We start from the raw sequence: 230,686 nt of genomic DNA, 5'->3' as shown, positions 1-230,686 counted from the left end.
ATGAGGCTTTTGTCGAAAATTTAACTCTGGCAGGGTTTAAAACCCTGCCAGAGTTTGAACATTATTTTTTCTTTTTAAACATTTCTAACATTCTATCAGTAACCGCAAAGCCACCGACTACATTGAGGGTGCCGAATACGACCGCTACAAAACCAAGTGCCAAAGCCAATATATTTTCGGCAGGAGTATTGAGCATTACAATTATTGCCCCAACAATCACGACTCCATGAATGGCATTTGCACCACTCATTAAAGGCGTGTGAAGTACAGCAGGTACTTTTCCGATAACCTCAACGCCTACAAAAACAGATAATATAATAATGTATATCATCTGAATATTTTCGCCAAGAAAAGTGAGTATTTGATTCATTATATTTTTGAAAGTTTATTTTGTGAGCGAAGGGTGAACAATACTTCCATTATGAACAATCAATGAGCCCTTCGTGATTTCTTCTTCCATTTCCCATTTGAAGCCATCTTTAGTGGCGAGGTGTAGCAAGAAAGTAGCAATATTTTTGGCGTAAAGTTCGCTGGCATTGAGTGGTAGTGTTGAAGGAATATTTGCCTCACCCACAATAGTTACACCGTGTTTTTCGACAGTTTTGGCAAATTCACTGCAAGCACAGTTTCCGCCTTGTTCCACCGCCATATCGACTATCACTGAGCCAAATTTCATGTTTTTTACTACTTCTTCTGGAATTAACATCGGAGCTTTTTTGCCAGGAATTAATGCAGTTGTAATCACCAAATCAGCTTCGCAGATATGTTTTGAGATAACTTCCTGTTGTCTTTTTAAGAAATCTTCTGAAACACCTTTTACATAGCCACCTTCGATTTTAATAGAATCATCGCCTTTTACTTCAATAAATTTTCCACCAAGAGATTCTACTTGCTCTTTTGTTTCGGGGCGAATATCGCTCACTTCAACTACCGCACCGAGACGTTTGGCGGTAGCAATTGCTTGCAATCCAGCCACACCCGCACCCATGATTACAACTTTGGCGGGTTTGATTGTGCCTGCGGCTGTCATGAGTAGAGGGAAGATTTTACCCAAATGATACGCACCAATGATGACCGATTTATAGCCAGCTAAGTTGGCTTGCGAACTCAACGCATCCATTTTTTGAGCTCGTGAAATACGAGGAATGGCATCGACCGAAAATGCCGAAATTCCTTGCTTGGCAGCGGCTTCAACCATTTCTGGATTGGTGGCAGCATACATGAAAGAAATGGCCACCGCTCCTTTTTTCATAGAAGCGATTTCGTCGGTGCTGAGAGGATTTACTTTCAAAACTACATCGGCAACAGCGAGCAATGCAGATTTATCGTTTTGAATAGATACTCCGACTGCTGTATAGGCTGTATCATCAAAGAAAGATGTTTTTCCTGCGTCGTGTTCGAGGTGGCATTCAAATCCTGCTTGGATTAATTGTTTGCAGACTTCTGGCGTGAGAGCTACTCGGCGTTCAAATGGTTTGGTTTCCCTAATTACGGCTAATTTCACAGTACAATCGTTCGGATTATGTTCGTGAAGCAATGTAAAAATTATTCAATTATATATCAAAATATTTATAAAATATTTTTGAAATTATTTCTTTTTTTACCGTTTAGTAAACTTTGACCATGAAAACAACCGATAATTTGTCAACCGAAAAACGTGTTTTTATATTTGTTACAGATCTGCTGTTTAAGTGTATCAAACTTTTCTACTTCTCTGATAAGTTGATACACCCATCGAAAAAAACATATCCTATTTATCTCCTATATTTATGAAAAAGTATTGCATTTTGAGCATTTTGTGCTTTAGTTTCTTTACTATTGTTGCACAAACATTGCCGAATCCGATAATGTTCTGCACGCAAGTTCCTCAACCTAATGGTTTTGGTGCTGCATTTGAAACCTTCGGAAATCATCAAGCAAGCACTTATGCCGCTCCACGTGGAGGTGATTTATATATTCGATATACCGATGGTTTGTTGAAAAATCTTACGCAAGCAGCTGGTTATGGACAAACAGGTATGCAAGGTGCAAATGCCATTGCGGTACGTGACCCTTCGGTGCATTGGAGTGGAACGAAGGCTGTTTTTAGCATGGCAATTGGCTCGGCTACGCAACGTTATCAAGTGCAAAATTATGTTTGGAAGATTTACGAAATCACGGGTTTAGGTAAGACCGATACGCCAGTAATTACGCTGGTGCCGAATCAGCCAGTTGGTTACAATAATATTCAGCCGATTTATGGCACAGACGACCGCATTATTTTTACTTCTGATATGCCTCGTGGTGGAGTTGCTCATTTGTATCCACAACATGATGAGTACGAGTCTTCACCGATAGTTTCGGGAATTTGGAAAACTGACCCCAAGGCTTGCTCGATAGCCAGTGGACTTGAAATGCTTACTCATTCACCGTCGGGAGACTTTACGCCAAGCATCGACCAAGCAGGAAGATTGATTTTTACAAGATGGGACCACCTCCAACGTGACCAACAAGCTGATGCTGATGTTTATAACATTCTGAATAATACTGGCAATTATCTGTATGGTACTTTCAATTATGCCGATGAAACTGCCAATGCCACAAAATCGGGTATTTTGCCTGATGCTGAGATTTTTCCAGAACCTCGAAATGGCCGAACCGACTTGTTTGCTTTACCCGAATGGGTAAATACGAATCCTCAGACTTTTAATATTTTCAATCCATGGATGATGAATGAAGATGGAACGGAAATGGAAATGCTCAACCACGTCGGAAGGCATGAAATGGGAAATTACATTTTGAATAATTTCACGAATGACAATAATCTTACAGATTTTTATACACCTATAAGTCCGACACCAATTCGGGCGATGTTTCATATTCAAGAATCGCCTGTTACGGCGGGACTATATTATGGCATCGAAGCACCCGAATTTGGTACGCATGGCTCAGGAATGGTTGTTACTGTCAATGCTCCGCCAGGAACACATCCCGAACAAATTACTTTTACATACAAAACTCATCCCGAAACACGCTCGACCGATGATACGCCAAGTGTAAATCATTCGGGTTTATATCGAAATCCGATGCCATTGTCTGATGGACAAGTTTTGGTGACTCATTCACATTCAACACAACAAGATGCAAATATTGGCACTTCGACTGCTCCACAAAGTAAGTATGATTTCAGAATCAGATTATTGGAGTCGGCAGGAAATGGCTATTTGAAAGGAAACACGGCCATTACGGGTGCAGGTATTACGAAAAATGTCTCGTGGTGGAGTCCTGATGAAATGTATAGTTATAATGGTGTACTTTGGGAATTGTATCCAGTTGAAGTAAAAGCTCGACTAATTCCGACGACCACAACCAATAATTTAGAAACAGTTGCACCGTCTGAACAAGCACTTTTTACGGCTGCTGGCGTAAATTTACATGATTTTAAGAAGTTTCTTCGCCGAAATAAATTATCAGTTTTGGCGATTAGAGACGTAACAAGCCGAGACGATGCCGACCAACAACAACCTTTTAATCTGAAAGTTTCGGGTTCGGCTCACCAAACAATCAACCCCAGCAAACCGACCAATATTTATGAAGTAAAACACGTACAATTTTTACAGAATGATTTGGTGCGTGGAATTGGAGGTATAAATACACCAAAAGCTGGTAGAAGAGGTATCGCAAAATTTTTACATGACCCAACTGCGATGCCGTATAATCCGCCAACGACTGGCTCGCAGGGAAGTGCCAACATTCACCCTGATGGCTCAGCGGCAATGATTGTTCCAGCCGAACGTGCCTTGACTTGGCAGTTGACCGATGCCAATAATAAAGGAATCGTGCGTGAACGTTTATGGCTAAGCACAAGGTCGGGCGAGGTGCGTACTTGTACTTCATGTCATGGCGAAAGTACGCTTAATCAAGCAGGAAATACCTCGCCAACAAATGCTCCTCAAGCATTGACAACCTTGTTAAATCACGTAAAAACGATTGATAGTGATAATGATGGCATAAAAGATATTTATGATGCTTTTCCAAATGACCCTACCAAGAATATTGCTGAAGCAGTAAACGAAAAATTTGTAGCAAATTTGGCAAATTGGATAAATCAAAACCTTGATAATGACGCAGTTACGTGGACAACCGAAAGCAATAATTGCCACTCAAATGCAGCCGTAATAAATAATCGTGCCGCAGATAATACTGGAAAAATTGATAGATTAAGGCGATTTGTTGACCTTTCAAATATGGATGCAGCACAACTTTCGTTCGATGTGGCGTATGCCCGATATGATGCTACAAAATTTGATAGGCTGAAAGTTTATGCCGTAAAATGTGATGGTACGCAACAATTAATTTATGATAAAGCGGGCAGCACTTTGGCAACCGCTCCTGACCAAACTACGCTTTTTACGCCCACAAATTGCAACCAATGGCGAAGCGAAACAATTAATCTTTCGGCTTATGCTGGAAAAACTATCGAATTGATTTTTGAAGATGTGGGCGGATGGGGAAATCGGCTATTTTTAGATAATATTCTGATTCAAGAATTGGGAACTCCATGCCCCAATACCCAGAGCTTTTCGGGAATTCTGACCGCAGGAAAATATGATGCAGCATCCACAATTATTACTCAAAATGGTATGCCAACCAGAGTTTTAGCAGGAACGAATGTAACTTTTAACGGTGGAAATTCCATTACGCTCCAAGCGGGCTTTGAGGCTCAAAGTGGTAGTATTTTTAGGGCGTATATTGGTGGTTGTGGGTATTGAAACGAATTGTGAATTTGTCAAAACGTAGAGACAGGGCATGCCCTGTCTCTACCATAATATTGATTTTACCCAATTATATAAAATTAAAAAGACTCAGGTTCATAATCAATCGGTAGGAATTCGCCCATTTTTTCGATTCCCCAACGGCCTTCAAACAAAACAGCTAAAGGATTGACCAAATGCCCTGTTGATTCAATCAAAGTTTTGGGTTCTAAAAGCGTCAGAATTGAAACTTGTGGAGCGTCTTTTTTTCCTAAATCGGCAAATTGTGGTTCTTCAAATTCTCGTTCATAAAATACATAGAGATAATTTTCAAAATTCAGTAGGGAAAGATTTTCTCTAACCTCAAAAACACAATTTTCGTCCAATGGCAGTTTGTGCAAATACTGGACATAAGGCGAGCGTTTAGGGTTTGGAACTTTATGCAACCAAATATTTTTACTCAAAATAATATCAGTCGAATCGACTTCTTTTTTTGCTTTTGCGGCGTGCTGAATAATATTACCCAGACTGTCTTTGATTTCGGGAAAAAGAGGTACTAAGAAAAAACGTTTTTCTTCTCGAATCATCGTATAAACTTTATAGCCAGCATTTGCCCAATCGTGGTTAATGGTTGATTTCAAGAAATGCTGAGGCGAACCGAAGTAAGCTTTTTCTCGATTTTCGTGCCATTTTTGCTGTTTTCTTTCGTTTTTGGTAGTCATTTCCTGAAAAAATGGGAAACCATAATAGGTTACGTAGCTTTGAGAGAAACTGTATTTAAACTCTTCTAAATCATATTTTATCGTATAACCCAATGCTTTGTTTTCTATCTCCAAAGGCTCATCGGCATTGATGGTCAATTCAGATTCATCATCGCTTAATGAAAACCAAAGTGCTTTCGGATTTTTCAAAACACAATCTTCCGAAAAAGCAGTTCTGCCTAAAAAATGCTCTTTGAAAAGTGGATAATACCTCTCAAAACCATTTCTTAGTCTTTTCACGGTTACACCTTGCAAAGCAATGGCATCGGGCGAAAGCATAATCAGTAAAGGTTTTCGGAGTGTATCGGCTTTTATTTTGATAGAAATGGTTTCGTAGCCAATAAAACTCACCACCAAATCAAGAACACCCGCAGGTACATTGGTTAGTTTAAATCGACCTTTATCGTCAGCTTGTTGGCCTTTGGTTGAGTTGCTAATAAATACATTGGCAAATGATAGCGGTTTTTTGTCTTCTCCACTAATCACTCGGCCTTCAATGTTTCTTTGACAAAAACTAAGTGTAGGGATACACACAAAAAGGCAATATAAAACGATACTTCGGAAACGCATTGAGCAATAAAATATAATAAGGATACAAATTAATCATTAATAAATGATATTTCTACAAGAACGAGATTAAAATTATGCAGAAGTTTTGATGCATTCTTTTTTGAAATGGCAAAAACTTTTCTCAATTTTGGACATTAACCAATCAATCATGGAAGAGCAAAAGAAAATAACAAAGCATTATAAAAACGATGACATTACGGTTGTTTGGCAGCCACATATCTGTATTCACTCTGCTATTTGTTTCAGAGGTTTATCAAATGTCTTTAATCCACAAAAACGCCCTTGGATAACCTTAGAAGGCGCTGAAAGTGAGGCTATTATGAAGCAAATTGATGATTGTCCATCAGGAGCATTGACATATATCAAACACGCAGAAGAACCACAGAATTTGGACGTAGAAACCATCGTTGAACCGCTTCAAAATGGGCCTTTGCTGGTTTATGGAAATATCTCAATCAAAGACGCCGAAGGAAATCTGACCAAAAAATACAAAACAACGGCACTTTGCCGTTGTGGAGCATCAAGTAATAAACCTTATTGCGATGGCTCGCACGTGAAGGTTGGATTTGAAGGATGAACTTTTTAAGTAACGGATTAAACAACAGTCATAGAAAAGAAAATTCAATTTCAGAAGCAACAAAAGCGTAGGAAATAAATTCCTACGCTTTTGTTGCTTCTGTGAACTATTTATGCTAAACTGTTCATGCTTCCTAATATGTCAATGTTTCGAGACGGAGGTATATATGTAATTAATTTGTAACTCATTCATAATTTTTATCTTATCGCCAGCGGTAAATCTATGAAGAAAGTTGTTCCTCGGTCGGTTTCAGTTTCAAACCAAATATTTCCACCTGCGTGCTCTACGCCCCTACGAGCCATTGCCAAGCCAAGTCCCGAACCTCCAACTTTGGTCGTAAAATTTGGAATAAATACTCGCTGACGAATATTTTCTGGAATACCCGAACCATTATCTTGAATTTCGATGATAGCAATATTATCATCTTCATTTCTATAAAGCCGAAGATTAATGATGGCACGCTTTTCTTTCGGAACAGACTGTATTCCATTGATAATCAGGTTCGTAATTACCCGACTCATAAATTGGCGGTCGCCCACCACCCATGCTTCTTTTTCTTTGATATAAGCATTGAGCGAAATTCTTTCATCTTCTGCATATAAATCAGCCGATTTCTGAATCAACGGCACGAGGTCGAAAACTTCATTCCGTGGCACAGGCATTTTGGCAAATTCAGAGAATGAATTGGCAATTTCGCTGATATTATCAATCTGCTCGGTAAGAGAGTTTAAGGCACGTGCAATACGTTCTTTTGTTTTCGGATTATCGACCACAATCGTTCGTTGTAATTGCTGAATTGAGAGCTTCATTGGTGTCAACGGATTCTTGATTTCGTGAGCCACTTGCTTGGCCATTTCTCGCCATGCGGTTTGCTTTTCACTCATCGACAACGCAACTTTACTTTCTTCGAGCTTTTTCAACATCTTATTGTATTCACGCATCAAAATACCAATTTCATCGTCCGAATTCCACTCCACTCGGTCGTTCAATTTATCCAAATTCGTTTTCTTCAACTTCTGAGCCACCATACGTAGCGGATTAGTCAGAATATTAGATGCGAAATACGATAAAATCAATAAAATCAAGAATAACCAAGCGAAAACGCTCAAAATCGAAGCCACAACATCGGTTACTTGACGGTCAAGTGTTGGTTTAGCATCAAAAAACGGAATCCCGATTACTCCAATTGGTTTGCTATCATGTCCTTTGATGCTCATATAAGCGGTTTTATAATTCAAACTTCCAAGCGATTCTGGCAATAAGGCCTCATTTTCCTTCTCTTCGATAATTCGACGGTAAGCCTCAGGATTAATAAAAGACGAGAGTAAACCGTATTCATAAACCAACGGCCGAGTTGTTAAATCTAATTTTCCGTTAAGTCCATAAAAGTTAATATCAAGTTTTGTATCACGTGCTAAATCATTGATTTCCTGCTCCAGAAAAGCCCTGCTCATACGTTTTTGAATAAAACTTTCGAGTTGGAGCTGAACCGTAGATGTAATATTTTTGGTATTATCAAGATAGCTTTTTTCTTGATTACTGATAAAAGTAGAGTCGATAACGCTCAAAGTAATAATAATAACCAACAACAACGGCAGCAAAAATGCCGCATTAATATAAAGCTGTATTTTAGTGGCAAAATTGACGTTAAGGTTCTTCAAACCGTAGCGAATCGCATACAAAACCATTACGATAATTATGAAAAGTACTGAAAGCAAAAACAAAAACGAAAAATTAGAAAATAGATTTCGCCATGCTTGGTATTTAGCAGAAATCACTATTTTGCGTCCGTTTTGACCAATTTTACCGACATGTTTGAAATCGTTTAGCTCAATTCCTTTTTCATAAAGTGTCGAATCTGATAAAATACTTGTCGGTAATTTTCTTATATAATTATAGCTTCCCGAACTGAATATCAAGTGATTAGCTTTATCGAAAATTGCGTAACTATAGTTTTTTGTATCAGGCGTTTGTGTAAATTTTTTATCGAGCAATAGTTCTGGATAAACACTTTGAGCAAATTCATCACGGAGTTTCAAATCAAGTACTACGTAACCCACTAAGCTTGAATTTTCTTGAATCGGAATAAAAGTCAGGTATTGTTTGATAAAATTATTGCCAACATCATTGATAAAAAATACTGATGGATTGGCGGTCTTATACGAAGCTTGCTTGAAGGTTTCTTCATAAAAAGAAAGGTTTTTTGAGCCTTCCGAAATATCAAGCGAGTTTCCGTCGCTGTCAAAAGCCAAAACTTCTGTATCATAACGGTCGAAATACAGATCCAAATGCTTACTCTTGACCAACTGTTGGGTTTGCTCACGGGCGAGCGTTTGGCGGGTAATCGCCTGCCGAATCGCAGTATCTTGTTCTATGGTTTGAATCACTCTTGTGAGTAATCCTTCGCCCAATAAATCGTTTTCAGCTAAATATTTTTGCCCAAAATTCTGCTTATCAAAATAATCTTTTTTCTGCTCTTCAGAACGAATCACATACATCGCAATCAAAGCAAAAACAAACGCCCCCGTAAAGAAATAAATCGTGGTTTTATACTTAAAACTATACAAAAAACGTGGGTATTTGTAGAGATAAACCAACAAAAAGTACACGCCAGTCAGCACATAAATCCATCTGAATTGGTCTAAAACCGTGATAACAACTAAACCAATTACCAAACCTAATAACCATTTAGCAATAGCATTTTTTGTGTTTTTATTTATTCGCAGAAACAAGCTACTGAGTAAGTGAATAACCAAAAAGAAAATCACCGATAAAAGCAAGTAGAACGATAAAGTGGCAATTTTTAGGGCAGAAAACGAAATACTAAGTGAAAGATCAAGACTAAACTGCGATTTTTCGTAAATATTACAAAGGTTTCGATAACAAATAAACGTGAATAAAATAGCAATCACAACTAATGTAATCGACAGGATATTTTGAACTACTTTCGGAGCTTTGAATAATTTATAATAAAGTGTTGAGCGATAAAAACTCTGCACCAAGTAAACTACCAATATAAAAATAACGATGGCATTGAGCAATACATCGCCCAACGATGGAGCTAACTCATTGACAGTAAGAAACTTAGGATTAAATAAACTCGACTCATAAAAAATAAACGGAATACTATTAGCGAGCATCACCAAACGCACAAAAAACAAATAGAACATCAATAAAATAAATGCTCGACCAAATTGGTGTTTTTGGCGTAATCGAGAAATCCAGATAATGATATAAACGCCAAAAAGCAAGATACTGATAGCCAACAAAAAAAGCGTATTGGTTGGAATATTTGGCGAATTGATTTTTTCGATTTGAGGCGGAACAACAGTAAACAAAAACTTATCATTTTCGTCGTTGATATTGTAAAGACTTTTGCTACTTGGCGTATTCGTAATTTCTTTGGGTTCGGTAATGAAAACCTCGTGGTTATAACCATTTCTGAGATAATCATTTTCATTTCTAAACTTTCGATAAAGATTTATCAACGAAAAAATCTCAACTTTCGCTCCTTTATAACTCAAGGCGATCGAATTGGTAATATACTTACCATTATCTGCACTTAATAAACTGGCTTGTTCTCCTTTATAAAGTTGCTGATAATCAGGCACATAACGATGGTCAGACCAATAAACTAATTGACCATTACGGAAAACGTAGTATGGATAAAGCGTAGGTGTTTCAAAGTTCAAAAAAGTATTTCCCGAGGATTTTTGGTATTGCGTAGCCACATTAACCAATTCATTTTTCGAGACCAATATTTTTGACTTTACTCTACTTCTAATCGAATATATATAATGTTGTTCGGAAGCCCCAGGTGCATCTTTCTCAAAAATGAAAAAGTTTAATGCCGCAACTCCAAACAAAACTACCGAAAGAATTAGAAAAATATGTTTTTTAAGAAACTCCAATGCTTTTTTCTGATAAGATATTACCATACCTATTCATCGAAAACCATGCCAAAGACCATTTATATTCAGCAATTAAAAGTCTTCAACTTTCAATCGGTAGCATTTGATTTTTAATCAGCCCCTTACAGACCGACTTTTATTTCGTTATGTCTTTCTCAATCGTAAAACCCATTCCCGATTCAGTTTCGGCGTAGTCAATCCTTACGCCTATCAAATACATCAAATGACGCTTATCTATCAGTACCTTAACGCCTTCCACTTCGTAAAGTTCATCGTTTTCGGCGGCTTTATCAAGCCCTAAAAGATACGTTGCCGAGCAAGCTCCGCCCTTCAAACCAACTCTCAATGCATAGCCTTCGGGAATTTGTGAAGAATTGAGACTTTTTAATATTTCTGTTCGTGCTATTTCTGAAAAAGTTACCATGCTGCAAATATAGACACGATTTAAGAGATTTTAAGATTACAAGATTATTTTGAAGCAAAGGCTTCTTTGAAAAATACCAAATAAACATTTTGAAGCCGCAATCACTTACCTTACTTTTGTAACGAATAACACAAATAATAATGCAATCTCTTGTAGAATTACTCAAAATATTAATTCCAGCCGCCGCTGTTTTATATGGAATGTTTCTCACGATTCAGACTTTCCTGCAAAAACAATTTGAGCAGAAAGAACTTGACACCAAGGCCAAAACGATCGAAATCACTATGCCCATTCGCCTACAAGCCTATGAACGTATGACACTTTTTTTGGAACGAATCACACCTGCTAACTTACTTATCAGACTTGGCAGCCCCGACATGCAAGCCATTGACTATCAGCGAGTTTTATTGCAAGAAATCCGTGAAGAGTTTAATCATAACCTTGCTCAACAGGTGTATATTTCGCACGAAACTTGGGAGAAAATCCGCACTGCCATGAATGATGTCGTGGCTTTGATAAATACGTCAGCATCTGAAATTTCGCCCGATTCAACTTCAATCAATCTTTCTAAAAAAATCTTTGAAAAAGTAATCAACGAAAATCAACAGCCAACCGCTGAAGCCTTAAAAATACTAAAAGAAGAAGCTCAAAAACTATTTTCATGATAGTTATTCGATATCACCCAACGTTTTATGAACCCGTTTTTTGCGGGTTTTCGATTGATAATTTTCAGATAAAACGCTGATATTACCATCAACTTCGAGCATGGCCAAGTTTACTTTTTCTATAGTGTCAACTCCGTGTTCTCGCACAGCGGCTTGTAATTCTTGTACTGTAAAACCTGCTTGTTCAACATTTTGCTTCTGAATTTTTCCTTCGTAAATTAGCATTATGGGTTCTCCTTCAATAAACTTTTCAATTGGTTTAAACTTAAAAATAAGTTTTTTCAGTACATAGTTTATCACAAAAAGCGTACTTGCCGCCACTATCCCGCCTAAAAGTGAAGTATTTGGCCCCACCATTGCATTCTGTACAGCATTGCTAATGAGCAAGATAAAAACCAAATCAACTACCGAAAGCTGCGAAAGTTCTTTCTTCCCAAATAGCTTAATTGCCACTACAATAAAAACATAAACCGCCCCTGCTCGCAGCATTAAGTCAAGATATTCCGTCATTCTATAAAATTGTTTCTTTGTTTCCCAAATATAAACTATCTTGGGCATAAATCAAGAAATACTCACAGACATACCTATTGGTCATTCGGGCTTTTTTGATTAATATTGGTAGTTATTTTACTGAAACGCAACCATTTAGCTAAAACCTACGTAGATACTTCATGGCGAACAATCTGCCAAACGAAAGCCCCGAAGAATTACTCCAAAAGAGTGTGAGAGGTGACCGCAAGAGTCAAGAAAAACTCTATCGGCAGTTCTATGGGTTTGCTATGGGCGTATGTATGCGTTATACGCAGAGCCGTGATGAAGCTCTGGAAATCGTCAATGATAGCTTTTTGAAGGTTTTTACAAAAGGCGACTTGTACGATTCAAAGTATCCGTTTAAGGCGTGGTTCAGACGAATTATTGTCAACACCGCTCTTGATTTTTATAGGAGTCAACAAAAACATTATTTCCACGAAAACATTGAAGAAGCATACGAAGTTTCTTCCAATGATAGCAGCCCCCTAAGCCAACTCAATCACGAAGAAATCATCATGCTTATCCAGCGACTTCCGTCTGGGTATAGAATGGTATTTAATCTTTTTGTGATTGACGGTTTTTCGCATGAGGAAATAAGTAATCAACTCGAAATTTCTGTTGGAACTTCAAAATCAAACCTTTCGAGGGCCAGAGAAGCTCTTAGAAAAATGATTTTGAAAGAAGAAAGTGCTTTACCAAGCTCTGACTTCAAAGAAAATTAACCACTTTTTTAAATGAATATAAACAAACATGAGATGTCAGACGACGAGTTAGACCGTCTTTTCAGCGAATCGGCCGAAAAGATGGAATTTGACTTTGACCCTGACTCATGGGCAAAAATGAGCCAAAAACTTGATGCAGCAGCACCGCCACCATCAAGTAGCCAAGGTATGACTCCTTGGCTCAAGCGAAGTTTATTGCTTTTGATTGGTTTGTTAGCTTTTGTTGGAGGATATTTTATATTGAAACCTTCAGCAAGCCAATCGAAAGAAGCGATGGTTGATTTAACCAAAAAGGCTGAAAGTGAGCAAACAAGAATTAATTCAAAAAAATATGTAGAAACATCTAAAGTAGGTACAGATAATATAAAAACCGAAGACAAAATAACAGAAGTAACCAAAAACAGCGAATCGAATAAAGTAAATATTACGACCAAAGAATCAGACGTTTCAAATGAAAAAAATGAAAACTCTGGAATAAAAAAGTCAACTGAAGCCAATAAATCTATTGAAAAAGAAAAAGTAGTACTTTCAAACAAAGCGATCGAAAAGTCTTTAAAATCAGGCAAAAGCAAAGATTTTTCAGGAAAAAACACTGAAATCTACCACAATAGCGAAGACCAAATATTAGTAAAAAAAGCAAATAAGCGTAGAATAAATGCTAACTTATCAGAATCATCAGTTGAAGTAAACTCGAATAATAGTTTAGTTGAGATAAAGGAGTTTTCAACAAGAAACACTTCTTCAAAGTCAAAGAAGAAAATTAATAATTCTCAGACTTTCATCAATGCTGACATTAATACTAATGTTACGAGTTTGGATAATTATCCTCAAATAAGCAATTCAATTGCAAGCAATGCAACCATTGAAGAAAATCGCTTAACGCTGAATAACCTTGGTTTACTTTCACCAAAAGGTTCATTCATCAAATTGAGCATTAATTTACCTGTTATTGCATTTGAAAACCCCAAAACAGAAACACCTGTTGTTCCGAAAAGTTCGCCTCAATCATTCAAAAAAGGCTTGTACTTCAGATTTGGTCTTTCGCCAGATATAAGTTTAATTACTACAGACGAACTCACCAAATTTGGTAGTAATTTGGCTTTTCTTTTAGAATATCGTTTCAATAGTCGCCTAAGCATTCAAGGTGGGGTGCTTCGCTCAATGAAGTATTATGATGCCTACCCAGAATCTTACGAATGGCCTTACAATTGGCCTTCTCCGCCAAAACTCATTGATATTAATGCCACATGCAAAATGCTTGATATTCCGCTAAATATCAGATACGACATTAGTCAGAAGAAATTCTCACGCATCTTTGTGAGTGCAGGAGTAACCAGCTACGTCATGCTCAACGAAAAATATGTTTACAACTACGAAAACCCAGCCGACCCAAAAATCAAATGGAAATCATGGGAAGGAAAAACTGGACCATATTATTTAGGCGTAGTAAATTTTTCGATGGGTTACGAATACCAGCTATTCCGTAAGTTGAGCGTGCAGGCCGAACCTTTCTTTAAATTGCCTATTGCACACGTAGGTTTCGGTCAAGTTAATCTTTCAACACTTGGGCTGTTAGTTTCGGCCAAATACCCAATTTCGATTCGCAAATAATTTTTGATTTTTCGGTATAATTTTTGCAATTTAGTATCAGAATAATAAACTTTTGAGCGAAAACGTTTTATCATAAAAATCACAGCAATGAAGAAGATATATCTTTTTATAGCATTAATCGGCTTATCAGGCAACATATTTGGTCAGCAAAAAACACCAGTCAAGAAAAAAGAAGTTGAGTGGCTCACGATTCAGGAAGCCTACGCTCGCACCCAAAAAGAGCCTCGCAAAACCATCATTGATGTTTATACGGCTTGGTGCGGTTGGTGTAAGGTAATGGATCGAGAAACTTACACAAACCCCGAAGTGATTGATTATTTGAACAAAAACTTCTACATGGTGAAACTCGATGCAGAATCGAAGCAAGACATCATCGTTGGTAATACAAAGTATGTTTTTGACGCCAACAGCGGAGCAAATCAAGCAGCTATTGCACTTTTACAAGGAAAAATGAGTTATCCAACAACTGTTTTTTTGGATGCTCAATATAACATGATACAGCCTTTACCTGGCTACTTAAATGCGAAGGCATTTCACGAAATCGTAACGTATCTGGGCGGAGATTATAATAAAAAAGAGCCTTTCGAGCAGTATAAAATCGGTACTTATAAAGAAGTATTCAAAAACGCACTTCCAAAACTTTGATTAGTTATCTACAAAAAAATTAGCCCAATTTTCTCAGCAAAAATTGGGCTTTTTTACTTTTCATGGCCTTTGTTATATGTTTGGATGTGGCAGCGGAAAATCGTTATTATTCTTAGTTTCACAGCTGAATTTTACATCAGCAAGAGTTATTTTAGGTTCATCAGAGACTTTGCAAAAGTTGGATTTAGCTGTATTTCATGGCTTAACAAAGCATATTGCAAATATAGAGCCTAACACTTTCCGATGATAGCGTAAAAATACGTGATTCGTTAGGGGTTTTTACGTATTCTTACTTTTTGAAACACCCAAAAAACTACTTAGAAGCACGATTTACCACAAAATCAGCTTCTTGAACCAAACCTTCAACTGACATCATTCCTTCAATTCGATGAATAACTTTCCCATCAGGAGCAATAAATAGATAGGTCGGATATGAATTTACTCGGTAGATAATACCAACATTTACACCTTCAAATGAATCGCCATCAACTTTATAATTCAGAAAAGTTTTATTGAATTTTTCGCCCACACGAGCATCACTGAATGTATTTTCATCCATCCACTTACATGGACCGCACCAAGTTGTATAAACATCCACAAATAAGATTTTTTTTTGGCTTTTTGCTTGTGCAAGCATCTGCTCCATTGTTTTGTCGGTATTTTTTATAAAACTTATCTGCTTTATACTTCCTCTACTACAAGCATACACCAATACAACGAGACACACGATGCTCATTGCTAAAACCATTTTTCTCATTAATAATACTATTTTTTGTATACTATCACTTACAAAATCCTTGCCTTTTTTATCAAAAACCTACTTTTTAGAAAAATTATGGAAGAAAACTGTCAAAACACTCAACTCCGCTTTATGTCTTTCAGTGTTTGTTGTAAATCTTTGATATCACCTCCTTCTTTTTTGGCGAGTTTAATGGCCTTTTTCTCGGCCTTGATGGCTTCTTTCTTTCTACCGAGTTTGCTCAATAAAATAGCATAAGTATCCAAATTTGCGGGCGATTCTACCAATTCAATCGCCCTTTCCGACCACTTCAAGGCTTCTTCTAAGTCTTTCTCATTTTTAATCATCTGCACATATCCCCAAGCATATTCATTAAGTTGAAAAGAAGTTGATTTTTGGGCATTATCGGTCAAATTATCCAAAATCATTTTGAACTGCGGTGTCGATTCGTCTAAATTTTTAGCTTTTGCACCCTCCTTAAAATTCATGATTTTTAGTTGAGTTTCGGCTACTAAATCTTCTGATGTTTTTGCCATCAATTTAGCAGTTTCTTTTGTAGCAATCTTCTTAAAATTATCACTATCACGGGTAATTTTGGCATATTCTAAACGAAATTGCTTTTCTTCGGCCTCAAAACCAGCCTCGCTATATGATGTTGCCTGTACGGCATCAATTAGTCTTTCGAGCAATGCTTTATCTCGGTTATCAATGGCTTTTTTAAATGTATTCCGTTTGGCTTTTGAAATCCCATTCAGTACGTATTTTTGCTGCGAGGCGGTCATATTCAAATATCTATCCAGAGCATCTCGCAAAATAATAAACGCCTTTGACTCAATCGTTCCGATGTTTTCGGAAATCAAGGCCAAAACTTTTTCGGTTTTATGCTGAGATACAGGAATCGCCTTTAAATATTCTTCTAATAAAGCTGCATTTTCGCCACCGTTTAAGCTTTTTCGCTTCATATATTCATACAAAAAATCAGCATCACGTTTCCCCGCCTTAAACTCTTTCTCCAATTCATCCGACGATTTGTAACCTTTTCCTGCCAAAATTGCTTTATCGGCTTCGACCAAAAATTTTTCAGCGGGCATTGCTCCCATTGCTCGATAGACGAGTTCACCGCCACCATTCACAAATAAGTAAGTCGGATAAGCCGCAATTGCATAAGTTTTGGCCAATTCGATCCCCTCGCCTTTTTCAGCATCAATCTTATAATTGATAAACGATTCATTAAATTTTTCACCAACATTATTTTCTGTAAAAACCTTGGTCGACATCATTTTACAAGGCCCGCACCAGGTTGTGTAGATATCAATAAAAATGAGTTTGTTTTGCTTTTTTGCTTCATTTAGAATCTCAGACCATGAGCCTTGAGTAAACTTAATACCCTTATCATCAGCTGCATACGATGAAAAAGATAGCATTATCAGGAAGTATAATATTTTATTCATCGCTTTATTTATCTATAAATTTTAGAAGTTTTTTTTTAAAATCTTTTAGGGTGGACTAATTAAATTTCAAGCAAAAATCATACGAATATCTACATTCCAAAAAACTTCTGCTATTTTTAGGAATATTTTCTTTTGAATTTTGTTTATTAACTGTGGAGCGAATTTTCAATTCGCTCGTAACATTGATTTTCTCGCAAAATAAAAAATCTGCTGAAAGATTTTTATATTACTTCATGATAACATCCATTATAGAAAATAAAAGTTCTCGTCAAAACCTTTGGAACGCCGCCAAAAACTTGGCTTTTCCAACGGCTATTTGGCGATTACCACGCCAGTCCGAAAAACATTTCTTGACTTCGTTTGAAGAAATTCCTCAACAATCGAAAATAGATTTTGAAGAACTCGGTGCGGGTTTTGCCTTTTCGCCATTTGTCAACCCTGATGGCGGAAAAACATTTTTCTTAAAAGCCGACCTTCATTATATTTTTAACGCTAACGAGTCAACTCAAAACGAAGATTTTAAAGAAGTTATTTCACCTTCAGCACTCAACCCTCACTTTATTGAATTGATGAATGGTGAAATACAAGCATTAAAATCCATTTCGGATAACAAAACCACAAACCAACACACAACCAAACAAGAATTTATTGATTTAGTTGAAAAAGGCATCGCCGAAATCGAAAACGGAATTTTCCAAAAAGTTGTGCTTTCTCGCACCAAGCAACTCGTTTTACCTCCCGATTTTGATGTAGTTGCTACATTCGATAAACTTTGCAAAGCATATCCATCGGCATTTATTTCGGCGGTTTCGTTGCCACATTTGGGGGTTGTTTGGATGGGAGCTTCGCCAGAAGTATTGGTTAGCCAAGATTCCGAAGGAATTTTCCGTACGATGGCATTGGCTGGTACACAATCAGCTTATGATTCAGATGGAAAGCTAATAAAACCTTCAGAGGCTTTGTGGCGACAAAAAGAAATTGAAGAACAGTCGTTTGTGACGAGATATATTATCAATTGTCTGAAGAAAATCAGAGTCAGAGAATTTGAAGAAGAAGGGCCAAAAACCGTAATCGCTGGTAATCTGATGCACCTCCGCACCGATATTATTATTGATACTGTAGCGATTAATTTTCCACAATTGGCAACAGTCATGCTTGATTTGCTGCATCCAACATCAGCGGTATGTGGAATGCCAAAAATTCCAGCAACTGAATTTATTTTGAGTAATGAAGGCTACGACCGTGATTTTTTCAGTGGGTTTCTTGGCCCAGTAAATATACAATCAAGTGAGGGACAGGTAGAATCACACATTTTTGTGAATCTACGAACAATGAAAATAGAAGGAAACGTTGCAACGCTCTATGCTGGTTGCGGAATTACGGCTGATTCAAATCCAGAAAAAGAATGGAACGAAACTGAAATGAAAACGCAAACGCTGGGAAAAGTTCTGAATTCTGAGTTCTGAATTCTGAGTGGTTGTTCAGCAAAAAATTTCGCAAAGAAAACCCAGAACTCAGAACTCTGCATTCATAACTATTTAATACGAAGTCAATCTAAAATATTTCGGATAACGAGTAAATCTCAGACCAATCGTAAAATCAAGACGGCTCAAGTCAATTGGTGTGGCTAAGTTTACAGCTTGACCATTTCCCACAAAATCCATAGCTCTTAATTTACCATAGCTATAGCCTGCTTCCAAACTCAAAATAATATCACGCCCTGTGATGTCGTTTCCGAGCAAGAAATCAATGCCAAGGGTTGCCGAAGCACCAAAGTCCATTCCTCTGAAAGTATAACTTGCCCCATCGTAAGAGCCTTTATCTTTATAGAAATACACTCCAGGCGAAAGCCCCAATACTACCATTGTTTTGAAATCAATATTTTTACGATAATAGAATACTGGCCCAACATATTTTATCGAACGCTTATTTTCAATGCTTCCAGTATCTAATTTATTCAAAATTTCATTTCTATAAGTAATATTATCAGCCTTATTGCTCGACTGAAAATTATTAAACATCAAACCAAAACCAACATTATCACCAGGAAAATAAGCAGCATCAAGCCCCCAAGTGAAGCCACGCAAAAGCTTTTCTTGATATAATGTATAAGCACTTGCATTTTCAGTAGGAATTTTGGCCAGCATATTACCAAAACCACCTTTTCCTCCTACTCGCCATTTTAGATAATTATTAAATTCATTATCCGCTTTCGGAGCAGCCATCGGAGCAACTGCTTTTTCCTCTTTTTTCGCTGCGGCATCTTCCTTTTTTGGCTTCGTTTCTTCTTTTTTAGGAGCTACTTTTTTGTCCTTTGTTGTAGCAACTTTAGGTTTTTCATCTTTTTGTGTGGTCTCAGTATTTTTTTCTACTTTCTCAGCATCTTTTTTAGATGAAGATTCTTTTGCCACTGTTTTTTCTTCTGTTTCGGCTGCTTTATTATTTTTATCGTTTTTCTTCGACTCACTCTTTGTTTTGGTTGGCTCACTTTTACGAGTATCGACACGCTGAGTAGTAGCAGCATTTTCTTCTCTTGCCCCGCCCAAACCATCGGGCAATTTATTTCCTTTAGTAGTTACGATGTCGCTCGGATAAAAATTATATTTAAAATCTGAGACTAAATTTTTAAAGATTTCATTTCTTAAAACTTTGCCAGTAGGCGAAAGATAGGCATATACGAATCGAGAAGGCGTTTCATCTAAAATTCGACAACGGATTTTCTCACCAGCTTGGGTTGTAATCTGGTCACGCTGCCCAAAAGTTTGAGAAATTGAAAATCCGAAAACTAAAAAAAGTACAATTATTACTTTGTTTAGTTTAGTGTTATAAATAGGCTTTTCGAGGCTAAATATGCCCTTTTCAAAATCAGTTTCTGCCACTGCTAAAGAATTGACAGCAAGAAGTTTATCACTTTTCAGACGAGAATTACGAGTAAAGTCAAACATTTTTTTCATGATTATAATTATTTCACTTGTGTAATATTGCAAAAATGATACCGAAAAAAACAATGCACGATTATGCCATATTAAATATCTGAATATCAGATATTTACAATTTTCAAATTGCACAAAAGTACTGGTACAGTTTTTGTCTAATATTTTGTGTAAAACGATGAAAACGAAATTTCATTTGGAATATTAACAAACCATTAACGATTTTTTTTATTTGAAACACTTGACACGAATCATTATTTTTGTCTATCTTTCGACACAAAACAAAAATTCTTCTACAATTTAAACACTGATATACAATATGGCATAAAGCTCTACGTTAACTAAATTGAAATACTGAAATGGGAAAAATCCAAGTTAACGACAGTGAGCTTGTTTCATTGTATATCCGTGGCAACGAAAAGGCTTTTGCTACGCTTGTTCAACGTTACAAATCAAAAGTATATACCACGATTTACCTTGTTGTAAAAGACCAATACGTGGCTGAAGATTTGCTTCAAGATACATTTATCAAAGCAGTTGAAGTTTTACGTGATGGCCGATACAATGAAGAAGGCAAATTCCTTCCGTGGGTACTCCGAATTGCTCATAATCTTGCGATAGACTATTTCCGTAGAGAGAAACGCTACCCGACCGTAGTGTTTGAAGACGGAAGTAATGTGTTTAACACCCTCGAATTTGCCGAAGATTCAATCGAATCAATGCAAATCAAGCGTGAATCTCACGAACACTTGCGTGATTTAATCAAACGATTACCCGACCAACAGCGTGAGGTATTGGTGATGCGTCATTACGATGACATGTCGTTCCAAGAAATTGCCGATGCAACTGGCGTGAGTATCAACACGGCGTTAGGGAGAATGCGTTATGCTCTCATCAATCTTAGAAAAATGATGGGAAAATCAGCGTATGCTTATGACACAAACCTTTACCAGCACGCAGAATGATGTAGTTCGTTATTTGTATAATGAAACATCAATCCAAGAAAATTCTTTAGTAGAAGAAGCACTTCTTTTTGATAAAGATTTGCTCGATTTCTACCTTGACTGTGCCGACTTAAAAACTGGCATGGACAAAATTCAACTCTCGCCATCAGATTCGGCGATTGAGAGAATCCTCAGCTATTCAAGAGACTACAAGCCTAAGATTTGATCTTGGGCTTTTTTATGCTTGAAAACCTCCTCCGTTTGTTTCATACCTAACGGTGTAAAAGTCGTTTTTTAAAATTATGCTATTCAGTCTTAAAACCCAAAGGGATTTTATTTGGCTTCTTATTGAATAAATAGGCATATTTGTGTTTTTATTTGAAAGTAAAAATACAATAAACACCTGACTATGAAGCCTTTACTTCTATAAAAGGCACGTTCAGAACTCAGAACTCAACACTCAGAACTCAAAAAATGTCTCTTTTAGAAAATTTATATCAGCGTTTTGAAGTAAAAATTGCTTCGTTTTTATCTGGACCAAAATGGAAATCGAAAATTGTGATAGTAGCCGTAGGCATTATGCTACTTTCATTTTTTAATAATTTTTCTCCGCTTCGCCATTTTGTTGATTTTTACACAGCCGTAGTAAAAGAAAAACGAGAGTATTTTCTCTATCAAACCATCAAAGACCGAGCTGCAAGCATCACTTATAATTGGACTTACCCAGAATTTACGGGAATGAACAACCGCACTTTCAGACTCACGATGCCCGCATTCGTAAAGGCACTGCACATACAGCACGTAAGTATCGTTTTATATGGCTTGCAGTTAATATTGGGAATTGTATTTCTTTATATGCTTATCAATTTTCTGGAGCGTTCGATAAGTGATAAATCAAGTATTTTCTATGCAGTTCTGGGCATTGCTTCTACTTATATAGGTGCTGCTTTTTTTATAGACAATGCTACTTATGGCGACTTTTTTTGCTATTTTGCTCTATTTTTGGCAATTTATTATCGGAACCCGCTATTGATATTCATATTTTTATCATTGGCTTTTTGGGGCGATGAACGTGCCGGCGTAGGCTCAGGAATGGTGTTTTTGTGGTGGTGGTTTGTGCCGCAATGGAAAGAAGACAAGCCATTCAAGATTCAAATAAACTTACAGATTTTGGCCGTTGTGGCAGCTTGGGTAGCTTACGGTGCAGTTCGTAAATTTTACTTAGTCGATAAACTCGGTATGCACGATACCACCAAACCTGGTGAATTTGCCGAAATGTTTGGCGGAAGTTGGCCAGTTTGGGGTTTCAAGTTTTTGTGGGTTTTTGAGGGTTGGTGGCTACTTATTTTATTAGCCTTTCTTTTCCTTTCAATAACCAAAGATTGGCTCAGACTTTTGGCGATTTTGGGAGCATTGTTGGCAATGTTAATAGGCTCACTCACCACTTTCGACTCTACTCGAAGTGGTTCTTATGGCTTAATTACTATATTTTTAACTTTAGTCCTCGCTCAAAAATACCTAACCGAAAAAGAATTAAAAGTTTTGCTTTTGGTCGTTGCCATCATTTGTTTCTTACACCCGATGGCAACTCGTACAAATGGTACAGGCTTTTTCTTGATGTAAAGACGATGTTTTTGTAACTTTGTGAAGGTTTAAAAGGAAAAACTTTTGATTCGAACAAATCAAAGATTCCAAATCCTATCTATCTCATAAATCTTACAAAATCCTGTCGAAAATAGATGTATAAACTCCTTTTGGTTGTTCCGTGCTATAACGAGCAAGAAATTCTTGAAAAAACGTATAGTACTTTGTCGATGTATTTTTCAGAATTGAAGGAGCGAAACGCCATCACGGCGGATAGTAAAATATGTTTTGTAAACGATGGCAGCCGTGACTCAACTTGGATAATCATTGATAGCATCTGCAAAAGAGATTCAACTATAATTGGCTTAAAACTCTCGCGTAATTTCGGGCATCAGGCTGCTTTGGTAGCTGGTTTATTACATCACAAAAACCAATTTGATTGCTACGTTTCGATTGATGCCGACCTACAAGACGACCTCCGTGCGATTGATGGAATGCTGGAAAAATACAAAGAAGGCTCAAAAATTGTTTACGGAGTACGCAATGACCGCAGCACTGATTCGTTCTTTAAGCGGTTTACAGCCGAAACATTCTACAAACTCATGCAACGCATGGGCGTACCGACGGTTTATAACCATGCAGACTTTAGATTGATTGATAATCAAGTACTTAACGAATTTTCAAACTTTGGCGAAACCAATCTTTTTATTCGTGGAATTATCCCAATGATAGGTTTTCAGAGCGATAAAGTTTATTACAAACGCCTCGAACGTGAAGCAGGTGAATCGAAATATCCACTTAGAAAAATGCTAATCTTTGCATGGAATGGCATTACTTCGTTTTCGACCGTTCCGATGAAACTGGTGCTTTGGTTCGGTATCTTCAATTTTGTATTTGCGATGGGAATCACGGTTTGGGTTTTGGTTTGTAAACTATTTGGTTTTACGGTGCAAGGCTGGACTTCAATTGTGTTGCCAATGACCTTTTTCAGTGGCTCAAATATGATTGCTATTGGTTTGATTGGCGAATACGTTGGAAAAATTTACGAAGAAGTAAAAGCACGCCCAAGATATATTATTGAAACGGTTTTGAATGAAGAGAAGGTTTAAAAATATAGTACTATCAAAAACAAATAAGGCATTATTTCAACTAAAACAATGCTTATTTTTTATTGTTTTAGCTTCTCAAACTTTCGCCCAAATCCCGACCGACACTTGGCGAATCCACGCTGACTATTTTAATGCAAGAGGTGTAGAGATTGTAGAAAAAAACAAAATCTATTGTTTCTCAAAAAATGGCTTTTTCTACTTCGATAAGGCTACTAATCAAAGCTTTACACTCTCAAAATTAAATAATTTAAGCGAAACAAACATCTCGCAAATCAGATATAGTCCTGACTTTAAAACCCTCCTCATTGCCTACGAAACTGGCAATTTAGACCTAATGAGTATCACTTCCGAGGGGCTGCCAGATAAGATTCAGAATATTGATTTTATCAAAGAAACAGATGCAATTCAAGATAGTAAAACCATTAATCAAATAGAATTCAGAGGTGATTTTGCTTATTTAGCAGCTGATTTTGGCTTGGTGGTTTTAGACGTGAAGAAAAACGAAATCAAAGAAACTTATCAGAATATTGGCAAAGAAGGCAGAAAAGTGGCAGTTAAACAAATAGTTTTTGCTCGTGATAGTATCTTTGCAAACACTTCAGGCGGAGTACTGGGGGCAAGTTTTTTACCCACTACGAATCTGCAATTTTTTGGCAACTGGAAACCAATAACTGCAAGTGCCGCTTCTCAACTTTTTCAAACCCAATCATTCCCAAAAGATAATCTCATCGTTTTTCCAAACGAACTCGAAACCGATGCAGATGGAAAATTTTGGATTGCTGATGGAGAAAATGGACTATTGAGCAACTATTCTGGAAGTTTTAAATCTTATAGCCCCAATGGCGTAAAAGGTGATATTTTTTCAGTTTTTTACCGAAATCAATCTATTTATGCTTTAGGTATTACAGGAAACGCATTTGTGGATAACTTGTGGAAAAACCTACTTATCAACCAAATACCCAATAATAGTACAGACATAATTGACCAATACGGTTATCGTTGGCAAATTTCGGGACAAACGCTAAGAGTTTCAGACCCAGCCACCAATCGAACTCGTTTTTATTTCGCAGGGAGAGGAGCAGGAGGTTTGCCCACTTCAAATGTCAATTCGATTGCCTTAGACCGAGATAATTTACTTTGGGTGGGTACAGATAATGGCGTAGCCGTAATAGTCACGACACGAGATATTTTTACAACTGCTTCAGAAGCCTACACACCATTTTTCCAAACTCGACGCTTGCTTTTGCAAGAGGTAATCAATAAAATTGTGATTGATGGCGGAAACCGAAAATGGATTGCTACGCAAAACGGTCTAAATCTTTTTTCAGCTTCTGCAGATGAGCAGATTTTGAACTTTACAGAAGAAAACAGTCCGCTTACTTCAAAAAATGTTATTGATTTAGCTATTGATTCTACTACGGGAGAAATTTTTGTTCTAACTCAAAATGGGCTTCTCTCCTACCGCACCGATTCATCCGAACCAAGTGAAGATTTCAGTTCAGTACGAATATTTCCAAATCCTGTTCGCCCTGATTTTCAAGGAGTTCTGACGATTTCGGGGCTTCGTGAAAACACTGCTATCAAAATAACTGATACCGCTGGAAGATTAATTTACGAAACAAAATCGAATGGCGGCACTGCCTCTTGGGATTTGCAAAATCACCGAACAGCTACCGCTATTTATATGGTTTTCTGTGTTGCCGAAGATGGCTCTGAAAGTTTTATTGGGAAAGTGGCGATCTTGAGGTAAGAAAGAAAGGCGAGCTTTTTAACCCGCCTTTCCAAATAATTATTTACTTACTAATTTTGTAGTAATATAAAAATTCTCATCTGCTTTCAGTTCTGATTTACCTTTTATGGTTTTCCAAGTAGTTGTTGGGTAAATAAACTCCTCTTTTCCAGCATCAACTGTCACTTTTACTGGCATATCAAAACCCTCTACACAATTATTCCAACGATAACTAATTTTATTTTTTTCTACCGAATATTCCAAAACTGGAATCTTGACATCACGCAAGTATTGGTCAAAAACTTTATTTAAATCTCGCCCTACGTTTTTCGATAAATAATCTTCGATTTGCTGAGTTGTAACAGTTTGGTGATAGAAAGTTTTATTCAACCCTCGCAAAATTTGTCGCCATTTGTCATCATTATTCAAAATCTGGCGAATCGTATGCAACATATTTCCTCCTTTCGGGTACATATCACCCGAGCCACTTTTATTTACATCATACGACCCAATAATCGGAATATCATTTCTGATGCCCTTACGAGTACCTATTACATATTCAGAGGCAGCTTTTTTACCAAAATAATATTCGGTATAAAGACTTTCCGAATAGTTCGTAAAACTTTCGTGAATCCACATATCGGCTACGTCTTTGTACGTAATATTATTGGCAAACCATTCATGTCCCGACTCGTGGATAATAATAAAATCCCATTTCAAACCCCAGCCTGTTCCAGATAAATCTCGGCCGAGATACCCATTTTTATAGCCATTTCCATAAGTTACTGAGCTTTGATGTTCCATTCCCAAATACGGAACTTCTACCAATTTATAACCATCTTCATAAAACGGATACGGCCCAAACCAGTGTTCAAAAGCCTTCATCATCATGCCTGCTTGCTTGAATTGCTCTTTAGCTTTTTCAAGATTTTCGGGCAAAACATAATAATCCATCGTCAGTTTTCCTTTTTCCCCCTCAAAAATTTCATCAAAATGCACATAATTGCCAATGTTTACATTTACACCATAATTATTGATAGGATTCTTCACAAACCAGTCGAAAGTTTTTGTTCCGTCAGCATTTTCTGTGGTTTTTCTCAAACGTCCATTTGAAATATCTGTTAAATTTTTCGGAACAGTGATACTTATTAACATACTATCACATTCGTCATACATGTGGTCTTTGCACGGCCACCACGCACTCGAACCCAAACCCTGACACGAAGTAGCCACAAAATCATTACCTGCTTTATCTTTCACCCACTGAAAGCCACCATCCCACGGTGGACGCTTCGCTACGATTGGTTTTCCCGAATAAGTTACTACAATTGATTCATTTTTACCTTTCACTTGGGCTTTTTTTAGTGAAATCATGTAGGCATTTGATCCGTCTTTTTTGAAAGAAAGTTCCTGTCCATCTTGCGTAACTTTTTCTATCTGTAAAGGCGGTTGAAGGTCAATTTGAATAGTTTGGTAGGGCTTCAAAACCTCATAAAATACAGTTGTGCTGCCCGCAATCGCTTTTTCGGGAGGACTTACTTTTACTCGAAGTTCGTAATATTTCAAATCCCACCATTCACGCTCGGGTGTGATTTTTCCACGAAGCGAATCTTCACGAGTAAAAGCCTTATTGTGCCCTTGCCCGCAAGCAGTAATAAATGGAAAGAGATAAACAAAAAAGAGAATAGGTTTTAGCAATTTCATATATGCAAATTTTGTTGGAAGTGAAACGTGGAATCATCCACTAAATTGGATGCAATATAATTAAAAAATGAATTTACATTTATTTTCAGCTTATTACACAAACAAAAAACCTGTAATCGCTTACAGGTTTGATAAATTAACTCATTTTTGAATATCGTAAAATTGCTTTCCGATGATGCAAAATATGGTAGTGCATAAAATAATAAAACTCTCTGATGGTAAGATTTTTGAGCACAGGATGTTTAATGCAATATTCATCCAGTTCTGTCTCCGACCAATCATTTAGAAAATCGGCCAGTGTTTGATGATGCTTCGCAAAACTACTAATTAGCAATTCTTTGGATGGATTTTCGGGCATTTTTGGTACAAATCCACCTCGTGCGGCTACGCCAGTAGCTAAAACAGCCAAATAATGCTCCACAACGCCATCATAAGAATAAGTCGGACGGTCAATTTTACCAAATTGCTGTTCGAGAAAAGCCTTCGGCAAACTCATACCTTGATTCAAACCTTTCACAGACTGCGTAAGGTGAAGTATATTTTCAGCAACCGACCATTTTTCACCAATTGGAACAAAAAACTGAATTTCTTCGATATTTTCAACATCAGAAACGATTATTTTATAGCATTCTTCCAATGCTTTTTTTAGTTCTTCTTTTGTCATTTCAGTAGAACAAGTTTCCAACTTGTTTTTATTGTGAATAAAAAATATTAAAAATTGCCGAACGATGTCGGAGCTTCGTTGCACAAGGACAATCATGAGGACACACAAAATGTGCGTCCTCTGACCAAATTACCTGTTAACGCACTATAAAACTTTTACTCGGCACAATTTCGGAAAATTGTGCTACTGCATATCTTCTAATTTATTTAAGATTTTGGTCCAAATCGTATCTCTAAATTGCCTTTTAAAAAAGCCAAAATGTTCAATTTTCTTCGCTCCTAATTCGGCAGGAATGAGTTTTTCAGAAATTAATGTTTTGGTAGTTTTGAAATGCTGGAGCAAAAGCGGCACATTTTTTTCATTAGCGATGGGGTCGTCAGTTGTCCAAAAATGAGCAATTGGAAAAGTAAGTTCGTGATAATGCCCCAAAGGAACAGTTTTTCCGAAAAAGCGTTCATCCCAAAAATAATTCGGCACACTACACCAGTCAGCCCAATCTTTTACTACTTTTCTGGGCAAATCTTCCATAATTCCGAAACGTTTTGCGGCTACATAACCAGTCAGCAACACACTAATTGGGCGAAAAATATGAAAGAAAAACAAAGTTTGCAGGCGATACCCCAAAGGCATATTTCGCCAGTAGCCCGAACCCGAACCAACCGCCACCACACCACTCAGTTTCTGATAATTGGGCATCAAGCCAAAATTCATTCCACCAACACTATGCCCAATCAAAAATTTGGGTAAATCAGGGTATTTTTTATCCAAGAACTCCAATACAGCTGGCATATCCTGCGTACCGTATTCAATATAATTATAGTTACAATCTTTCATCGAAGGAGGTGACGACTCACAAGTACCACGATAATCGAATGTACAAACGGCATAATTTTGTTCGACTAAAAACCTCGCAAAAGGAAAGTAAAACTCTTTTTTAGCTCCTGTCCCTATACATAACTGTACAGCAGCCTTAGGTTTCTGTGGTTCAAATAAAACCGCCGCCAGCTCAACCCCATCTTCACATTTTATTTTTAGTTTTTGCATTATTTTTATTATACCAAACGTTTGTTTTATTCTCAATTTAACTTCATCATTGTACGAGCAAAAGCATCGTAAAGAAACTGTCGGTCGGCGTATAGTTTTGAGAACATTACTGCTCCTTCAAACTCCATGATGGTTTGTTGGGCAAGTCGGAACGACTGTTCGGGGCTTTTTCGTGTTTCGTAAATTGCTTGTAAGGCTTTTGTCCAATCGTTCATGATGGCTCTTAAAACTGACTGAAATTCAGGTACAACACCTACCGTTTCGAGAGTTGTATTTCCTATTAAGCAACCCCCTTCTTTTTCTAAAAGTAGTTTCCCCATCTTCTTGAGAAGTTTTTCCATTCGTTCTTCGGGCGTAAGACTTGCATCTTCGGCAATCGGGAAAACCTTATTAGTCAAATAAGTATGAATCGAAACGAGTAAATCTTTCATTAACATTTCTTTACTCGGAAAATGATAATATAGACTCCCCTTGAGCAAACCACTGGCTTCGGCAAGGTCTTGCATCGAAGTATTGTGGTAGCCTTTCACCCGAAAAATATCAGATGATTTTAGTAATATTTCTTCTTTGGTTATTTTCTGAACTGGCATTTTTTTCGATTATCTACCGACAACAGTCTATAGAAAACTTTAATTCTGGGTCAAATATAAAAATGATTTCTTGTTTACCAAACGATTGGTAGAATAATTTTTGTTTGCTTCATATCCAAATTATTAACCTTTCATCCCATATTATTGGCGGTTCAGATAATCATGGGGCTTATATGAAACCTTATTGTTATCAAATCAGTTGTGTTTTCATTCAGTTTCCTCTAAACACTTACACTATTTTATGAATCGAATGTTCGGATTTGCCCTTATGGCAGTCTTTTTTTTCTTGATTGATTTATACGTTTGGCAGGCCATAAAAATTGTTATGCGTTCGACCACTCTTTCTACGCAACGTATTATTGGTTTTGGATTTTGGGGACTTACCGTATTCTCAATTCTTTCAATCATCGCTATCTTTACTTACATGCCTATGTCGGCACCTGTAAAAGCAAGTTTCAGAACTTTCTTGATGGCAGGGATTTTTATCCTTTATATTTCAAAAGTTTTCTCTGTTTTGGTCTTGATTATTGATGATTTGATTCGCTTTGGCAAATGGGTTGTTAGTTTCTTTCAAGGTGACTCTGCTTCGGTTCAAGTAGCAACCGATGCTCTTCAACCAGCAGTCGAAAAAATCAGTCGTTCTGAGTTTTTAGCAAAATCAGCTTTGGCAGTTGGTGGTTTGCACGCAGGCGGAATGGCCTGGGGAATTTTATCAGGAGCTCACGATTATCGAGTTAGAAATGTAACGCTTCGAATTAAGAATCTACCGAAACAATTTGATGGGATGAAAATTGCTCAACTTTCAGATATTCATTCGGGAAGCTTCTTCAACAAAACTGCCGTAAAAGGTGGCGTTGAGATGTTGATGAAAGAGAAGCCTGATATGTTTTTTTTTACAGGCGATTTAGTTAATAACATTGCTCCAGAAGTGAAAGATTACATTGATATTTTCTCGAAAATCAAAGCACCGCTTGGCACTTTCTCCACACTTGGCAACCACGATTACGGTGATTATACCCAATGGGAATCACCTGAAAAGAAAATTCAAAACCTAAAAGACTTAATGAACGCCCACAAAACAATGGGCTGGGATTTATTGATGGACGAACACCGTGCTGTAAAAGTTGATGGTGAAAGCATCGGAATCTTAGGAATTCAGAACTGGGGTGCTGGCAATTTTGCCAAATATGGAAATTTGGCAAAAGCCCAACAGAATGCCCACGACTTGCCTGTAAAACTACTGCTTTCGCATGACCCAAGCCACTGGAGAAATCAGGTTTTGGACAAACACAAAGATATTGATGTGGCTTTTGCGGGGCATACGCACGGTATGCAGTATGGGGTTGAACTGGGCAATTTCAAATGGTCGCCAGTACAACTACGCTACAAAGAATGGGCTGGGCTTTACGAAGAAAATGACCAAAAACTCTATGTAAATCGTGGCTTTGGTTATCTCGGCTATCCTGGTCGTTTAGGAATCTTACCCGAAATTGCCATTTTTGAATTGAAAGTAGGTTGATTTTGGATAAATTAGAAAAATATTTCAATCAACTGTCCCCGCTCAAATCTACCACGTGGGATAAAGTGAAGCCTCTTTTTACAAAAACACATTTGGAAAAAGGAGAACACTTCATTGAGCAGGGACAGTTAGCTACTAAAATCGGATTTCTGGAGTCGGGTATTATGAGGGCGTTTTATCGCAACGACGAAGGAACAGAATACAATAAGCATTTTTTTATCGAAAACTCTTTTGTTGGTGGTTATGCTTCTTTGATTACTGGTCAACCCAATGTTATTATTCAGCAAACTCTAAGTGACTGCCATTTGTGGGTAGCTGATTTTAATCAACTTTCTTCCCTATACGATACTTGTCCTGATTTAGAGCGAGTTGCTCGCCGTATTGCTGAACTTTATTTTGTTGATAAAGAAAACCGTGAAATCGAAATCATACTCTTAGGTGCCGATAAGCGTTATGAACTCTTTCAAAAACGTTTTCCACAACTTGAACAACTCATTGCCCAATATCATATCGCTTCTTATTTGGGTATTACTCCCACACAATTGAGCCGCATCCGAAAAAAATTGGCACAACGCTGATTTCTTTACCTATGTAAATGCTTCGTCACTTCTACTGCCCTAATTTTGCTCAAAAAACAGCAAAACACATGCAGTATTTACTCACCCTGCTCATATTTGGCGGCATTTTTCTCCATACAAAAGCACAGAATCTCAATAATTAAGATGGAAATTAAAAAGCCTTATACGATTCTGATCTTAATGAATGCTACGCCAAAATGGCTTTCGCACACACGAGAAGAAAGAATTACTTTCTTCGAGAAAAAGGTAATTCCAGTTTTTCAGAAAGTGAGCAAAAGCGTTAAAGTACAACTGTTTGATAGCGAGTACTTTCACGCCAAAGTTTCGGATTTCATGATTGTTACTACAACTTCATTAGACGATTATAAACTTTTGATTGAACTACTGCGAGACACCAAAATCTATGCTGAGCCTTACTTTGAGATAAAGGATATAATAGTGGGCCAAGAAAATGCTTTTGAAGACTTTAACGAATTGCTCAAAAAATAAAACCATGAAAAACAGCGGAAACACCATTTTGATAACGGGCGGTACGGCAGGCATCGGACTTGAACTCGTCAGGCAATTTTATCAGCTCAATAATCGACTCATCGTCACTTCAAGTAATGCCAAAAACTTAGAAAAGCTGAAAGTCAATTTCCCAAGTATTCTGACTATTGTCTGCAATTTAGCATCTGATACTGATGTAAAAGCACTTGTAAATGCATGTCTTAGTCAACATACCGATATTAATATATTGATAAATAATGCTGGCGTACAATATAATTATGATTGGAAAACGGAAATAGATGGCTTCCAGAAAATTGCCGATGAAATAGCCATCAACCTTACAAGCCCCATGCAACTTGCCTATGGTTTATTACCGATTTTACTTAATCAAAAAGATGCAGCTATCATTAATATCTCGTCGGGTTTGACCTATGCACCTAAAGCCTCAGCACCTATTTATTGTGCTACTAAAGCCGCTATTCATAACGGAACTAAGGCATTACGCTATCAACTCGCTACAACGGTAAAGGTTTTTGAAATTATTCCCCCGCTGGTATCAACCGCCATGACCGAAGGCCGAGGAAAAGGCAAAATTTCGCCGCAACAGTTGGTTGATGAATTTATGAGAAACTTCGAGCGAGATATTTTTGAAAGTAATATCGGAAAAACCAAACTTCTACGATTCATCCAACGAGTTTCGCCTGCACTGGCTGATAAAATAATGAAGGGTGGGTTATAGACATTAAACTTATATTCCAAGAAGTAGCTATTTATAAGATGGCTACTTTTTTTGTTTAAGCCTATAAAGTAGATGCTAATTTCTGCTTTTTTTATCACCATTTATCTGACATAATGTTTCAAGTAAGATTTCTTTTTTTATGATTTTTCTGAAAAAATGCTTATAAATTCCATAGAGTGCCATAAATTAATTTAATTAAACGCAATAATCTGATTATAAGCATTTTATAAAATATCTTCATTTATTTTTAAAAGAAAGTTTGGCAGTTTGTAAAAAAATATTTTTCTTTATTTATTAAAAAGTTATTCAGTTGGCACGAAAAATGTGGAGGGGGTTAGATAAGTCCCTAAAATGAATGGAAAAACTCTACTTACGCAATGCAAAAATTAAGCCTTAACCAGTCCCTACAACAGCGTCTGTCTCCTCAGCAGATTCAGTTTATCAAACTGTTACAAATTCCGTCTGCCGAGCTTGAACAGAGAATCGAAGAAGAGCTTGAAATCAATCCAGCTTTAGAGGAAGGCATGGACATGAATGAGCGTGTGAAAGATGAGTATGATGATGACTATGACAGTGATAGCAGCAGCGATCATGATGACTATGGAGAATACGGTGAGTATGAAACTTATGAGGGACTGGACGTAAAACAATACTTGAATCAAGACGACTATGCTGGGTATAAAATGCAAGGTGATGGCTGGGGCGATGATGATCGTGATGCCATGCCCGTGATTGCAACCAGTACATTGGCTGAGTCTTTGGTACAACAATTGGGTTTCTTACGTCTTGATATACGCCAAGAATCAATCGGCATGCAACTCATTGGGAGCATCGAAGAAGATGGCTACATTCGCCGTCCGCTTCGTTCAATTTGCAATGACTTAGCTTTTACGCAAAATATTTATACCAATGAAGAAGAGGTAATGAATCTTTTGAAGAAAGTGCAAACTTTTGAGCCTGCGGGAATCGGAGCGAGAGATTTGAGAGAATGCCTTTTACTGCAACTCGAACGCAAAGATCAAGACGATTTTGCGGTAGAAACTGCCGTAAAAATAATTGATGCGTACTTCGACGAATTTACAAAAAAACACTACGAAAAAATACAACGCCGATTAGATATTGATGATGAAACGCTGAAAAGTGCCATCAAAGTTATTACTCGTCTGAATCCAAAACCTGGGAGTATCGGCACAGGTGATAGTGCAGCAGCCTACCTAATGGCCGATTTTATTGTGACGAATAATAATGGTAAATTGGATGTTATTTTGAACTCTAAAAATGCTCCTGAGCTTCGAGTGAGCCGTTCATTTGCCGAAATGCTCGATACGTACGACAAAAGCGACAAAAATGGCTCAGCACAGCATAAAAGTATCAAAGAGACCGTAACATTTGTTAAGCAAAAGCTTGATGCTGCTAAATGGTTTATTGATGCTATCAAACAACGCCAACAAACATTGCTGAAAACCATGAAATCAATCGTTGAGTTTCAGCACGAATTCTTCCTCGATGGCGATGAATCTAAGCTAAAACCAATGATTTTGAAGGATATTGCCAACCGTATAGATATGGATATTTCTACGGTATCACGTGTGGCTAATAGTAAATCTGTACAAGCTGATTTTGGTATTTATCCGCTAAAATATTTCTTCTCAGAAGGTATCGCAACCGATTCGGGTGAAGATGCTTCAAGCCGTGAAGTAAAAAATATCTTGAAAGAACTCATAGAAAACGAGCCTAAAAACTCGCCACTTTCAGATGATAAACTCGAAAAACTACTCAACAAACGTGGCTATAATATTGCTCGCCGCACGGTTGCCAAATACCGTGAGCAGCTCAATATTCCTGTGGCACGTTTGCGGAAGCAATTGTAGATTTGGTATTTACATATATTTTAAGGTCGGCATGGCTTTGAGCCATGCCGACCTTTTTTTATACCGAAATAATTAATTATCAGTCAAACAGAAAAAGCCTTCTTGATTGCTCAAGAAGGCTTTTTAATTTCTTTAGTACGTTGTAAGTTATACTTTCAACGCAGCCTGTAATTCTTCCATAGGAACCATTTCTTCCTTGAAAGTGTAAGCACCTGTTTTTGGTGATTTTACAGCTTTGATTACTTTCGCAAAGTTTTTACCTGCGGTTTTATCACGGAGTGTTGCGACTACTTTCTTTGCCATTTTTTTTAGATTTTAGATATGAGACATGAGACATGAGAAAAATCTCATTTTCATTTCTTCAAGATTATTTAATTTCTTTGTGGAGCGTGTGAGTTTTCAAAAATGGATTGTATTTTTTCAACTCCAAACGTCCTGTTGTATTCTTACGGTTTTTTGTCGTTACGTAACGAGACATACCTGCTACACCGCTTGTTTTTTGTACAGTACATTCTAAAATTACTTGTACACGATTGCCTTTCTTAGCCATTGTTTTATCTATTTAATGTATTGACTTTTATTGATAAGCAATCAAATCAAGCCAAAAGTGGTATTTTTGAAATAAAAATCTTTTAAAAATGCAATTACTTTTGAGCTAATCGCTTGAGTGTCTTGCATTTGGGGTTGCAAAGATACGAAATTGTGTTTTGTTTTTCAAAAATCTTTCAAAAGTTTTTTGATTAATTATTAGATTTATCTTCATGAAGCACCAAACAAGCCGTTTCAGTAGTTTTGGGCGTTAGTTTAAATCCCAGTTTTTGGATACTTTCTTGCACTTTCGATACTTCTTTCGGAAAATCAGCCACCCAAATAATGCTTGTGTCGGCGGTTTCGCTCTCATTTACTACCGGCATATCGACCACTTTCGTATCCCAAAGTAGTTTTAGAAAGTCTTTCAGTGGCATATCCATGCCTACGTTGCTGGTTGTTATGGCCGTATCTTTATTGGTTGAGAGAGCATATACTTTGCGAGTACGATTTTCGTTTTTTGCTTTTAGCCCGAAAACATCTTCCAAATTTTTCATGCCTATTTCGCCCAAACGATGTTTCATTGCTTCTGGAACTTTGATGGTTAGACAGTACTGTTGTTTTTCTTCTAACAAATATTTTGTTTGCTCTGAAACCTCCAGACACGCCCTGTCATTTGGATTTGGACGAGTTGTTTGATAAAGCACTTGATACATCAACGGTACTGTGCAATTAATAAACTCATATTCAAAGTCTGATTTTTTGTTGATTTGAGACTGTATCCCTTCTTTTTGTGCCGAAACTGCTACTTTATAAAAACTTTTATCTTCTGCCTGCACAGTGGTCATTACCGTTGCATTTTCGGTTTTTGTAGCAAATTCGGCTTTTGTTTTTACGGCTAAAATTGCCCCACTTTTGGCTAAATAAATCACCTCTTCGGTTACTTCTTCGGGCGATGTGATGGCTTTGATATACCCTTGTGGGTCGATAATGATCGTGTGAGGCATCAGTTGATGATAAAACAACTGATTAATAAACTTGTTAGCATCAATCGCAATTGGCATTGAAGTTGGGCGTTTTTTTAGGAAATTTACTACTTTCCAACGTTCTTCATCGGTTACATTGATTACTTCTAATTCATTCGGAAATTTTTTGTGCAAAGTTGCAAGATGGTCCATTGCTGGGAAACATGGCCCACAGAATGTTGCCCAAAACTCCAAAATGACTACTTTTCCTCGGTAGTCTTTGATGTTTTTCTTGGCTGTTCCTTCTTTTGTGAGAATATTTATATCGAAATCAGGAACTAATGAGCCAATTTGAATTGATTCTGAAACCGCTCCTTCTTGTGCGTGAGTACTCACGACAAACGTACATACAATACTGACGATGCTTAAAATCTTTCTCATTATGTTTCGATACGATTAAAATCCATGCAAAATTAAGTCTTTACTCAGAGCTTTTACAAAAATAGTCGTTGGTTTGAGACTAAAATTACTGAAAATAGCTTATTTACGCTTAGATTTTGAGCAAGAATCTTGCCATCAAGTAAAAAATGTCTTCATTGAAAACAAACTCATGAATCAAGATATTTTTATGCACGCATACTATTTTTCAAGAAATTTGGATTAATTTCGCCATTATCTATCAACTAAAAAACCAAGATGAAAAATACACAAGTAAACCTTATTGCTCGTCCAGTGGGTACTCCAACTGCCGAATGTTGGGAAATTATCGAAACCGAAACTCCCGAATTGGCCGAAAACCAGATTCTTGTTCAGAACCAATATTTGTCAATCGACCCTGCGATGCGTGGCTGGATGAACGAAGGCAAATCATATATCAGACCAGTAAAAATTGGTGAAGTAATGCGTGCTTTGGGTGCGGGTGTTGTGGTGGAATCGAAACACGCTGATTTTCAAGCTGGAGATTATGTGACAGCTGGAACAGGCGTACAAGAATACGCAGTTTTGGACGGAAAAGAAGCCCTGAAAGTTGACCCAAATTTTGTTCCTTTACCAGCATATCTTGGGACTTTAGGAATGTCTGGACTTACAGCATATTTTGGTTTGCTTGATACTGGTCAACCAAAAGAAGGCGAAACTGTGGTGGTTTCGGGAGCAGCAGGTGCTGTTGGTAGTGTAGTTGGACAGATTGCTAAAATAAAAGGTTGCCGAGTTGTGGGAATTGCAGGTGGAGCCGATAAATGTAAGTATGTGGTTGAAGAACTGGGCTTTGATGCTTGTGTTGATTATAAAGTTGGAGATTTGCGAAAACAACTCAAAGAAGCGTGTCCAGCAGGCGTTGATGTTTATTTTGATAATGTCGGTGGAGAAATTTTGGATACTGTGCTGACGTTGATAAATCTTCGTGCAAGAATCGTGATTTGTGGAGCAATTTCGCAGTATAACGCTACCGAAAAACCTGTTGGCCCGAGTAATTATTTAGCTCTTTTGGTGAATCGTGCAAGAATGGAAGGAATTGTGGTATTCGATAATGCCGCCAATTATGGAAAAGCGGTAAAAGAAATGGCTGGTTGGATTGCTCAAGGAAAGCTTAACTCGAAGGTTTATGTGGCCGAAGGTGGTGTACGAGCTTTCCCCGAAACGTTGATGAAATTATTTAAAGGAGAAAATACGGGTAAGTTAGTTTTGAAAGTTTTTTAATAAGTCCACAGTGAGGCAGATTTTATGGCAAACGAACAAAATTTAGATATTGATGCCTTAATCGAACGCATCGCCTCGTACCAGTCACGAGGTGATGCTTTTTTTCCTGATGGAATTTTTCCTTCTTATCGGCATAACAAATATCTTTTCTATCGTCGTCCTGACACAAATATTTTTTATACGGCCACTATTGTTTTTATTCTGAACCAAGTAAAAGGTAAGGTTTCGGCAAAATCTCAGCAGATTATTGAACACATTACAGAAAAAGCAAATAAAAACTACCCTGATTTTCAGAATAAAGATGGGTTGAAAACCTATAATTTTTGGAAAACAAAACCTTCTAAACATTTTCCAAACGGCAGAATCTTCCAACATTTAGACCATTTCAGAATCCCTGATGATATTGATGATACAGCATTAGTTTACCTGACTTTACCATATCCAACAGAAGATGTTTTGTGGTTGAAGGAGAAAGTGAAGCTGCATTGTTCTCCTTTAGGAGTCAGGGGTGGTGGCATTTATTCCACATGGTTTGGAAAAAATATGCCTATTGAGCATGATGTGTGTGCGTTGTGCAATTTAATGTATTTGTTTGAAAAACATCAGTTACCACACAATGAATACGACGAAGCTGTTTTTGTTTTTTTGAGAGAAGTTATTTTGGATGAAAAATATATTACCAATGCTTTTAAAGTAGCACATAATTATGCTACAACTCTGCTGATTATTTATCATTATGCTCGACTTTTGGGTGATTTTAATATACCACAATTAGAAGTTTGTCGAGAAAATTTGATTAGTAAAATCAAACAACTACTTGATAATGAATCGAATACGATGTATCGAACGATTTTAGAAACGTCTTTACTGAAGTTGGATAAGAATAATGTTTTAAAAATTAGCACTCAGAATTCAGAACTCAGAACCGCACGACGGACCGTTCAAAACTCATTCACCTATTTCATTGCAGGACTTTTGAGTTCTTACAAAAATCCGATTTTGTATTTCTTTGCCCCCTTTAAAATTACGCAAATGGAATGGGAGTGTGAAGCTCATGAGTTGGCACTTATCGTGGAACGGCTATCCTGTTTACTTTGACTTTACATGCGAACAGGATACGACCGTCGCTACGGTTCGCCCCACATTGCTAAATTCTCATCGGAATACCTTTTTCTTTTAGGTAAGTTTTTAATTCTGGAATCCCTATTTCTTTAAAGTGAAAAATACTTGCGGCTAAACCTGCATCGGCCTTTCCTGCGGTGAAAACATCATAGAAATGTTCCACCAAACCAGCTCCACCCGAAGCAATGATTGGAATATTTGAATTGTCGGAGATTTCGGCAGTTAACTCTAAGGCAAAACCCGCTTTTGTACCATCCGTATCCATCGAAGTCAATAGGATTTCTCCTGCTCCACGGTCTTCTACTTCCTTTGCCCAAGCGATTGTTCTTAGTTCGGTTGGTTTTCTACCTCCGTGTGTGTGAACGATATGTTCGTAACCGTTGGCTTGCTCAATATATCGAGTATCAATAGCCACAACAATACATTGCGAACCAAACTCAAGAGCTAACTCATTGATTAATTGAGGATTACGCACAGCCGAAGAATTGATAGACACTTTATCAGCACCTGCGTTTAAAAGTTTAGAAACATCAGCAACCGACCCGATTCCCCCACCTACACAAAATGGAATATTGATGGTATGGGCAACTCTACGCACTAAATCAAGTAGCGTTTTACGTTCTTCGACGGTAGCTGTGATGTCGAGAAACACTAATTCATCTGCTCCTTGACGAGCATATTCGGCACCAAGTTCTACGGGGTCGCCCGCATCACGAAGATTTACGAAATTAGTACCTTTGACGGTACGGCCATCTTTTATATCTAAACAAGGTATGATTCTTTTTGTAAGCATAGTTTCAAAGGTTCGGAAACCGTATGATTATTTTTCGTTATAAATATTGGGTCGGGCAATTTGCATCATTATATCGGGGTTATCCAGTGGAGTAAAGCCGAATTGTGCATAAAGTCCGTGGGCATCACGAGTGGCAAGCATCCATCGGCGAAGTCCTTGTAAATCAGGTTGTTGTGTGATACATTCCATCAGCCATTTTGAAATACCTTTGCCTCTTTCGCTCTCTAAAACAAAAACATCGGCCAAGTAAGCAAAAGTAGCATAGTCAGAAATGATTCGGGCATAGCCTACTTGATTTTCTGATTTATAAATGCCAAAAGTTATTGAATGTTCGGCGGCACGTTTCACGATTTCCATCGGGATATTAGGCGACCAATAGCTCGTCGATAAAAATCCATGAATTACATCGAATTGTAATTTGGTTTTATCGGTGCTAATTGTGTATTCGTCTTTTTGGTATTCGTAAATCATAATTATGGAACGCTGATTTTTATGATTATGATGATTTTTTAAGATTTGGCTTGTGGTCATTTGAGAATACCTTTCTCTTAAATTGAGGCTCTTTCCCAAAATTTATCAAAAGTCCTACTTCAATATGAGTCGCTCTCAAATAATTGGTTAATTGAGCCTCATGTTCTGAACTCAATGCTTCAGCCGCTTTTAATTCAAGTATAATTTTATCTTCTACGATAATATCAGCGTAATAATAACCCACTTTTTCTGTTTCATAAAACACATCAATTGGATATTGTTGTGAACATTGTAAGCCTATTTTCTTAACTCTATTAAAAAAGCATTTTCATATACTTTTTCTAAGAAACCATACCCTAATACATTATAAACTTTATAAAAAGCCTTAATTGTTCGCCCAGTAAGTTCAGAATGTTTAAAGTTGATTTCAGAATCTTTCATCATAACTTATCATAAGAATCATAAAAATCTGCGTTCTATCTCTTTCAAAGTAACACGCCCTTCGTAAATGGCCTTACCGACGATTACGCCAAAGATATTGAGTTCAGCTAAATCTTCTAAATCTTGCATTGAACTCACGCCTCCGCTTGCAATTACCTGTAAATCAGGAAATTGTGCTTGTATTTTCTTGTATAAATCAACCGAAGGCCCTTGTAATAGTCCATCTTTGGCTACATCAGTGCTGATAGTATATTTTACGCCTTTGGCAATCCATTCTCCTATAAAATCATATACCCAAACGCCCGAATCTTCTTCCCAACCACTTACTGCAATTTTTTCGTTGCGTGCATCAGCACCTAAAATAATTGACTCTCCACCAAATCTTTTAAGCCAATCTTCAAATAATGCTGGATTTTTAATGGCAATACTTCCACCTGTGATTTGCTTTGCACCACAGTCAAAGGCCAAACGAATGTCGTCATCCGATTGCACACCTCCGCCAAAATCAATGTGAAGATTAGTTTTTGATGCAATGGTTTCGAGAACCTTAGCGTTGGTGATTTTTTTATTTTTCGCTCCATCTAAATCAACCAAATGCAAGCGTTTAATGCCCGCATCTTCAAACATCTTGGCTACTTCGAGTGGATTTTCGTTGTAAGTTTTTTTCTGAGAATAATCACCTTGTGTAAGCCTTACGCATTTACCGTCGATGATGTCAATGGCTGGAATGATTTGAAACATAATTCCTAACCCCTAAAGAGGGGATTTATTATTATTTAGTATAATATAAGTAGATATAAAACTGGTCGATTTGATAAATGACTATCATCAAATCTCCAAGAAATTCTTAAAAATCTGTTCGCCTACATCACCGCTGATTTCAGAGTGAAATTGTGCCGCAAAGAAATTGTCTCGCTGCAACATTGCTGAATATTCAAGAATATAATCCGTTTTGGCTACTGTATAATCGCAAAGCGGAGCATAATATCCGTGGTTATAATAGACATATTCGCTTTCACGCAAACCTTTCAAAAGCGGATTAACCTCTTTTTTTGTTCCCCCATCGGGGGTTAGGGGGCTAATATTATTCCAACCCGTTTGCGGAACTTTGAAGCCTTTTACTCTCGGAAACTTCAAGATTGGAATATCAAAAACTCCCAAACATTCGGTATTATTTTCTTCTGATGATTGGCAGAGAAGTTGCATTCCTACGCAAGTTCCCAAAAATGGCTGTTTAAGCGTTGGAATCACTTTATTGAGACCATTTTCTCTCAAGCTTTTCATGGCGGTTGAAGCTTCGCCTACACCTGGGAAAATAATTCGTTCGGCAGAGCGAATCACTTCGGCATTATCCGAAAGTTCATAGCTGGCACCAATACGCTCAAGAGCATACATGACCGACTGCACATTGCCTGCGTTATATTTTATGATTACGACTTTCAATTTTTAATTCTCAATGATAGGATGATAAAATGAGCGAATGATTAGAAATATATTCATTCAAGAATTTATTACAAATCTAAACTTATAGACAGACAATACATTATTTTTATTGAAAAAGTAATATTTTATCTTGCTTTGGTTTAATTATTGGGCAGTATTTTAAAATATTCTTTCATTCTATCATCCTATCATTGAGGCATTGGTTATCTTGCAGCGAAATTTCACCACCCCCAAAATGAATTGGCAGACTCTTTTTTCTAATAAACGACTCGGTGCCGAACACCGCAACGCCCACGAACATTTCCGCACTGACTATATGCGAGACTACGACCGATTGATTTTTTCGTCGCAGTTTCGTCGCTTACAAAACAAAACCCAAGTTTTTCCATTACCTGGGGCAGTTTTTGTGCATAATCGCTTGACTCACAGCTTGGAAGTTGCTTCGGTTGGACGCTCGCTCGGGAAAGCAATTGGAGAAAGAATTGTGGCAAAATATGAAAATGAACTGAATCAAGAGGCCATAGAGTTTTATAAATTTGAACTTTCAGCGGTGGTCATGACGGCCTGTATTGCTCACGATATTGGAAACCCCCCTTTCGGACATTCGGGCGAAGAGGCGATTCGTACCTATTTTAGAGAATTGGAGGGCGAAAAACTTCAATTTTTGACCGAAAACTTGACCGAAAACCAGTTCAATGATTTCAAATGGTTTGAGGGAAATGCCAATGCGTTTAGAATTCTGACAACGATTTTCAATCAAAGTAATCTGAATCTAACTTACGCCACTTTGGCTTCTATCATTAAATATCCTGCCGATTCGACGAGCGGATTTAAGAAGAAAAGTTTTATTTCGGCAAAGAAATCGGGCTTTTTTGATGCCGAAAGTGAGTTTTATCAACGCATTGCTACTGAGCTGAATATCAATGCTTTGAATGAGGAGAAAACAGTTTTTGCTCGCCATCCCTTTGTGTTTTTGGTAGAAGCAGCCGATGATATTTGTTATCGAATCATCGACCTCGAAGATGCTCACCGACTAAATATTATTTCGATTCAAGAAGCAAGAGATTTACTCGAACCTTTCTTCGAATCGCAAGAAGGGAAAAAAACTATCAAAGAAAAAGTGGATACGATTGAAGATGACAAGCAGAAACTTTCTTTTCTGCGAGCCATGCTCATCGGGAGATTGGTAGGAAAATGCACCGAAATTTTCTTTGAATACGAAGCACAGCTACTCGACGGCTCGCTCAATAAGCCTTTGATTGACCTTTTAGATGAAAAAACTACCTCTTTAATCAAAAAAATTGATGAGATTTCGATCAAAAAAATCTATAACGATAAGTCGGTGATTGAAATCGAAATTGCGGGTTATCATATTATTGGTGGATTGCTGAAAGAATTTGTTTCGGCAGTTTTGCAGCCTGACACGGCCAAATCAAGAAAATTATTGCAGTTGATTCCGAGTCAATATGGTATTACGAAAGGCGGAGATGTTTATCAGAATATCCTTGCGGTAGTTGATTTTATATCGGGCATGACCGATTTATTTGCCATTGACCTTTATCGAAAAATTACTGGGATTCAGATTCCGCAGTTGTAGAATAGTCCACGGTCTTCGGTCAACAGTCCACAGATTGTGGAATATGAGTTGTTTAACCACTTAATTATTAGATTTGAAAAATTAAGGAACTTCAAAACCGAAAAAAACTGTTGTTTTTACATCAAATAATAAAAATATCCGAATGAAGCAAACCAAAGACCCTTACGCAGCTCTCCGTTTTCCCGAATTTAGGTATTTTATCTCGGCTCAATTTCTATTTACGGTTGCAGTTTTGGTGCAAGAAGTTGTTATCAGTTTTTATTTGTACGAAATCACTCACGACCCGCTTTCTTTGGGTTTAATTGGACTTTTTGAAGCGATTCCATATATTTCTTTGGCACTTTTTGGTGGATATTTTGCCGACCGAGGCGATAAAAAGCTTATCATTCAGCTTTGTTATGGTGTAATTGTGCTATGTTCTTTCCTGTTACTTTGGGTTACTTATCCGTCGGCCAATCATTCGTTTGATGTTTCTCAAATCAAATTTGTTGTTTATCTAACTGTTTTTATATTGGGTATCGCCCGTGGGTTTTATGGCCCATCGTGGTCATCGCTCAAACCTTTTTTAGTTCCAGCCGAACACTATCCAAACTCTGCCTCGTGGAGTAGTCAATTTTGGCAATCGGGTATGATTTTGGGGCCAGCATCAGCTGGTTTTTTATATAGTTGGTTGGGCTTGACAAATACACTTATTTTGGTGATAGTTTTGTTTGCCATTGCTTTTGTTTTGGTAAGCCTGATTTCTAAAAAGCCTATTCAGCAGTCGGCTACTCACCAAAATGTATTTCAAAGCCTAAAAGAAGGAATCGACTTTGTGCGTAAAAACCGAATCTTATTTTATGCTATTTTACTTGATATGTTTTCGGTACTTTTTGGCGGAGTGATTGCCATTTTGCCAGTTTTTGCCAAAGATGTGTTGCACGTCGGGGCTGAGGGTTTAGGTATTTTGCGTGCCGCTCCAGGCGTTGGTGCGGTATTGACTATGCTCGGAACTGCCTATTTCCCACCGACTCGCCAAGCGTGGCGAAATATGCTCATTGGCGTGGCTGGCTTTGGTGTCGCAACTATTGTTTTTGCACTTTCTACTAATTTTTGGCTGTCGGCAGCAGCTTTATTTTTAACTGGGGCTTTCGATAGTATTAGCGTAATTGTACGTCAGACCATCCTGCAAGTACTTCCACCCGATGAAATGCGTGGGCGTGTGAGTGGCGTAAACGGTATTTTTGTGAGCTGCTCAAACGAACTCGGTGCTTTTGAATCGGGCGTAGCGGCAAAGCTTTTGGGAGCTGTACCTTCAGTGCTTTTTGGTGGTGTGATGACACTCGTTTTTGCAATTATCATTTTTCTACGCTCGGGCGACCTTTTTGATGTAAAATTGGAGAAAAAGTCATAGTTGAAAGTCCACGGTTGACTGTACGTAGTCAACGGATATTTAAAGATTTTTGGGCAATTATTGGCAGCTTAAAAACAAAATTTTACATTTGCTAAGACGAAACCTATTTAATATGATTCGACTTTTTGCTGTTGTAAATGACTTTTTTAAGAATAAACCCGTCAAAATTGCTTTGATGGTGTTTTTTGTTTTTTCAGAAACTATATCTTTTGCCCAAAATCGACCACGAACGGATATTAATTTGGATGAATTTATTCAGCGAGTTTTTCCTGTTCAGCAAGAAAACATCAACTACGAAGATCTTTACGAGTCGCTTTACCAACTTTACCAAAATCCACTCAATCTAAATACTGCCACTGCCGAAGATTTAGCTTCGCTCTATGTACTTTCACAGATTCAGATAAAAAGTATTCTTGACCATCGAGAACAAAACGGCGATTTTCTGAGCATTTACGAACTCCAAGCCGTACAGAATCTTGATTTGGAGACAATAAACAAGCTCTTACCTTTCGTTGACATAAAATATAAGTTTTCGGTCGGAGACTTAAAAAATCGGCTAACTAATGCTACTGACCATTATTTTGTGTTGAGGAATTCGCAAGTTTTAGAAAAATCAAGGGGTTTCGAAGAAGGAAAATATCTTGGTTCGCCGCAGCATCTTTACGCCCGCTATCGCCTAAGCCACCCGAAAGATTTTCAAGTAGGTTTTATTGTAGAAAAAGATGCTGGCGAAAAAAACTACCTTGATTTCTACACATTTCATTTTCAACTTCGCAATAAAGGCAAACTCAAAAACTTAGTTCTGGGCGATTATCAAGCACAATTTGGGCAAGGTCTAATCATGTCAGCTGGGTTTTCGTTGGGCAAAAGTAGCGAAGCCATTGCCACTACTCGCCGTAGTAATTTGGGCGTTCGCCCTTACGGTTCGTTGCTCGAAGGAGGCTATTTTAGAGGAGCAGCTGCCACTTATCAACTTGGCAAAATCGACTTAACAGGCTTTTATTCATACACAAAACGAGACGCCAGCATCAGCGATGATAGTGGTGAACGAGAAGATTACTTTAGCTCGGTTCTAACGGGAGGTTATCACCGAACCGAAACCGAATTGGCTCGAAAAAATCAATTAACTGAGCAAAATATTGGCGTAAATGCCACTTTTCCGTTCAGAAATGGGCAAATAGGAGCAACTTTACTCAACACACAATTTGATGCTACGCTACAACGGAACCCAGTTTTGTATAATAAATTTGAGTTTTCGGGGAAACAAAACTTGGTTATCGGTACAAACTTTACTTATACTTGGCAAAACTTCAATTTCTTTGGCGAAGCGGCTCGCTCAAGTAGTGGTGGCATCGGGGCGATTGGTGGTTTTGTTGCAGCCCTCAGCCGACAAGTTGAATGGGCAGTAAATATCAGAAATTTCGATAAAAACTTTCATAGTTTTTATGCCAACGGGCTGAGCGAAGGAAGCAGAAATATCAACGAACGAGGCATCTATTGGGGGCTGAAATATTCACCAAAAAAAGGTTTGACCTTCAGTGCTTTCTATGACCGTTTCCAGTTTCCGTGGCTCAGGTATTTGGTCGATGCTCCTTCTGGTGGTTTCGATTATTTGCTCCGAATGACTTATCAGCCAAATAAAAAAGCCTTGTTTTATGTGCAATATCACGAAGAACACAAAGGTAAAAACTTGCCCAATAATTCAACGGTGACCGATGTAGTTGTAAACGTGATGCGACAAAGTATTTTGGCAAATTTTGAGTATTCGGTTAATCGAGTTTTCAAGACTCAAACCCGTGTGCAGTTAAACACTTATCAATACGAAACTCGCTCACAATCAAAAGGTTATGCAATTATGCAAGACCTCGAAGGCTCAATCCGAAAATTACAACTCAAAGGCAGAATTGCTTATTATAATACCGACGATTATGATTCGAGAATCTATGTCTATGAAAACGACGTGCTTTATGCAGTTTCGTTACCAGCGTATTCGGGCAAGGGCATTCGGACGTATTTAGTAGCTCGGTATGGCCTCACTCGAAATCTTGATTTATGGGTGCGTTATGCACGTACTCAACTCAGCAATGTAAACACAATCGGAAGCGGCACAGATTTAATCAATGCTCCGCATCGTAGCGAAGTGAAAGCACAGATTAGGTATTCGTTTTAAAAATACAATTTAGAAAATTGTGTTACGACTGATGAAACTCTACTAAACCATTAATTGGGGTTCCTAATATTCTGCCGAGTTTAATACCTTGACTATCAGCTACTTTTATCAATAAATCTTTGTAGTAAAAAGCCACCGAACCCACAAAACTTACGTTGATTTCGTGACACATCGGGTATTTTAGAATGTATTTTTCAAAAAATTGTAGGAAGCAGTTTTCCACTAAATTGCTGCAAAAATCATCTTCGAGATTATCAAACAAAAACCTTGAAAAGGTAGCAAAATAACGATTTGGGAAAGGTTTATGATACGCATTTTCAAGAACCGTCAGCCTATCCATTGTTCCGTACTTTTCTTCAAACTTTGCTCTAATTTTGAGCGGCATTTCTTTGTGTAAATAACTCAACAATAGACTTTTACCCAAATGTCCACCACTACCTTCATCGCCCAGCCAAAAACCTAACGGTGGAATCTGAAATCCTGTTTTTTCACCATCAAAATAGATGGAATTTGAGCCAGTTCCCAAAATACATGCAATTCCTGTTGCTTTTCCGCACGCTGCTCGTGCCGCACCTACGACATCGCTTTGAGCTTCAATTTGCTGGCAAGTCGGGAAAACTTTCAAAATGGCTTCCTTAATTACGCCTGCTTTTTCTTCATTAGTTACACCCGTTCCGTAATAAAAAACTTGTGTTACTTCCTTCGTGCAGAGCGGCAAAAGATTGGCTTTTAGTTCGTTGGCAATCGAATCGGCATCTTGATAGTATGGATTAAACCCGACGGTCTGCATTTGTGCAATTACTTCATTTTGGTCTAAAATTCGCCAATCGGTTTTGGTTGAGCCGCTATCTGCTATCAGAATCATGGAGGAAATGTTTTTTGTTGTAAATATCAGAAATGTAGGACAGGTTTGCAACCTGTCGATAGCGTAAATAATGTAAAAACATATTCTACGTACTGACAAGTTAGAAACTTGTCCTACTTAAAAACATAACATTTTTAATTTTTTATTTCATTAATTCAATAAATTCTTGCGTTAAATGGATACTTCCCAACTTTAAACTTAAAAAATAGTTAAATTCGCAACATAGCAACATCACCACTTACAGAATCATGGCAGAAGCGACTGAAAAACCATTAAATTTTATTGAACAAATTATCGAAGATGACCTCGCAGCAGGCAAAAATGATGGTCGGGTTTTGACCCGTTTCCCTCCTGAGCCAAACGGCTACTTGCACATTGGTCATGCTAAATCTATCTGTTTGAATTTTGGAGTTGCCCAGAAATACGGTGGAAAAACAAACCTTCGATTTGATGATACAAACCCAGTAACCGAAGAAACCGAATACGTCGAGTCTATCAAGGCCGATGTAAAATGGCTTGGTTTCGATTGGGCTGAGGAACTATATGCGTCTGATTATTTCGACCAACTATACGAATTTGCCCTGAAACTTATCAAAAAAGGCTTGGCTTATGTCGATGATAGCACGTCGGAAGAAATGGCAGCCATGAAAGGTACACCAACCGTTGCGGGTATCAATAGCCCATATCGTGAACGAACAATCGAAGAAAACCTTGATTTGTTTGTGCGTATGAAAAATGGCGAGTTTGCCGAAGGAACGAGAGTTTTGAGAGCCAAAATCAATATGGCTTCTACGAACATGCTCATGCGTGACCCTATCATTTACCGCATAAAATTTGCCACGCACCACCGTACGGGCGATAAGTGGTGTATTTATCCGATGTATGATTTTGCCCATGGTCAATCTGATTCGATTGAGCAAATTACACACTCAATCTGTACGTTGGAGTTTGTTCCTCACCGTGAGCTTTACGATTGGTGTATCGAAAGTTTGGAGATTTTCCCTTCAAAACAATATGAATTTGCTCGTTTGAATCTTTCTTATGCCATTACGAGTAAGCGTAAATTATTACAACTCGTCAACGAAAACTTCGTAACAGGTTGGGACGATCCTCGGATGCCTACTATTTCAGGAATGCGTCGTCGTGGATATACGCCCGAAGCGATTCGTGAGTTCTGCGACCGTATCGGTATTGCCAAGCGTGATAATTTGATTGATGTAAGTTTATTAGAATTCTGTGTTCGTGAACACCTCAATAAAGTTGCCACTCGTGTAATGGCCGTGCTTGACCCAATCAAAGTGGTGATTACGAACTATCCAGAAGGACAAATTGAGGAATTAACTGCCGAAAATAACCCCGAAGACCACGAAAGTGGTTCGAGAATTATGCCGTTTAGCCGTGAAATTTTGATTGAAAAAGAAGATTTCATGGAAAACCCGACGAAAAAATACTTCCGTTTAGGGCCAGGCTTAATGGTTCGTTTGAAACACGCCTATATTATTAAGTGTGATGATATAGTGAAAGATGAAAACGGCGAAATCATTGAACTTCACTGCTCATACATCGAAAACTCACGAAGCGGAAACGATACTTCGGGTATTAATGTAAAAGGAACAATTCACTGGGTTTCGGAAGCACAAGCCGTTGATGCGGAAGTAAGACTTTACGACCGATTGTTTAAGGTAGAAGACCCAAGCCGTGAAGATGGCGATTTCAAAGAATACCTCAATCCAGAGTCATTACAAGTAATTACGGCAAAAGTTGAGCCTGCACTCAAAAATGCAACGCTCGATACACCATATCAATTCTTACGCAAAGGATATTTCTGCTTAGACCCAGATTCGACAGCCGACGCTTTGGTTTTCAACAAAACCGTTGGTTTGAAAGATACATGGGCCAAAGAAGCGGGCAAATAAAATAATAGATTAAACCATCTAAAACCTGCGAAGTCTAATACTCAAGGCTTTGCAGGTTTCTTAGTTTATAAAACATATTTTCAGCTACAATTATACAATTTCTCTAAAAAATACGTTATTAGTCACAACAAATAAAAATCCTTACGATGAAAAACACAGCAATAAAAATCTTCGCTTTTATATTCATTAGTCTTGGCACTTTTGCCCAAAAAGCTGATGAAATTTTCAGTAAACATATTGAAGCAACGGGTGGAAAAGCACTTTGGGATGGTATCTCGACTTATTCAATCAAGCAGGCATATCGTGGAAATTCAGCGGCTGATTATGATATTGAGCTAAAAGGTTCTTTCAGCGAAGCTGCTCTTTATAAAGCAAAAACTATCTTAAAGCGTACATTTATTTTCGGAATCAAAGGTCAAGAAGGTTGGAGAAAAGTGCCACTTGGTAGCTCTGACAAAGCAACGCAATATGAAACAAACACATTGAGTGATAAGGAGCAAGAAAATATGCGTAGAGAATTAAAGGAAAATATTTTGCCTTTTCTTGACTACCAAACCAAAGGCTATATTGCAACCGTAGTTGGTAGCGAAACCATTAATAACGTAAAAACAACTCATGTAGAATTGAGCGGTAAAGGCATCAAATATAATCTCTATTTTGATGAAACAACTGGGCTTTTAATGAGAAAAAAACTCACTTTAAGTACAGGTGAAGTAATTACCGAAGATTATACCAAATACGGAGATACTGCCTACGGTGTAAAATTCCCGACAGAATCGACGTATCTGAGCAGTATTGATAAAAGAAACTTGAAAGTAACAACTTCGGTTATTTTTAATGATAAAATTGCTCCAGAATACCTTATGAAGTAAAAAACATCAGAAAGAATTAGCCTCTCAGTTTTTTGAGGGGCTTTTTTTTGCTTAAATTGTATAGTGATTAAAATATTTTCAACCAACTTCCAACCATTTTAAAATAAACGGGGTCTTATTCACAGCAACCCTTAAAAACGATTAGGTTGGAGCATAACTTATACCCTTTTCATGTATAGCGAACAAGAATTAATACAGGCTTGTATTCGCCAAGAACGACCAGCCCAACGGCAACTTTACGAGCGTTTTGCCAGTAAGTTGTTCGCTACGGCTATGCGTTACATGAAACACCGAAGTGATGCCGAAGATGTTTTGCAAGATTCGTTTATCAAGATTTATCAGAAAATTGATAGTTTCCGATTTGATTGTCCGCTCGAAGCATGGCTCAGAAAAATTGTAGTCAATACCGCCTTGAAACAATTACAAAGTCAGCCAAATTACATGGAACACACTGATAGTCAGTTGATTTCTGACGAAGTAGAGCAAGATGAATTTACGCTTTCAGGTTTTGAGTTTGAGCAATTAATGGAAATAGTGCAGAGTTTGCCCGATGGTTGCCGAACGATTTTCAACTTATACGCCATTGAAGGTTATCAGCACAACGAAATTGCGAATATGCTGGGCGTTACCGAAGGAACATCAAAATCACAATATTCGAGGGCGAGAACACTGTTACAAGCAAAATTAAAAGCGATAGGTATTGCACCCAAAGCTATCAAATAAATATTAAGTAAAAGATACGAAACTGTTTTTTCGTAGAAACAAATGGACTCACAGAAGCCAAGTAATTTTGAAGAAGAATGGCAAAAAGCATTTAATGATGCTTCTTTTGCTCCTCCAAGCGATATGTGGGAGCGAATTGAGCAGGATTTAGAGCGAAAAAAACGTCGCCCATTCTTATTTTTCCTTCGACCGTCAGCCATGCTGGCTGGCGTAGCAGCAACCTTAGTTTTGGCTTTGGGAGGAATCTTATTTTTCAATCAACAAGATTCAAAAACGCCATTGGCAAGCGTTAGTGGAAATACGCCAAAGGTTCCATCAAAATCTCAAAACACCAATAATCAGTCAAATACCGCTGAAGCAAACATAGAAAATCTTGCTTCGTCATCAGCAAGTGTTACCGAGCCGAGCTTCCCAATTGAAAACTATAACGATAAGCAAACACTCGCTTTGGCCGAAAATGATATAAACAAACGTGTTACTAACTTTAAAAAATCTATCCAAAACAATCAGTTGATGTTAGCAGCTGTTAGTACTGTAAACACTAACGTTGGTGATATGGTTGTCAATATTGACAAAAACAATAGTCAAGCTTCAGACAAGACTATTATTCAAACAACTGATAATCAATCAGATAAAACTACTTTGTTAGCTCAAAATGAGCATCAAGGAATTGCAGATTGGGCTTTATTAAAACACCGTGATTTTCAGTATTTAGGAAGCCGTTATACTTTGAAACGAAATAAATTAGTATTTGAAAGCGAAGAGACAGAGGCTCCCGTTGTGGCTTCAAACGATTCTAAATTTTGGTTAGGTCTTCAATCTGGCGTTTCACCTTTTGACCCAAACATGAAACTCGGTGGCTTAAATACCGTTGCTTTAGCACAAGCCGATGCTTATGCAAATATGTCAAATACGCCTTCGGTTGGGGCTTCTCCTTCGGCTGGAGATAAACAAGGAAACGTAATGGTTTCTCAGCCACAAAATGCAATTAGGGCTGGAATTGGTATAAATACAGGCGTAGCGATGGGCTACAAGATCTCAAAAAAATGGAATTTTGAAAGCGGAATCAGATATTTGCGTGGAAACTCTACGCTGAATAGCAATACTTATGCTTTCCAACAAAATGGTTATGCAAATACTTTCTTGGCTGATTATCTATTACAAAATTCTTCCAATCAAGATATGCAGTTTGCTAATAAGCAAATCAATACGGTAGTGGCTGATGCTTCCCAATTTGGTAATCGCTATGAATACTTGATGATTCCGATGCAAGTTGGTTATGAAATTGGATTATCGAAAAAGGTTGCATTAAATATTTTAGCGGGTGTTTCGACGGATATTTTCTTAAAGAATACTATCATCAATGATAATAGTATTTTACAAGAGAAAAGTACTATCAATACATCGAGTAATATCTATAAACCACTGAATTTGAGCGGTTTAGGAGGCGTAAGAGCAAGCTATCTGATTAGCCGACATTGGCAACTAAACCTGGGAAGTTCTTACCAGCATTCATTGTTTTCGGGTATTAATAACTCAACAGCCTTACAAATGCGTCTGAAAATGTTTGGACTAAATTACGGTTTGAATTATCGTTTTTAATTAAGGATTTGATTATAGATTGTTGAGTTTTGATGTAATTTTGATAAACAATACCCATCTTCAATCAACAATCTCTAATTATCAATCGCTAATTCTTTAAATTTCTACAATTTATGTTCGCTCATGTAGCTTAAATACTTCACAATTTCGGTCGCTTCTTCAGGTTTTATACCCAAATTTGGCATTTTAACATCATTTCTGTAACTCGCGGGATTTTGAATAAAAGCCTTCAAATCATCGGTTTTCCAATATTCTGTTACGCTTTTCGGGTAATTAAGTTCTGGCCCCATTTTTCCGCCAATTTTATTGATGGCATGGCAAGTTTGGCAACGATTATTAAATATTTCATAACCTGCCAAAGCCGATTCTTCTTTGGGTTTGAGAGCAGCATCGTTTTCGTGAAGTGGAGCAAGGTGTATTTTCACTAAATTGTACGGCCATTTATAACTAATATCATCGCCCGAAACTCCTTCATAAACCACATAAAAAGGCTCCATTTTAGTTTCTTGACCATTTTTTTCGAGCATTTCCCATTCACGACCTTTCGGAGCATCGGCATCGCTTACTGCCAAATATGCTTTTGCCGAAAGCAATTTTTCTAAAGGCATTTCGGGCTTATAACCATCTTCGCATTCAAAAACTACTTTCAAATCAGCCGCATTCATTCTTTTCATTGAAGAATATTTTTCTAAAATATCTTTCAGAGGCAAAGCATTGAAACGCTTATTTTTATGATAAACTGGGTCAGGCTTAATCTTAACAATTTGAGTATTTTTTAGTAAACCTTTTTCTCTTAAATCTAATAAATCAATAGTTAGCGAGTCATTGACAGGCGTTTCTTCAATGGCCAGTTTTGCCACTTGCAACGAATCTTTTTTAGCGTTTTTTTGTGAACTATCGCACGAAACATACAAGGCTGATAATAAAGCAAATACAACAACTTTTTTCATAAATAAATATTTTTGAGGATATGGATTTGACTATAAAAGTAGCCAAATTCTTTGTTTAAATAATGAGTTTTTCTTCGGTTATCTAAAAAATACTATATTTATGCTCAATTAAACAAAATTTAACCTATGAAAAAAACAAATTTGTGGCAGCACATCTGCACACTGCTGCTATGTATGAGTGTATGCACACCAACGCTTGCACAATGGCACATCTCTGCCAAAAACTTCGACCCCAACAATTATTATGGCGTTACGGTGGCCAATGGTATGGTCGGAATTACGTCTTCACCTGACCCACTCAAAGTAAAAGAAATCGTTCTAAATGGTACATTCGACACTTATGGACGTGGGCGTGTTGCTAATATCATGAAGGTTTTTGAGTTTGCTAACATGGAGTTAATCATTGATAATCAAATGATTAACCGTAATAACATTAGCAATTTCGTACAAACGATTGATATGCAAAATGCCATTTTTACTACAACTTTCGACATGGGAAGTAAGGCTGCTGTCAAATCGAATGTGCTTGCACTTCGCCATTTACCACATTCGGCATTGATTGAAATGGAAATTACGGCGAAACAAGACATTGAATTTACGCCCATCAGTATCATGCAAACGCCCGATATGTTGCGTGATGTACAGAATTTCTTCCATACCATCGACCGACCGCACTCACTGATTCCTCTGATGACTTCGGTTGCAAAAACACCTACGGGAAAACACACAATTGCGGCATCAAACTCATTTTTGTTTGAAGAAGAACGAGGAAAAGAACCCCAATTGATTCACGAAGAATGGGACAACGGAATGCACCGAATGAAGTTTACGAAAAAACTAAAAGCAGGTGAAACCTACAAATTTTCGGTGGTTGGGTCGGTAATTTCGACTGCCTATGTAACCGACCCACACAATGAAGCTGAACGTCTGACAATCTTTGCAGCACTCGAAAAACGTGAGCGTTTACTCAAAAAACACAAAGAAGCATGGGCAAAACTTTGGGAGTCAGACATCATCATTGAAGGTGACGATGAAGCTCAACGTGCAGCACGTTTTTCATTGTATAACCTGTACTCGTTTTGCCGTGAAGGACAAGCTTATAGTCTCTCGCCAATGGGTTTATCGGGTTTAGGTTATAATGGTCACGTTTTTTGGGATACTGAAATTTGGATGTTCCCTCCGCTATTGGCAATGAAACCAGAATTAGCAAAATCATTACTCGAATATCGTTTTGAGCGTTTACAAGCTGCCAAATACAATGCGAAAGCACACGGTTATCAAGGAGCGATGTTTCCGTGGGAATCTGACGATTCAGGGCAGGAATCAACGCCTGTATGGGCTTTAACGGGGCCATTCCAGCACCATATTACAGGTGATGTGGGTTTTGCTTTTTGGAAGTATTATCAAGTAACGAAAGATAAAAATTGGCTGAAAGACCGTGCCTACCCAATGCTAAAAGAAGTTGCTGATTTTTGGGTAAGTCGTGTAGAAAAAGGCAACGATGGAAAGTACCACATTATCAATGTAGTTTGTGCTGACGAATGGGCTGAAAATGTGGATGATAATGCCTATACAAACGGTATGGCAAAAGAAGTTTTGGGCTACGCCAACCAAGCTGCTAAAGAACTTGGTCTTCCCGAAAACCCAAAATGGAAAGAAGTGCAAGACGGACTTGTAATTTTGAAGTTTCCTGATGGCACAACTCGTGAACACGCTTCTTATAACGGCGAGCCTATCAAGCAAGGCGATGTAAATTTACTTTCTTACCCAATGAAACAAATCACTGACCCAGCTACAATCAAGAAAGATTTAGATTTTTATTGGAAAGTTTTGGCCGATAACCTTCCAGGAAGAAAAGGACAAAGCCCCGCTATGGCACATGGTGTGTTTTCTATCTTAAATGCTCGTTTGGGAGATACCGAAACTGCCTACAAACAATATATGGATAGTTATAAACCTAATGAAGTTCCACCATTTGGAGTTCTGGCCGAAACCGCTGGCGGAACAAATCCTTATTTTTCGACAGGAGCAGGTGGATATTTACAAACGCTCATTAATGGTTGGGGTGGACTTGATTTTACCGATGCAGGAATCATCCAACTAAAAACAAAACTTCCACAACATTGGAAATCTTTGACTTTGAAAGGTGTTGGCGTTGAGAAAAAGGCTTTTACGGTGAAGTAAAATTATTGAGTAAGATTTATTTGAAAGCCTCAGTACATACACTGGGGCTTTTATTTTTACCAAAAACAACGATGGCAAGGCTTCGAGCCTTGCCATCGTTAATATTACATATCAACTTAATCATAAAAAAAGGAGAAATACCTTTCGACATTTCTCCTTTCTAAAAATCTATTTTCTAAGATTATCAGAAGAATTTAGCTCTGTTATCTTTGATGTTTGCGTTATCACGGATTGCTTGATTTGCCATATACGAAGCACCATATCCACCATTACGTTGTGTGATTTGGTTTTTGTATTGTGTATAATCAGCAATTTCAGGAGCTTTTGTAAGTTTAGTTGTCTCAACTACAAATACACCGTTTTCACCAACAAATGGCTTAGAACGTTTGCCTGTTTGTAAACCAAAGATTTTACCGATAGCAATTGGGTCAATTCCTGGAGATGTCAACATACCAGCCATCAAGTTGATGTCTGTTGCAGTTTCAACCAAAGCACCAGCACCGTATTTTTGAGCTACTTGCTCTAAAGCACCCGATGGAGTTCCAAGCTTTTTCAAGATTTGCTCTGCCTTTATTTCATTACGAACTTTAGCAGTAATCGCATCTTTGAAGTCCTCAGCTTTAGGGCTATCTTTTTCAGTTTTAGCCGTTACTGCCGCAATGATAAAGTTATCACCTACTTCAAATACACGGTCAGAAACTTCGCCTACGCTTGTATCATTATTAAATGCCCACAATACAACTTCACGTGCATTTTGGATAGTATTAAATGTTGAAGCCTCAGGAAAAACTTTATCTGCTTTCAAGATAACCAATTTACCATCTTTTTTAACTGCCGCTTCAAATGCTTCTTTAGAGCTGCTACTTGCACGCAATGTTTCAGCTTTTTGATAGATGGCATTTCTTGTGCTTTCGCTCGCTTGTAACTCACGGCTGAGAGTAGCGATTTTATATTTAGTATTCGACTTTCCTTCTGTTACTTTAATGATATGATAGCCGAAATCAGTTTCAACTACATTTGGTACTAAACCAGCACCACCCATTGCAAATACAGCAGTTTCAAATGGTTTTACCATTGTACCATTGTTTTTGAATGTACCTAAATCTCCACCTTGTTGAGCCGAACCATCTTGGCTGTTTGCACGAGCCAAAGTTGCGAAGTCAGCACCTTGTTTCAATTGGTTCAAGATGTCCTGTGCTTTTGTACGAGCAGCAGCTTTTACAGAATCTGGAGCAGTTTTATCAGCACGGATTAAGATATGACTTGCACGAGCCGTATAAAGTGAATCTACTGCAGTTCCTTCATATTTGTAAATTGAGTAAGTATTATCTTCTTTGAATGGTCCGATAACAGCACCTTGAATGGCAGTTGCGAGAGCTGCTTTCAATGTAGGAGTCAATTCATTTGCACTACGCTCGTAAGGCACACGGCTATCAGAATTTAGTTCAGCATACGATTTTGCATTTGGAGCAGCAGCTAAACCTTTAGCATAGTTTTTAATGTCTTCGTATAAAGCAGCACTATCTTCTTTAGTAGGCATTACTTGATACACAACATAATCAAATGAGCGGCTATCATATCCTTTAAACTCTTCTTTGTGTTTGCTCAAATAATCTGACAATTGGCTATCAGTTACTTTGATAGTAGTGTCGATGATACTTGTGAAAGGCACATATAAATAGCGAGCATCTGCTTTAGTAGCTGTTGCATCGTATTCTCTTTTAGCTTCGGCAGTTGTTACAAACGAAGACGAAGAAAGCAACGCATTGTATTTCTCCAGCAAACGTTGTTGAATTGCTTGTTCTTTGATTTGGTCCCAAGCGAGTTTTTGTTGAGCTGGCAATTGGTTTGCAGCAGCAGCATTGATAAACTCTATATGACGGTTACGGTCATATTGTCCAGTTTGTGGGTCAGTAAATTGTTGCTTAATGATTGGGCTAAGGTTTTTTGTCCCTTGAACCATTTCACGAAGCTCATCTGGCGTAACCTTCAAGCCGAGTTTCTCGAATTCAGCTTTGTAAGTAATGTCAAAAATCATTTGTTCCCAAACTTGGCTACGTAATTGCTGAATTTCTTGCTCTTGTAGAGCTCTTCCAGCTTGTTGCTCATAATTGGCACGAGCTACATCTAATTTTGCTTGAAATGCTTGGTAGTCAATACTGGTACCTGCAATTTCACCAATTTTATTATCATTACTACTAAACAAGCCACTTTTACCATTTCCTCCGAATAAATCTCCTCCGACAATGAATAAAATGAGTGCAATTGCGATAACTACGACTGCAACACCTGAACGTTCACGAATTTTGTTAATTAAAGCCATTTGTTTTTTTAATTTATTACTGGACTTTTAGGACTGTTTAAATGCCTGATTATTGTTTCTTTATTTTTTTCAAAAAAATTGAGGTGCAAAAATAAGCAGATTCATATAGATTATCAAGGAAATCCAATTGATATATTAGCTTATTTTAACAAGTTTTATGCCAAATATGGCTTTTTGCTTCTTAAGTTTGGGTCAGCCCTTCGGTGCAGGGCAAAAAAAAACCCACGTTTGAGGCATGGGCTTGATAAGATCATTACAGCTATCAGCTTATTCTCGACTCGTTACTGGTTTAGTTTCCTACTAAAAAATCATCAAAGAATTTCAAAAGTTTTTTCTGATAATCTTTAATCACCTTACCATCAGTTAATTCTATAAACTGACTGTCTTTCTTTGTTTTTTCTTGCACTCTGGTCGATGTATAAAACAAAGTTTTATTATCTTCATAAGGGTGTTGAACCATTTTGATGTCACAATCAACTCGTGTTTCTATGGTTTTCTTGAAAAGCCCTTTAGTTTTGCGGTCTTTGAATACTTTCGATACCAAGAACCCTTCATCAGTATTACGTTCGATTACTAAACCAATCCCCTCATCTAAAATTTTGCGGAGTACACGAACTCGAACTTGGTCATAAGGCATCGTATAAACCCTCACAACATTGGTATCTTTTACAATTCTGTTTCTATCTCTAAGTGCCTGTTTTTTGAATTCTCTGAAAAGCTCCATCGAATCAGCAAAGGCAGTTTTTAAAGAACTCAGCTCGGTATCAGTTTTTTGCTTGTATTCCGAATAAGTGCTTGAAACATTGGCTGTAGAATCTCTCGAAGCCTTCAACATTGACTTATAATAATTTACAATGCCTTCTTGAGAAAGAATTTGAGTACTTTGTCTCGCCAACAATTGGTTAAGGGCATTGATATCATTAGTAAGTTTACGATTTCTCTGAATAAGAGCATCAACACGATTTCCTCCTTTTATACTTTTTACACTCTTTGCACTTTTTTGAGCAATTACTTGTGATGAGAAAAAACAAATGCCAATTAGAAGCATTTTCTTGACAAAAGACTTAGCCGAAAAGTTTACATAAAACATTTTAAGTGGTTAATTAAGGGTTTTATAATTTACCTAATTTTTATCAATTAGGCTTCCTGCAAATTTGTGTTTGAATTACAATCTTACAAAATTAGATGATTCAGGGCAAATATTTATCTATTTTTGTGCGTTTTTTAAAAAAATAATTAACTATTTATGAAATTACGCTCTCTTTGCTTTGCTACCGTTGGATTATTTATCGGACTTTCTTTTTTATTATCTTGCCAAAACTCCGAAACTATCGACACCTCAAATATATCAGTAAAGGTTGATATTCAAAGGTTTGACGCAACAATGATGCAGCTAAAGACCAAAGAGCAAATCAAAAGTTTTCTATTAAAAAACACTAAATTTGTTAATCAGTTTTATCAGACTTCACCAGAAGATACTGCACTCATTAATCGACTATTTTTGATTCATAATAACCCAGATACGCAAGCTTTTTATGAAGACACGAAAAAATCCTTCGGAAACCTTGCTGATTTGAGCAAACAACTGGAAACGGCCTTCAAACATATTAAGTTCTATTATCCTGATTTCAAAGAACCTCAAATTATTACCACTTTTACAGCACTTGATTTAGAACTAATGGTTGCTGATGATATGATTGTGATACCTCTGGAAACTTTTTTGGGGCCGAAGGCAAGGTATCGTCCGCAATACCCATTTTATCTTTTACAAAGATTTGATAAGCCATATATCGTGCCGTCAATTCTAACAATCTTATCAAAAAAATACAATGCAATCGACCAAAACGACCGCTCACTGCTGGGAGATATGGTTTACTATGGGAAAAGCTATGAGTTTACTCGTGCAATGCTACCAGATGTGGCCGATTCACTCGTAATTGCGTATGCTGACTCAAATATGACTAAAACTTGGAATTCACAGGATTTAGTTTGGGGGTATTTTCTTGATAATAAACTACTTTATGAAACAAACGACCGAATTAAAGATAAATATCTTAGCGACCGCCCGAAGGTTCAGGAAATCGGAAACGACTGCCCTGGCAGAATTGCACAATGGCTTGGCTGGCGAATTGTGAGCCGTTACCGAACCGAAAACCCCTCAATTTCGTTAATTGATTTGATGAAAAACCCAAATGCCCGTGATATTTTCGAGAAATCGAAATATAAAGGACAATTGGAAGATTAAATTTAACGATTTCTTGCTCAGATTGAGTAATTTTAAAAATTGATGGGCAAATTTTAACGACCGTTGTAAGGTAAATAATCATGGCAAAAAGAAGTAGTAGTTTTGGTGCGGGTGTTTCGGAGGCAGATAAAAAAAAGGTAACAAAGGAAGGTTTCAAGAAAGCATTAAAGATTTTTAGATTTACATTGCCTTACAAAGGCACTTTTGCTATTGGTTTTATTTTCTTGGTTTTGTCGCAAATCACCTCTATGAGCGTGCCTTTGTTAATGGGACAAATGGTCGGAGCGATTGTTTCACCGAAAAATCCATCAGCGGCTCTTGAAGCATCAAAAATGATGGGCGGAAATACTGGTATCCAGAAATTTCAGCAAATTTTCAATTCGTCTAATTCCCTCACACTCAATGAAGTAACATTTCTTTTCGTAGCCTTGCTTATCATGCAAGCCTTATTTTCATTTCTACGAGTTTATACTTTTTCAAGAGTTTCGGAGCGTTCGATGCGTGATTTACGCCAAGAACTTTATACAAAAATCATTACTTTACCGATTTCGTTTTTTGAAAAAAGTCGAGTTGGCGAACTCATGAGTCGCATCACATCCGATGTTACTCAATTGCAAGATGTACTTTCTATCACGCTTGCCGAACTTTTCCGTCAAATTTTTACGCTCGTAGGTGGCGTAATCTTGATTTCAATGCTTTCTGGAAAACTGACGCTTTTCATGCTTTCTACATTTCCATTTTTGGTGGTAGCGGCCATTGTTTTTGGGCGTTTTATCAGAAAAAATTCTAAGAAAGTACAAGATGAATTGGCTCAAACAAATATCATCGTAGAAGAAACCCTACAATCGGTCAATGTGGTGAAGGCATTTACAAACGAACGCTTAGAAGTAAATCGGTACGGAACTTCTATCCAACGAGTGGTTGATTATGCACTCAAAGCGGCAACCTTCAGAGGTGGTTTTATTTCGTTTATTATATCTGTTTTGTTTGGCGGTGTTGTGGGCGTGGTTTGGTACGGTGGCAATTTAGTACTTTCGGGAGAATTGGCCTTTCAAGATTTATTCACTTTTATTCTTTATACGGGTTTTATTGGTGGCTCGGTTGGTGGTTTGGGTGATATGTATGCCCAAATTCAACGCACGGTTGGAGCATCAGAAAGAATTTTAGAGATTTTAGATGAAGAATCAGAAGTTGATGTTTCAAAAAATCCAGTGTTCAAAAAAGCCGATGGAAATATCGTATTCGATAAAGTAGGCTTTGCGTATCCTTCTCGTCCCGATGTGATGATTTTGAAAGAATTATCACTTTCAATCAAATCTGGCGAAAAAATAGCGATTGTAGGTCATAGCGGTGCTGGAAAATCAACAATTGTGCAACTTTTGATGAAACTTTACCCGCTCACAAAAGGCAAAATAACTGTCGATGGACAAAACATTGCTACGCAAGATGTAACCGAACTCCGCAGCAATATCGCAATTGTGCCACAAGAAGTCATGCTTTTTGGTGGAACAATCTACGAAAACATTGCCTACGGAAAACCAAACGCCACTCGCCAAGAAGTATTAGATGCTGCACAAAAAGCGAATGCTTATGAGTTTATTGAGTCTTTTCCTGATAAATTTGAGACGGTTGTTGGCGAGCGTGGTGTGAAACTTTCGGGCGGACAACGCCAGCGTGTAGCCATTGCCCGTGCGATTCTGAAAGACCCTTCGATTTTGATTCTTGATGAAGCCACAAGTGCCTTAGATTCTGAATCTGAAAAATTAGTGCAAGATGCTCTCGATAAGTTAATGAAAGACCGCACAACGATTATCATTGCTCACCGCTTGGCTACTATCAGAAATGTCGATACTATTTATGTCTTGAAAGATGGTGAAATTGCTGAGTCTGGTAATCACGAAGAATTGATATTAAGAGAAGAAGGAATTTACGCAAACTTGGTAAAATTACAGTTTGATAACGTAAATTTGCTGGTCGAATAACCGTTGACAGATATGAATCCTTCTAAAGATACACTCAAAGAATATGACCTACGCCATACGGGCTGTCGGGCAGATATACTACAGTCTTTCCAAAACAACAACCATGCACTTTCGCATGGCGATTTGGAAGCACTATTCGGGCAACGTTTCGACCGTGTAACAATCTACCGAACACTCAAAACTTTTGTCGAGAAAGGCATCGTTCATAAGGTTTTAGACGATGAAGGTGGCACAAAATATGCGATGTGCAAAGTATCAGAATGTAGCCACGAAAATCATCATCATGACCACGTACATTTTAAATGTTTGGTTTGTGGGAACACAACTTGTATTGAAAGTGTACATATTCCTGCCATTCATTTGCCAGAAGGCTACAAGCGTACCGAAGTAAATATGCTCGTACAAGGCACTTGCCCTGCTTGTGTTTAGTTACTGGTTATCGGTTATTAGTTACTGGTTAATGTCTTAATAGTCAATAACCCTTGTTTCCTAATTTCCCAGTAACCAATCTCCAATTCCCAAATGTCAGAAAGAACAAAAATATTTATCGCACTCGGAATCGTTTATGTTGTTTGGGGTTCTACTTACTTAGGTGTAAAAATCGCTCTTCATACCTTACCCCCAATGTTGATTTCCTGCACACGATTTTTAATTGGTGGCTCGCTTTTGTTTGCATTTACATTGCTCCGAGGACAAGGAATGCCAACCCTTCAAGAAACTCGAAATGCCGCATTTATTGGTGTACTTTTAAGTGGCGTTGGCAATTGTGCAGTAGCTTACGCACTCATGAAGATGCCTTCGGGTTTGGTAGCACTTTTGGTGGCAACATTACCCGCTTGGATGATTTTACTTGATTTTTTGTTTTTTAGCAACGAAAAACCTTCACTCATTGGAGCAATTGGATTGACTCTGGGTTTAGTCGGAATGGCTGTTTTACTCAATCCTTCTCAGCAAGTTAGTCAACAAGAAGTGCCTGTTTTAGCGGCCTTAATTGTTTTTCTTGGGTCAATAGCTTGGGCATTTGGATCGCTCAAATCTCCTTATTTGGTTTTACCCAATTCACTTCAATCAACGGCCATTCAGATGGTAATTGGTGGTTGTTTTTCGCTCACGATGAGTTTTGTTTTCGAGAAAAATCAACTCCAAGCCTTTCAAAATATGACAACCGAAACATATCTGGCGATGTTTTATCTCGTACTAATTGGCTCTTATGTGGGTTATACGGCCTATGTTTGGTTAATAAATCATGCTCCACCACAGCTTACGGCTACGTATGCATATGTAAACCCAGTAGTAGCAATTTTCTTAGGTTGGATCTTCTTGGACGAACGTCTTACTTCTCGCTCAATGCTGGCTTCAGCAATTATTTTGGCAGGCGTAGTAATGATGACTTTGGGTAGGACAAGAAAGCCAAAGGAGATTGACTTACAACAATAATTTTATTTCAAAACAGCCATTAACTTTTTGGCATATTCATTATTCGGATTTATCTGCAAAGCCTTCTGGCAATTTTGTACCGCCGCATCTTTTATGCTCATTTGTTGGTAGGTTTCGGCTAATCTATAAAATCCGTTGTCGCTTTTAGGATTTACTACAACAGCTTTTTTATAAAAACTGGCGGCTTTATCATAGTTTTTGGCATCAAAATACAAGCCTCCAAGATTAAAGTTTGCTTCGTAATGCTGAGGATTCAACCGAAGTACGTTTTCCAAGTCAACAATAGCCTCTTGCGAACGACCGAGTGCTGTCTTACAGTTGGCTCGTTTATAATAACTGGTTTCGAGATTGATATTTTGCTTGATACAACGATCGAAAACTATCAAAGCTTTGACATCTTCATTTTTATCATAAAATTCCAATGCCTTTTTCAATAGTTCTGCTGAAGGTATCTTATCAACATTTTGTTTAAAAGTGGCTAAATTATCGTTTTCACCCGCTGTTTCTTCCGAAAAAATCTCAAAACCATCGAATGTTTCTACGTTATTTGCTTTGGCCAGTTCATTTAAAGATTTACCTTTTTGAGTAGCTGATGCGGCATTATGGGCTTCTACTTTTTCTACTTCAAGCTGATATTTTCCTGCACTTTTTGAGGTGCGAACATACTTGTAGTTTTGTTTCAATAAAACAGTTTTCAACTGATTAAGGTCTTCCTCGTTTTGGTCGACAAAAAAATAATGGTAAGGAATTGGCTTTTGTGTATCAAAACCACTCGCAATTAATTGACTATAAAGGCTTTGTATCTGATTTGTGTGATTACATCTTTGAGCAAAACCCATAAAAGGAAGTATTGAAACAAAACAAAGTATGCGTAGTGAAATTTTCATCAGGAACTGATTATTGGTTAATTAAAAAACGTTTATTAAGGGATTAGAATTGTAAACTTAACAAAAAAGACGCCTTTTGAGCGTCGTTTTTTGTAGTTAATTTCCAGACAAATTTAAAGTATTTTTATAAATCCAATATCCTATCTCGGTATTCCAAAGGTTTTTGCCACCTCATCAAAGTTTGTGTAATCAATATTAGCTCGTGTCTTTACTCCACCTGGAATAATAACATAACGATACTGCAAACCAGTAGCTGGTCTTCCTTGAATATCTAATAACTCTGAAAATATGATATTTACTTTCCCTAAAGCAGCAGCTATATTGTAATTAGTCAAGCCAGAATTTGTTTCGAGCATCATCGGTAACAGATAAGCTGGGCCACTCGCAACCTGTCGGCTATATGCCAGTACGACACCTTTATCAATAATGTCTTGAGTAATTTTGGCTTCAATGATGCTATACAAATAGCTTTTTTCAGTAATTTTTTGCCAATCTACAAAGGCAGGTGTAAACCAATCAGAGTAGATAACATTAGCAGATCCCGTTCCAGAACTACCCGCTGGCCCTGCTGGACCTTGTGGGCCTGTTGCTCCAGTAGCTCCTGTATCGCCTTTTGGACCTTGCGGGCCTGTTGCTCCCGTCTCCCCTTGTGGCCCTGCTGGACCTTGTGGGCCTGTTGCCCCAGTAGCACCTGTTGCCCCAGTTGCACCCGTTGCCCCAGTTGCACCCGTTGCCCCAGTTGCACCCGTTGCTCCAGTATCACCTTTTGGGCCTTGCACACCTTGTGGCCCTTGGTCTCCTTTTGCACCCTGCGGACCTTCTGGCCCTTCACAACTGCATAATGCTAAGTAACTCATCAGCATTATGCTAAGGGTAATTTTTCTCTTGACTTCCATAATATGGGTTAGGCTGATTATTGGTTAGAAGAACAACCTTTTAATTGAAAATCTAACAAGATTTATGCCAAGTTTTGAAGTAAAAGGTTTTTAATGTTTAAAATACTGTTTATAAGCCTTTTAAACAAAAAACGCTTAATAACCAAATAATGGTTTATCAAGCGTTTGTACCTAAATATTATGGTATCAGATAGCTTTTGAAGATTGCGTATATCTAACTTCTAAGCCTCTGTCTAACTTATTTTTTACTACTTTAATACTTACCTTCCCATTAGGTTTTATTTCCCAAGTAGGCATTGGTGCTTCTGAAACTGGCTTTCCATATTGGGCAGTGAATTGTTTACTCAATTCATTCAATAAGCTATCATTAGAAGAATCTGTGTTCATGTAAACGTCTAATCCGATACCCGACACACGATTTTGTTTGTCTTTTTCGTAGATAATATCAACCGTTTCGAAATTATCAGTATCAAAAGAATAGCCAACGTGCGAATCTTCTTCTTCAAAAAGTTCTGCTTTCTCTTTCTTTTTAACGTCTGCAATAGCATCACCGAATTGGATGCCTCGGAGGAGACCTTCGCCTGTACCCATAATGGTACGTAATAACTTCTGAACGTTACTCGACGTAGCGGCCTTTGGAGAGGGAGGGTTTAAAACTTCCACTGTTTCTGTTTTTTGGGGGTTACTGCACGCAATTATCAACAAAGCTAAAATAAAATAATAAATTTTCATATTTTTTGAAAGAAATGCATTAGGTGAAAATACAAAATTTAGTGAGTGGTATTAAAATTCTCGTGAGAGATTAAAAAAGAGTCTTTTTTCACCTACTGCATTGATTGAATAATTTAATCGACCGACTACATTATACCAAGTCACTACATCAAGTCCAATTCCTCCTCCAACTAACCATTTATTTGCAAATTTAGTATTATTTATCTCGGGAAAATTATTTTTTACGTATCCGACATCAAAAAATGTATTAATGTAAGCTGCCACTGGCAATGTATTGAACTGTTTGATTTTCAAATATCGACTCAAATCAAAGATTTTATCAAACATCTGATATTTCAAGTTGGTTTTCAATAAACCATAACTTTGTCCGTCAATTACATAAAGTTCATAGCCTCTTACTAAATCATTTCTGTAACCCAAGCCTTGTGTCTGTAAAAAAGGTTGTTTTTCAGGAAAAGATACCTTACCTCTTATGCTATAGTTGGCATAAAAGTTTTGGTGAAGCAGAAAGTATTGGCTAATCGTTCCGCTCAAATTAAGTTGATTTATATCACTGCGAGCTGAAAGCCCATATTTAATGGCATCAAAACTAAGCCTATAACCTTTTAGAGCATACTGGCGATTATCTCGACGATCGTAGATAAATGAATAATTTATCAGGAAATATTTTTGCTGGGTACGACCATTCAGAAAATAATTGGGGTTTATCTGAGCAATGGTATCAGCAATTTGGGTCTGATTATAACTTATTTGTAAATATTGGTTTTGAAAGAAACCAGTTCGACGAGAAATGACCGAATAAAGATTTAGACGTTCACGTTGGCGGTCTTCGCTTTCGGCAAACTGAAATTTATCTTGCCAAGTGCGGTAAACCATCGTTTTATTAATGCCATAAAAAGCACCAACCGAAAAAGTCGTTTGTAAGGTTTTATCCAAATACGGTGTGCTGTAAGCAACCTCAAAGTTAGGAATAAACCCGATTTCAGCTCTGATTTTTAATTGGTCATTGTTGCCCGTGAGGTTCGAGTGTTTTCCGTAGATGCCATAAATTGTACGTTTCAAATCATGTCCACGTTCGTACCACCATTCATTAAAATTTCGGTCAGCCAAATAAAAAACGGGCAACGCTACAAAATAGAGTCGTTCTTTTACTTCAACAATCACATCAATTTGCTGATTATCAATTATTTCTGGGCTAACTTTTACTGTAACAAACAGATTTGTATTAAAAATTTTCTTGCGGTCGGCCTCTAAAATATCCGTTAATTTCTCTTTTTGCAGTGTATCTCCTGCTTTTACCGCCATATCTCTAAAAACAATTTTTTCTTTCGTGCGATTATTTCCCACGACTTTTACTTGACGCACAATTAAGGAATCATCAGCAAATGACTGATAATAAACAATTTGCAGTAAAAATAAACAAATAAAAAACAGGCGTTGAGTCATTAAAGGTTGGCTGTAAATAATGATGTTTTAGAGCAATATACGAGGTTTTGATAATGTTGGAAACACCAAATTTAAACTATTTTTCAAGAAAAACCGCAAAATATTGTGCCATCAAGATTGTAAAACTAACTTTAAGGAATATTTATGGAATCAACATATATAAACCACTAAGAATGGAAACACTATTCATAACCGACAAACTAAAAGACTTATTGCCTAAAATAAAGGCATTTGTAGAAGCCGAACTATATCCACTCGAAACTACCGAGAATCTTGCCCACAATTTCTCGTACGTCGAACCAATTTTACAAGAAAAAAGAGCTTTAGTAAAAAAAGCAGGTCTTTGGGGCTTGCATCTACCCGAAGAAGATGGTGGCCTTGGGCTGACTTTATGCGAGTTTGGGCAAATCAGCGAAGTTCTGGCGAGTTCGCCATTTGGGCATTTTGTATTCAATACGCAAGCTCCCGATATTGGCAATACAGAATTAATGCACAAATATGCACCAAAAAACCTTAAAGATAAATATTTAAAACCTTTGATGGATGGTGAAATCAGAAGTTGTTTTTCGATGACTGAACCCGAATTTGCTGGCTCAAACCCCACTCGAATGGGAACTACGGCCGTAAAAGATGGCGATGATTATGTTATCAACGGACATAAGTGGTTTACATCTTCGGCCGATGGTGCTGCTTTTGCAGTAGTAATGGCCGTAACAAACCCCGATGCTGCTCCGCACAAGCGTGCAAGTCAGATTTTAGTACCGCTCGATACTGAAGGTTTTAAGTTTATACGAAACATTCCAATCATGGGCCATGCGGGCGATAGTTGGGCGAGCCATGCCGAAGTAATTTATGAAAACGTAAGAGTGCCACAAGCCAATTTGATTGGTATGGAAGGTGCTGGTTTTTTATTAGCCCAAGAACGGCTCGGCCCAGGGCGTATTCACCATTGTATGCGTTTTATTGGCATTGCTGAGCGTAGTTTCGATTTGATGTGCCGATATGCTGCATCAAGAGAAATGGCTGAGGGCGTAATGCTTGGCGAGATGCAATTTATTCAAGGATTTATTGCCGAAAGTAGAGCCGAAATTGATGCAGCCCGCCTTTTGGTGCTTCGTACGGCAAAAAATATCGACGAACAAGGTGCAGCCACCGTGCGTGATGAAATTTCAATGATAAAATTCTTCACGGCAAACATGATGCTCCGTGTAATTGATAGAGCCATACAAACGCACGGTGCATTGGGTATGACGAGCGATATTTTACTTTCATACTGGTACGCCCATGAACGTGCGGCTCGAATCTACGATGGAGCCGATGAAGTACATAAAACGGCTTTGGCTCGTGGAATTTTAAAAGGTTACGGGCTTGATACACGTAAGAAGTAATTTTTTTACCTTAAAAAGAGGTTTGGTCGGTGGTTTCGACTACGCTCAACCACCGACCAAACCTCTTTTTCCTTACACCGTATCCAGCAAAATTCTGAAGGTTGTTCCTTTATCGACTTGGGTTTCTTTCACGAAAAGTTTGCCTTCGTGGTAATTTTCAATAATACGTTTTGCCAACGTGAGTCCTAAGCCCCAACCTCGTTTTTTTGTACTAAATCCTGGCCTGAAAACCTTCCGAAGATTCATTTTCGAGATTCCTTTTCCTGTATCTCTAATATCAATCGCAATCGTTTTCTTTGCTGTTGGCATAATCGTTACAAATAACTCCCCTCTTCCTTCCATCGCATCAACGGCATTTTTGCACAAGTTTTCTACCACCCATTCAAGCAAATGTTTATTTAAACTAACTTCCACATTATCAGATACTTGGCTATTGAAATGAACTTTTACTTTTGTCGAAATTCGTCTTTCTAAATAACTTAGTGTTTGCTGAATTAGTGGAGCAATCTGTTCCTCGCTCATCTGCGGCACCGAACCAATATTCGAGAAACGAGTCGTAATGGTTTCCAAACGCTTTACGTCTTTTTCCATTTCATCGCCAATACTTCCATCAAAATTTGGGTCGGAGCGAAGCACTTCCACCCATGCCATCAAAGCCGAAATCGGAGTGCCGAGCTGATGGGCTGTTTCTTTGGCCAAACCTACCCAAACTCTGTTTTGCTCAGCCTTACGAGAAGAACTGTAAGCGATAAACGCCAACGAGCCGAAAATCAGGAATGTACCTAATAAAATGTAAGGGAAATAATGAAGCTGTTTAGCCAAGATAGAATTACTGTAATAGAGTGACACCTTAGAATTGCCAATTTTATCCTCAATGGGTGGGTGTTCTTCTCGCATTTCCGCAATTTTACGATATAACAACTCTTCCATTTCTTTAGGTTTCCATTTGTGGGTAGAGTCGTCAAATTCCTTTATATTCACATTGCTAATTGGCACTCCATTTTCTACCAAAATTGCGGGAACAGTCTCATTCGCTTCAAGAACCTCCTGTACGAAAGTATAGTCACAATCTGTTTCTACACTTTTCTCGACAAAAAATTTTATGCTGGCAGCATACAAAAGCACATATTTCTTCTCCCGTTCCTCCACTTGTTGGGCCAGTTGATTGAAATAATATAAAACCCCAGCACCAATCATCAGCAAAACCGCAATTGCCACAAACCTCCAACCCGTGATTTGCTCATAAATATTTACAAAAACTTCTCTTTTTGCCATAAATTTTCAATTTGATTGAATAAAATACTCAACACTAAATCACAATTTGGTTAAACTATTTAGAACAATTCTAAATTAAACATACTTCACTTATTTCCGCTGACTTTGGCAAACTATTTAATGGATATTGTCGTAGATAATAATGAAAACAAAGAAACAAGCAAAAGTTTGTCAAATAACCCAAAACTTGTCATTTAACCCATTTTTTTCTGTCAATTAATTAAATACGATACTTTTGAGCCATCAATAGTCTAACGAAAAAGCAGGCTTCAAAATACATTTGAATTTTTGTATTTTTTTTAGTTAAACACGAATTAAGTACGAAACTAATTTAGAATTATTCTAAATTAAAAAAACTGATAGAAATCATATCCATCGTAAGGATTCTGACCGTAAATTTGCAAACTATTTTAGAAAAGATGCACGGATTATTTAAAGCAATAACGATTTCGCATAAAAAAGCCCCTTTACAACTAAGAGGCCAAATTGCACTTAACGAAGAAGAATCTAAAGCCTTGATGCTAAAGATGCGTGAAACGTTTGATGTGTCGGAAGTGCTTGTGCTTTCTACTTGTAATCGCACAGAGGTTTACTACGTTTCAGAAAATAATTTAGGCGAATCAATTATTCGCTTAATTGCCAGCCAAAAAGTACTTAATTCAAACGAAATTCTGCCATATTTTGAGATAATCGACGACCACAACGAAGCCGTAAGGTATTTGTTTGAAGTTTCGATGGGCTTACACTCGCAGGTAGTCGGAGATTTGCAGATTCCGAATCAAGTAAAACACGCTTACCAATGGGCGGCTGATGTACAAATGGCTGGACCGTTTTTACATCGTTTGCTCCACACTATTTTCTTTACCAATAAAAAAATCGTTCAAGAAACTTCGTTCCGTGATGGAGCTGCCTCAACTTCCTATGCAACCGTAGAAGTAATGGAAACTTTCTTGCCACTTTTGAGCAATCCGAAAGTTTTGGTTGTTGGTTTGGGCGAAATCGGTGAAGATGTGTGCCGCACGTTGGCCGATAAAGGGTATAAAAATATTACGATTACGAACCGTACATTAGAAAAAGCACAAAATCTTGCCAACGAATTAGGCTTTGAAGTAGCTGATTATCAATTTGTTAATCAAAATATCTTACAGGCTGACATTGTCATTTCTTCTGTACGTTGCGAGTCTCCGATTATTACGAAAGAAACACTTAAAGATAAAACGCTTGCCGTAAAATATTTGATTGACCTTTCTGTGCCAAACAGCATTGCGACTGATATTGAGGAGGTGACGGGCGTAGTTGCTTACGATTTAGATACAATCCAACGCCGTGCCAATGAAGCTCTTCAACGCCGCATGGAAGCGATTCCGCAAGTGTTGAGCATCATCAGCGATGCGATTGGTGAGTTTAATAATTGGTCGCAAGAAATGATTGTTTCGCCAACGATTCAGAAATTGAAGGGGGCTTTGGAACAAATCAGAAAAGAAGAAATGGCTCGTTTCGTGAAAGAACTTTCGGCCGAAGAAGCGGAAAAAATGGAGAAAATTACGGCCAGTATGATGCAAAAAATCATCAAATTGCCAGTGATTCAGCTAAAAGCTGCTTGTAAACGTGGCGAAGCCGAAACTCTGATTGATGTATTGAACGATTTATTCAATTTAGAAAAACAAACGGTGTAGTAAAACAATTTTCTAAATTGTTACAAGATATTAAAAGGCGTAATTTCTGTGGAAGTTACGCCTTTTTTGTGGACAAAATCTAAAAAGCAAAAAATTATCCCGTAGGAATTTTATATCGGTAGCCTATTCATAAACACCCAAAAACATCATGCCGTAGGCATGAAACATTATGTTGGTTGATGTTTCATACCTACGGCATGAGATATTGTTTGTTGTACGCTTTTCTATCGATATTTCATCTCTAACGAGATGGTTTAGTCTCCTAAAATCATTGCTTCTACTGTGCTTTTGGCTTCTATTTGGTAGCAAATATCACTTCTTCATTCATTTGTTTAATAGCATCTTGCTCTAAATAATATGCTTTACTTCTTAACTCATTAGCTTTTAACGCTAAATCATTTATTTCTTTTACTTTTTGCTCGTCTTTTAAAATTGGAATGGGAACTCTTGCCAAATGCTCTGGCTCAATTTCATCTACAACTGACCCGTAAATTAAACTTTGTAATACAGCTTTACCAAAATCAGAATTGAGCCAAATATATAGATAGCCAGCTTTTGTATTAGAAGTTGGAGTAACTCTCATAATATGGTCATTGGCAATCCACTCATTCCAATGTTTAGGTGCAATGTTTACTTTTCCAACAGTTCCACTTCTTGTTACCAAAATCATATTTTCTTTAAGTAAAAGTTGTGAAGCCATTCTGCTACCATGAATTAAATTTGAAAGATATTTTTTCCCTGATGGGTCTAATTCTTGGATTTGCTTTCCGCCAAAAAATACTCTTCCATATTCCTCTTCCACATATATTCTTTTAAAACGTAGTGGTAAAAAAATCTTACTTGTCAATTCTTCACTTCCTAAAGGTAAAATAGAAGCTCCACTATCTAATAAACAATCAATAATCTTATTTATTATTGGTACATGATATGAACCTTCAAAGCGGTCATTAAGTAAGTCTAAATTAACAACAAAAGCGTGAACAAACTTTCAGTGCTTGTATTCTGAGGCTCTACCAAAGCCTTGCACACAAAGCAAAGAAAGCGTTCACGCAGACCGCATGAACGCCTAACTTTAACTTCCCTGTGTGCAACAAAATTTGGTAGATTTCAGAATACAGGATTTTTAAGCTAAACGCAAAAATTTATATGTCGTTTTTTAGATTTTTTCTATAAAATAAATGTTGGTTTGAGTGCAAATATAGGTCAAAAATAAAATTATTGTTTAGTTTATTTGAAGCTTGAAGTTTCTAAACGTTAAAGTCTTCTCACAAGTTGTTAACAATCAACTCATTAACTTAAATCTTCCACTTTAGAAATCAATTTAATACCCTCATTTTGGCACGCTTCTCTAAAATCTGAATCGTAGGAGGCCAAAATTGCAATATTTTCAAGCTTGCAGGATGCTAAAATCATGGCATCGTTGGGTAATAAATTATAGTTTTTCATGTAATCAATACTTTTAAGCATGGCGGTTTTTGAAATAGTCAAATAACTAAAATTTGATAAAAACCTCACAGTATCGTACATTTCGAGGGTTTCTTGTATTTGTTCACTTTCGCAAACACTCATTGGAGATTTTCCCGCAATTATGCCCAAAAGTTTAATAAACAAATTCGCTAACAACTATATTGTTGATGTAAATTTCATGCGATAAATCTAAAAGTGCATCAAGCAATTCGGGACGGCGTTCATTCGCAAATTCAATCAAAACACTACTATCAATAAATATTTTCATTGCTCGTAAAATTCAGATTTTGAAGATTCATACCCCTTAAACCTTTTCAACGAGCCTCTAAATGCTTGAATATTTTTACGCCGTTCCTTACGCTCGGCTTCATTTACAATATCTTTATCAGCCACTATTTCTGTTCTTTCCTTAAACTTTACGTTTAGTCTTTCTGCCAAATCAATAAAGAGACGAATGTCTCTTTCATTATCTATTTCTAAAACAATTTGTGTCATAATTGCCGTTAATTTTATGAAGTAAATGTAGAAGATAAACAAACAAAAAGCAAGAGTCAAAAATGATTCAAAGTTTATTTCAAATTTCTACTAATCTTTCTCCCACTCTTTTTTCCTCCCCAATTTTTTTCTACATTTCGTAAAAATTCAACCTTTTATCAGCATGAACAACTCTCACGACAAAAAACAACAAAACTCACGCCGTAATTTCATTAAAAGTAGTGCTTTAGCATCCGCAGGCTTTATGATTGTGCCTCGCCATGTGTTGGGCAAGGGCTTCGTAGCACCGAGCGATAAACTCAATATTGCGGCCGTTGGCTGTGGCGGAAAAGCTGATTTTAATATACCGCAGGCCTACAACAATGGTTCTGATAATATCGTAGCTCTTTGCGATGTTGATGATAGACAATCGGCTAAGTTTAGAGCAAAATTTCCGAATGCTCCGTATTTTCGAGATTACCGAAAAATGCTAGAGTCGGAAGGTAAAAATATTGATGCCGTAATCGTGACTACACCCGACCACATGCACTACCCGATTGCGATGTCGGCGATTCAATTAAATAAGCACGTTTATGTAGAAAAACCGCTCACGCACGATATTTGGGAAGCTCGACAACTAACCGAAGCAACAGCCAAATATAAAGTTGTTACGCAAATGGGCAACCAAGGCAGTAGTAGTAAAGGCACAAGAATTACGGAAGCAATCATTAAAAATGGCACAATCGGTGAAGTACATTCGGTAGAGGTTTGGACAAACAGACCAGTTTGGCCGCAGGGTGTACAATCTCCTAAAGATAAAGGCGAAAAACAGCCAATTCCGAACGAAGTTGACTGGAATTTGTGGCTTGGCACTGCTCCAATGCGAGATTACCACGAAGCATACATGCCATTCCGTTGGCGTGGATATTGGGATTTCGGTACGGGAGCTTTGGGCGATATGGGTTGCCACTTCATGGATGTCCCTTTCCGTGCCTTGAATTTGGGCTATCCAACTTCGGTCGAGTGTTCGGTTGGACAAGTCTATGCCGATTTCTTCAAAGAAGCATTTTTCGATGATGTTTGTCCGCCATCGGCATCTATTCACCTCAAATTCCCTAATCCAACGAGTACAAACTTTAAAGAAATCAATCTTACTTGGAATGACGGCGGTATTCGCCCGAGACTTCCCGAAGGCTGCGACTACGATAAAATTTTTACGAGCATCGACGGTGGCGTGATGTTTATCGGAACGAAAGGCGTACTGGCTTGCGAGATTTTTGGCGATAATCCGAAGGTTTTCCTCAATGGCAAGTTTGAAAATATAAAACTACCCGACCCAATACGTCCTGTTGTAGAAGGTAATGTAAACGGCCACCAACAACAATGGGTGAAAGCCTGCAAATCGGGTTTTGGTACTTATACAAGTTCGTCGTTCGACCAATCTGGACCTTTGACCGAAACCGTTTTGATGGGAAATCTGGCAGTTCGTTCGTTTTTGATGAGAAATTCAAAAAATAAGTTTATCGGCAGAAAAAAACTCTTGTGGGATGGAAAAAATATGAAAATCACCAATTTTGATGAAGCTAATGCTTTCGTCAAACGAGAATATCGTGCGGGCGGTTGGATTTAACTTCATATAAACAACGTTGGCATGGCTTTGAGCCATGCCAACGTTAAAAAGTATTGTATTTCCTAATTTCTACAATCTCACTTTCACCGCCAACAAGAAATTTGTACCTGCTTGCGGATAATAGAAATTTTCGGTAGTTACTTGCTTATCATAAATATAACTATAAGTATAGCCATTTGATTCGTACAAGTGATTGAAAATATTATTAACTAACAAATTGAATGTCAACTCTTTAACAAATTTTGGTTTCACCGAATAACTCGCTCTAATATCATTCACAAAAAACGCCTCAAGGCTACGATTATCGTCCGATGTATTATCCATAAATTGTTTGCTCACATACTTTGTCATCCAAGCAAACTCAACGTTTTTGGCTGGATTATACGAAAGTTGTCCGCCCGCAATCAAATTTGGCGAAAACGAAATATCGGTTTTCGATAAGCTATTTATTTTATTTGCCTCTCCATCATAATTCACAATCGTTTCTGTGAAATTCTTTATTTTGTTTTGGCTAAAAGTGGTGTTAGCCGATAAAGCCCATTTAGACGCCAACTTCCAATTCGCCATTAATTCTAAACCAGCACGATAACTTTGTGGCACATTTACTCTGATTGCATTTCCAACATCATTCACTTGTCCAGTCAACACCAACTGATTTTTATAATTCATGTAATAGAAATTCGCATCAAAGCTTAATTTTTGTCCAGTCGTTCGATAACCGATTTCCAAATCACGTAATGTTTCAGCTAAAGGTGCTTGAGCATTATCCACAAAATCTTGGCGGCTCGGTTCTTTATTTCCAACTGCATATGACGCATAAACCGATGAAGTTTTACTCAATTGATAATTCACACCAAATTTTGGATTAAAAAACTGATAATCAGATTTTTGCGTAATATCCAGTCGGTCGTCATCTACGCCTTTTATGTCATAATTAACGGTGCGGTATTGCAAATCGGCAAAGAAGTTTAGGGCTTCTGACACCTGATAATAAGCTTTTGTGAAGATATTAAAATCAGTTTTTATCGAATTACTTTCGTACCAACGATAACGAATATTAGAGGTTGAAGCATTTTTGGCCCATATAATTTCGCCAAAATGGTCGCCATCATATTTATTCCAACCGCCACCAATATTCGCCGAAAACTTTTTATTAGAGTTATAATCAAGCGAGTAAGTTGCCCCATAAAAATCATTATCAAGCCATTTTCTACGCACTAAATCAGTTCGTTTGATGGTATCTCTGCCAATAATTACATTTGGTAAGCCGTAATTAGCAAATGATTGACGCTCACGGTATTGTTCATAGAAGCCCCTTCCTTTTGTGTAGAATAACGTTGGGTTAAACGTCCAATTTTGATTAAGTTTGAAGGAAGAAATCAACTGATAATTATCTTGCTGATAATCATCGACTTGGTTATCGTAGGTATATGGATTGTATGTACGATTAGTTTTCAGTAAACTTTCAGGAACACCTTCCCAAGACTGATACGTTTTTTCTTTTCCCGAAAAGGCATTGAATCTTACGAAATTATCTTTTCCATAATATCCAGCCGAAACATAAAACGATTTCAAATCAGAAGAAGCACGGTCGATATAGCCATCAGACGTAATTTTTGATAATCGAGCATCGACAACAAAGTGATTATTCAGCAAACCAGTACTCGCCAATATATTGGTTTTCAATGTATTGAATGAACCCACCGAAAAATTAGTTTCTCCGTACGCATCTTGTTCGTAGCCCAACGTATTGATATTAATACTTGCACCGAATGCCCCCGCACCGTTGGTCGAAGTTCCAACTCCACGCTGTACTTGAATACTCTGTGCAGAAGAAGCAAAATCGGGCATATTCACCCAAAAAGTACCTTGCGATTCGGAGTCGTTGTAGGGAATACCATTCAGCGTAACATTGATACGTGTTGGGTCAGTACCACGAATACGAATGCCTGTATAGCCCACGCCCGCACCTGCATCAGAAGTAACCACCACCGAAGGCAACTGATTAAGCAAAAACGGCATATCTTGGCCTAAATTTACTTTTTTGATGTCTTTTTGGTAAACATTCGTAAACGCCATACCAGTTTTCTGATTGGCACGAGTAGCACTTACGACTACTTCATTGAGCTGTCGAATCGATATAGAATCTTGAGCGTTGGCAGTAAATAATAGGCAAAAGGCAATAGGCAATAGGCAGTAGGTTTTTACAAAAACTGTAAACTGTAAACTGTGGACTAAAAGAAATGTTGCTAATTTTTTCATTGTTTTTGAAAGTTTTAACAACAGGAGAAAGGAGCAAAATCCTGTCGAAACTGCATGAGTCGCACGGAAATTCCGTCGGCTTGCCGTTTTGGTTTGACAAAATTTTAAATTGAATAAATTTAAGTACATTTTCGGAGGTCATGACTTTCCTAAAAGTACTTTCTTTCCCTGCGGCGGCATTATCCGTGTACAGGTTCAATGGGTATAATCTCAGCCCGTTATGTTAAGGCACCCCTTTTGAGATAAGTTCTGCAAAGTAAACGTTTTTTTTAGAAAACTTGTTTATATTAGTGTAGAAATTTATTACAAAAGAAAGCTCACTTACACACAATCATTTGATTACAAGATACTTACATTTCTATTAATTGTATTAAACAAAAAGCCCAAGCAAAATATATGAGCCAATTTATGGTAGAGTTTGAATTGCCAAACCCATTTCCAGAGAAATTAATTATAAAAATTCCCGCCCAAAGAATGATGGTAAATCAGCTTTTGGAAGATGGGAAAATTCAATCTTATGCACTCTCGATGGAGCGTGACCGCCTTTGGTGCGTAGTCAATGCCGATGATGAACTGGAAGTGATGAGAATCATCGGAGAATTTCCACTCATTGAATACATGCACCCAACTATCACCGAACTTATGTTTAATAATGCAGTAGTGATGAAAGTACCCGCTTTTTCGTTGAACTAAAGCCCCCGAGATAAAAAACTAATATTGTGAATACGTTTTTAAGAAATACGCTTTTTGTTATCGGATTAATTAGTCAGATTTTTTTGGGTTGCCGACAAACTCAAAAACAAGAAACATACAAAGCGGCTGAGCCAACAACGCAACAAACTGGGCAAAAAGAAAGCAAAAAAGACAAAAAATCTGACGAGAATACTTCTGATTATCAGCCGAATAAACAAGGTAAGATTCCGCAGAAAGTCTATGAAGTACTGAAATATATCAAAGAAAATGGCGAAGCTCCCGATGGCTATGTAGGCGGACGAAAATTTGGAAACTACGAAAAACAGCTTCCACAAAAAGATGAAAACGGACGCAGAATCAATTACCAAGAGTGGGATGTAAACCCCAAACAAAAAGGCCGAAATCGAGGAGCAGAAAGGCTCGTAACTGGCTCGAATGATAAGGCTTATTATACCAAAAATCACTATAAGACATTTATTGAAATTGAACCAAAATGATTGCAACTTTCTAATTTCTGAAAATTATTCACTCATTCGTTCATGCACTCATTCATTCATTAACTTTATGCCTAATTTCCTTATAACCAATAATTTAGAAACATTAAATGGCTATCATATCGCTCAGATTGATGGCCTAAAAGCACATACACTCAGAGGTTTTTACGAAGAAGTAGCCAAAGTTCTCAATTTCCCCGAATATTTTGGATTTAACCTCGACTCATTCGATGAAATGCTCAACGATTTATCGTGGTTGGAGCAGACAAAAGTTGCGATTTACATCACAAATTCAGATTCATTTGTAGAAAAAGAACGCAACCCCGATAAATTGCCGACGTTACTTGATTTACTCGATGCCACTTGCGAAGACTGGAAATGGATTGACGAAGACGATGAAATCATTAAAAAAGAATTGATCGTAGCTTTTTCGCCAAGCGAACGCATCACAAAACTACTTGATAGCCAAGAGATTAGTTATGTGGTAAAATAAAATATTATGCCGCTTTATTGACAGTATTAAGGTGAATTTGAAGCCCAACTTCTTGCTATAATTTCTTGCAATTCCTCAATACGTTGTTTCAAAAGTTCTTGATACTGTTCTATAATTAAATTGGGGCTTACCGCTTTTTGTTTAAATTTACCATATTTAAACCATAGTTACAACATTTAAGCAAAATATGCTCCAACCATACATACTACGTCAATGGCAACCGGGCGATGAAGAATCGCTCACAAAAAATGCTAATAACTATAATATTTGGCGAAATCTGAAAGATATTTTTCCGCATCCTTACACCATCGAAGAAGCACATGGCTGGGTAAGAATTGCTCAAAATTCGCCCGAAACCTTTGCGATTGTGGTTGATAATGAAGCCGGCGGCGGCATTGGCATTTTACTAAAAGATGATATTTACAGAAAAAACGCCGAAATCGGTTATTGGCTGGGTGAAGCTCATTGGGGAAAAGGCATTATCTCATCAGCCATCACCGAAATTGTTGAATATGCCTTCAAAAACTACGATATTCACCGAATTTACGCAGGCGTTTTTGAATATAACCTCGCCTCTATGCGAGTTTTAGAGAAAGCAGGTTTTCATAAAGAAGCCATTCTAAAACAATCGCTTTTCAAAGAAGGAAAATTTTATGATGAGCATATTTTTGTGAGATTTCGGGCATAAAAAAGCCCTCCCTATTCGGGAGGGTTGGGAGGGGCTTCTACAACCTAATCGGCACTTTTACTTCAGTATTGTCCCAACGCAAAATCATATCGGCACCACCTTCGGCTGCTGCAAAATCTACCTTAAATTGTTCGAGTGTTTCGGCAGCTTTCCCAACTGGAACATCAACTCTCAACACATCACGTTTTTCATCATAATTTGTTCCCCACTGTCCAGTTTCTCCATTTAAAATAATTGTCCATTTATCCGCATTCGGAATTGTCCAAAGTGTGTATTTTCCTGCTTTTAAGGTTTTATCGCCTACTTTAATGTCTTGTTTTACATCAAAAATCGTAGCTTCGTTTGCACCCGTACGCCAAACTTCACCGTAAGGCAATAATTTCCCAAAAATCTCACGTCCCTTTTTGTAAGGTCGGCAATAGTCAACTTGCACAGTTAGTCCATTTTGGTCGAACTTTGCGGTTTCGGCTGGACTTTTACTCTTTGTGAAAGTTTTTAAACCAAAGAAAGCAACCACCAAAACGGCAGCAATAATCAAAACAATTTTTACGATTTTGTTCATTTTTGAAAGGGGTTTAATTTCTCTAACGAAACAACGTATCGTATTAGAATAGTTCAAAGAAAACTCGACATAATACTGTCTTATTTTATAAACTAATACACTATTTCTTAGTCAATAGTGTATCAAAAGTCGATTTTAGGAGTTTTCTCAAAAAAAAATCAGATTATTCAATGATTTCCCCTCGAAAAGCGACAAATTTGCATTAAGCGAACAGTTTTTAATTTTCAAGTGTTTATATTATTGTGTTGACAAAGCCTTGTCAACTTTGAATTTGTTATAAGGATTTTACTGATGCTCGATATTATTCATTTACTACCCGACTCGATAGCCAATCAGATTGCAGCAGGAGAAGTTGTGCAGCGACCAGCGTCGGTGGTGAAAGAACTTTTGGAAAATTCGATTGATGCCCGTGCCAATAATATACAATTGATTGTAAAAGATGCAGGGCGAACGCTCATTCAGGTAATTGATGACGGCATGGGAATGTCTGCCACGGATGCTCGTATGAGTTTCGAGCGACACGCTACTTCAAAAATCCGCACGGCTGATGACCTTTTTTCGATTCTGACAATGGGTTTTCGTGGCGAAGCGTTGGCTTCCATTGCGGCAATTGCCCAAGTAGAATTACGTAGCCGTCGAATGATTGACGAAGTTGGCACAATGATTCGCATCGAAGGCTCTGAACTCAAAAGCCAAGAATCGGTTTCTTGCCCGAAAGGCACGAATTTTCAAGTAAAGAATTTATTTTTTAATGTTCCTGCTCGACGAAACTTCTTGAAGTCGAATCCAGTCGAGATGAAGCATATTCTTGACGAATTTCAACGAGTTTCGCTGGCTCACCCGGATATTAATTTTACTCTTTATCATAATGATGTAGAAGTTTATAACCTTCCTGCGGGAAAACTCAGCCGAAGAATTGTTGATATATTTGGAAAAGCTTACCGTGAACAATTGGCAAGCTGCGAAGAAGAAACCCCATTTGTTAATATTTCGGGCTACGTCGGAAAACCAGAATCAGCCAAAAAAGGGCGAGGAGAACAGTTTTTCTTTGTAAACAAGCGGTTTATCAAGCATAATTATCTGCACCATGCCGTGTTGAGTGCTTTTGAAGCAACTATTCCTGAAGGAAGCAGTCCTTTTTATGTGTTATTTATTGAAATCGACCCATCGCACGTTGATATCAATATTCATCCTACGAAAACTGAGATAAAATTCGACGATGAACGAGCTGTTTACGCCATTATTCGTTCGGCAGTCAGAAGAGCCATCGGAGTTTATAACCTTACACCAACAATTGATTTTGAGTCAGATATAAATTTCGGAAATCTTACCAATACTAATCGTTTTACCGATTCGCCAAATCCTATTAGTTCATCATTTTCGGGCTTATCTGATTTTGAAAATGCTCGACCTTCGTCGCAACAAGGATCGTATCAACCACAGAGAGATGATGTTTATCGAGAAAAGCGGGATCAACGTGATAATGCCTCTTCAAATACCGAAAACTGGCGAAAACTTTTTGATGGTTTAGAAGGTTTCAAGCCCAACAATCAAGCAAGTTTAGGGTTTGACCCTGAACCAATGACGATGGGCAGCAAAGCCAATGATATTTCGGACGAAAGCCGTAGAATTGCCGAAATCCAAGAAATTAGTGCAATTCAGATACAAAACCGTTTCATTGTAGCACAAGCCAAAAGTGGTATGATGCTCATTGACCAAAGAGCAGCTTATGAGCGAATTTTGTACGAAAAATATTACAACAATTTAAAGAATAAAAAATCGTTTACTCAACAACTCCTTTTTCCGAAAACCTTAGATTTACAGCCCGCCGATTATCAGTTGGTCATGGAAATTCAAGAGGAAATAAAAGCTTTGGGCTTTTCGTTTGAAGAATTTGGACAACATACCATTAAAATTAATGGTGTTCCGCCCGAAGTACAAGAAGAAAACGAAAAAGAGATTTTTGAAGGTTTAGTACAACAATACAAAACTAATCAGACTGATTTGCAGTTAGATAGATTAGAAAATGTAGCTCGTTCGTTCTCGAAGCGTTCGTCATCGAAATATATGGGTGAGCTCTCAAAAATTGAGATAAACTTGCTAATCCATCAGCTTTTCGAGACTGCTGTACCAAGCTATACACCTAATGGTGAACCAATTATGACTATTTTGTCGTTAGACCAATTAGCAGAATTACTGAATCGCAAACAGTAATTTTGAGTTTAACGAAAATGCTATTTTAACCTAAATTACGATATGTTTCAAGTTACACCCGTTGTTCGTAACTTATTGATAGCAAATGTTGCTGTTTATTTTGTACAGAGTTTTTTAAGAATAGATTTAGCCACAATTTTTGGTTATCATAGTTTCTCTCTGCATGAGATGGGACTTTTCAATCCTATTCAGATTTTTACATATATGTTTTTGCACTCAGGTACAGGACATATATTTAGCAATATGTTTGGTTTATTTATGTTTGGGCCAATGCTCGAAAGCTTCTTAGGCAGTAAGCGTTTTTTGATTTTGTATATTGTATCGGGCATTGGGGCCTGTTTACTTCATGGAGCAATCAATCTCTACGAAATTTCACAATTTGCTGTCGACTCTCCCGAATATACAATGATGATGAGTATTCCGATGGTAGGAGCTTCGGGAGCAATTTTTGGGATGTTGGGGGCATTTGCAAGATTATTTCCTAATACCGAAATGATAATTTTTCCACTTCCGATACCTGTAAAAGCAAAATATTTAGTATCTTTATATGCTCTTTTCGAGATTTTCTCGGGTGTATCTAACATCACACCAGGCGTTGCCCATTTTGCTCATATTGGTGGCTTGATTTTTGGTATATTATTGATTAATTATTGGAACAAAAAGAAAGATAGATTCTATTAACAGTGGCAAGTTTCATTGACGACATAAAGAGTCCATTTAAGAAAGGAAACACATTGGTGCAACTCATGCTCATCAATGCGGGCGTTTTTTTATCTCTAATCTTAATCGGATTTATCTTTTCCTTTTCCCCAAGTGGCGGAACAATCAATAAAATCATCACCGATAATTTTGAGTTGATTGCTCCAATTAAATCATTTATCCGCAAACCCTGGACACTCCTCACCTACTGCTTTACGCACTACGGTTTTTTCCATTTACTCTTCAATATGCTTTCGTTATTTTGGTTTGGAACTTTGGTACAAGAGTTTATCGGAAGCAGAAAGTTATTAAATATTTATCTCATTGGTGGTATCATCAGCGGTCTGATTTATATCGCTGTTTATAATTTGTTGGCTTTATCGCCTCAGTTAAATAATATTAGTCCAACTATTTTAGGTGCTTCGGCGGCGGTATATGCAGTGATGTTTGCGGCAGTTGCTCTACTCCCTGAGTATGAATTTTATTTATTTGGTATCATACTGATCAAAATCAAATACCTCGCTTGGGCTTTCTTGCTCATATCTTTTGTTGTGCCAAGTAGCGGAATCTCGCATTTGGGTGGAGCGATAGCGGGTTATTCATACATTTATTTATTACGCCGAGGAACTGATTTAGGTAGCCCCATAGAAACTATTAGTGATTGGCTAAACAACCTTTGGAAACCCAAACCACAGGTAAAAATTCCACAAAGAAAATACAGCGAGTCAACGGTTGCGAGTAAAAGCGGAAGCAGTGCAAAGCTCGACCCTAATTACTTCCCAGACCAAGATGAGGTTGATGCTATTTTGGACAAAATAGGCAAATCGGGCTACGAAAGCCTCACAAAAGAAGAAAAACAAAAACTCTACCGAGCAAGTCAAAAGAAAGATTAAAATTTCTAATTTTTCCGTACATTTGTAATCAAATTCATACTTCAATCTCTAAATATTTTCGATACTCGAGGAATAAATTCGTAGCTATACGTAAATTTTCCATCCGAAATCGAACAATTTTAACTGTGTTCAGTTTTAGAAATACAAACTACCTCTAATTGGTAAAAAGATATGCTCATAACGCCCGGTGAAATACTAAAAAACATCAACATTCCTGCAGATTTACGAAACGTTGACCGTACGAAACTTCCACAAGTTGCCGACGAACTCCGCCAATACATTATCGACATGGTTTCTGTCTATGGTGGACACTTTAGCTCAAGCCTTGGTGTCGTCGAACTTACTGTTGCTTTGCACTATGTTTTTAATACCCCCGACGACCAACTCGTTTGGGATGTAGGCCACCAAGCTTATGGACACAAAATCTTGACTGGAAGACGTGAAAACTTTCACACAAATCGTCTTTATGGCGGTCTATCTGGTTTTCCGAAGAGAAAAGAGAGTGAATACGATACTTTCGGAGTTGGGCATTCATCTACTTCAATTTCGGCGGCCGTCGGAATGGCAGTGGCATCAAACATCAATGGCGAACCGAAGCGTCAGCACATTGCAATTATCGGCGATGGTTCAATGACAGCAGGTATGGCGTTTGAAGGCATGAACCACGCAGGCTCATTGAAAGATGCTAATGTGTTGATTATCTTGAACGATAACTGCATGGCAATCGACCCAAATGTGGGAGCGTTGAAAGAGTATTTGACCGATATTACGACCTCAAAAACATACAATAACGTAAAAGACGATGTTTGGCAACTACTTGGTAAAATGAGTACATTTGGCACAAGTGCCAGAAAGATTGTTGCCAAAGTAGAAAATGCTATGAAAGGGGCTTTATTAAGCCAAAGTAACTTCTTTGAAGCATTAAATCTACGTTATTTCGGACCAATTGATGGCCACGACATCGACCATTTGGTAAGTGTTTTAGAAGACTTGAAAGATATTCCAGGGCCAAAAATTCTTCACTGCCTAACCGTAAAAGGAAAAGGCTATGCTCCTGCCGAAAAAGAACAAACCAAATGGCATGCCCCTGGTCTTTTTGATAAGGTGACGGGCGTAATTCAGAAGAAAGTTTATGATAAGCCTATGCCGCCAAAATACCAAGATGTATTTGGTAATACAATTGTGGAATTGGCTGAAAAAAATGATAAAATCGTAGGTGTAACACCCGCTATGCCGTCGGGTTCTTCTTTGAATATTATGATGAAGGCCATGCCCGACCGTGCATTTGATGTGGGTATTGCCGAGCAACACGCTGTTACGTTTTCGGCAGGTATGGCCACTCGTGACTTGGTAGTTTATTGCAATATTTACTCAAGCTTCATGCAGCGTGCCTACGACCAAGTGATTCACGATGTGTGTTTGCAACAGCTTCCTGTTATTTTCTGCCTCGACCGTGCAGGTTTTGCTGGTGCTGATGGCCCCACACACCACGGAGCATACGACATTGCCTATATGCGTTGTATTCCGCACATGGTAGTGGCTTCACCAATGGACGAAGAAGAATTGCGTAACTTGATGTTTACCTTCCAGTTAGAAGAAACGCAAAAACTAAAAACTGCTTTCACGATTCGCTATCCAAGAGGTGAGGGTGTAATGCCAGATTGGAAACGACCATTTCAAAAACTTGAAATCGGAAAAGGACGCAAAATAAAAGATGGTGAAGAAGTAGCAATCTTGACAATTGGGCACATTGGTAATTATGTGGTGAAAGCCTGCGAAATGCTCGAAAAAGAAGGCTTAAATCCTGCTCACTATGATTTAAGATTTGTGAAACCGCTCGATGAAGTAATGCTCCACGAAGTTTTCCAAAAATTCGATAGAGTAATAACCGTAGAAGATGGTTGTCTACAAGGTGGTATGGGAAGTGCCGTTTTGGAATTTATGATTGATAATGGTTATAATGCCAAAGTAAAACGCTTGGGTATTCCTGACCGCATCGTAGAACATGGTGAGCAAATCGAGCTTCAACGTGAATGTGGCTTCGACCCAGAAGGAATTGCCAATTCCGTGCGTGAAATGGTAGCGAATACCATTTTGATATAATAATTTGGTCAGACATTCCATCAGACCCTAAATATTTTTAAAAGCCTTAACCCCTTAAAACTGGTTAAGGCTTTTAATTTTTCTGAACCACCACCGTAGTTTTTTCGTTATCTTTGTAAGAAAAAACCGAGCAAAAAAATAGTGAGCAATAAAAAACTGAACGATATTGACCTAACTGGCTACGACCAAATCGAGGTCTTAGGTGCAAGAGAACACAACCTCAAAAACATTGATGTGAGTATTCCACGAAACAAGCTGGTAGTGATTACTGGTATTTCGGGAAGTGGAAAATCATCTTTGGCTTTTGATACAATCTATGCCGAAGGTCAACGCCGCTACATGGAGAGTTTTTCGGCGTATGCTCGTAGTTTTATTGGCAACATGGAGAGGCCTGACGTTGATAAAATCAATGGTCTTTCACCCGTAATTTCTATCGAGCAAAAAACTACTTCAAAAAACCCTCGCTCAACAGTTGGTACAACTACCGAAATCTATGATTTCCTTCGTTTGTTTTTTGCTCGTGCTGGCGAAGCTTTTAGCTATATAACTGGCAATAAAATGGTTAAGCAAACGCAAGACCAAATCATTGACCAGATTCTACAACAATTTGAAAATCAAAAAGTTACGTTACTTGCTCCTATCGTAAAAGGACGTAAAGGGCATTACCGTGAGCTTTTTGTACAAATTGCCAAATTGGGCTATAATAAAGTACGTGTAGATGGCGAAGTGCTGAATATTAATCCAAAAATGCAACTCGACCGCTATAAGATACACGATATTGAGATTGTCATTGATAGAGTTATTCCGAAAAGCGAAGACCGCTATCGTTTGAGTCAATCAATCGGAACTGCCTTGAAACAAGGTAAAGGTTCGATGATGCTTTTGGATAGTAAAAACCAAACGCAATATTTCTCACAAAACCTCACTGACCCCGAATCGGGTGTTTCATACGAAGACCCTTCACCTAATAGTTTTTCGTTCAACTCACCTTACGGTGCTTGTCCGACTTGCAATGGACTCGGAACAATCGAAGAAATTACCGAAGAATCAATTATTCCTGACCGCAGTTTGAGCATCACTCGTGGAGGAATTGCTCCGCTGGGCGAATACCGTGATTTATGGATTTTCAAGCAAATTGAGGTAATTCTGAAGGCGTATAAATCAAATATTTCTACTCCTATCGAAAAGATTCCAGAAGATGCCTTAAAAACAATTCTTTATGGAAGTGAAACGCCGTTGCCAGTTCCTTCAAAAAAATACCCAGGCACCGAATGGAACTCAACTTTTGAAGGCGTAATTACCTTCTTGAAACGTCAACAAGACTCGGATAATGATAAAATTCAAGATTGGGTACGTGATTATCTGGTCATTAAAACTTGTCCAGATTGCGATGGGCAACGATTGAAAAAGGAATCGCTCCATTTCAAAATCGCCAAAAGTAATATCGCCGATTTGGCCGAAATGGACATCAGAGAGTTAGAAGAATGGTTTACTGATTTAGAAACTCGTTTGTCTGACCGCCAAAATGTTATTGCCAAAGAGATTTTAAAAGAAATCCGTAAGCGAATTGGCTTCTTGATGGGCATTGGCTTGGACTATCTGACACTCAACCGCCCACTTCGTACACTTTCGGGTGGAGAATCGCAACGGATTCGTTTAGCAACTCAAATCGGCACACAGTTGGTGGGGGTTTTGTATATCATGGACGAGCCAAGCATTGGTTTGCATCAGCGAGATAATGTAAAACTAATTCAAGCATTAAAAGATTTACGAGATTTAGGTAATACTGTTTTGGTCGTTGAACACGATAAAGATATGATGCTCGAATCGGATTATATTCTGGATATTGGCCCAGGTGCAGGCCGACACGGTGGAAATATAGTTGGTCGAGGAACACCACAAGAGTTTATCAAAAATCGAAGTACAACTTCTGATTATCTGAGTGGAAGAATCAGTATTGAAGTTCCGAAAGAGCGACGCAAAGGCAATGGTAAATACTTGATAATCAAAGGAGCAACTGGACATAATTTAAAGAATGTTACTCTGAAACTTCCATTGGGTAAAATGATTTGTATCACTGGTGTGAGTGGTAGCGGAAAATCTTCGTTGATCCACGAAACCCTTTTCCCTGTCTTAAATAAACATTTTTATAATTCAAAAAGAGAACCTTTAGCACATAAATCAATCGAAGGACTCGAACACCTCGATAAAGTAATTGAGGTTGACCAAAGTCCAATCGGACGTACGCCACGTAGCAACCCTGCTACTTATACAGGAATGTTTTCGGAGATTCGAACACTTTTTGCCGAATTGCCCGAAGCTAAAATCAGAGGTTATAAACCTGGGCGTTTTTCGTTCAATGTAAAAGGTGGACGCTGTGAAGACTGCGAAGGTGCGGGCATGAAGAAAATCGAAATGGAGTTTTTGCCCGATGTACACGTAGCTTGCGAAACTTGCAAAGGAAAACGTTTCAATCGTGAAACTTTGGAGGTGCGTTATAAAGGAAAATCTATTGCCGATGTACTGGATATGACCGTTGAACAAGCAGTTGAGTTTTTTGAGAGTATCCCAAAAATCAATCGAAAAGTTCAGATTTTGAATGAAGTTGGCTTGGGCTACATCACACTTGGTCAACACGCCACAACTCTTTCGGGAGGAGAAGCTCAACGAGTAAAATTATCGGAAGAATTATCGAAAAAAGATACAGGTAAAACAATCTATATTTTAGATGAACCAACAACTGGACTTCATTTTAAAGACATTCAGAAATTACTCGAAGTATTACAAAAACTGGCTGACAAGGGCAATACTGTACTAATTATTGAGCATAATTTGGATGTAATAAAAGTGGCCGACCACGTGATTGATATTGGCCCCGAAGGTGGTAATAAAGGCGGAACAATTGTGGCTGAAGGTACACCAGAACAAGTTGCCAAAGTAAAAGGTAGCTATACTGGATTTTTCTTAAAAGACGAATTACATTAATATTAGAGTAATTATTTCTAAGACCACCAACCACTATAAACCGCTAAAAATCAGTGTAATAGAATTTCTATTGTTTTATTTTCTTTCGGTAGCCCAAAGTCATCCAACTATTTTGATAAAAAAAGCGTCAATATAAATGGCTTAGGCTTTCAGATGAAAGAATCTTAAAATCACATCATCCTATTATACTTAAAACCATTTTAATGAATATAATCACTGACTTACTTAATGAACTACTCATTTTTTTTAGAATTAATGGCTTATTAGATATCATTCACACAGGAAATTTTCACGCATTATTAACTTTTGAAGGTTTCCTGACATTTATCTCTCCAATTACTCCTTTTATTATTGTTTTTGAGGTTTTATGGTCATTATTTCGGCATAAGTTTCGTAAAGAAAGCTATAAAGTGCCGTTTTTGATTATTGTAGTCAATCGTATATTGAGTCGATTAATTGGTTTTTCTGTATTACTTATCGCTATCGGTATCTTTCAGAAATACGCTATTATTCAGACCTATCTCTCTTGGTATTGGTTCATTTATGGTTATTTGGTTTACGAACTAAACAATTTTATTCGTCATTATTTGACACATAAAGTTCGTTTGCTTTGGTGTTTTCATTCTGTACATCATTCTTCTGAAGACTTAAACTCTTCGATTACACTCACGACCTTTTTTGTCGAAAATCTCTATACAGAATTCTTTACGGCCATGTTTTGCATGCTTTTGGGAGTCCAACCCATCATGCTTTTTGCAATTATGATTATTGATAGCATTTGGGGAGCATTTGTACATATTAGCGAAGGAAGTATAAAAAATGCAAGACTTGGGGTTCTGGAGAGATTTATTCTCACACCATCGCACCATCGAGTACATCACGGCCGAAATCCTTTATATATGGATACAAACTTCTGTTCAATTATTAACGTTTGGGATGTTATTTTTAAAACTTATCAAAAATGAGAAAAACAATTTCCCATCGAATATGGCATTACTCGTCCGATGAATTCTAATAGTTTTATAGATGTTTACTTCGGAGAAATCATGAGTTTATGGCACGATATACGTTCTGTACCTAAACTTAAAGATAAAATCGGATATGTTTTTATGCCTCCAGGTTGGAGTCATACAGGAAAGTTTGAAACGGCTAAAACACTACGAACTCAAGCAATTAAAGAATTGAAAAAATAAAATTTTGTTATAACACTGGAAAATATTTAGTAAAATACCGAGAAGCAAATCATAAAATACTATTGATCAGCATTTTACAGAAGCTTTTATAGATTTCTTCAATCTTTTCTCATGTAATAGCATCATCATTTATGGACAAAATCAAAATTGCTTTGAAAAGTATTTAGCCCTATAGCTCTTACTAACAAAACAAAAATGCAGCTTTAAGGCTGCATTTTTTTTCTATAAACATTAAATCTATTGGTCTTTACCAAAGCTAACCTCTCCTAAGAGTCACCTCCGAAATAGGTCTTTCGTCTGCCGTAATTTCTTTCAATTACCATTCCAGTATCTTTTTCTTACAGCTCACTGAAATCAAAACTTTCCAAGAATTTGGTTGTGAATTTACCAGATTTGAAAGTCTCGTCATCCATCAATTTGATGTGGAACGGAATAGTAGTTTTGATACCTTCAATTACAAACTCTTGCAAAGCACGCTTCATACGAGTCAAAACTTCTTCTCTTGATTGGCCCGTAACGATAAGTTTGGCAATCATTGAGTCGTAGTTTGATGGAATCGTATAGCCCGCATAAACATGGCTGTCGATACGCACACCGTGCCCACCTGGGAAGTGCAGATTTGTGATTTTACCTGGCGATGGACGGAAACCATTGCGAGGGTCTTCGGCATTGATACGGCACTCCATTGCATACAATTTCGGGAAATAGTTTTTACCCGAAATCGGTACACCCGCTGCTACTTTGATTTGCTCTTTAATCAAATCGAAATCAGTAACTTCTTCCGTAATCGGGTGTTCCACCTGAATACGAGTATTCATTTCCATGAAGTAGAATTTACCGTGTTTATCCACCAAAAACTCTATTGTTCCTGCACCTTCGTAGCCAATAGCAGCTGCACCTTTGATGGCTGCTGCACCCATTTCTTCACGTAATTCTTGCGAAACAATCGGTGAAGGAGTTTCTTCAACCAATTTTTGGTGACGACGTTGAATCGAACAATCACGCTCAGAAAGGTGACAAACTCGACCGTTTTGGTCGCCCACAATCTGAATCTCGATGTGGCGAGGTTCTTCGATAAATTTTTCTAAATATAAACCATCGTTTCCAAAAGCCGCACCCGACTCCATTTTGGCGTCGTCCCATGCTTTTTGGAATTCCGATGAGTTGTTGATAATTCTCATACCACGGCCACCACCACCAGCAGTTGCTTTGATGATAACAGGATACCCCATTTCTTCCGAAAGGCGGATACCTTCTTCAACCGATTCGAGCAAGCCTTCAGAACCTGGAATTACGGGAACACCCGAATCTTTCATGGTTGCTTTGGCAGTTGCTTTATCACCCATTGAGTTGATTTGGTCGGCGGTTGCACCGATAAATTTGATGCCATATTCGGCACAAATTCTCGAAAATTCAGCATTTTCCGACAAAAAACCGTAGCCTGGGTGAATAGCATCAGCATTTGTAATTTCAGCCGCCGAAATGATACTCGGAATGTTCAAGTATGATTGTCGGCTGGGAGCAGGCCCAATACAAACAGCTTCATCGGCAAATCTTACGTGCAGACTTTCACGGTCGGCAGTAGAATAGACCGCTACTGTTTTAATGCCCATTTCACGGCAAGTTCTGATAATACGGAGGGCGATTTCGCCTCGATTGGCTATTAATATTTTTTTGAACACGATTCTCGAATTTGGAAATTGTTAAAATTTGAAACTTTGAAAGAAATCCAGTTGGGATACATCTTCAAACTCACTTATTTTCAAATTAGTTTGGCTCAACCAAGAACAAAGGCTGGTCGAACTCTACTGGAGTTGCGTTTTCAACCAAAACTTTAACGATTTTACCAGAAACTTCTGATTCAATCTCGTTGAATAATTTCATTGCTTCAATGATACAAACCACTTTTCCTGTTGATACTTCATCGCCTACTTCAACGAAGTTAGCTTTATCTGGGCCAGGCGAGCGGTAGAATGTACCAATCATCGGTGATTTGATGGTGATTAAGTTGCTTGCTTCGGCTGTTGGTGCAGGAGCGGCTGCTGGAGTTGCAGGAGCAGCTACTGGTGCAGGTGCTGGAGCAGCAACTGCTGGAGCTGGAGCAACATAAGCAGGTTGTGCTTGAACAGCTACTGGAGCAGCATTTGAATAACGCTTAATAGCAAGTTTCAACTCCGAAGTTTCGATGTTTACTTCGTCTAAGCCTGATTGAGATATAAAATCTATTAGTTTTTGGATGTCTTTTGTTTCCATGAAGGGTATAAGATTATTCGTGGTTTTTGAGTATTTACCGTACAAATGTAAAAAGAAAGACGATACCTACAAAGAAATAAGAAAAGCAGAAATATGATTTCGGAGCTACCTAATTCTTTGCTACTTTTCAAATCTTTGAAGATATCGTCTATGATAATATTTCGTTTTGAACATTCAAAAAGAGCTTTTAGAGATAAGTTAAGTTATTGCTTATCTGCCTTCTTTTACTCTTGAATCGTATTCGTAAGTGTTCGTATTTACACGAATCAATTCATCGTTTTCGATGAAAAGAGGCACTTTGATGGTTGCACCAGTCTCAACTGTTGCTGGTTTGCTTGGGCTGGTCGAAGTATCGCCTTTCAAACCTGGCTCGGTGTAAGTTACACGAAGTTCAACGTATTGAGGAAGCTCAACACTAAGGATTGTCTCTGTTTCGGCGTGAACCAATACCGATACCGCTTGGCCATCTTTCATCAAATCGGCTTGTGGAACCATTTTCTCGTCGAGATTAAATTGCTCGAAAGTTTCGGTTTCCATGAAATTATAGCCATCCTCATCTTTATAAAGGAACTGAAATTCTCTTTTTTCGATACGAGCGGTCGTAACCGTTACGCCTGATGTAAATGTATTATCAATTACTCTGCCTGTTTTGATATTTCTCAACTTTGTTCTTACAAAAGCTGGGCCTTTACCTGGTTTTACGTGTTGAAATTCTACGATTGAGTAAAGGTCATTATTCCATTCCAAACAAAGACCATTTCTAAAATCTGCTGTTGTTGCCATTACTAAATATATCTTAAATTATTTATTCGTAAGTAATTAATTATCAACCAATTATAAGTCATTTCTCAAAATTAAAAGTGAGATTTATAAAAGGGATTGCGTTCATGCGATGGCCAAAGTTTCCTAATTTCTTAATTTGCTCTTCGGTGGTTGAGCGTAAGTTTAACATAGTAAATAAGAAACTAACCCCTGCTTTTATCGTTATTTCTTCTCTGATTCGGAAACCAATATAGACCTCATTATTTGTGCTGCCAGCACTGCCAAGTGCAAAGTTGAATGTTGTTGGTTTGACCGACAGATTTTCAGTTGAGCCAGTGTAATTACTGATAGCTAAAGAATCTTTGCTTTTTCCGAAAGTCAGTCCTATCAAATCAATATTGAAACCTGCCACAATTTTATTTCCGTGATATTCGGCTATAATTGGAGCATTGATAATCACCATATTTTCACGAGTCAAGGGAGTAATCGTTGACGATAAATATGGTTTTTTCAGGCCTGTAAATGTATTTTCTTTGGCCGAAAATACAGTCATTCTAATTCCTGAGCCTATTGAAAATTTATAATTATTCCCAAAAAAAACTTGCTCTCCAAAACTTGTAGTTGGAATAAACTGACCACTACTAAAAGCCCCACCCAAAGAAAATACTTGACTGACTTTGGCCCTTTGAGCTGTTACTTTTGATGAAAGAAAACAAATAATACAGAATAATATCAGTTTTTTCATTGCTTTATAGTTGTGTTTTATACTCAAATATGCTTGTAATGATTTGAGTACTTATACTAAAAAACAGCTATTGTGCTAATATTCAGGGCTTTGCAGATAAAATCAATCAATTGCCCATTTTACATAAGCTGCTCCCCATGTGAACCCTCCACCAAAAGCGGCTAAAATAAGGTTATCGCCTTTTTTGATCTGTTTTTCGTAATCAAATAAACATAATGGAATTGTTGCAGCAGTTGTATTACCGTATCTTTGGATATTGAGCATTACTTTCTCATCACCAATCCCCATACGGCGAGCCGTGGCATCAATGATACGTTTGTTGGCTTGGTGTGGAACTAACCATGCTACGTCTTCGCCCGTAAGATTGTTTTTTTCCATGATTTCGGCCGAAACATCTGCCATATTAGTTACGGCAAATTTGAATACAGATGGCCCTTCTTGGTGAATATTGTGCCATCTATTATCAACGGTTTCGTGACTGGCTGGGAAACGACTTCCACCACCTTTCATAATTAAATGATTTTCGCCAGTACCATCTGATTTCAAGATAAAATCCATTACACCTTCATTTTCGGTAGTTGGTTCGAGCAAAACAGCTCCTGCACCATCACCGAAAAGTACACAAGTCGTACGGTCGGTATAATCAACGATTGCCGACATTTTATCAGCACCAATAACGATTACTTTTTTGTGTCTGCCCGATTCAATAAATTGCGATCCTACAGAAAGTGCATACAAAAATCCCGAACAAGCCGCCAGAATATCAAAACTACCAATACTTGGAATACCACATTGGGTACAAACCAAATTGGCTGTCGAAGGGAACATGTAGTCAGGTGTTACCGTTGCACATATTACCAATTCAATATCTTTAGGATCAGTTCCTGTTTTTGCAAGTAAGCCTTTCACCGCTTCTGAGGCCATGTATGAAGTTGCCAAACCTTCTCCTTTCAAAATATGGCGTTCTTTGATACCAGTTCGAGTTGTAATCCACTCATCGTTTGTATCAACCAATTTTTCTAAATCTTCGTTGGTCAAAATATCTTCTGGCACATAGCCATGAATACCAGTGATAGCTGCTTTTAATTTCATTTATATATAGGGTCTGAACCGAAAAGGTACTGACCGTTTAGTTAAGAGGTAAATTTTAAAAACTTATTTCCAATGAAAAAAAGAAAGGGCAAACCATAGGTAAAATACCTGCGGCACTGACCGTTTTTAGTCCTCGTAAGATTCGATAATATGTTCGGTTACTTTTGATTCTACTTGGCGAATAGCCAAGAAAATCATATTTTTAATAGCTTCGGGCGATGAAATTCCGTGTGCTACAATTACATTGCCTTTGATACCAATAATCGGGCTTCCACCACTAACTTCGTAGTTCATACGGTCGATGAGGGGATCTTTGATACCTTTTTCGGCGGCGTAATCGTAGAACGACTCACCCATTTTGAAGATAACATTTCCTGTAAAACCTTCGGTCACGATTACATCAGCTTTTCCATCAAATAAATCACGTCCTTCTACGTTTCCGACAAAGTTGATTTTTTTGTTAATTTTCAATAATTGATGAGCAGCTTGTACAACCGTCGAGCCTTTTTGTTCTTCTTCTCCGATATTGAGAAGAGCAACTTTAGGATTTTCAATTCCGAATGAGAATTTTGAATAAAGCGAGCCAAGTTCGGCAAATTCGGCCAAAACCTCGGGTTTGCAGTCAGCGTTAGCACCAATATCAAGCATCAGGCTATAACCGCCATTTTTTAGGGGAAGAAAACCCGCAATGGGTGGGCGTTGGATATTTCCAACGGTTTTAACTGTAAAGAGTGAACCTACCATCATAGCACCCGTATTTCCGGCACTACAAAAAGCATCGACTTGTTTCTCCTTTAAAAGTTTAAACCCAACTCCAATGCTGGAATTGGGTTTCTGAGAAAAAGCCCTTGTAGGATGTTCACCCATCTCGATAACATCGTCAGCATTAACCATTTCAATAGCATGAGCAGGATATTTCATCGTTCGTAAAATATCAAGCATTATGCCTTGTTTGCCAATCAACACCAGTTTTACACCTTCGGGTAATTGGTTGGCGGCCATGACAGCACCTTCGACGATAGCTTTGGGAGCAAAATCACCCCCCATAACATCTACGGCAATTTTCATAAAAGCAATCTCTTGGTTGAGTAAATATTTGTTTTTGGGTAACGGCTACTGGCGTGTATTAGGTGCTATGCACGTAATTTATTAGGTAAGTAACCAGTATCCAGCCACAAGTATTATTAAGCTTTTTGGTAGCCTTCAGCAACTAATTTGCCTTTATAGAATAAGTTACCTTCAAATACGTGTGCACGGTGACGAACGTGAATTTCGCCAGTAGTAGCATCTACCGATAAGGCTTTAGTTGATAAAGAATCGTGCGTTCTACGCTTATCTCTTCTTGTTGTCGAATGTCTTCTCTTAGGATGTGCCATTTTACTATTAACAATTAACTATTTACAAAATTTATATATCTGAATTAATCTGAGAAAAAGAATATTTGCTCGAAAGCCAATTCTTAATCGCTGCGGCGAACCGCTCTTAATTATTCATTCTTAATTTATTTAGAGCCGCCCATCTCGGGTCGATTTCTTGCTCTTTTGGCTCATCGGTTGGCTCTTCTTCTTTTTCGGAAGTATAAACCAATAAACCCTCTTCTTCAATATCTTCATCTCTGAATCTTGGATGTAGCTTCTTCATCGGAAGCGAAATGCCAATAAAATCATAAATGTGTTGTGCAATATTGATAGTGTCGGCTCCGTAAGGAATCATCTCGATTTCGTCGGTGATTTCTTCATAACGGTCGCCAAATTTATAAATATATCTTTCCTCAACCTGCACTTCTTCATCAAATAATTCGAGACTTCGGTCGCAAGTCAATTCGACGGTTGCCGTAATATCGAAGTCCAACTGGATCAAGGCTGAATTCTTGTTGAGTCTTACGATGGCTTTAAAATTTCCCTTCGTAATAAAACTCTGCTCGAAAGCCCAAAAAAACTTATCATCGCCCTCGAATTCAAACGTATGAACCTTTTCTTCGAGTCCTTGAATGTTAATGTCGTATTTTGATAGTATCTTGCCCACGTTTTCACAGAAAGGTTGCAAATTTACGGCTAATTTTGGAATTACGAAAGTTTCTTAGAGAAAATGCTTAAAATACTTACTAATAATCGTTTATTTTTCATTATTTTCTTCGTTTGGGTGATTTTAGGGTCTATTTTACAGCTACTTTTTTCACCAACCGAGATAATGTTTTGGATAAACCAGCATCATAACTCTCTTTTAGATAGTTTTTTTTACTATGTAACACTGCTCGGCGAGGACACAATTTGGCTGGCCTTATTTCTTCATTTCGCTTTTGAAAAGTATATAAAAGGAATAGAGAATAATCAAGCGATAAAAGTACTTCTAATAACTTGGCTATCAAAAGTTTTAGTGTCGGTTTCGTTGAAAAATATCTTTAATTTTCCACGACCGATTGAAGTTTATCAACATTCAGACCAAGCTATTCACTTGGTCGATGGCGTAACGATGCACCATTGGCAAAGTTTTCCATCGGGGCATACCATGACGGCCTTTACTTTTGCGTGTGTATGCTTGTTTTTGCAGAAAAGAACTTCTCCCGCAATCATTGCTTTGATTATTGCTATGCTCGTGGGCTATTCTCGAATGTACCTTTTTCAGCATTTCCCGAGAGATGTCTTTGCGGGTAGTGTCTTGGGAGTTGGTGTTTCCATAATTGTATTCATCCTATCAAATAAAAAGATTACCACATAGACACAAAGAACACAATAGTTTCACTTCGTGTCTTCGTGATAAAAAAACTAAAAACCATGTTTTACTCAAAACGAGATTTACAATTTCAATTATTTGAAGTACTTGATAGTGAATCACTTACCAAGTACGAATATTTTCAAGACCACAACCGAGAGTCGTTTGATATGGTGCTTGAGGCTGCCGAAGGCATTGCCACCAAAATGATGCGTCCACTTCTGACCGAAATGGACAGAAAAGAGCCGCAGTTAGTCGATGGCAAAATCAGAATTCACGAAGGCATGAAGGCAATCATCAAAAAAATGGGTGAAGATGGCTGGGTAAATGCCGCCTTTCGCTACGATGAAGGTGGTCAGCAATTGCCAACTACGATTTTGAATGCTGCTGGATTTATCTTTCAAGCAGCCAATTATTCTTCGAGTATTTTCTCGTTTATGAGTGGCGGTTCGGCCAATTTGATTCGTACTTTTGGTTCGCAAGAATTGATTGATAGATTCACACCCGATATGTATTCGGGTAAGTGGCAAGGAACAATGGCTTTGACCGAACCTGATGCAGGAAGTTCACTTTCTGACATCTCAACGAGTGCCGAACCAACCGAAATAGAGGGAGTATATAAAATAAACGGACAGAAAATCTATATTTCGGCGGGCGATCACGATGCTTGCGAAAACATCGTTCACCTCATGCTTGCCAAAATAAAAGGCGGGCCGATTGGAGCAAAAGGAATTTCACTTTTCGTAGTACCACAGAAACGCCCCGAAAATGGAGAACTAATTGATAATGATGTAATTACGGCTGGAATTTTCCATAAAATGGGCTACAAAGGAGCTCCGATTGCTCATTTGAGTATTGGCTCGAATGATGGTGCTTTGGGCTACTTGGTGGGCGAACCACACAAAGGTTTGAGTTATATGTTTCAGCTCATGAACGAAGCTCGAATTAGTGTTGGTTTGAACGCTACTGCAATCGGTACGGCATCCTACTACACTTCGTTAGCCTATGCAAAAGAGCGTCCGCAAGGCAGAAAGATTTCGGAGAAAGACCCTACGAAGCCACAGACCACCATTATCAATCATGCTGATGTGAAAAGAATGTTGTTGTTCCAGAAATCAGTTGTTGAAGGTTCATTAGCTTTACTTTTATACTGTAGTAAATTATCAGATTTGATTCACGTAGAAGAAGGTGAGACAAAAGAACGAGCCAATTTGCTGCTCGATTTGCTTACGCCAGTGGCTAAATCGTATCCATCGGAAATGTGTTGCCTTTCGACGAGTGCAGCCGTGCAGGTTTTGGGAGGAGCTGGTTATACGACCGATTTTACGGTCGAGCAATATTATCGTGAGGCACGTATTCACCCCATTCACGAAGGCACAACTGGTATTCACGGACTTGATTTATTGGGTCGAAAAATTACGATTCATAACGGGAAAGCTGCTCAGATTTTCTTTGAAGAAGTAAGCAAAACTGTGGCAAAAGCTTCTGAAAACGAAGATTTGCAGCCTTTTGTAGAAAAATTACAAAAAGCACTCGCTAAAGCCCAACAAGCCACAGGCTATTTACTCGGTTTGGCAGGAAAGGGAGAAACAGAGAAGTTTTTAGCCGATGCTACGCTTTATCTTGAAATGTTTGGCATCATCACGATTGCTTGGCAATGGCTCAATCAAGGAATTGTGGCGAAAGAAAAACTAAATGATGCCCACGAAGCTGACCAAAATTTCTATCAAGGAAAATTGGCTACGATGAGGTATTTTTATGAATATGAATTAGTAAAAGTAGATTCGCTCGTAAAACGCCTACAAAGCACCGATAGCGTGACGATTGACATGCAAAGTGATTGGTTTTGAACTTCGATTTCGCTCAGCCATCGTTAATTTCGGTATTCGTTTTATTGGGCGGTTGAGCGGAGTAGTTTTCGGTGGCTTCGGCTCCGCTCAGCCACCGAAAAAACGTTTATCCCACCAGAGCAAAGGTAAATAATCCAAAAGCCATCAATAAGAAATATCCTACCAATGAAGCTGCTCCAGCATAATCTTTAGCGATACGTTGGCCTGTAAACAAACACAAAATAGAAAGAAGCGATAGCTCTAAGCCAAGAATCGCAAAGTCTTTTTGTCCTTCGATGAAATAGAAAATAGCTCCAAAAAAAGAAGCCAAGCCAGCTAAGACTTCCAATATTGTAATGATTACGAATAAAATTCCCGAAAAGGAATTGAAAAACGTTTTGGCAAAAACACTCTGAATGTATCCTTTATTGCCTTTGAAATCGAAGACTTTATCGAAGCCAGATTGGAGAAAAAGTACGCCCGCAAAAAGCGAAATAAGCACCTGAATAACTTTTAATAAGGTATGGTCGAAAATGTGCATAGTTTTTAAGGGTTTAGTTTTTGACAAAGATAGAAAATAGGCTTACAATTATAAGTAACACGTAAACATAAATAAAGTTCTTGTTTCAGATCCGAAATATTATTTTGAAATAATCTTGATTTTTTATTATTTCGTCAGATTATCCAAAGAAAATTTTGATTTATGGATTACTTCATACCCTCCAAGCAAGCCGAATTCGACCACATTATTGAAGGTTTTCGCTCGAAAGCCCTTCCCGCCAAAGAGTGGACTCACGAAGCTCATTTGATTGCTGGTCTATGGCACGTAGCCAATTTTGATTACGAAGATGCTCTCGTGAAAATGAGAGAAAATATTAAAACCTATAACGAAGCAAGTGGCGGACAAAATACCGATTCGAGTGGTTACCATGAATCTATTACGGTATTTTGGGTGTGGCTTTTAAATGAATTTTGGCAAAGAAATTCGACTGATAATCAAAATTTTGAGCAAGTTTGCAATGCTTTTTTGAGAAGTAAGTATTGCAACCGAAACGCTGCTTTTACCTTTTATACTCGTGAAAAACTACTTTCCCGTGAAGCTCGGTTGACTTTTGTAGCACCCGATATTCAGGCCTTTGATTTTGATATTTTGTAGAGACGTTGCATGCAACGTCTCTACGCCGAAATTGCATTAATTTCACAAACGAATCCCGAATGAAATGGCATTACCATTGATAGGGTTATTGTCTTTGAAAAGTGGGGTGGCTTCGTAGCGAGCAAAGATAGCAAAACCTTCACGACCTAATTCTGCGGCAAATCCGTAGTGGAATTTATTGAGATTATAAGCACTTTTGAAGTGTTCTTTTGCTCCAGTTTCTTCTTTAGTTTTTACATAGCTGCCGATTCTCGCACCACCGTAAGCACCAACTCCAAGACTCCATTTACTTTCTTTAAAGCCAAACTGCAACATCATCGGAATATTGAAACTCGAAACCACAAATTTCGATTTATCAAGGTTTTCTTTTACATCCACAAATCCTGCACCGTTGGCGGTATTTACCAAGCGAATGTTCTCTTTCATCATATAATTGTTCCAAGCAAACTCAAAGCCTGTTCCGAGAGCCACATCTACATGATTACCCGTAATTAGGCGATGGTTTTTCTTCCAGTTTAAGGCTACATATCTCGAACGTACATTATCAAGCTCAGGCAAGTTTTTTGTTTCGTAGGTGTTTAGCCCAACATACAACCCAAAGTCTTTGCGAGAAAACATATTGTGTTTCTTTGGTGAATAATGCGATGATTGTTTGTATTCTCTCGAATCGTTTTCATCGTCTTGGGCAAATGCACCCGAATTTACAGTGATAGCTATAGCTAAAGCAGCGATTGTTTTTACAAGCGTTTTCATAATTATAGTTTTTGCGGCAACCCGCATTCAGAATGTGAATGATTATTTTGTGTCGGATGGCGATGGAAACCTTTGTCTATTTTCTCTCGCTCATCGAGCTATGTTTGAAAAACTGCTGCAGTAGTTTTTGAAAATTTGCTTTTCGTAATGAAGATGCAGAAAATGGATGAGAGGGTTGCAGAGAAAAATAAAAAATCTGATAATTAAGCAGGAAATAAATTACAAGATCTTGATTATCAGATTTTTATAAACGAAAAATATTTTTATTTTCAGATAAAATTAACCTCAGCAGAAAGCTGAATCCCAAATTTTTCTTTGACTGATGCCTGTATTTTTTGTGATAAATCTCTGATTTCTTCGCCTTTACCTCCACCGTAATTGACCAGTACCAAAGCCTGTTTGGCGTGTACTCCCACATTGCCAAAACGTTGACCTTTCCAACCTGCTTGCTCAATTAGCCAACCCGCAGGAACTTTCGTGGTGATTTCGTTGACGGGGTAAGAGGGAATCGTTGGAAATTGTGCTTTCAGAGCCTCAAATTGCGTATTCGGAATCTCAGGGTTTTTGAAGAAACTTCCCGCATTGCCAATTTCGGCTGGGTTGGGTAGTTTACTTTGGCGAATATGAATCACGGCATCGCTGATAGCTTTGATACTCATTTCGGTTACTCCCATTTCGGCCAAAGTATCTTTTATTGCACCATATTCTACATGAAAAGTTGGTTTTTTGCTGAGTTTGAAAGTGACATTGAGAATAATATATTTGCCTTTGGCTTCGTGTTTGAAGATACTTTCACGGTAGCCGAAATTACAAGTGGCTTTATCGAAAGTTCTGATTTCACCAGTTTCGATTTCCAAAGCTTCTAATTCTTCAAAAACTTCTTTTATTTCAATACCATACGCACCAATATTTTGCATAGGAGCAGCACCGACCGTTCCTGGAATCAGTGATAAGTTTTCCATTCCTGCATAATTTTGGTTGACGCAGTGCATCACCAAATCGTGCCAAACAACGCCAGCACCTGCTTTTATCCAGATATTATCTTCGTTTTCTTCTACAACGTCAAAGCCTTTGATAGCTATTTTTATCACTAAACCATCAAAGTCTTTCGTGAGCAGCATATTGCTTCCTCCTCCCAAAATCAAACGTTCAGTTGATTGATAATCAGGATTTTGCAAGATTTCTTTTAGTTGCTCAATATTCGAAACTTCAACAAAATATTTAGCTGTTGCTTCGATTCCGAAAGTATTGAATGGCTTGAGTTGTACATCTTTTTGAACTATCATTAGGCAATAAGAAAGAAAGAGGTTTGTTAGAAAAACTCGTCAAAGTTAGCGATTTTTGTAAGATAAACGCAAACCAATCAATGCCGACTGTGAAACATAACTTTATAAAGATATTCCTGTTTTTAAGCATTTGCCAAATGCTGGGGTGCGGACGAACGATTATTGAAGATCCTATTCCATCTTTTACGCCTCCTGCCCTTACCTCAATAGAAATTTTGCCCAATAATCGGGTAAAAGTAAATTGGTATTTTGATACTTATCAAGAGCCACTCGTAAAGGGTTTTCGTATCGAACGCTCCGAAAATAACGGTGGTTTTCAAGTACTTTCTGATGATATTACGCCAAATCAACGTTCGATTGAATTGGCCGAACCTTTTCGTGGTGGAAAAGTTTCGTTTCGCTTATTGAGTAAAACAATCAAAGATACCGTAGTATCTACGATTGTGAGCTATTATGCTCCTGCTGTGGCCACTAACGCCTTTTGCTCGGCAGTTTCGGCTACTTTGCTACAAGGTGTCGATAAGCCCAATGTTTATTTATCATGGAAATTAGAGGCAAATTCGGCCAATTATGCTGGGAATTATATCGTTCAACGCTCGGTCGGTAAAGCCGCTTTTCAGACGATAGGCACAACTCGAAATCCATTTTTTTTAGATACAAACACTGAAGTTGGCGTCAATTATAGCTATGTCGTGCGACTGGCTACAACCAATTGTGCTTCCAACGAAGTACCGATTACAGTCAATAACCATTCGGTAGGACTTTGTCCGCAGAATTTTAAACTTAATTTTCTTTCTGGAAGAGATAAAAAATCGGTGGTATTGAACTGGGATGCTCAGTTGGCCGACTTTGCAAAGTTTTATGTTTTCCGAAAATCATCTGAGTCGGACGTTTTTGAGAATCTCACCCCAACAGGAATCCGAACAACGGTTTTTGAGGATAAGACCGAATTGAAAGCCAAAACGAGCTATTTCTATAAAATAAGTACGCAAATCGACTCTCAACCACCCAGTAATTGTGAAACTTTGGTGCTTGAAATTAAAAATTATTAATTTTTTTTAAAATTGCTTTGCTGTCTTATATTTTTTCTCGAAAATGTGCTATATTTGCATTACCCTATTCAACCTAACTCTTTTTTCGCTTCGGCGATTGTTCAACCCAACCTATTTCAATTGATTTGTAAGATATTTGAAATAAGTTCATCGTTCAAACCCGATAAAAAAGGTAGCAAACTAAAATTTGCTACCTTTTTTTGTACCTATGTTCAAGCTAAGTTTTTTTAATTCTTTTAATAAATAAATCCAAACTATCAGATTGTTCGTAAATGGTTTCAGGTAACAAAACAAATCTTATACGACAATGAAAAATTTTTTTCTCAAATTCGCCAAAGTGACAGGAGTGATAGCTCTTACATTCTTTGTCTCGATGTTGGTTTGGGCAAATTGGGAAGAGCCACCGCTTTCAGAAAAACTTGATTTAAAACCAATACACTTAGCTGTATTTGATTTAGACAAGGAAGTAAATGCAGCCGATAGCTCACTCATTTCGCAAAAACTTACTGGCACAAAAGGCGTAACGGCCTGTACTGTAAATCCACAATTCAAAACTGTAAGTGTGACTTTCTACGACGATGTGATTTCAGAAGAAACGCTCAAGTCGGTTGTTCAACAAAAAGATGTTGTGGCCTCAAAAGTAAACTTTGCCACAATGGATGGCCCTAAATGCCCCGTCCCGATGGAGTATATTGATTTCTTTACGAATATGAAAAAAACGCTTTGTTTGAGATAAACGGAAGGTTTTTCAAAGAAAAACAATATCATAAACCGAAATAATTTCTTTCAATCAATTCGGTTTCTTTCCCAAAACTTCTTTTTTCGATTGTTATCGCAAGTGTATTTTTTGCGTAGGGACTTTTTATTTCCTTCTATTTTTCAAAGAATGCATCTGTGACATATAAAGCTGTGAGTACATTTTTAAATTTTAAACTATAACCAATTTTTCAATCATGAAAAAAAGTATTTATTTATTGCTGGCAGGTGCTTTGTTTTTCACCTCTTGCAAAGAGACAGTGGAAGAACCACCAAAATCGTTGTATGAACGTTTGGGTGGAAATGGTGCGATTTCGGCAGTAATTGACCAGTTTATTGCGAATGTTGCGGCTGATACTCGTATCAATGTGTTTTTTGCTGATGCTGCAGCCGACCCAGCTCGTTTGGCTAAATTACGCAACAACCTTATTAATCAAGTAGGACAAGCAACGGGTGGACCAGAAAAATATACTGGTCTTGACATGAAAACTGCTCACAAAGGTATGAACGTACAAGAAGCAGATTTTAATGCATTGGTAGAAGATTTATCGAAAGCTCTTGATAAATTTAATGTTCCAATGACTGAAAAGAACGAATTATTAGGTGCATTGGCAACAATGAAAGCTGACATCGTGGAGCCAAATGCTTCTTTGTATGCTCAGTTAGGCGGAAATGCCGCAATTACGGCAGTTGTCGACCAATTTATTACGAATGTAGCGGGAGATGCACGTATCAATGCGTTTTTTGCTGCTGCTGCTGCTGACCCAGCTCGTTTGAATAAATTGAAAATGAACTTGATAAATCAAGTTGGACAAGCAACAGGTGGGCCAGAAAAATATACTGGTCTTGACATGAAAACTGCTCATAAAGGCATGAAAATTACAGATGCACATTTCAATGCCTTAGTAGAAGATTTAGATAAGGCATTGATGAAATTCAATGTAATATCGAAGCCAAGACGTGATTTATTAGGAGCATTAGGTACTATGAGAGCCGACATTGTTGGTCAATAATTAATTGGTTGTAGGACTTCATAACAAAAAGGCGAAGATTTCTCTTCGCCTTTTTTGTGTTTATTGATAGACTGACTTCTTAAACTAAGCCATCTATTTCAACTACTTCATTTACATCTGCTTGATAATCAACACCTTCAAAGCCAAAACCAAAAAGATTTAGAAAATCTGATTTGTAGCCATTCAAATCACCAATTACTGGAAGGGTTTCAGTGGTTGCTTGTTCCCACAATTCAGAAACTTTTGCCTGAATATCATCAGCCATTTCTAAATCATCAATTCTGATTCTGCCTTTTTCGTCAGTTGGAATTGCTTGACCTGTGTAAAGACGCTCCTTAAACAAGCGAACTATTTGCTCGATACAACCTTCATGAACGCCTTTTTCTTTCATTTTTTTGTACAACAATGAAATATATAAAGGAATTACTGGAATTGCCGAACTCGCTTGCGTAACCAAAGCTTTATTAACTGATACATAAGCTTTTCCGCCGATGCTATCTAATTTATCAGTAATCTTGAAAGCCGTTGCTTCCAAATGGTCTTTTGCACGACCGATTGTTCCTTTGCGATAAACGGCTTCGGTCAATGATGGCCCGATGTATGAATAAGCAATCGTAAGAGCATTTTCTGATAGAGCGTTGGCTTCGGTAAGGGCATCAATCCACATTTCCCAGTCTTCGCCACCCATTACGGCTACTGTGTTTTCGATGTCCTCGTCAGTGCAAGGAGCAATCGTAATATCAGTAACATTTCCTGTGTGGAAATCGACTGTTTTATTGGTAAAAGCATTGCCGATTGGCTTCAAAACCGAACGATGCAATACTCCCGTAACTGGATTTGTGCGTACTGGCGATGCCAAACTATAGATAACCAAATCAACTTGGCCTAAATCAGCTTTGATTAATTCGATTGTTTTATTTTTTACTTCCGTAGAAAAGGCATCACCGTTGATACTTTTGGCATAAAGACCCGCTTTTTCGGCTTCTTGCTGGAAAGCGGCACTATTATACCACCCTGGTGAGGCGGTTTTGCCTGGTGCAGGAGCTTTTTCAAAAAAGACACCTATTGTAGCGGCATTCGAGCCGAATGCACTTGTAATTCTTGAAGCAAGACCAAAACCTGTTGAAGCCCCGATAACTAAGACTTTCTTTGCTCCATCAATTGGCCCTTGTGATTTTGTAAACTCAATTTGATTTAAGATGTTTTTTTCGCAACCTTTTGGGTGTGCGGTCAAACATATAAACCCTCTCATTCTTGGTTCTATAATCATAATTTTATTTTTCTTGTATAAATGCCAAAGGTACGAAGTTTTCTTATATTTTTTGCATTTATCTACTTTCTGAAACCTTACATCCCTGCCAAAATCGTCTTCAAAACTGCCTGAGCCGACCATTCACGATTTGCGGCTTGCTGAACCACAACTGACTGATTATCAAGCACATAATCACTCACTTTGAGGTTTCTACGAACTGGCAAGCAGTGCATAAAAAGACCATTGTTGGTCAAATCCATTTTTTCTTTGGTAATCATCCAAGAAGGGTCTTGCGAAAGTACTTGACCGTAATTATTATACGACGACCAGTTTTTACCATACACAAAATCTGCACCTTTGAGGGCTTCGTTTTGGTCGTAAATTACTTTGGCATTTCCTACCATTTCGGGAGCTAAATCGTAGCCTTCGGGGTGAGTGATAACAAATTCGTAATCAGTTTTATTGACCCATTCGGCAAAAGAATTGGCAACGGCTTGTGGCAATGGTTTGAAATGCGGCAACCAAGTGAGTACAACTTTTGGGCGAGCAATTTTCTTGGTTTCTTCGATAGTTATCAAATCGGCCAAAGATTGACAAGGGTGACGAGTAGCCGATTCTAAATTGACGATTGGTACGCCTGCATACTGTCGAAATTTTTCCATTACTATCTCTCTGTAATCAGCGTCACGGTCTTTCAAACCTGCAAATGCACGCACTGCAATAATATCGCAGTAACTTCCAATCACGGCAGCGGCTTCTTTTACGTGTTCGGCTTTATCGCCGTTCATAATTACGCCATCTTCCATTTCGAGTTGCCAGCTATCTTGCCCCACATTCATCATCAAGACATTCATTCCCAAGTTTTCGGCAGCTTTTTGGGTGCTAAGGCGAGTGCGAAGACTTTGATTGAAAAAAAGTAAACCAATGGTTTTGTTTTTTCCGAGTGCTTGGTCGGCGAAACGATTTGCTTTTTGTCTTATACCTTCTTGTACTAATTCTTGCACGTTATCAACATCGTGCAAGGAGATAAAATGTTTCATTTTCTTTGGATTTCTAAAAACGCACAGCTTTAGGGGTAATGCTTACATCTTAACTGGCTGTTAATCAAACAACTATATAACTATAAATTTATTCGTACAAAATAGCTCTGCTTACCTTCGATGGTAGCGGCCCCATTGTGGTGAGTTTCAAAACCGCAATGTTTACACCTGCTTTTGCACAAGTTTCAATGTCTTTTCCTTCCAGAAATGCGGTTAAGAAACCTGACCAGTAAGAGTCGCCTGCCCCTGTGGCATCGACTACTTCGATTTTCCGAGCGGCCATTTCAAACTTTTTGTTGCCATTTTCATACGAAATAATGCTTCCTCGACCGCCCATCGTGAAACAGACTACCGATGCTCCCATGCGATGAAGGTCGGCAATGGCTTCTTCGGGTTCGATAACTCTTCCGTACAAACGTTCGGCATCGTCTTCACTCATTTTTGTTAAAGCTCCGTGTTTGATGTATGCCTCAATTATCTGCATGGCCTCTTCTCGGTCAGACCAAATGGTTGGGGCATAATTCAAATCAATACTCAACTGACAACCCAGTTGTGCTGCACGTTCAGCCGCATCAACAATGGTTTTCTGAGCAGGATTTTGGCTCAAAGCAAAGCAAGTTGTATGAAAAATGGCACTTTGACTCAATAATTCGTCCGAAATATGCTTTGGTCGAATCATGCGGTCGGCAGTTCGATAAGCAATAAAATCGGGTGTTCCCTTCGAGCGAGCCACAACCACAATGCTCGAAGGCTCTTGTTTATCTACACCAACGTGACTGACATCAACGCCAGTTTCACGGACTTTTTCTACTAAATATTTTCCTAAATTATCATCACCTACGCACGAAACAATAGCAGTATGATTTCCCAAACGAGCCATATTGGCAGCTAAATTTGAGGGGCTTCCGCCCTGAAAACGTTGGAATCTTTCGGCTGTCGAAATATCCTCCGTAATTTCCATTCCAATAAAGTCAGCCAGCAATTCGCCAACTGCTAAAAGTGCATATTTTCGTGTCATAGGTTAAAGTTTTTACAAAGATTGTAGTATTTACTAAAGAATTAAAAAAATGCGTTAGTAATTTTCTGAATTTATCAAAAAAACAGTCAATTTGACTTTAGAAAAGGGTTTTAAAGGTTAACTTTTTTTGTCATCAAAAATAGTGGATAACTCAAAATCAAGAAAATAAGGGCATACATACTGCTTTGTATGTCGGAATAAACTGCCCCGACAAGAAACATAATTGAGATAATAATCAGTATAATGGGAATGAAGGGATAACCGATTACTTTATAAGGGCGAGGCAAATTTGGCTCTTTTCTACGAAGCATAATAACCGATGCAAAACCTGCAACGTAAGTCATTACGAAAAAGAAAACCGCAATATCAGAAAGGCGTTCGCAGGTATCTTTTCCACTGATTATCAACAAAATAGAACAAATCCCTGTCAATGGCATCGCAAAAGCGGGCGTTCCGCCACTGTTTACTTTTTGAGCCAATTTAAAGAAAAGTCCATCTTTACTCATCGAATAAATGACTCTCGGAGCAAACATAATTTGGGCGTTTAACATTCCGAGAATCGAAACCATCAAGAAAAATGTGACTGTTTTGCCCGATTTTTCGCCAAAAATCAATCGGATTGCATCGGCAGCGGCCAATTTTGAAGTGGCCAATACTTCAATCGGCATAATATAGAGAATAGCCAAATTGACTAATAAATAAATAGAAATCACCACCAAAACCCCACTAATCATTGATTTGGGCAGGTTTTTGGCAGGGTCGGTGTTTTCTTCGGTAAAATAGGCGGCTGTGTGCCAGCCATCAAAAGCGTAAAAAACTTGTTGGAAAGCAATAATTAGCCCCGTCAGTAAAGCTGGTTGAGCAACTCGCTGAGTGGTAGCTACTAAATCTTCGGTGCTGACATCTCCGCCATAAATAAAGCACATCGCAATAAATGCAAAAAGCCCAATTGCTTTCAGAAAAGACATAATTTCCTGCGATTTTCCTGCTGATTTTGTGCCAAGCCAGTGAAAACCCATCAAAATGATGAGAATTCCGATTGCCATCCAGCGAATAATCGGCTCGGTATCAGGCCAAACGAGAGCAATGTACTCACTCATCGTATATGCTCCAAAACCCAATGCTGCCACAGTTCCGAGCCAACTCGTGATGCCCGTTACGAAGCCTACGTAATCGCCAAAGGCTCGGCGTGCATACACATACCACGCACCCGCACGAGGAACAGAAACGCCCAACTCAATCGTGCAAAGAACACCCAAAAAAGCATATAAACTTACCAAAAACCAAACCAACATAATGAGCGAAGGGTCGCCGAGATTAGCCGCAATTGGGCCAGGTTTACGCAAAATGCCCGTTCCGATCGTTCCACCGACGGTTACGGCAATACCAAAACCCACGCCAAGGAGTTTGAGAAGTTTGTTAGAATCTTCGTTTTGTATATTTTGATTCATTTAGATGAAGTTTTTCGTTAGTTTTGAAACGAAGATAAGAATTTTAGGTAGAATCCAAAACTGAGTATTTTTCTCGGTTAGAATTATAGATACTTAGCAGCTACTGTAATGTATTGACAGATAGAATGTTGCATGAAATAATAGTTAAGTTTTTGGCGATTTGAGGCAAAAAAAATGGTCAGTTTGACAACCGACCACCCTATCCATTTTAAACTCAATTAAGCTTCAAACAAGTGTTCTGACTTAAATTATGAAACAAAACTACGACAATATATTTTTTTAGGTAAGTGATATATAATAGGTAAGTACTAATCTTCAATTTATTTATGTACTCTTGTTAGGTTGCCAGTGTTAGCCAACAACCCCTTAGAGACATATATATTTCATCATAGGTTATCAATTCTAAAAGAACACTGCAAAGATATGCAAAGTTTTTTGATAATGTCAAGAAATATTTGCATTTTTTTGCAATATTTGTACAAATATTTGCAATGAATTATGTTAAAGGAAGAAAGACAACGCTTAATACTCGAAAAACTAAATACTGATAAGAAAATTAACTTCGTAGAACTCGGAAAATTCTTGGATGTTTCGTACGATAGTATCCGCCGAGACATTATTGAGTTAGAAGATAAAGGGTTCTTGAAAAAGGTACACGGAGGTGCGGTGGCTAACTCTTATTTGTCGGTTTTAGGAACAAAAACAAATGGAGCAAGCAGTAGTGAAGAATTGGGTATTTTATCAAAAAAAGCCCAAAAACTCTTTGAAAATCGTCAAACTATCATCATGGACGGTGGAACGACTAATTTTTTCATGGCTGAGCAATTGGCAAAAACACTCGAACTAACGATTGTAACCAATAGCACGCCGCTGGCAATGGCCTTGAACGAACACCCAAGAATCGACGTGATTTTTTTGGGCGGAACATACTTCAAACGCTATCAGATTACGCTCGGAAGTGAGGTTTCTCGCCAACTCGAACACATCAATGCCGATTATTATTTCATGGGCGTTAATGGCGTTCATCCCGACAAAGGGCTGAGTATTCGCCATTATGAAGAGTCATTAATCAAGCAAAAAATGATGCAAGCTGCCAAAAAAACGGTTTGTTGCATTATTGAAGAGAAGCTAAATGTGCAAGAAGCACACAGAGTTTGCAATTTTCAGCAATTAGATTTGATGATTACGAATCTAAAACCAACCGACCCCGCACTGAAAGGTTTTCAGAAACAGGGGGTGGAGATTATCTAATCTTAAAAATTAAACCAATAAAGATGCAACAAAAATACCTCTTTGCCTTACTCCTTTTTGTAGGCTCATTCATCATAAAAGCCCAAATCGTAGATGACTCTCTCTTGATAGAGGGGCAGCAGCGACGTTTTCATTTCTTGAAATCAGCTAAGCCTAACGCTTCGTTGGTGTTTGTGTTGCATGGTTCAGGTGGAAATGGTATTCAAATGCGAGCAAGGGCTAAATCGCTCGAAGGCATTGCACCAACCGAAAATATCCTATTGGTGTATCCCGATGGATATAAAAATTATTGGAATGAATGTAGAAAAACTGCCAATTCGGCAGCTAATTTTGAGAATATTAATGAAAATGCCTTCTTTGGGTCGATGATTGATTACTTCAAAGAGCGTTATCAAATCAACGAAAAACAAGTTTTTGCAGTTGGCACTTCGGGCGGTGGACACATGGCTTATAAATTGGCCTTGACCATGCCCGAAAGATTTAGAGCCATCACGGCACTAATTGCCAATTTGCCCGACACCAACAACATTGATTGTGAAGAAAAACGCCGAGCTATGCCAGTATTGATTGTTAATGGAACGGCCGATAAAGTAAACCCATACGAAGGTGGCGAGGTAATTACGAATAACATCAGTTTAGGAATGGTTCGCTCAACCGACCGAACGTTTGCTTATTGGTCGTCGTTGGCTGGTTATAAAGGCAAGCCGCAAATGCAAAATTTACCCGATACCGACCCCAAAGATGGCAAAACGATAGAAAAATATACTTTCAAAAAGAAAAGAAAGCCCGAAGTGACTTTACTGAAAGTTATCAACGGCAAGCACGATTATCCGAATGATATTGATGTGCATTTGGAAGCGTGGGAGTTTTTCAAACGTAGTATGAAATGATAAATCTGCCCGAAATAGATAAAATCGCCTACATTAGAGTAGAAAATGGGAAAATTCTAAGTACAAAATCGAAAGGCAAAACTAAGTATTATATTCCTGGTGGAAAAAGAGAAAACAATGAAACCGACGAAGAAACGCTCATTAGAGAGATTCGAGAAGAACTCAACGTTTCGATAATTGCCCCAACAATCCAATATTTTGGCACTTTCAAAGCTCAAGCCGATAGCCATAAGGCGGGTGTAATCGTAAAAATGACTTGCTACACGGCCGAATATGAAGGAAATTTAGAACCTTGCAGCGAAATTGAAGAAATAAAATGGCTTTCTTACTCTGACCGTGATGAGGTTTCGGAAGTAGATAAACTTATCTTTGATTTCTTGAAAAAAAATGGCGAATTGAGTTAAGATTTGTCATTTTTATGCTTTATCTTTTTTTACAACATTCTTCTAAACACTAAAAATCTCCGTTTATCATATTTTTTATCTTTTCCGCAAATTTATTTAGCCTATAATCGTTATAGACTGGATTGATTTTTGCTAATTTAGTAGCAGCAATTCAATGCCGTTTTGAGCATTATCATTGCTAATTATCCATTTAAAACATCTGTTTGTACTATGAAAAAGCCAAGTTTGTTTGCTAAGGCATTTTTGAGCATAAGTTTGTTGACGATTTTTATATCGGCAACTCCCCTCAATGACGACCCACCGAGTAAAAACGAAACGATTCTGCGATACGTTGGAGCAATGCTCGAACAAGGACATTATAGTCCGAAAAAGATTGATGATAATTTCTCGAAAGAAATCTTTAGCGAGTTTTTGAAACGTCTTGACCCAAGCAAACGCATTTTGCTCGAAAAAGACATAGCCAAACTTCGCAAGTACGAAACTACCATTGACGATGAAATTCATGGTTCGCCATTGGCATTTTTTGCAGCGGCTGATGAAATCTACAAAAACAGAATCGTTGAGGCCGAAGAAATGTATAAGCAATACATCGAAAAACCATTTGAGTTTACGAAAGATGATGTGCTTGAGTTAGATGCCGATAAAGTAGATTTTGCCTCGAATGACTCGGAAAGAAAAGAGCGTTGGAGAAAATATCTGAAATGGCAAACACTCGACCGCTACCTTGATGCCCAAGAAACGCAAGAAAAAAACAAAGACAAAAAAGAATTTGTGGTGAAGTCTGACCAAGAGCTGGAAAAAGAAGCTCGTGCGAAAGTAAAAAAAGCAATGGACAAATACTTTGACCGTTTGCGTAATAAATTTGATGAAAATCAACGCTTTGCGATGTTGGTCAATACAATCACCAACGAAATGGACCCACACACCGATTTCTTTCCACCAGTAGAAAAACGCTCGTTTGATGAGCGTTTGAGTGGTCGTTTCTTCGGAATCGGAGCTTTATTGCAGCAAGAAGATGATAAAATTAAAATCAAAAGCGTAACAACAGGTGGCCCAGCGTGGAAGTCGGGCGAGATTCAGGCGAATGATTTTATTGTAAAAGTAGCTCAAGCAACGGGCGAAGCGGAAGATATTACGGGCTACACAACTGACGATGCCGTGAAACTTATCAGAGGTGCGGAAGGCTCAGAAGTGAAAATTACGGTACAAAAACCTGATGGTACGTTGAAAACTGTTTCGATGATTCGTGCAGAATTGAAACTCGATGAAACCTTTGCTCGTAGCGTAATCATCAACAGCGGTAAACATAAAATCGGTTTGATTGATTTACCAGCTTTCTATGCCGATTTTCAACGACCACAAGCGGCACGTTGTTCGCAAGACGTAGCCAAAGAAGTAGCTCGTTTGAAAGCCGAAGGCGTAGAAGGAATCATTCTGGATATTAGAGATAACGGCGGTGGCAGCTTGCAAGAAGTGGTAAATATGGTGGGTTTATTCATCAAAACTGGTCCAGTTGTGCAGATTCGTGACCGTGCGGGACGACCTTCGCAGATGGGAGATAACGACCCTTCTGTACTTTATGATGGCCCATTGGTGGTGATGGTCAACGAACGCAGTGCTTCAGCTTCTGAGATTTTTGCATCGGCTATTCAAGATTATAAGCGTGGCGTTGTGGTTGGTTCGAGTTCTACTTTTGGTAAAGGAACAGTACAACGTGCATTCCCAGTGGGTGGAAATGGAACTGGAAGCGGAGCAGGCGATTTAGGTGCGGTGCATCTTACCCTACAAAAATATTATAGAGTAGATGGCGGTGCAACTCAACTAAAAGGCGTAGAATCTGACATAGTTCTGCCAGGCTTATACGAAGCCTATAAAGTACGTGAAAAAGATAGCCCGAACGCCCTCGTATGGGACGAAATGCCGAAGGCATCTTACCAAACGTGGACTTACGCACCTGATTTAGTGGCTTTACAACAAAAAAGTACAGAACGCCTTACGACGAATGACGTTTTTAAGCAAATTAAAGATAACACCAATATTTTGGCTGATAACCGTAAAACGGCTCGTTCTTTGGAAATCCAAAAGTACAAAGCTCAACAAAAAGAAGTGAGAGATATTTCGACGAAAGTGAGAAATTTAACTCAATTGAAAGATGATTTGTCAGTAGCCAATTTATCAAGCGATTTAGAAGCAATCAACTCTGATTCGTTGAAGAAAGATAGAAATGATTTTTGGGTAAAATACCTAAAAAAAGACGTTTATCTTGGCGAAACGCTTAATATCATGAACGATGTGATTCAACAAAAAGGAATGGCATTGAAGAATTAGTCTTCAGTCCTCAGTTGGCAGTTTGCAATGAACAGTCTTTCTAAAAGTAAAAACCTCGCAAGTTCATCTTACGAGGTTTTTGTTTTTTTGAAAACTGCCTATTGAAGACCGAAAACTGTTGATTATAAAAAAACTAACGCTTAAAACTCTTAAACCAACTCCAAATCTTCATCATAATTACGCCAAAAATAGCTTCTCGAAAAATCTTGGTTGACATTTTTGATACGCCTTTTGTGCGGTCGGTGAAAATAATTGGTACTTCTGTAATATTAAATTTATATAAAAAGGCATTGAATTTCATTTCAATCTGAAAAGCATAGCCAATAAATGTAATTTTATCCAGCGGAATTGTCTTCAAAACTTCTTGGCGATAACAAATAAAACCACCCGTTGGGTCCATGATTTTCATTCCCGTAATCATTCGTACATACACGCCCGCAAAATACGACATCAGCACTCGCCCCATCGGCCAATTGACAACGTTTACGCCTTTAATATAACGAGAGCCAATGGCCACATCATAGCCATCAATTTTGGCGGCTTTATATAAACGCACCAAATCTTCGGGATTGTGCGAGAAATCGGCATCCATTTCATAAATAAACTGGTAGCCATTCTCTAAAGCCCACTTGAAACCGTGAATATAAGCTGTACCTAAGCCCAGCTTTCCACTTCTTTCGATGAGGTGCAGGTTTTCAGTAAACTCGTTTTGTAGTTCTTTTACTTTTTTTCCAGTACCATCGGGCGAGCCATCATCTAAAATCAAAACATCAAAGGCTTCACTCAAATTCATGACCTTCCTGATAATCGCTTCTATATTTTCGATTTCATTATAAGTCGGTATAATTACAAGGTTTTCTTTCAAAGTATATTGTTAGGTTTAGGATTACACTTAAATAATTTGCGGGCGGTAGCGGGCGATATTCAGTTCCAAAGGGAAGTATTTCAATTAGCTATCTACATTGACTCATCAAACAATCAATATGCCAGTTTTTTCTTTTTCTTCAACTCCTCCAAATTTTTTAGCACATTTTCGTACAGCTTAGTCATTTGTTCGGGGTTTGTTACGTAATAATTGTAACTTGCTCTATAACGTGCCGTGTCGGTTTTATATTTTGTCATTATTTGCTGTTCCAGATATTTGTAAGCAATTTTAGTGGAATCATAATCTTTGAAAGACAATCTGCTTACTTTTGCTTCAGTCAGATGAATTTCTGCCAAAATCTTTGCCATAGTAGCCTCGTCAATTGCATCTTTTGGTCGGCTGGGGCCATTATCGCAAGCCAATAATGTCAAAATTATACCTAAAACCAAGAATATTTTTTTTGTCAGCATTTTCACTTTATCTTCGTTTCTAAAAATATCTTAAAAGAACTGTTTATTGACTTTAAACAACAAATTACGGAAAAATCTAACAAAATCCATGCGTTAAATTTTCTTAATTGATTTTAAGCAGTAATCTAAATTATTGAATTAAGTCGTTTAATATTGATTTTAACACCTATTTTCAATTTTACATTATCAATTATCCATTAATGAAATGGTAGAAAGTATTATTTCAAAACTTAATAAGTACGAGATTAAAATCAGAAAAGCCGTGAATGGTCACATGCACGGAAACTTTCGTTCGGTTTTTAAAGGCTCTGGCTTGGAGTTTAGCGATTTGCGTACCTACCAATACGGCGATGACGTTCGGACAATTGATTGGATTACGACCGCCAAAGGCGACGGTGCTTACGTAAAGATTTTTAAAGAAGAAAAAGAGCAAACCGTATTTTTTATGCTCGATGTGAGTAGCTCGCAGGAAGTAGGAAATAGCGGACGTCTGAAAATAGATACCGCCAAAGAAATCTGCGGAGTTTTGGCACTTTCGGCCATTAAAGAAGCTGGTCACGTAGGGCTTTATTGTTTTTCTGACCAAAAAGAATTGTATTTTAAGCCCACAAATGGCATGAAACACGGCTACGAACTCATCTTGACGCTCTTTAAGATGAAGCCAGTTTCGCAGAAAACTGATATTCCGTCGGCCATTGGTTTTGCCTTGAATATGCTTCGCCGAAAGAGCGTTGTGATTATGATTTCTGATTTTTTGGATAAAGATTATGAGCATAACCTCAAGGCTTTGGCTCGTAAACATGATTTGGTTGTAGTCCATGTTTATGACCAGCGAGAGATAAAGTTGCCGAGCCTCGGAATCATTCCTGTGTTGGATAAAGAAAGCAAAAAAACAGTTTGGTTAAATACTTCGTCGCCATCGTTTAAGCGTGAAATGCGAGAGGTTTTTGAAGATAATCAGAAACGTTTGGAAACTTTATGCAAGCAGCATAATGCCAATTATGTGGCCATTGATTCGAGAGAAGATTATGTGCCGAAACTAATTCAATTATTTAGAGTAAGAAAATAAACAGTCGATAGAAGACAAAGGTTTAAAGAAATTAAAATGTCAATCAAAATTATACAAATACTAAAATCGGTAAATAATATCTTATTGATAATCAGTTGTTTGTTGATTACAGAAAACAGTCAAGCTCAAAAGCCTATTGGAAAGTTTCAGACTGACAGTATTGAGCTTGGTCGTCAGATTGAGTATACCCTTAGCTATCACCATAATCCATCAGCAGAGGTTTTTTTTCCTGATACTACCTACAATTTTTATCCGTTTGAGATAATCAACCGTAAAATGTACCCAACAGTTACCACCAATGGCGTTAGCGTTGATAGTGTAATTTATACACTTGTAACTTTTGATATTTCGAAAAACCAAAAACTCAGATTACCAATTTATCTACTTTCAAAGCGAGATTGTACGGCTGTTTACTCGCTGGCTGACTCTGTTTTTTTGAAAGAAATGATAAAAAGCCCAGTTGATTCACTACAATTAAAGACCGATGTAAGGCTTTTACCCTTATCGCAGCAAGTAAACTATCCAAAAATTTTAACTTATATCTTAGGGCTTTTAGGGCTGGTACTTATCATTTATGCTTTCTTTGGGCGTTTCATTCGTAAACAATATACTTTGTTCCTATTTGGTCGCCGTCATAAAGATTTTCAGACAAACTATAAGAAATTTACTCGTTCAACTTTAGACGATGTGACAATCGGTAAAGCATTAGTTTTGTGGAAAAAACATTTAGAATGGCTCGAAAAACGCCCTTATACTTCTTACACAACCAAAGAAATAATTTCGAGACTACCCAACGAACGTTTGGAGGAAGCTCTCCGAGAGGTCGATAGTGCCATCTATGGCGGAATTTTATCCACTCAAATGCCTTCTTCGATGGAAATTTTGCTCGAAAAGGCTACCGAACTATACAAAAATCGCCGAGAAGAATTAGCCGCCAGCTTATAGTAGAACATTTTTTTAATTATTACCGACGATATTGAATTATCTACAAAAATTAATTACTCCCTTTTTTAATGAATCAGCCAATTGAGATCATATTATCCAATAAAACCCTCAACGAACAAGCCTGTTTGGATTTTGTAAAAACCGATGATTCGGGCGGAATCGTAACTTTCGTCGGAACGGTCAGAAACCAAACCAAAGGAAAGCGAGTGCTGAGACTCGATTTTGAAGCTTATGAGCCAATGGCAGTTTCGGAAATGAAAAAAATTGCAGAACAAGCCGTAGAAAAGTTTTCACTGAAAAAAATAGCTATTTATCACCGAGTTGGAAGCCTTGAAATTGGCGAAGTACCTGTAGTAATTGCGGCTTCAGCGGCACATCGTGGAGCGGCTTTTGATGCCTGCGAATATGCCATTGATACGCTCAAAGAAACTGTGCCGATTTGGAAAAAAGAGATTTTTGAAGACGGAGAAGTATGGGTTTCGGCTACGCCTTGATTATCTTACCAGCACTACCTTACCCATTAATTCTATTACATTATTTCCTTGATTTTTGGCTTTTAGTCTATAAGGATAAATGCCCGATTGAAAATTCTCACCATTCCACGATTCTTTCAGATTCGTTAGAGTAGTGATTAATTTTCCTTTTTGGTCATAAATACTAAGACTTACAAATTTATCATCTTCACCAAAAACCGAAAAAGAATCATTGATACCATCATTATTTGGGCTAAAAGCCAATGGAATATAAACTGGAATGTTTAAAAGACACGGAATCTGTGAGTTTTTGATACAGACTTTCTCAGAAATAAAAGTGGTTTCGTTAGATATGAATTTTATCTGATAACAGTTTTGTTGGTTACATTTGATGGCTGTATCGGCATAAATAGTGCTTTGTGCGATGAGTTTTATATCATTATTTTTGAGTATGGTAAAATTTTTGATGGTCTCTGGACGGGGTTTTTGCCAGCGTAATTCGTTGGATATGTCAGTCGGAACAACTTCAAAATCAATATCACAGATTTCTTTTGATACATTGTTAGGGAAACAATTACTTTCTAATTTGATGGTATAGCAGACATTTTTTGCTGTGTTGCTAAATGTGATTTTTTGTAAGCCAACCTCCCCTATTTTTGTAGTAATCAGTGAGTTATTCCCCAAGATTCTTACATCTTCACCCGAAAAATTATTAAAACTGATACTATAATTTTCGGTACCAGTTTTCTCAAAAACTGATATTTGTGGTTGATTTACCTTCGGGAATTTTATCTCAACCGAACTACTTGTACTACAAAACTCAACTTCATAATGTGCTTTTACCGTAATTTTCCTATCGGTTTGGGCTGCGTAGGTATGCGAAACCCCTGATGTAGGTAATTGTATTTTTTCGAGTGGCGAAGCATCTCCCCAATCAATCATACAATAGGCGTAGGGTAGCAAACCTACTTTTTTATTATCGCTGATTTCTAAATTTACTTTATTACCGCAAATCTTAGGTTTTAGGCTGAGTTTGTTAGTATCAAGTACTGTCACTATTCCACAAACCCTGAGTTCTTTACCGTCTTCTTTGCGGAAAGTAATCTGCATTAACTTATATGCACCTGGAGTCGTGTAAATAAAAGTAGGTACTTCCGTTGGGTTTGTAGGGAAACCCCCTTTATAATCATAGATAAATTTATGACCGTTGGCTACGCTATCGTTTTTACTGATTTCAACTGTGAAAGGCACACAGCCAATCATTGTTTTGGCATTAAGTGACCCCGACCCAATATTCGGGCCATAGCATTGGTCATTCGATTGTCCGAAAGACTTAACCGTTATAAAAATCACCAAGACAATATGCAAGATTGGTTGTTTCATTCAATAAAAACTATTCAATTGTCGATTGGTTTTGTATTCGCTCAAATTCTTCTTTAGTATTTACGTTAGTTAGAAGGCTACGGTTGGCAGAGAGAATGATTTCGGTATCATTATTTTGTAGAAAAATCTTTGGGCTTTTGTTTTCTGCTTCTACATATTTGGTCATTAATTGAAATGCTTTTGGCTCATAAATCGTGAAAAGAGGGTCGGGAGCATTGGTTTCAGGGTTCAGAAATGCCGTTGCAATTTTCGCTTTATTTCGATGATTTATTAAAGTCTGAAAGCTCTTTTCATCAATCAAGGGCATATCGCAGGCAACTACCAACCAAGCAGTATTGGGTTGGTAGTCAAAAGCTGACAGGATTCCTCCCATCGGGCCTGACTCATATTTATCAATAATCGTATTTTCTGAAAATTGCTGTTCGGTTCGGCACGAAAAATAAACCTCTGAACAGTATTTTTTCGCTAAATTAAAAAGATATTCACGCTGAGGTTTGCCGTGATAATTGAGCAAACTTTTGTCCGTTCCCATCCGAGAACTTTTACCACCGATTAAGATAAGAGCGTTCAAATTTCTTCCAATTTAAAGTCTTTTTTACCGCCAGTTTTTTCAATCAAACGAGTTTCTTTGATGATAATATTATGCGAAAAAGCCTTACACATATCATAAATTGTCAGAGCTGCCACGCTTGCACCAGTTAAAGCTTCCATTTCGATACCCGTTTTGCCAGTGAGCGAAGCTGTACATTCAACAATGACCTCTCGTTTATCATTCAAAAAAATGTTGATTTGGCAATTTTCGAGTCCAAGCGGGTGGCAGAGTGGAATCAAATCACCTGTTTTTTTGGCGGCCATTACGCCTGCAATGATAGCGGTCTGAAAAACTGGACCTTTTTTAGTATGAATTTCTTCGTTGGTAAGTCTTTCTAAAATAGTATCATCCAAAATCACGATGCTACGAGCTTTTGCTGTGCGTCGGGTAATGGCTTTTTCGCCTACATCAACCATCGAAGGATTGCCAGCGGCATCTATGTGCGTAAAGTTTGTCATTTCTGTGGTGCGAATCATGCGATGACCGCATCCTATTCGCTTTTGTTTTTAATTTTATTTCTCAATTATAGCGAATCTGAAGGTAACGGTTGCCCGTTTCGTTCCAAATTATTTCTTTTCCAAAACACCCAATTCGCTAAATTTTATCTCTTCGTTTTCTATCATTTTTCTGATAACTTCTTTTACGAAGTCTTTGTTATTAAAAAACTGATAATCAACTATCTGATTGACAGGTGCTGGAATTATCTCTAAGATTTTTTGACGGTATTTTGTGTAAATCTCTATCGGAATCGGCTCATCTCGCTTTTTTTGTTTCAAGCAATTATCACAAATTCCGCAGGTGATGTTCGTAAACTCATTGAAATATTCCTGCAAAAACTGCTGACGGCATCGACGACCTTCATCAGCAAACTGTACAACGGCAGCCACTTTTTCGAGTGCTTTTTTCTTGCGTCGTTGCATTTCTACAACGTTTATTGTCAGATAATTAACATCTTGTCGGGCCGTAAGAAATGTCAGTTGTGGAATACTTTTTTGCTTTTGGTAAGTCAAGATTCCCACCTGTTGGAGATAATCAAGCATTTTCTCAATCTCGCCCGCACTCCCGAAAAAATATTTACCAATCGTGGCTTCCGAAATACTGACATAACTCGTAAATAAATCGCCACCGTAAATTCGGAGTAGCGTTTTGATAAACTTATCGTAACTCGGTGTTTTTATCTGAAACTTATATAATTCGTGATTATCGACTTTAAACGAAATCTTCGACGGACTATGATACGCATCGCTTAGTTGAATCAGACCTTCATCTTCCAACACTTTTAGTTCGTTATGTGTATCGTGAGCCGAGAAGCCAAAATTGTTGATAAACTCTTGAAAATCAAAATCATAACTCTCAAAATTCTCTCCACCAACTGCCAAGTTTTTATAATTTGCCAATGCCTGATAGACCCGTTTGAGATTTTCGATGGGCGGAAATTTCTGCTCAGTTTGCTTGAAAATATCTTCTAAATCGCCCTTAGTATAAAGCAAAACCGCATAGGCTTTTTTACCATCTCGACCTGCTCGACCAGCTTCTTGATAATAGGCTTCAAGAGTTTCAGGTAAATCAACATGTACTACTACTCGCACATCGGGTTTGTCGATGCCCATTCCGAAGGCATTGGTGGCCACAATTACTCGCACTTGATTATTTATCCATGCTTCTTGTTTCTTGAACCGTTCGGTGGTTGAAAGCCCTGCATGATAAAAATCCGAACGAATTCGGCTCTTGTTTAACCAATCAGAAATCTCTTTGGTACGGCGTCGGCTACGCACATAAACAATGGCAGAACCTTGTACTTTTTGTAGAATATCGAACGCTTTTCGTTCCTTACTTTCTTCACAAAAGACTGAATATGAAATATTTGGTCGAGCAAAACTTTGTTGAAAAACCTGTACGTTTTTTAGTTCGAGTTTGTCGATAATATCTTGTTGTGCTTCCTTGGTAGCGGTGGCCGTAAGAGCAATGGTTGGAGCATTCCCCGTAAATTTTCGGAATTCGGGAATTTTCAAGTAGGGCGGACGAAAGTCATACCCCCATTGAGAAATACAGTGAGCTTCGTCAATCACAAGCAAGCAAACCTTCATCATTTTGGTGCGTACTTGCATGATTTCGGTAAGTAACCTTTCGGGCGAAACGTAGAGGAATTTGAAATCGCCGTAAACAAAATTATCAAGTGTATAATCAATTTCATTGCGGTGCATTCCCGAATAAATGGCTGCAGCTTTTATTCCTCGACGTTTGAGTTGCTCCACTTGGTCTTTCATCAGAGCCACCAAAGGCGTAATGACAATGCAGACACCTTCCATGGCCATGGCTGGCACTTGAAAACATATAGATTTACCCCCTCCCGTAGGCATTAAAGCAAGCGTATCTTTTTGTTCCAAAACAGAATTGATTATATCTTCTTGTAATGGTCGGAAAGCATCGTACTGCCAAAATTCTTTTAATATTTCTACTGGGGTCTGCATCGTAAAGAATAAAAACTACGTCTTTAGGTACAAAGATAGAAGCGTGAATTGGAGAAATAGATAAATACCAACAATTTTGTTTGAATCGTTGAGCGACAAAAACATTGATTTTATCTTTATTTACAATTAATCATTCAACAAAAGTATTAGTTTTTTCGTTAGAATTGATAACTTGTAAAATAATTGACGAGCAACCCTATTGCCACAAATTACGTATATTTTTTAAATCCTGACAAACAGACGATTAATTTAAGAATTATGAGAAAAATTTACCTTTCTGGCTTATTACTTCTAATGGTAATGTCAGTTTTTGCCCAGAAATTGGCCAAACCAAAGCATGGTGAACTTACGAGGTCGAATCCCGATAAAATTGAATTTATGAAGGGAAAGATGATTGTTTGTCCAGGAATTTTTGAAGATGCTAATACTTATGTTCCGATGGCTAAAGAAGTTGAGGAAGCTCTGAAGGGGCAAAAAGGTCGTGGAGTTGGAGCAACCGCAAAAGCTACTTTTATCATTGATTACGTTGGTTTTTCGCCTGCTGCACAGCGTTCTTTTCAAGCCGCAGTTGATATTTGGGCAAATCTGATTTCTTCGCCTGTACCAATCCGAATTAGAGCCGAATGGCGTGCGATTGATAGCGGAACTGGCGGAGGAACCATCTTAGGACAAGCATCACCTGGTGATTTTACAAGAAATTTTCCAGGTCAGCAAAAAGCAGGAACTTGGTATCCGATTGCTTTGGCCGAAAAAATAGCAGGTCAGGAGCTAAATTCAGTTAATGAGCCTGATATTACTGCCGAATTTAATAGTTCTGCACCTTGGTATTTGGGAGTAGCTTCTCCAGGTGCAAATCAGTTCGATTTTACCTCTGTTGTTTTGCATGAGTTGTGTCATGGTTTAGGCTTTACATCTTCATTCCGTGTACCTGTAAGTCAATCTGGAACCATCGGAACTACTGGCTCATGGGGGTTTGGTACGGAATCACCATTTGTTTATGACCACTTTATAGAAAACGGCAGTGCACAATTGTTGATAAACACTACCAATTTTGCCAATCCTTCATCACCATTAAAAGAGCAATTGACAAGTGATAATTTGTTTTTCAATAGTCCAACAGCAACGGCGGTTAATAAAGATGTAAAAGCAAGAGTCTTTGCTCCAACTACTTATCAGGGAGGTTCAAGTATTTCACACGTAAATGATGCTACCTATCCATCAGGAAATATTAATTCATTAATGACTGCAGGAGCAAGTTTACGAGAAGTAATCAGAGACCCTGGCCCAATTGTGAAAGGTATTTTTGCAGATATGGGATGGAAAAGCACATCATTGTTACATACAAGGGTAAAAAACATAGAAAATCCTGTAACTAAAGTTACGATTAAAGCAACTATCACGAGTGATACTACACTTGTAGCAGGTAGTGCGAAGGTTTTCTATACCGAAAATGATACACTTATTGCGAATGCCAAGCCAATTAACATGGTGCGAGTTGGTACTACCAACGAATACACAGCTGATATTCCAGTTACGAAAACCAACTCAATTATTCGTTACTATCTAACGGTTGATGATAATTATAAAGTCAGAAATACATCGCCTGCCGAAGCACCAACGAGGGGTTTTTATGGTTTTAGTGTTGGAACAGCAGATGCTTTTCCTCCATTTGTGACTACGAATCCATATACTGTCGTTCCGACAACAGCAACCCCTGATATTTTTGCAAATATTGAAGATAGCTTTGAGCATGGAATTGACACTGTTTATGTAGAATACAGATTAAATGGCGTTGCTCAGAAACCGTTTGGTGTGAAAAAATATAATCCTGCTACTGATGATAAGGCCTACTCGCAAGGACGAAATGATGTATTCGCATACTTATCTAAAGCACCTTTTGGAGCTTTGAAACAAAACGACCGAGTGCAATACAGAATTGTAGCAATTGATAAATCTAAAAACAAAAATATATCAGTTTTACCAGCGTATTTGAATACACCAGGAACAAACGTAACTCCAACTGCTGATTATTTTGAGTTTGTTGTCAGTGATTTAAAATCTCAAAACCCAATACAGGTTTACGAAAACGATTTTAATACTGCTAATGATGATATTGTAGGTATAGCAGGCTGGGGAATAAGTCAGCCAACAGGTTTTACAAATGGTGCTTTACATTCTGCCCACCCCTATAAAAATGGTGGTAACGAAGATTTACAGGCAAATACTATTGCGTTATTGCGTTATCCGATTCAGTTGAAAGAAGATTTAGATTCGGCAACTATCACTTTTGATGAAGTGGTTTTAGTCGAACCAGGTGAAACTGGTTCAGTTTTTGGTGATTTAGAATTCTATGATTATGCAGTAGTTGAAGGTTCGTTTGACGGAGGTATCAGCTGGGTACCATTTGAAGATGGTTATGATGCTACAAGCAATACCGACTGGGCGAGAGTTTTCAATTCTAATTTAGTAAGAGGAACGGTTTCGGCATCTGAAGGCAGAACAATTGAGTCGGTGGATTCAAGAGGAGCCGGTACTGCTGCTTTATACAGACCTCACTCAATAAAAATGTTATCATCTGGTGATTTTCTCGCAGGAGAAACTATTTTGATTCGTTTTAGATTATTTGCTGATGAACTTACTTACGGCTGGGGCTGGGCAATTGATAATTTAAAGATACAAGTTCCGCCACCACCACCTGTTTTGGCTACTGAAACAACTGCTGAAAGGGCTTTGACACTTTCGCCAAACCCAAGTCCAGATGAAATCTTAATCTCCACAAATTTAGTTAAACCAGGCCCTGTAAAAATGGAAGTAATTAGTACTAAGGGTGTGAAAGTAATGAACAGAGAATTTATAGCTGATGTAAATGCTTTCAATCAAAAAATTGATTTGAGAGACCTCTCAGCGGGTTCTTATATTGTAAGATTACACACCGAAAGCGGTATTATTGTAAAACGCTTTGTGGTGAGTAAATAAAAAATAGATTTGAAAATTTTCAATTTCTTATCTTTTCTAAAAACGTCTATTTTCAATCGAAGATAGACGTTTTTAGTTTCTATAATTTTCTGTAAATTGTGCCACACAAACCAAAGTAAAAAATTATGCGTAAAATTTTATTTATTTCATTAGTTGCATTTATTGGTCTTTCGTGCAAAACCACTCAAAATATATCTAAAAAGTCACCTTATGCAAAGATGCTGGATACATCGAGCGTCTTTTCGCAGAGCATGACGGGTATGGCTTTGTATGATTTGAGTGAACAAAAAATGATTTTTGAACGAAACTCCAATCGCTATTTTACGCCAGCTTCTAATACTAAATTATTTACGTTTTATGCTTGTCTAAAAACACTCGGCGATTCGATTCCTGCACTTCGCTATGAAATCAAAAACGACTCTTTGATTTTTTGGGGAACTGGCGACCCAACTTTCTTCCATCCAGACCTTACAAGTACAACAACTTTCGATTTTTTAAAATCATACAAACGTAGTAAAAGGTTCTATTTTTCAGATGGCAATTTTACGAACCCTTATTTCGGAGCAGGTTGGGCTTGGGACGATTACAGCAGTTATTATACCGTAGAAATGTCGCCAATGCCAATGTACGGAAACATCGTAAGAACCAAAATCGAAAACGGTGAAGTAAAGCCTCAGCCGAGTATTTTTGATAATAGCTTTTACAAAAAAGATACAGGTAGCGAAATCGAAAGAACCATTGCAGATAATCAATTCCTTTTGCCAAAAACTCTTTTAGAAAAGCCAAGCTATCAACAAGATATTCCCTATAAAACTTCAACGGGCTTAACGCAACAATTACTCATTGATACGCTTCGTAGAAATGTAAGTTTACTAAAAACGCCTGTTTCATCTACCGCAAAAACACTCTATAGTATGCCAACCGAGCCAGTTTATAGATTGATGATGCAAGAAAGTGACAACATGCTGGCCGAACAATTATTATTACTTTGTGGAACTGTTCTGAAAGACTCAATTAATTCATCGTTTGCCATAAAAGCCATTAAAGAGAAGCACCTACAAGACCTTCCAGATGCACCAAAATGGGTTGATGGTTCAGGGCTTTCACGCTATAATTTGTTTACACCTCGCTCTATTATTAAGTTATTGGAGAAAATCCATGCCGAAATTCCGCAAGAAAAGCTATTTTCAATAATGGCAAATGGAGGAAAAAGCGGAACCGTTAGAAATATGTTTAAGACAGAAAGTGAGCCTTTTGTTTTTGCAAAATCGGGTTCTTTGAGCGGAGTCTATAACCTAAGTGGCTATCTGATTACCAAAAAAGGGAAAACAATACTTTTTAGTTTAATGAACAACAATTTTACGAAACCAACCAGTCAAGTAAGAAAAGAAGTAGAAAAGGTTTTACTGGAAGTAAGAAATAGAGAGTAAGGTTTTGATAAAACACTTATACAAAAGCCATAGTTTCATCAAAAACCCTACTTATTAACTCAATACATCATCCAAATATCATAGCCAAACCGCAGAATTAGACCAAAGACTACTACCAAAAACAAGATTCTGATAAAACCATTGCCTCGGAGTAGTGCCATTCGGCTACCTACATACGAGCCTGCCATATTACAGACCATCATCGGTATCGCAATGCTAAACATCACATAACCTTTGGCCACAAAAAATATCAACGAACAAATATCGGCTACAACATTGACCACCTTCGAGATGGCCGAAGCCGTAAGAAAATTATAGCCGATAATGCTCACAAAGCCAAAAACCAACAAACTGCCCGTTCCTGGCCCAACAAAACCATTATAAAAACCAGTCGTCATTCCGATTAAAAGTCCGTAGAGCGGTATTTTTCCCAGTTCAAAGCGGTGCTTGTCTTCTTGTCCTAAATCTTTTTTGAAGTAAGTATAGATAGCGATGAGTGTCATCAAGACCAAAATTGTTGGTTTCAAGATGCGTTCACTCATCAAACTCGAAATCAATGCTCCTGAATATGACATCACACCTGCCCCAATTCCAGCAAAAAGAACGGTTTTTAGTGGGATTTTTACTTTTTTAGAATATTGATAGCCCGCAACGCCTGTTCCCATAAAAGAAGCAAAACGATTAGTACCGATAATCTGAGGAACGGAATAATGAGGAAATAAAATGAATAATGCAGGAGCTTGAACTAACCCACCACCACCAACGATTGAATCAATAAAACCTGCTGCAAATGCAGCCAAACACGCGAGAAAAATAGACACGATTAAGCGATTTCTGGATTATAAGATTTTAGTTTTATTAAGTAGTTGATTCTCAGACCAATAAAACTATTGAACTGACTTTTGTTTTTTGATGCGTTTGGGGTTATACCAAAGCCAAAAACCACTAAAAGAAAGCAAAATTAAGCCTAAAGACACAATGGTTGTATAAAAAAGTTTAATTTCATCGTTTTTGGTTTTTACGAAGAAATCAAGAATCGAACCATCATGGATTTTCTCAATAATATCCGAGTTTCGGCGAGCAACTGATAGAATTTCCCCTGTTGCACAATCAATTTGTAATTCGGTGAAATGCTCAGTAAAAACGATTTTAGCAACGCCTTTTTGTGGGCGAACATCAATTCTGTCTATTTCGCTTGAAAGTTTTAGGCTGTCCTTAGCAAATTTTTGGGCAGTTGTTTGAATACTATCCAACGAAATCCATGTATGGGCTTCCATATTCGAGCCTTTTTTTGTGCTTGGTAAAATTCCCGCTGTTTTTTTCCACCCCAAAAGCAAGCCAGTTGCTCCGATAAGAAACATAAAAACAAACAAAGGCACTGAAATCCATTTATGAATTTTACGGTAAATACGGGTATTTTTGGCTATTTTTTCGGTTTGGGTTGACATTTTTTATTCAATCATTTTTAAACTTTTTCAACTTTCACAGCTACATTATTGAACGCCGCATTTCCTGTGAGTTCATCCAACACTAATTCATCAGTCAAGTCATTGATACTTACACCTGCGTGCTGCGTGGCTACATCAAGTTTTACACCTTTCCGAGCGTGACCGTAGCCGTGTGGCATACTCACCACTCCTTGCATTATCTGGTCAGTAATTTCGATGGGAAGTTCTACGCTCCCCACTCTTGAGGTGACTTTTACTAAAGAATTTGATTCAAGATTTAAGTTTTTGGCATCTTCTGAATGAATCATCAATGTACAACGGTTTCTGCCTTTTACTAATCTTTCTGAATTGTGCATCCACGAATTATTATCTCTTAAATGCCTTCTACCGATTAATAAATACTCAAAACCAGCAGTTAAACCACTGTCATTGAGCGACTTACGCAACCTTTCAATATCTTTTACTAAAATTTCTGGAGCGATATTGATCCTTTTTTCGGGTGTAAAAAGTCGGTTTGGAAGGCATGGTTTCAATGCACCTAAATCAATTCCGTGAGGATTTTCTTTTAGTTTTTGCAAAGAAAGGCCATACGGACCAAATTGTAAACCTAAATCTAATTTTACTTCGGGAGATTCTGCCACAAAATCTTCATTGATTGACGCTGGGTGAGCCATTCTGTAGGCCAATTCTTGGTAAATTTCCCAATCATATTTTGCACCTTCGGTTTTCGAGAAAAGTGCTTCCGAGAATTTAGCCGTATTTCTAACTGCCAAAACGTGAAAAGTCATGTCGTAATGAGGCACTTCTAAACCCGTAGCAGGTGGCAAAATAATATCGGCATGTCGGGTGCTTTCGTTGATGTAAATATCAATTGCTACCATGTATTCGAGCGATTCAAAGGCTTTATCGAGTTGTCCACCGTTGGGTGTGGATAAAATCGGATTTCCACAACTCGTAATTAAGCATTTAATTTGATTTTCGCCTTCGGCCAGAATCTCTTCGGCAAGTGTAGCCACTGGCAATTCACCCAAAAACTCAGGTAAACCACGCACTCGGCTCTGCCAACGATTAAAACGATTATCAGTTTTGGCTCTTGTCAGAAAATCAACGGCAGGGGCTGTAAACATTGCTCCGCCTGTTCGGTCTAGATTTCCAGTCAAAACATTGATTGCATTGATAAGCCATTGAGCAATACTTCCAAAAGTTTGCACCGAAACCCCTACTCTACCGTAACAAACCGCCGATTTTGCCTGCACAAACTCGTGCGTAAGTTGACGAATAGTTGAGGCCGAAATACCCGTTTGTTTCTCAACTTTTTCAGGAGTAAACTCAGCCGAAATTTCTTTTAATAAGTCAACGCCATCAGTAAAACCAGCTAAATGTCCAAGATTTACTAAGTTTTCGGCAAAAAGAGTTTGAATAATAGCCAAAAGCAAAAAAGCGTCTGTTCCTGGACGAATGAAAAAATGCTGGTCTGCTTTAGCAGCAGTTTCGGTAAGGCGTGGGTCAATAACCACTACTTTTCCGCCACGTTTTTGAATGGCTTTAAGGCGATTTGCCACATCTGGTACCGACATAATACTACCATTAGAAGCAATTGGATTGCCGCCAATGATGAGCATGAAATCAGTAAAATCAATGTCGGGAATTGGCATTAACATCGGATGACCAAACATTTGCCAAGCGGCAAAATGATGCGGAAGCTGGTCGGCCGAAGTAGCCGAGAACATATTTTTAGTGTGTAAGGATTTTGCAAAAAGTGGAGAATTCATGGTAGTCCCCAAATTATGAATTGAGGGGTTTCCTTGATACATCGCTACGGCATTATTGCCATTTTTTGTTTGAATTTCCTTGATTTTACTTACAACTTCTTCAAAAGCGGCCTCCCATGAGATTTGTTGCCAACCATTTTCTGTGCGTTTTACTGGAAATTTCAAACGATTGGGGTCTTCGTAAATATCTTTCAGAGCAACCGCCTTCGGGCAAATATGACCTCGACTAAAAGGGTCATTTTTATCGCCTTCGATTTTGGTAACGACGCCATCCTCTACTTTTATTTCAAGTCCGCACATGGCCTCGCAGAGGTTGCAAGTGCGGAAGTGTATTAAGTTTCTCATGTATAGGTTTTTAGTGCTGAATAGTTTTGTAAAGTTATAAGTTTTAGTGGGTCTATCTGTTTTTTTGCACAAAAAAAGCAACGATTCAGAACCGTTGCTTTTACTTTATCTATGATATGGAGCTTTATTTCTTAAACAATGAATCAACAAATTCCATTTTATTGAAAACTTGCAAATCATCCATTTTTTCGCCTACGCCAATGTATTTTACTGGAATCTTAAATTCATCCGAAATACCAATAACCACACCACCTTTGGCTGTCCCATCGAGTTTTGTAATGGCCAAAGAGTTAATTTCTGTCACTTTCGTAAATTCTCTTGCTTGAATCACAGCATTCTGCCCTGTACTTCCATCTAAAACCAACATTACTTCGTGCGGAGCTTCGGGTAAAAATTTCTGCACCACACGCTTGATTTTACCCAATTCGTTCATCAAGTTTACTTTGGTGTGCAATCTCCCAGCCGTATCAATAATGATAATATCAGCACCAAGTTCCATGCCTTTTTTCACGGCATCAAATGCTACTGACGATGGGTCGGTATTCATTCCGTGGTCAACAACCGTTACACCTACACGCTCGCCCCAAAGTTTGAGTTGGTCAACGGCCGCTGCTCTGAAAGTGTCGGCCGCACCTAAAACAACCTTTTTACCTCTTTTATGAAACTGATGAGCTAATTTACCGATAGTGGTAGTTTTTCCTACACCATTTACGCCCACAACCATCAGCACATAAGGTTTCGGCAGATGCTCAGTTTCGTAACTATCCTTTACATCTTGTGAGTTATTTTCTGATAGAAGGGCTGCAACTTCTTCACGCAAAATACGGTCTAACTCCTCAACATTGGTATATTTATCTCGCTCTACTCGTGCTTCAATTCTACGAATAATTTTTACGGTTGTTTCGACACCCACATCCGAGCTAATCAGAATCTCTTCTAATTCATCTAAAACCTCTTCATCAACCTTTGATTTTCCAACAATTACCCGTGAGATTTTATCAAAAATACTGGTTTTTGTTTTTTCTAAGCCTTTGTCAAGCGTTTCTTTTTTTTCCTTGCTAAAAAAGTCAAAAAGTCCCATCTTCTTTAATTGTGAATGATTGAATGAACGAATGAGTAAGAAAGCTTACGTCATTTTCTTGGGCAAAAGTAGCGTTTTTTATTAGAAAAATGGGCGTTTTTTGAATTATCTTTCTTCTGATTCGGGGAAAAACTGCTTTACAATCTCTTCGGTGATGCGTTTGGGGCGTAAAGTTTGGGCATCAAGCGAAATCCAATGCGTAACTGAGCGAGCCAAAACTTCGTCGCCTCGCATGATTTCACAATGACGAATGCTCTTTACTCCAACGAAATCATCTACCCAAGTTTTAGCAACCAATTCCTCGCCCAGAAATGCTTGTTTGAGGTAATCAATCTCGTGTCGGCGAGCCATCCATATTATTTGTGAGGCAATTTCCTGCGGTACAGTTTTCCAATGCCCAATGGCTGCATCCTGCACATAACGAAGATATACTATATTATTTACGTGATTGAGTTCATCAATATCATCGGGAGCAACCGTAATTGGCAAATAAAAGACGTGGGGCATTTTTTATAGAATTGTAGCACAATTTTTTAAATTGTGATTATTAAAAAAGCACAATTTAAAAAATTGTGCTACAAATAGTTATTTCAGATTCTTCAAATAACGTAAAGAAACTGGCAAATGCTCTTTTACGGCTTCGTTTTCATCTTCGATGTAATAGAATTTCACGCCCGTCTGAATGGCGGCTCGTAGAATTTTTCTGAAATCTAATTGACCCGTTCCAACGGCCACATCGGAAGTCAATGGCGTTCCGCCCGATAATTCACCAGTTTCTTGGCCGTTTTTCATGTCTTTGATGTGCAAAGCCACAAAACGTCCTTTGTGTTTTTTGAGCAAAAGGGCAGGGTCTTGTCCACCATGAAAAGCCCAATAAACATCGCACTCAAAGCCAACATTGTCTGGATTTGTTTGCTTCACGATATAGTCGAAAAGTGTACCTTCTTCAGTTGGTTTAAATTCGTAGCCGTGACAATGATAATAAAATTTAATGCCTTCTTTAGCCAGTGCTTCACCTGCTCTATTGAAAACTTTGATTGCTTTATCCGCATCTTCTTTACCAAATTTATTGCTTACGTGTGGAATCCAAGCACAACCAGCGTATTTGATACCCAAAGCCTTACAAGTAGCCACAACTTTACTGATACTATCTTTGAAAAGATTATAATCAAGCAATGTACTATATGGTTTTAGCCCTGCTTTGTCGAGTTCAGCTTTAAAGTCTTCGGTTTTCATGCCGTAAGTACCTGCTACTTCTACTTCCGTAATACCGAGACTTTTTACATACGCAAGTGTGCCTTTTACATCTGTTTTGAAATAATCTCTCAGACTATAAAGTTCAAGTCCAATACGGTCGTTCAACACTTTACTGATATTCGGTTGACGTTCGCCCGTTCCATTTTGCAGCCACATTTCTACTCTTGGAATTTTCCAGATGTATGACTTTGAAAGAATATCCAAATCACCATCGCCGTCAATATCAGTAACTCTTCCTTCATGAAAATCAATACCTGTCTGAAAAACAGTTTTAGTAAAGCCACCTTTTCCATCACCATAAAGAATGAAAGCCTCTGCATTTGGGTTATTATCTGTGGTGGCTTTCTCATCCCCCGGGGTGGATTCCCACTTGACCATTTCTGCACAAAGAATATCCAAATTACCATCATCGTTGATGTCAGCGGCTTCGAGTGTGTGGGCGTGCGAGAGTTCACGGCCAATCAAATCACGACTTTTCCAGTTGGCTGATACTTCGGCACTTCCTGTGCATTCGTAGAGCATCAAGCGTCCTTTGTCGTCACTCGGGGCAAACACCAGTTGTACTTTTTTACCTGCTCTAAATTTAGCAGCGACCACTCTTCCTCCAGCTTCACCAACTTTTGTGCCTTTAAACTTTCCATCAACGTATTTAAACCAATAATTTCCTGCTACTATGTCTTTGTTTCCATCGCCATCAACATCGGCAGCTACGCAACCTTTTATGAGTTTGGTATCTTTATCAGCCACAAAAACTGGCTCAAAAACCCATTTCCCGCTAAGCACTTCACTCGGGATATTGGCTACAAACAAAGTTTTTGCTCCTTGATTCCAAAATGCCAATTGTGCTTTACCAGTTTGTTTAAAATCCCCGAAAACCATATCTTGATGCTGGTTTTCACCATCGGTTTTGATTTCATAACGATGCCACGGTACATTTGGGTTAAAAAACGGAGCGGGATTTTCCCACCACCAAATTTTATTACTTTGGGCATCGCCACCAAAAACTAAGTCATTATCGCCATCGCTGTCAATATCGTAAAATGTGCCGCCAGCTTCGAGTGAAAGAGCTTCTTTTTCAACGGTAAATTCTCGCCAGCCAATCGCACGGTCAAATTTTAGGTAGATAATCGAAGTTGCTTGGCCACGTCCAGCCATTACAAATTCTTCGATACCGTCTTTGTCAATATCAACCGAAAGTGAGGCTGTTTGCTGAGTGGTTTTCCAAGAGAGTGGAATAGCACCATCTTCGCTCGAAGTTCGCTCCCATTTTTGTGCTTTTGTTGTGAAAATTCCAAATAAAATAAAGAGTGGAATAAGTTTAGTTTTCATTTTTAATTGTGGGACGAAATTGCACTTCGTCTTTTTTTGTTAGAATTTTAGATAAAGCGAACTATAAGCGGACGTCGCTCGGTTCGCTCCACATTAGATGACTGCTGATTCTTTGAGTTTGATTGTTCCTTCGTCAGCATCAATGGTGGCTTCAATGCCAATCGGAACGGTAAATTTATCTTTAATATGCCCAATCATCGCTCCTGAAAATGCAGGAATTTTGAGCGGTTTTATGTGGTCTTCAAAAATATCTTCGAGTGTCAGCGAACCATAGTTTTTTGACGGTGGACAATCCGTACATTTTCCAAATACAACACCCGCCAATTGGTTTAAAATTCCTGTAATTTTGAGTTGCGTCATCATGCGGTCGATGCGGTATGTGTCTTCTTGCACATCTTCAAGAAACAAAATTGCTCCTTTGAAATCAGGAACGTAGGTTGAGCCAAGAATATGCGAAAGTACCGTCAGATTTCCACCAATTAGTTTTCCACTCGCTTTTCCGCTATGAATCGTATAGATTCGGTCTTCCATCTGCACCAAAGCATCACCTTTACGCACAGGATTACTCATACGAGTAGTATTTCCATCAATCAACGTATTTTTAAAATAATCAACCGTGAAAGCATTCCAAGTAGAAGAACCCACTGGTCCATGAAAAGTAACGAGTCCTGTTTGGCTGTAAATCCCTAATAATAGGGCTGTTATATCGCTATAACCTATAAAAATTTTGGGATTATTGCTGATGGTATCGTAATTAAGCAACGACAAAATTCGGGCACTTCCCCAGCCTCCGTGCATGGCCATGATTGCATTAATACTTTTATTGGCAAACATTTCGTTAATGTCGGCGGCACGGTCTTCGTCTTTTCCAGCAAGATTGCCGTATCGGTCGAAAATATGTTTTCCTAAGACCACCTTAAAACCCATGGTTTGTAAACCTTCCATCGCAATCGTTACTTCTTCTTTGATAAATGCCGAGTACGCAGGACAAACCAACCCGATGGTATCACCTCTTTTGAGGGCCGCAGGTTTGATAGTTTTTGGATTATCGTTTTTAGCGGTAAAATTAAGATTTGTTAAGCCAAAAGCAGCTAACAATGAAGCACTTAAAAAGTTTCGACGAGCATTTTCAGACGTTTTTTTAGAGGGCATCGGCTAAGTTTTTTCGGTAAAATCATGAAAACGAATTTACGAGATATTGTAAAGAGATACAAGTAATGAAGAGATAAATACGAGATAAGCCACTATTTCATCTTTTAATATGGACTAAAAAGCTTGGCTAAAAGTTTCTTTATAAAGAAACTTACACTATTTTTGTTCAAAAAAATTATTAATGGAGCAAAAGTTTGAAATAGTTTTCTTGGAAGAAGTTTTTGAGTAGTTTGGAGCGGAAACACTCTGAAAAAATACTTTATAATATAAGAAAAGCTCAAATTGAAAACGACCCCGAACTTTTTAAGAAACTCAATGAGGATATTTGGGAATTTAGGACACTCTATCAAGATTTACAGTATAGACTATTAGCTTTTTGGGATAAAACTTCTACAAAAAATACATTAGTAATTTCGACCCATGGATTTATTAAAAAACGTAGTAAAGTTCCAGATAATGAAATTCAAAAAGCCATTCAGATAAAAGCTAAATATTTTACAGAAAAACATAAAAAGCAATGAAAACATACACTTTAGAAGAAGTCCAAAACAAATTAATTGGAGAAATTGGTACGCCCGAAAGAGACAGATTTGAGTATGAACTTCAAATGGATTTGATTGGAAAAGCTATCAAACAAACTCGTAAAGAAAGGCACATGACTCAAGAAGAACTTGGAAAACTGATAGGCGTACAAAAAGCACAAATTTCAAGACTCGAAAGTAATGCCAGCAATGTTACGATGGATACTTTGATGCGAGTTTTTGCTGCATTACATGCAAAAGTAAAACTCCAGATTGAACTTCCAAATTTGAGTATCAATCTTGTAAAATAAGTTTTCCAACAAAAAGCCACTCGTTTGCACGAGCGGCTTTGCTTTTATGAAGTATTAATTGCGACGGGCGGATAAAATATTAACCAATCATTAATGATTCTCTTCTACGCATTTTTCCTGCTGGAATTCCGAACATCATCTTGAAACGACGGCAGAAATATGCGGTATCTTTATAACCAACTTCATGCCCAATGGCACGGATACTTTTCTTTGATGTACGCAAGAGGGTTACAGCTGCTTCCATACGTTGGTACTCAATATAATCTTGTGGGTTGATACCTGTTAACATTTTGAAATATTGACCAACGTAATCTTCCGAAACATTGGCAACATTTGCTAATTGTTTGTTCGATAAATCGCCTGGAAGACTATTTTTGATGTAGGTGAAAATATCAATCAAACGTGGGTCTTTGAAATACGTACTATTTGTGGCTAATTGCTCCACAAACATTCTATTTTTCAAGATATGACGCACAATTTCGATAACAATTTCTTCGGTTTTATTTCTAATCACACGGCCACGGCCTGCTTCATCCGAGCAATCTTCCTTTAAAATATCATGAATCAACGAGCCAAGTTTGCTGTGAGCCTTGATAAAAAATGGAGGAATATCGAGCGAAGTAAAGAAGTTTACCGAGTCGAAAACTTTTGCTTCAAAGGCAATCAAACCAAACGAGTTTGGTACTTGCCCGATTATTGAAGGGTCGGTCAGGGTCTCCCAATAACTTTCACGACGAGTCATGAACTCTTCGTAAGAAATATTTTTCGGTTCGCCCGTTCCGTAGGTCAGCGTTGCGGCTTTTCCACCTGGGATAAAAAGTAAATCGCCTGGCTCAACTTTTTCTTCGTTTCCTGCGAGTTTTACTTCACCATTATATAATACAAGAATGGTGTTTTCTACGTCATATACGTTTTTAATCTTAATCGTTTGTAAGATTCTGATATGGCGTGCCTTAGCGAATTTTACGCCAAGAGATTCGATTATTTTATTGTAGTCTTCCATCGTGAAAGAATGTTTTTCAGTATTTGCTTAGAATATAAAGTGCAATGTATTAACAAATTTGGACAAATCTAATAATTCCAATATTTTTTTTTAACACAAAAATAAAATAAAATGTTCATTTCGTCATACACTTTTGCAAATATAAGACCATTTTTCTAAAAAAAATCTAATTTTACATAAACTTATTTAATACCATAAATATTGTTCATACTGGTAAAATTCCGCTATTTTGTACAAAAAAAGGCTCTTTTTGAGCCTTTTTTTGTACAACGTTTTATGTGTTTTGTTCTAATTTTATATTTTTAATTTGTACGTTTCCAAGAAAATCAATAAGTATTTTTGCTCAGAAAAAATTTTACTAAACGGTTTTGTTACGCTCTCATAATCAATTGATTAGATAATAATTAAGCAGTACCGTAATTACGGCGTCTTACCCATTGCAAGATAAATCCGAACAATAACACCAAACCAACTGGTAAACCAATATTCAAAATTTGCCAGAATGTTCGCTCATCACGGGAACGAAGTTTATCAAGCGGACGGAGTTTTACTTCTTTTCCTTTAGCCTGAATCACGCCATCTTCGTCAATCAAGTAATCAATGGCGTTCATCACAAAGTCTTTATTGCCAAATGTGTGTTGTGTAGTTTTATCATAGCCAAGCGGCAAAGGATTACCCGTTTTCTGACTTACTTCGTTCACAATTAAATCTCCATCGGAGCAAACAATGATTTTTGTTAGCTGACTTTCGGCCTTGAAATCGGCAAATTTTGGGTCGTTGGGTAATAAACGATTCTTGTATAATGACTGAAATTTACCTTCCAATAAATAAGCAATCGTTTTTACACCGCCTTGATATTCGGATTGCTCGGTATCGGTTTGAGCATCGTTGAAAGTCACGAAAGCAGGAGCATTCAGTGTTTTTGTGTAGGGCGAAGTCATCAAAAGAGGAGTTTTCTTCACGCCATCCGCCCGAACGGTGTCAATCGAAGCTACGTATCTACTAAAAACCAAATCTAAATTATTGGTAATGAGGCTTTTACCAAAATTATTTATTAATGGAAAATATCGGTAAGGAACGGGTTGAATGTTGGGTTTATCGCCCAAATCGCCCACAACCAACGGAATTACGGCACAACTTGCACCATCTTTGATGATATTTGAGTTGATTCTTACGCCATATTTAAAAAACAAATCGGTCAGATTGAGTTCTAAAGGTTGAGCGAAATTGCCTTCTAAACCTACCGAATCGACTTTCAAACCATCAACAAAAAACAAGGCACTTCCGCCACTCATCACAAACTGATCGATTTTATATTTGGTACTATCATCAACAGGAAAATCGGGTTTGGGCAAAATCACGGCATCAAGCCCTTGAAAGGTCGGAGAACTTTTGGCATTGATAATGAATAAATCATAACGTTCTTGTAATGAAGCAATTAAGTCAGAAAAATTGAGCGGTTTTAACTTCGTAAATTCGGCCAAAAGACCAATTTTTTTGCGTTCTTTCAAGGTAAGTTTACGAATCGCCGTGGCCAGTTCGTATTCTACATTCTCATTCGATTGATTGAGTTTTTCTTCGGCTGTTTTGCCTTGTGTACCTTTTAGCAATAAAACTGGCACTTCGTAGCCGCCCGCACTCACGAGAGCATAAGGAAAAATGATATTTTCGATTTGACGACCATTTTTAGTATCAACTACCCGTGTTGGATTCATGCCTTTTTTTGCCAATTCTACATAAAACTCTTCACGTTTCTTTTTATCGGTTTCGGCATTTGGGTTGATGAATTTATAATTGATATTTGTGCCACCGTAAACCTTGAACTCTTCGAGAGTTTCGGTAACGGCACGTTTGAGGCGTTCAAAACCACCGGGAAGTTCTTCACCATCTAAATAAACTTTCACGAAAACATCGGTCGAATCTTCGGCAGAAAGGTTTTCGAGCAAGCTTTGCGTGGCATCCGACAACGAATAACGCTTTTCTTCGGTAAGGTCGAGGCGAAAGAAAACAAAAGAAGCGGCAATATTGAGTAAAATGATTCCGCCAATAATCAGCAGAGCTACGACAAATTTATTTTTCATTATTTAATTATTTAGGCACATAGGCACACAGCGGCAAAGGCACATAAGAAAAAAAATAGATACCTGATTTAGTCAAATAAAGTATTTACTTTATAAACACCTCTGTATCTTTATGCCTTTATTACTTGGTGCCTTTGTTACTCTGTGCCTTGTAAGAGTAATTTTGCTCAAAAATAAAACATTCATTCTTTAATTCCTGCTTTTTCTATGTTTCCTGCCAAATATTGGGTCGAAAAATTAAAAATGCAAAGCCATCCCGAAGGTGGATATTTTTCCGAAACCTATCGTTCGACCGAACTGATTGACAAAAACTCTCTTCCTAAACGATTTTCGGGTGATAGAAATTTCAGCACCGGTATTTATTTTTTGTTGGAAAGTCATCATTTTTCGGCATTTCACCGCATTCAGTCAGACGAAATGTGGCATTTCTACGCAGGCGATGCTCTCAATGTCTATTACATTGATAATGAGGGGAATATGCAAATCATTAAACTTGGTAATAACCCCGAAAACGGCGAAGTTTTTCAAGCGGTTGTTCCAGCGGGCGTTTGGTTTGGTAGCAAGCCAGCCGTCGAAAACTCGTATTCGTTGGTTGGTTGCACAGTTGCCCCAGGCTTTGATTTTGCCGATTTTGAAATGCCCGACCGACAAACACTTTTACAGGAATTTCCGCAACACGAAACTATTATCAAAATGCTTACGCATGATTGATTTGAGAACTTTTTAGAAAGTTCTCAAATCTGTCGTATTTTTGCAGAATATTTTCAAATAATAAATTATTTATCAAGATGTTACAACGTCCGCAATCATTGTTATTATTACTCGTTGCTGTTTGTATGGTTTTCTTTCTCGGAACACCACAAATTTGGCACAAAACCGTAGGTACAGAATCAATCTCATTGAGTGCTTACACGCTTTCTTATGTAAAAACTGGCTCAATCGTAAAAAATACACCTGTATATTATTTGGCAGTTTTGGCGGTTCTTTCGGCAGGATTAGCGATTTTCACTATCTTCCAATACAAAAATCGTATGCGTCAGATGTTGTTGGTTTCGCTTAATTCGTTGGTTGGGGCAGCTTTATTAGGTGCAACGGTTTATCATATTCAGATGGATGCCAACAAAATTTTCGCTCCCGAAAATCAAGGTGAATTTGGTTTGAGTTTTTGGGGTGCATTTTTAGCATTAGCATTAAACTGGGTAGCTAATCGCCTCATCCGTCGTGATGATAAAATGGTGAAAGATGCTGATAGAATGAGATGATTTAGTCAACAGAAGCTAATCGATGGTCAACAGAAAATCTCTTTTTCGTCCAGAGTTTGTAACTCTGGACGTTTTTTAACAAATCAACTTAAAACCTTCGCCGTGCATATTCATAATTTGTAGCGAAGGGTCTTCTTTGAGGTGCTTTCTTAGTTTCGTAATATAAACATCCATGCTTCGAGCATTGAAGTAGCTATCATCGCCCCAAATGAGTTTTAAGGCAAAACTTCGGCTCACCGATTGGTTTTTATTCTGACAAAGCAATTTCAATAACTCCGATTCCTTAGTCGTGAGTTTATTTTGTGAATCATTAATGCTTAAACTATTTGTTTGGGCATCAAATTCATAAGCACCAATTTTAAAGTTATTGATTTGGGTATCAGGCTCTTGCTTATTAATTCTTCGCAAGATTGCCTTCATTCGCATCAATAATTCTTCCATGCTGAATGGCTTCGTGATATAATCATCGGCCCCAACCTTAAAGCCTTGAATCGTATCCTCTTTCATTGATTTGGCGGTCAGAAATATCACAGGAATATCCTTGTCTTTCATTCTGATTTCTTTGGCCAACGAAAAACCATCTTTTTTCGGCATCATCACATCTAAGATACACATATCGTAGCCACCTTTTTCCAAGAAAAACTTGAGTCCTTCTTCGCCATTTTTAGCCAAATCGGTCGTAAAACCTTTAGCTTGGAGGTATTCTTGAAGCAACATTCCTAAATTTGGGTCGTCTTCGGTTAAAAGGATTTTTGCCATATTTTTTATTTTTTAAGCTCTTGCAGTCGAAGGACTAAATATAATTTCAAACTTACTACCTTCGCCCAGCTTACTTTCCACAAATATTTGTCCGTTGTGCAGTTCTACCATTTTCTTGACGTAACTAAGCCCCAGTCCGAAGCCTTTTACATCGTGCAAGTTTCCTGTCGGCACTCGGTAAAAGCGTTCAAAAATGCGAGCTACTTGGTCTTTTGTCATGCCTATTCCTTTATCTGAAATGCTGATTTTCAACAAATTACCCACATTTTCGGTGCGAATCGTTATTTCGGGGTTTTCGGGCGAATATTTATTGGCGTTATCGAGCAAATTATAGATAATATTGGTCAAATGCACTTCATCGGCCACAATTTCTGAGTTATCAGCTTCGAGTTCGAGGTTGACGATGCCGTTTTTCTGCTCGATTTGTACACTTAAATTTGTCAGCACCTGTTCGATAGTTTCGTGAATATCAACGCTATCGAGTCTTAGTTTCACCTCTCCTTTATCAAGTAAAGCCATTTGTAACACTTTCTCGACCTGCGTACCCAATCGGCGATTTTCGTCTTGAATGATATTCAGATAACGATTCATTTTACCACTATCTTTTTTCACGTCGCTATCTTTCATTACTTCCACCGCCAACGAAATCGTTGAAATGGGCGTCTTAAATTCGTGCGTCATATTATTGATGAAATCATTCTTAATATCAGCCAATTTTTTTTGCTTCAACATTGTGCTTATCGAGCTATAAAACACACCTCCAACTGCCAAAAACAACAATATCGAACTCAAAAACACCGACCACATATTACGCAATATAAAACCTTGTGTATCAGGAAAATACACGTACAAGAAATGATTTTGTGGCTGTAAATCATTCGGAAAAAGTAACACTTTATAGGCTTTTTTGAGCAATTCGGGTGTGTAATTGACCGCAAACGAAGAGAAAATCATGTTTGAACTATTCTTCACACCATATTGATACGGAATCGAGATTCCTCTACTTCGGAGTTCTTTTTTGAGTAAAGTATCAAGCGTTTGGCGGTCGAGACGCTCATAAATATCTCGGCTTCCGTGAATAACATCAGTCAGGACATTCTTTACAAGTTCGGCTTTATTTTGGGTGCGTTCAAAATTGGTATTAAAATCTTTTTCTTGACTTTTTCGCTTAATTTCAATTGGTCTATCTACTTTATTAAATGTTTTCGCTGCAAATTTTAACGAATCTGCCGCTTGTGAGTTATCGTAGAAATATTTATAGGTGACTATACCCTGTTGATTTTCAATATTTACTCTGAGATTGTTGGGTTCTCGATTTCGTCGGTTACGACTTAATTGTATAACCTGACGATTGATTTCGCTAACCAAATCTTCTACACTACGCTGACGCATCAGCAATGAGCGAGTAGGTTGTGTGAGTTCCTCCCAAGCCAAGTTTTGCTCTTCGAGCATATCTTTTATCAGTCCCATTTGTCGTTCGGGAATCTCGAAAGTTGGTTCTGCCCAAAAAATATCCGATGGTGCAATTGTTATCGTTTGATTACTCATGCCTTTAGGTAAAAGCACTACTCTATGGTTTTCTTTTTCGGGGCTTTCCACATTTACTACCACTTCTTCTGTTTGAGGCTGAGGTTCTTGTCTTGCAGGTTTTGGTTTTCTTTTTGGGCGAATTTTATGTTGTGTAATCGCCAATAATTTTTGTTGCTCTTGGGCCTTCATTTGCTGATTTGCCAAGAAAATAACTTCTTGTTTTTCGATTTTTTTGACAGTCGCCAGCATAGCATCGTTCACATCACGGTCGAACTGTTCTTTTTTTACGGCAATTGCATTTTCAATCCAATACCACTGAAAGGCCATCAAACCCAACAGAGCAAGCAACATGACAACGATGATATTACGAAAATTCATGACAGGATTATGACCATTTCCAACGTCGGCATGGTTTTGAACCATGCCGACGTTAATATTTTAAATTACTTCACGAAATTAACGCCATAAAATCAAAATTATGGTTTATTTAACACTTTTTAACACCAAACAATTTACTAACTTTACATAAATCTCAACAAAACCTATCCTACAAAATGCCTTTTCTCATTGTAATTCTTTGTATTGTCTCAATTCTTGGGCTTCTCTACGCTTGGTTATACCGAAAAGTATCGAAACATATACCAGAAAATTATCCAACTATCAAAAATCGACAACAAATTGACGCCTCTAAAAAGGTCTTGGTTTGCTTTGGCGATAGCAATACACATGGAAATGTGAGTTATAACTGGGTGAACGATTTAAGCTCTCAGCTAACTGACTATCAGGTTTTTAACGCAGGAATAAACTCCGATTTGACCTATACTTTACTCCGCAGAATTGATGATGTGGTTGCCTGCAAGCCCAATTTTATCACGATTCTGATTGGCACGAATGATGTAAATTCAACAATGGATAAGGTAATGGAAAAACGTTACCAAGATTTAGGAAGAATAAGCAAAGATACTTCCCCTAATTTTGAAGATTTCAAGAAGAATTATATCGAAATTATTGATCATTTAAAAGCTAAAACTCAGGCAAAAATCGCAGTAATGTCTTTGCCAGTCATGGGTGAAGACTTAGCTCACGAAGCTAATCAGAAGGCTGATAAATACAGCAAATTTGTGAAGCAGCTCGCCACCGATAAACAACTCATTTATTTACCAGTCAGAGAAAAACAAAAGGAGTTTTTGCAGAAAAATCCGCAGTCCTTAAAGCATACTTTTGAAGATACCTACAAACTTCTCAATTTTTCAGTAATCAGTTATTATTTGTTAGGGAAAAGCTGGGACGAAATTTCTGCCAAACACGGCTTTCAACTCACACCTGACAATCTACATCAAAATTCAATCGCTGGAGGAATGATTCGAGATTTGGTGATAGCGAGTATTCAATCTTGAAAAATTACTAACAATATATTCTACTCTCAAACTGCTATGAAACAAGTGTGTATCATCGGGGCTGGTTCTTCTGGAATTACTGCCGCAAAAGCCCTAAAAGAAAAAGGTATTTCATTCGATTGCTTTGAAAAAGGCTCAAAAATTGGTGGTGTTTGGCGGTTCAACAACGATAACGGACTATCATCGGCTTATCGAAGTCTGCATATAAATACCAATCGTGTTGTGATGGCTTATTCCGACTTTCCAATGCCCGATGATTATCCGATGTTTCCGCACCATTCTGACATAGTTGAGTATTTTGAAAATTATGTTGAGCATTTCAAATTACGTGAACATATCACTTTTAATACCTCAGTTGTTGATGTCGTAAGAAATGCTGATGGCAGTTATAACGTCACGCTTGACAATCGACAATCTTTTGATTATCAGTATGTTATTGTAGCCAATGGACATCATTGGAATCCACGTTTTCCAACTCCTGCTTTTGAGGGGGAATTTACGGGTGAAGTTTTACATTCTCATTATTATAGAGAAGCAGAGCAAGTGCAAGATAAAGACGTGTTAGTTGTTGGTATAGGTAACTCAGCTGTTGATATTGCTTGCGAAGCCGCCCGACTACACACAGGAAAGGTCGTTATTTCAACTCGTAGCGGTGCATACATTATACCCAACTGGATTTGGAGTATTCCTTTCGATAATCTGGCGAATCCGCTGACCGCTAAACTACCGTTTTGGTTACAACGATTCTTATTCAAAACAACGCTTTGGCTTGCTCGTGGCAAACAAGAAGATTATGGAGTACCGAAACCTAATCGACCTGTTTTAAGCGAACATCCGACACTTTCGCAAGATTTGTTGAACCTTTCGGGGCGAGGTTTGATAAAATTCAAGCCAAATATCAAAGAATTTAGAGGAAAAAAAGTAGTTTTTGAAGATGGAACAGAGCAAGATTTTGACATGATTATTTATGCAACGGGCTATAAAGTTACTTTTCCATTCTTGAAACATTACGCTCAATTTGATGTAGAAGAAACCAACGATATTCGACTTTACAAAAAGGTCATTCACCCCGACTACAAAAATTTGTTCTTTCTAGCTTTAATTCAGCCATTGGGGGCAATTATGCCTTTGGCAGAAATTCAAGCCAAATGGATTGCCCAAATTATCAAAGGAGAAAGTAAGTTACCATCAAAAGAGGCAATGCTAAAATCTATCGAAGAAGACAAACAGAAACTTGCTAAACGATACAAACAAACCCCAAGACACACTTTACAAGTGGACTTTTTTACCTATAAAGAAAGCATTGAGAAAGAAATGAAGCGATGATAACTGCTGAAGTCTTTGATTGAAGATTAAGGAGTGATGACTGGAGATTTTTGATGTAACCATTCTAAAATCTCCAATTAACAATCTTTAATCTTCAATTTTTTAAGTAAAATTACAAACCTTTACCGGTAGCAGCCCAGTAAATGCCGCCATAAAGATGGTCAAGGAAAGTTTGGTCGCTGAAAACCAACGGAATATGACCGAGAGCGGTATAAAAAGCACGACCACCATCATAATTATGGTACCAAGAAATTGGGTGAAAACCCATGCCTTTTCCTTCGTTATCGCCCCATTTTGTGTTTGGATTATATGATTTCTCATCAATCGAAACCAAAACTTTTAAATCATTGGCTGATGATGGAGTTTTGAACTCGTACCACTCGTCTGTCCAAAGGAGTTTTTTAGGAAAACGCTCCATTCCCGGAAAATTGCTATCTTCCACTTTCAAATAAGCCGTTTGTTGTGCTGGGTGAATCTTGAAGTAATTACCTACTAATTTACCATACCAAGGCCAATCGTATTCGGTATCGCTCGCACTGTGTACGCCTACAAAACCCTTTCCTGCTTTGATAAATTTCTCGAAAGCCGCCTGTTGTTCATCGTTCAAGATATTTCCAGTAGTATTCAAGAAGATTACGGCTTGGTATCTTTCCAAGGCTTTATCATTAAAAACTGAAGCATTTTCTTGCCAATCAACGCTAAAAGTATGTCGTTCGGCCAGTTTTTTAACTGCCGTTACACCTTCATTAATAGATTCGTGGTGAAAACCATCTGTTTTTGTGAAAAGTAATACTCTGAATTGCCCTTGTGCAAAAGAAGAAATAGAGAAAACCAATGTCATCAAGAATAACATTGTGTTTCGTGCGAAAACCTGTTTCATAGTTTTGATTATAAAAGATTGAATAAAGAAGAAAATTTTGAGTATCAAAAAAACACTTATTGAAAGCAAATGTAGGAATTTTAAACAAACACCCCTAACCCCTAAAGGGGGATTTTTATTTGATGAAACAAAAAGAGGTCTTGTTTCACTTGAAACAAGACCTCTTTAAGATTATAGAGAATCAGAAGCTCCGCTTTAGGGCGGCAGCCGTTGCTGGTTAGGGGTGGCTGTTTTACAACAACTCATAAATCCCCGCTACACCTTGGCCACCGCCAACGCAAGCCGTAACCATACCATATTTTTTGTTTTGGCGACGAAGTTCGTTCAAAACTTGAACGGTCAAACGTCCACCAGTTGAACCGAGAGCGTGACCGAGAGCAATTGCTCCACCGTTTGGATTGATTTTGCTCATATCTAAACCCAATTCTTTGATAACCGCCAAAGATTGAGCAGCAAATGCTTCGTTTAGTTCAATAATATCAATATCATCTTGTTTCAAACCCGCTTGTTTCAAAGCAATTGGAATAGCCGCAACTGGTCCAATACCCATGATGCGTGGTTCTACACCCGCCGAAGCATAAGCCATCATGCGTGCGATTGGTTTTAAACCCAATTCATTCACCATTCTTTCCGACATCACAATTACGAAAGCTGCACCATCGGACGTTTGAGAAGAGTTACCTGCCGTTACGCTTCCGCCCATTGAAAAAACTGGACGGAGTTTTGCTAAAGCCTCAACACTTGTATCAGCACGTGGGCCTTCGTCTTTGGTTACTGTATATTCTTTGTTTTTCTTCTTGCCAGTGACTTCGTCGAAATAGGTTTCTTTTACTGTAATCGGCACAATTTCAGCATCGAATTTGCCAGCCGCTTGAGCAGCCAATGCTTTTTGGTGTGAATTGTAAGAGAAAATATCTTGCTCTTCACGACCGATATTGAATTGTTGAGCTACTTGTTCGGCCGTAAGTCCCATTCCGATGTAATAGTCTGGGTGGTGCGAAGCCAAACCATAATTCAATGCCATTTTCCAACCAGTTGTTGGCACCATCGACATTGATTCTGTTCCGCCTGCTACGATACAATCGGCCATTCCTGCACTAATTTTTGCAGCGGCCATTGCGATTGTTTCGACGCCTGAGCCACAATAACGGTTTACGGTTACGCCCGCCACACTCTTGCCCAACGACAAAAGCGAAATATAACGAGCCATTTGCATTCCTTGCTCAGCTTCGGGAACAGCATTTCCTACGATGAGGTCATCAACACGAGCAGGGTCGAGATTTGGCACTTGTGCCATGAGGTGCTTGATTACATCAGCCGCCAAATCGTCGGGGCGAGTAAAGCGAAAAACTCCTTTGGGTGCTTTGCCGACTGCACTGCGGTAGCCAGCTACTATATATGCGTTCATGTTATTAGAGATACGAGATTTGAGATATGGGTTTTGAGAAAAATTAACTTCCAAATTTTCTTTGTAAAGAGAAAATAATCTTTTGTATAGACATTAATTGGTTCGACATTTTATCCAAATCAGTTATTGAAATAAGATTTAACTTTTCAGCTAAAATTAGCTGGGTTTCTAACTCGTAAGATGAACCGAGAGCAATTCCAAGAAAACGAGAAAAGTCTTGGTTTGAATTTCGTCCAGAACCTTCTGCTATGTTTGATGGAATAGAAACAGCACATCTTCTAATTTGACTTGTTAAGCCCTATTTTTCATCGGTTGGAAATGTTGACGTTAAATCATAAACTTCTTTCGTGAGGTTTATTGACATTTGCCAAACTTTCAAATCTTTAAAATTATGAGCTGTCATTTTTTAGATACTAGATTTGAGATTTAAGATACGAGATTCGGGATGTGGGATTTAAAAGTTAGATTTTTAAGGTATATAAAAATGTAAAAATAATAATCCCGTATCTCCAATCTCGTATCTCAGTTACGAGGAGGTTTACCGCCACTTAAAAGCCCTTGCATTCTCTCCATAGTTTTCTTTTCACCACAAAGCGATAAGAATGCTTCACGCTCTAAGTCTAAGAGATATTGCTCAGTAACCATTTGTGGATAACTCAAATCTCCACCCGAAATTACGTAGGCCAGTTTATCGGCAATTTTCGCATCGTGTTCGGTGATGTATTTACCCATCAACATACCCATGATACCCGCCTTGAAAAGAGCAATTCCTGCTTTTCCTTGTACCTTAATATCAGTACGTTGTTTTGGTTGAGTATAACCATCTTCGGCCAATTTGATGGCTTCTTCTTTCGCTTCCGCAATCAAACGACTACGATTCAATACAATTTTATCTCTATCGTTTTTCAAATAACCCATATCAAAAGCCTCTTGTGCCGAAGTAGAAACTTTAGCTTGGGCGATATTCATAAAAGCGTTTTGAAGAATATTCAATTCTGGGTCGCCAGTTTTGTAGGCATCAGAGCAACGAAGTGCCATTTCTTTGGTTCCGCCACCTGCTGGAATCAAACCAACGCCTAATTCAACTAAGCCCATGTAGGTTTCAGCATGAGCCACCACCTTATCGGCATGAAGGTTTAACTCGCAACCACCACCCAAAGCCAAGCTGTGAGCTGCCGTAACAACTGGAATTGATGAATATCTCGCACGCATCATCGTCTGCTGGAATTGTGCAATCATCATATTGATTTCGTCGTATTCTTGCTCGATGGCAAACATAAACAACATCGCCAAGTTTGCACCCGCTGAAAATGCCTCGTTAGAATCATTTCCAACAACCAAACCTCTGAAATCTTTCTCGGCAATGGCATACGCTTTATTCAAACCTTCTACTACTTCTGCCCCGAAAGTATTCATTTTTGAGTGGAATTCTACGCCTGCAATACCATCACCCAAATCGAAGATTGTTGAACCTGCGTTTTTCCAAATAACGTTGGTTTGACGAAGATTGTCCAAAATAATGAACGATTCCGTTCCAGGAATTACTTTATATGATTTGCTCGGAATGTCATAATATTTGCGTTTTCCTGCTTCAACTTTATAGAAAGTCTCATTACCAGACTCCAACATTTCATAAACCCAAGCAGCTGGTTTGAGGTTTAAATCTTCCATGATTTTTATCATCGGACGAACCCCAATGGCATCCCAAGTTTCAAACATCCCCATTTGCCAGCCAAAACCTGAGCAAATAGCGGCATCAATTCTATATAATTCGTCTGAAATTTCTGGAATACGGTTGGTAGCGTAGCGGAAACCATCGGCAAAAGTTTTGCGGTAAAACTCTCCAGCTTTGTCTTTTCCTGCCAAAAGAACCGAGAAACGTTTTTTCAAATCGTCGATACTTTTGGTGCTTTCAAGCGTAGCAAATTTTACTTTTTCCGAGGGTTTGTATTCAAAACTCTTCAAGTCTAAAGCAAGAATAAGCGTTTTGCCTTTTTCGTCTTTTGTTTTTTTATAAAAACCTTGACCTGTTTTATCTCCGAGCCATTTGTTTTCCATTAATTTGGCCATTGTTGGCGGCAAAATAAAGGCATCTTTCGATTCATCGGTTTCTAAAACATTGATTAGGTTATTACAAACATTAACGGTTGTATCTAAACCAACCACATCTGACAAGCGGAAAGTACCCGATTTTGGGCGACCAACCACTGTACTAGTAAGTTTATCAACTTCTTCAACGGTTAAGCCCATTTCTTCGGCCACTCTGATGGTTTGTACCATCGCATAAATTCCCAAACGGTTGGCAATAAATGCAGGAGTGTCTTTACATAAAACTGTGGTTTTGCCGAGATACAAATCTCCGTAGTGCATCAAGAAATCAACCACCGATTTATCAGTTTTATCAGTTGGGATAATTTCTAATAAACGCAAATAACGTGGTGGATTAAAGAAGTGAGTACCACAGAAATGTTTCTGAAAATCTTCTGAGCGGCCTTCTGCCATCAAATGAATCGGAATTCCCGACGTATTTGAAGTTATTAAAGTTCCTGCTTTACGGAATTTTTCAACTTTCTCGTAAATCAATTTCTTAATGTCAAGACGCTCAACAACTACCTCAATAATCCAATCGTAGGCAGCGATTTTTGGCATATCGTCATCAAAATTGCCCAGTTTTACTCGGCTCAGTGATTTCTGACTGAAAATTGGCGAAGGACTTGCCTTTACAGCAGCTTGGAAAAGTTCGCTTACGATACGATTTCGCACGGCTGGATGATTGGTGTCAAGTCCTTTGGCTTTTTCGGCGTCGTTTGGTTCTTTCGGAACCATGTCGAGGAGTAGTACCTCCACTCCGATATTAGCAAAGTGCAACGCAATACGGCTTCCCATAATGCCCGCACCCAAAACAACTACTTTTTTGATACTACGATTCATGGTTTTGTGTTTGATTTTTTTATTTCTTGATTTTCTTAGTGTTTCTTAGTCACTTAGTGGTTAAAAAAATAATTACCACTGAGGAACTAAGGGTCACTAAGGTTAATCAGGCAATGCTGAAAAATATTCATTTACGAAGGGTTTTATGCTTCTTGTAATATTATCTGTATGGAAATTTATTAGTAAACCTTTAGGCTTTTTGAGTAGTTTCATATAAGTAAGAAGTTGTGCCTCGTGAATTGGATGTATTTGCTCAACAGCTTTTAGTTCGACAATTACGGAGTCATTTACCATAACATCAAGTTTTAGTTCAGCTTGTACTTGAATGTTCTTATAAATTACAGGCACAGTCATTTGCCGAACAATACTAAAGCCCTTACTTTGTAATTCATGACAAAAACAAGATTCGTAAACACCTTCCAACAAACCAGCCCCTAATTGTTTATGCACTTCAATAGCACAGCCAACAACTTCATAAGCTAATTGATTTATGCTCTTTTTTGTCATTTTCTTAGTGTACCTTAGTCCCTTAGTGGTTAAAACTATAATTGACTCTGTAATCTCTTCACAAGCATTGTGATTATTCTTCTATTCAGCTCGGTTTCCATCGGCACAAAAACTTCATATTGTTCAACTGAAAGTTTCCCGATTATCATTCCAACAAAATAATTGCGTAATTGGGCATCTTTTTTGATGGTGTTTTCTATATAATTGGCTTGGTCTTCTGGCGAATATCTTTCAAATACAACTTTATGTTTGACCAAATATTGCTTAAAAACTGCAATCAATAACTCATTTTGTTCTTTCAGAATTGGTCTTAAAAATTCATTCTGAAAACTTTCCTCTGCTGAAATCATATTTTTATTTCTTCTTCAAAATCCACGCCCAAATCATTTCTGTTATAACCACTTCTTCTTCCGTTTCGTCGGTCACTTTTACCGTAACATTCACTTCCCCTTTGTCGGTTTCTCTGATTTGCTTTATTTGCTCATCAGTTAGCGTAGCTATTGCCCGTTGTTGTCCTTGACTACGTTTGATAAACTTCACCGATAGATTTTTCATCAACGGAAGTTTATCATCGGGAATGTTCATGCCGACTACCATTCCAGAAGCCGTTTCGGCCAAAAGTGTGGTTGCTGCGGCATGAATTTGCCCAATGTGGTTTTGTACTTTGTTTCTATTTGGAAGTGTTACTGCGACTTCATTACAAGTCATTTTCTCGAAATGTATGCTCGCCGTACCAACAAACTTTACGAATCGACCGATGGCAAAATCTCGCATAAAACCACGCATAAACGCAGGAAATGACTGCAATTTTGCCAAAGTTCGATTGAGATTATTGTTGTACTCCATTGAATAATATTCTTTGAATGTAAAGTCTAATATTGTTATGCAAGCATAATTTCAAGGCAAATATACATGAAAGATATTAGTATGCAAGCATACTAATATAAAATTTGTTTTACCAAGATTTTTTATGAAGAAAAACATAATTTAGAGAGTAGCAATTTGTTTGGAAACCAAATTTTATTTGGATGCGTTTTAGGGGAAAATCCTTCTTGTATTGTCGTTTACTTGAGTTAATTAAACACAAACTTTATCAAAACACATTATGAAACTATTACCAATTGAACGACGCAGCAATCTGAGTCGTGAAGAATTCATCGAAAGCTATTTGAAACCCAAAAAACCTGTCATTTTTACTGATTTGGTGAAGGATTGGCCTGCCCTTGATAAATGGACTTTCGATTGGTTACGCAAAAACTACGGGCATATCGAAGTTCCGCTGTTTGATAATCATATTCACGATACCAAAAATTACTTTCAAGCGGCCAAAACTATGCCTTTTGGCGAATATCTGACCTTGATTGAACAAGGGCCTACCGACTTACGTATATTCTTGTTCGATATTTTTAAGATTGTACCAGAATTGGCCAACGATATTCGTTTCCCGACCATCATGGATGGCTTCCTGAAAAGCTATAAATTTATGTTTTTTGGTGGGCAGAATTCGGTCGTGAATCTGCATTATGACATGGACTGCTCAAATGTATTCCTGACGCAGTTTCAGACTCGCAAGCAAGCGATTCTTTTTGCACCCGACAAGAGTGCGAATCTTTACCAACACCCGTTTACGGTGCAATCTCATGTAAATCCGCTAAACCCAGACTACGAGCGTTATCCTGCCATGAAAAACTTGGAAGGTTTTGAGGCAACTTTTGGTCATGGCGAAACGCTATTTATTCCGTCGTTGTGGTGGCATTATATTAAGTATGTCGATGGTGGATTTAGTTTGGCACTTCGAGCAAATGATTCTATCTTTACAACTGCTCGTGGTGGCTGGAATGTGGTAAGGCATACATTTATTGATAAAGGTATGACCAAACTGGCGGGTGATTCGTGGAAACAATGGAAAGAACGCAAAGCCATTGAAAATGCCAATGAAGTGTTGGTTTAGTCCATGATAGTCCACAAACCACAGCATAAAATTTGGATTGAATAGTACGTATGCAGAAACAAGATTTAAGAAAAGAATATCTTCAAAAACGAAAAGCCCTCACCGAAATGGAAGTTGAGGGCTTTTCGAGAAAAATACACGACTGGTTTTTCAGAAGTATTCCTGTACATGCCTACGCCACGATTCATACGTTTCTGCCCATCAAACGCAACAATGAGATAGATACTTGGCTCATTATCAATACACTGAAAAAAGACTTTGCCACTGATATTGTCATTCCGAAAAGCCACGAAGATGGCACAATGAGCCATTATTTACTTACAAAAGATACTGTTTTTGAAGAAAATAAATGGAAAATTCCAGAACCATCGCCAGTTGGCAGTCTTCAGTCTTCAGTTTTTAATATAGATTTAGTTCTAATTCCATTGCTTTGTTTCGATAAAAAAGGCTATCGAGTTGGCTACGGAAAAGGTTATTACGACCGATTTTTGGCCGAATGTCGTCCCGATGTCATGAAAATTGGTCTTTCGATTTTTGAGCCTGTTGACGAAATAAGCAATGTCGATGAGTTTGATGTGAAAATGGATTACTGTATCACACCAAATAAAATTTGGAGTTTTTTGTAAATTTTGTACTATTCCAAGAAGTCGAACCAAATTTTACATTATCTTTGCGAACCCAAAACCGATTCGTCGGAACGCCCTATGTGGGTATGATGTATTTTACTAACTAAAAAGACTCCCTTTCAAGGGCTGGGGGTGGTCGGATTTTAAAAAAATGAAAATTGCAGTAGTTGGTGCAACTGGCTTAGTTGGCACTGAAATCTTGAAAGTATTGGCGGAAAGAAACTTTCCCGTTACCGAAATCATTCCTGTTGCTTCCGAAAAATCAATTGGTAAACAGGTTGAGTTTAAGGGTAAACAGTTTACGGTGGTAGGCTACGAAGATGCTATCAAGATGAAACCTGCGGTTGCGATTTTCTCGGCAGGTGGAAGCTCTTCTTTGGCTTTAGCACCCTTGTTTGCTGAGGCAGGTATTCCTGTAATTGACAACTCTTCGGCGTGGAGAATGGACCCAACTAAAAAATTGGTTGTTCCAGAAGTAAACGCAAACACGATTACGGCAGAAGATAAAATCATTGCCAATCCAAATTGTTCGACAATCCAGATGGTAGTGGTAATGAAGCCATTACACGATAAATATAAAATCAAACGTGTAGTTGTTTCTACTTACCAATCGGTAACTGGTACAGGTAAAGCAGCAGTTGACCAATTGTTTGCCGAGCGTGTAGGTGATGATAGCGTGAAGAAAGTTTATCCGCACAAAATCGACCTTAACGTATTACCACACATTGATGTTTTCTTAGACAACGGTTATACCAAAGAAGAAATGAAAATGGTAAACGAAACTAAGAAAATCATGGGTGATGATAGCATTGCAGTTACGGCAACTACCGTTCGTATCCCAACCGTTGGCGGACACTCAGAAGCAGTAAATATCGAATTTGAAAACGATTTCGATTTAGATGAAGTTCGCAAGATTTTGAGCGAAACCGAAGGTGTTATCGTACAAGACGATGTGAAGAACTTCGTTTACCCAATGCCAATCAATTCGCATGGAAAAGATGAGGTTTTCGTAGGGCGTATCCGTCGTGACGAATCTCAAGCCAATACATTAAACCTTTGGGTGGTTGCCGATAACCTCCGCAAAGGTGCAGCTACCAACGCCGTTCAGATTGCTGAATATATGTTGAAAGCAAATTTATTGTAAAACAACTTTCCAAGTTGTTAGTTCTCAAAGGGAAGGCATTTTAAATGTCTTCCCTTTTTGTTTCAAATATTATCAAAAGATTACATTTGTGCTAATCAAGCAATTACAATTCAACCTAACAATGAAAAAACTATTCTTAATTCTTCTTTTATGCTCTACGGGGGCATTTGCCCAGATAAATCCCGAAAACATTAAGATTGTGCGTGATAAATGGGGCGTTCCGCACATTTTTGCCAAAACTGACCCCGAAGTAGCTTACGGATTGGCTTGGGCAAATGCCGAAGATGATTTCAAAACTATGCAGCTCACACTTTTGGCAGGAAAAGGTATGGTAGGCCGCCACAAAGGAAAAGATGGAGCAACGGTTGATTACGTAGTGGCACTTTTGCGTTGCCGAGAAGTGGTAGAAGAGCAGTATGACAAAGCCTTATCGCCCGAATACAAAGCACTTATCGAAGGATATATAGCTGGAATAAACGCCTACGCAGCCAAACACCCCGAAGAAGTACTGGTAAAAGGTTCGTTTCCGACAACACCTAAAGAATATACCACCAGTACGGTGCTTTCGTTATCAATGATTTCTGGTGTTGATGTAGTTTTACAGAAAATTTTCAAAGAAAAAGTAAAAACACTCGATGATTTTAAAGCCGCAGGTTCTAATGCAATTGCAGTTCACAGTTCTAAAACAACTGATGGAAGTTCGTATTTGGCTATCAACCCACATCAGCCGCTCGAAGGCCCAGTAGCTTGGTATGAAGCTCATTTGTGCAGTGAAGAAGGCCTAAACGTACTCGGAGCATTATTTCCAGGTGGGCCAGTGATTTTTGTGGGTGCAAACGAAAATTTGGGTTGGACACACACCGTCAATTATCAAGATAAAGTCGATGTTTTTCAACTCGAAATGAATCCTGTCAACAAAATGCAATATAAATTTGATGGAAAATGGGAAACTTTAGAGCAGAAAACTGTGAAATTAAAAGTAAAAATGGGAGCGTTTACGATTCCTGTTAAAAAGGTGGCTTTATGGAGTAAATATGGTGCAACAATTCAGACTAAACAAGGTACTTTTTCGGTTAGATTCAGTGCTAATCAAGATATTCGAGGCATAGAGCAATGGTATAAGATGGATAAAGCCCGTAATTTTTCAGAATTTTATAAAGCCATGCAAATGACGGCTATCCCAGGTTTTAACACCATTTATGCCGACAAACGAGACACCATTTTTTATGTAAGTAACGGAAAAATTCCTTTCCGTGCCGAAGGCTACGATTGGAAAAATACAATTCCTGGTAATACTTCAAAAACACTTACCACTTCTTTTCATCCGCTGAAAGATTTACCGCAATACGTCAATCCTGCGAATGGCTATTTGTTCAATGCCAATCATACGCCTTTCAACGCAACTGGCGAGAAAGATAACCTAAAAGCCAAAGATTTCGACCAAACAATGGGTTATGAAGTCAAGGATAATAACCGCAGTATTCGTTTTCAAGAGCTGTTTTCGCAGTATGATAAAATCTCGTTTGAAGATTTAAAACGCATCAAATATGATGGACAGTTACCAAAAGGTAAACTTTATTTTCCAGCAAATACCGATGCCTTATTTCAATTAAATTCAAGTGAATATACTGATATACAACCTCTTATCGAAAACCTAAATACTTGGGATAGAAAAACGAATGTTGAAAGCAAAGGTGCAGCCATATTTTTGGTAATGCTTAACTATTTTACCGCCGAGTTAGGAAAAAGAGGCGATATGACCGATTATACAATTAATAAAGACGAAGCAGTTGCAGCTTTTCGCTATGTGAGTAGTTATATGAAAGAACATTTCGGGCGAACGGATATTGCACTCGGAGATTTACAAAAACTCGTGCGTGGCGACATCGAAAAGCCATCTTGGGGTTTGCCCGATGTCATCACGGCGATGCACACTCGACCGTACAAAGATGGTAAATTAAAGGTCGTACAAGGCGAGTCGTATATTGGATTAATTAAATTCCCGAAAGAAGGCCTACCCGAAATAGAAACGGTACTGAACTTCGGTCAATCGACTCATGCCGATAGCCCACACTTTGCCGACCAAATGGATTTATATTTGAGTCAGAAAACTAAAAAAATGACACTCGACAAAGCAGAGGTGATGAAAACTGCGGTGAAAACTTATTCGCCGAAGTGATAAATATAAAATGAGTTTTTTTGAAATCAGCTTGGTCTTTTATAGATTTACTTACAAATCCTACAAATTATCTCTGATAAATATGAAAAAACCATTTGTATTCGCCCTTCTACTTTTGAGTTTGCTTTATAGCAAATCGTATAGTCAAGTAATCAAAGACCCAATTGGACCAGTTTTTTATGCTTATGCATCTCAAAATATTAACTATCCTGTTGGTGCTATTAGAGGAAGCATTTATGGTCGAGTTTATGCATCTTTTGAAGTAAATTCAACAGGAAAAATAAAAAATGTCAATGTTATTTACCCATTGGTGAGCCAAAAAGTTAGTAAATCGTTGGGCTTTGAAAATGAAATTGTGAGTGGCTTATCTAAGATTCCTCAACTCAATCACGTAGAGGCAGGGAAGTATATTCTGCCAATTGCATTCGTTTACAAGAATATGTATTATGGAGATGTAAATTACCCTACAAATAGAATTTCGGAAGATTATTTCTCGAAAGATTTCAAATTTTTACAAGAAATTCAGATTACGGCTCGAAGTGACCAATATCGCTCGCTTCGACCCTACTCCAACGTTCCGCCAATGAGTAGGCAAATTGTTGAGTATTAATAAAAACGGCTCTTAGGTTTTTCTAAGAGCCGTTTTATTTTTATATCCCTGTATAATTAAAAGGTGAAATGCGTCGAAGTTCGTATTTTACTTTTTCACTTACATCAAGGGTGTCTATAAATTCTTTGATACGTTTTTCGGTGATTTTCTCATTTTTGCGAGTCAATTCTTTTAATGCCTCGTAGGGTTTCGGGAAACCTTCACGACGAAGAACTGTCTGAATACCTTCAGCCACAACCGCCCAGTTTTCTTCCAAATGGTGGTCGATTGCTTCTTGGTTGAGTTCAAGTTTGTTCATGCCTTTTAGCAAAGAATTTAAGGCAATAACCGTGTGTCCAACTGGCACGCCGAGATTTCTCAAAACCGTCGAATCGGTCAAGTCTCTTTGTAGGCGAGAAACAGGCAATTTTGCCGAAAAATGCTCAAAAAGTGCATTAGCCACGCCTAAATTTCCTTCGGCATTTTCAAAATCAATCGGATTTACTTTATGTGGCATGGCTGATGAACCTATTTCGCCCGCTTTAATTTTTTGTTTGAAATAACCCATCGAAACATATGTCCAAACATCACGAGAGAAATCAATCAAGATGGTATTGAGGCGTTTGAGGGCGTCAAACATAGCCGCCAACATATCATAATGCTCAATTTGAGTCGTTTTTTGGCTGCGAGAAAGTCCAAGCCAATCGTTTACGAAACTATTACCAAACGTCACCCAGTCGGTTTGTGGATACGCTACATTGTGAGCGTTAAAATTACCCGTTGCTCCACCAAATTTGGCGGCATAAGGTACTGCATTCAGCATTTCGAGTTGTTTCTCGATTCTTTCGCAGAACACTAACAATTCTTTGCCCAAGCGAGTAGGCGAAGCGGGTTGTCCGTGTGTGTGGGCGAGTAGTGCAATATCTTTCCATTGTTCGGCTAATTCGTGCAATTTTGCCAAAACCTGCTGAAAAGTTGGTACAACCTCAACAAGCATCGCTTCTTTCAACGATAATGGAATAGCAGTATTATTTACGTCCTGCGAAGTAAGTCCAAAGTGAATAAATTCTGAGTGTTGTCCAATTCCCAAAACTTCAAAAGCTTCTTTGATAAAATACTCAACGGCTTTTACATCGTGATTGGTTACTTTCTCTGTTTCTTTGATTTTGAGGGCATCTTCTTCCGAAAAATTTTCATAAATCACACGAAGATTTTTATACAAACCTTTATCAAAACCTTCGAGTTGTGGTAGAGGAAGTTCGCAAAGAGCAATAAAGTATTCAATTTCAACTCTCACACGATAGTGAATGAGTCCGAATTCCGAAAAATATTTTGCAAGATTTTCAATTTGTCGGCGGTATCGACCATCAACAGGAGAAATAGCGGTAAGGGTATTCAAAAGCATAGTTTTCAATTAATTATCTTTGGAAATTAGAAGTTTGGAAGATGGAAATTGGACTTAGTTGAGTGAAATCCCTTTAGAAAAGCCCTATTAGCTTCTCGCCATCATCCAGCATCAAACCTCCAACATCGAAATTCAAAGCACAAAGTTAAACCTATTGTGTGTTCTGACAAAATAAATTAACTTGCCAAACAATTTCAACCCTATAACAAACAAACCCTCAATGCAAACTTCAAACTTTATTGGCGAATTACTCGGTACTCTCGTACTAATTTTACTTGGCGATGGTGTCGTTGCAAATATTCTCTTAAAAGGCTCAAAAGGTGAAAACGGTGGCTGGATCGTTGTAACTGCTGCTTGGGCATTTGCTGTGATGTGCGGCGTATTTGTGGCTCAAAAATTTGGTAGCCCTGATGCACATCTCAATCCAGCAATTACGATTGCAATGGCCGTAAAAACGGGCAACTGGGCAAATGTTGCTCCGTTTATTGCCGCTCAATTGATTGGTGCATTTTTGGGTGCTACACTCGTATGGCTTGCTTATCTTCCGCACTGGGCAATAACCGAAGATAAAGGAGCAAAACTGGGTGTTTTTGCCACTGCTCCGGCCATTAGAAATACTACTGGTAATCTTATTTCCGAAATCATTGGTACAATCATATTAATTGTTGTGTCAAGTTCGTTTACAGCCGATTTACCTAATGGATTTACCCCTTACTTGGTTGGCATGCTGGTTTGGTCAATTGGTTTATCTCTTGGTGGGCCAACTGGGTATGCCATCAATCCTGCACGTGATTTAGGCCCACGCATTGCACACGCTGTTTTGCCAATTTCGGGAAAAGGAACGAGTGACTGGAGCTATGCTTGGATTCCTGTTGTGGGCCCAATCATTGGTGGTATTTTGGCAGTACTTTTCTTAAATGCGTTCAATATTTAATTTAACATCCCATTATCATTACCCCGATATATAACATTCATTCATCATGAAGCGACTACTTATTATTTTATTGAGTTTGGCATCGACCGCTTGGGGGCAAAATACATACAGTATTATTCCACAGCCCGACACACTTATTGCTCAAAATGGCACATTCGTAATTAGTAGTGAAACCAGAATAATTTTACAAACAAACGATGCTCCAACGGCAGCAGTGGCGAAACTTCTTTCGAGTCAGGTAGCACTTACTACTGGAATGAAACTTTTTACTGAGGTTTCACTTCCAAAAGTGCCAAGAATTGACCCAAAAACCAAAAAAGCAATTCCTGTTCCGCCAATCACAAATGCAATCTTGTTCGTAAAACCAACTCGCCCAATGCCAGAGGACAACTACGAACTTTTGGTTGAGCCAAACCTCGTAACCATCACAGCAAGTGCTTCTCAAGGATATTTTTATGCTCTTCAAACGCTATTTCAGTTGCTACCCGCCGAAATTTATAGTTCGGCCAAAGTCAATGGTTTACAACTAAAAATACCTTGCGTAAGTATTGTTGATAAACCACGCTACGAACACCGTGGTTTTATGCTTGATGTGGGTCGTCATTTTATGCCACTTTCTTTTGTAAAAAAAACAATTGATTTATTGGCTATGCACAAAATGAATGTTTTGCATTGGCACCTAACCGAAGACCAAGGTTGGAGAATAGAAATTCTGAAATACCCTCGCCTTACACAAGTTGGTTCGGTACGTTCTGAAACAGTTGAAGGCAAAATGAATTATAATCAACCGCTAAAATTTGATGGAAAAGAACATTCTGGTTTTTATACACAAGATGAAATCAGAGAGGTAGTAAGATATGCTCAAGAAAAATATGTAACTATTATTCCCGAGATCGAAATGCCCGGCCACGCTTTGGCGGCTTTAGCGGCATATCCAGAATTGGGCTGTACGGGCGGGCCTTATGGTGTTGCCAAAATTTGGGGTGTAATCGAAGATGTTTACTGCCCTACCGAAAAGACTTTTAAGTTTATTGAAGATGTGCTGACCGAAGTAATGGAACTTTTCCCGAGTAAATATATCCATATCGGTGGCGATGAATGTCCAAAACTTACGTGGCAACGAAGCAAATTTTGTCAAGATTTAATGAAAGCCCAAGGTTTGAAAGATGAACACGAACTTCAAAGCTATTTTATTAAACGCATTGATAAGTTCTTAACCTCAAAAGGCAGAAAACTAATGGGTTGGGACGAAATTTTAGAAGGTGGGCTTTCGCCGAATGCTACGGTTATGTCGTGGAGAGGCGTGCAGGGCGGAATCGAAGCTGCCAAACAAAAACATGATGTGGTCATGACACCAAATTCATACGTTTATATTGATTATTACCAATCTCACGCCATAACTGAGCCTTTAGCGATTGGCGGTTTCTTGACTTTGGAGAAGGTTTATTCCTACGAACCAACTCCTTCGGAACTAAAACCAGAAGAAACAAAGTATATTTTGGGAGCTCAAGTAAATCTTTGGACAGAATACGTTTCCACTCCCGAACACGCCGAATATATGACATTCCCTCGTGCGTGTGCTTTATCGGAAGTGACATGGACACCATCCATCAAGAAAAACTTTACTGATTTTGGGCGTAGATTAGAAACCCACTTCAAGAGGTTAGATGTGCTAAATGTAAATTATGCCAAAAGTATTTTTGATGTAAAAGAGACGTCTACCCCTAATAAAAACACACAAACAGTTGAGGTAAAACTTGAACCTTTCGTGCGTGATGCACAGGTACGGTATTCGCTCGATTTCTCGAAGCCAACTTCCAACTCCCCTATTTTTGTACCGCAGACATTCAATAAGCTGACTACCGTACGAGCAGCCATTTTCAGAAATGGCCAGCAAATTGGTAAAGAATTTGTAAAAACTTACAGAATGCCTGATAAATAAGATAGAAGTTAATTTAGGCTTCACAGCCATAAATTCACCAAAGCCGCTTTGCAAATGTGTTGAGTGGCTTTGGCCGAATCATTCAAAATAATTGTTGAGCCATCTGCACCCAAATCCCAGATATTTCCTTGCAGAAATACGTTTATACCTTTTTTTACTCCAGCTTCATTTTTTGCTCTTTCGGCCATTGCGTGTTTTACCCAAGCTTCACCAAGTGTTAGTTTTCCAATACTTCCTTTAGCATCAGCTGGTGTTTCAGCACCTGAATAGCCAGTCCATTTTTTATTCCAATTACCATAACCATTTGAGTACGAAGGTGTTACCACAAAATCAACGCCTTTTCGTTTCAAAACTTTATACGATTCCGAAAACCAAGCATCGGCACAAACCAATACACCCATTCGCCCGATAGAAGTGTCAAAAACAGGAATTTCTTCGGGTTTGGCTGGACAAACAAACGATAGCTCATCGGCAGTAGGAAAGGCTTTTATAATCAAGTTTGAATTGAGTTTTCCTTTTGAATCAAATACCATTGAAGTATTATAAAGCAAACCACCATTTGTTTTCAAAATACCACCTTCAACACTTGGATTGGGTAATAAAATCGAACCTGCTACGATTGTAACAGCATATTTTTGGGCTAATTCAGAGAAAACTTTCTGATATATTTTTGCCATTTCAATAGCTTTCATGGCAAATGCTGCATATTTGACCTTATCTTTTACTTCATTGGGTGCAGAAACGAAAGTTTTCGTAAACTTCCCAATATTACTTAGCACCATTGTTTGCAAGCCTTCTTCTAAAGTTTGGGTTTGATATAAACTTTCCTTTTCGTTAGCAGCCACCAAAAAAGTACCGATATATTCAGGAAAAACTACTACCGTCTTTTCCGAAATTAGTAATTTGTTTTTCTGGGCTTCAATCAAATAAAATTCAATTTTTTGCTTAAAATTAGCTTCCGAAGCATAATCTACGGGTGTCATAAATGCTTGAACACCAAGAATATTTCCCTTTGCGGTTGAATCTCCGTAAGACTCTACCTCATCAATTTTAAATATTGGTTGTAGTGATGTACTTTTGTTTATACTTGACCAAATCAGATAAACTCCCACCAAAACCAGTAAGATAAATAGTATCGTTTTGAAGATTTTTTTCATAGTTCGTTATTTTTATGGGCAATTCTCAAAATATTATGTCCAAATTCCTGAGCCTTTTCTTAATTTTGTTTTAAAATTGCACAAACAAGTACCATTGGGCAACATCAACAATAAAATAATTTTTAAAGAAGACTGGGCATAAAACATGACAGAACCTTACATTGTCGGTATCACGGGCGGAAGTGCATCGGGAAAAACATATTTTTTACATCAATTACTGGGAGCTTTTTCAGAAGAAGAAGTTTGCCTTATTTCGCAAGATAATTACTATCGTACACAAGAATTTGTGCCGAAAGACCAAAATAACATAGAAAACTACGACCTTCCTGAAGCCATTGATTTTGATTTATATGCCCAGCATATCAACGACCTCAAAAATGGCAAAACCGTTCAGCACAAAGAATACGTTTTTAATAACCCGAATGTCGTTCCAAAAATCTTGACCTTCAAGCCAGCACCAATCATTGTGGTTGAAGGAATCTTCGTATTTCACTCGCAAGAAGTATCAAAATTGCTCGATTTGAGAGTTTTTATTGATGCCCGTGAGCATATTAAAATCAAACGCCGCATCATCAGAGATAACAATGAGCGTGGCTATGACCTAACCGATGTGCTATATCGTTGGGAAAATCACGTAGCTCCTACTTACGAAAAATACATCGAACCAACCAAATACAGTGCCGACATCATTATCAATAATAATTTACATTTCGAAAAAGGATTAGATATTTTGACTTCATTTCTCAAAACGAAACTCCCGAAGTGAATCTTTGATTTTTCATCAAAAGAGTAGTTTTCTGCATGAAAGCTACTCTTTTTTATTTAAAAACAGGCACGTTTTTTGCTTAAAATTGTCAAAGTTCGCTATTGAAATTTTCAATTCTATACAAATGAAACGTATTATATCCTTCGCATTAGTGGCTCTTATCGGAGCTGTTATTTCATGTAAAAAAATTGATGACGAAGGTATCACGCCGCAGCAAACCTCGCAGTTGGCCAAATGCCCGCTCAAAAATATCAATTCAGACAAAGGTACGCCCATTGCATCTTTTGAATATACGCTCAATCGTATCAAACGAATTATCAACAAAGAAGATGGCGAAGTCGATGCTATTTTTACGTATAATAACAAAAATCAAATCGAAAAAATGACCATTTCTAATGGAAATGCCTTAGAAACTTATACCGTGACTTACGTTTATGATGTAACGACGGGGAAAATTTCCAAAACTCGGACTTCCGTGAAGGATTATGAATTTCAAGTCAATGATTTTGTGTATTCGGGCGATAAACTAACGAGAATCAATACAACGCTAAATATTTTTGGATACAACGTAAAAGGAACTTCACGTGTAGAATACCTAAATGATAATGTTTCAAAGGTTTTTATAAAAATGGACGGAGAACCCGAACTTTTAGCGTATGAAGGTCTAAATTACGACACAAGAGCTCAGTTTTACCCTGATGGCTATCGCACAATGGCGTACGGTTTTATCGGAATCGCAAACAGTTATTTTGCATTTTTCGGCAAAAACAATCCTACTTCTATCAAAATCTATGATGATAATGGCAAAGTAGATGAAGCAATCGAAACGGCTTATGAATACAATCAAACAGGCATTCCCACCAAAGGTACAAAGACCATCACAAAAGGCGAAAACAAAACCACACAGACCGTAGCATACCAATATATGTGTAATTGAGTTGGGATAAGATAAACAAAGTCGAGAGAAAAACTGTTACTTTTGCAACAGCAAATTTTCCTATCAGTATAAATTTTTCTTATGCAAAATATTCTTTTCTGGTTCAGAAACGACTTACGACTTCACGACAACGAGGCACTTATACAGGCAACCAAAGCAGGAAATGTGATTCCTGTTTATATTTTTGATGAACGCCAATTTCTCGACACCCCGCTTGGTTTTAAGCGTACAGGGGCATTGAGAGCAAAGTTTTTAATCGAATCGGTTCAGAATCTTCGTCAAAATCTACAAAAAATTGGGTCAGATTTAGTCATTAAAATTGGTAAACCCGAAGAAATTTTGGCTAAAATGGCAGCCGACCTTCAAGTAGCGGCAGTTTACGCCAGCAAAGAAGTTACTCAAGAAGAAACCACCATCGAAGCGAGCCTTTCAAAAAGGCTCAAACCGCTCAATATCGAAATCGAATTAGTCTGGATTGCCACGCTTTATCACGCCCGTGATTTACCTTTTCAAATAAATTTTTTGCCTGATGTTTTTACCGAATTTAGAAAAAAAGTAGAGCGTTCAGCAAAAATACGTTCAACTTTCGATGCTCCGAAAAGTCTTCCTAAAGTAGAAAAAACGATAGAACTGGGAGAGATTCCGACGCTGAAAACTCTTGGTTATGAAAACGTTAAATCCGATAAACGTTCAGTGTTGACTTTTCAAGGAGGAGAGACTGCCGCTCAATATCGACTGGATGAATATTTTTGGGACAATGATTTACTGAAAACCTATAAAGAAACCCGAAACGGACTCATTGGAGCAGATTATTCTTCTAAATTTTCGGCGTGGTTGAGCTTAGGTTGTATTTCGCCACGAACAATTTATGAAGAAGTAAAAAAATATGAAAAAGAAGTAACTGCCAACGACTCAACCTACTGGTTGATTTTTGAGCTTATTTGGCGTGATTATTTCCACTTTATAGCCTTGAAGTTTGGTACTCGAATCTTCAAAACAAGTGGCGTAAGAAACGATTTAATGAAACCATGGAAGCGTGATAAAGTCAGATTTGAAAAATGGGTAAAAGGCGAAACAGGTGTGCCATTTATTGATGCCAATATGCGAGAATTACAGCAAACTGGCTTCATGTCAAATCGTGGACGCCAAAATGTAGCCAGTTTTTTGACCAAAGATTTGGGTATTGATTGGACTTGGGGAGCTGCTTATTTCGAGAGCCAACTCATTGATTATGACGTTTGTAGCAACTGGGGAAACTGGAATTACGTGGCGGGCGTTGGCAATGACCCACGAGAAGACCGCTACTTCAATATTGGTCGCCAAGCCGATATGTATGATAAAAAAGGAGAATACGTAAAACTTTGGCTACCCGAATTGGCAAAAATTCCTGCCGAAAAAGTACATTTTGCAGGCCTTTTGAGCCATGATGAGCAAAAGAAGTATGATGTGACACTGGGCGTAGATTATCCGAATCCAGTGATTGATGTAAAGAAATGGTTAAAGTCTTAAAAAACTTTCTGTAATCGACACTAAAAATATCCGCTTGCTGAGTTTTTTATCCATTTATAACATTTAGGCACTTGCATATCATTTTCAAATCATTACATTTGAATCAAAATTTAACCAATTACAAAAAAACGAATTAAAGACAATGAACAAAAGCACACTCATCATCGTTGGTATTTTACTCATCTTCGGTATGTACGGATGTAGCTCTTACAACGGTTTGGTAGGAAAAGACCAAGACGTGAAAGGTAAATGGGCAAACGTACAAACACAATATCAACGCCGCTCAGACTTGATTCCGAACTTGGTAAATACAGTAAAAGGTGCTGCCGATTTCGAAAAAAGTACGCTTACTGCTGTGATTCAAGCTCGTGCAAGTGCAACAGCCGTAAACATCAAAGCTGATGATTTAACTCCAGCAAACATTCAGAAATTTCAGGCTGCTCAAGACCAATTAAGTGGTGCATTAAGTCGTTTGTTAGTTTCGGTTGAAAAATATCCAGACCTAAAAGCTAACCAAAATTTCTTGGAGCTTCAATCTCAACTCGAAGGAACTGAAAACCGCATTGCAGTAGCTCGTAATGATTTCAATACATCAGTACAAGGCTATAACTCGTCGGCGTTATCGTTTCCGACCGTAATTTTTGCCAAAATCTTTGGTTTTGCTGAAAAAGGATTCTTCCAAGCGTCAGATTCGGCACAAGCCGCTCCATCAGTTAAGTTTTAATTGAAGGTAGTGTATTGAAAGAATTGAAGATTAAGGATTAAAAATTGAGGATTGTTGATTTGTTTTAATAAAATCATTCTAAAATTTTCAATCATCACTCCTTAATCTTCAATAAAAAATCTTGACTATGACGTTCCACCTCCGATGTCGAAGTTTCATTAAATTTAAAGAAAACTATAAAAATGCTTTTGTCAGAAACTGAAAAAGAAAAGATCATAGCTGCCATCAAGCAAGCCGAACTCAATACTTCGGGCGAGGTAAAAGTGCATATCGAAGAACATTGCCCTGAAGCAGACCCATTTGAACGTGCCAAACAAGTGTTTCAATACCTCAGTCTTGATACAACCGCCCAACGAAATGCAGTGTTGTTTTATTTAGCTCATGGCGACCGCAAATTTGCAGTTTTGGGCGATATCGGCATTGATAAAGTAGTACCAGCTAATTTTTGGGAAAGCACCCGTGATACATTGCGTCTGTATTTTGCTCAAAATGATTTTAGTGGTGGCTTACAAATGGGAATCAAGGAAGCGGGTTTTCAGCTCAAAAGATACTTTCCATATCAAAGTAATGACATCAACGAAATTTCAGATGATATTTCGACAGGACAAATACCTTAATCATTTACATTTGTTCCTCCCGCAGTTTTTTATTAAATCCTACACATTTGACATAAACTGGCTATTTTAAGCCATACCTTTTACTAATAACCGATAATAATCTGTGGTTTTACCACTTTAACCTCTCGATGCTTAACAGGATTTTCATATTTCTTTTTCTTATCCAAAGTTTTGTCTTTGCACAAGATATTCCGCAAAAGCCAAATCCGCCAAGATTTGTCAATGATTTGGTGGGCGGCCTATTAAGTCAAAGCGAAATCGACCAATTAGAACGAAAACTAAAAGCCTATAATGATTCAACTTCTACACAAGTAGCTATTGTAATAGTAAAAAGTGTTCAGCCTTACGATATTAGCGAATATGCGGTAAAACTCGGTAGAGAATGGGGCATCGGGCAAAAAGGAAAAAACAACGGTGTCGTATTTTTGTGGGCTCCAGGCGATAGAAAAATCTTTATAGCCACAGGCTATGGTGCAGAAGGCGGTTTGACTGACGCTTACAGCAAACGAATTATCGAACAGGTAGTAAAACCTAATTTCAAACAATTACGCTATTATCAAGGTCTTGATGAGGCTACAAATAGTATTTTCAAATATTTATCCGGCGAATTTGACGCAGAACCCACCGAAGAAGGCGATTTGGGCGATGCCATTTTTGCGATTATCTTCTTTGGTATTATTGTACTTATTATACTGTACATGTTTGGAAAAATGGGTGGCGGAAATAAAGGCGGCGGAAATCGTGGCGGTGGATTTGTGCCTTATACTACTTATACTGGCTGGGGAAGTTCCTCGGGCGGATGGTCAGGCGGTGGTGGAAGCAGTGGCGGAGGTGGTTTTGACTTCGGTGGAGGTAGCTTCGGCGGCGGCGGTGCTGGCGGAGATTATTAACCAAATTTTGAATGATAGAATAAAAAAATGAGCCTTTATCGGAAGGCTCATTTTTCGTTAAAGCAATGATTATTAGTTCGTTATCAAAATTTTCAATTCTCCATTTTCAATTCTTAATTATTCATCCCTCACCACAATTCCATCAACTTTAAAACTCTTCTTCTTACCTATAAATAATTCTTGCCAACCTTCTATTTGGTAGTTGGTGAGACGGTTTTTATCAAGCGTCATCAACAGATGCTTTTCTGATTGATACAAATAATTTTCAGTTTGCAACAGAGCTTCAATGTGTTTAGCAGATTTATCTTCATCAAAAATAATTTTCAATGATTTTACTGGTAAATTCTCTCCTTCTTTAAGCGTATAAACCGCCATCTGCGGTGTTTCTTCTTTATTATAGCTTAATTGATACGATTGCTTGTTTAAATCGGCTTGTAGAAAGAGTTCGAGTTCTTTTTGCCAATCAATTTTGTTGGTGTTCAATGCCTCTTTTTTCTCTTCGATAGCTAAGTTTTTGTGGGTAAGTGGCTGATTTTTATTGAGTTCGCTAACTTGTTGATTAACCAATCCTGCCAAATCGAAATATATTTTTGTAGAATTCTGGTTCTCGGACTCTGTACATCCGACTAATAATAAGCTGATAAAGAGCAGTTTACGCATTACAAATAATTGATAATTGAGAATTGATAATTGCAAATATTACCAACCTCTGTTAATATTAAAAATATAACATTATTTTATTGGCTTGGCGTTCCTGTACCCCCTAAAAAAACTTAACCCCACCGCTATCGAGAGCAGTGGGGTAAGCGTCCATCTATTCAACCCTAACCTATTAAACTATGAAAACTTAATATTCTTCTTGAAAGTTGAGTCTTAACGACCTAACATTTCAATTGCTGCTGGAGCAACTGCCTGTTCTGTGTCTGTTGACTCAACGTTTGATTGGTAATTCCATAAAACTTTGATAACTGCGGCGGTTGTTGTTACTTTCTGCTTCCAAACCTTTGCCTCACTGCCACGTACCTTGTTAAGTTTTACTTCGATGTTTTCTACTGCTGTGATAAATGCTGCTTTCTTGTCGGCACTCAATGTCATGAATTTAGACGGAGAGGCATTATATAAAGTCACTACTTCTGTGAAAACATTCCAATCATTTGTTTTTACTAATTTCTTCGCATTTTTTGTCATAAAATTTGCGAAACTTGCTTCAGCACCTCTAACGAGAATTACCTCATTTTTGGCTGAATCACGGTCATTTGCTTTAACAATATTTGCAGTAGTCAATAATGACCCGAATACCAATGCAAATATAACAGATTTAAATGAATTTTTCATTGTTTTGTCTTATTTTCCTTGTGGATAACGATGCAAAGGTATAAGGAAAAATAATACAATCCAAATATTGTCTATGGCCAACAACCGAATAATGTTCTAAAAATATTTGGACTTTTCTAATATTACAGATATTTAAAGTTAATTTTTAATACAAAAACAAAATATAATTCGTATTAAAAAAGTGCAACTTATATTTTATTCTAAAAATAACAAATATTAAAATTCTTTAAAAAGTACAATCATTCGTTGTAAAAATTCATTGTTCTCTCTACACCAATTGTGCAAAAATTCAAAATTATTTCGCCAACACGGTCTAATCTATCGACAAGCTGAATCATTTCATCGTCATTGAAGGCTTTTAGCACATATTCTACTTGTTTGCCTGCATGAAAGTTATTCCCTATTCCAAACCTTAATCGGTTATAAGCATTTGTACCCAATTTCTCTTCGATATTTCGTAAACCGTTTTGTCCACCGTGCGAACCTTTGGTCTTTAAGCGGAGTTTACCAAAGGGCAAAGCAAGGTCATCGCAAATCACCAGAAGGTTTTCGGTAGGAATTTTCAGGGCTTGTAACCAATAGTTGATCGCATTGCCACTGAGATTCATGTAGGTGGTTGGCTTGATACAATAAATCTGTTTTCCTTTATGTTTAAATTCAGCCGTGTAAGCGAGGCGTTCCATCTTAAACGAAAAGCCTTGTTGAACCGCCAGCCTGTCGAGGGCCATAAAACCAACGTTGTGTCGGGTAAGTGCATATTCTGGACCGATATTGCCAAGCCCAGCTATTAAATATTTCATATTTTTAGGATTTAGGCAGTAGGATTTAGGCAACGTTGTTGTTTTTAATTATTGATACATCATTAAAAATACAAAATGTAGTGCCTAAAACATATTGCCAGACAATTATTAAATAAAAATTTTCTGCAAAGTTCTTACTTTTTTATACAATTAGCATATCAAATGCTTAGTTTTACAATTTAAAATATTTACCAAAGTGGTGAGTGTAGTTGAACGTAAATTATTTCACACGCTATCGAGCATTGCAACATCGCTACGGCGACCGTCGCTACGGCGAACCGTTCACCATTCACCATTTATCATTTATCATTACAAATGAACCGACTCATTCTTAGTAATCCTTTACTCGATATTACACTCAATCGTTTGTGCCAACAATTGATTGAAAACCACGGAGATTTCTCAAATTCAGTAATCTTGGGGCTACAACCACGAGGCATTTATTTAGCCGAACGCATCACCAAAAAATTAAGAGAAGAAACCAACATTGATATAAAATTGGGGTATTTGGATGCTACTTTCTTTCGTGATGATTTCAGAAGAAGAGATAGCCCACTCAAACCCAACGAAACCAAAGTACCTTTTGTGATTGAAAACAAAAAGGTGATTTTGATTGATGATGTTTTGGCAACAGGCCGGATGGTTCGAGCGGCCATTGATGCCATGCAAGCGTTTGGTCGCCCCGAAAAAGTAGAACTTTTGTGCCTAATTAACCGCCGCTACGAGAGAGATTTGCCAATTCAGCCCGATTATACGGGTATGCGTGTAAATACGCTCGATACACAGCGTGTATTGGTAGAATGGAAAGAACAAGGCAACGAAGAAGATAAGATTTGGTTGATTGGATAATTTTTTGGAATAAGATTTGTGTAGCTACAAACAAAAGATGCAAAACAATGTCGAAACAACAAAAATCAGCTAAGAATATATCTCTAAAGCCTAACACTAAACCGCAGAATGTTGTTGCGGCTCAACCATCAAAAGATATTCGTCCAATTGTGTGGGTAGTGATTTTGGTTATAGCTACATTCGTGGCTTATGTTGGGGCTTTCAAGAATGGTTTTGTAGAATGGGACGACCAACATTACGTGACCAATAATGATTTAGTGCTAAATCCAACAGGAGCAAATATTAAAACTTTGATGGGGCGAATTGTGGCTCTCAACTATCACCCTATCACGATGCTTTCTTTAGCATTGAATGTAATTTTGTTTGGCAAAGGAGCAACTTCTTTCATCGTGACGAATGTCATTATTCATACCATCAACACGGCTTTAGTTTTTAAATTTATTCAAAGACTAACCGAAGGCAAAAACATCGTAGCTTTTCTGACGGCTTTGGTTTTTGGCCTTCACCCGATGCACGTAGAGTCGGTGGCTTGGATTGCCGAACGTAAAGACGTTTTGTATGTTTTCTTCTTTTTGCTTTCGTGTTTATCTTATCTAAGGTTTCGTAGAGAAAATAATAACAAATGGCTGATTATTAGCCTTTTGCTATTCGTTTGCTCGGCTTTATCGAAAGCAATGGCAGTGCCTTTACCCATAGTTTTATTATTGATTGATTATTGGCAAGGCCGAGAATGGCTTTCTGTTAAAAACTTGGTTGAGAAAAGTGCCTTTTTTATGGTTGCTCTTTTCTTTGGTTTGATGTCAGTCAATGTACAGGCAGGTGGCGATTTCTATGGTTTACTTACAATGACAGACAACCATAAAGCACTTTCCAGTCCGCCATTTTCGGGTTTGGAGCGAATCGCCTACCCAATGTTTGGTTATTTGAAATATCACTTGATGGCTATTTTGCCATTTGGGCTTTCAAACTTACATCCTTATCCTGTTTCGGGAAGTGCCACAAATCCTAAATATTTTCTGGCGATTGCATTCTTCATTGCATCAATCGGTATCATGGTTTGGTCGTATAGCCGCAAGAAATATATTTTCTTTGGTTGGGGCTTTTTCCTGGTTACAATCTTCTTGGTATTGCAATTTCTATCGGTTGGTAAAGCATTTATGGCCGAACGATATTCGTATTTGCCTTACGTAGGTTTGTTTTTTATGATTTTCTACGGAATTGACGAATATCTCAAAAATAACAATGTATTATTGGCGATTGGAAGCATTTTTGGCTTTGTTTGCTTAGTTATGACTATGCAGCAGGTGAAAGTCTGGAAAGATAATTTCAGTTTATGGAGCAATGCTTACGAGCAGTATCCAAACGATAATAGTATTTTGGAATCAATGGCCGATGAATATGGCCGACAAAGTCAGTTTGATAAAGTACAGGAGTTTGGAGAAAGAGCTTTGGCGATAAATACGAATAGTTATCATACTTACGAGATTTTGGCCAATGTTTATGCCTTGAAAAAAGATATTACAAAGTCTTTACAGATGTACGATAAAGCCATTGCCCTTGACTCGACCGTAGGAAATGTGTATTTCAATCGAGGAATAACACTCGTGGAGACCAATCCAGCGAAGGCGATTGAAGACTATAATAAATCAATGAGTTTGCCATCACACGATAAACTTTTTAAGATTAGAGGAGCAAGAGCGTATGCATATCTGAAACTCAATAAATTTAAAGAAGCCATCGAAGATTATACATATGTAATTGAAAACATTGATACAAACCCTTCGACATATTACACCGATAGGTCGATTGCAAAGTATAATCTGAATGATAAAGCTGGAGCAATCGCTGATTTAAAACAAGCGATTTCGCTCGACCCATCTAACCAAATTGCACAAGAAAATTTGAAATTGATTTCTTCACAAAAATAAAAATGAGTATCGCCAAGGGTGACACTCATTCTGTTTTCAACCGTTAAACCCTACCACTCAAATTAGGCAGTAGAATGTCTTTCGTAATCTACAATTCGTAAAAAAGGCACACTCGTCTCAGTTATCAATCTGATAATTAAGCTTTTACGATGGGTTGCGTTTTCTTATATCCATGAATTATTAAATATTTTGAATGTTTTTTTCCTGACAAATATTTTTTCAAGCAATGCTTTATTTTGATATACGCCTGTTTGAGAATTTTGGATTTATGAAATGTAAAAATATGTGTTCTTAACCTTGTCTCTGGGGCATCGTTGTGGCATGGTTGTTGAGAAAGTGTTTTCATCATGCTTTCCGTACTTCTATGAAAAAAAATATTCAAATCCTTCATTGTCTGGTTTTTTTCTTATTTCCTTTTCTCTCGGTTGGACAAGTACCGACTGAGAATGCCTTACTGTGGGAAGTTTCGGGAAATGGGCTGCAAAAGTCATCTTTTCTGTACGGAACAATTCATGTAGTTTGCCCCAATGATTTAAGTTTTTCGGAAGAAGCAAAAAAGGCTTTTAATACTGCTGAACAACTCTACCTCGAACTCGATTTAGATGACCCAGAATTGGCCATAAAAATGCAACGCTCGATGGCAAGTCAAACACATCTGAGAAATCTACTGAAAGCTAATGAGTATGAACAATTAGAAAGTTTTTTTAGAGAACGAACTGGCTATTCGATTGAAAGCTTGGGCATGATTAAGCCTTTTTATTTGCTTTCATATACGTATTCGCCAATGATTGGCTGTAATCAACCTATTTCGGTTGAAAAGGGACTGGCAGAAATGGCTTATATTCAAAATAAAAACATTTTCGGACTTGAAACTTTGGAAGACCAACTCTCGGTTTTTGAGAAGATTTCACAGCAAAAACAGGCAAATATACTTTTGGGGTGTATAAAAGACTTTAGTAAGATACAAGAATCGTTTCAAGTACTGTTGAAAGATTACAAAGAAGAAAACCTTAACGCTTTAGTAAAAACCTCGCTTGATTCTTACTCGGCACGCTACGAACATTTGCTTTTGGACAGAAGAAATAAACGTTGGTTGAAGAAAATAGCCAAAATTAGTGCAAAAAAATCTACATTTTTTGCTTTTGGTGCAGCTCATTTGGCTGGCGAAAAAGGTGTGATTAATTTACTACGCAAAAAGGGTTATACCGTTACTGCAGTAATGAGTCAGACTTCAGCAACTTTGCAAAACTCCTTGACTTTATCTATCAAATAATCAATTTGAGAGCTTGTGTGCCACGAACTTAGCACAATGCGTGTGTTGGGCTTGCCCGTTTTGATTGGATATGCAAAACTGTAAATAAAGATGCCTTTCTGAAACAAAAAATCATAGAGTTCGTCTCGTAAAGAATAATAAACTGGATAGTTTTCGATAGAATTAAATAATGTCTGACTATCAGATAGTTGAGAAGAAAAACGCTGAATATTATCCTTTAATTTTTGCTGATTTTTCTTATAAATTGCATCAGCGTGCATGTAGGCGTACAAGTACGCAGGTGCAATCGGCGAACAGGACGCAAAAAAAGCGGTGTGCCTTAATTTATCAATAAAATCATTATCGGCAAAAACTACTCCACCTGCGATGCCCATAGCCTTGTGTAGCGAACTAACTACTATTAATCTCACATTTTCGTTGACAGTTATTTGCTTTAAAATTCCAGAACCGTTTTTTCCCGTAATTCCCAAGCCGTGCGAATCATCAATGATGAGGGTAATTGATTGATTTTGCGGTAATGTACTCGTCCAATCGAAGTGATAAGGACTTAGTTTGATTGCATCGCAAGAATTACAAACGATGACTGAGTGAGGGGCATTTTTCTCCGAAATCTCTTCACAAATATTGCTTGCCCAAGCCTCAAAACTAACATTGGGTAAACCTACATTTGGCTCATGAAAATTGGCAGAATGACTACTTGGTGCATAGAAAAACGTTGAATTTTGCGTTTTAAGATATTGTGCCACAACTTGCCCAGCCATCATTCCCGACGAAACCGTTAGTGCTTTTTCTGCCCCAACCCAATGAGCCATTTTTTCTTCGGCTTGGTCGTAAATGTCGAGTTGTAGATTTCCATTGCGAGAACTTCCAAACGACATTCCATAGCAGTTCATGCCTTCAATCAATAATCTTTTAAAGTCGGCATCTTGGTTCATACCCAAGTAGGCTGTACCGCTATAAAAATCATACTCCTTTCCTTCGAGTAAGATTTTGTTGGATGGTAATTGGCTGATGATGAAATCGTTTGGCATTCTGGTTTTGATGAAGTTTTTTCAAGCGTGAAATTAGCTTTTTTCAAGGATAAATCTAAAAAGGTTAACTTATATAAAGGAATTATTTTCAACTCCCTTTCGTTGAAAAATTAAGAATAATTCACAAAAGCACTTCGTAAATGACTCAAAAAGAGAAACTTCTACTATTTATATTGGCCTGTATCAATTTTACGCACATCATAGATTTTATGATAATGATGCCGTTGGGGCCACAATTAATGAAAATTTTTGATATTTCACCCCGAGAATTTGGCTTTGTTGTATCGGCCTACGGTCTGAGTGCAGGAATTTCTGGCTTTTTATCGGCTTTCTTTGTCGATAATTACGACAGAAAGAAAGTGGTACTTTTTGCCTACACGGGTTTTGTTATTGGTACGCTCACTTGTGCGGTTGCTCCAACTTACGAAATTCTGATTTTGGCGAGAGTGGTGGCGGGAGTGTTCGGTGGCTTGATTGGTGCTCAAGTGCTTTCAATCGTGGCCGATACTTTTGAATATGAGCGTCGTGCCACTGCGATGGGCTTTATCACAACTGCTTTTTCGTTGGCTTCGGTGGTTGGAATTCCTGCTGGACTTTATTTGGCCAATCATTTTGGTTGGCATTCTCCGTTTTTGGTGCTTGGTGGGCTTGGCATATTGGTTATTTTTCTGATTTACCGCTACGTTCCGACACTTGATAAGCACCTAAAAAGTCGTCAACCTAAAGAAAGTCCTTTTGCCGTCATTACTGATATTACTCGAAACCCCAACCAACTTCGTGCGTTGACTCTTTCCACCATTATTATGCTGGGACATTTTAGCATAATTCCATACATTTCGCCGACTTTGGTGGCTAATGTGGGTTTTAGTCAAGATCATATTTTTCTGATTTATTTTGTGGGCGGACTCCTCACGATTTTCTCAGCTCCGATGGTTGGAAAATTGGCCGACCGCAAGGGTAAATATCCAGTTTTTGTGATTTTTGCCCTGCTTTCAATGATTCCGATTTTCTTGATAACCAATATGTTTTCGGGTATTTTGTGGGGCGTTTTAGTCATTTCGGGCATATTCTTTGTGTTTTCAAATGGCCGTTTGATTCCTACGCAAGCAATCGTATCGAATGTAGTAAGTTCTCGGCAAAGAGGCAGTTTTATGGCCATCAATTCATCGGTTCAGCTATTTGCACAAGCCATTGCAACTAATATCGGCGGGTTTATTATTCACAAAACACCTTCGGGGTATCTCGAAAACTACCCATATGTAGGATACTTTGCAATGATTATGATTTTTATGAGTATTTTTATTGCTAAAACCGTCAAACCAATCGCACAATGAAAAAACTTATTTTAGCATTCATTGCATTTGTTCCTTTAACAATTTTTGCTCAAGATTTTAAAGCCGAAATAGAAAAACACCGAGAAGAATACAAAGCTGATTTTCTAAAAAATGCGAGTTCACCACTTAAAAAGGAAGATTTTGAGTATTTACGCTTCTATGAACCCAACGAGAAATTTAAAGTTGTTTGCGAATTTATCGCAACAAAAAAAGGGAAACCTTTTGAAGTACCCACTTCATCGGGGCAAACGGCTACTTATACAAAATTTGGAGAATTGAAGTTTGAAATCGAGGGAAAATCTTATAAACTCGCTGTTTATCAATCGCTTAGGTTGAGAAATTTGCCTCAATACCGAGATTATTTGTTTATTCCGTTTAAAGATTTGACCAATGGAAAAGAAAGCTACGGCGGTGGGCGTTACCTTGATTTACACATGAAAGAAATTTCGGGTGATAAGATTTATTTAGATTTCAATAAAGCCTATAATCCTTACTGTGCTTTTAGTGTAGGTTATAGTTGCCCAATTCCGCCCAAAGAAAATCATTTAAAAGTTGTAATTGAAGCAGGCGAAAAAAACTTTGCGAAAGAGCATTGAAAGGTTGGCAGTTTTCAGTCTTCAGTTTACGTTTTAGCAGACTGCACACTGAAAACTGCCAACTGATTATATTTTCTTCGCTGGATTTCCGAAAACGGTTGTGCCATCGGCTACATTTTCGATAACTACCGAACCTGCACCCACACGAGCATTTTTACCAACCGTCACGCCCGAGATAATCACCGCTCCTGAGCCAATAAAAGCACCTTCTTCTACAACTGCTTCGCTGTTAATGATTGCTCCCGCACCAATTTGTACGTAATCGCCTACGCTTGCGTTAATGTCAACCACCGCCGAGGCATTAATGATACAATGACTACCCACCGTTGCATAAGGATTGACGATTGCACGAGCAGCAACCAAATTTCCGTGACCAATAAAGGCATCGGCCGAAACTACCGCCGTATTATGCACCGCATTGATAGGCATCGTTTTGCGGCGACTTATGAGCATTTCTATAAGTTTTTTTCGCTCTTTTGTATTTTCAAGTGCCACAAATGCTTCGGTTTTTTGCCCGATTAGCTTCAAGAAACCATCGTCGTCGGTTTCACCTAAAACCATTACATCACCAATTTCAGTGTTATGCAGTTTTTTATCATCATCTAAAAAACCATACACTACCACATTATTTCTATTGAAAATATCTAAGGCTATTTTTCCGAGATTCCCGGCACCAAAAATCAAAACTGGATTTTCCATTCTTAAATTTTATTCTTTGTTTAATAATTTACTGCGAAACTGGTATTTAGTTTCACAAATTTCAGCCACCACTTACTGGCGGAATTAATACAATTTCATCGTTTTCTTTCAAAGTGGCCGTATCTTCGGCATATTCGGAGTTGATGGCCACTCTGAGCGACTTTAAGCTTGCAAAAGTAGGAAAATTTGCTGAAAGATGCTGTTTTAAGTCGGCAACGGTGGCGGTATTTTCGAGCGAAGTTGCGTATTCAAACTGCCCGATAATGTCACGTGTGATGCCAAAACATAAGATTTTTATTTTCATATTTTTTATTTGCAGGTAAAACTATAACCACGATTTCGCAAAATAGGTTTATCGGCGTAATATTTCTGTAAGCATTCTGAAATTTTTTCCTGTGAAATTAAAAATAACCTATCTTGCACCGAAAACTAAATAGAAGTAAAACAACGATTTTTGATTTGATGATAACATTCGACGAAGTAAGTATTCAGAAAGGCGACCGCACGGTTTTGTCAACGATTAATTGGGAAGCTAAAGAAAAAGAAAATTGGGCGATTATCGGTGGAAATGGCTCAGGAAAAAGCACTTTTTTGGAAGCGATTGCAGGAAAGATTTTCCCAACAAAAGGCCGAATCACAAAACCAAATTATGACGAAATTGCTTTCGTAGCTAAAGATTACAGTTTTAACAGAATCGTGCAGGCGGCTACGCAATATTATCAACAACGTTTCAATTCGCAAGATGCCGAAATTTCGCCAACGGTACGAGAAATCCTACAAAATCAAATCAAGCCAATCGGTACGGTCGATGAAAAATCGGTTGATTTACCGCCGTTGCCTTATTCGGAAGATGAATTGATTGAAGCTGCTAAGTTACTTAAAATCAGTCATTTACTCGAACGAAAAATCGTCACTTTATCAAACGGTGAAACTCGTCGCACGCTCATCACGCTTTCGTTGTTACGTAAACCCAAAGTGCTTTTGCTCGATAATCCATTTGTCGGACTTGACATCGAAAGCCGTGCAACTTTACACCAAGTACTTAATCAAGTGGCGGCATCGGGTATTCAGATTATCATGGTTACGACGCCCAAGGAAATCCCTTCGTGCATTACGAATGTCATTGAGCTTCAAAATGGAAAAATAAAGAATATCTCTACACAAATTTCTGATTTTCAACAAATTATCCACAATTCGGGCATAAAGATAGATGCTGATATTTTGGCCTCGGTTAAGAAAATTCCAGCAAAAAATGATTTCAAATATGCCTTAAATATGCGAAACATGACCGTTACTTACAAAGGTGTAAACGTAGTTGACGGTGTAAATTGGCAAGTAAAACGTGGCGAAAAATGGGCTTTAATGGGGCCAAATGGCTCAGGAAAAAGTACAATTTTGAGTTTGATTACAGGCGATAATCCACAAGGATACCAGAATGATTATGATTTGTTCGACCGTAAGCGTGGTAGTGGCGAAAGTATTTGGGACATTAAGCACCGAATCGGCTTTGTTTCGCCCGAGTTGCATCTGTATTTTACTCGCCAAACTGAAGTTTGGAAGGCAGTAGCTTCGGGCTTGTTCGATTCGGCAGGGCTTTTCAAGAAATTAACCGATGAAGAGCGTACAATAACCGACAATTATCTTAAACTTCTGAATATTAGCCATTTATCCGAACGAAAGATTTATCAACTCTCTACGGGTGAGCAGCGACAAGTATTTTTGGCAAGAGCATTGGTGAAAAATCCACCATTACTACTGCTTGATGAACCATGCCAAGGACTCGACTACGAACACGTGATTTATTTCCGAGATTTAGTAAACGAATTGGTGCTTGAACTCAACAAAACCCTCATTTATGTGACTCACTACGAAGAAGAAATTCCTGCGTGTGTCGATAAACGCCTAAGCCTTAGTAAAGGAAAAGTGATAAATAGCTAAGTAATAAAATCAATGAATTACTTTAACTTATACCATTCTATGCCCTTCAAAGCAGCTCTGCGGTTAACAGTTTCTGAAGCTGGATAGTTTTTGGCCAAATAATCAAGAATGACGGGCTCGGTATCGCCCAATGCCCAAAGTTTTTGCTTTTGCTGCATCCATCTAATTTTTTCGAGCCAACCAGCACGGTCTGTGTGGAATTGAGTAATCAGTTTACTCGAATGGCAGCCTGTGCAATGTGCTGTCACCATGTCAAGCCCTTTATCTACAATTAGGCCTGTTGCTTTATCAATTTTTACAGTAGAATCCACAGTCATTACTGCGAAATCCTTTTTATTACTTAGGTCTTCCTGCTTCAAGCCCGCACTAATCATGATTACCGCACTGAAGACCAACAAGAATATTTTATGTATGTTTTTCATAGTTTTAACCAATTTTTACGGCAATTCGGTGACAAGAATTATTCAAATACCCACCTGGATTCCACGCTGGAATAACCATTGGTTGCCCAATTCCATTCGCATCGGTTGCTTTTGCCCAAATTTCATAATAGCCCTTTTTCGGGAAACTCACTTTAGTTGACCATCGTTGCCAAGCCAAACGATTTTTAGGTTTTCGTAACTCGCATTTTTGCCAAGTTGCTCCAAAATCAATCGAAATTTCCATGTTTTTTACTTCCAAATCTCCTGCCCAAGCGTGTCCACGCAAATCGAGTGTGCGACCTTCTTCGAGCATTGCTCCCGATTTTGGGTACGTAATCACCGATTTTACTGGCATTGACTCAATAATTTTCAAATCTGCATCAGCAATTTTTCCACCTGCTTCAATCGGATACGCTGGTACACGATAACTATGTCCGCTCATTTTTTCGCCATCATGTATTTTATTTCGGATAGAAATTCTGCTCAACCATTTACCCGAAACCGATGCTGGCCAACCACCAACCACCAAGCGAAGCGGAAAACCGTGCATCACAGGAATATCCTTTCCATTCATTGCCCAAGCCAAAAGCGTTTCTTCTTCGAGAGCTTTTTTCATGGGTACACCTCTCGAAATTGGCGATTTTGTGGCATCTCCACTCAAATGAATATCTTTTCCATAATAACCAATATAAACCGCATCGTCTTTTATTCCTACACTTTCAAGCACGTCACGCAACCTTACACCTGTCCATTCAGCACAGCTTACCGCACCATCTTGCCACTGATTTCCCGATGTTTGTGGACTAAAACCATAACGACCATTTCCAGCACATTCGAGCGTAAGTTGGTAGGTGTAGGTTTTAAATTTTGTCTTTAAATCATTCAATGTGAACACTTTACGAGATTTTGCCGATTCTCCATCAATCACCAATTCCCACTTTGTAGCATCAATATTTTCGGGCAGATTACCATTATTGCGAACAAACATTTTATCGGCTGGCGTAACTTCATCATCGAGCAAATGAGGTGGAGTTTCAACATTCCAAGGGCGGTCGTTGAGTAGCATCAAGTCTTTGTTTTTTCCTTCAGGAAGGTCGATAAAGGCTTTTTCTCCTAAAATTTCTACTTCTTTGGGTAGGTGTTTAGCAAAAACCACATCGCTGCCAAGTACTGTTGCTATACTTAAAATGCTTTTTTGAATAAACGATCGACGATTATTATTTACTTCCATAATGGATTAAGATTGAAAATGATGAATCACATAATACAAAGATAACAGACAAACGATAATCCAAAGCCCAACGGCTTGAAAAACTACTTTACCGCCAATTTTTTTTAGATTTTCGACCGAAATCCCCGAGCCAATCAGCAGTAAACTAACGACCATTATTTGTTTTGAAATACCATAAAGTGATAAATAAAAACTTTTATATGCAGGAAAAAAGCTAAAAAGGCACGATGCCAAGATAAAACCAATAATAAATGAAGGAATCTTGAAAGATTCACGGTTTTTGCTAAAACCAAGCACTAAAATCAACGAAACAGGGATAATCCAGATGATTCGGAGCATTTTTGTGATAGATGCAATACTCAAAGCCACATCGCCATATTTGGCGGCAGCACCCACAACCGAACTTGTATCGTGGATAGCAATGGCTGCCCAAGTACCAAATTGTACCTGCGAAAGCCCCAGCCAATGACCAATAGCAGGAAAAACAAATAAAGCGATAGCATTGAGCAAAAACACCACGCCCGTCGAAACCGACAGTTTATCGGTATCAGCTTTGATTACCGACCCCACGGCCGCAATGGCACTTCCTCCGCAGATGGCCGTACCAGCCGAAATGAGCAGCACAATGGTTTTATCAAGTTTCAAAAATTTACCAATCAGAAAACCCATCGACAGCACGCCAAGCACAAAAAGTGCAGTTGTTCCGATATTTTCTTGACCTTCTTTGGCCAAAATTTGAATATTAATACCAAATCCTAAGCCAATTACCGAGGCTTTTAGTAAATACCCGCCCCAAATATTGGTTTTATCTTTGTCTGGATTTCCGACCGTCAAGGCAAAAACTAAACCCAAAAACAAAGCCCAGGTTGAGTTGATGACAGGAAAACAACAGATAATTGCCAAGACTCCGAGTATGATTGTTTGTTTTTTCATGGGTCAAAGGTAGAACCCAAAAGACAGCACAAACAAATCGTATTTTTTTATAATCAATTACTTTTGGTTATAGTGTCGATTAGCAAACTGCATAAATATCGAAGAAAGGTTATCTTGCTGACCGTGTAGATTGACAAACGAAAAAGTACGTAAAATTTCAAAATCTTGAATGTTGATGATGCGAAATTCTTCACGTTTAAGTTCTTTCTGAATCGCCCGAATCGACATGAACGACATGGCCTGCGAATGCTCCAAAAACGACTTGATACTTTCGGTGCTGCCGAGGTGCATCACTATCGAAAGGTTCGATAATTTCAAGCCTTTTTCTTTCAATGCACTTTCAATCACTTCGAGCGTGCCTGAGCCTCGTTCTCGTAGCACGAGCGGAATGTTGGGCAAATCATTTAAACTGATGCTTGTTTGTTTAGCAAACTTACTTTTTGTATGAACCACCGCCACCAATTCATCGTCCATAAATTCGGTATATTTCAGGCTATTATGGTGCTTTTTGCCTTCTACAATTCCTAAATCTATATTTTTTGATAAAACTGCATTTTCAATAAACTCCGAATTTCCGTTGAGGAGCGTGAGTTCGATTTGAGGAAATTTTTCGTGGAAAGATGCCAAAATTGGCGAAATTAGATACTGCCCAATGGTGGTACTTGCTCCCAGTCGAAGGCTACCTTGGTATTGTTTTTTGAGGGTTCCAAGTTCAAAAATTGCTTCTTGATAAAGCCTAAAAATCTCAGTTGCATACCGAAAAAGGACTTCGCCCGCCGCAGTCAAAACAATGAAGTTTCCTTTGCGTTCAAAGAGCCGAACACCCAACGATTCTTCCAAAAGTTTGATGTGTTTGGTTACGGCAGGTTGCGTGATGAATAGCTCGGCAGCAGCTTTTGTAAAGCTCTGATTTTTGCTGACTGAGTAGAAAACCTTTAACCTAAAATCATCCATCGAAAGTTTTTTTTTCAAAAATAGTATAACTTTTCGTAATACTTAAAGCATTCATGAATTTGATGATGAGGTCAGTAGAAAAAAATATGTATTTTTGTTGAAAATCAAAAAAGTTTATGCTCATACGGTACGTCAGAATGACTTTTCAGGCCGATAAAGTCAGTGAGTTTGAAGAAATATTTAATAGCTCGAAGGATAAAATTAGAGCTATGCAGGGTTGTTGTCATCTCGAACTGATGCGAGACATCAATCAACCTAATATTTACATGACTCACAGCCATTGGGAATCGGAAACTGATTTGAATAATTACCGAGATTCTGAGCTCTTCAAAGCCACTTGGGCAAAAACGAAAGTACTTTTTGCTGAAAAACCTTTGGCATTTTCGGTCGAAAGCCTAACGGTGGCGTAATTTTTGAACAAAGTTTTCGTTGAATAATAAAACCTTAGAAAATGAAAAAAGTAGCAATATTATCACTTTTGGGAATCTTGGCTTTAACACCAGAGTTTTCGCAAGCAGCTGATTATAAAATAAATAGCATCAGCGAAACAAAGGAAGTAAACGGTGGCGGCCGCAGAAAAAAGAATGGCTCTTACAGAAAGAAAAAAGGCTTTATGTGGGGAATATTCAAAGGCAAAAGCCAGTGCGATTGCCCGAAACATTAAATTAGTCGGCAGTTTTCAGTGGGCAATCTTCAAAAAATATGATTGCAAACTGAAAACTGCCAACTATTCGAGAAACTTAGTTCGATACGCCAAAGGCGTTATTTTCTTGATAGCTTTGAATTGACGATTGAAGTTTGAAAGATTATTGAAACCGCTTTCAAACGAAATTTCGGCTACACTCATTTTATCGACCATCAATAGTTTGCAAGCATGTTCGATGCGTATTTCAGCCAAAAACTGGGTAAAAGTTCGGCGAGTACGTTTTTTAAAATATCTGCTAAAAGCCGATTCACTCATATTTGCCAAATCGGCAACGTCTTTCAACTGAATTTCTTCTTGGTATTTGAGCATCACATACTCAAATACTTTGTTCATACGAGCCGAGTCAACTTCATTTCGGAGCGAAATTGGGTTGGTTGTTAAGTCTTGTTTATCTTCACTTTCGCACAAAATCGTCAGAATCGAAATCATCTCCAACAGACGCTCCATGCCCACTAAATTGGGTAGATTCTTAAACTTAGGTGTTACTTTTGCCACCGTTTTTTCGCCAAAACTCAAGCCCCTTTTCGAGCGTTCGAGTAAAGCTTTTATTGCCTGACTTTCGGGTAATTGAAGGAATTTTTCGCCTAAAAAATCTTCTAAAAAGTGAATAACTAACGAGCGAGCCTTTAGCTTAGAATCTTTGTTGTAAAAATCTTCATCGTTGCGGTAATAATGTGGCAGATACGAGCCAATCATGCAAAGGTCACCAGCCTTAAAATCTGTGATGCTACTTCCCACAAATCGTTTTCCTGTACTGTCTAAAACTAACACAATTTCGTACTCTGGATGATAATGCCACGGCGTAGAGAAATAAGGAGTTTCTTGCACAAACAGATTGAATGATGAATCGGCAGGATTTGATATTTTGAGTAACTGAGGTTTCATTTTTTCAAGAATCATGTTTTGGTCTGACCTTATAGTTGCTTTTAACTATTTTATTTTACAAAAAATATTAAAAACATCCTACTTATGGGACTAAATAATAGACATATGACAGCTAATTTACGACATAAACGGTAGAAAGTACATTCTTGATGTACTTATTTGTCAAAAAAATATTAGAAATGGGTTAAATTTTAGTGGTAGAAAAATTATTATAGACGTAGATTTGTAACTATTCTAATTAAAAATTTACTTATTTTTAGTTCGTCTATTTTTCACCTTATATTTATTAACTAATCCTTTATTAATTGAGTATGAAACAATTACTACTTAAGATGATGCTCAGCTTGGCTATTCTGATTAGCTGGCAATTTGCCGAAGCCCAAGGCAGAGCAGTATCAGGCAAGGTTTCTGATGCTGGTGGCAATCCGCTACCAGGAGTAAGCGTAACAGTAAAAGGTACATCGCAAGGAGCAATCTCAGATGTAGCAGGAAAGTTTTCGGTACAAGCTGCCAACAATGCGACCTTGGTATTTAGCTATATTGGCTACAAAGCACAAGAGGTAAAAGTGGGCAATCAAAGCAGTTACGATGTAACATTAGAAGAAGATGCGGCAGCATTGAGTGAAGTTGTGGTTGTTGGTTACGGTACACAGAAGAAAAGCCAAATGACTGGTGCAATATCACAAGTAACTGCCAAGCAAATTACAGAAATGCCACTTACCAATTTAGGACAAGCCCTACAAGGCCGTGCCGCAGGGGTGGACGTTTCGCAATCAGGTTCAAAACCAGGTGCAGCTCCACGTATCTTGATTCGTGGTCGTAGGTCATTCAATGCGGGTAACGACCCACTTTATGTTGTAGATGGTATTCCATTATCGGCTGGTTATGAAGACATCAATCCGAATGACATTCAGTCTATGGAAGTATTGAAAGATGCAACTGCTACTGCCATTTATGGTGCAAGAGGTGCGAATGGTGTAATTTTGGTAACAACCAAAAGAGGTGCAAGCAAAGGAAAAACAACAGTAACTTTGGATACTTACGCTGGTGCATCAAACGCATATAGTAAATTGGAGTTATTTTCGGGAGAAGAGTTTGCTGAATATGTAAGAGAGGCTTATAGAGCTACTAACTTATATAAAGACGCTGCTGGAAATCCTGTTCCAACAGGTGTTGCAGATGCAGCAGCTGACGCTAAAGTAGCAGTTTTAGGTGGTGACCCTAATGTTGCGGCTGGTATTGCGGCTGGACGAAACACCCAATATCAAGATTTAATTTTAAGAACAGGTATGATGCAAAATCATACAATTGGTATTCAAGGTGGAAACGATAAAACATCTTTTTATATTTCTGCTGGTTTCTTCCAAGATAAGGGTATTACAAAACTATTGGATTTTACACGTAATTCGCTTCGTGCAAACATTGACCACCAAGTAAACAAAAGATTGAAAGTTGGTTTGTCATCGTATATGATGTATTCGATTAGAAACGGTGAGAACTTAAACCCTTACGGAAATACATTAAATGCTAACCCACTTGGAGCGGCTTATAATGCAGATGGTTCTTTGATCTTCGAACCAACAAACGATGCCTTATTATCTAATCCACTTTCAGAAGTTGAGCCAGGGGTTAATGTTGATAATACTAAGCGATACAGAATCTTTAATTCAATCTATGCAGAAGTTAAAATCATTGATGGGCTAACCTATCGCTTAAACTTAGGGCCTGATTTTACTCTGTCACGTTGGGGTCGCTTTATCGGTTCAGAAACAAACGCTCGTCGTCGTGGTGATGCCCAAGCATTCAACGAAAATCGTTTTGGTTTCAACTTCACTATGGAAAACATCGTGAACTACAATAAAACTTTCGGAAAACACTCATTAAATGTAACAGGTGTACAATCTATTCAAAAGGATAATTTTGAAAGATACAGAACTGAGGTTCAAGGGATACCAGCTCAGGCACAATCGTTTTATAGTTTAAATTCTGCAACATCAGTTTTGGGAACTCAATCTTCGCTTACTGAATGGACTATTGCTTCATTAATGGGTCGTATCAATTACTCATTTAATGACAAATATTTATTAACTGTAACTATGCGTCGTGACGGTTCAAGCCGTTTCGGTGAAAATACTAAATATGGTAACTTCCCAGGTATAGCCGTTGGTTGGAATATCACCAACGAGCCATTCATGAAAAGTGTTACGTTCATAGATTTGTTAAAACTTCGTGGAGGTTGGGGTAAAGTAGGAAACCAAGGGGTTGCTCCTTATCAAACACAAGGATTATTGGGTCGTACTACTTATGCTTTCGGTGCAACAGGAGCATTCGGATTTAGACCAGGTACGATTAGTAACCCAGATTTAAGATGGGAGTCTTCTGGAAATGCTAACGTTGGTTTAGACTTCTCTATTTTCCGTGGTCGTGTACAAGGTTCATTGGAGTTTTATGAAACAAATACCAAAAGCCTTCTCTTAAACGATTTCTTGCCTGGTTCGGTTGGATTTAATTTCTTCAGTAATAACGTAGGTCATACAAGAAATAAAGGTGTTGAATTTGGAGTAACTACAGTAAACGTTAACTCAAAAAATGGTTTTAAATGGACAACTGACTTCCAATTTACTCGAAACAGAGAAGAAATCGTTGAATTATACAACGGTAAAGTGGATGATTTAGGAAACAGATGGTTTATCGGTTATCCATTGAATACTTACTTTGATTTCAAGAAAGCAGGCATTTGGCAAACTAACGAAGCTGATTTAGCTAAGTCGTATGGTTCGGAAGTTGGACAAATCAAAGTACAGGATACTGACGGTGATGGTAGAATTACTGCTGCTGACCGTGTAATTATTGGTAATGACGTTCCGAAATGGTCGGGTGGTCTTACAAATAGATTTGAATTCAAAGGGTTTGACTTGAGCTTCTTCTTATTTGGTCGTTTCGGCAATACTATTTTGTCTGGATTCCACAGAAACCAATTACAATTGGCTGGTCGTTATCAGCAAATCAAAGTTGATTATTGGACTCCTAATAATCCAACTAATGAGTTCCCACGTCCGAAAAGCAACCAAGAGTTCCCAGTATATAACTCAACCCTTTTCTACTATGACGGAACTTTCATTAAGTTGAGAAATATCAACTTTGGATATACATTTAGCAAGAATATCGCTAAGAAAATCGGTGCAGAGTCGTTGCGTTTATATTCATCAATACAACAACCTAAAATTTGGTCTTCTTACTTGACTAAGTATAATGGTGTTGACCCTGAAGCTGCTATCACTGGTTCTCCAACGGGTACGACTGAGGTAAATAGTGGAGTTACTCCATCTACTACAGTAACTACATTTGGTTTAAATATTACATTCTAAAGTATTAATTATCATGAACATAAATAAAATAAAGGCATTTGCAATAGGTGGAATGCTACTTATGAGTACTTCTTGCCAAGATTTACTAAAAGAAGAGGTAATTTCAAACATCGGTAACGATTACATGAATACTGCCAAAGGATTTGAGGATGCAACCAAGGCAGCGTATTCTTCCCTCAGAACCTTTTATGGCACGCAATTAGGTCTAACTTTTACCGAATATGGTACAGATATTTACGCCACTGGTGCCGATGGTGGATATAAAGGTTTTCATTTCTACGATACCCAAATTCAACCAACCGTAGATTATTTGGCTATATTGTGGGATGAAATGTACAGAGGGATAAATACCTGTAATGCTGTAATCTCAAGAGCAGGAGCCGTAACAGGGGTTTCGGATGCAACAAAAAAATTGAGAATTGCCGAAGTTAAGTTTTTGAGAGCTCACTATTATTATATTCTACATGAGCAGTTTGGCCCGCTTGATTTGAGACTAACTGAAACTTTGGCTCCTACCAAAGAAAGCAAAAGAAACAGTTCGGCAGAAGTTTATGCTCAAATTATCAAAGACTGTACTGAAGCAATAGCTGATTTAGAGAATAAAGGACATTCGAGTGATTATGGTAGAGCTACGAAAGCTTCGGCTGAGGCACTATTAGCAAAGGTACTTTTAGCAAAAGCTTATGGTCCAAATAAAGCTGCCGATGATTTCCAAAAAGCTGCCGATTTGTGTACTAACCTTATTACAAAATATGGTTTTAAACTATTAGATGATTTTGCCGCTGTACACGACGAAAATAATCAACAAAATTCGGAAGTGGTTTTTGCTGTACAATATACTACCGACCAAATTACTAATGCTACCAATGTAGGTGGTGAAGGTGGTGGTGGAAATAACCTTCACTTGTTTTTCGGTATGCAGTATGATACGCAAGCAGGTATGGTGCGTGATGTATTCTATGGCCGTCCGTTCAAGCGTTTGAGACCAACAAATTACTGTTTGACTACTGTTTTTGGAGAAAGAGATAATGATTCTCGTTACAAAAAGTCGTTTAGAGATACATGGAAATGTAATAGCCCTGGTTCGTTTAACACTTCATTCGACAACTCAAAGTCTCGTGTGACGTTTGCTGCGGGTGATACTACAATCTTTATCCCTGGTTTTGAAATGAGCCAAGCAGAGAGAGCCAAAAGGAAGTATCAGGTATTGGTTCCAAGTAGATATGACGAGGCTTTATTCCCAACTTTGCAGAAGTTTTTCGACACCAAGCGTTCAGACAGAACAGAGCCGAGAGGTTCAAGAGATTACTTCGTTTGGAGATTGGCAGATATTCATCTGATGCGTGCAGAAGCATTATTCCAGTTAGGCAAAAAAGCCGAAGCACTTGCTGATATAAACTTGGTAAGAGAAAGAGCTGCTTGGCCAGGCAAAAAAGATGCAATGAAAATTACTCAGGATCAATTGACTTTTGACTTTATCGTAGAAGAACGTGCCAGAGAATTAGCAGGTGAGCAAACACGTTGGTTAGATTTGAAACGTTGGGGGCTTTTAGTAGATAGAGTAAAAAAATATAATCCACAAGCTCAAGCTGTGGCAGACAAACACTATTTACGTCCAATACCACAAACACAAATTGACCGTTCGGCTGCTGGTGCTTTTGCCCAAAACCCAGGATATTAATATTTAGTAGATTTGTTTCATCATAGTACTCAGAGAGACTCCTCCGCTTCGAGGAGTCCTCTTTTTTTCTAAGAGTTTCTGTTTAATTTTTTGAATTTTTAGTCCGCATTTTTTGTAAATTCAACCCTCTAAAAAATCATTCGCCTTTATCCATCTTTTAAAACTATGAACAGAAGAGATTTTATTACACAAGCATCTATACTTACAGCTTCTTCCTTATTTTCGTTGGAAGCCCTTGCTGCCAAAAGCAAGCATAAAATTGCGTATTCGGCCATTACTTGGAATGGAAATGATTTAGTAGCCATCGGCGATATTGCCGCTCTTGGCTTCAAAGGAATACAACTAAGAGCAAATACTTATGCTCCTTTCAAAGATAAACCTCAAGATTTGAAAGCTACCATTGCCAAAAGTGGTTTACAACTCGCCATGTTTTCGAGTGGAAATGTGAGTATTCAAGATGATATTTCTAAAGACATCGAAACGCACCTTAATCATGCAAAATTCATAAAAGCTTTGGGCGGAAAATCTTTACAGATAACCAATAATTCTCGTCCGAAAGACCGACTTCCAACTACAGAAGAATTGAAGAAATATGCCAAAAACATGAGCGAAGTTGCAAAGGTTGTAAAGGGAGAAACAGGCATTCAGCCAGCGTATCACAACCACATGCACCAACTCGGCGAAACGCCCGAAGAAGTAGATATTATCTTCAACGAGATGAATCATAAATATATCTTAGCATTGTTGGATGTGGCCCATTACACGCAAGGTGGAGGAAACGCAGCCGATGCAGTGCTGAAATACAAAGACATTTTATACGCAACGCACATCAAAGATACGAAAGTAACGGATTCAAAATCGGGCTATCAGTTTGTAGAATTGGGGCAAGGAAGAGTAGATTTCCCTGCAATTTTTGAAAATCTGGAGAAAATTAAATTCAAAGGCTGGAATATCATTGAGCTTGATTCTGTGCCAGTAAAAGGCCGCACTGCTCTCGAATGCGGCCAAACCAGCAAAAAATACTTGGAGTCTATTAAAGTAAGCTTCTAAACTTCTGTGGGGCGGACAAACAGTTCGCCCTTATTTCTTCCCTCTCAAATATTGACTCGGCAATTCAATATCAAAACCCAGTTCGTTAGCTGCACTTTGCGGGAAATATGGATTACGCAGTAATTCTCTCGCCAAAAACACTAAATCAGCTTTGCCCGAAACAATAATTTCATTGGCTTGCTCAGCCGAAGTGATTAGTCCAACTGCACCTGTTTTGATTCCAACTTTGGCTTTTATTTCTTCGGCAAAAGGTACTTGATAGTTTGGTGCAATTGGAATTTCTTTCGGAGCAACAAATCCTCCTGTCGAACAATCAATTAAATCAATTCCTTTTTCTTTTAAAATAGCCGAAAGTCGAACCGAATCTTCGATTTTCCAGCCATCGGCACGCCAATCAGTGGCCGAAATTCTGACAAAAAGTGGTGTTTCAGTGGGAACTACTTCTTTCACGGCATCAATTACCAACATCAATGCTCTCGAACGATTTTCAAAACTTCCGCCAAACTCATCGGTGCGATTGTTGGCTACTGGCGAAAGAAACTCATTCAACAAATAGCCATGTGCCGCATGAATTTCTATGACTTTAAAACCCGCTTCAATGGCTCGTTTGGCCGCCTGCTTGAAATCTTCAACAATTTCTTCAATATCAGCTTTTGTCAGTTCTTTTGAGTAAGTTTTTTGGTCGGAAAGTAAAGTAGCACTCGGTGAAACTGGTTGCCAGCCACCTTCTTCGGTCGAAATATATTTACCCCCCAACCACGGTGCAGCCGAACTGGCTTTATAGCCAGCATGAGCCAATTGTACGCCCGCAACCGAGCCTTGTTTGTGAATAAAATCTGTAATTCGGCGAATGGGTGCGATGTGTTCGTCTTTCCACAAACCCAAATCTCCTGCCGAAATTCTTCCTTTGGGCGAAACCGACATTGCTTCGGTAATTATCAAACCTGCACCTCCAACGGCTCGGCTACCTAAATGCACAAAATGCCAATCATCCACAAAACCTTCGGTAGCAGAATATTGGCACATCGGCGACATCACGATTCTATTTTTTAGGGTAATACCCTTTATGTGAAGCGGAGAAAACAAATTTATTTCTTCCATGAGTTATAGCTTAATTGAATGAAGTGAAAACGAATACATAGAAAATCGTTTTTTCGGCCGATTAGTTTCTTTGGTTGGTTTGTGGTTGAAACAAATACTTAATTCTTGCCACTAAATACTGAAATTAGGTCAATTAAATATCAAAATCTTAATATTTTTGGTTAAATAGATATTAGATTGGTATTTCTTTAATCACTAATTTTGATTCATTATTCAATCAATTTATTTACAATGAAAATGAAGAAAACACTTGTTGTTTTATTAGCTTTTGGTGCATTTTTCAATGCTTCTGCCCAAAAGGAAAAGTGGACAAACCTATTTAATGGTAAAGATTTAAAAGGCTGGACTCAACGTGGAGGCAAAGCTACATATACAGTAGAAAACGGTGAAATAGTTGGTACAACCGTAAAAGACACGCCAAACTCATTTCTCTGCACAGAAAAAGACTACGGCGATTTTATCCTCGAACTCGACCTCAAACTTGATGACGAAATGAACGGTGGCGTACAGTTCCGCAGCCTTTCAAAAGTTGACTATCAGAATGGTCGTGTACACGGTTATCAAATGGAAGTTGACCCTTCGGCACGTGCTTGGTCGGGTGCTATTTATGATGAAGGCCGCCGTGATTGGTTGTATATTCCAAATAATAATCCCGAAGGCAAAAAAGCATTCAAACCTGTTGGTCAGTGGAATAAATACCGCATTGAGGCCATCGGTACTACACTTCGTACGTTCATCAATGGCGTGCCAACTGCCCATGTAATTGATGATATGACCGCACAAGGTTTCATTGCTTTGCAAGTACACTCAATCTACGGACCAATGAAAGAGGGCATGAAAATTCGTTGGAAAAACATCAGAATTCAGACCGAAAACCTTAAACCAAGTCCGTTGGATAATTGTCCAGTTGTAAATTTACTTTTGAATAATCTTTCGGAACAAGAAAAAGCACAAGGTTTCAAAATGCTTTTCAATGGTAAAGATTTCACGGGTTGGAGAGCCGTTCACGGAACCGAAATGCCAAAACAACACTGGGCAGTAGTTGACGGAACAATCAACGTTAGTCCGTCAGATGGTTCAGAAACAGGTAATGATATTGTTACGAATGAGCAATTTGGGGCATTTGAATTAGTTTTTGAATTCAAACTTACCGAAGGTGCAAATTCTGGCGTAAAATATTTCGTAAACGAAGCTTTTGATTCTAACGGAAAATCAGGTATCGGACTTGAATTCCAAGTGCTTGATGATGAAAAACACCCAGACGCAAAAATGGGTGCAGTTGGCAATCGTACATTGGCGAGTTTATACGATTTGATTCCAAGCTATAAAATCGACAAAGATTTGAAAATGGACAGACGTTTCATCAAGAAAATTGGCGATTGGAATCAAGGCCGTGTGATTGTCTATCCAAACAATATCGTTCAGCACTGGCTTAATGGCTTCAAAGTAGTAGAATATGAGCGTAAAAGCAATGTTTTCAATGCGTTGGTGGCTCGTTCAAAATACAAAGATTACAAAGGCTTCGGAGCAGGTGATAAAGGAAATATCCTACTTCAAGACCACGGCAATAATGTTTCGTTTAGAAGTATAAAAATCCGTGAATTGAAATAATTCGTTTTTTCAACGCCATCTATTCTAACCTATCATGAAAAAAACACATTTTATTGGAGTTGCTCTGTTTTGTGCAACAGTCGGTTATGCCCAAAAGCCCGTACAGCCAGCGTTAGGGTATCGTTCGGTGAAAACACTGAAAGTAAATGGTTTAGAGTTTAAAGACCTCAATAAAAACGGTAAACTTGATAAATACGAAGATTGGCGTTTACCGCAAGAAGCACGCATCAAAGATTTAATTTCGCAGATGACGCTTGAGGAAAAAATTGGCTTTATGCTCATCAGTACCACTCGTATGGCTGGCGATAATGTTTTTCAGGCAAATGCACCAAAAACAGAGATTTCAAGCGGTTTCAACGAAGAAGATTTAGTGCAGCCAACCAATATGTTTACCCGTAAGCCATTGGCCGTGCCGATATTGTCGGCGGCGGGTACGACAAAAGCGGTTAATCAGATTCACCAAAGGCACTTTATATTAAGAGCCAACACGAGTGCCAAAATAATGGCCGAATGGTCAAATAATTTACAGGCTTTGTGCGAAAACTCACGTTTGGGTATTCCTGCCATTGTTGCTTCTAACCCACGAAACCACGTTACGACTGATGCTTCGGTGGGGCTAAGTGTTGGCACAACGGTTTTCTCAAAATGGCCTGGTGAATTAGGTTTAGCCGCCATGCGAGATTTGAAGCTGACTCGTGAATTTGCCGAAATTGCCGCCAAAGAATGGGCTTCAGTTGGACTCAGAAAAGGTTATATGTACATGGCCGATTTAGCAACTGAGCCACGTTGGCAACGTGTAGAAGGTACTTTTGGCGAAGATGCCGACCTTGCCGCCAGCATGACCAGAGAAATTGTATTGGGTTTTCAAGGTATAAAGTTGAATAAAAACTCAATCGCATTGACAACCAAGCATTTCCCAGGTGGAGGCCCGCAGGAAGGCGGACAAGATTCGCACTTCGATTGGGGAAAATATGCACATTACCCAGGCGGAATGTTTGATTATCACGTAAAGCCTTTCAAAGCGGCCATTGATGCAGGTACATCTTCTATCATGCCATATTATTCTGCTCCAAAGGATAAAAGTATGGAAGCCGTAGGTTTCTCGTATAATAAAGCAATTATTCAAGATTTATTACGTAAAAAACTCGGTTTCAAAGGTATTATTAATTCTGATACTGGCCCGATTGACATGATGCCGTGGGGAGTTGAAAATCTTACGATTACCGAACGCTACAAAAAAGCTCTCAATGCGGGCGTAGATATTTTCTCGGGCGGAGCAGACCCTGCTCTTTTGCTCGAAACGGTAAAGAAAGGAATGGTAACGGAAGAGAGAATCAATGAGTCGATTGCTAAATTATTGAAAGAAAAATTTGATTTAGGTTTATTTGAAAATCCTTACGTGGATGTAGAAAATGCAGTAAAGACTGTTGGAAATGCTGAGTTTCAGAAGAAAGCAGATTTAGCTCTCAGAAAATCAATTGTTTTACTCAGAAATGATGCCCAACTTTTACCGATTTCAAAGAAAGCCGATGGCGGCCGCACAAAAGTGTATTTTGAAACGTACAAAGAAAGCGGCGGCAGAGGACAAGCTCAAACTTCGGCAATCAATGTAAATAAGCCAACTATCCAAAACCCAAACATCGAATTTGTTTCAACCAAAGAAGAAGCTGATGTTGTGCTTTTATGGCTAATTCCGAGTGCTGGTGGTTTGTTTAGTTCGGGCGGACAACCTATCGAATTGAGTCTTTCAAAAAATAAAGTTGATGTGGCTCATGTGAATGAAATTTTGAATGCAAAACCAACCATTTTGGCTATCAACTTTACAAATCCGTGGGTAATTGACGAGATTGACAAAGGCAAAGCTAAAACCATTTTAGCAACTTTCGGAACAACTCAAGATGCTCTTTTGGATATTGTTAGTGGAGCTTTCAACCCAACAGGAAAGTTGCCTTTTACGATACCAATTTCAGAAAAAGCCGTACAAGAAAACAAATCGGATGTACCTGGTTATTTAGAACCAAACTATGCTCTATTCAAATTCGGTACTGGACTGAGTTATAAGTGATTTGGTAGAAAAAAATACATGAAAGTGAAAATTTTAGTAGATTTACATGAATTAAATACTAACATGTATGAACGCAACAACCGAAATACTTAGCTTAATCATGGATACTCCCGAAGCATTCAAAATCTTGGAAAAAGCCCAAGATATGCTTAGAAATGAGCAACAAAAGCGAGAGGAGTTTTATAATTGGGTCACAGATGACTTGAAAGCTGAGTTTATTAATGGTGAAATCATTGTGCATTCGCCCGTAAAAAGTAGCCACGCACAAGCCAGTGAAAATTTGTTTTCAATACTACGTATGTATGCTTTAAAACATAAACTTGGTAGAGTGACGCACGAAAAAGTAATGGCAAGGTTTACCAGAAATGATTATGAGCCAGATGTCATGTTTTTCAGTAAAGAAAAGGCTGACTTGATTCAACCCAACCAATCGCTTTTTCCTGTGCCAGACTTTATCGTTGAAGTTTTATCAGATAGCACTGCCGAAAGAGACCGTGGTATAAAATTTAGAGATTTTGAGGCTCATCAAGTAGCAGAATATTGGCTCGTGGATGTCGAAACAAAGGTAGTAGAACAGTACGTTATCAAGAATGGACAGTACGAACTAATCAAAAAAACCGATGAAGGCATCATTCATTGCTCGGTTCTGAAAGGTTTAGACTTTCTAGTGGAAGCAATTTTTAGTGAACAAAAACAATTTGAGTTTATACAACAAATCATTTAGTATTCAATCAGTATATAATATTCAATTCAGTATAAAACTATGACAACTCGTAGAGATTTTATTATCAAGTCGGTTATTGCAAGTGCGGGGGTAGCCGTTGGCGGCTCAGCTTTTGCAAAACCAACAGGCAGTTTTTCGGCCAAAAGTTATGGCAAAATCATCGGTGCCAATGACCGTGTTCGTGTAGGTTGTGTAGGTTTCTCTGACCGCCACCGTGCTTCACACGTTGGGCCTTTCAAAGAGCTTTCAAAAGGCATGAACTTTGAAATGGTAGCACTTTCTGACTTGTGGAATCGCCGTCGTGAAGAAGGAAAAGCTTATCTTGATAAGCAATTAGGTAGTGATGTGAAGGTTTTCCGTAACAACGAAGAGCTTTACAACTCTAAAATGGTTGACGCCGTATTTATCTCAACTGCCGATTTTCAACACGCTTTGCACACAATCGAGGCCGTAAAAGCAGGTTGCGATACTTACACAGAAAAGCCCTTGGCCGAAACAATGGAAGATAACCGTGCAGTATTGAAAGCTGTAAAAGAATCAGGTAAAATCGTGCAGATTGGTTCACAACGCCGTAGTGGAGAAAACTACTTTGCGGCAGAAGATTTCATTAAATCTGGTAAATTTGGTCCAATTGTAATGGTTGAATTGATGTGGAATGTAAACCAGCCAGGCCGTTGGAGAAGACCAGAATTGGTAAAAGACTTGAAAGAATCGGATGTTGATTGGAAACGTTATTTGATGAATCGTCCGATGGTGCCGTTCGATCCACGTAAATACTTAGAATATCGTTTATTCTGGCCTTATTCTTCGGGTATCCCTGGCCAATGGATGAGCCACCAAATTGATACGGTTCACTGGTTCTCTGGCTTACCACACCCACGTAGTGTAGTTGCCAACGGTGGAATTTATCAGTGGAAAGATGGCCGTAGTAATGCTGATACCTTAACAGTAGTATTTGATTACGGCCCATTAAACGACCCATCAACAGGTTTCCAAGTGCAATTTACTTCACGTTTCTCAAACGCTGCGGGTGATACCAAAGAATTATACTACTCAAATGGTGGTATGATTAACCTCGACACGAACGAGATTTCGGATACGGGTGGCTTACGTGAGCGTGAAGCATCAGCAATGGGCTTGAAAGCTAACTTATTGCCAAAAATCAAACTCGAAGGACAAAAAGTTGAATCAGGTGCAAACACTGGTGGCGACCCATTGACATTCAACCACATCAAAAACTGGATGGAGTGTGTACGTAGTCGTAAAACACCTCATGCTCCAATCGAAGCGGGTTATTCGCATTCAATCGCTACAATCATGTCGAATGCAGCTTACCGCACAGGCTTGAAAGTAACTTTCGATGCAAAAAATCAAGAAGTACTGGCTGGTGGAAAACCGTTTAAGTATTAAGAATAAAAAAGGAAGTCTTCGCTTTGAGCGAAGGCTTCCTTCAATTTTACTTCCTCAATTCCCTCTTCAAAATCTTCCCAGAAGCCCCCATCGGTAGGCTACTCATAAATTCTACTACACGAGGATATTTATAGGATGCAATACGTTCTTTTGTCCAAACAATTAATTCTTGTTCCGTTATTTGAGCATCGGGTTTTAGCACTACACAGGCTTTTATTTCTTCACCATATTCGTCGCTTGGTACACCAATCACGGCTACCATCGAAATGGCCGAATGCTGCATCATCACTTCTTCAACTTCCCGTGGATACACATTGAAACCACCACGAATAATCATGTCTTTGGTGCGGTCAACGATAAAGTAATAACCGTCATCGTCTCTGATGGCAATATCGCCCGAGTGTAACCAGCCATTCTTGATACTCTCAGCCGTAGCATCGGGGCGTTTGTAATACCCTTTCGTTACGTTGTGTCCACGGTAGCATAATTCCCCTTTTTCGTTTGCTCCGAGTTCGTTGCCGTTTTCATCTTTTATACAAACTTCAACGCCCCAAACTGGCGTTCCGACCGAACCTGGCTTACGTACACGGTCTGGGTGATTAAATGTAACCACTGGCGAACCTTCCGACATTCCGTAGCCTTCCAAAATCGCTACATTATATTTTGCTTCAAAGTCTTTTAGCACCTGCACAGGTAAAGCCGCTCCACCCGATAAGCAAACTCGCAGCGAACTTGAATCAAATTTATTAGCTTCTGGATAACTCAAAAGTCCCCAATACATCGTTGGCACGCCAGCAAAATGCGTAATTTTTTCGCTCTGAATCAACGAAAGCACCATTTCGGCATCGAATCTCGGTACAAGCACGGCCGTTGAGCCTCGATAAATACTGGCAATCATGCACACAACTTGCCCAAAAATGTGGAAAAGTGGTAAAACCAGCATTGTTTTATCAGTATAGTTCAAATCCTGCAAATCTTTGCTCAGATTAGCATTTAAGAAAATATTTGAGTGCGTAAGTTCAGCCCCTTTTGGTCGGCCAGTCGTACCAGAAGTATAAATAATTACGGCAGTATCATCGGGAGAAGTAAAATAGCTTTGAAAAACAGGCGATTTTCCTGCCATCAACATTCCCATTGTCTTTGTTCCTTCAATCGGCGAAGCATCAGTAAATGTGGGCGTAATCATGAAAAAATGCTCACACGAATCGGTCATTTCAAAGCCAGCGTGTCCTTCTTGACCCATTGGCATTTCGGGTGTACCAACAAAACAAAAATAGGCTTTCGCATCCGAATCTTGCAAATGATAAGCTATTTCATGGCGTTTCAATAAAACACTCAATGGCACAACCGATGCTCCTGTTTTCAGAATCCCGAAATAAATCATCGGAAAGTAGGGCAAATTCGGGCAAGTCAAGGCCACTTTATCGCCATAACCAATGCCGAGTAAAGTTAAACCATTGGCAATCTGATTAGCAGCGGCATCGAGCTGAGCAAAAGTAATTCGTTTATCGGCAAATATTAAAGCCTCTTTACTGGAGGAGTTACGAGCGTGATGTTCTAAGATAGTTGATAAGTTAAACATGGTTTCTAACAGGTTATTTGGTCTTTGCAAGATAGAGTTATTATAGTACTTTGAAAAGAAAAAATTGTTTTATTTGACGTTAAATTTTAACAAAAAACAAGAATTTGTCTATCAGAACATCATTTTCATAGTGTCGGGTTTGCAAACCCGACACTATGAAAATTTTAGAAATAGAGCATTTAATAAGCCTAAATCGCAAAAAATCTCTCAAAACGCACAAACAACAAAAGATATAGCGTAACTTTGCACCAAATTACTAACCCTCAAAGAAATGAACCGTTTTTTTAAAAATTTGCTGTTTATAATTTTAGCATCATCAACAAGTTTTGCTCAGATAAACACGCCAGCGGCGAGTCCATCAACGACTCTTTCGCAAACGCTTGGCTTAACAAAAATTACGATTGATTATAGCCGACCATCGGTAAAAGGTCGTAAAATATTTGGTGATTTAGTACCTTACGGAAAAGTATGGCGTACGGGAGCAAACAAAATTACGTCTATCAAATTCGATGATGAGGTATATGTGCATGGAGCAGTGATGAAAGCAGGAAGCTACGGACTTTATACAATTCCAGGCAAAAACGAATGGACGATTATCTTCAACCGTGATGATAAACAATGGGGAGCTTATGGCTACGACATCAATAAAGATGTAATTCGCTTTAATGTTCAACCCATTCAGCCACAAGAATTTACAGAGAAAATGACGATTGATTTTGTGGAATTTACACCAACCAGTACTGAGCTTTCAATTAAATGGGAAAGCACTGAAGTACGATTCAAAATCGAACAAAGAGGTGTTGATGAAAAAATAATGGCCGAAATTGCCGAAAAAACCGCAAAGCCCGATGCTACAACTGACACCTATTTCTCGGCGGCTGACTTTTATTACCAAAAAGGTGTAAAACTCGACCAAGCCTTAACGTGGGCCAACAAAGTTGTTGAGAAGGAAAAAGAATATTGGACATACCAACTCGTGGCACGTATTGCCGCAAAACAAAATAACTGTGCAGTAGCCATTCCAAATGCCGAAAAATCAATGGAATTGGCTAAAAAAGCAGGTGATGATGCTTACATTAAGTTAAACCAAGCAGTTTTGAGTCAATGTAAAAAAGGATATTAGAGAAATTATCTAAACGTGGCACATCTTGTTATGAACGATAATGAGATGTGCCACGTTTTTATTTAGTAATACAAGTTTCAAACTTGTACAAAAAACACCAGTTTCAAATAACAAGTAACAAATAACTACTCATATGTTAGAGCAATTAGAAGCTATAAAAGAACGCTACGAAGAAGTTTCGCAGCAGATGACGATGCCCGAAATCGTGTCTGATATGACGAAGTTTACTCGTTTGAGTAAAGAATACAAAGATCTGGAGAAAATCGTCAACCAACTAAAAGTTTATAAAAATGTACTTTCAAATATTGAAGGTGCAAAAGATATTATTGCCAATGAAAAAGACGAAGATATGCGTGATTTGGCAAAAGAAGAATTAGACGCACTCATTCCGCAAAGAGACGAGTTGGAGGGGATTTTGAAGGAAATGCTCATTCCGAAAGACCCGAACGATAGTAAAAATGTAATCCTCGAAATTAGAGCAGGAACAGGTGGCGACGAAGCCTCAATTTTTGCAGGCGATTTATTCAGAATGTATCAACGTTTCATCGAAAAACAAGGTTGGAGAATGACGCTCCTCGACCACAACGAAGGAACTGCGGGCGGTTATAAAGAAATTGTGGTACAAGTTGAAGGCGATGATGTTTACGGAAAACTCAAGTATGAGTCGGGTGTGCATCGTGTGCAGCGTGTGCCTGCTACCGAATCTCAAGGGCGTGTACATACATCAGCTGCTACTGTCGCAGCTTTGCCAGAAGCCGATGAAGTTGACTTAACAATCAATATGAACGATGTAAGGATTGATACTTTCTGTTCGTCGGGTGCCGGTGGACAGTCAGTAAACACCACTTATTCGGCAGTTCGTATGGTGCATATTCCTACGGGCGTAACGGTTTCTTGCCAAGATGAGCGTTCGCAAATTAAAAACCGTGAAAAAGCACTTTCGGTTTTGCGTTCAAGACTTTACGAAATGGAAATGGCCAAACACAACGAAGCGATTTCGGCCGAACGTAAAGGTTTAGTAGGAAATGGCGACCGTTCGGACAAAATCAGAACATACAATTACGCCCAAAGCCGTGTAACCGACCACCGTATCGGCTACACAGTCTATAATCTACCAACCGTAATGGAAGGCGAAATCGGTGGATTTATTGAGCAATTACGCATTGCAGATAATGCGGAGAAGATGAAGGAAGGTGCGATGGCTGTGGCTTGATTTTGAGTCTTCAGTGGGCGGTTCCCAGTGGGCAGTCCTCAGTGAGCAGTTTTCAGTTCTCTGTGGATAGTCATAATTTTCTGCTTTTCGCAAACTTAAATTCGTTCATATATTCAAATTTATTAAAGTTGTCGTCGTAATGTAAGACTGCCAACTGCATACCGAAAACTATAGACTGCTAATGTCGTCTTTTAAAGATTTAATTGTTTATAAAAAGGCGTTTTCTTTGTCTATGGAAATTTTTGAAGTAAGTAAAGGATTTCCGAAGGAAGAAAAATATTCGCTCACTGACCAAGTTAGACGCTCTTCACGGTCAGTGTGTGCCAATATTGGAGAAGCTTATAGAAAAAGACGCTACCCTGCTCATTTTATTTCAAAATTGACTGATTCGGATGCAGAAAATAGCGAAACACAAGTTTGGATAGATTTTGCATTTGCGTGCGAATACATTGATAAAAATACTTCAATAGCTTTCACTCAAAAAAGCGAAGAAGTCGGACGATTAATTAACCACATGATTGCAAACCCAGAAAAATATTTATAAGTTTCGTAAACTGGCAATTGAAGATTAAAACTATTATCAAAAATTGCCCACTTCAAATTGAATATTGCAAACTGAAAACTGCCCACTGAAGACTGTAAACTGATAACTAAACAATGAAACTCTGCCTCGCCACAAATAATGCCCATAAAGTAGAAGAATTACAAGCACTTTTGGGTGCTAAATTCCAGTTACAAACCCTCAACGAAATCGGTTGTTTTGATGATATTCCCGAAACAGCCGATACTTTCGACGGTAATTCTTTACAAAAAGCAATGTACGTTTGGGAACGTTTCCAGATTGATTGCATTGCCGACGATTCGGGCTTAGAAGTTGATGCACTTAATGGTGAGCCTGGGGTTTTCTCGGCACGCTACGCAGGAGAACATGGAAATCATGCCAAAAATATTGATAAACTGCTCGAAACCATGAAAAGTGTTGAAAATCGTGCAGCACAATTCAGAAGTGTAATTACATTGCTTATTGATGGAAAACCTAACTTTTTTGAGGGTATTATTCGTGGTAAAATCACGCACGAAAGACACGGAGAAAAAGGGTTTGGCTATGACCCCATTTTCGTACCCGAAGGCTACAACCGTACTTTTGCGGAAATGACAATGGAAGAAAAAAATCCAATCAGCCACCGAGGATTAGCAGTAACAAAAATGATAGATTTTTTAACGAAGGCATAAAAAATGAGCGATGCCAATGGCTTCGCTCAAAAAACTTTTCATAGGTAAAGTATATCTGATTGTCTCAGAAAGGTAATCAATCCTTTTTCTGACACAAAATTGGCAGGATTTCTTCGAAAAAACTACTCCATCATTATCTAATACTTGTGCTTTATTAACATTATATATACATTTGCTTGGCATATAATGATAATAAGGCATGAAAGTAGAGTACGAAAAAATATCCCCCGATACGGGTAGCTCGTTTCGTCTGATTCATTGGAAATCAGAAAATGACCGATATTTCTGGCATTATCACCCCGAATATGAGATTGTTTTTGTCAGAAAAGGCTCAGGAAAACTCCACATTGGCGAACACCTCAAAAACTATGAAGAAGGAGAATTGGTTTTCATCGGCCCTGATTTGCCTCATACAGGTTTTGGTTATGGTGTCATTGGCGAACACGAAGAAATTGTAGTGCAACTCCGCAAAGATTTTTTGGGTGAAGAGTTCATGCAAAAACCCGAACTTCAACATATCCGAGAGCTTTTCGAACGAGCAAAGCAAGGCCTTTCGTTTCAAGGAAAAGCACGAAAGATAGTTGCTACAAAACTTCAAAAAATGCTTACAATTTCTCATTTTGAAAGGCTTGTTGAACTATTAAATATTTTTCATATACTTGCCACAACCCATGAATTTTCAGTGCTAAATGCTCCAGATAAACGTTTCGATTTTAATCATAAAGACGAAGACCGTATCAATAATGTTTATAAATACGTCGAGCAACATTATCAACAAAGCATTGATATTCAAGCAGTAGCCGATTTAGCAAACTTAACTGTTCCATCTTTTTGTCGATATTTCAAAAAAATTACGCATATCACTTATACTGATTTCGTAAACGAATATCGAATCAATCAAGCCTGTCGTTTGTTATTTGAAAACAAATCCATTGCCGATATTTGTTTTGAAGTGGGTTTTAATAATATTTCACATTTCAATAAGACTTTTAAACAGTTGAAAGGCGTGAGTCCGAGGGAGTATAAAGCCAACTCTAACCAGTAGCGACTACAGCCCTAAAGAATAACAAAAAGTAAAGAATCAAATTTCTATTAAAATCTTTTCAGTAATTTTGCCCTCGAAAATCAACAAAAACTTCATCAACAATGAACAACGCCTTTTTTAAAGTTCCATCGCCTATCAATGAGCCTGTTTTAAATTATGCAGCAGGTTCTACTGAGAAAATCGCTCTTAAAAAAGCAATTGCCGAAGCTCGCTCAAAAGTCATCGAAGTTCCGATGTACATTGGCTCTGAACTTATACATACCGATAATAAAATCAAGCTTTCGCCTCCGCACGACCACCAACACATCTTGGGTTATGCCAGCGAAGGCGACGCCTCGCACGTTCACAAAGCCATTGATGCTGCTTTGGCTGCTCGTGAAAATTGGGCAAATCTATCGTGGGAACACCGTGCAAGTATTTTCTTGAAAGCTGCCGACCTTTTGGCTGGTCCGTATCGTGCAAAAATCAATGCTGCCACGATGCTCGGACAGTCGAAAAACGCTTACCAAGCTGAAATCGACTCCGCTTGTGAGTTTATCGACTTTTTGCGTTTCAATGCTTATTTTATGCAGCAAATTTACGCTGGTCAGCCAGAATCGGTGCGTGGTTTGTGGAATCGTGTAGAATACCGCCCGCTCGAAGGGTTCGTTTTTGCTCTTACACCTTTCAATTTTACGGCCATTGCAGGCAATCTTCCTGCGTGCGTAGCCATGATGGGTAATGTAACTGTTTGGAAACCAGCTTATCCGCAAATATATTCGGCCAATGTAATCATGGAAGTTTTGCGTGAAGCAGGCTTACCTGACGGCGTTATCAACCTAATTTATGTTGATGGCCCAGTAGCTGGCGATATTATTTTCAAACACCCAGATTTTGCAGGAATCCACTTTACGGGCAGTACGAAAGTTTTCCAAACCATTTGGCAAACAATTGGTGAAAATATCTCGAAATTTAAGACTTATCCACGTATTGTGGGCGAAACTGGTGGAAAAGACTTCGTTGTGGCTCACGAGTCGGCTGATGTGAAGGCTTTAACAACTGGCTTGGTTCGTGGAGCGTTTGAGTATCAAGGACAAAAATGTTCGGCGGCTTCTCGTGCTTATATTCCATCTACACTTTGGCCAGCCGTAAAAGAGCAACTTATTGCTGATTTGAAAGAAATCAAAATCGGTGGTACAGAAGATTTCTCAAATTTTGTGAATGCCGTTATTGACGAACGTGCTTTCGATAAAATTGCTGGCTACATTGATAATGCTAAGAAAAGTGATAAAATCACGGTAATTGCAGGCGGAAACTACGATAAATCGAAAGGTTATTTTATTGAACCAACGGTTTTATTAACTTCTGACCCAAATTACACAACGATGTGCGAAGAAATCTTTGGGCCTGTACTAACAATCTATGTTTACGAGCCACAGGACTTCGAGAAAACCCTCGAATTGGTTGATGCCACTTCGCCTTACGCTCTCACAGGTGCGATTTTCTCGCAAGATAGATATGCCATTGATTTGGCCATGAAAAAATTGGTTAACTCAGCAGGTAATTTTTATATCAATGATAAACCAACGGGAGCAGTTGTTGGTCAGCAGCCATTTGGTGGTGCAAGAGCTTCTGGAACAAACGATAAAGCTGGTTCGATTTTGAATCTTTATCGTTGGGTGCAGCCACGTACCATTAAAGAAACGTTCGTTTCGCCAACTGATTATAAATATCCGTTTTTGGGGGAAGAGTAAAATTTAGACAAAAGATTTGAGACAAGAGACATGAGAACAAAACGAAAATAAAATCGTTAAACAATATATCTTTTGTCTCTTGTCTTATATCTCATTTCTATACAATTATGGAAGAACAAACCAAACTCGACCGAATCATTGAGGCTCGTATGAAGCTCAAGGCTCGGTTTGAAGATAAAATGAAAACAACCCCATCAATGGCTGATGATAAGCCGATGGGAAAAGGAGCAACCAACCGACACGGAATGCCACAATTACCTGTTGGACAAACACTTACAGTAAAATGGCCTGTGCTTGACTTGGGTTATCACCCCGATATTACGCCCGACCGCTGGCGATTGACAATCAACGGAGAAGTTGAAAATCCAGTGGTTTTAACTTGGGAGGATTTCATGGCATTGCCACAAGTGGAAGACACCAGCGATTTTCATTGCGTAACTACGTGGTCGAAGATGGACATGGTTTGGAAAGGCGTTCGGTTGATTGATTTGGCGGCACTTGTTCAGCCAAAAGAAACCGCAACGCACATCATGTGCTACGGCTACGATACTTACACAACCAATGTTTCGCTCGAAGAAGCATTAAAACCCGATGTTTTGATTGCCCACACGGTCTATAACGAACCTTTAGCAAAAGAACACGGCGGCCCTGCTCGCATGATTACGCCCCAACTTTACGCATGGAAAGGTTCGAAATGGATAAAAAGAATTGAATTTTTGCCGAAAAACAAATTAGGTTTTTGGGAAGAACGTGGTTACTCAAACACGGCTTATCCTTGGAGAAATGATAGATATAGTTGAGAATGGTGCTTTTTTCACCACTAAGGGGCTAAGAAACACTAAGTTTCACGAGGAAAAACCTTAGTATTTCTTAGTCCCTTAGTGGTAAACCAAAAATCTCTACAAATAATTTTCGATATTTCATCGTTAGAAAAGAAATCTATTCGTAAATATTTCAAATGCCCAAAACTCTTATCGCTTTTTTATTTTTACTTATCAGCATCAAGAGTTTTGGGCAAACCTTCTCCCCTATCGAATTACGAGCCGATTTGGCTTTTTTGAAAGAACGTATCGAAGAAATTCACCCAAATCCTTATAAATTTATTGAGCAAAATCGTTTTCAACAGATTTATGACTCATTATACAAAGTTGAGCGGCCGCTCGCTGTAAAACAAACTTTTGCTCATTTGCTCAATCTGACTCGTGCCATTCGGTGCGGACATACTTCGATTTTGGTTGACGAACGCCTCATTAAACCCAATAACATAAACCCTCAATTTTTGCCAATGGATGTGGCGATTTTTGGCGATAAAGTTTATGTTTCGAGAAATTTATCTGAGAATAATCTACTGGTAAAAGGCACGGAAATTACGGCAATCGAAGATATTCCGATGCCAAAACTGCTTAAAAACCTTTCAAAATATACTTTCCAAAACGGTGATGGACAAAACACTGATGTAGAAACTTATTATCTTCAACGCAATTTCAGACGATTGCTCTATCTTTTTTTTGATGAACAAGATGAGTTGCACCTTAGAGTAAAAATCAATAAAGAAGAAAAGAGTCTGAGTGTAAAAACTCAACCATTGGCGTATTTACGAGAAATGGAAGCCGAGCGAAATCCTATCCGAAATACTGATTTCTATAAAAATATTTATCTGAGCGAAAACAACGCCAAAACATCCGTTCTACGAATCAGAAGTTTTGATGGAAATGAGTTTGAAAATGGCAATTTTCACAACGAAATTCAGAATATTTTCAAGAAAATCACCGAAAAACAATCAAAAAACTTAATAATTGATGTCCGAAACAACGCTGGCGGTGGGCTTGATTATGCCGATGAAATACTGAAATATTTACTCGCAAAACCTTTCACAAAATACCAAATCAGTAGTAGCCCGAACATCAAAGACAAGAAAAAAGCCCTTTCGGTCAATCGGTTTTATGAACCCATCAATGATTTTCAGTTCAGAGGAAATGTCTTTGTTTTGGTCAACGAAGGCACTTTTTCTACGGCAGTTTATTTAGCTGCTCACCTCCAAAACCAAGAAAATGTAAAGCTCATAGGCACAACTTGCGGTGGGGCGGCTGATGGTTCTTCGGCAGGGAAGTTTACTTCGTTTACACTACCAAACACAAAATTTACGGTAAGTTTACCGCTCCTCAAAATTAATTACAACGCCACCAATGAGCTTTATTTAAAACCAAAACATGAAGTTCGACAAAATTATGCTGATTTTTTGGCAGGAGAAGACACCGCCTTCGACTTTGCGAAGAGCTTGATAGGAAAGTGAAAAATATATCATAAATTTGGGCAAACGAATTTCAATAATGCCCCAGACGCTTCCGATAAAGATTGATATTTACGCACTTTTTATATTCCTCGGTGTTGTTCAGGCCATATTTCTGGCTTCTTTCTTCGTTTTCAACAAACAAGGAAATCTTTTAGCTAATCGTTATTTGGGAGCATTATTAGTTGCTTTTGCGGCCGCTCTTACCGAGATTTTACTGTGCTACACCAATTATATGTTTTGGGTTATTTGGCTCATTGATTTTGCCGAACCTACCAATTTTTTGTTTGCTCCGCTCATTTATTTATATCACCGAAGTTTCCTGCAAAAACCTTTCAAAAAATCAGATTTACTGCATTTTTTGCCTTTTGTTTTCTATGCAATCTACAAAACCATCACCTTTTATGTGGCAAGTTTGCCAGCCAAATACAATGCTTACATTGGTTCTTATCATCGAGCAGAGTTGGAGTGGTTGCCCGAAAAGGGATATTTGCCCAGCAGTGCTTATCTCCTCAGCAATTATGTCAATGAATTGATGTTAGTGCAAATGTGCATTTATGTAGTTTTAGGTTTTTGGATGTTGAGAAAAGAAGCTGATAATGAACAACTTAGTTTTTGGTCGAATAAAAACTCGGATTTGGCGTGGTGCAGAAAAGGAACGATTTATTCGGTTGTAGCAATCGTTGTTTTTGTGACTTCTAAACTCCTTTTTGAAAATGACTTAGGCGACCATTTTATAGCAGCTTATATCACACTCATTATTTATGGTATTAGCTTTATTCTAATCAATAAGTCAACGTTTTTTAATCAAAAACCAATCAAGAAATACGAAAAATCGTCGTTGACTGATGAAATTCAAGAAAATACGCTCGAAAAACTACAAACTTTAATGAAAATCGAAAAGCCTTTTTTGAGTTCAAGTTTTTCGTTGCCTTTGCTTGCTCAAAAATTGGCAGTTTCGCAGCATCATCTTTCACAAATCCTAAATGAATCGCTTGGGCAATCGTTTTTTGAGTTTTCGGCTCAATACCGCATCGAAGAAGCCAAAGTTTTACTCAAAAATTCGGCAAATGCACATCTAAAAATTGAAGAAATTGCCGAAATGGTGGGTTATAATTCAAAATCAGCCTTTAATACTGCTTTCAAGAAAATCACAGGAATGACTCCCTCTGAATATAAAGCGAGCTAAATCAGCGTTCGAGTTTATCAGAACGAACATCTTATTGATAAGAAAATACTTACAAACGCATCATTTGAACAGACATTTGTCGAAAAAAACATAATTATGAAAAATCGACAAAATTACATTGACTGGATTCGAGTGATTGCCTTCGGAATTTTAATTTTTTATCACAGCGGAATGTTTTTCGTGAGTTGGGAATGGCACGTAAAAAACAACGTCATAGCCAACGGCTTCAAGATTTGGATGGAAATTGTTAATCCGTGGCGACTTTCGCTCCTATTTTTCATTTCGGGCGTAGGCGTAAGTTTTGCCATGAAATCTCGTACAGGTTTACAGTTTATAAGTGAACGCACCAAAAGATTATTACTACCGTTGGCTTTCGGGATGTTCGTCATCGTTCCGCCACAAATCTATTTTGAACGTCTCCAAACGCACGTTTTTACGGGTTCTTATGCCGAATTTTATCCAAGTGTTTTTGAGTTTGTGGCCTATCCCGAAGGTAGTTTCAGTTGGCATCATCTTTGGTTTGTGGCTTATTTGTGGGTATTTTCTATTTTATCAACCCCTCTTTTTGTTTGGATTCGCAAGCAAAATATTCAACTCTTAAACCCCGAAAACACAGCTTTTATAAAACTACTTTTGCTCATTATTCCGCTGGCACTTACGTATATTTTTCTTCACCAATACTGGCCAACTACGCACAATCTGACGGCCGATTGGTATAATTTCTCAATTTCTCTATTTTTCTTTATTTACGGCTATATCGTTAGTAATCAAATCTTTACGTGGGATATTATTGAACAAAAACGTAAGTTATTTTTATTCATAGCACTTTTTATTATTACCCTTAGTAAAACCTACGATGCTATTTTTGGAGCAGTTCCCGAAGATGGTATTGGAATTTTAGTTCTGAATGGAATCTTAAAAATGACCCACATTTGGTTCATGATTTTAGGAATTTGCGGCTTTGCGAAACATTATCTTAATTACCGAAATCGCTTCGTCGAGTACGCTAATCAAGCCGTTTACCCGTTCTATATTTTGCACCAAACCATCACGGTTATGATTGGGTTTTATATTGCCGAATTAGACATTAATGTAATCTCAAAATTCTTTATTTTAGTTATTGGCACTTTCGGAGCAGCTTTTCTGATTTATCATTTTCTGATTCGACCGTTTTCTCTGATGCGAGTGCTATTTGGCCTCAAAGGTAAAGCTATCGCCAAAAACGAATAAAACATTAATCAATTTTCGGCTGTTTCATGGTCGATTTGAACGAAATAGCGAATGAGTATTTTTACTTATTTAATATTTCCAATAAATAGCGAAAATCCTTTTCTAATGACATTCTAATTTGGATTAAAACGACAAAACTTCAAATTTTGCAGTGAAAAAATGCTCAAAATAGTGTTTTTAGTCGCCAAAGTGTTGATTTTAAGTATTTTGTAATTGTGAAGATTTGAACAATAAGGTCTATACGTTTGTTTAAATCAAAGACGGCAAAAATATTTTTTGTTAACTCTAAATTCAGAAAATCGTAGCCTTATGAATGAAACAGTATTGAGAAAAGTCTTAGAAAATTTAGCCTTATATTTTGAGTTTAGTAACTTCGCTGGCTTGGGTGGAATTCCATTTAATTCGACCGAAGAATTTATCAGCGAACTTCGCAACAGTATTGAAAAAAAAGGTATTTTACTCATTGAAAACTCGGTTGCGGTTGAGCAAATTAAAGAGTTTGAGAAAAAAACAACCACGCCATTCCTACTTTTTGATGGAAGCGGAAATGGCTACTTTTTTGTTCCAAGTAGAAAAAACAAAGACAGAAAAGTCTTTAAGATTGAAGGTGATAGCTTATCACCTATTGATAATATTTGTGAAAAGCTGGATATTTCTTCCGAGAAAGTCCAGCTTTTTACATTCTTTCCAGTAGAGTCAATCTCCAACGAGGCGAATCAAGAAGTTGTTAAACTATCGCCCTTCAAGCGTTTGGTTAGTATGCTTCGCATCGAACGCCGAGATATTTACTCCATCTACGTCTATGCGATTCTGATTGGTACAATTAGTTTGGCTTTGCCACTGGGCATTCAGGCCATTATTGGTTTTGTACAAGGAGGTGTTTATTTCAGCTCTATTTATATCCTGATTGGTTTGGTTATTTTAGCTTTGATTCTTTCGGGGGTCATGCAAGTCATGCAGCTCACTATCGTTGAGTATTTGCAAGAGCGGCTTTTTATCAAATCGGCTTTTGAATACACCTATCGCATTACGCACATCAAGACCGAAGCACTCCGAAATTTTTATCCGCCCGAATTGATGAATCGTTTTTTCGACATCATAACGGTACAAAAAACACTACCCAAAATCTTGATTGATGTAACAGCCGCTGTCATTCAAATCGTTTTTGGGCTTTTATTGCTTTCGGCATATCACCCTTTGTTTATTGGTTTTGCTCTACTCACGGTTTTAATCATTTTTGTGGTCATCCGAATCTATGGTAAAAGATTGCTCGATGCCAATATCGTAAAATCGAAGTATAAGTTCAAGATAGCTTATTGGCTACAAGACATGGCACGAATGGTGTCGGTGTTTAAGATTGCGGGGGGACAAAATTTCCCACTGCAAAAAATGGAACATTTATCGGGTAATTACTTAAAATATCGCAAAAAATACTTTAGTTACTTATTGATTCTGTTCTATAATGCCGTATTTTTCAAGGTTTTGGTGGTTGGTGGATTATTGATTCTGGGAACATATTTGGTCGTTAACCTACAAATTACTATCGGGCAATTTGTGGCTTCCGAAATCGTGGTGGTTTTGGTTGTGAGTTCGGTCGAAAAAGTGATTTTATCGTTTGATTCAATTTTCGATTTACTAACGGCTGTCGATAAACTCGGACAAATCTCTGACCTTCCGCTCGAAAACCACAAAGGCGTTTTAAGACATCTCGACAGTAGCAAACAAGGAATCGGTCTTGAATTGAAAAGCCTCAGATATAAGTTTGAAGATAATCCAGATTATGTCTTGAATAATATCAATTTGAAAGTAAATCCTTCCGAGAAAATTGCAGTTTCGGGCATGAATGGCTCAGGGAAAGAGACTTTCTTGAAAGTTTTAGCAGGAATTTTGGGGAATTATCAAGGACTCATCACTTACGATGGTATTTCGATGCGTGATATTCAACAAGAGCATTTCTTTAAATATGTAAAGAAAAACCAGACTGTTGATGCCATCTTTGATGGTACAATTCTGGAAAACATTTCGCTCAACCGAATGGAACTAACTGGACCAAAAATTCAGGAAGTACTTGATGGTCTTCAACTAACCGAAAGCATCGGTAAACTAAAAGAAGGTCTTCAGACGCAGATTCTATCGGGCGGACGACAATTTTCTGATAGTTTCAAAACCAAACTTATTTTAGCTCGTTGTTTGCTCTTGCAGCCACGTCTTTTGATACTCTCTAATTGTTTCGATTCATTCAGTCAAGCAGAATTGGAAGCCATCGTAAACTTTATTTTTTCATCTGAAAAATCAACAACGGTAATCATCGAAACTAAAAAAGAAAGTATCATGCAGCGATGCGATAAAGTTATTTTGATGGATAAAGGTCAGATTGTCCAAGAAGGAAAATACGAAGTTTTAAAAACAAATCCAGCTTTTCAAAATTATTTGTATTGATGTACTTAATAAACAATGCTAACTTATATCAGTGATAATCAAGCATTTGTTTTACAGAAAATCATTCAAAACATTTTAATTGAGCCAAAGAAATATGTTAAACTTATCAAATAATGTAGTGCCAGAGTCGGTCAAAGAGTCGAGCAATGCCTACATACAAGAATTAGTGAGTACCCCAAAAAGCACCCACGTGCTGAAACGTTGGCTTTTGGGCTTTTTCATCATTTTTATCATTGTTTTATTTCTACCGTGGCAACAAAATATCAACGGGAAAGGCACACTTACGGCCTTGAGTCCGTCGGAGCGTCCACAGAGTATTCAAAACGTGATTGCGGGAAGAATTGAAAAATGGAATGTTGCCGAAGGACAGCTCGTGAAAAAGGGCGATACGCTCGTGATTCTTTCCGAATTGAAAGATGAATATTTCGACCCTCAACTCCCACTTCGCCTCAATGAACAGCTTCAAGCAAAAAAAGAAGCCCTTGATAGCTACGAAGCAAAAGCCGATGCTTTACAGAAACAAATTGATGCTTTATCGCAAAATTGGCAATTGAGCCTTGAAAAAGCCCGCAATAAAGTAAAACAAAACCGTGCGAAAGTAAATGCCGATAGTGCCGATATTCAGGCAGAGAAACTACAAGTAAAAATTGCTCAAGACCGACTCGACCGTGGTCTGACGCAAGAAAAACAAGGAATTGTTTCGCTCAACGAAATCGAAACTCGACGTTTGAAAGTACAAGAAACGCAGAATAAACTCATTTCGGTACAAAACAAATTGGCGATTTCGAGGCAAGAACTCATCAATAGCCAAATCGAGCTTAACTCAATCAATGCCGAATATGCCGAAAAAATCGCAAAAGCACGTTCTGATAGAAGTTCAGCTTTGGCATCTATTTCGGATGGACAATCGGAGATTTCAAAAATTGTCAACAAACAAGCGAGCGTTGATATTCGCCGTAATATGTATGTTGTTAGAGCTCCGCAAGATGGTTTTGTTGTGAAAGCCTTAAAAGCAGGTATTGGCGAAACTCTCAAAGAAACTGAGTCGATTTGTACGCTTCAACCAACTAATCCAGACCTGGCGGTTGAATTATACGTCAATGCGATGGATGTTCCGTTGATTCAGCAAGGCCGCATTGCACGTTTAGAATTTGAAGGCTGGCCAGCTATTCAGTTTTCGGGTTGGCCATCGGTCTCGGTCGGTACTTTCGCAGGAAAAGTGAAGGTAATTGACATGGTTGATAGTAAAAATGGGCAATATCGCTTACTTGTAACACCTGACAACGGCAATTGGCCTAAGCAACTTAGGGTTGGTTCGGGCGTTTATGGCTGGATTATGCTCGATGATGTACCTGTTTGGTATGAAATCTGGCGTCAGTTGAATGCCTTCCCTCCGAGCCTAAAAGAAGCTCCCGAAGAAGGAGAAAAAACAGACAAGGAAACCGCTGCTAAAAAATAAAAAAAATTAACATTGTTAAAGCTCTATGCAACATACATTAAATCGTTTAGTAACAATTTCTCCTCCTTTTTCAAGGAGGAGTACCCAATAAAAATACATTTTTCTTGTATTTTTATTGGGGGAGGTGGTAAACTGATACAGAAGAGTTAAAAAAACTAATTCTACGCCAAGAAACCACCCCGTCTGACTTCGTCAGGACCCCGTGCGACGGTCGCCCCTCCTTGAAAATAAGGAGCGACCGTCGCACGGGGGAAATTTCAAAACAATAGATGTTACATCAGGTAGAGTTCAAAACCCTGCCAGCGTTAAAATAAAGTCCATTAACAGAAATGATAAAACCAATAAAGCGATATATTTCTCCGAAAACAGTCATTTTGCTGGTTTTTGTCTTGAATTTGGCCATATTTCAGTCATTTTCACAAAAAACAGAGGTCTTTAGTTTTCAGGATTTTCAAGAAATTATTCTTAAAAATCACCCCGTAATCAAGCAGGCAAATTTATACATTGATGATGCCAAAGCCGAAATGATGCAAGCTCGTGGGCAATTTGACCCAAAACTTTCGACAAATTTTGATAGAAAAGCTCTCGATGGTAAAGATTATTATAACCGCTTTGAAAGTACCTTGAAAGTGCCGATTTACAGCGGAATCGAGATAAAAGGAGGCTACGAGCAAAACAACGGTACAAGATTACGCAGCGACGAATCAGCAAGTTTGATTTTTAGTGGCGTAAGTGTTCCACTCGGACAAGGTCTTTTGATTGATGCTCGCCGAAACACACTACTTCAAGCTCGACTGCTCAATAATATTGCCCAAGCTGAAAGACAAAAAATCATTAACAAGTTTATTTTCTCGGCCGCCAAAGATTATTGGGAATGGTATTTAAGTTACCAGACCCTCAGGCTCAACGAAGAATCTTACCAAATGGCACTCGATCGCTTCAAACTAACGAGTGAACGTGCCAGAATAGGAGAAATCGCTTCCATTGATAGCGTAGAAGCAGCCATTACGGTGCAAGACCGACAAGTTATTCTCGAACAATCCAGATTAGAGTTTAGAAACGGAGCATTGGCTATCTCTAATTATCTTTGGAATAAAGATGAAAAACCGCTCGAATTGGATGCGAATTTTATTCCGCAAACAATCAATCCGATGGCCATTGAACGCCAAAAGGTTGACGATATTTTGAGAAGTTTGGAACAAAATCATCCCGAAATCGCCAAAATTATTCTGAAACAAAAGCAACTTCAAATCGAAGAGAAATTTAGAATTGAAATGCTCAAACCTAAATTTGACGTGAACTTTAATTTACTTCGTGTGCCAGCGGGCTACCAGAAAGAAGGTTCAGTGGCGAGTGGCTTCTTGCTCAATAATCACAAATTTGGTGTAAATTTCGAAATGCCAATTTTGCTCAGAAAAGAACGAGGGAAATTACAATCGGTTAGAATTAAGCAATTACAGACAAATTTCGAGAAAGATATTGTTGGACGAGAATTAAGAATCGCTGTTGAAAGTGCTTATAATGAAGTAGTGAATCTGGCAAAACAAATTGAGTTTCAAATCATAGCAAACGCCAATCAAGAGAAATTACTGGCAGCCGAAAGACAAAAGTTTTTAATCGGAGAAAGTACTTTATTCTTGATAAATTCGAGAGAAACTAAGCTGATTGATATGAAAACCAAACTCGAAAGCCTCAAATCAAAATACGAAAAGGCGATTGCTACGCTACAATATTCGGGTGCAGTACAATTTTAATGATGAGTTATAAAACAAATAAAGGGCGATACACTGGATATCGCCCTTTTATTTTTGAATTATCTGTCTCCGAAACTGTTATTTAAAATCCAGTTCCGATAGCAAACGCTCTAACAGAAGTCGGTAAATCAGCTACTTTTGTTGCTGCTCCTGTAGTAAGATTTATTGTGTATATTGAAGAACTTGAACCAACTTTCAAGGCAGCGTAAGCCATTCCGCTTCTACTACCAATATCAAATCCACTGGCATTTTCTACATTAATTCCTAATGAACCAACCTCTACTTGTGTACCATTATTTGGTGGGTCTTGCTTGTAGAGTTTATCAGTCGCACTATCAATGTTATATAAAACGGTGGTAGTTGCTCCTGCAAAATTATTCGTATAAGCCGATGCAGTTACAGTTGGCGTACCTGGGTTCAGAATTCCGTCAACGGCAGCTACCAAACCAGTTTCAGGGTGCAAACGTAAATTTAAGCCTAAATTGCCAATGCAACGAATACGGTCAACGGTTGGGTTAAAATCAAAACCAAACGAAGTTCCAACCAATAAAGTAGTGAAAGGCAAAGTACCAACTGCCGTAGCCGCTCCTGATGATGTATTCAATACATAAATACGGCTTGAACTACCCAAAGCATAAAGCTGACCATTTACTGGACGAAAATCAATTCCTACAACTGTTTCGCCTGTCTGTAAACCTGTAATTGGCTTACTTACTGGTGTACCAACACTCATAAAATTGAATGCCAATAAATTATTACTTTCGTCAACCGCAAAAGCCACTGGTGATGTCGGAATTGCCAAACCATTGATATTGCCCGCAGGAAGATTACCCAGTTTTGTCAACTTTCCTGTCACTATATCTACTTGATGAAGTTCCCATTTACCACCTACTTGCACGGCTGTAAGAGCTACATCACCTGCTGAATTTATATCAAAACCTGCCGAAGCCGTAATATCTACACCTAAAGCACCTACTTCTACCAAAGTTCCGTTGTTTGGTGGGTCTTGCTTGTAAAGTTTATCAGATTTAGAATCAATATCATACAAAGTTGTTGTCGAAGCCCCAGCCACATTGTTTGTATAAGCTACTGACTCAATACTTGGACTCATTCCGCCATTGATTACACCATCAGTAGCAGCTACTGCACCTGTTTCTGGGTGTAAACGTAGGTTTTGACCAGTGTTGGTTACTAATCTGATTCGGTCAACGGTTGGATTAAAATCTAAAGCAACTGCCGAACCACTAATTGCTGGGCTAAGTGCCGCCGCACCGATAACTCTTGCCGCACCAGTTTCCTGATTAATTACATATAAACGATTCATCATACTCACACCGTACAATTCACCAGTAGCTGGGCGGAAATCAATAGCCGTAAGAGCATCATTTGTCATTAAGCCTGTAATTGGCGTTGTTGCTGTTGCCATTTCTGAGTTCATGGCATTTATTTTTAGCAATTGCTTACCGTCAGTAAGAGCAAAAAAAGTTACATCTGGTTTTGGGGTAGTTGTCATAGAATCTTTTTCACATGAAGATACCATCATCCCGCAAGCGAGTACCGATGCCCCGAAAAACATTTTAAATTTCTTTGGATACATATTTCTTTAAGTTTTAAGTTTGTGTTACGGTTTTTATATACGACGTAATAGATTAAAAGGATTTAATTTTGAGACAGAAAAGATTCAAACAAACCAACAAACAGCTAATTATCAGCAACTTATAGATTTCAAAAAGAAGTTTTAGTAGAAATAATAGTAAGATAAAAAGGATGAAGAAACTCGTATTTGGCTCTGTAGTCTTCTTTTTAAAAAGAAATTCAAGATGAAATTATGATGCGTATATTATTAAATCAAAGATTTTTAAGACAAAACTAAATAGAAGGTAGAATCACTCAAAAGAAACAAAAAACTGATCAATTTTGTGGATATTTGATTGAAGGTTAAAGTATAAAAAAACCTCACAGAATTTCATTCTGTGAGGTTTTACATTTATAAATCTATATCCGATTAAAATGACTTCGCTATATTCGTAAACTCTCTTGATTTCAACGAAGCTCCACCCACTAAGCCGCCATCAACATCTGGACAAGCGAAAAGCTCTTGAGCATTTGCTCCATTTACGCTTCCACCATAAAGAATAGAAACTTCGTCAGCCACTTCTTGGCCGTATTTTGATGCCAAATGGTCTCTCAAAACCTTGTGCATTTCTTGTGCTTGGTCGTTTGAAGCAGTTACGCCCGTACCAATTGCCCAAATTGGCTCATAAGCAATCACGGTTTTCTTCAAATCTTCGGCCGAAAGGTGAAAAAGGCTGTTAGTAAGCTGTCCACAAACGAAATCGAAGTGAATGCCTTCGTTGCGTTGCTCCAAAGTTTCGCCACAACAGAAGATTGGCGTAAGTCCACCTTCCAAGGTTGCGTCAACTTTTTCTGCCAAAAACGCATCAGATTCGTTGAAATACTGACGGCGTTCGCTGTGACCAATAATTACGTGACCAACGCCTACTGATTTCAACATCGGAATCGAAACTTCACCTGTATATGCACCCGAAGCCTTCGGATAACAGTTTTGAGCTCCCAATGAAACTTTATCAGTATCAATCATTTTTCCGAAAGTGCTTAAATAAGGAGAAGGCACACAAAGCACAACTTGTACATTTGGGTTTACAACTTCGTCTTTTACCATATTCACTACTTCCGAAAGCAAGATTTGTCCTTCTTCAAAAGTTTTGTTCATTTTCCAGTTACCAGCGGCGATTTTTTTTCTCATTTTCTTAGAATCTTTGTTTTTAAAGCCTTAAAGTTACGAGTTTTTCTGTACTCTGACAATTTGTGTTGTAGAACAATTTTCTAAATTGTTCGTCTATAACATTACCAATAAGCACAATTTAGAAAATTGTGGTACAATTATAGCCAAATTTCCATCGCCACATCGGCACGCTCGTAGGGCGACGTAAAGTTCTCAATACGCACAAAACCCAGTTTTGCATAGAGTGTAAGTGCGGGTGTAAGGCTTGAATTTGTTTCGAGATAAACTCTTTTAGCCCCCATTTCTTTTGCTTTTTTGATAGCCGCCTCACCAATTAATCCACCAATTCCTAAGCCACGGGCCGCTTCACTTACTCCCATTTTACAAAGTTCATACGCATCATTACCGATTGGTTTTAGGGCAGAAGTTCCGAGATATTCTTCTCCCCTACGAGCCAAAAGTACCGCTCCACCCGTAGCCAAAAAATACTTTTCGGGGTCTTCGAGCGAAGCCAAATCGCCTTTTTCTACTTTGAAATATTTCTCAATCCAATCATAATTGATTTGTTTAAAAGCCAACTTTTGAGCTTCATTTTGTGGGTCAAGTTCGATAATTTCAATTTTTTGCATGATAAATTATAATTTAGAAGCCACATCTCGAATCGTATCCAACAAATATTCAATCGAAGTTTTAGTTTTTCTATGATTGATGATACACGCCCGAAGCACAAACTCACCATTTAGTTTTGTGCTGGTAATAAAGACTCGTCCGTCAGATTCGAGAGCAGGAATCAATTTCTGATTTAACTCACTAATCGCTTCATTATCAGTCAAGTTACCTTTGTATCTAAAACACGCCACCGCCAAATCGGCCTTCGATTTTAATTCAAAATCAGTCGATTCTTCCACGAGTTTTATCAAATAATTGGTCAAATCAATATCTTTCTGAATCATTTCTCTGATGCGGTCGAAACCATACGCCTTCACCGACATCCATGCTTTAAATGCTTTGGCATTACGAGAAAGCTGGAAATAATGCTCATTAAATTCCAAGCGAGCATTTGCATTAGTTTGCAATTCAGTGGCCAAATAATCGGCTTCTTTATAATATGTTTCTCGCATTTTGCCCCAGTCTTGCACCAAAACACAACCGATTTCAAAAGGCTGATAGAGCCATTTATGAAAATCAAGAGCAATCGAATCGGCACGCTCCAAACCTGCATATTTATGTTTGATTGAAGACAAAGCCGAAGCCAAACCACCATAAGCACCATCAACGTGAAACCACATTTCGTATTTTTTTGCAATATCGGCCAATGCCGTTAAGTCGTCAATTGCACCAGTATTGACAGTTCCTGCGTTTCCTACTACACAAAAAGGCATAAAACCGCTCGCAATATCGGCTTCGATTTGCTTTTCAAGTGCCTCAGTATTAATCGTTAAATCAATATTTGTACCAATTCTACGAAGCTGATTTGTGCCGATTCCGAGCAATGATAAACTCTTGTCAGTACAATTATGGGTTTCATTTGAGCAGTAAACCATAAACGGTTTCATGCCAAAAAGCCCGTTACGTTTAATATCAAATTTCTTGAAAAAGATATTTCGGGCAACCGTCAAACCAGCCAAATTTGCTTCTGAACCACCACTCACCATCGCTCCACCAGCATTTGGTGTATAATCAATCATTTCAGCCGCCCATTTAATGACACGTTTTTCGATTTCGGTCATGGCTGGTGCTAAATGCCATTTTGTATTATTCTGATTGACGGTAGAAAGTAATAATTCGGCCACAGTAGAAATTTGGTTTCCGCCCGACATCACGTAGGCGTACATATTCATGCCCAAATTGCCTGTTGCACTATCAAAAACCTTGGTTTTTACTTCATCAAGTAATTCAAAACTATCTTTTCCGCTTCGTGGCAAAGGTTCATCGAACCAACTTTCCACTTCTTCTTGTGAGTTTACATTGAAGCCCTTGATAGCATCGAGATTGGCATATTTTTCCAGAATCATCGAAGAGGCTCTCTCCAAAATTTGACTAAATTCTTCTTGACTAAAATCTAATGTGTTATTATTCATAGGTCAGTTTTTGATTATTTTTTCACCCGCAGGAGCATCCAGTTTGGACGTTCCTACGAAAACCTTTAATTTATTGTCAGTCGGTAAATTTTCAAACCCTCAATGGCTGGGTGCTTGTAGGTTGAAGGCGTACTTTCAACAGGCATTAGTTCAAAACCATTTCGCTCATAAAATCGGTGAGCTGCTTTTGCTGGCGGTGGCGTATCGAGCCATAATTCTTGATAGCCTTTTTCTTTGGCATATTGAAGCAAGGTTTCAAAAAGTCGTTGGGCTAAATTTTCATCTTTATTTCCACGCATGGTTTTATCCAAAAACATTTTTCGTAGCGAAGCTTGTCCATCAGTAAGCGGCTCGATACCAATTGTCCCCATCAATTGGTCATTTTCATCGAGTGCTACCCAAAATCTACCATTTTTGTAAAACTCGGCAATATTTGGCAAATCTGGTTGGTCTTGGGCGGTTAATCCTAAGCCAAATTCATCGTTTTGAATGCCCAAAACTAATTTTTCAACTTGCTTTTGGTAAATACTTGAATATGTTTGAATTGAAATTTTCATCGTTTATTTATTTAGAAGATACTATTCTTTATTTCTGTGGTCTGTTGACCATTGACTGTGGACTATTCTACTTTTTCTTCGATTCTTGAAACTCTTTCATACGTTCGGTATAAGATTTTGAAGCAAAAAATGCCTCCATTTCTCCTAAAGCATCTAAAATATTCGTCGATTGAGATTCTACAACTTGGCGGTTTACTTCTCGAATATCGTCCCAAATTAATTGTAGCTGCGGCAACATACTAAGCCCTTTCTTGCTTAGTTTTAATAATCTTTTGCGGGCATCTTCCTTAGATTTTGTAGAAGTTATCCAACCTTCTTTTTCTAATTCTTTGGCCAATTGGATAACCGCAGGATGCGAAATATTGAGTTTTTGGGCAATATCCATAATACCAAGTTCCTTTTCTTGCGAAAGCAAATAATACAGCGGAAACCACTTAGGCTCAAACTCCACTCCATTACTCCGATAAAATTCGGCCCCCGCTCGCATGATATAATCGCTCATCCGTTTCATTCGGCTGGCAATGATGAGCGGCCCCAGTTTTGAAAAAACATCTTGCATTAGGTAATTAGTTACGTAATTGATTACGCAAATGTAGCACGATTAAAAAGATTTGCAAGATGAACACAATTATTTTTTTATTTGCTCTCAAGAAACAAAGCAAGATTCGGTTTGAACAGCGTGAAAAAAGGCAGTTTTTTTGTATAAAACTAAAAGAAATATGCTCAAAAACGTTGATTTTCAAAAACTAACTGCGAATCTCAACGAAAATGGATATGCGGTTTTACCACAACTATTTTCGGAAGAAATTTGTGATACACTGGCCACAACTTATGATGAATCTGAGTATTTCAGAAGTGTAATCAACATGAAACGCTATCAGTTTGGCAGTGGTGAATACAAATATTTTAAGTATCCGCTACCTACTATTATAGAAGAAGCCCGCCACGAGATTTATCCACATTTAGCACACATTGCCAACGATTGGATGATAAAATTGGGTATTGACAAAACTTTTCCAAGTCAATTGAGTGAGTTATTAACATTGTGTCACGAAAATGGGCAAAATCGCCCAACTCCTTTGATTTTGAAATACGAAACTGGAGATTGGAACGCTCTTCACCAAGATTTATACGGTGAAATCTATTTTCCTTTTCAGATGGTTATTTTCTTGACTCAGCCAACTGTTGATTATACGGGTGGTGAATTTATGATGCTTGAAAATCGCCCAAGAATGCAATCGAAGGGAATAGTTTTACAGCCAAATAAAGGCGATGCCGTGATTTTCACAACCAATTTTCGACCAACGCTGGGCAGTCGTGGCTATTACCGAACTTCAATTCGGCATGGGGTTAGTGAAGTAAGGAGCGGTAAAAGAATTAATCTTGGAATTATTTTTCATGATGCGAAATAAAAGATATAATTCATTGCCGTCTGCTTTAGCTGACGGATGCAAGAAAATTAAAACAATTGACTTTAGTCCAAATTAAAAGTTTAGGCTAAAGCCTATATTGTTTTCTTCACAGTACCCGTCAGCTAAAGCAGACGGCAATGAATAAAAGCACAATTTAGAAAATCGTGCTACACCTTTGCCATTTCCCAGCCTAAAATTGCTTTTTTACGAGTTGTTCCCCAGCGGTAGCCGCCAATTCCTCCTACTTTTTGCAGCACTCGGTGGCACGGGATAATATAGCCCAGTCGATTGCTTCCGATGGCCGTTCCGACGGCTCGTTGGGCAGTGGGTTTGCCGATGGCGTTGGCAATGGTTTCGTAGCTAACCATTTGTCCAAATGGAATTTTCAAGAGGGCTTCCCAGACTTTTATCTGAAAATTTGTGCCTCGCAACAAAAGCGTGAGCGGTTCGCTTGTGTTGGTGGTTTCATGGAAAATTTGTTCGATAAATGGCTTCGTGAAGTTATTATCAAAAATGAGTTTAGCTTTTTCAAAATCTTGTTGTAATTCTTTTATTGTCAAATCTTTAGACGACTCTTCGAGAAATCTAAAATCGGTAATTCCTCGGTCAGTGATGGCAATTAGGCATTCGCCAAAAGGTGTTTCATGGATTCCGTAATGAACTGTTAATCCCTGCCCTTTTGCTTTAAATTCGGCGGGAGTCATGGCTTCGTAACTCACAAATAAATCATGTAATCGGCTCGAACTTGACAAACCTGACTCGAAGGTTGCTTCCAATAAATTACTACTTTCGGCGAGTTTTTCTTTGGCAAATTCTTTGGTTAAGAATCGCATAAAACGCTGTGGACTTGTGCCAGCCCATTTCGAGAAAAGACGATTAAAATGAAACTCCGAAAGTGCTACATGGTCGGCAATTTCTTTTACACTTGGTTGGTTTTGGAAGTTTTCTTCAATGAATAGAATCGCTTTTTCTATGCGATTGTAATCTATATATTCTTGGTTATCAGCTATTTCCATCTTATTTTTTTGATTTAGACTTTTCTATGATTAAGCAAAATAGAATTTTGCTCTACTCTTCTTGAATCTTTCTTCAAAATTACGATGGATTATGTTGGTGGACAATCTGATTTTTGCGGAATCAACGAACGAAACTTTAGCTGTTACACACACAGCGTGCCACGGTTACCACAAAAAATTATGCTAATTGTTTTTTAGAAAAAAGTTGTTTGATTTTAGCGGAAAGGCTTGGTTTTTCAGCGATTTTGAATTTTATTTTATATTTTTTGATAATGCGAGCAGAAAGAATTCCGAGTATAATACCTGGGGCTGTCCAAGTAAGAAGGAATACAAAACTTGGGGTATTTTCAGGCAAAAATCTTGGTACGATATTTACACAAAAAGCTGTGATTGCTGCCGTGTATGCTCCCATCATTTTGCCAGCGTGGGCAAAAAACCAGTGCATTTTTTCGGCTTTTACATAACCTAAATAGAACTTTAAATCTCCGTAAGCATTTGATAAACTTACTGTTCCGAAGATGAAGAACAGAATATTCAAACCACCAAATTCTTTAGAAGGATTTAAGGTCAAAAATGTTCCATAAGCCAACATACACGCACCCGAAAAGCCAATCAACCACGCACCGATTTTATCTACCAAAGTTGGATTAAAGCCTTTTTTCATGGCCAACATTCTTTTGCCTGACCAATTTGGATAAAAACTTACGATACCAATTCCTAAGAAAAACTGATATTTTAGATTGGTTGGATATAGAATAAAAAAGATAGTGGTCGTAACGAAAATCAAGAACATCGACCAGTAGAATACTACACCAGCACGGTTATGTGCTTTTCCGCCTTTGTTGGCAATCATGGCTACCAAACCAGCTATCAAGGATAAAATACCACACAAAACATGAACTGCGATTGAAGATTTATAGATGAGCGTTTCCATTTTACTTATTATTTTTTTGTGTTATTTGAATGACACAAAGGTAGATGGCGGCTCAAAAGTGTGCAAATTAAAGGGCTGATTATCAAACAGTTGGGAAGTTTGACAAACCCACGGGAGGTTTGTCAAACTTTTGGGACGAATGGGAAGTTATTTCCGAATCAAGCTCAATGCTTTTTCGAGAATTGTGTCTTTTCCTTTATCAATATCAGTTTTTAGAATATCAATTTTTATATCGGGCTGAACGCCACTTTCGATATTATCGCCTCGGCGGTCGATAAATTGTGAACCAGAGACCCTGAGAATCCAGCCATTGCTTAGTTCGGTTGCTGTTGGCAGTCCGCCACCGCCACCCGTTACACCACCTACGAGCGTTACGTTTGGCAAACCTTTCATGTAAGCCGCAAAACGATTGGTAGCACTATAACACCCTCGGCTCGTAAGAATCACGATGGGTTTTCCAAGATATTTTTTGCTTGAACTACTCGGGCTAACACTTATTTTTTCTTCTTTAAAATCATTTTTGCCTTTACCCGATTTATGACGTTCGATGCCCATCGAGGTTTCTTCATTAATAAAACGTGAGGTTAGCATATCAATATTTCCGATTGCTCCGCCACCGTTGTCTCTTACGTCAATGATAATTCCTTTTTTATCTTTTGCTTTGTCAATCACATAGTCAAGGGCATAGTCGCTGATGTTATCGCTAAAAGATGGGTAAAGGAAATAGACTACATCGCCAAAATCGTAGAAATAGAAAGCGTCATCAATTGGCTGTAAGCGTCCTTTGAAATAATTTCGGTTCAGCAAATCTCCAAAAAAATTAGTTGGATAATCTAAAAAAACTTCGGGACTATGAGATACATTAAACCTCGATTTCAGATTCGTATGTTCATCTTTCAATTCATACAACATATCATAGCAAACCTTGAAAAGTTCTTCTTCGGTCATTGAATCGTTTACTTTTGCACTATATGTTTTATAGGATTTATCCCAATCAATGTTTTTGTATTCAAAAAATGAAAACTTTTCATTGACAAAATTCCATACTTGGTCGAAAACTGCTTTTGGTGTGGTATCGGGCGTGGGTTTCATAAATGCTTGTTCGCACGACATCAGGCATATAAATAAAAATGGGAGGTATCGTTTCATAATTATTTGCGTTGTTTGAAGTTGGCAATTAAGTAGATAGAATGCGTAGCGTTAATGATTTTATCTTCGGCATTTGCATTCAGAATATAGGCATTCCAGCCATAGCCAATCGTTGGTCGAATATTCGTAAAACGCTTACGAGCAGGCAATTGCAACATCAATCGACTATCCAAATGGTTGTATTTATTAGGAAAAAGCAAGCCTCGACCAATATCCGTAAAGTTTGAGGTATAATTCGGCGTCCATAAACCTAAACCTACCACCGCCGCTGAAAGCGTATAGTTGAAAGAATAATCTTTTTTCAGAAACTTAAAATCTTTTGCATAACGCATCTTTGGTGCCAACTCTATGACGGCTTCGGTCGAAATGGCATTATTATCATAACTTCCATTGAATCGGCCACCAATTAAGGCATTAGCCGCCCCACCTACCGCTAAATTTTGGTTGATTTTTTTCAAAAAATAATAACCCACAACGGCAGTTGCCGAATAGGAAGATGATAGACTATTGACCGACTGTAGGGAAGGAATTAAGTTGAGCGAATTTTCAAAACCCCGTTGGTTTTTGGGTCTGTCTATTAGGCTATTACTGAAAAGACCGATACCGACTCCCGAAAATTGATTTTGCGAAAAAACTTGTTGTTGGAAATTTTGCGAAGCCAATGCAAGCCCCGAAATGCGATAAACATGTTCGGTTGCCCAGCGTTGTCGTTTTTTTTCTTTTCGTTCATTCAAGAAAGTTCGGATTTTGGACTGCCCGAAACTCAATTGGCTTAAAAAAAGCAGAAGGAGGATTTTTTTCATTAGATATTTTTATGGTTGGATAAAATTATAAGCACAAAAACGCCCCGAATTGGCCTTTCTGACAAGATGCGAATTCGGGGCTAAAGGTTGGTCAAGATTTTATTAAAAACTCATCAATGAAATATTGATTGCTTTGTTTTCATTCAAATCGAAGGCACATTGCTCGAAGTTTGGTGGCCCCATCAGCATCGTTACATTTGAAAAACCAAACGGTTCGGCTGGCATTTGCCCGTTCATATCAAGTTTGTTATCGCCGTTTAAATCTTGGTATAAAACAATGGCATATTTGCCTTCCAACATTCCTTCAAATTTTAGGGTAATTTCTCCCTCCTTAGTTACTTCGGCCGTAGCCGATTTTATTCCTCCGCTCTGCGGAAAACTATTAGCATCGTTCGAAATCGTTGCTAAAATTTTTCCTGTTCGTTGCTGAATGCCTTTTATCGTAACCGTTACACTGTATTTGTTTTGAGCAAAAGTGATAGTTGAAGTAAATGCAAAAATTGCCATTAGGATGATTATTTTTACAAGCGTTTTCATTTTGATTATTGTTTTGTGTTTAACTATTTGTGCTTTTGAATGGTACAAATGTAGAGCAAATACTACTTTGAAAACAAATGAAAGGGCTAATTATCAAACCTTTGGGAAGTTTGACAAAACGAAGGGGAGAATGACAAAAGTGT

209 protein-coding genes and 2 pseudogenes (1 of these 211 running past the window's edge) are annotated in these 230,686 nt (G+C 38.1%); 108 read left to right on the top strand and 103 right to left on the bottom strand.

Going from position 1 to position 230,686, the window contains the following annotated elements; all coding sequences use genetic code 11:
* The 3 genes in view from ABR854_RS16655 to ABR854_RS16645 are tightly spaced (at most 59 nt apart) and all read right to left on the bottom strand, a layout consistent with a single transcriptional unit that may run on beyond the window.
* A protein-coding gene (locus ABR854_RS16655; RefSeq protein WP_350266667.1) for an NAD(P)(+) transhydrogenase (Re/Si-specific) subunit beta crosses the window boundary here: on the bottom strand, positions 1-2 show a 2-nt sliver of it. The gene continues 1,399 nt to the left of window position 1, outside the view; just 2 of its 1,401 coding nucleotides fall inside the window; the start codon is cut by the window's left edge — 2 of its three bases fall inside, at positions 1-2; its stop codon lies off the left edge, out of view.
* 59 nt (positions 3-61) lie between these two features.
* Complete coding sequence (locus tag ABR854_RS16650; RefSeq protein WP_350266665.1) at positions 62-370, bottom strand: NAD(P) transhydrogenase subunit alpha part 2; 309 nt, start codon at positions 368-370, stop codon at positions 62-64.
* Between the two features lie 15 nt (positions 371-385).
* Positions 386-1,504, bottom strand: coding sequence for a Re/Si-specific NAD(P)(+) transhydrogenase subunit alpha (locus ABR854_RS16645; protein ID WP_350266663.1), 1,119 nt, complete (start codon positions 1,502-1,504; stop codon positions 386-388).
* Between the two features lie 265 nt (positions 1,505-1,769).
* Here ABR854_RS16645 and ABR854_RS16640 point away from each other — a divergent pair, with 265 nt between their 5' ends.
* A complete protein-coding gene (locus ABR854_RS16640) occupies positions 1,770-4,751 on the top strand; it encodes a 3-coathanger stack domain-containing protein (RefSeq protein WP_350266661.1) in 2,982 nt (993 codons plus the stop codon).
* Between the two features lie 83 nt (positions 4,752-4,834).
* Here ABR854_RS16640 and ABR854_RS16635 read toward each other — a convergent pair whose 3' ends face one another.
* On the bottom strand, positions 4,835-6,064 hold the full coding sequence (locus ABR854_RS16635) for a carboxypeptidase-like regulatory domain-containing protein (protein ID WP_350266660.1): 1,230 nt from the start codon (positions 6,062-6,064) through the stop codon (positions 4,835-4,837).
* Between the two features lie 148 nt (positions 6,065-6,212).
* Between ABR854_RS16635 and ABR854_RS16630 the strand changes: the two genes are divergently transcribed.
* Positions 6,213-6,641: a (4Fe-4S)-binding protein gene (locus ABR854_RS16630; RefSeq protein WP_350266658.1), complete on the top strand. Its 429-nt coding sequence runs from the start codon at positions 6,213-6,215 to the stop codon at positions 6,639-6,641.
* A 197-nt stretch (positions 6,642-6,838) separates the two neighbouring features.
* Here the strand turns inward: ABR854_RS16630 and ABR854_RS16625 are convergent, their stop codons facing one another.
* A complete protein-coding gene (locus ABR854_RS16625) occupies positions 6,839-10,579 on the bottom strand; it encodes an ATP-binding protein (RefSeq protein ID WP_350266656.1) in 3,741 nt (1,246 codons plus the stop codon).
* 109 nt (positions 10,580-10,688) lie between these two features.
* A complete protein-coding gene (locus ABR854_RS16620) occupies positions 10,689-10,976 on the bottom strand; it encodes a HesB/IscA family protein (RefSeq protein ID WP_350266654.1) in 288 nt (95 codons plus the stop codon).
* Positions 10,977-11,116: 140 nt separating this feature from the next.
* Here ABR854_RS16620 and ABR854_RS16615 point away from each other — a divergent pair, with 140 nt between their 5' ends.
* A complete protein-coding gene (locus ABR854_RS16615) occupies positions 11,117-11,641 on the top strand; it encodes a DUF7935 family protein (RefSeq protein ID WP_350266653.1) in 525 nt (174 codons plus the stop codon).
* Between the two features lie 3 nt (positions 11,642-11,644).
* Here ABR854_RS16615 and ABR854_RS16610 read toward each other — a convergent pair whose 3' ends face one another.
* Positions 11,645-12,151: a DUF421 domain-containing protein gene (locus ABR854_RS16610; protein WP_350266651.1), complete on the bottom strand. Its 507-nt coding sequence runs from the start codon at positions 12,149-12,151 to the stop codon at positions 11,645-11,647.
* A gap of 161 nt (positions 12,152-12,312) precedes the next feature.
* Here ABR854_RS16610 and ABR854_RS16605 point away from each other — a divergent pair, with 161 nt between their 5' ends.
* From ABR854_RS16605 to ABR854_RS16595, 3 genes are all read left to right on the top strand, one after another.
* Complete coding sequence (locus ABR854_RS16605; RefSeq protein WP_350266649.1) at positions 12,313-12,894, top strand: RNA polymerase sigma factor; 582 nt, start codon at positions 12,313-12,315, stop codon at positions 12,892-12,894.
* Positions 12,895-12,906: 12 nt separating this feature from the next.
* Complete coding sequence (locus ABR854_RS16600) at positions 12,907-14,505, top strand: porin family protein (protein WP_350266647.1); 1,599 nt, start codon at positions 12,907-12,909, stop codon at positions 14,503-14,505.
* An 87-nt stretch (positions 14,506-14,592) separates the two neighbouring features.
* Positions 14,593-15,150, top strand: coding sequence for a thioredoxin family protein (locus ABR854_RS16595; protein WP_350266645.1), 558 nt, complete (start codon positions 14,593-14,595; stop codon positions 15,148-15,150).
* A 313-nt stretch (positions 15,151-15,463) separates the two neighbouring features.
* Here ABR854_RS16595 and ABR854_RS16590 read toward each other — a convergent pair whose 3' ends face one another.
* Together ABR854_RS16590 and ABR854_RS16585 are read right to left on the bottom strand one after the other, a co-directional pair.
* Positions 15,464-15,907, bottom strand: a complete 444-nt coding sequence (locus ABR854_RS16590; RefSeq protein ID WP_350266643.1) for a thioredoxin family protein — start codon at positions 15,905-15,907, stop codon at positions 15,464-15,466.
* Positions 15,908-16,008: 101 nt separating this feature from the next.
* Entirely contained in the window at positions 16,009-17,340 is a 1,332-nt protein-coding gene (locus ABR854_RS16585; protein ID WP_350266641.1) for a thioredoxin family protein, read from the bottom strand.
* Positions 17,341-17,573: 233 nt separating this feature from the next.
* Between ABR854_RS16585 and ABR854_RS16580 the strand changes: the two genes are divergently transcribed.
* A complete protein-coding gene (locus ABR854_RS16580) occupies positions 17,574-18,806 on the top strand; it encodes a chorismate-binding protein (protein WP_350266639.1) in 1,233 nt (410 codons plus the stop codon).
* A gap of 72 nt (positions 18,807-18,878) precedes the next feature.
* Here the strand turns inward: ABR854_RS16580 and ABR854_RS16575 are convergent, their stop codons facing one another.
* The gene (locus ABR854_RS16575) at positions 18,879-20,294 is read right to left on the bottom strand and encodes an autotransporter outer membrane beta-barrel domain-containing protein (RefSeq protein WP_350266637.1); all 1,416 of its coding nucleotides are present in this window, start codon (positions 20,292-20,294) and stop codon (positions 18,879-18,881) included.
* A 338-nt stretch (positions 20,295-20,632) separates the two neighbouring features.
* On the opposite strand from ABR854_RS16575, the gene ABR854_RS16570 reads away from it, so the two are divergent.
* The 5 genes from ABR854_RS16570 to ABR854_RS16550 all read left to right on the top strand — a co-directional run bounded on the left by ABR854_RS16570 (position 20,633) and on the right by ABR854_RS16550 (position 25,660).
* Positions 20,633-21,238, top strand: coding sequence for an RNA polymerase sigma factor (locus tag ABR854_RS16570; RefSeq protein ID WP_350266635.1), 606 nt, complete (start codon positions 20,633-20,635; stop codon positions 21,236-21,238).
* A complete protein-coding gene (locus ABR854_RS16565) occupies positions 21,207-21,443 on the top strand; it encodes a hypothetical protein (RefSeq protein ID WP_350266634.1) in 237 nt (78 codons plus the stop codon). Before ABR854_RS16570 ends, ABR854_RS16565 begins: the two co-directional genes overlap by 32 nt.
* A gap of 248 nt (positions 21,444-21,691) precedes the next feature.
* Positions 21,692-22,840 (top strand): hypothetical protein, encoded by a 1,149-nt coding sequence (locus tag ABR854_RS16560; protein WP_350266632.1) that lies wholly within the window; start codon positions 21,692-21,694, stop codon positions 22,838-22,840.
* Between the two features lie 116 nt (positions 22,841-22,956).
* Positions 22,957-23,910, top strand: coding sequence for a glycosyltransferase family 2 protein (locus tag ABR854_RS16555; protein ID WP_350266630.1), 954 nt, complete (start codon positions 22,957-22,959; stop codon positions 23,908-23,910).
* Positions 23,894-25,660, top strand: a complete 1,767-nt coding sequence (locus tag ABR854_RS16550; protein ID WP_350266629.1) for a PorZ beta-propeller-like domain-containing protein — start codon at positions 23,894-23,896, stop codon at positions 25,658-25,660. The genes ABR854_RS16555 and ABR854_RS16550 overlap by 17 nt, the downstream gene beginning before the upstream one ends.
* A gap of 39 nt (positions 25,661-25,699) precedes the next feature.
* Here ABR854_RS16550 and ABR854_RS16545 read toward each other — a convergent pair whose 3' ends face one another.
* From ABR854_RS16545 to ABR854_RS16530, 4 genes are all read right to left on the bottom strand, one after another.
* Entirely contained in the window at positions 25,700-27,343 is a 1,644-nt protein-coding gene (locus tag ABR854_RS16545) for a M1 family metallopeptidase (RefSeq protein WP_350266627.1), read from the bottom strand.
* A gap of 136 nt (positions 27,344-27,479) precedes the next feature.
* Positions 27,480-28,007: a DinB family protein gene (locus ABR854_RS16540; RefSeq protein ID WP_350266626.1), complete on the bottom strand. Its 528-nt coding sequence runs from the start codon at positions 28,005-28,007 to the stop codon at positions 27,480-27,482.
* A 183-nt stretch (positions 28,008-28,190) separates the two neighbouring features.
* A complete protein-coding gene (locus ABR854_RS16535) occupies positions 28,191-29,051 on the bottom strand; it encodes an alpha/beta hydrolase family protein (protein ID WP_350266624.1) in 861 nt (286 codons plus the stop codon).
* Positions 29,052-29,083: 32 nt separating this feature from the next.
* Entirely contained in the window at positions 29,084-29,641 is a 558-nt protein-coding gene (locus ABR854_RS16530; protein WP_350266622.1) for a TetR/AcrR family transcriptional regulator, read from the bottom strand.
* Between the two features lie 241 nt (positions 29,642-29,882).
* On the opposite strand from ABR854_RS16530, the gene ABR854_RS16525 reads away from it, so the two are divergent.
* The 5 genes from ABR854_RS16525 to rpoN all read left to right on the top strand — a co-directional run bounded on the left by ABR854_RS16525 (position 29,883) and on the right by rpoN (position 34,837).
* Complete coding sequence (locus ABR854_RS16525) at positions 29,883-31,160, top strand: metallophosphoesterase (protein ID WP_350266620.1); 1,278 nt, start codon at positions 29,883-29,885, stop codon at positions 31,158-31,160.
* Positions 31,161-31,162: 2 nt separating this feature from the next.
* Positions 31,163-31,738, top strand: a complete 576-nt coding sequence (locus ABR854_RS16520; RefSeq protein ID WP_350266619.1) for a Crp/Fnr family transcriptional regulator — start codon at positions 31,163-31,165, stop codon at positions 31,736-31,738.
* Between the two features lie 144 nt (positions 31,739-31,882).
* Positions 31,883-32,227 carry a darcynin family protein gene (locus ABR854_RS16515; RefSeq protein ID WP_350266617.1) on the top strand — a complete coding sequence of 115 codons (345 nt, stop codon included), beginning with the start codon at positions 31,883-31,885 and terminating at the stop codon, positions 32,225-32,227.
* A gap of 4 nt (positions 32,228-32,231) precedes the next feature.
* The gene (locus tag ABR854_RS16510; RefSeq protein WP_350266615.1) at positions 32,232-32,966 is read left to right on the top strand and encodes an SDR family oxidoreductase; all 735 of its coding nucleotides are present in this window, start codon (positions 32,232-32,234) and stop codon (positions 32,964-32,966) included.
* A 377-nt stretch (positions 32,967-33,343) separates the two neighbouring features.
* Positions 33,344-34,837, top strand: a complete 1,494-nt coding sequence (gene rpoN, locus ABR854_RS16505; RefSeq protein WP_350266614.1) for an RNA polymerase factor sigma-54 — start codon at positions 33,344-33,346, stop codon at positions 34,835-34,837.
* Between the two features lie 147 nt (positions 34,838-34,984).
* On the opposite strand, the gene ABR854_RS16500 is transcribed toward rpoN, so the two are convergent.
* The 3 genes from ABR854_RS16500 to ABR854_RS16490 all read right to left on the bottom strand — a co-directional run bounded on the left by ABR854_RS16500 (position 34,985) and on the right by ABR854_RS16490 (position 36,771).
* Positions 34,985-35,140 carry a DUF4295 domain-containing protein gene (locus ABR854_RS16500; protein WP_188766879.1) on the bottom strand — a complete coding sequence of 52 codons (156 nt, stop codon included), beginning with the start codon at positions 35,138-35,140 and terminating at the stop codon, positions 34,985-34,987.
* A 64-nt stretch (positions 35,141-35,204) separates the two neighbouring features.
* Positions 35,205-35,387 (bottom strand): 50S ribosomal protein L33, encoded by a 183-nt coding sequence (rpmG, locus tag ABR854_RS16495; protein WP_299421985.1) that lies wholly within the window; start codon positions 35,385-35,387, stop codon positions 35,205-35,207.
* A gap of 190 nt (positions 35,388-35,577) precedes the next feature.
* On the bottom strand, positions 35,578-36,771 hold the full coding sequence (locus ABR854_RS16490) for a TlpA family protein disulfide reductase (protein WP_350266611.1): 1,194 nt from the start codon (positions 36,769-36,771) through the stop codon (positions 35,578-35,580).
* Positions 36,772-37,026: 255 nt separating this feature from the next.
* On the opposite strand from ABR854_RS16490, the gene ABR854_RS16485 reads away from it, so the two are divergent.
* Together ABR854_RS16485 and ABR854_RS16480 are read left to right on the top strand one after the other, a co-directional pair.
* Positions 37,027-38,028: an NADP-dependent oxidoreductase gene (locus ABR854_RS16485; protein ID WP_350266609.1), complete on the top strand. Its 1,002-nt coding sequence runs from the start codon at positions 37,027-37,029 to the stop codon at positions 38,026-38,028.
* 24 nt (positions 38,029-38,052) lie between these two features.
* Entirely contained in the window at positions 38,053-39,126 is a 1,074-nt protein-coding gene (locus ABR854_RS16480) for a hypothetical protein (protein WP_350266608.1), read from the top strand.
* Positions 39,127-39,175: 49 nt separating this feature from the next.
* Here the strand turns inward: ABR854_RS16480 and hisF are convergent, their stop codons facing one another.
* The 5 genes and pseudogenes from hisF to hisH all read right to left on the bottom strand — a co-directional run bounded on the left by hisF (position 39,176) and on the right by hisH (position 42,298).
* Positions 39,176-39,943, bottom strand: a complete 768-nt coding sequence (hisF, locus tag ABR854_RS16475; protein ID WP_350266606.1) for an imidazole glycerol phosphate synthase subunit HisF — start codon at positions 39,941-39,943, stop codon at positions 39,176-39,178.
* A gap of 27 nt (positions 39,944-39,970) precedes the next feature.
* Positions 39,971-40,414 carry a GNAT family N-acetyltransferase gene (locus tag ABR854_RS16470; RefSeq protein WP_350266605.1) on the bottom strand — a complete coding sequence of 148 codons (444 nt, stop codon included), beginning with the start codon at positions 40,412-40,414 and terminating at the stop codon, positions 39,971-39,973.
* 25 nt (positions 40,415-40,439) lie between these two features.
* Positions 40,440-40,855 (bottom strand): annotated as a pseudogene (locus ABR854_RS16465) (GxxExxY protein).
* 18 nt (positions 40,856-40,873) lie between these two features.
* Positions 40,874-41,596: a 1-(5-phosphoribosyl)-5-[(5-phosphoribosylamino)methylideneamino]imidazole-4-carboxamide isomerase gene (gene hisA / locus ABR854_RS16460; RefSeq protein ID WP_350266603.1), complete on the bottom strand. Its 723-nt coding sequence runs from the start codon at positions 41,594-41,596 to the stop codon at positions 40,874-40,876.
* Between the two features lie 87 nt (positions 41,597-41,683).
* A complete protein-coding gene (gene hisH, locus ABR854_RS16455; protein ID WP_350266601.1) occupies positions 41,684-42,298 on the bottom strand; it encodes an imidazole glycerol phosphate synthase subunit HisH in 615 nt (204 codons plus the stop codon).
* Between the two features lie 235 nt (positions 42,299-42,533).
* On the opposite strand from hisH, the gene ABR854_RS16450 reads away from it, so the two are divergent.
* From ABR854_RS16450 to ABR854_RS16440, 3 genes are all read left to right on the top strand, one after another.
* Positions 42,534-43,895 carry a deoxyguanosinetriphosphate triphosphohydrolase gene (locus ABR854_RS16450; RefSeq protein WP_350266599.1) on the top strand — a complete coding sequence of 454 codons (1,362 nt, stop codon included), beginning with the start codon at positions 42,534-42,536 and terminating at the stop codon, positions 43,893-43,895.
* 142 nt (positions 43,896-44,037) lie between these two features.
* On the top strand, positions 44,038-45,288 hold the full coding sequence (locus ABR854_RS16445) for an MFS transporter (protein ID WP_350266597.1): 1,251 nt from the start codon (positions 44,038-44,040) through the stop codon (positions 45,286-45,288).
* Between the two features lie 112 nt (positions 45,289-45,400).
* Entirely contained in the window at positions 45,401-47,458 is a 2,058-nt protein-coding gene (locus tag ABR854_RS16440) for a ComEA family DNA-binding protein (RefSeq protein ID WP_350266596.1), read from the top strand.
* Positions 47,459-47,480: 22 nt separating this feature from the next.
* Here the strand turns inward: ABR854_RS16440 and ABR854_RS16435 are convergent, their stop codons facing one another.
* A complete protein-coding gene (locus ABR854_RS16435) occupies positions 47,481-48,323 on the bottom strand; it encodes an N-acetylglucosamine kinase (protein ID WP_350266594.1) in 843 nt (280 codons plus the stop codon).
* Between the two features lie 248 nt (positions 48,324-48,571).
* Here ABR854_RS16435 and ABR854_RS16430 point away from each other — a divergent pair, with 248 nt between their 5' ends.
* From ABR854_RS16430 to ABR854_RS16415, 4 genes are all read left to right on the top strand, one after another.
* Positions 48,572-50,239 (top strand): glutamine--tRNA ligase/YqeY domain fusion protein, encoded by a 1,668-nt coding sequence (locus ABR854_RS16430; protein ID WP_350266592.1) that lies wholly within the window; start codon positions 48,572-48,574, stop codon positions 50,237-50,239.
* A gap of 146 nt (positions 50,240-50,385) precedes the next feature.
* Positions 50,386-51,111 carry a hypothetical protein gene (locus ABR854_RS16425; RefSeq protein WP_350266590.1) on the top strand — a complete coding sequence of 242 codons (726 nt, stop codon included), beginning with the start codon at positions 50,386-50,388 and terminating at the stop codon, positions 51,109-51,111.
* 171 nt (positions 51,112-51,282) lie between these two features.
* A complete protein-coding gene (locus ABR854_RS16420; RefSeq protein ID WP_350266588.1) occupies positions 51,283-51,834 on the top strand; it encodes an RNA polymerase sigma factor in 552 nt (183 codons plus the stop codon).
* Between the two features lie 42 nt (positions 51,835-51,876).
* Complete coding sequence (locus ABR854_RS16415) at positions 51,877-53,436, top strand: outer membrane beta-barrel protein (protein WP_350266586.1); 1,560 nt, start codon at positions 51,877-51,879, stop codon at positions 53,434-53,436.
* Between the two features lie 104 nt (positions 53,437-53,540).
* On the opposite strand, the gene ABR854_RS16410 is transcribed toward ABR854_RS16415, so the two are convergent.
* Positions 53,541-54,386 (bottom strand): c-type cytochrome, encoded by an 846-nt coding sequence (locus ABR854_RS16410; RefSeq protein ID WP_350266584.1) that lies wholly within the window; start codon positions 54,384-54,386, stop codon positions 53,541-53,543.
* Positions 54,387-54,560: 174 nt separating this feature from the next.
* Here ABR854_RS16410 and ABR854_RS16405 point away from each other — a divergent pair, with 174 nt between their 5' ends.
* Positions 54,561-56,570 (top strand): kojibiose hydrolase, encoded by a 2,010-nt coding sequence (locus tag ABR854_RS16405; RefSeq protein WP_502881209.1) that lies wholly within the window; start codon positions 54,561-54,563, stop codon positions 56,568-56,570.
* 184 nt (positions 56,571-56,754) lie between these two features.
* Here ABR854_RS16405 and ABR854_RS16400 read toward each other — a convergent pair whose 3' ends face one another.
* Both ABR854_RS16400 and ABR854_RS16395 read right to left on the bottom strand, forming a co-directional pair.
* Positions 56,755-58,893, bottom strand: coding sequence for a SurA N-terminal domain-containing protein (locus ABR854_RS16400; protein WP_350266581.1), 2,139 nt, complete (start codon positions 58,891-58,893; stop codon positions 56,755-56,757).
* A gap of 289 nt (positions 58,894-59,182) precedes the next feature.
* Positions 59,183-59,983, bottom strand: coding sequence for a hypothetical protein (locus tag ABR854_RS16395; protein ID WP_350266580.1), 801 nt, complete (start codon positions 59,981-59,983; stop codon positions 59,183-59,185).
* Between the two features lie 156 nt (positions 59,984-60,139).
* On the opposite strand from ABR854_RS16395, the gene gldB reads away from it, so the two are divergent.
* From gldB to ABR854_RS16375, 4 genes are all read left to right on the top strand, one after another.
* A complete protein-coding gene (gene gldB / locus ABR854_RS16390) occupies positions 60,140-61,138 on the top strand; it encodes a gliding motility lipoprotein GldB (RefSeq protein WP_350266578.1) in 999 nt (332 codons plus the stop codon).
* A gap of 80 nt (positions 61,139-61,218) precedes the next feature.
* Complete coding sequence (locus tag ABR854_RS16385) at positions 61,219-63,120, top strand: ABC transporter ATP-binding protein (RefSeq protein WP_350266576.1); 1,902 nt, start codon at positions 61,219-61,221, stop codon at positions 63,118-63,120.
* Between the two features lie 12 nt (positions 63,121-63,132).
* Complete coding sequence (locus ABR854_RS16380; RefSeq protein WP_350266574.1) at positions 63,133-63,549, top strand: Fur family transcriptional regulator; 417 nt, start codon at positions 63,133-63,135, stop codon at positions 63,547-63,549.
* Positions 63,550-63,642: 93 nt separating this feature from the next.
* Positions 63,643-64,557, top strand: coding sequence for an EamA family transporter (locus ABR854_RS16375; RefSeq protein WP_350266572.1), 915 nt, complete (start codon positions 63,643-63,645; stop codon positions 64,555-64,557).
* A 2-nt stretch (positions 64,558-64,559) separates the two neighbouring features.
* Here ABR854_RS16375 and ABR854_RS16370 read toward each other — a convergent pair whose 3' ends face one another.
* The 4 genes from ABR854_RS16370 to ABR854_RS16355 form a co-directional block, all read right to left on the bottom strand.
* Positions 64,560-65,444: a tetratricopeptide repeat protein gene (locus ABR854_RS16370; RefSeq protein ID WP_350266570.1), complete on the bottom strand. Its 885-nt coding sequence runs from the start codon at positions 65,442-65,444 to the stop codon at positions 64,560-64,562.
* A 140-nt stretch (positions 65,445-65,584) separates the two neighbouring features.
* Positions 65,585-66,340 (bottom strand): collagen-like domain-containing protein, encoded by a 756-nt coding sequence (locus tag ABR854_RS16365; protein WP_350266568.1) that lies wholly within the window; start codon positions 66,338-66,340, stop codon positions 65,585-65,587.
* 186 nt (positions 66,341-66,526) lie between these two features.
* Positions 66,527-67,072, bottom strand: coding sequence for a hypothetical protein (locus ABR854_RS16360; RefSeq protein WP_350266567.1), 546 nt, complete (start codon positions 67,070-67,072; stop codon positions 66,527-66,529).
* A 51-nt stretch (positions 67,073-67,123) separates the two neighbouring features.
* The gene (locus tag ABR854_RS16355; protein WP_350266566.1) at positions 67,124-68,518 is read right to left on the bottom strand and encodes a POTRA domain-containing protein; all 1,395 of its coding nucleotides are present in this window, start codon (positions 68,516-68,518) and stop codon (positions 67,124-67,126) included.
* 173 nt (positions 68,519-68,691) lie between these two features.
* Between ABR854_RS16355 and ABR854_RS16350 the strand changes: the two genes are divergently transcribed.
* Positions 68,692-69,906 carry an acyl-CoA dehydrogenase family protein gene (locus tag ABR854_RS16350; protein WP_350266564.1) on the top strand — a complete coding sequence of 405 codons (1,215 nt, stop codon included), beginning with the start codon at positions 68,692-68,694 and terminating at the stop codon, positions 69,904-69,906.
* A 72-nt stretch (positions 69,907-69,978) separates the two neighbouring features.
* Here ABR854_RS16350 and ABR854_RS16345 read toward each other — a convergent pair whose 3' ends face one another.
* Positions 69,979-71,181 carry a sensor histidine kinase gene (locus ABR854_RS16345; protein ID WP_350266562.1) on the bottom strand — a complete coding sequence of 401 codons (1,203 nt, stop codon included), beginning with the start codon at positions 71,179-71,181 and terminating at the stop codon, positions 69,979-69,981.
* Between the two features lie 419 nt (positions 71,182-71,600).
* Between ABR854_RS16345 and hemA the strand changes: the two genes are divergently transcribed.
* Positions 71,601-72,857, top strand: coding sequence for a glutamyl-tRNA reductase (gene hemA, locus ABR854_RS16340; RefSeq protein WP_350266560.1), 1,257 nt, complete (start codon positions 71,601-71,603; stop codon positions 72,855-72,857).
* Between the two features lie 295 nt (positions 72,858-73,152).
* On the opposite strand, the gene ABR854_RS16335 is transcribed toward hemA, so the two are convergent.
* From ABR854_RS16335 to ABR854_RS16320, 4 genes are all read right to left on the bottom strand, one after another.
* The gene (locus tag ABR854_RS16335) at positions 73,153-73,659 is read right to left on the bottom strand and encodes a restriction endonuclease subunit S (RefSeq protein WP_350266558.1); all 507 of its coding nucleotides are present in this window, start codon (positions 73,657-73,659) and stop codon (positions 73,153-73,155) included.
* A gap of 488 nt (positions 73,660-74,147) precedes the next feature.
* Positions 74,148-74,426 (bottom strand): PIN domain-containing protein, encoded by a 279-nt coding sequence (locus ABR854_RS16330; RefSeq protein ID WP_350266556.1) that lies wholly within the window; start codon positions 74,424-74,426, stop codon positions 74,148-74,150.
* 31 nt (positions 74,427-74,457) lie between these two features.
* Positions 74,458-74,592 (bottom strand): hypothetical protein, encoded by a 135-nt coding sequence (locus ABR854_RS16325; protein WP_350266554.1) that lies wholly within the window; start codon positions 74,590-74,592, stop codon positions 74,458-74,460.
* The gene (locus ABR854_RS16320) at positions 74,589-74,819 is read right to left on the bottom strand and encodes a hypothetical protein (protein ID WP_350266553.1); all 231 of its coding nucleotides are present in this window, start codon (positions 74,817-74,819) and stop codon (positions 74,589-74,591) included. Before ABR854_RS16320 ends, ABR854_RS16325 begins: the two co-directional genes overlap by 4 nt.
* A 163-nt stretch (positions 74,820-74,982) precedes the next feature.
* Here ABR854_RS16320 and ABR854_RS16315 point away from each other — a divergent pair, with 163 nt between their 5' ends.
* Positions 74,983-76,428 carry a Gfo/Idh/MocA family oxidoreductase gene (locus ABR854_RS16315; RefSeq protein WP_350266551.1) on the top strand — a complete coding sequence of 482 codons (1,446 nt, stop codon included), beginning with the start codon at positions 74,983-74,985 and terminating at the stop codon, positions 76,426-76,428.
* A gap of 69 nt (positions 76,429-76,497) precedes the next feature.
* On the opposite strand, the gene ABR854_RS16310 is transcribed toward ABR854_RS16315, so the two are convergent.
* Positions 76,498-78,690: a TonB-dependent receptor gene (locus ABR854_RS16310; RefSeq protein ID WP_350266550.1), complete on the bottom strand. Its 2,193-nt coding sequence runs from the start codon at positions 78,688-78,690 to the stop codon at positions 76,498-76,500.
* A 396-nt stretch (positions 78,691-79,086) separates the two neighbouring features.
* Between ABR854_RS16310 and ABR854_RS16305 the strand changes: the two genes are divergently transcribed.
* From ABR854_RS16305 to ABR854_RS16290, 4 genes are all read left to right on the top strand, one after another.
* Positions 79,087-79,383 (top strand): muconolactone Delta-isomerase family protein, encoded by a 297-nt coding sequence (locus tag ABR854_RS16305; RefSeq protein WP_350266548.1) that lies wholly within the window; start codon positions 79,087-79,089, stop codon positions 79,381-79,383.
* A gap of 26 nt (positions 79,384-79,409) precedes the next feature.
* A complete protein-coding gene (locus tag ABR854_RS16300) occupies positions 79,410-79,880 on the top strand; it encodes a guanyl-specific ribonuclease (RefSeq protein ID WP_350266546.1) in 471 nt (156 codons plus the stop codon).
* 67 nt (positions 79,881-79,947) lie between these two features.
* Positions 79,948-80,370, top strand: coding sequence for a barstar family protein (locus ABR854_RS16295; protein WP_350266545.1), 423 nt, complete (start codon positions 79,948-79,950; stop codon positions 80,368-80,370).
* Positions 80,371-80,557: 187 nt separating this feature from the next.
* A complete protein-coding gene (locus tag ABR854_RS16290; RefSeq protein ID WP_350266543.1) occupies positions 80,558-81,058 on the top strand; it encodes a GNAT family N-acetyltransferase in 501 nt (166 codons plus the stop codon).
* A 37-nt stretch (positions 81,059-81,095) separates the two neighbouring features.
* On the opposite strand, the gene ABR854_RS16285 is transcribed toward ABR854_RS16290, so the two are convergent.
* Entirely contained in the window at positions 81,096-81,620 is a 525-nt protein-coding gene (locus ABR854_RS16285; protein WP_350266541.1) for a DUF2911 domain-containing protein, read from the bottom strand.
* A 291-nt stretch (positions 81,621-81,911) separates the two neighbouring features.
* Here ABR854_RS16285 and mutL point away from each other — a divergent pair, with 291 nt between their 5' ends.
* From mutL to ABR854_RS16250, 7 genes are all read left to right on the top strand, one after another.
* Positions 81,912-83,834 (top strand): DNA mismatch repair endonuclease MutL, encoded by a 1,923-nt coding sequence (gene mutL, locus ABR854_RS16280; protein ID WP_350266539.1) that lies wholly within the window; start codon positions 81,912-81,914, stop codon positions 83,832-83,834.
* 42 nt (positions 83,835-83,876) lie between these two features.
* Entirely contained in the window at positions 83,877-84,515 is a 639-nt protein-coding gene (locus ABR854_RS16275) for a rhomboid family intramembrane serine protease (RefSeq protein WP_350266537.1), read from the top strand.
* Between the two features lie 2 nt (positions 84,516-84,517).
* Complete coding sequence (locus ABR854_RS16270) at positions 84,518-85,426, top strand: rhomboid family intramembrane serine protease (RefSeq protein WP_350266536.1); 909 nt, start codon at positions 84,518-84,520, stop codon at positions 85,424-85,426.
* 171 nt (positions 85,427-85,597) lie between these two features.
* Positions 85,598-87,529, top strand: a complete 1,932-nt coding sequence (gene dxs / locus ABR854_RS16265; RefSeq protein WP_350266535.1) for a 1-deoxy-D-xylulose-5-phosphate synthase — start codon at positions 85,598-85,600, stop codon at positions 87,527-87,529.
* 141 nt (positions 87,530-87,670) lie between these two features.
* On the top strand, positions 87,671-90,514 hold the full coding sequence (uvrA, locus tag ABR854_RS16260) for an excinuclease ABC subunit UvrA (RefSeq protein ID WP_350266534.1): 2,844 nt from the start codon (positions 87,671-87,673) through the stop codon (positions 90,512-90,514).
* A 203-nt stretch (positions 90,515-90,717) separates the two neighbouring features.
* Entirely contained in the window at positions 90,718-91,479 is a 762-nt protein-coding gene (locus tag ABR854_RS16255; protein ID WP_350266533.1) for a sterol desaturase family protein, read from the top strand.
* Positions 91,480-91,560: 81 nt separating this feature from the next.
* Positions 91,561-91,707 (top strand): hypothetical protein, encoded by a 147-nt coding sequence (locus ABR854_RS16250; protein ID WP_350266531.1) that lies wholly within the window; start codon positions 91,561-91,563, stop codon positions 91,705-91,707.
* A gap of 338 nt (positions 91,708-92,045) precedes the next feature.
* On the opposite strand, the gene accC is transcribed toward ABR854_RS16250, so the two are convergent.
* The 8 genes from accC to ABR854_RS16210 all read right to left on the bottom strand — a co-directional run bounded on the left by accC (position 92,046) and on the right by ABR854_RS16210 (position 98,584).
* Positions 92,046-93,389, bottom strand: a complete 1,344-nt coding sequence (gene accC, locus ABR854_RS16245; protein ID WP_350266529.1) for an acetyl-CoA carboxylase biotin carboxylase subunit — start codon at positions 93,387-93,389, stop codon at positions 92,046-92,048.
* Positions 93,390-93,474: 85 nt separating this feature from the next.
* Positions 93,475-93,960: an acetyl-CoA carboxylase biotin carboxyl carrier protein gene (accB, locus tag ABR854_RS16240; protein ID WP_350266527.1), complete on the bottom strand. Its 486-nt coding sequence runs from the start codon at positions 93,958-93,960 to the stop codon at positions 93,475-93,477.
* Positions 93,961-94,170: 210 nt separating this feature from the next.
* Entirely contained in the window at positions 94,171-94,743 is a 573-nt protein-coding gene (gene efp, locus ABR854_RS16235) for an elongation factor P (RefSeq protein WP_350266525.1), read from the bottom strand.
* A 58-nt stretch (positions 94,744-94,801) separates the two neighbouring features.
* Positions 94,802-95,467, bottom strand: a complete 666-nt coding sequence (locus tag ABR854_RS16230; RefSeq protein ID WP_350266523.1) for a hypothetical protein — start codon at positions 95,465-95,467, stop codon at positions 94,802-94,804.
* A 102-nt stretch (positions 95,468-95,569) separates the two neighbouring features.
* On the bottom strand, positions 95,570-96,559 hold the full coding sequence (locus ABR854_RS16225; RefSeq protein WP_350266522.1) for a beta-ketoacyl-ACP synthase III: 990 nt from the start codon (positions 96,557-96,559) through the stop codon (positions 95,570-95,572).
* A gap of 126 nt (positions 96,560-96,685) precedes the next feature.
* The gene (gene plsX / locus ABR854_RS16220) at positions 96,686-97,627 is read right to left on the bottom strand and encodes a phosphate acyltransferase PlsX (RefSeq protein ID WP_350266520.1); all 942 of its coding nucleotides are present in this window, start codon (positions 97,625-97,627) and stop codon (positions 96,686-96,688) included.
* Positions 97,628-97,743: 116 nt separating this feature from the next.
* Positions 97,744-97,935, bottom strand: a complete 192-nt coding sequence (rpmF, locus tag ABR854_RS16215; RefSeq protein ID WP_188770167.1) for a 50S ribosomal protein L32 — start codon at positions 97,933-97,935, stop codon at positions 97,744-97,746.
* A gap of 106 nt (positions 97,936-98,041) precedes the next feature.
* Positions 98,042-98,584: a YceD family protein gene (locus ABR854_RS16210; protein ID WP_350266517.1), complete on the bottom strand. Its 543-nt coding sequence runs from the start codon at positions 98,582-98,584 to the stop codon at positions 98,042-98,044.
* Between the two features lie 63 nt (positions 98,585-98,647).
* Between ABR854_RS16210 and ABR854_RS16205 the strand changes: the two genes are divergently transcribed.
* Positions 98,648-99,277, top strand: a complete 630-nt coding sequence (locus ABR854_RS16205) for a phosphatase PAP2 family protein (RefSeq protein WP_350266516.1) — start codon at positions 98,648-98,650, stop codon at positions 99,275-99,277.
* A 56-nt stretch (positions 99,278-99,333) separates the two neighbouring features.
* Entirely contained in the window at positions 99,334-101,121 is a 1,788-nt protein-coding gene (locus ABR854_RS16200; RefSeq protein WP_350266515.1) for an acyl-CoA dehydrogenase, read from the top strand.
* A gap of 106 nt (positions 101,122-101,227) precedes the next feature.
* Here ABR854_RS16200 and ABR854_RS16195 read toward each other — a convergent pair whose 3' ends face one another.
* Complete coding sequence (locus tag ABR854_RS16195; protein ID WP_350266513.1) at positions 101,228-101,641, bottom strand: DoxX family protein; 414 nt, start codon at positions 101,639-101,641, stop codon at positions 101,228-101,230.
* A 162-nt stretch (positions 101,642-101,803) separates the two neighbouring features.
* On the opposite strand from ABR854_RS16195, the gene ABR854_RS16190 reads away from it, so the two are divergent.
* On the top strand, positions 101,804-102,256 hold the full coding sequence (locus ABR854_RS16190) for a hypothetical protein (RefSeq protein ID WP_350266511.1): 453 nt from the start codon (positions 101,804-101,806) through the stop codon (positions 102,254-102,256).
* Between the two features lie 42 nt (positions 102,257-102,298).
* Here the strand turns inward: ABR854_RS16190 and ABR854_RS16185 are convergent, their stop codons facing one another.
* Entirely contained in the window at positions 102,299-103,009 is a 711-nt protein-coding gene (locus ABR854_RS16185; RefSeq protein WP_350266509.1) for an outer membrane beta-barrel protein, read from the bottom strand.
* Between the two features lie 269 nt (positions 103,010-103,278).
* The gene (gene murB / locus ABR854_RS16180; RefSeq protein WP_350266507.1) at positions 103,279-104,295 is read right to left on the bottom strand and encodes a UDP-N-acetylmuramate dehydrogenase; all 1,017 of its coding nucleotides are present in this window, start codon (positions 104,293-104,295) and stop codon (positions 103,279-103,281) included.
* 89 nt (positions 104,296-104,384) lie between these two features.
* Here murB and ABR854_RS16175 point away from each other — a divergent pair, with 89 nt between their 5' ends.
* The 3 genes from ABR854_RS16175 to ABR854_RS16165 all read left to right on the top strand — a co-directional run bounded on the left by ABR854_RS16175 (position 104,385) and on the right by ABR854_RS16165 (position 107,116).
* On the top strand, positions 104,385-105,347 hold the full coding sequence (locus ABR854_RS16175) for a fibronectin type III domain-containing protein (protein WP_350266505.1): 963 nt from the start codon (positions 104,385-104,387) through the stop codon (positions 105,345-105,347).
* A 307-nt stretch (positions 105,348-105,654) separates the two neighbouring features.
* Positions 105,655-106,083 (top strand): hypothetical protein, encoded by a 429-nt coding sequence (locus ABR854_RS16170; protein ID WP_350266503.1) that lies wholly within the window; start codon positions 105,655-105,657, stop codon positions 106,081-106,083.
* Between the two features lie 217 nt (positions 106,084-106,300).
* A complete protein-coding gene (locus ABR854_RS16165) occupies positions 106,301-107,116 on the top strand; it encodes a group I truncated hemoglobin (protein WP_350266501.1) in 816 nt (271 codons plus the stop codon).
* A gap of 79 nt (positions 107,117-107,195) precedes the next feature.
* Here ABR854_RS16165 and fabV read toward each other — a convergent pair whose 3' ends face one another.
* The 4 genes from fabV to ABR854_RS16145 all read right to left on the bottom strand — a co-directional run bounded on the left by fabV (position 107,196) and on the right by ABR854_RS16145 (position 111,877).
* Entirely contained in the window at positions 107,196-108,386 is a 1,191-nt protein-coding gene (gene fabV / locus ABR854_RS16160) for an enoyl-ACP reductase FabV (protein WP_350266499.1), read from the bottom strand.
* Between the two features lie 77 nt (positions 108,387-108,463).
* Positions 108,464-109,408 carry an N-acetylornithine carbamoyltransferase gene (locus ABR854_RS16155; protein ID WP_350266497.1) on the bottom strand — a complete coding sequence of 315 codons (945 nt, stop codon included), beginning with the start codon at positions 109,406-109,408 and terminating at the stop codon, positions 108,464-108,466.
* An 88-nt stretch (positions 109,409-109,496) separates the two neighbouring features.
* Positions 109,497-110,426, bottom strand: coding sequence for a carbohydrate kinase family protein (locus tag ABR854_RS16150; protein ID WP_350266495.1), 930 nt, complete (start codon positions 110,424-110,426; stop codon positions 109,497-109,499).
* Between the two features lie 110 nt (positions 110,427-110,536).
* A complete protein-coding gene (locus ABR854_RS16145; RefSeq protein ID WP_350266493.1) occupies positions 110,537-111,877 on the bottom strand; it encodes an APC family permease in 1,341 nt (446 codons plus the stop codon).
* Between the two features lie 498 nt (positions 111,878-112,375).
* Here ABR854_RS16145 and ABR854_RS16140 point away from each other — a divergent pair, with 498 nt between their 5' ends.
* The 4 genes from ABR854_RS16140 (at position 112,376) to ABR854_RS16125 (ending at position 116,750) form a co-directional block, all read left to right on the top strand.
* Positions 112,376-113,128, top strand: coding sequence for a DeoR/GlpR family DNA-binding transcription regulator (locus tag ABR854_RS16140; RefSeq protein ID WP_350266491.1), 753 nt, complete (start codon positions 112,376-112,378; stop codon positions 113,126-113,128).
* Positions 113,129-113,151: 23 nt separating this feature from the next.
* Entirely contained in the window at positions 113,152-114,018 is an 867-nt protein-coding gene (locus tag ABR854_RS16135; RefSeq protein ID WP_350266489.1) for a CE1 family esterase, read from the top strand.
* Complete coding sequence (locus tag ABR854_RS16130) at positions 114,015-114,422, top strand: NUDIX hydrolase (protein WP_350266487.1); 408 nt, start codon at positions 114,015-114,017, stop codon at positions 114,420-114,422. Before ABR854_RS16135 ends, ABR854_RS16130 begins: the two co-directional genes overlap by 4 nt.
* Positions 114,423-114,632: 210 nt before the next feature.
* Complete coding sequence (locus ABR854_RS16125) at positions 114,633-116,750, top strand: carboxy terminal-processing peptidase (protein ID WP_350266485.1); 2,118 nt, start codon at positions 114,633-114,635, stop codon at positions 116,748-116,750.
* A gap of 133 nt (positions 116,751-116,883) precedes the next feature.
* On the opposite strand, the gene ABR854_RS16120 is transcribed toward ABR854_RS16125, so the two are convergent.
* Positions 116,884-117,615 (bottom strand): polyprenol monophosphomannose synthase, encoded by a 732-nt coding sequence (locus ABR854_RS16120; protein ID WP_350266483.1) that lies wholly within the window; start codon positions 117,613-117,615, stop codon positions 116,884-116,886.
* A 113-nt stretch (positions 117,616-117,728) separates the two neighbouring features.
* Complete coding sequence (locus ABR854_RS16115; RefSeq protein ID WP_350266748.1) at positions 117,729-118,085, bottom strand: DUF4296 domain-containing protein; 357 nt, start codon at positions 118,083-118,085, stop codon at positions 117,729-117,731.
* A 205-nt stretch (positions 118,086-118,290) separates the two neighbouring features.
* Here ABR854_RS16115 and ABR854_RS16110 point away from each other — a divergent pair, with 205 nt between their 5' ends.
* From ABR854_RS16110 to ABR854_RS16100, 3 genes are all read left to right on the top strand, one after another.
* On the top strand, positions 118,291-119,154 hold the full coding sequence (locus ABR854_RS16110; protein ID WP_350266481.1) for a DUF58 domain-containing protein: 864 nt from the start codon (positions 118,291-118,293) through the stop codon (positions 119,152-119,154).
* A 36-nt stretch (positions 119,155-119,190) separates the two neighbouring features.
* Positions 119,191-120,099, top strand: coding sequence for a hypothetical protein (locus ABR854_RS16105; protein WP_350266479.1), 909 nt, complete (start codon positions 119,191-119,193; stop codon positions 120,097-120,099).
* Positions 120,100-120,167: 68 nt separating this feature from the next.
* Positions 120,168-120,593: a molybdenum cofactor biosynthesis protein MoaE gene (locus tag ABR854_RS16100; RefSeq protein ID WP_350266477.1), complete on the top strand. Its 426-nt coding sequence runs from the start codon at positions 120,168-120,170 to the stop codon at positions 120,591-120,593.
* Here the strand turns inward: ABR854_RS16100 and ABR854_RS16095 are convergent, their stop codons facing one another.
* The 4 genes from ABR854_RS16095 to ABR854_RS16080 all read right to left on the bottom strand — a co-directional run bounded on the left by ABR854_RS16095 (position 120,594) and on the right by ABR854_RS16080 (position 125,018).
* Complete coding sequence (locus ABR854_RS16095; protein ID WP_350266475.1) at positions 120,594-121,955, bottom strand: T9SS type B sorting domain-containing protein; 1,362 nt, start codon at positions 121,953-121,955, stop codon at positions 120,594-120,596.
* Positions 121,956-121,965: 10 nt separating this feature from the next.
* Positions 121,966-122,526 (bottom strand): NTP transferase domain-containing protein, encoded by a 561-nt coding sequence (locus ABR854_RS16090; RefSeq protein WP_350266472.1) that lies wholly within the window; start codon positions 122,524-122,526, stop codon positions 121,966-121,968.
* A complete protein-coding gene (gene moaC, locus ABR854_RS16085; RefSeq protein WP_350266746.1) occupies positions 122,523-123,005 on the bottom strand; it encodes a cyclic pyranopterin monophosphate synthase MoaC in 483 nt (160 codons plus the stop codon). The genes ABR854_RS16090 and moaC overlap by 4 nt, the downstream gene beginning before the upstream one ends.
* A gap of 108 nt (positions 123,006-123,113) precedes the next feature.
* Positions 123,114-125,018 carry a RecQ family ATP-dependent DNA helicase gene (locus ABR854_RS16080; RefSeq protein WP_350266470.1) on the bottom strand — a complete coding sequence of 635 codons (1,905 nt, stop codon included), beginning with the start codon at positions 125,016-125,018 and terminating at the stop codon, positions 123,114-123,116.
* 258 nt (positions 125,019-125,276) lie between these two features.
* On the opposite strand from ABR854_RS16080, the gene ABR854_RS16075 reads away from it, so the two are divergent.
* Together ABR854_RS16075 and ABR854_RS16070 are read left to right on the top strand one after the other, a co-directional pair.
* Positions 125,277-127,994 (top strand): T9SS type A sorting domain-containing protein, encoded by a 2,718-nt coding sequence (locus tag ABR854_RS16075; protein WP_350266469.1) that lies wholly within the window; start codon positions 125,277-125,279, stop codon positions 127,992-127,994.
* Positions 127,995-128,119: 125 nt separating this feature from the next.
* Complete coding sequence (locus tag ABR854_RS16070; RefSeq protein WP_350266467.1) at positions 128,120-129,424, top strand: D-alanyl-D-alanine carboxypeptidase/D-alanyl-D-alanine-endopeptidase; 1,305 nt, start codon at positions 128,120-128,122, stop codon at positions 129,422-129,424.
* 59 nt (positions 129,425-129,483) lie between these two features.
* Here the strand turns inward: ABR854_RS16070 and ABR854_RS16065 are convergent, their stop codons facing one another.
* From ABR854_RS16065 to ABR854_RS16035, 7 genes are all read right to left on the bottom strand, one after another.
* Positions 129,484-130,245 (bottom strand): sulfite exporter TauE/SafE family protein, encoded by a 762-nt coding sequence (locus tag ABR854_RS16065; RefSeq protein WP_350266465.1) that lies wholly within the window; start codon positions 130,243-130,245, stop codon positions 129,484-129,486.
* A 66-nt stretch (positions 130,246-130,311) separates the two neighbouring features.
* The gene (locus ABR854_RS16060) at positions 130,312-130,872 is read right to left on the bottom strand and encodes a PepSY domain-containing protein (RefSeq protein ID WP_350266463.1); all 561 of its coding nucleotides are present in this window, start codon (positions 130,870-130,872) and stop codon (positions 130,312-130,314) included.
* A gap of 17 nt (positions 130,873-130,889) precedes the next feature.
* A complete protein-coding gene (locus ABR854_RS16055; protein ID WP_350266461.1) occupies positions 130,890-132,989 on the bottom strand; it encodes a molybdopterin oxidoreductase family protein in 2,100 nt (699 codons plus the stop codon).
* A 124-nt stretch (positions 132,990-133,113) separates the two neighbouring features.
* Positions 133,114-134,070 carry a signal recognition particle-docking protein FtsY gene (gene ftsY, locus ABR854_RS16050; protein ID WP_350266459.1) on the bottom strand — a complete coding sequence of 319 codons (957 nt, stop codon included), beginning with the start codon at positions 134,068-134,070 and terminating at the stop codon, positions 133,114-133,116.
* Positions 134,071-134,175: 105 nt separating this feature from the next.
* Positions 134,176-134,577: an acyl-CoA thioesterase gene (locus tag ABR854_RS16045; RefSeq protein WP_350266457.1), complete on the bottom strand. Its 402-nt coding sequence runs from the start codon at positions 134,575-134,577 to the stop codon at positions 134,176-134,178.
* A 78-nt stretch (positions 134,578-134,655) separates the two neighbouring features.
* Positions 134,656-136,656, bottom strand: coding sequence for a sugar phosphate isomerase/epimerase family protein (locus ABR854_RS16040; protein WP_350266455.1), 2,001 nt, complete (start codon positions 136,654-136,656; stop codon positions 134,656-134,658).
* Positions 136,657-136,749: 93 nt separating this feature from the next.
* Complete coding sequence (locus ABR854_RS16035; protein WP_350266453.1) at positions 136,750-137,808, bottom strand: S66 peptidase family protein; 1,059 nt, start codon at positions 137,806-137,808, stop codon at positions 136,750-136,752.
* 230 nt (positions 137,809-138,038) lie between these two features.
* Here ABR854_RS16035 and ABR854_RS16030 point away from each other — a divergent pair, with 230 nt between their 5' ends.
* Together ABR854_RS16030 and ABR854_RS16025 are read left to right on the top strand one after the other, a co-directional pair.
* Complete coding sequence (locus ABR854_RS16030) at positions 138,039-138,329, top strand: type II toxin-antitoxin system RelE/ParE family toxin (protein WP_350266451.1); 291 nt, start codon at positions 138,039-138,041, stop codon at positions 138,327-138,329.
* Positions 138,326-138,640 (top strand): helix-turn-helix domain-containing protein, encoded by a 315-nt coding sequence (locus ABR854_RS16025; RefSeq protein WP_350266449.1) that lies wholly within the window; start codon positions 138,326-138,328, stop codon positions 138,638-138,640. Before ABR854_RS16030 ends, ABR854_RS16025 begins: the two co-directional genes overlap by 4 nt.
* A gap of 79 nt (positions 138,641-138,719) precedes the next feature.
* Here the strand turns inward: ABR854_RS16025 and ABR854_RS16020 are convergent, their stop codons facing one another.
* Both ABR854_RS16020 and gldG read right to left on the bottom strand, forming a co-directional pair.
* The gene (locus tag ABR854_RS16020; protein WP_350266447.1) at positions 138,720-139,643 is read right to left on the bottom strand and encodes a helix-turn-helix domain-containing protein; all 924 of its coding nucleotides are present in this window, start codon (positions 139,641-139,643) and stop codon (positions 138,720-138,722) included.
* Between the two features lie 404 nt (positions 139,644-140,047).
* The gene (gene gldG, locus ABR854_RS16015; protein WP_350266445.1) at positions 140,048-141,724 is read right to left on the bottom strand and encodes a gliding motility-associated ABC transporter substrate-binding protein GldG; all 1,677 of its coding nucleotides are present in this window, start codon (positions 141,722-141,724) and stop codon (positions 140,048-140,050) included.
* Between the two features lie 207 nt (positions 141,725-141,931).
* Between gldG and ABR854_RS16010 the strand changes: the two genes are divergently transcribed.
* On the top strand, positions 141,932-142,435 hold the full coding sequence (locus ABR854_RS16010) for a cupin domain-containing protein (protein ID WP_350266443.1): 504 nt from the start codon (positions 141,932-141,934) through the stop codon (positions 142,433-142,435).
* Between the two features lie 77 nt (positions 142,436-142,512).
* Positions 142,513-142,986, top strand: a complete 474-nt coding sequence (locus ABR854_RS16005) for a DUF4293 domain-containing protein (RefSeq protein ID WP_350266441.1) — start codon at positions 142,513-142,515, stop codon at positions 142,984-142,986.
* 75 nt (positions 142,987-143,061) lie between these two features.
* Here the strand turns inward: ABR854_RS16005 and ABR854_RS16000 are convergent, their stop codons facing one another.
* Both ABR854_RS16000 and ABR854_RS15995 read right to left on the bottom strand, forming a co-directional pair.
* Positions 143,062-143,745, bottom strand: coding sequence for a response regulator transcription factor (locus tag ABR854_RS16000; protein WP_350266439.1), 684 nt, complete (start codon positions 143,743-143,745; stop codon positions 143,062-143,064).
* A gap of 12 nt (positions 143,746-143,757) precedes the next feature.
* Positions 143,758-145,698: a sensor histidine kinase gene (locus ABR854_RS15995; protein ID WP_350266437.1), complete on the bottom strand. Its 1,941-nt coding sequence runs from the start codon at positions 145,696-145,698 to the stop codon at positions 143,758-143,760.
* A gap of 131 nt (positions 145,699-145,829) precedes the next feature.
* Here ABR854_RS15995 and ABR854_RS15990 point away from each other — a divergent pair, with 131 nt between their 5' ends.
* Together ABR854_RS15990 and ABR854_RS15985 are read left to right on the top strand one after the other, a co-directional pair.
* Positions 145,830-146,672: an SGNH/GDSL hydrolase family protein gene (locus tag ABR854_RS15990; RefSeq protein ID WP_350266435.1), complete on the top strand. Its 843-nt coding sequence runs from the start codon at positions 145,830-145,832 to the stop codon at positions 146,670-146,672.
* A 36-nt stretch (positions 146,673-146,708) separates the two neighbouring features.
* Positions 146,709-147,998 (top strand): flavin-containing monooxygenase, encoded by a 1,290-nt coding sequence (locus ABR854_RS15985; RefSeq protein WP_350266433.1) that lies wholly within the window; start codon positions 146,709-146,711, stop codon positions 147,996-147,998.
* 112 nt (positions 147,999-148,110) lie between these two features.
* On the opposite strand, the gene ABR854_RS15980 is transcribed toward ABR854_RS15985, so the two are convergent.
* From ABR854_RS15980 to ABR854_RS15950, 8 genes and pseudogenes are all read right to left on the bottom strand, one after another.
* The gene (locus tag ABR854_RS15980; protein WP_350266430.1) at positions 148,111-148,878 is read right to left on the bottom strand and encodes a ThuA domain-containing protein; all 768 of its coding nucleotides are present in this window, start codon (positions 148,876-148,878) and stop codon (positions 148,111-148,113) included.
* 232 nt (positions 148,879-149,110) lie between these two features.
* Positions 149,111-150,286, bottom strand: coding sequence for an acetyl-CoA C-acyltransferase (locus ABR854_RS15975; protein WP_350266429.1), 1,176 nt, complete (start codon positions 150,284-150,286; stop codon positions 149,111-149,113).
* A 43-nt stretch (positions 150,287-150,329) separates the two neighbouring features.
* Positions 150,330-150,572: pseudogene (locus ABR854_RS15970) on the bottom strand (four helix bundle protein); the annotation flags it as partial.
* Positions 150,573-150,584: 12 nt separating this feature from the next.
* Complete coding sequence (locus tag ABR854_RS26085) at positions 150,585-150,689, bottom strand: four helix bundle protein (RefSeq protein ID WP_502881208.1); 105 nt, start codon at positions 150,687-150,689, stop codon at positions 150,585-150,587.
* A gap of 119 nt (positions 150,690-150,808) precedes the next feature.
* Positions 150,809-153,217 (bottom strand): 3-hydroxyacyl-CoA dehydrogenase/enoyl-CoA hydratase family protein, encoded by a 2,409-nt coding sequence (locus ABR854_RS15965; RefSeq protein WP_350266427.1) that lies wholly within the window; start codon positions 153,215-153,217, stop codon positions 150,809-150,811.
* A 102-nt stretch (positions 153,218-153,319) separates the two neighbouring features.
* Positions 153,320-153,724 carry a GxxExxY protein gene (locus ABR854_RS15960; RefSeq protein ID WP_015028996.1) on the bottom strand — a complete coding sequence of 135 codons (405 nt, stop codon included), beginning with the start codon at positions 153,722-153,724 and terminating at the stop codon, positions 153,320-153,322.
* A 35-nt stretch (positions 153,725-153,759) separates the two neighbouring features.
* A complete protein-coding gene (locus tag ABR854_RS15955; RefSeq protein WP_350266425.1) occupies positions 153,760-154,074 on the bottom strand; it encodes a glyoxalase in 315 nt (104 codons plus the stop codon).
* A gap of 4 nt (positions 154,075-154,078) precedes the next feature.
* The gene (locus ABR854_RS15950; RefSeq protein ID WP_350266423.1) at positions 154,079-154,570 is read right to left on the bottom strand and encodes a DUF4442 domain-containing protein; all 492 of its coding nucleotides are present in this window, start codon (positions 154,568-154,570) and stop codon (positions 154,079-154,081) included.
* A gap of 259 nt (positions 154,571-154,829) precedes the next feature.
* Between ABR854_RS15950 and ABR854_RS15945 the strand changes: the two genes are divergently transcribed.
* From ABR854_RS15945 to ABR854_RS15925, 5 genes are all read left to right on the top strand, one after another.
* Positions 154,830-155,675 carry a cupin-like domain-containing protein gene (locus ABR854_RS15945; protein WP_350266421.1) on the top strand — a complete coding sequence of 282 codons (846 nt, stop codon included), beginning with the start codon at positions 154,830-154,832 and terminating at the stop codon, positions 155,673-155,675.
* Between the two features lie 50 nt (positions 155,676-155,725).
* Positions 155,726-156,301 (top strand): 5-formyltetrahydrofolate cyclo-ligase, encoded by a 576-nt coding sequence (locus ABR854_RS15940; RefSeq protein ID WP_350266420.1) that lies wholly within the window; start codon positions 155,726-155,728, stop codon positions 156,299-156,301.
* A 151-nt stretch (positions 156,302-156,452) separates the two neighbouring features.
* Positions 156,453-157,445 carry an aspartate-semialdehyde dehydrogenase gene (locus ABR854_RS15935; RefSeq protein WP_350266418.1) on the top strand — a complete coding sequence of 331 codons (993 nt, stop codon included), beginning with the start codon at positions 156,453-156,455 and terminating at the stop codon, positions 157,443-157,445.
* Between the two features lie 121 nt (positions 157,446-157,566).
* The gene (locus ABR854_RS15930) at positions 157,567-159,624 is read left to right on the top strand and encodes a penicillin acylase family protein (protein WP_350266417.1); all 2,058 of its coding nucleotides are present in this window, start codon (positions 157,567-157,569) and stop codon (positions 159,622-159,624) included.
* Positions 159,625-159,706: 82 nt separating this feature from the next.
* On the top strand, positions 159,707-160,234 hold the full coding sequence (locus tag ABR854_RS15925) for an energy transducer TonB (protein ID WP_350266415.1): 528 nt from the start codon (positions 159,707-159,709) through the stop codon (positions 160,232-160,234).
* A gap of 40 nt (positions 160,235-160,274) precedes the next feature.
* Here ABR854_RS15925 and purB read toward each other — a convergent pair whose 3' ends face one another.
* Positions 160,275-161,618 (bottom strand): adenylosuccinate lyase, encoded by a 1,344-nt coding sequence (gene purB, locus ABR854_RS15920; RefSeq protein ID WP_350266413.1) that lies wholly within the window; start codon positions 161,616-161,618, stop codon positions 160,275-160,277.
* A gap of 220 nt (positions 161,619-161,838) precedes the next feature.
* On the opposite strand from purB, the gene ABR854_RS15915 reads away from it, so the two are divergent.
* Positions 161,839-162,552 carry an MIP/aquaporin family protein gene (locus tag ABR854_RS15915; protein ID WP_350266412.1) on the top strand — a complete coding sequence of 238 codons (714 nt, stop codon included), beginning with the start codon at positions 161,839-161,841 and terminating at the stop codon, positions 162,550-162,552.
* A gap of 46 nt (positions 162,553-162,598) precedes the next feature.
* Positions 162,599-164,494 (top strand): beta-N-acetylhexosaminidase, encoded by a 1,896-nt coding sequence (locus ABR854_RS15910; protein WP_350266410.1) that lies wholly within the window; start codon positions 162,599-162,601, stop codon positions 164,492-164,494.
* A 20-nt stretch (positions 164,495-164,514) separates the two neighbouring features.
* Here the strand turns inward: ABR854_RS15910 and ABR854_RS15905 are convergent, their stop codons facing one another.
* Positions 164,515-165,651: a carbon-nitrogen hydrolase family protein gene (locus tag ABR854_RS15905; RefSeq protein ID WP_350266408.1), complete on the bottom strand. Its 1,137-nt coding sequence runs from the start codon at positions 165,649-165,651 to the stop codon at positions 164,515-164,517.
* A gap of 145 nt (positions 165,652-165,796) precedes the next feature.
* Here ABR854_RS15905 and udk point away from each other — a divergent pair, with 145 nt between their 5' ends.
* The 6 genes from udk (at position 165,797) to ABR854_RS15875 (ending at position 171,094) form a co-directional block, all read left to right on the top strand.
* Entirely contained in the window at positions 165,797-166,417 is a 621-nt protein-coding gene (udk, locus tag ABR854_RS15900; RefSeq protein WP_350266407.1) for a uridine kinase, read from the top strand.
* A gap of 124 nt (positions 166,418-166,541) precedes the next feature.
* Positions 166,542-167,354, top strand: a complete 813-nt coding sequence (locus ABR854_RS15895; protein WP_350266405.1) for a hypothetical protein — start codon at positions 166,542-166,544, stop codon at positions 167,352-167,354.
* Between the two features lie 81 nt (positions 167,355-167,435).
* A complete protein-coding gene (locus ABR854_RS15890; protein WP_350266403.1) occupies positions 167,436-168,863 on the top strand; it encodes a DASH family cryptochrome in 1,428 nt (475 codons plus the stop codon).
* 142 nt (positions 168,864-169,005) lie between these two features.
* Positions 169,006-169,587, top strand: a complete 582-nt coding sequence (locus ABR854_RS15885; protein WP_350266401.1) for a LemA family protein — start codon at positions 169,006-169,008, stop codon at positions 169,585-169,587.
* 182 nt (positions 169,588-169,769) lie between these two features.
* Positions 169,770-170,204, top strand: a complete 435-nt coding sequence (locus tag ABR854_RS15880; RefSeq protein ID WP_350266399.1) for a TPM domain-containing protein — start codon at positions 169,770-169,772, stop codon at positions 170,202-170,204.
* A 128-nt stretch (positions 170,205-170,332) separates the two neighbouring features.
* A complete protein-coding gene (locus ABR854_RS15875) occupies positions 170,333-171,094 on the top strand; it encodes a TPM domain-containing protein (RefSeq protein WP_350266398.1) in 762 nt (253 codons plus the stop codon).
* 117 nt (positions 171,095-171,211) lie between these two features.
* Here the strand turns inward: ABR854_RS15875 and ABR854_RS15870 are convergent, their stop codons facing one another.
* The 3 genes from ABR854_RS15870 to pth all read right to left on the bottom strand — a co-directional run bounded on the left by ABR854_RS15870 (position 171,212) and on the right by pth (position 173,229).
* The gene (locus ABR854_RS15870; protein ID WP_350266397.1) at positions 171,212-171,754 is read right to left on the bottom strand and encodes a hypothetical protein; all 543 of its coding nucleotides are present in this window, start codon (positions 171,752-171,754) and stop codon (positions 171,212-171,214) included.
* 213 nt (positions 171,755-171,967) lie between these two features.
* Positions 171,968-172,429 (bottom strand): hypothetical protein, encoded by a 462-nt coding sequence (locus ABR854_RS15865; protein ID WP_350266396.1) that lies wholly within the window; start codon positions 172,427-172,429, stop codon positions 171,968-171,970.
* 239 nt (positions 172,430-172,668) lie between these two features.
* A complete protein-coding gene (pth, locus tag ABR854_RS15860) occupies positions 172,669-173,229 on the bottom strand; it encodes an aminoacyl-tRNA hydrolase (protein ID WP_350266395.1) in 561 nt (186 codons plus the stop codon).
* Positions 173,230-173,544: 315 nt separating this feature from the next.
* On the opposite strand from pth, the gene pyrR reads away from it, so the two are divergent.
* From pyrR to ABR854_RS15845, 3 genes are all read left to right on the top strand, one after another.
* Complete coding sequence (gene pyrR, locus ABR854_RS15855; RefSeq protein ID WP_350266394.1) at positions 173,545-174,078, top strand: bifunctional pyr operon transcriptional regulator/uracil phosphoribosyltransferase PyrR; 534 nt, start codon at positions 173,545-173,547, stop codon at positions 174,076-174,078.
* A gap of 47 nt (positions 174,079-174,125) precedes the next feature.
* Positions 174,126-176,006, top strand: coding sequence for a glycosyltransferase family 39 protein (locus tag ABR854_RS15850; protein ID WP_350266393.1), 1,881 nt, complete (start codon positions 174,126-174,128; stop codon positions 176,004-176,006).
* Positions 176,007-176,370: 364 nt separating this feature from the next.
* Entirely contained in the window at positions 176,371-177,279 is a 909-nt protein-coding gene (locus tag ABR854_RS15845) for a TraB/GumN family protein (RefSeq protein WP_350266392.1), read from the top strand.
* Here ABR854_RS15845 and ABR854_RS15840 read toward each other — a convergent pair.
* On the bottom strand, positions 177,231-178,310 hold the full coding sequence (locus ABR854_RS15840) for an aminotransferase class I/II-fold pyridoxal phosphate-dependent enzyme (protein ID WP_350266391.1): 1,080 nt from the start codon (positions 178,308-178,310) through the stop codon (positions 177,231-177,233). The genes ABR854_RS15845 and ABR854_RS15840 overlap by 49 nt on opposite strands.
* Before the next feature lie 140 nt (positions 178,311-178,450).
* Between ABR854_RS15840 and ABR854_RS15835 the strand changes: the two genes are divergently transcribed.
* Together ABR854_RS15835 and ABR854_RS15830 are read left to right on the top strand one after the other, a co-directional pair.
* Complete coding sequence (locus ABR854_RS15835; protein WP_350266390.1) at positions 178,451-179,644, top strand: MFS transporter; 1,194 nt, start codon at positions 178,451-178,453, stop codon at positions 179,642-179,644.
* The gene (locus tag ABR854_RS15830) at positions 179,641-180,240 is read left to right on the top strand and encodes a DUF1684 domain-containing protein (protein WP_350266389.1); all 600 of its coding nucleotides are present in this window, start codon (positions 179,641-179,643) and stop codon (positions 180,238-180,240) included. Before ABR854_RS15835 ends, ABR854_RS15830 begins: the two co-directional genes overlap by 4 nt.
* Positions 180,241-180,306: 66 nt before the next feature.
* On the opposite strand, the gene ABR854_RS15825 is transcribed toward ABR854_RS15830, so the two are convergent.
* Complete coding sequence (locus ABR854_RS15825) at positions 180,307-180,939, bottom strand: acetyltransferase (protein WP_350266388.1); 633 nt, start codon at positions 180,937-180,939, stop codon at positions 180,307-180,309.
* A gap of 61 nt (positions 180,940-181,000) precedes the next feature.
* On the bottom strand, positions 181,001-181,243 hold the full coding sequence (moaD, locus tag ABR854_RS15820) for a molybdopterin converting factor subunit 1 (RefSeq protein WP_350266387.1): 243 nt from the start codon (positions 181,241-181,243) through the stop codon (positions 181,001-181,003).
* A gap of 113 nt (positions 181,244-181,356) precedes the next feature.
* Here moaD and ABR854_RS15815 point away from each other — a divergent pair, with 113 nt between their 5' ends.
* The gene (locus tag ABR854_RS15815; protein ID WP_350266386.1) at positions 181,357-182,877 is read left to right on the top strand and encodes an ATP-binding cassette domain-containing protein; all 1,521 of its coding nucleotides are present in this window, start codon (positions 181,357-181,359) and stop codon (positions 182,875-182,877) included.
* Positions 182,878-182,894: 17 nt separating this feature from the next.
* On the opposite strand, the gene ABR854_RS15810 is transcribed toward ABR854_RS15815, so the two are convergent.
* The 4 genes from ABR854_RS15810 to ABR854_RS15795 are packed head-to-tail and all read right to left on the bottom strand — an operon-like array spanning position 182,895 to position 186,435.
* Positions 182,895-183,299: a hypothetical protein gene (locus ABR854_RS15810; RefSeq protein ID WP_350266385.1), complete on the bottom strand. Its 405-nt coding sequence runs from the start codon at positions 183,297-183,299 to the stop codon at positions 182,895-182,897.
* A 4-nt stretch (positions 183,300-183,303) separates the two neighbouring features.
* Entirely contained in the window at positions 183,304-184,530 is a 1,227-nt protein-coding gene (locus ABR854_RS15805; RefSeq protein WP_350266384.1) for a sulfite oxidase, read from the bottom strand.
* A gap of 6 nt (positions 184,531-184,536) precedes the next feature.
* Positions 184,537-185,463, bottom strand: coding sequence for a YeiH family protein (locus ABR854_RS15800; protein ID WP_350266383.1), 927 nt, complete (start codon positions 185,461-185,463; stop codon positions 184,537-184,539).
* Between the two features lie 57 nt (positions 185,464-185,520).
* Positions 185,521-186,435, bottom strand: a complete 915-nt coding sequence (locus ABR854_RS15795) for a LysR substrate-binding domain-containing protein (RefSeq protein WP_350266382.1) — start codon at positions 186,433-186,435, stop codon at positions 185,521-185,523.
* A 98-nt stretch (positions 186,436-186,533) separates the two neighbouring features.
* Between ABR854_RS15795 and ABR854_RS15790 the strand changes: the two genes are divergently transcribed.
* Complete coding sequence (locus ABR854_RS15790; protein WP_350266381.1) at positions 186,534-186,827, top strand: putative quinol monooxygenase; 294 nt, start codon at positions 186,534-186,536, stop codon at positions 186,825-186,827.
* Between the two features lie 41 nt (positions 186,828-186,868).
* Positions 186,869-187,081, top strand: a complete 213-nt coding sequence (locus ABR854_RS15785; RefSeq protein WP_350266380.1) for a hypothetical protein — start codon at positions 186,869-186,871, stop codon at positions 187,079-187,081.
* A gap of 63 nt (positions 187,082-187,144) precedes the next feature.
* Here the strand turns inward: ABR854_RS15785 and ABR854_RS15780 are convergent, their stop codons facing one another.
* Positions 187,145-188,008, bottom strand: a complete 864-nt coding sequence (locus ABR854_RS15780; RefSeq protein ID WP_350266379.1) for an AraC family transcriptional regulator — start codon at positions 188,006-188,008, stop codon at positions 187,145-187,147.
* A 332-nt stretch (positions 188,009-188,340) separates the two neighbouring features.
* Between ABR854_RS15780 and ABR854_RS15775 the strand changes: the two genes are divergently transcribed.
* From ABR854_RS15775 to ABR854_RS15765, 3 genes are all read left to right on the top strand, one after another.
* Positions 188,341-191,376 carry a SusC/RagA family TonB-linked outer membrane protein gene (locus tag ABR854_RS15775; RefSeq protein WP_350266744.1) on the top strand — a complete coding sequence of 1,012 codons (3,036 nt, stop codon included), beginning with the start codon at positions 188,341-188,343 and terminating at the stop codon, positions 191,374-191,376.
* A gap of 13 nt (positions 191,377-191,389) precedes the next feature.
* Entirely contained in the window at positions 191,390-193,057 is a 1,668-nt protein-coding gene (locus tag ABR854_RS15770) for a RagB/SusD family nutrient uptake outer membrane protein (RefSeq protein ID WP_350266378.1), read from the top strand.
* Positions 193,058-193,222: 165 nt separating this feature from the next.
* Positions 193,223-194,107 (top strand): sugar phosphate isomerase/epimerase family protein, encoded by an 885-nt coding sequence (locus ABR854_RS15765; RefSeq protein WP_350266377.1) that lies wholly within the window; start codon positions 193,223-193,225, stop codon positions 194,105-194,107.
* A gap of 30 nt (positions 194,108-194,137) precedes the next feature.
* Here the strand turns inward: ABR854_RS15765 and namA are convergent, their stop codons facing one another.
* Complete coding sequence (gene namA, locus ABR854_RS15760) at positions 194,138-195,208, bottom strand: NADPH dehydrogenase NamA (RefSeq protein ID WP_350266376.1); 1,071 nt, start codon at positions 195,206-195,208, stop codon at positions 194,138-194,140.
* 237 nt (positions 195,209-195,445) lie between these two features.
* Here namA and ABR854_RS15755 point away from each other — a divergent pair, with 237 nt between their 5' ends.
* From ABR854_RS15755 to ABR854_RS15740, 4 genes are all read left to right on the top strand, one after another.
* Positions 195,446-196,819 (top strand): 3-keto-disaccharide hydrolase, encoded by a 1,374-nt coding sequence (locus tag ABR854_RS15755; RefSeq protein ID WP_350266375.1) that lies wholly within the window; start codon positions 195,446-195,448, stop codon positions 196,817-196,819.
* A 34-nt stretch (positions 196,820-196,853) separates the two neighbouring features.
* Entirely contained in the window at positions 196,854-198,884 is a 2,031-nt protein-coding gene (locus tag ABR854_RS15750; RefSeq protein WP_350266374.1) for a glycoside hydrolase family 3 protein, read from the top strand.
* Positions 198,885-198,951: 67 nt separating this feature from the next.
* Positions 198,952-199,608, top strand: coding sequence for a Uma2 family endonuclease (locus ABR854_RS15745; protein WP_350266373.1), 657 nt, complete (start codon positions 198,952-198,954; stop codon positions 199,606-199,608).
* Between the two features lie 39 nt (positions 199,609-199,647).
* Positions 199,648-201,018 (top strand): Gfo/Idh/MocA family protein, encoded by a 1,371-nt coding sequence (locus ABR854_RS15740; protein ID WP_350266372.1) that lies wholly within the window; start codon positions 199,648-199,650, stop codon positions 201,016-201,018.
* 46 nt (positions 201,019-201,064) lie between these two features.
* Here the strand turns inward: ABR854_RS15740 and ABR854_RS15735 are convergent, their stop codons facing one another.
* A complete protein-coding gene (locus tag ABR854_RS15735) occupies positions 201,065-202,600 on the bottom strand; it encodes a long-chain-fatty-acid--CoA ligase (protein WP_350266371.1) in 1,536 nt (511 codons plus the stop codon).
* A gap of 271 nt (positions 202,601-202,871) precedes the next feature.
* On the opposite strand from ABR854_RS15735, the gene ABR854_RS15730 reads away from it, so the two are divergent.
* The 13 genes from ABR854_RS15730 to ABR854_RS15670 all read left to right on the top strand — a co-directional run bounded on the left by ABR854_RS15730 (position 202,872) and on the right by ABR854_RS15670 (position 219,308).
* Positions 202,872-203,723, top strand: a complete 852-nt coding sequence (locus ABR854_RS15730) for a DUF2911 domain-containing protein (protein WP_350266370.1) — start codon at positions 202,872-202,874, stop codon at positions 203,721-203,723.
* A gap of 133 nt (positions 203,724-203,856) precedes the next feature.
* Entirely contained in the window at positions 203,857-204,936 is a 1,080-nt protein-coding gene (prfA, locus tag ABR854_RS15725) for a peptide chain release factor 1 (protein WP_350266369.1), read from the top strand.
* A gap of 181 nt (positions 204,937-205,117) precedes the next feature.
* Positions 205,118-205,480 carry a four helix bundle protein gene (locus ABR854_RS15720; RefSeq protein WP_350266368.1) on the top strand — a complete coding sequence of 121 codons (363 nt, stop codon included), beginning with the start codon at positions 205,118-205,120 and terminating at the stop codon, positions 205,478-205,480.
* A gap of 113 nt (positions 205,481-205,593) precedes the next feature.
* On the top strand, positions 205,594-206,169 hold the full coding sequence (locus ABR854_RS15715) for a non-canonical purine NTP diphosphatase (RefSeq protein WP_350266367.1): 576 nt from the start codon (positions 205,594-205,596) through the stop codon (positions 206,167-206,169).
* A gap of 199 nt (positions 206,170-206,368) precedes the next feature.
* Positions 206,369-207,214, top strand: a complete 846-nt coding sequence (locus ABR854_RS15710; protein WP_350266366.1) for a helix-turn-helix domain-containing protein — start codon at positions 206,369-206,371, stop codon at positions 207,212-207,214.
* Between the two features lie 101 nt (positions 207,215-207,315).
* Positions 207,316-208,947 (top strand): L-glutamate gamma-semialdehyde dehydrogenase, encoded by a 1,632-nt coding sequence (gene pruA, locus ABR854_RS15705; RefSeq protein ID WP_350266365.1) that lies wholly within the window; start codon positions 207,316-207,318, stop codon positions 208,945-208,947.
* A gap of 107 nt (positions 208,948-209,054) precedes the next feature.
* Positions 209,055-209,747, top strand: a complete 693-nt coding sequence (locus ABR854_RS15700; protein WP_350266364.1) for a sulfite oxidase-like oxidoreductase — start codon at positions 209,055-209,057, stop codon at positions 209,745-209,747.
* 158 nt (positions 209,748-209,905) lie between these two features.
* Entirely contained in the window at positions 209,906-211,240 is a 1,335-nt protein-coding gene (locus tag ABR854_RS15695) for a S41 family peptidase (RefSeq protein WP_350266363.1), read from the top strand.
* Between the two features lie 37 nt (positions 211,241-211,277).
* Entirely contained in the window at positions 211,278-212,426 is a 1,149-nt protein-coding gene (locus ABR854_RS15690) for a helix-turn-helix domain-containing protein (RefSeq protein WP_350266362.1), read from the top strand.
* A 96-nt stretch (positions 212,427-212,522) separates the two neighbouring features.
* The gene (locus tag ABR854_RS15685) at positions 212,523-213,656 is read left to right on the top strand and encodes an acyltransferase family protein (RefSeq protein ID WP_350266361.1); all 1,134 of its coding nucleotides are present in this window, start codon (positions 212,523-212,525) and stop codon (positions 213,654-213,656) included.
* Between the two features lie 309 nt (positions 213,657-213,965).
* Entirely contained in the window at positions 213,966-216,095 is a 2,130-nt protein-coding gene (locus tag ABR854_RS15680; RefSeq protein ID WP_350266360.1) for a peptidase domain-containing ABC transporter, read from the top strand.
* A 94-nt stretch (positions 216,096-216,189) separates the two neighbouring features.
* Positions 216,190-217,554 carry an HlyD family secretion protein gene (locus tag ABR854_RS15675; RefSeq protein WP_350266359.1) on the top strand — a complete coding sequence of 455 codons (1,365 nt, stop codon included), beginning with the start codon at positions 216,190-216,192 and terminating at the stop codon, positions 217,552-217,554.
* Positions 217,555-217,883: 329 nt separating this feature from the next.
* Positions 217,884-219,308 carry a TolC family protein gene (locus ABR854_RS15670; protein WP_350266358.1) on the top strand — a complete coding sequence of 475 codons (1,425 nt, stop codon included), beginning with the start codon at positions 217,884-217,886 and terminating at the stop codon, positions 219,306-219,308.
* 82 nt (positions 219,309-219,390) lie between these two features.
* Here ABR854_RS15670 and ABR854_RS15665 read toward each other — a convergent pair whose 3' ends face one another.
* From ABR854_RS15665 to ABR854_RS15640, 6 genes are all read right to left on the bottom strand, one after another.
* Positions 219,391-220,905: a DUF4394 domain-containing protein gene (locus ABR854_RS15665; protein ID WP_350266357.1), complete on the bottom strand. Its 1,515-nt coding sequence runs from the start codon at positions 220,903-220,905 to the stop codon at positions 219,391-219,393.
* Between the two features lie 408 nt (positions 220,906-221,313).
* The gene (tpiA, locus tag ABR854_RS15660; protein WP_350266356.1) at positions 221,314-222,075 is read right to left on the bottom strand and encodes a triose-phosphate isomerase; all 762 of its coding nucleotides are present in this window, start codon (positions 222,073-222,075) and stop codon (positions 221,314-221,316) included.
* 137 nt (positions 222,076-222,212) lie between these two features.
* A complete protein-coding gene (locus tag ABR854_RS15655; RefSeq protein WP_350266355.1) occupies positions 222,213-222,683 on the bottom strand; it encodes a GNAT family N-acetyltransferase in 471 nt (156 codons plus the stop codon).
* Positions 222,684-222,689: 6 nt separating this feature from the next.
* Positions 222,690-224,135 carry a pyridoxal phosphate-dependent decarboxylase family protein gene (locus ABR854_RS15650; protein ID WP_350266354.1) on the bottom strand — a complete coding sequence of 482 codons (1,446 nt, stop codon included), beginning with the start codon at positions 224,133-224,135 and terminating at the stop codon, positions 222,690-222,692.
* Positions 224,136-224,200: 65 nt separating this feature from the next.
* Entirely contained in the window at positions 224,201-224,692 is a 492-nt protein-coding gene (locus ABR854_RS15645; protein WP_350266353.1) for a GNAT family N-acetyltransferase, read from the bottom strand.
* Positions 224,693-224,759: 67 nt separating this feature from the next.
* A complete protein-coding gene (locus ABR854_RS15640) occupies positions 224,760-225,251 on the bottom strand; it encodes a MarR family winged helix-turn-helix transcriptional regulator (protein WP_350266352.1) in 492 nt (163 codons plus the stop codon).
* A gap of 160 nt (positions 225,252-225,411) precedes the next feature.
* Between ABR854_RS15640 and ABR854_RS15635 the strand changes: the two genes are divergently transcribed.
* A complete protein-coding gene (locus tag ABR854_RS15635) occupies positions 225,412-226,104 on the top strand; it encodes a 2OG-Fe(II) oxygenase (RefSeq protein ID WP_350266351.1) in 693 nt (230 codons plus the stop codon).
* A gap of 167 nt (positions 226,105-226,271) precedes the next feature.
* Here ABR854_RS15635 and ABR854_RS15630 read toward each other — a convergent pair whose 3' ends face one another.
* The 5 genes from ABR854_RS15630 to ABR854_RS15610 all read right to left on the bottom strand — a co-directional run bounded on the left by ABR854_RS15630 (position 226,272) and on the right by ABR854_RS15610 (position 230,543).
* A complete protein-coding gene (locus ABR854_RS15630) occupies positions 226,272-227,120 on the bottom strand; it encodes a bifunctional helix-turn-helix domain-containing protein/methylated-DNA--[protein]-cysteine S-methyltransferase (protein ID WP_350266350.1) in 849 nt (282 codons plus the stop codon).
* 178 nt (positions 227,121-227,298) lie between these two features.
* Positions 227,299-228,054: a hypothetical protein gene (locus ABR854_RS15625; RefSeq protein ID WP_350266349.1), complete on the bottom strand. Its 756-nt coding sequence runs from the start codon at positions 228,052-228,054 to the stop codon at positions 227,299-227,301.
* 147 nt (positions 228,055-228,201) lie between these two features.
* On the bottom strand, positions 228,202-229,203 hold the full coding sequence (locus ABR854_RS15620; protein ID WP_350266348.1) for a S41 family peptidase: 1,002 nt from the start codon (positions 229,201-229,203) through the stop codon (positions 228,202-228,204).
* A 2-nt stretch (positions 229,204-229,205) separates the two neighbouring features.
* Positions 229,206-230,006, bottom strand: a complete 801-nt coding sequence (locus ABR854_RS15615) for a hypothetical protein (protein WP_350266347.1) — start codon at positions 230,004-230,006, stop codon at positions 229,206-229,208.
* A gap of 102 nt (positions 230,007-230,108) precedes the next feature.
* On the bottom strand, positions 230,109-230,543 hold the full coding sequence (locus ABR854_RS15610) for a DUF2141 domain-containing protein (protein WP_350266346.1): 435 nt from the start codon (positions 230,541-230,543) through the stop codon (positions 230,109-230,111).
* Between the last annotated feature and the right edge of the window lie 143 nt (positions 230,544-230,686).

Source organism: Emticicia sp. W12TSBA100-4, from assembly GCF_040253585.1.
In the GTDB taxonomy this organism is placed as follows: Bacteria; Bacteroidota; Bacteroidia; order Cytophagales; family Spirosomataceae; genus Emticicia.
The sequence above is the reverse complement of the archived record's forward strand: the minus strand, read 5'-3'. Positions and strand labels throughout refer to the sequence as shown.

Bases quoted from the DNA above. Each gene is read 5' to 3' on its own strand.
- ABR854_RS16650 (WP_350266665.1), bottom strand. From the start codon at position 370: ATGAATCAAATACTCACTTTTCTTGGCGAAAATATTCAGATGATATAC.
- ABR854_RS16640 (WP_350266661.1), top strand. From the start codon at position 1,770: ATGAAAAAGTATTGCATTTTGAGCATTTTGTGCTTTAGTTTCTTTACT.
- ABR854_RS16635 (WP_350266660.1), bottom strand. From the start codon at position 6,064: ATGCGTTTCCGAAGTATCGTTTTATATTGCCTTTTTGTGTGTATCCCT.
- ABR854_RS16630 (WP_350266658.1), top strand. From the start codon at position 6,213: ATGGAAGAGCAAAAGAAAATAACAAAGCATTATAAAAACGATGACATT.
- ABR854_RS16625 (WP_350266656.1), bottom strand. From the start codon at position 10,579: ATGGTAATATCTTATCAGAAAAAAGCATTGGAGTTTCTTAAAAAACAT.
- ABR854_RS16620 (WP_350266654.1), bottom strand. From the start codon at position 10,976: ATGGTAACTTTTTCAGAAATAGCACGAACAGAAATATTAAAAAGTCTC.
- ABR854_RS16615 (WP_350266653.1), top strand. From the start codon at position 11,117: ATGCAATCTCTTGTAGAATTACTCAAAATATTAATTCCAGCCGCCGCT.
- ABR854_RS16610 (WP_350266651.1), bottom strand. From the start codon at position 12,151: ATGACGGAATATCTTGACTTAATGCTGCGAGCAGGGGCGGTTTATGTT.
- ABR854_RS16605 (WP_350266649.1), top strand. From the start codon at position 12,313: ATGGCGAACAATCTGCCAAACGAAAGCCCCGAAGAATTACTCCAAAAG.
- ABR854_RS16600 (WP_350266647.1), top strand. From the start codon at position 12,907: ATGAATATAAACAAACATGAGATGTCAGACGACGAGTTAGACCGTCTT.
- ABR854_RS16595 (WP_350266645.1), top strand. From the start codon at position 14,593: ATGAAGAAGATATATCTTTTTATAGCATTAATCGGCTTATCAGGCAAC.
- ABR854_RS16590 (WP_350266643.1), bottom strand. From the start codon at position 15,907: ATGAGAAAAATGGTTTTAGCAATGAGCATCGTGTGTCTCGTTGTATTG.
- ABR854_RS16585 (WP_350266641.1), bottom strand. From the start codon at position 17,340: ATGAATAAAATATTATACTTCCTGATAATGCTATCTTTTTCATCGTAT.
- ABR854_RS16580 (WP_350266639.1), top strand. From the start codon at position 17,574: ATGATAACATCCATTATAGAAAATAAAAGTTCTCGTCAAAACCTTTGG.
- ABR854_RS16575 (WP_350266637.1), bottom strand. From the start codon at position 20,294: ATGAAAAAAATGTTTGACTTTACTCGTAATTCTCGTCTGAAAAGTGAT.
- ABR854_RS16570 (WP_350266635.1), top strand. From the start codon at position 20,633: ATGGGAAAAATCCAAGTTAACGACAGTGAGCTTGTTTCATTGTATATC.
- ABR854_RS16565 (WP_350266634.1), top strand. From the start codon at position 21,207: ATGACACAAACCTTTACCAGCACGCAGAATGATGTAGTTCGTTATTTG.
- ABR854_RS16560 (WP_350266632.1), top strand. From the start codon at position 21,692: ATGTCTCTTTTAGAAAATTTATATCAGCGTTTTGAAGTAAAAATTGCT.
- ABR854_RS16555 (WP_350266630.1), top strand. From the start codon at position 22,957: ATGTATAAACTCCTTTTGGTTGTTCCGTGCTATAACGAGCAAGAAATT.
- ABR854_RS16550 (WP_350266629.1), top strand. From the start codon at position 23,894: ATGAAGAGAAGGTTTAAAAATATAGTACTATCAAAAACAAATAAGGCA.
- ABR854_RS16545 (WP_350266627.1), bottom strand. From the start codon at position 27,343: ATGAAATTGCTAAAACCTATTCTCTTTTTTGTTTATCTCTTTCCATTT.
- ABR854_RS16540 (WP_350266626.1), bottom strand. From the start codon at position 28,007: ATGACAAAAGAAGAACTAAAAAAAGCATTGGAAGAATGCTATAAAATA.
- ABR854_RS16535 (WP_350266624.1), bottom strand. From the start codon at position 29,051: ATGCAAAAACTAAAAATAAAATGTGAAGATGGGGTTGAGCTGGCGGCG.
- ABR854_RS16530 (WP_350266622.1), bottom strand. From the start codon at position 29,641: ATGCCAGTTCAGAAAATAACCAAAGAAGAAATATTACTAAAATCATCT.
- ABR854_RS16525 (WP_350266620.1), top strand. From the start codon at position 29,883: ATGAATCGAATGTTCGGATTTGCCCTTATGGCAGTCTTTTTTTTCTTG.
- ABR854_RS16515 (WP_350266617.1), top strand. From the start codon at position 31,883: ATGGAAATTAAAAAGCCTTATACGATTCTGATCTTAATGAATGCTACG.
- ABR854_RS16510 (WP_350266615.1), top strand. From the start codon at position 32,232: ATGAAAAACAGCGGAAACACCATTTTGATAACGGGCGGTACGGCAGGC.
- rpoN (WP_350266614.1), top strand. From the start codon at position 33,344: ATGCAAAAATTAAGCCTTAACCAGTCCCTACAACAGCGTCTGTCTCCT.
- ABR854_RS16500 (WP_188766879.1), bottom strand. From the start codon at position 35,140: ATGGCAAAGAAAGTAGTCGCAACACTCCGTGATAAAACCGCAGGTAAA.
- rpmG (WP_299421985.1), bottom strand. From the start codon at position 35,387: ATGGCTAAGAAAGGCAATCGTGTACAAGTAATTTTAGAATGTACTGTA.
- ABR854_RS16490 (WP_350266611.1), bottom strand. From the start codon at position 36,771: ATGAGAAAGATTTTAAGCATCGTCAGTATTGTATGTACGTTTGTCGTG.
- ABR854_RS16485 (WP_350266609.1), top strand. From the start codon at position 37,027: ATGAAAAATACACAAGTAAACCTTATTGCTCGTCCAGTGGGTACTCCA.
- ABR854_RS16480 (WP_350266608.1), top strand. From the start codon at position 38,053: ATGGCAAACGAACAAAATTTAGATATTGATGCCTTAATCGAACGCATC.
- hisF (WP_350266606.1), bottom strand. From the start codon at position 39,943: ATGCTTACAAAAAGAATCATACCTTGTTTAGATATAAAAGATGGCCGT.
- ABR854_RS16470 (WP_350266605.1), bottom strand. From the start codon at position 40,414: ATGATTTACGAATACCAAAAAGACGAATACACAATTAGCACCGATAAA.
- hisA (WP_350266603.1), bottom strand. From the start codon at position 41,596: ATGTTTCAAATCATTCCAGCCATTGACATCATCGACGGTAAATGCGTA.
- ABR854_RS16450 (WP_350266599.1), top strand. From the start codon at position 42,534: ATGAATTGGCAGACTCTTTTTTCTAATAAACGACTCGGTGCCGAACAC.
- ABR854_RS16445 (WP_350266597.1), top strand. From the start codon at position 44,038: ATGAAGCAAACCAAAGACCCTTACGCAGCTCTCCGTTTTCCCGAATTT.
- ABR854_RS16440 (WP_350266596.1), top strand. From the start codon at position 45,401: ATGATTCGACTTTTTGCTGTTGTAAATGACTTTTTTAAGAATAAACCC.
- ABR854_RS16435 (WP_350266594.1), bottom strand. From the start codon at position 48,323: ATGATTCTGATAGCAGATAGCGGCTCAACCAAAACCGATTGGCGAATT.
- ABR854_RS16430 (WP_350266592.1), top strand. From the start codon at position 48,572: ATGGCAGAAGCGACTGAAAAACCATTAAATTTTATTGAACAAATTATC.
- ABR854_RS16425 (WP_350266590.1), top strand. From the start codon at position 50,386: ATGAAAAACACAGCAATAAAAATCTTCGCTTTTATATTCATTAGTCTT.
- ABR854_RS16420 (WP_350266588.1), top strand. From the start codon at position 51,283: ATGTATAGCGAACAAGAATTAATACAGGCTTGTATTCGCCAAGAACGA.
- ABR854_RS16415 (WP_350266586.1), top strand. From the start codon at position 51,877: ATGGACTCACAGAAGCCAAGTAATTTTGAAGAAGAATGGCAAAAAGCA.
- ABR854_RS16410 (WP_350266584.1), bottom strand. From the start codon at position 54,386: ATGAAAAAAGTTGTTGTATTTGCTTTATTATCAGCCTTGTATGTTTCG.
- ABR854_RS16405 (WP_502881209.1), top strand. From the start codon at position 54,561: ATGAGTGTATGCACACCAACGCTTGCACAATGGCACATCTCTGCCAAA.
- ABR854_RS16400 (WP_350266581.1), bottom strand. From the start codon at position 58,893: ATGGCTTTAATTAACAAAATTCGTGAACGTTCAGGTGTTGCAGTCGTA.
- ABR854_RS16395 (WP_350266580.1), bottom strand. From the start codon at position 59,983: ATGTTTTATGTAAACTTTTCGGCTAAGTCTTTTGTCAAGAAAATGCTT.
- gldB (WP_350266578.1), top strand. From the start codon at position 60,140: ATGAAATTACGCTCTCTTTGCTTTGCTACCGTTGGATTATTTATCGGA.
- ABR854_RS16385 (WP_350266576.1), top strand. From the start codon at position 61,219: ATGGCAAAAAGAAGTAGTAGTTTTGGTGCGGGTGTTTCGGAGGCAGAT.
- ABR854_RS16380 (WP_350266574.1), top strand. From the start codon at position 63,133: ATGAATCCTTCTAAAGATACACTCAAAGAATATGACCTACGCCATACG.
- ABR854_RS16375 (WP_350266572.1), top strand. From the start codon at position 63,643: ATGTCAGAAAGAACAAAAATATTTATCGCACTCGGAATCGTTTATGTT.
- ABR854_RS16370 (WP_350266570.1), bottom strand. From the start codon at position 65,444: ATGAAAATTTCACTACGCATACTTTGTTTTGTTTCAATACTTCCTTTT.
- ABR854_RS16365 (WP_350266568.1), bottom strand. From the start codon at position 66,340: ATGGAAGTCAAGAGAAAAATTACCCTTAGCATAATGCTGATGAGTTAC.
- ABR854_RS16360 (WP_350266567.1), bottom strand. From the start codon at position 67,072: ATGAAAATTTATTATTTTATTTTAGCTTTGTTGATAATTGCGTGCAGT.
- ABR854_RS16355 (WP_350266566.1), bottom strand. From the start codon at position 68,518: ATGACTCAACGCCTGTTTTTTATTTGTTTATTTTTACTGCAAATTGTT.
- ABR854_RS16350 (WP_350266564.1), top strand. From the start codon at position 68,692: ATGGAAACACTATTCATAACCGACAAACTAAAAGACTTATTGCCTAAA.
- ABR854_RS16345 (WP_350266562.1), bottom strand. From the start codon at position 71,181: ATGGCAAAAAGAGAAGTTTTTGTAAATATTTATGAGCAAATCACGGGT.
- hemA (WP_350266560.1), top strand. From the start codon at position 71,601: ATGCACGGATTATTTAAAGCAATAACGATTTCGCATAAAAAAGCCCCT.
- ABR854_RS16330 (WP_350266556.1), bottom strand. From the start codon at position 74,426: ATGAGTGTTTGCGAAAGTGAACAAATACAAGAAACCCTCGAAATGTAC.
- ABR854_RS16325 (WP_350266554.1), bottom strand. From the start codon at position 74,592: ATGAAAATATTTATTGATAGTAGTGTTTTGATTGAATTTGCGAATGAA.
- ABR854_RS16320 (WP_350266553.1), bottom strand. From the start codon at position 74,819: ATGACACAAATTGTTTTAGAAATAGATAATGAAAGAGACATTCGTCTC.
- ABR854_RS16315 (WP_350266551.1), top strand. From the start codon at position 74,983: ATGAACAACTCTCACGACAAAAAACAACAAAACTCACGCCGTAATTTC.
- ABR854_RS16310 (WP_350266550.1), bottom strand. From the start codon at position 78,690: ATGAAAAAATTAGCAACATTTCTTTTAGTCCACAGTTTACAGTTTACA.
- ABR854_RS16305 (WP_350266548.1), top strand. From the start codon at position 79,087: ATGAGCCAATTTATGGTAGAGTTTGAATTGCCAAACCCATTTCCAGAG.
- ABR854_RS16295 (WP_350266545.1), top strand. From the start codon at position 79,948: ATGCCTAATTTCCTTATAACCAATAATTTAGAAACATTAAATGGCTAT.
- ABR854_RS16290 (WP_350266543.1), top strand. From the start codon at position 80,558: ATGCTCCAACCATACATACTACGTCAATGGCAACCGGGCGATGAAGAA.
- ABR854_RS16285 (WP_350266541.1), bottom strand. From the start codon at position 81,620: ATGAACAAAATCGTAAAAATTGTTTTGATTATTGCTGCCGTTTTGGTG.
- mutL (WP_350266539.1), top strand. From the start codon at position 81,912: ATGCTCGATATTATTCATTTACTACCCGACTCGATAGCCAATCAGATT.
- ABR854_RS16275 (WP_350266537.1), top strand. From the start codon at position 83,877: ATGTTTCAAGTTACACCCGTTGTTCGTAACTTATTGATAGCAAATGTT.
- dxs (WP_350266535.1), top strand. From the start codon at position 85,598: ATGCTCATAACGCCCGGTGAAATACTAAAAAACATCAACATTCCTGCA.
- ABR854_RS16255 (WP_350266533.1), top strand. From the start codon at position 90,718: ATGAATATAATCACTGACTTACTTAATGAACTACTCATTTTTTTTAGA.
- ABR854_RS16250 (WP_350266531.1), top strand. From the start codon at position 91,561: ATGAGTTTATGGCACGATATACGTTCTGTACCTAAACTTAAAGATAAA.
- accB (WP_350266527.1), bottom strand. From the start codon at position 93,960: ATGGAAACAAAAGACATCCAAAAACTAATAGATTTTATATCTCAATCA.
- efp (WP_350266525.1), bottom strand. From the start codon at position 94,743: ATGGCAACAACAGCAGATTTTAGAAATGGTCTTTGTTTGGAATGGAAT.
- ABR854_RS16230 (WP_350266523.1), bottom strand. From the start codon at position 95,467: ATGAAAAAACTGATATTATTCTGTATTATTTGTTTTCTTTCATCAAAA.
- ABR854_RS16225 (WP_350266522.1), bottom strand. From the start codon at position 96,559: ATGAAATTAAAAGCAGCTATCACTGGTATTCATGGCTATGTGCCAGAA.
- plsX (WP_350266520.1), bottom strand. From the start codon at position 97,627: ATGAAAATTGCCGTAGATGTTATGGGGGGTGATTTTGCTCCCAAAGCT.
- rpmF (WP_188770167.1), bottom strand. From the start codon at position 97,935: ATGGCACATCCTAAGAGAAGACATTCGACAACAAGAAGAGATAAGCGT.
- ABR854_RS16205 (WP_350266516.1), top strand. From the start codon at position 98,648: ATGCTTAAAATACTTACTAATAATCGTTTATTTTTCATTATTTTCTTC.
- ABR854_RS16200 (WP_350266515.1), top strand. From the start codon at position 99,334: ATGTTTTACTCAAAACGAGATTTACAATTTCAATTATTTGAAGTACTT.
- ABR854_RS16195 (WP_350266513.1), bottom strand. From the start codon at position 101,641: ATGCACATTTTCGACCATACCTTATTAAAAGTTATTCAGGTGCTTATT.
- ABR854_RS16190 (WP_350266511.1), top strand. From the start codon at position 101,804: ATGGATTACTTCATACCCTCCAAGCAAGCCGAATTCGACCACATTATT.
- ABR854_RS16185 (WP_350266509.1), bottom strand. From the start codon at position 103,009: ATGAAAACGCTTGTAAAAACAATCGCTGCTTTAGCTATAGCTATCACT.
- murB (WP_350266507.1), bottom strand. From the start codon at position 104,295: ATGATAGTTCAAAAAGATGTACAACTCAAGCCATTCAATACTTTCGGA.
- ABR854_RS16170 (WP_350266503.1), top strand. From the start codon at position 105,655: ATGAAAAATTTTTTTCTCAAATTCGCCAAAGTGACAGGAGTGATAGCT.
- ABR854_RS16165 (WP_350266501.1), top strand. From the start codon at position 106,301: ATGAAAAAAAGTATTTATTTATTGCTGGCAGGTGCTTTGTTTTTCACC.
- fabV (WP_350266499.1), bottom strand. From the start codon at position 108,386: ATGATTATAGAACCAAGAATGAGAGGGTTTATATGTTTGACCGCACAC.
- ABR854_RS16155 (WP_350266497.1), bottom strand. From the start codon at position 109,408: ATGAAACATTTTATCTCCTTGCACGATGTTGATAACGTGCAAGAATTA.
- ABR854_RS16150 (WP_350266495.1), bottom strand. From the start codon at position 110,426: ATGACACGAAAATATGCACTTTTAGCAGTTGGCGAATTGCTGGCTGAC.
- ABR854_RS16145 (WP_350266493.1), bottom strand. From the start codon at position 111,877: ATGAATCAAAATATACAAAACGAAGATTCTAACAAACTTCTCAAACTC.
- ABR854_RS16140 (WP_350266491.1), top strand. From the start codon at position 112,376: ATGTTAAAGGAAGAAAGACAACGCTTAATACTCGAAAAACTAAATACT.
- ABR854_RS16135 (WP_350266489.1), top strand. From the start codon at position 113,152: ATGCAACAAAAATACCTCTTTGCCTTACTCCTTTTTGTAGGCTCATTC.
- ABR854_RS16130 (WP_350266487.1), top strand. From the start codon at position 114,015: ATGATAAATCTGCCCGAAATAGATAAAATCGCCTACATTAGAGTAGAA.
- ABR854_RS16125 (WP_350266485.1), top strand. From the start codon at position 114,633: ATGAAAAAGCCAAGTTTGTTTGCTAAGGCATTTTTGAGCATAAGTTTG.
- ABR854_RS16115 (WP_350266748.1), bottom strand. From the start codon at position 118,085: ATGCTGACAAAAAAAATATTCTTGGTTTTAGGTATAATTTTGACATTA.
- ABR854_RS16110 (WP_350266481.1), top strand. From the start codon at position 118,291: ATGGTAGAAAGTATTATTTCAAAACTTAATAAGTACGAGATTAAAATC.
- ABR854_RS16105 (WP_350266479.1), top strand. From the start codon at position 119,191: ATGTCAATCAAAATTATACAAATACTAAAATCGGTAAATAATATCTTA.
- ABR854_RS16100 (WP_350266477.1), top strand. From the start codon at position 120,168: ATGAATCAGCCAATTGAGATCATATTATCCAATAAAACCCTCAACGAA.
- ABR854_RS16095 (WP_350266475.1), bottom strand. From the start codon at position 121,955: ATGAAACAACCAATCTTGCATATTGTCTTGGTGATTTTTATAACGGTT.
- moaC (WP_350266746.1), bottom strand. From the start codon at position 123,005: ATGACAAACTTTACGCACATAGATGCCGCTGGCAATCCTTCGATGGTT.
- ABR854_RS16080 (WP_350266470.1), bottom strand. From the start codon at position 125,018: ATGCAGACCCCAGTAGAAATATTAAAAGAATTTTGGCAGTACGATGCT.
- ABR854_RS16075 (WP_350266469.1), top strand. From the start codon at position 125,277: ATGAGAAAAATTTACCTTTCTGGCTTATTACTTCTAATGGTAATGTCA.
- ABR854_RS16070 (WP_350266467.1), top strand. From the start codon at position 128,120: ATGCGTAAAATTTTATTTATTTCATTAGTTGCATTTATTGGTCTTTCG.
- ABR854_RS16060 (WP_350266463.1), bottom strand. From the start codon at position 130,872: ATGTCAACCCAAACCGAAAAAATAGCCAAAAATACCCGTATTTACCGT.
- ABR854_RS16055 (WP_350266461.1), bottom strand. From the start codon at position 132,989: ATGAGAAACTTAATACACTTCCGCACTTGCAACCTCTGCGAGGCCATG.
- ftsY (WP_350266459.1), bottom strand. From the start codon at position 134,070: ATGGGACTTTTTGACTTTTTTAGCAAGGAAAAAAAAGAAACGCTTGAC.
- ABR854_RS16045 (WP_350266457.1), bottom strand. From the start codon at position 134,577: ATGCCCCACGTCTTTTATTTGCCAATTACGGTTGCTCCCGATGATATT.
- ABR854_RS16040 (WP_350266455.1), bottom strand. From the start codon at position 136,656: ATGAAAACTAAACTTATTCCACTCTTTATTTTATTTGGAATTTTCACA.
- ABR854_RS16035 (WP_350266453.1), bottom strand. From the start codon at position 137,808: ATGCCCTCTAAAAAAACGTCTGAAAATGCTCGTCGAAACTTTTTAAGT.
- ABR854_RS16025 (WP_350266449.1), top strand. From the start codon at position 138,326: ATGAAAACATACACTTTAGAAGAAGTCCAAAACAAATTAATTGGAGAA.
- ABR854_RS16020 (WP_350266447.1), bottom strand. From the start codon at position 139,643: ATGGAAGACTACAATAAAATAATCGAATCTCTTGGCGTAAAATTCGCT.
- gldG (WP_350266445.1), bottom strand. From the start codon at position 141,724: ATGAAAAATAAATTTGTCGTAGCTCTGCTGATTATTGGCGGAATCATT.
- ABR854_RS16010 (WP_350266443.1), top strand. From the start codon at position 141,932: ATGTTTCCTGCCAAATATTGGGTCGAAAAATTAAAAATGCAAAGCCAT.
- ABR854_RS16005 (WP_350266441.1), top strand. From the start codon at position 142,513: ATGTTACAACGTCCGCAATCATTGTTATTATTACTCGTTGCTGTTTGT.
- ABR854_RS16000 (WP_350266439.1), bottom strand. From the start codon at position 143,745: ATGGCAAAAATCCTTTTAACCGAAGACGACCCAAATTTAGGAATGTTG.
- ABR854_RS15995 (WP_350266437.1), bottom strand. From the start codon at position 145,698: ATGGTTCAAAACCATGCCGACGTTGGAAATGGTCATAATCCTGTCATG.
- ABR854_RS15990 (WP_350266435.1), top strand. From the start codon at position 145,830: ATGCCTTTTCTCATTGTAATTCTTTGTATTGTCTCAATTCTTGGGCTT.
- ABR854_RS15985 (WP_350266433.1), top strand. From the start codon at position 146,709: ATGAAACAAGTGTGTATCATCGGGGCTGGTTCTTCTGGAATTACTGCC.
- ABR854_RS15980 (WP_350266430.1), bottom strand. From the start codon at position 148,878: ATGAAACAGGTTTTCGCACGAAACACAATGTTATTCTTGATGACATTG.
- ABR854_RS15975 (WP_350266429.1), bottom strand. From the start codon at position 150,286: ATGAACGCATATATAGTAGCTGGCTACCGCAGTGCAGTCGGCAAAGCA.
- ABR854_RS26085 (WP_502881208.1), bottom strand. From the start codon at position 150,689: ATGACAGCTCATAATTTTAAAGATTTGAAAGTTTGGCAAATGTCAATA.
- ABR854_RS15965 (WP_350266427.1), bottom strand. From the start codon at position 153,217: ATGAATCGTAGTATCAAAAAAGTAGTTGTTTTGGGTGCGGGCATTATG.
- ABR854_RS15960 (WP_015028996.1), bottom strand. From the start codon at position 153,724: ATGACAAAAAAGAGCATAAATCAATTAGCTTATGAAGTTGTTGGCTGT.
- ABR854_RS15955 (WP_350266425.1), bottom strand. From the start codon at position 154,074: ATGATTTCAGCAGAGGAAAGTTTTCAGAATGAATTTTTAAGACCAATT.
- ABR854_RS15950 (WP_350266423.1), bottom strand. From the start codon at position 154,570: ATGGAGTACAACAATAATCTCAATCGAACTTTGGCAAAATTGCAGTCA.
- ABR854_RS15945 (WP_350266421.1), top strand. From the start codon at position 154,830: ATGAAACTATTACCAATTGAACGACGCAGCAATCTGAGTCGTGAAGAA.
- ABR854_RS15940 (WP_350266420.1), top strand. From the start codon at position 155,726: ATGCAGAAACAAGATTTAAGAAAAGAATATCTTCAAAAACGAAAAGCC.
- ABR854_RS15935 (WP_350266418.1), top strand. From the start codon at position 156,453: ATGAAAATTGCAGTAGTTGGTGCAACTGGCTTAGTTGGCACTGAAATC.
- ABR854_RS15930 (WP_350266417.1), top strand. From the start codon at position 157,567: ATGAAAAAACTATTCTTAATTCTTCTTTTATGCTCTACGGGGGCATTT.
- ABR854_RS15925 (WP_350266415.1), top strand. From the start codon at position 159,707: ATGAAAAAACCATTTGTATTCGCCCTTCTACTTTTGAGTTTGCTTTAT.
- purB (WP_350266413.1), bottom strand. From the start codon at position 161,618: ATGCTTTTGAATACCCTTACCGCTATTTCTCCTGTTGATGGTCGATAC.
- ABR854_RS15915 (WP_350266412.1), top strand. From the start codon at position 161,839: ATGCAAACTTCAAACTTTATTGGCGAATTACTCGGTACTCTCGTACTA.
- ABR854_RS15910 (WP_350266410.1), top strand. From the start codon at position 162,599: ATGAAGCGACTACTTATTATTTTATTGAGTTTGGCATCGACCGCTTGG.
- ABR854_RS15905 (WP_350266408.1), bottom strand. From the start codon at position 165,651: ATGAAAAAAATCTTCAAAACGATACTATTTATCTTACTGGTTTTGGTG.
- udk (WP_350266407.1), top strand. From the start codon at position 165,797: ATGACAGAACCTTACATTGTCGGTATCACGGGCGGAAGTGCATCGGGA.
- ABR854_RS15895 (WP_350266405.1), top strand. From the start codon at position 166,542: ATGAAACGTATTATATCCTTCGCATTAGTGGCTCTTATCGGAGCTGTT.
- ABR854_RS15890 (WP_350266403.1), top strand. From the start codon at position 167,436: ATGCAAAATATTCTTTTCTGGTTCAGAAACGACTTACGACTTCACGAC.
- ABR854_RS15885 (WP_350266401.1), top strand. From the start codon at position 169,006: ATGAACAAAAGCACACTCATCATCGTTGGTATTTTACTCATCTTCGGT.
- ABR854_RS15880 (WP_350266399.1), top strand. From the start codon at position 169,770: ATGCTTTTGTCAGAAACTGAAAAAGAAAAGATCATAGCTGCCATCAAG.
- ABR854_RS15875 (WP_350266398.1), top strand. From the start codon at position 170,333: ATGCTTAACAGGATTTTCATATTTCTTTTTCTTATCCAAAGTTTTGTC.
- ABR854_RS15870 (WP_350266397.1), bottom strand. From the start codon at position 171,754: ATGCGTAAACTGCTCTTTATCAGCTTATTATTAGTCGGATGTACAGAG.
- ABR854_RS15865 (WP_350266396.1), bottom strand. From the start codon at position 172,429: ATGAAAAATTCATTTAAATCTGTTATATTTGCATTGGTATTCGGGTCA.
- pth (WP_350266395.1), bottom strand. From the start codon at position 173,229: ATGAAATATTTAATAGCTGGGCTTGGCAATATCGGTCCAGAATATGCA.
- pyrR (WP_350266394.1), top strand. From the start codon at position 173,545: ATGAACCGACTCATTCTTAGTAATCCTTTACTCGATATTACACTCAAT.
- ABR854_RS15850 (WP_350266393.1), top strand. From the start codon at position 174,126: ATGTCGAAACAACAAAAATCAGCTAAGAATATATCTCTAAAGCCTAAC.
- ABR854_RS15845 (WP_350266392.1), top strand. From the start codon at position 176,371: ATGAAAAAAAATATTCAAATCCTTCATTGTCTGGTTTTTTTCTTATTT.
- ABR854_RS15840 (WP_350266391.1), bottom strand. From the start codon at position 178,310: ATGCCAAACGATTTCATCATCAGCCAATTACCATCCAACAAAATCTTA.
- ABR854_RS15835 (WP_350266390.1), top strand. From the start codon at position 178,451: ATGACTCAAAAAGAGAAACTTCTACTATTTATATTGGCCTGTATCAAT.
- ABR854_RS15830 (WP_350266389.1), top strand. From the start codon at position 179,641: ATGAAAAAACTTATTTTAGCATTCATTGCATTTGTTCCTTTAACAATT.
- ABR854_RS15825 (WP_350266388.1), bottom strand. From the start codon at position 180,939: ATGGAAAATCCAGTTTTGATTTTTGGTGCCGGGAATCTCGGAAAAATA.
- moaD (WP_350266387.1), bottom strand. From the start codon at position 181,243: ATGAAAATAAAAATCTTATGTTTTGGCATCACACGTGACATTATCGGG.
- ABR854_RS15810 (WP_350266385.1), bottom strand. From the start codon at position 183,299: ATGAAAAACATACATAAAATATTCTTGTTGGTCTTCAGTGCGGTAATC.
- ABR854_RS15805 (WP_350266384.1), bottom strand. From the start codon at position 184,530: ATGGAAGTAAATAATAATCGTCGATCGTTTATTCAAAAAAGCATTTTA.
- ABR854_RS15800 (WP_350266383.1), bottom strand. From the start codon at position 185,463: ATGAAAAAACAAACAATCATACTCGGAGTCTTGGCAATTATCTGTTGT.
- ABR854_RS15790 (WP_350266381.1), top strand. From the start codon at position 186,534: ATGCTCATACGGTACGTCAGAATGACTTTTCAGGCCGATAAAGTCAGT.
- ABR854_RS15785 (WP_350266380.1), top strand. From the start codon at position 186,869: ATGAAAAAAGTAGCAATATTATCACTTTTGGGAATCTTGGCTTTAACA.
- ABR854_RS15780 (WP_350266379.1), bottom strand. From the start codon at position 188,008: ATGAAACCTCAGTTACTCAAAATATCAAATCCTGCCGATTCATCATTC.
- ABR854_RS15775 (WP_350266744.1), top strand. From the start codon at position 188,341: ATGATGCTCAGCTTGGCTATTCTGATTAGCTGGCAATTTGCCGAAGCC.
- ABR854_RS15770 (WP_350266378.1), top strand. From the start codon at position 191,390: ATGAACATAAATAAAATAAAGGCATTTGCAATAGGTGGAATGCTACTT.
- ABR854_RS15765 (WP_350266377.1), top strand. From the start codon at position 193,223: ATGAACAGAAGAGATTTTATTACACAAGCATCTATACTTACAGCTTCT.
- namA (WP_350266376.1), bottom strand. From the start codon at position 195,208: ATGGAAGAAATAAATTTGTTTTCTCCGCTTCACATAAAGGGTATTACC.
- ABR854_RS15755 (WP_350266375.1), top strand. From the start codon at position 195,446: ATGAAGAAAACACTTGTTGTTTTATTAGCTTTTGGTGCATTTTTCAAT.
- ABR854_RS15750 (WP_350266374.1), top strand. From the start codon at position 196,854: ATGAAAAAAACACATTTTATTGGAGTTGCTCTGTTTTGTGCAACAGTC.
- ABR854_RS15745 (WP_350266373.1), top strand. From the start codon at position 198,952: ATGAACGCAACAACCGAAATACTTAGCTTAATCATGGATACTCCCGAA.
- ABR854_RS15740 (WP_350266372.1), top strand. From the start codon at position 199,648: ATGACAACTCGTAGAGATTTTATTATCAAGTCGGTTATTGCAAGTGCG.
- ABR854_RS15735 (WP_350266371.1), bottom strand. From the start codon at position 202,600: ATGTTTAACTTATCAACTATCTTAGAACATCACGCTCGTAACTCCTCC.
- ABR854_RS15730 (WP_350266370.1), top strand. From the start codon at position 202,872: ATGAACCGTTTTTTTAAAAATTTGCTGTTTATAATTTTAGCATCATCA.
- prfA (WP_350266369.1), top strand. From the start codon at position 203,857: ATGTTAGAGCAATTAGAAGCTATAAAAGAACGCTACGAAGAAGTTTCG.
- ABR854_RS15720 (WP_350266368.1), top strand. From the start codon at position 205,118: ATGTCGTCTTTTAAAGATTTAATTGTTTATAAAAAGGCGTTTTCTTTG.
- ABR854_RS15715 (WP_350266367.1), top strand. From the start codon at position 205,594: ATGAAACTCTGCCTCGCCACAAATAATGCCCATAAAGTAGAAGAATTA.
- ABR854_RS15710 (WP_350266366.1), top strand. From the start codon at position 206,369: ATGAAAGTAGAGTACGAAAAAATATCCCCCGATACGGGTAGCTCGTTT.
- pruA (WP_350266365.1), top strand. From the start codon at position 207,316: ATGAACAACGCCTTTTTTAAAGTTCCATCGCCTATCAATGAGCCTGTT.
- ABR854_RS15700 (WP_350266364.1), top strand. From the start codon at position 209,055: ATGGAAGAACAAACCAAACTCGACCGAATCATTGAGGCTCGTATGAAG.
- ABR854_RS15695 (WP_350266363.1), top strand. From the start codon at position 209,906: ATGCCCAAAACTCTTATCGCTTTTTTATTTTTACTTATCAGCATCAAG.
- ABR854_RS15690 (WP_350266362.1), top strand. From the start codon at position 211,278: ATGCCCCAGACGCTTCCGATAAAGATTGATATTTACGCACTTTTTATA.
- ABR854_RS15685 (WP_350266361.1), top strand. From the start codon at position 212,523: ATGAAAAATCGACAAAATTACATTGACTGGATTCGAGTGATTGCCTTC.
- ABR854_RS15680 (WP_350266360.1), top strand. From the start codon at position 213,966: ATGAATGAAACAGTATTGAGAAAAGTCTTAGAAAATTTAGCCTTATAT.
- ABR854_RS15675 (WP_350266359.1), top strand. From the start codon at position 216,190: ATGTTAAACTTATCAAATAATGTAGTGCCAGAGTCGGTCAAAGAGTCG.
- ABR854_RS15670 (WP_350266358.1), top strand. From the start codon at position 217,884: ATGATAAAACCAATAAAGCGATATATTTCTCCGAAAACAGTCATTTTG.
- ABR854_RS15665 (WP_350266357.1), bottom strand. From the start codon at position 220,905: ATGTATCCAAAGAAATTTAAAATGTTTTTCGGGGCATCGGTACTCGCT.
- tpiA (WP_350266356.1), bottom strand. From the start codon at position 222,075: ATGAGAAAAAAAATCGCCGCTGGTAACTGGAAAATGAACAAAACTTTT.
- ABR854_RS15655 (WP_350266355.1), bottom strand. From the start codon at position 222,683: ATGCAAAAAATTGAAATTATCGAACTTGACCCACAAAATGAAGCTCAA.
- ABR854_RS15650 (WP_350266354.1), bottom strand. From the start codon at position 224,135: ATGAATAATAACACATTAGATTTTAGTCAAGAAGAATTTAGTCAAATT.
- ABR854_RS15645 (WP_350266353.1), bottom strand. From the start codon at position 224,692: ATGAAAATTTCAATTCAAACATATTCAAGTATTTACCAAAAGCAAGTT.
- ABR854_RS15640 (WP_350266352.1), bottom strand. From the start codon at position 225,251: ATGCAAGATGTTTTTTCAAAACTGGGGCCGCTCATCATTGCCAGCCGA.
- ABR854_RS15635 (WP_350266351.1), top strand. From the start codon at position 225,412: ATGCTCAAAAACGTTGATTTTCAAAAACTAACTGCGAATCTCAACGAA.
- ABR854_RS15630 (WP_350266350.1), bottom strand. From the start codon at position 227,120: ATGGAAATAGCTGATAACCAAGAATATATAGATTACAATCGCATAGAA.
- ABR854_RS15625 (WP_350266349.1), bottom strand. From the start codon at position 228,054: ATGGAAACGCTCATCTATAAATCTTCAATCGCAGTTCATGTTTTGTGT.
- ABR854_RS15620 (WP_350266348.1), bottom strand. From the start codon at position 229,203: ATGAAACGATACCTCCCATTTTTATTTATATGCCTGATGTCGTGCGAA.
- ABR854_RS15615 (WP_350266347.1), bottom strand. From the start codon at position 230,006: ATGAAAAAAATCCTCCTTCTGCTTTTTTTAAGCCAATTGAGTTTCGGG.
- ABR854_RS15610 (WP_350266346.1), bottom strand. From the start codon at position 230,543: ATGAAAACGCTTGTAAAAATAATCATCCTAATGGCAATTTTTGCATTT.